This is a genomic window from Geobacillus sp. JS12 (assembly GCF_001592395.1).
GTDB classification, from domain to species: Bacteria; Bacillota; Bacilli; order Bacillales; family Anoxybacillaceae; genus Geobacillus; species Geobacillus zalihae.
The window spans coordinates 2,026,012-2,256,697 of sequence record NZ_CP014749.1; the positions used below are offsets into that span (position 1 = coordinate 2,026,012).

Here is a 230,686-nt window from a genome sequence, read left to right on the forward strand (position 1 = left end):
AACTCCGTGGAATCGAGATTGACGACGACCGTGACATCATCCACCCCTTCGATCGCCTCAAGAGCGGCTTTCAGTTCTTTTTCGTACCGCTCCTCATAGGCGGCGATCACTTTCTCTTTCGTCTCCTTGCTTGCCAGGAATGCCGGCTCGGCTGGAGCGGACGGCTGCCCGGCGGAAGGCTTCGCTTCGGCTTCCTCTCCACTGTTTGCCCAATGGCTTGCCGACATCAAGGCGACACCAGCCAACAGCAGGACGACGACGTACGAAAACGGCCATTTTTTCTGTGCTCCTTCCCCGTCTTTCGGCGCTGAAGAAAAGAGCCGTTTGATGAGCGGCAACATCCCCCCTCTATTCCCTCCCCCTAAATTGCACGTCAATTTTATCTTCATCGATTTCCCATCGGCCGGCGAGAAAAGCGCGCACCTCCTCTGCCAGCGAAGCATCGCCCTCCGGCAAAGCCGGCGGCTTCGTCGTATCGATGACAACCGGTTCGACCGAACCGGCTGACTTCTGTTTCGAAAGGACGACCTCAATCGTCTTGATGTCATCCGGCATGCGCCAGTCGTCGCCTGGCTTGGCGTAAACGTTGACATCCGCTTTCAGCCCATACTTTTCCATCAACTCCTCATTGACATCGTTTTCGAGCTGGACAGCCATTTGTTTTAAAATATATGCGCGTTGCGAGGCTTGTATTTCTTTTTTCTGCTGTTCGATTTGATTTTTTATTGCCTCTTCCCCCGCACGGCCATTGGAAAAATGGACGAGCGCCGACGCGATGAGCTGCTCGGGATCAACGGAAGCGAGCCGGAGCATCGGAGCGAGCATCACGAGAACGAGCATAAGCCCGACAGCCATTTTAACGTATTTTTGCATCGTCCCCGACGGCAGCAAAAAATCGATGACGACAGCAAACAACAAAAACAAAATGATGTTTGTCACCCACTCAATGACTAGCTGCATAGCGCTCCCCCTAGCGGACCATCATCGTAATGTTCCCGGCCATCACCATGACGGTGAGGCTTAAGAAAAACATGAGCGACACAATGAGCAGCGCCGCCAGCACGTAAGCGATGCTTTTGCCGATGATGTTGAGGCAGGACAATACCGGTCCGCCGCCAAGCGGCTGCAGAAGAGCAGCCGATAGTTTGTAGACGATGACGACGGCGAAAATTTTCACCGCTGGAAAGATGGCGATCATGAGCAAAATCGCCGCCCCGACCAACCCGACCGTATTTTTCAACAGCATGGAAGCGGCGACGACCGTATCGGCGGCATCGGTGAACAGCTTGCCGACGACCGGGATGAAATTGCCGGTGACAAATTTCGCCGCCCGGAGCGCCACGCCGTCAGCCACGGCCGCTGTCGCTCCTCGCACGGACATGACGCCAAGGAACACGGTCAAAATGAGGCCGAGCAAACCGAGGGCGGCTTTGTTGAGCAAATCGGCGAGCTGAGTCGCCTTGTAACGGTCGCTGAGCGTGCTGACGACCGAAAGCAGCGCAGCCAGAAGCAAAAGCGGCAAGGTGACGTATTCAACGACCGTGCCGGTGGTGTTCATCACAAACAAAATGATCGGGTGGAAAAACGCCGCCGACGCGACCCCGCCGGAAGTGGCGAGCAGGGCGAGCAGCAGCGGAACGAGGGCGATGATGAAATGGCTCATCGTCCGCACCGCCTCAAGCGCATAATCCGCCGCGAGGCGAAAGCTGTTTAAGGCGATCAACAAGAGCACCATATAGACGACCGCCTGGGCGATTTTGCTTACTTCCTGCTGAGCGAATGCATTTTGCAGCGATTGCAGCACCGTGCTGAAGACAGCAAGCAAAATGAGCGTGCCGAGCAGTTTGCCGTTCACCTGCAGTTCATAAAACAAATAGCGGGCGAGCGCCTTCAGCCATTCGGACGGCGACCATTGCTTGTCGCCGCTTAAAAAATCGGTGAGCGGCCCTTTCTCGCTTTCCGGCAAAAACCCCCATACTCGCTGACGATCGTTTCCCAATAACGGCGGATATCGCTCACATCGAGCTGAGCGAGCTGCTCGCTGACCGACGGTCCATCGCTTGCGGCTTGTACGACCAACGGACAAAAAAAGAGAGAAAGCAGCCCGACAATAAGGAACGCTGTTCGCTTCAATCCGTTCCCCCCTTTAGCGCGCCGACGGGATGAGGCCGATGACCGCTTCGATGATCGCGGTTAAAATCGGAACAGCCAGCGCCAAAATGACGATTTTGCCGCCGAGCTCAATTTTGGCAGCAATCGCCCCTTGGCCGGCGTCTTTGGAAATTTGCGCGGCGAACTCGGCAATGTAGGCAATGCCGATGATTTTCAGCATCGTCTCTAAATACACCATCTGAATATGGGCGCCTTCGGCCATTTTTCGCAACATCGCCAAAATGCTGCTGATTTGATCGACCAACAACAGAAAAATGGTGCAGCCGACAAACACGGTCAACAAAAAGGCCAGATTCGACTTTTGCTCTTGCAGCAACACGACCAAAAACGTCGCGATCAACCCGAGGCCGACGATTTGCAAAATGTCAATGGCCGATCCCTCCTACCCGCGGAACAAAAAGACATCCTTGATTTTTTGGAACAAGTCGCTGACGATGGAAGCGACCATAAACAAAATATAAATAAAGCCGAGCAGCGTCACCCATTGGGCGTATTCTTTCCTCCCCATCTGATCGAGCACCGTATGCAAAAACGCGATGACGATGCCGACGCCGGCGATTTTCAAAATGAGATCGACATCGATGCCCATGATTCTGCCTCCTGTCTACATGAGTAAAATGACGAGCAGCAGGCCGGCCAACACGCCTAAACTTTTCGCCATCTTGGCGTAGCGCGCTTGGTTGTCTAGCGCTTCCGCTTCCTCCCGCTCAAGATGGGCGAGCGCCAGCGCGATTTGCCTTTGCTGGGTGAGCCGGTCGTATTGGCCAAGCGTGGCGCCAAATTGTTTCATCACTTCAAATTCTCCTTGCTTTAGAGCGGTTTTTCCCCATACGGCTCGCAAGCTTTTTTCCCATGCCTCGGCGGCGCTCGTTTCTTCTGTGCATAACGCGGCGGCAAACCGCTCGAACAATTCGGACAACGGGGCGGCCGTTTGCCGGGCGAGATGCATAGCGGCGTCGGCAAGCGGCGTATGGCCATACATCACTTCCGCCTCAAGCGCCCTCAGCGCCGCTTTCAGCTGGCGGAGCTGGCGCGGCCGCTCGTGCAACACGCGGGCGGCGGCAAACCCAAGCCATGTTGAGGCGGCGAGAATCAACAGAGCGCCAAACCATTTCATCGATGGACCACCGCCCTTTCATACAGCACCGTTCCGCCAGCGTCGAGAATGCGTCGGATTGAGCCGGGATGGGGAATGTTCGTCAGCTCAATAAACCGTTCAAACACCTTTTGTTCCATCACCGGGCCGAGCGTCGGACGCTGCCAGACGTCTTGGATGTTGCGGCCGTGCACAGTCGTCCATACAGAGACGCCAGCATTGGCCGCTTCAAGCACTGCCTCGCTGTCCTCCTCGCGTCCGATTTCGTCGACAATCATGACATCAGGGCTCATCGCGCGGATCATCATCATCATCCCTTCCGCTTTCGGGCAGGCGTCCAACACGTCAAGGCGCGGGCCGAACGAAAACTGAGGAATCCCTTTCACACAGCCAGCGATTTCCGACCGTTCGTCAACGATCGCCACCTTTTGCGCCGGAATGCGCCCCGTCCCGCTGCTAATCAAGCGCGCCGCATCGCGCAGGAGCGTCGTTTTTCCCGTCTGCGGCGAGCCGATGATCATCGTATGACGCCAGCGGCCGTCGTACACATACGGAATCAGCGGCTCGGCGATGCCGATCTGTTCCTTGGCGATGCGAATGTTAAACGAGGAAACATCGCGGATCGCTTTCACCTTGCCCCCTTCCGTAATGACTTTGCCGGCCAGCCCAACGCGATGCCCCCCTCAATCGTCATAAATCCGCGCTTCAGCTCTTCTTCGACGGCATAGATCGAATAATGACTCAATTTGTTGAGCAAATGCACGCCGTCTTCTTTCGTCACTTCATACGGCAGCAATCGGGCCGTTCCGTCGACGATCACCTCAAGCGGCCGGGAGACGCGGATGCGGATTTCTTCAATTCCGCGGCGGCATGAAGGAAGATGGTGCTGCAACGCGGCGGCGACCGTTTTCGGCAAAATTCCCCACACCGCTTCCATGGCCCTCCCCCTTTTCTTGTGGACTAGTTCATATGTATGGGCGGAATGCGCCGTTTATGCCTTACTTGTAAATCGCGAACAAAATGAGCGCGATCCCGAGCGCCACAAGCCCAAGCCGTGAAAACGAGAGCTCGTCCGCAAGCGAAAGCAGTCCAATCGCCATGGTCACCATCATGACGGTTGGACCGACGACAGCAAGCGCAGCATTAACGGCAAGCGCTTTTTTCACGTCATTGAACACAAGCATCAACAGCGCCGCGCTCAGTTCAATGAACGCGGACACCATCCGCATGCCAGCCATGGCCATAACGGACGGGTCGATCGATCGCAGCCAATGTTTCATGTTCCCCTCCTGTTTTGCCAAATGGGATCGATTAGTACAAACGTATGCGAAAACAAGCCGTTTCAGAAGAAGTTTTTACTGAGGAAAACGATGGGGGAGAGCAAAACGGCGCCCATTTTGCGCATAAAAAACACCGCCCCGGAAGGTGTCCGAGACGGTGCCTGTCGGGCTTGCGCTTACGCCCGCGAAACGTACGTGCCATCGGCCGTATTAATGATGAGCGTGTCGCCTTCGTTGACGAAAAACGGCACTTGAACGACAAGGCCGGTTTCGAGCTTCGCCGGCTTCGAGCCGCCAGAAGCGGTGTCACCTTTAATGCCTGGCTCTGTTTCAACGACTTTCAGCTCGACGGTGTTCGGCAGCTCGACGCCGATCGTTTCGCCTTGGTACATCATAATAAATACTTCCATATTCTCTTTCAAGAACTTCAGTTCATGCTCGATTTGTTTCGCCGGCAGCTCGATTTGTTCATACGTTTCCATATCCATAAAAACGTGTTGGTCGCCGTTGGCGTACAAATATTGCATTTTGCGTGTGTCGATTTGCGCCCGGTTCACTTTTTCGCCGGCGCGGAACGTCCGCTCCTGAATGGCGCCGGTGCGCAAATTGCGCAGCTTCGAACGGACGAACGCCGCCCCCTTGCCCGGCTTGACGTGCTGGAATTCAAGGACGCGCCAAATCTCGCCGTCCACCTCAATCGTAAGTCCTGTGCGAAAATCGTTGACTGAAATCATTAGCCGAAATCCTCCTCACGCAATCCATTATAAAATGATCAGTTCTTTTGGCGAATGGGTGAGCGCTTCGTTCCCGTCAGCAGTGATGACCGTATCGTCCTCGATGCGCACCCCGCCAAGCCCCGGGATGTAAATGCCCGGCTCGACGGTGACAACCATGCCTGGCTCAAGCACGACATCCGAACGGAACGAAAGCGTCGGCCCTTCGTGAATTTCCAATCCAATCCCATGGCCGGTCGAATGGCCGAAATAGTCGCCATACCCTTTTTCGCGGATGTAATCGCGCGTGAGCGCATCGGCTTCCTTGCCGGTCATGCCTGCCTTGAGCCCGTTCATGCCTCGTTGCTGCGCTTCAAGAACGATGTCATAGATCGTCCGCAACTCCGCGCTAATGTCGCCGACGGCGACCGTTCTCGTCATATCGGAACAATACCCTTTATAGTAAGCCCCGAAATCAAGCGTGACGAGCTCGCCGCGCTCGATCGTTTTCTCTGACGCCACCCCGTGCGGCAGCGCCGAACGGTAGCCAGAGGCAACGATCGTATCAAAGGAGGACGAAGACGCCCCTTGTTTGCGCATAAAAAATTCCAGCTCATTCGCCACTTCGATTTCTTTAACGCCTGGACGGATGAACGACAAAATGTGCGAAAACGCCGCATCGGCGATTTCTGCTGCTTCCTTTAATATCTTAATCTCTGCCTCTGACTTAATCAAGCGCAATTTTTCTACGAGCCAAGACGTTGGCACGAGTTCAGCGCGGATGGCTTCTTCATACGACTTGTATGCGGCATAGGTGACATGTTCTTGCTCAAAGCCAAGCCTCTTGATGCCAAGCCGCTTCACCTGATTGGCAATTTCTTCGATGATCGGCCCGCTGTGCTGGACGACTTCAAACCCTTGGGCTTGCCTCGATGCTTGTTCGACGTAGCGGAAGTCCGTAACCAACACCGCCCCTTGACGGCTGACAAGTACAGCGCCGGCCGTGCCAGTAAACCCGGTCAAATAGCGGCGGTTGTAGCCGTTTGTGATTAACAGCCCGTCGATATGCTGCTCGTCAAGAAGCTCCCGAAGCTTTTCCAGCTTTTCCATGTTTCCGTCTCCTCTTCCCTTAGAGTGTGCTCGTCTCCTTGGCTGCCTGCGTCGAGAGCGGAGAAAATCTTCGCGGTCAGGATGACGCGAAAGACCTCGTAGGCGCGCCAGTTTCACGCAGCGCCCGCAGCAGCCATGGACTGATGGTGAAACACAAGTGTTGATGATCCATTATTTTACTATATAGGTGCAACCAAAACGTTTAACATATCTTTGACAGAAAAGCCACTTATCGATTTTTCGACTGTCGAGGGCAATCCTTTGCTTGCCTCCGTCACGCCGATCCAATGCTCAGTAAAAGCTACAAATGCGAAAACTTCAAATTGATAAAAAAACACAGAATCATATGGCTGAACACAAGCTTTTCTGTCTCTTCCCTCGAACAAGAACGCCGGCGGGCAAATGTCATTTGCCAGCAAAGCGTTCATTGTTTGAGGAGAGCATGCCGTCATATGCCCAGTCGGCAAGCGAACCGCTTGCCGACGACGGCAGAAAGACTGGGAACAGAGCCTTCTCATCTGGTTTTTATTGGTTCATCAACACGCCTGATGCTGAAACGTTCCAAAACCTTCTTTATTTTACCATAAAGATGGTCGTTTCCGCTAGACATCCGCGCGGCGCTTGATGCAGCACTCACTCGAGCGGGTGAGAGCGAAAAGAAGCTTCATCAGTTTCCTTCATTTGCCTCCTCTTTTCCGACATTTGACGCCGGTCGATTCATTTCTTGCGTTTCAAACGAAATCGAATAGCCGACAAATACGCCATATAAAATGTATAGGCAAAGCGTCGTAATAATCGTATTCGCTTCTAAGTCTGCAACTGGTTGGACGTTTGGAAACAGTGGATTAAACAAATAAAAGACCATCATCCAAAGCACCACGCCATATACAATTCCCGCCCACATACCGGCGATCTTGCGCAGGAACGCATAGTACAAAAGCGCCGCCGCAATGGAAATGATGCCGATCAGCACGATGGCCGCATAATTGCCGGCTTTCCCATATTTCCAGTCCCCGGCCACCCACGGGATGAGAATCATATTCGGACTGATTTCACTGAAATGGAAAAAATAGGCCAAATAGCCGATCAAACTCCAAAACACCCCGCCGACAAACCCGATGATGATCGTTTTTTGTATGAGCGTCATCGGCCGCTCCGTTTTCTCTTGCTCGAGCTCCCCTTTTTGTTCCGCCATCATCGTGCACCTCCTTGTCTGGTAGTATGACCGAAAGCCGACCGTCCCATGAATCAAACGAAAAAAATGGGTTCATCACCAAAAGTTGTACTTGCACCTGTCATGAAAGTATGTTAGCTGTTTCTAGCCGAACCCGCAATGCAAAACGCTGGATATTTCTGTATCCGTATCCCCGACGTTTCATCAGCTTGATCTTGTTATTTGTTCCCTCCATTTTCCCATTTGAATAAGGGGATAAAATGCACGATATGATTTCGTCTGTTCGTTTGACGAGTGATTTTGCGATGGCGCGAACAGCAGAACAAGGACAAAACAAATACCGATGAACCCAGGCGTTCAAACGACGTTTCGCTTGTCGCTCGCTTTGGCTTTTGGATACATAACGAAAATGTTGAAGGGATTGATAGACAGCCTGCAAGGAATCGCTCTCTTTCTGCCACTCCCGCACCGTTTGGCGCTCCTCCTCGGTGAGTTTCTCGGGGCACTGGGTCAATAAGCGGCAAACATACCGAACATGCCCATGTTTCTTGTTCCCTTTTCCGAAGGATTGGCGGCATCGATCCAACGCTTCCGTAAACAATTGAATCACATGAAAATAATCGACCACATGCTTCGCTTCCGGACACACCCCTTGAATGGCTTTTTTCATCGCTGGAGCCAAATCACTCACGACATACTGAACAGAACCAGACACAGGAGCCAACACACGTCCAATGGCTTCCTCGTTCTTTCCTGCTTCAACGGCATACACTTCTCCCGTTTCGGCATCCATGACTGCCACTCCGTAATCATGTCCTTTTCGAAACGCAAACTCATCGACACAAACTGCCTTTGGTTGGATGTCATTCGATAGGAAGGAAGGGGCATGGGTATAAAACCAGCGTTCAACGGTCGTGTACGGAAGCTTGAGCATACGAGCCACCGCCTGAATGGATGTTCCGATGCAAGATTGCGCCACCCATTGCTGAAACGCATCCGTCGCTGCACTTCGAGGGGAAATTCCGGGATAAGACGTGCTGAATGTCATGCCACATGTACAACAACGTCTACGCTCCACAGGGAGTTCCACCCAAAAGATGCCGATCCGTTGAGCATACCCATGCATCCATTGCTTCTTTTTTCCTGTCATTTTGATCGTGCGTTTCAAGCAAACAGGACATAACGGGCATTGTTCGGGAAGAGAAAGTTCGAAAATCCAACGTTCTTCTTCTTTTCGCACCTTTTGAATCAAAACATCTGGTAAATCGATGAGTTCTTTGATAAACTGAGCGTACATGCGAATTTTCCTCCAATGGTTTGGTTTGGACACCTTTACCATACAGGAAAATTCGCATTTTTTGTATCCTCCCTCTAGAAATGTTGATTTATCAAGGCTTTTCGGCCCCTCAGGGGTGTCCAAAAAATATTTTTCGACAAAATCCCTTACATTCTTTTTCAGTTTTGTGGATATCTTACAGACCTAGGGTGCGCTTCGCGGCCACGGCTGGACATATTTTCCTGCCGTGGGAGGAAGCGTATTCGATGCACCCTTTGGATCTCCGCGTCGCTGATGAGGACGAACCCTCCCATGTCTCCGGGCGTCTTTGCGCCAACATTCCCTCGTTCGGTCTCGTCATCAGGCGGAGGCCGGCCAAGCTCCTTTGGGGACTCAAGGTCGAATGGATACAATCACGCCAGCTTCTCCGGTGTCATCCTGTTGTCCAACGATTCTTCCGTTCGCAGGGGGAGGCCTTAGGCCGCCCGTTGCACCTGGGACAAGACGTCCTGTTTCATTCGCTCCGCGTCAAAGGCTTGTTTCTTCGTACAAATCGCAAACAGCACATTCAACAGCTTCCGGCACAAGGCGACGATGGACTGCTTTCCGGTCAGCGGATTGACGGGGCGGGTCGTATAATACTCATGCAGCTCGCGAAACGCCTCGTTGTGCCGAATCAGCGGAATCATCGCCCGAAACAGCACCGATCGCAGCCGTTTCCGTCCCCGTTTGGAGATGTGCTTTTGCCCTTTGCGCTGGCCGGAGGAGTTCTCCTTGAGCGTCAGGCCCGCCAACTTCACCAATTGACGCGGGTCCCGATAGTGGGCGAAGCTGCCGATCTCCGCCAGCAGATCGATGATCGTGGCGTCTCCCAACCCGTCGACCGTTTTCAGCCATTGATACTCCATCGTCGTTTGAACCAACGCCTTCAACTCGGCGTCCAACGCGGCGATCTCAGCCTCCAATTGGCGGTATCGGCGGACGAGCGCGGCGATCTCAAACCGGGCCATCGTCGTCCCTTCCGTCACCCCAATCGAGTCCTTCGCGGCGTTGATCAACGCCTGAATTTTGGCCTTCTGCGGGCATTTCAGCCCTTCGCTTTGCCGGTACACCTCAAGAAGCTCCTCCACCGTCCGGCCGGCCATATCGGCTGGAAGCGGCGTCCACTCCAGCACCGAAAGCGCCGTTTTCCCCAGGTCGCGAAACACCGTCCAAAACTCTGGAAAATATCGGTCGGTCCAGCGGACGATCGCGTTTTTCACCGCCGTCTGTTCCTTGCGGAGCTTCTCTTTGAGCGTGCTCCCGACGCGCAAATCGGCTTCGATCTCGTGCAGCAGCCGGGGGACGAGGAATCGTCCGTCTTTCGCCAGTCTGGCGATGACTAGGGCGTCTTTGGCGTCATGTTTCGTCGGCAGGTTGTCATCGAGTTCTTTCGACCGGCACACATGCGCCGGATTGACCATGACCAACGGGATCTCGTGCTCCTCAAGGAAGTAGGCGAGGTTCAACCAGTAGTGCCCGGTCGGCTCCACCGCGACGATCACCTCTGACTTCCCGAACGCTTGCATCGCCTCCTGAATCGCTTCATACAGCTGGCGAAAGCCCTCTTTCGACTGGAAGATCGGGAACGATTTGCGAAGCACACGCCCCCGGTCATCCACGAAGCAGGCGTAGTGGGTTCGTTTCGCGATATCGATGCCCACCACAAGCGTTTGTTCGGTGACTTGATCAATTTTATAGTTTTGTGTACAATTCATCTGAAGTCCTCCTTGGTATGGTGAGTGATGTGTTTGACACCCCTGCATCATACCAAGAGGGCTTTTTTTGATCAAGTCCCCGGAAAAGCTCCTAACGGGAATGCTCTATTTTCCCTATGCATACCTATCTTAAAATCTCAAGTACAACTTGTGGTGAAGAGCCAAAAAATGACCGCTCTTGTGTAAATCATGGATTTTTTGGAAATCATAATCGTAGCATCAACCTAGAGGTTTCCGGATATTTCTTGTAGAATAAAATAATAAACATAAAAAATAGGTTGGTGTTGGCCTGATGAAATCATCAATGGAGAAACCGTTATACGGCGGCCAAGCGGTCGTTGAAGGGGTGATGTTTGCTGGCAAGACGCACTCCGTCACCGCTATTCGCCGCCATGACGGGACGATTGACTATTTTACGCTGCCTCGCCGCAGCCATCCGACGCTGGCTGCCCTGAAAAAAATCCCGTTTGTCCGCGGCATTGTCGCCATTATTGAGGCGAGCGCAAACGGGGCCAAGCATTTGCAGTTTGCCAGCGAACAATATGAGGCGTCCTCGGACGAAAAACAGGCCGCCGAAGAAAGCCGCTCCAAATTCGGGCTGATTCTCGGCGCCGCCGTCATCGGCGTGCTATCGTTTTTATTCGCCAAAACCATTTTTACGCTCGTTCCGGCGCTCGCCGCCGACGCCTTTAAACCGCTTGTACCGGGGAAAATGGGGCAAATTTTGCTTGAAGGAGCCTTTAAGCTTGCTCTTTTGCTCGGCTACATTTACTTTATTTCGTTGACGCCGCTTGTTAGGCGCGTGTTCCAATACCACGGGGCGGAACATAAAGTCATCAACGCCTTTGAAGCGGGGTGGCCGCTCACTGTTGAGCACGTCCAGCGCGCCTCGCGCCTTCACTACCGATGCGGCAGCAGCTTCATTTTATTTACGGTCATGATCAGCTTATTCCTTTATTTGTTCGTGCCGACGGATCCGCTTTGGCTGCGAATCGCAAACAGGCTCGCTTTAATTCCTGTCGTGCTTGGCGTTTCGTTTGAAGTCTTGCAGTTTACAAATAAATTGAGGGATATTCCGCTGCTAAGCTGGCTTGGCTATCCCGGGCTATGGCTGCAGCGGTTGACGACAAAAGAACCGGACGATGACCAAGTGGAAGTGGCCATCGCCTCGTTTCAGCGGCTTCTTGATTTGGAAGCGGAAGCCGAAAGGAAACAAGCGGTGCAGTAATCGATCAAAGGGGGTGGACTCATTGCGGCGCCGGGCCATTCATCCGCTTGTCGGGCTTATGATTTTGCTTGGAACGCTTGGCATTGTCTATACCCTTTTTGCCCATCCGACGGTGCTGTTCCGCCAGCTGTTGTTTGTTGCGCTGTTTTTGGCCGCCATTTATCTCTTCTACCGGTTCGTATACCAACGCCGCACCGATAAAGATCGGTTATCGTATTTAAAGGCGGTGCGGCAGTCGAAAAAGCTCCATCCCCGCTCCGGGCGCAAACAAGCAAAGCCGGCGAAACTGAAGCGGCCGCTGAAAAAACGGACGGCCATTCCGCACTTGACCGTGATCGAGGGCAAAAAAGGCAAAAAAAAGAATCGAGCTTCGTTTTAGCTTGATTCTTTTTTGTTTGCCTCTGCCGTTCAGCTGAAAAATCGGCGGCAGAGGTGTGCCCTATTGCCGCTTTCCCGTCTAGTACGCCCATTGGCGCAAAAACTGCCGCGTCCGCTCGCGTCCGTAATCGATCAGGCGGCGGCGCGCTTCCAGTTCGATGGAAAATTCCGTAGAAATAACGTTGTCCACCGGCAAAAAGACGATGTTTTTTTCATGGCGACGCGAAATGTAGCGCGCATCATGCGCCTCTCTCATGGCCGCAAACAGCGCCTCATACAAATCGAGCGCATTGGTGATCGTTCGTTTCGGCCGCTCCCCTGGTTTTGGGCTCAGCTGAACGCCCAGCACCGGCCGTTTTTTCTTCTTTTCTTCATCGAACAAAAACAGCGGAAAGTTGCTGAGCACCCCCCCGTCGACAATGAAAGCCACACCGTTTCGCCCGCGAAGGCGGACCGGCTCAAAGAAATAAGGAATGCTGATGCTCATCCGCACTGCTTTGGCGATGGAAAACGACCCAGGGTCAATGCCGTATATGGCTAAATCGTCTGGCAGCACGACGATGCGCCCGTTCGTCACATCGGAAGCGACGATATACAAACTGCCGGCCGGCACATCTTGAAACGTCCGCACGCCGCGGGCGGCGAGCGCCGCCTCGAGCCACCGCTCAAACGCCTTTCCTTGATACAGCCCAAGATGCCAATACAAGCGCACCCATTTCCAAAACGAAAACGGAATCCATAGCGGCCGTTCATCCAAAAACTGCTCCAACTCCAACTCCTCAAGCAGTCGGGCGATGTCGCGGGCGCTGTAGCCTGCCGATAGCAACGCCGAAAGCAACGCTCCCGCACTCGTGCCGGCAAGCCGCTTCCAGCGCAGACCTTTTTCCTCAATCGCTTCATACGCTCCAAGCAACGCAAACCCTTTCACCCCGCCGCCGGAAAAGACAAGATCAATGTCCACCGCCGCCTCCCCCTTTTTGCCGTTTATACATATGTAAGAAAAAAGGAGGGCATTTAGTACGGCAAACAAAAAAGAGCAAGCATCGGCTTACTCTCCTTGTTCATTGCGCTTTTGGACATCGCGCAGCGCTTCAAGGCGGCGTTCGTCCTCTTGAAAATACTGCACCAAATCGCCGATCCGGTCGATGGCGTTCCAGCTCAAATGGTGTTCAATCCCTTCCACGTCGCGGTAAATGTTTTCTTCGCTGACACCGATCAAACGGAGAAACTGCTCAAGCAGCTCATGGCGGTAGACGAGCCGCTGGCCGATTTTTCTTCCTTTTGGCGTCAAGACGAGTCCGCGGTATTTCTCATACACTAAATACTCATCTTTATCGAGCTTTTGCACCATTTTCGTCACCGAGGAGGGATGGACGGACAACGCTTCAGCGATGTCAGAGACACGGGCATAGCCCTTTTCTTCAATCAAAATGTAAATTTGCTCAATATAATCTTCCATGCTTGGTGTCGGCAACGTTTGTCCCCTCCCATCACGTTTGTCTGCCGCAGACAAGTGCAGCGGCCGTCAGCATCTCTCATGAACATGGCCGCCCTGTCCATTTCGGCTAGACGCTGCCGGGCCAGTCGGCCGCCCAGGCAAACAAAAAATAGCAATCAATCCCATTATACCATGAAGGGAACATTACGTAAAATACTGCACTTGGGCCGATGGAAAAAAGCGAGCAATATACGAGCGCGTGGTTTCCTCCAGCTCCCGCGCTTCCTCGTCACGGTACACATATTTGCCGATGCCGTACCGCCCCCACTTATACTTGCGCTTCGATTCGTCCAAATCGAGCTTGGTTTTCGGGTAACGCTGCTCGATGACCCGCTTGGCCGGCTTGGTAAACCGATGCTGGATGAGCTCAAACGTCAAATCAGATAAGTCCACCCCTTCCAATTGCCGGGCGAGCTCCTGAAACAATTCAAAATACCCTTGTTCCCAGCCGTCATGCCGGTAAATCGGCGCGACGACAAAGCCGAGCTGATAGCCGGCACCGGCCACTTTGCGCGCTGCTTGAAGCCGCGCATCAAAGGACGACGTTCCTGGCTCGAAATGGCGGATGACATAACGGGAGTTGACGCTGAAGCGAAAATGCGTCTTACCGTTATGCTTCGCATCAAGCAAATGGTCGACATGCTCATACTTCGTCACAAATCGGAGCCGCCCGTAGTCGGTCGCGCCAATAAACTCAATCGCTTTTTTCAGCGAATGGGTCAAATGATCGATCCCGACAATGTCGGACGTGCATGCCGCCTCGAAGCGAGTAATCTCGGGTGCGCGCTCGTCAATATACTTTTGCGCTTGAGCGAAAATGTCGTCCAAGTTGACATACACGCGGATATATGGCTTGCTTCCCAATGTCGTTTGCAAATAGCAATAATGGCAATGGCCCATGCATCCGGTTGCCAACGGAATGGCGTATTCGGCTGACGGCTTCGATGAATCAAATTTCAGCGTCCGCCGCACGCCAACAACGAGCGTCGATTTCGCATTTCGATACCGGGCCAGCTCCGTCTCTCCCGGAATGCCGCGCACTTGGTTGTGCGATGTCGTCTCGCGAATCTCGATTCCCATTTGTGTAAATTTCTCGTACAATTCCTTTCCGAGCGGGTACGACAACGCCTCCGGTTCGAAATACACAAGTTTTGGCACAAACGGTTTCATCGTTTTCCTCCATTTCGTCCATCTTTACAGTTAGTATGGACGAGAACGGGGGAGTCGTTATCTTACTTTATTTGGAATTCTTTTTTCGTTTCCTTGTCGCCTCCACATCCACATCCATCCGCCTCCCAACGAAACCAGCGGGCATGGCCGTCGATTTCGGCAACGATTTGCCAGCATTCTCGGCCATTGATCATGCGATCCAGATGCAGTTTCGGATCCCACATATTGTTATACACATGGAACAAATCCCGTTGGCGGCCGATTTCACGAAGCTGCTCAAGCAATCCACGCTTTGCCTCATCTGACATTTGGTTCGCGACATGCGTGTGGAAGATGCAAACAACGGTATCGGACGGAACTTGTGCAACAAGATCAGAGAGAAGTTCAACCCTGTCTCCCTCGATCAGACGAATCGGCGTTTGTTCCAGACATCGGGCTGCCTTTTCAAACAATTGGCGCCGGTCTTTATGTTCGGGCCAAATGAGCGCCTTCATCCATCGTCGATCATCCTCTTTTTTCAAGTCAATCACATGCAAATCGATACCGATCCGTTCAGCGACCCATGTGAAATTCAACTTGATCCTCTCCCTTATTCTTCAACTTTTTCACAAACTTCTTCACACTCTTCATATCACTGGATCCCACCAACTAGAAACTCGATCCTTTCGCTTACTATATTCGTTCCAACATACAGATTGCCCTGCAAAACATTCGCACACCTTTGCGATTTGCCATGACAGCTCATGAACGCAATGATACAATAAAACTAAACTGAAAGGAGGGATGCAGAATGTCTCACGAGCTTGTCGAATTGCTTCGCTCAGTGCTGAAAGAGGAGTTGCAGCCCATTCATGAACGCCTCGACCGACTAGAAGCCGGACAGCAGCGCCTCGAAGAACGACAACAACGCCTTGAAGAACGACAACAGCGGCTCGAAGAACGACAACAGCGGCTCGAAGAACGACAACAACGCCTCGAGGAAAAGTTGGACCATTTCATCATCGAGACGCGCAGCCATTTCAAAAAAATCGAGGACGAGCTGGCTGAGCATCGGCGCATGTTCGAGATATTGTCACATGATTGGCGTAACGCGAACATTGCGATTGAATATTTAAATCATAAGATCGGCCAGCACGATCTGGAAATGTATCAACTCAAAAAGCGGCTCGAACTCCAAGAAACAAAATAAAAGCGCATGCCCGATGACCGGCGCATACGCTCGAACCGCTTATCCCCGCTTGCGAATGCGGAAATTGTCTTCCAACAGCACCCAGTTTTCCGGATACGGATACCCGAGCACCCAGTAGCTGATTCCGCGCAATCCGTATTCTTTCACCAAGTCAAATTTCGCCAACGCGCTGCGGGCGTCCTCAAACCACACTTCATGTTGTCGCCCTTGTTCATCTGTATAGCGGTAAAACGGCGAAGCCGCCGCCGCATCGTATTGGATGGACGCCCCGTAGCGAATGGCGCGCTCTAGCGCCTCTTTCGGACTGAACGTTTCCGCCTCTTGCCCTTGCACGTGCGGCAGCACCCAGTCGCGGGCATAAATTTGAAACCCCATCATGATTTTGCTACGCGGAATGGCGGTCACCGCATAATCGAGCACGCGCCGAATTTGATTCACCGGCGAAATGGCTTGCGGCGGCCCAAACCGGTAGCCCCACTCATAGGTCATAAGGACAACAAAATCAGCGATGCGTCCGTGGGCTGGGTAGTCGTGCGCTTCGTACAGCAGCCCTTTTTGTTCAGCGCTTATTTTGGGCGCCAGAGACGTCGATAAAACATACCCTTCGGCGTGAAGCCGGTTGGCCGCCCGCTGCAAAAACTCGTTATACCGCTTGCGGTCGGACGGATAGACATTTTCAAAATCGACATTCAACGCGCGGTACCCTTTTGCTCGCATCACTTGAATGACGTTGTCAAGCAATCGCGTTTGCAGCGCAACGTCGGCCAGAATCGTCTGCGCCAGCCTCGAGCCCGGGTCTTGGTACGTAAAGTTCGTGATCGTCATCATCGGCACGACACGGGCGGCATAAGCCGCCTGAATGAATGCTGTATCATTGATCGGATTGAGCCCGCCATCGGCGCGGATCGTGTAGGCGAATGGCGCGGCATAGGTCAAATGGCGGCCGACTTCGCGCACTTGCTCCGCTCCTTTCTCCCCTTGGTCCACCGTAAATGCGTTCACCTCGATGAGCGGCTTCGCCGGCGGGATGATGAGCCGCTGTCCGGGGACGATCCGGTTCGGATCGGTAATATCGTTTACTTCGATCAGCTGCTGAACCGTCACTCCGTAGAACAAAGCGATTTGCGCCAGCGTCTCCCCGCTTCGCACCGTATGGATGCGCGCTGGGATGAACAACGTTGTCCCTGGATAAAGGAGCGACGGATTCGTGATCCGGTTCGCCTGTATAATCGCTTCGACCGCCACTCCATACTGGCGCGCAATTTGCCATAACGTTTCCCCTGTGCGGACCGTATGGTAACGATATGGAACCGGGATGACGAGCGCTTGGCCAACGGCTAGCCGGTTCGGGTCGCTCAGTTCATTGGCGGCGACAATCCGCTCGAGTGGAACGCCGTAACGCTGAGCCAACTGCCAAAGCGTCTCCCCGCGCTTTACGACATGAACAATCATGACGCTCCCCCTTTCGTTCCCTCCTTTTACCACTATATTTTGGCTTTTGCCTTTTATGTAAAAAAAACGCCAGTTCCTCTACGGAAACCAGCGTTTCATCCATCCAAACCCATCCGTATCACCATTACAGGCCGCACTTCAGCTGCGCGCCGCAGTTGGTGCACGTGTTGCAGCCGCCGATCTCTTCGACCGTCCCTTCGCGGCAAATCGGACAAATATTGCCAACTTCCGAACCAATCGTCACATCGGTGGCGCGCACATCTTGAATCGTATCCACAAGCACAACGGCGCGTTTCGTCTCTTTTTCCTCGAGCTCCTCTGGAAGCAGTTCAAGTTGCTCTTCAATCCGATTCTCCTCAGCCTTTAACGTCAACACTTGCGCATCGCGGCTGCCGTCGACATAGACGGTTCCGCCTTTCGCACCGCAACGCCATAAACGCTCGTACACTTTTTGCACTTGCTCGACGGTGTAGCCCTTTGGCGCGTTGACCGTTTTCGACAAGCTCGAGTCGACCCAGCGTTGAATGATGCACTGCACATCGGCGTGCGCTTCCGGAGGCAAGTCCATCGCCGTCACAAACCAAGGCGGCAAGTGGTTCGGATCGGCTTCCGGATGTTTGTCCAAATATTCTTGGACGATGTCCGCTTTCACTTCGATAAATTTGCCCAAGCGCCCGCTCCGGTAGTACGAGAACGAGAAGTACGGCTCAAGCCCGGTTGAGACGCCGACCATTGTCCCTGTCGATCCCGTCGGCGCCACCGTCAGCAAGTGCGAGTTGCGGATGCCGTATTTCAAAATATCTTGACGAATATCTTCCGGCATCCGTTTCATGTAGCCAGTGTTGATGAACGCTTCACGCAGCTTGCGCGTCTCTTCCTCCGTTTCGCCGACCAAAAACGGGAAGCTGCCTTTTTCTTTCGCCAGCTCGATCGATGCCCGGTATGCGGTCGTGGCGATCGTGCGGAACAGCTCATCGACAAGCTGGTTTCCTTCCTCAGAGCCGTACGCTTTTTCGCAGTAAATGAGCAAGTCTGCAAGCCCCATGACGCCAAGGCCGATGCGGCGCTCGCCGAGCGCTTGTTTTTTGTTTTCCTCAAGGAAGTACGGCGTGGCGTCAATGACGTTGTCTTGCATCCGCACCCCGATTTCGACCGTGCGTTTCAGTTTTTCGTAGTCCACGACCTTCCGTTCTTTGTCGACCATGTTCGCCAAGTTAATGGCGGCCAGATTGCACACCGAATACGGTGCCAACGGTTGTTCCCCGCACGGGTTGGTCGCAACAACTTTTTGCCCGTACGCGCGGGCGTTCGTCATTTCGTTGGCGTTGTCGATGAAGAAAATGCCCGGCTCGGCCGAATACGTCGCGCAAATGTTGATCAGCTTCCACAGTTCGCGGGCGCGGATTTTCCGGTAGACGCGGACGCGATAGCCCATTTTCTCCCATTCGCGTACATCGCCGACTTCATGCCATTTTTCGTTGTAAATGCGCATTTCCTCTTCGGAATAGGTTTCCACGTCCGGGAAGCGGAGCGCGTATTCTTCGTCCTTTTCGACCGCTTCCATGAACTCTTTCGTCAAGCAGACGGAAATGTTCGCACCGGTCAAAAAGTCTGGGTTGTGTACCGTATATGTACCGCCGGTGCGCAGTTTTTCTTCGGCGTCTTTGATGATGTCTTCGGTGAAACCGCCGTAGTCAGGCGCGTTTTTGTAGCGGACGATCGCTTCGTACATCGCCCGCTCCCGCTCGGTGAGCGGCGTAAATTTCAGTTTGTCGCGCGCTGCTTTTTTGATGCCTTCGTCTTCCATATTTTCGAGCAGGTAGCGCAAAATGCGCGGGTTTTGCATTTTCGAGACGATGAATTCGATAATGTCCGGGTGCCAGTCGGCCAGCATAATCATTTGGGCGCCGCGGCGGGAGCCACCTTGCTCAACAAGGTGGGTCAGCTTCGCAATGTCGTCAAGCCATGAGACCGACCCGGACGATTTGCCGTTCACCCCGCGCGCAAGCGTATGGCGCGGCCGCAATGTCGAGCCGTTCGTCCCAACGCCGCCGCCGCGGCTCATGATTTCCATCACCTGCTTCCGATGTTCGGAAATTCCTTCGCGCGAGTCTTTCACAAACGGCATCACATAGCAGTTGAAATACGTCACTTCCTTGCCCGAACCCGCCCCGTACAACACGCGGCCGGCCGGAACAAAATTCAAGCTTGCGAGCTCTTGATAAAACTTTTCGAACCACTCTTTCCGCTTTTCTTCCGTCTTTTCCACCGCCGCCAGCCCGGTCGCATTGCGCTTGGCGATTTGCTCATAGAAAATCTCGAGCGGCTTATCAATAATGTCGAGCGACCGAACCACAATGCCGGTCTCCGCCTCTTCCCCTTCGAGCACGTGCCGGTATTCGTCTTCAATCAACACGCGCGCCTTTTTCGCCTCCCAATCGATGTCGACGATAAACCCGAGCCCTCGTGCCGGGAATTTCGGATCCTCCTTGATCGTCAACACGACGAAGTCGCCCGGTGTGAGCGTCAGCTTCTCCGTATCTTTGAATGAATACCGGTCAAGCATGACCAAACGGGATACGCCTTTATGGGTGATGTGCATATCCGGCGTAATCGGATGCACTTGCGGAAATAGGCGGATATCCTCGTTCAGCTTGTCAATATTGATCTTCATTTTTTCGGATGACGCCACCGTCATTCTCCTATCTCTCCTCTTTTATATAATCTCTCATGTTTTTGGCAAAGTTGTCCTGTCTTCTCTACCTTACCATATCAAACAGAAAAAAACAATATATAGTATGATTTTTTACGAAAATCATACTATATATTGTTAAAGAGAACAAATGATTTCATTTTGTCAAGCAAAAAAAAACAAAACAAGGCGAAAAGCGGAGAAAAACGGGGAGTGCCGCTGTTTTTGCCGGAAAACGAACGATTTACCGCGTCGCTGCTCAGCGCTTGAAGTTCCATTCGTCGCTTTCGTATTTCGTCCGCGCCAGCTCTTCGACGTACGCCCGCTCTTCGGCGGTGAGCGTGTACGGTTCCAATACGATGTTCAATCCTTTTTCAAATCCTTTGTAAAACGCCTCTTTCGCTTCCTCGATCGTCACCGTGCGGCTCGTCAACTCATTGATCGCGACCGCCTTCTTTTTAAAATCGCGCTGCAGACGCTCTTTCACCCGCTCGTTTGGATATTTAAACAAGCTGAACAGCAAGTCTTCGTCCAAATCGAGCAAAATCGAACCATGCTGCAAAATGACGCCTTTTTGCCGCGTTTGCGCGCTGCCGGCGATTTTCCGCCCCTCAACGACAAGTTCGTACCATGACGGCGCGTCAAAACAAACAGCCGAACGCGGGCTGCGCAAATCGGCTTTCTCTTCTTCTGTCCTCGGCACGGCAAAATACGCATCCAATCCAAGATAACGAAATCCCTCTAAAATGCCTTGGGAAATGACGCGGTATGCTTCCGTCACCGTCTTCGGCATCGCCGGGTGCAACTCGGAGACGATCACGCTGTATGTCAATTCTTTATCGTGCAGGACGCCGCGCCCGCCGGTCGGCCGACGGACAAAGCCGAGGCCGTGCCGTTTCACCGCCTCTAAATCAATTTCTTTCTCCACTTTTTGAAAATAACCAATCGACAACGTCGGCGGATTCCAGCCGTAAAAGCGGATCGTCGGCGGAATTTTGCCTTCGCTGTGCCAATCGAGAAGCGCCTCATCGAGCGCCATATTGAACGCCGGCGGGCAATAGCCGGAATCGATAAAGCGCCATACTTCTTTTGCCATCGTTCCACCTTCTCTATTGTTCCATACTCTAAACGCTGCGGCGGCTTGTCGACCACCGCCAAGGGGCGGGACGCTTTTGGCCGCCTTTATTAGTTTAGCAAACAACGCCGGTGAAGGAAAGAAAAATGGCATGGCGAAAATCTCTTTGCTTCCCGGCGGCGACTTTATATAATAGGAAATAGCAGACGAAGCGAAGGGAGGCATGATGGGGTGGAAGCATTGCTCATTATTCTCGGCGCGATCATCATTTATTCGGTGATCACATACATTTGGCAAAGACGAATTGTCAAATCGTTGACGGAAGAAGAATTCCGCGCCGGCTACCGGAAAGCGCAATTGATTGATGTCCGCGAACCGGATGAGTTTGCGGCTGGACATATTTTAGGGGCGCGCAACATCCCGCTCACGCAGCTTCGCGTGCGCATGAAAGAATTGCGCAAAGACCAGCCGATCTATTTGTACTGCCAAAACGGACTGCGCAGCGGGCGGGCCGCGCAAATGCTCTACCGAAAAGGATACCGCGACTTGTACCATTTAAAAGGCGGATTTAAAACATGGACCGGGAAAGTGAAGAAAAAAGCGTAGCCCGTTAACCAAAAAGGCGCTCTGCCGAAACAGGCAGGCGCCTCTTTTCGCATGCGCTAGACCGCCGCAAATTCCGGCGGCAGGACGACCGCCTCAAGCACCGAAGCAGCCGCGCCGATGGCGCAGCTTTTCTCTTTCAGCTTGGAGGAGATGATGGACGGCTCGCTTTCTTTTTTGACGAGAATTCGCTTTCTCACTTCTTGGCGCGCCGGACCGATCACATACTCGCCCGCTTGGGCAAGCGGGCCGCCGATGATGACCGCTTCTGGATTGTACGCATAAATCACCTGCAACAATCCAACGCCGAGATAGCGCCCTGTTTCCTCCAAAATGCGCGCCAGCTGTTCATCGCTTTCTGCTGCCAACGCCATCGCAGCGATGGAAAAGCGTTCATCGAGCCATTCGGAACGCCCTTCTTCAGCCAAACGGCGTTCAATGTATTTTTCCGACGCATACATTTCCCAGCAACCGATGTTGCCGCAGCTGCAGCGAATGCCGTTGACATCGATCGTATGATGGCCGATTTCACCAGCTAGGCCGCTGACACCCCGATAGAGCTGATGGTGAAGAACGACGCCGGCGCCAATGCCGATTCCGGCGCTGATGTAAACAAAGTGGACGAACTCGTTGCCGGCGCCGAACCACTTTTCTCCAAGCGCCGCCAGTTTCGCCTCATTCTCGACAATGACAGGACGCTCAGGCCACCGTTGCCGCAAAACAGCCGCCAAGGCGACATCGTCCCAGCGCAAGTTCGGAGCAAACACAACGGTCCCGCTTTCGGTATGGACGACGCCCGGCACGCCGATGCCGATTCCCATCACGCCGTACGGCGTCGCCGGCGCCCGGCGGATGGCCGCCTCGATGAGCTCCATCATTTCGCCGATGATCGCCTCCTGTCCTTCAGACGGGCGGAACGAACGCCGTTGCTCCCAAAGAATGTCCGCGTTTAAATTGGTCAACACGGCATACAAATAGTTCACCCCCAGCTCAACGCCGATAAGCGAGCCGGCGTCGGCGTTGAAGCGAAGCATGAGCGGCCGGCGCCCGCCGGTTGACTCGCCGATTCCGCTTTCATGGACGAAATGCTCGGCGATCAGTTCGTCAACAAGCGCGGAGACAGTGGCCTTGTTCAATCCGGTTGTCTTGGCGATATCGGCGCGCGAAATCGGATGCTGGTCGCGAATCAATTTTAAGACGAGCTGTTTATTCATTTTTTTTACAAGAGAAATGTTTCCTGTCCGCACGTCTCTGTCATCCTTTTCATTTGATTGATCGAATGTGTCTTGCGAAAGGGCAGGGGCGCCTCGCTATTATGGCGGTTGCTGCATCCGTCGATTCCTGCCGTGTTCGACTCTTGACCATCAGCTTTTTCGCCCAAGCCGTCAGGCGCCCGTGCACCGACTGTTAAGGCTAACTTCTCCATATGGACACATGCTTTTTCTTTCTTGATCTTAGTTTATATAATAAACTAATTCGACATTTCTGTCAATGACTCATCCGTCGTACAAAGAAACGGCCCGCTCCGTTAGGGAGCGAGCGCTCATCAATGCTCAAACATCAGTTGTCGCTATGTTTTGGTTTTTGATAGCGCAAAATCGGCTTGCGCGCCGCGGTCGTTTCATCAAGTCGCTTCACAACGGTCGTATGCGGCGCTTCTTGAACGATTTCCGGATTTTCCTCCGCCTCTTTGGCGATTTGGATCATGGCGTCAATAAACGCGTCGAGCGTCTCTTTCGACTCCGTCTCCGTCGGCTCGATCATCATGCATTCTTCAACGATGAGCGGGAAGTAAATCGTCGGCGGATGAAACCCGAAATCAAGCAGTCGCTTGGCGATGTCGAGCGTTCTGACACCGAGTTTCTTTTGCCGGCGGCCAGAGAGAACGAACTCGTGCTTGCAATGGCGGTCATACGGCAAATCGTAATACTCAGCAAGCCGACGCATCATATAGTTGGCGTTTAACACCGCATATTCGCTCACCGCTTTTAAGCCGTCCGGCCCCATCGAGCGGATGTACGTGTACGCCCGAACATTGATGCCGAAATTGCCGTAAAACGGCTTGACGCGGCCGATCGATTGCGGACGGTCATCATCAAGGTAATAACCGTTTTCCCCTTTTTCGATGACCGGCTTCGGCAAAAACGGAACGAGGTCGGCTTTCACCCCGACCGGGCCCGAGCCTGGGCCTCCGCCGCCATGCGGGCCGGTGAACGTTTTATGCAAGTTCAAATGAACAACGTCAAAGCCCATGTCCCCCGGGCGCGCCTTGCCAAGAATCGCGTTTAAATTCGCGCCGTCATAATACAGCTTGCCGCCGGCTTTGTGGACGATTTCGGCCATTTCGACAATATGCTCTTCAAACAGCCCGAGTGTGTTCGGATTCGTGAGCATAAGCGCCGCTGTATCCGGACCGACGACGCGCTTTAAGTCCTCTAAATCGACAAGTCCATCGGCGGTCGATTTGACCGTCACCGTCTCAAAACCCGCGACCGTTGCCGACGCCGGGTTCGTGCCGTGCGCTGAATCCGGGACGATCACTTTCGTCCGGTTGAAGTCGCCGTTTGCTTCATGGTAAGCACGGATCATCATCAGCCCGGTCCATTCGCCGTGGGCGCCGGCCGCCGGTTGCAAGGTGACCGCATCCATGCCTGTGATTTCTTTTAAATGCTCTTGCAAGTCGTACATCAACTCAAGCGCCCCTTGCACCGTTTTCTCTGGCTGAAGCGGATGAATGTGAGCAAACCCGGCGAGGCGGGCGACGTTTTCATTGATTTTCGGATTGTATTTCATCGTGCACGACCCGAGCGGGTAAAACCCGGAATCGACGCCGTGGTTTCGTTTCGAGAGCGCCGTATAATGACGCATTAAGTCAAGCTCCGACACTTCCGGGAGCTCCGGCTCTTCAGTGCGAAGATAATCGGCCGGCACGAGCTCGCTGACATCGACAGCCGGCACGTCAAGCGCTGGCAGGCTGTAGGCGATGCGCCCCGGCTTGCTTCGTTCGAAAATGAGCGGTTGATCGTTACGCATGGCCATCCCCCAATTCATTGACAAACCGATCGATTTCTTCTTTTGTCCGCAGTTCGGTGACAGCAACAAGCATATGACCGGCAAGCTCCGGATAGTCAGCCCCAAGGTCATAGCCGCCGATGATTCCTTTTTCGAGCAGGCGATCGTTCACATCAGAAACCGGTCGTCCAAGCCGGACGACAAACTCGTTGAAAAACGGACCGGCAAACGGCGACGACAGTCCGCGCTTTTCAAGTTCCACCTTCGCATAATGCGCTTTTTGCATATTCATCGCCGCCATTTCTTTCACGCCCCGCTTGCCAAGCGCCGACAGCGCAACGGAAGCGGCCAAGGCGTTTAACGCTTGATTGGAGCAAATGTTGGATGTCGCCTTATCGCGGCGGATGTGCTGTTCGCGCGCTTGAAGCGTCAAGACAAACCCGCGGCGCCCGTCCTCATCGGTCGTCTGCCCGACAAGACGGCCTGGAATTTTGCGCATGAGCGGCGCTTTGACAGCGAAATAGCCGCAATGCGGGCCGCCAAATTGCGTCGGGATGCCAAATGGCTGCATGTCGCCGACCACAATGTCGGCGCCAAACGCTCCGGGTGGAGTCAACACACCAAGCGCCAATGGGTTGCTGGCGACGACAAACAAACTTTTCTTTTCATGCGCAAGCGGCGCGATCGCTTTCAGCGGCTCGATTTGACCAAAAAAGTTCGGGTATTGGACGACAACGCACGCCACATCATCCCCCATTTCCGCTTCAAGCGCCTTAAGATCGGTGATGCCGCCGTCATACGGAATTTCTTTCACTTCGAGCTTCTGTCCTTTGGCGTACGTACGCACGACTTCCCGATATTGCGGATGAACGGCGGTCGAGATGAGCACTTTCTTCCGCTTCGTATGCGCGGCGCTAAGAAGCACCGCTTCGGCAAGCGCCGTGCCGCCGTCGTACATCGATGAGTTGGCGACATCCATGCCGGTCAACTCGCACACCATCGTTTGAAACTCAAAAATCGCCTGCAGCTCGCCTTGGGAAATTTCCGGTTGATACGGCGTATAGGCCGTATAAAATTCAGAGCGCGACAGGACATGGTCGACGACAGCCGGAATATAATGGTCGTACACCCCGGCTCCTAAAAAGGAAACGTATTGTTTTACGCTGGCGTTTTTTTCCGCTAAGGCCGCAAGCTCTTTCCACAGCTCCGGCTCGGATTTGGCCGGTTTCACCTTCAGCTCGCCGCGGAAGCGGACTTGTTCTGGAATATCGGCAAACAAGTCGTCAATCGAGGCAACGCCGATCGTCTTCAGCATCTCCTGTTTGTCTTCTTCCGTCATCGGCAAATAACGATGGAGCACTGCGTTTTTCCCCTTTCCTTGTCGCTTTGGAATCGTCACTTGGCCCGCCTGTAAAACGGAATCGGCACGATGTTCGCTTTCAGCCGCTTGCCGCGGATGTCCACCTCCACCTCCCGGCCGATGGCAGCCACATCCGCTTTCACCAAGGCCAAGCCGATGTTTTTCTTCAGCGTCGGCGACTGCGTGCCGGTCGTGACGAACCCGACCTCTTCGCCGTCGGCAAATACAAGGTATCCGTGGCGCGGAATGCCTCTGTCGATCATTTCAATGCCGACGAGCCGGCGCGGCGGCCCTTCCTCTTTTTGCCGTTTCAATACAGCTTGGCCGATAAACGGCGGCTCTTTTTCCGTTTTGACGGCAAAACCAAGCCCGGCTTCAACTGGTGAAATCGAGTCGGACAGCTCTTGACCGTAAAGCGGCAGGCATGCTTCAAAGCGGAGCGTATCGCGCGCCCCCAGTCCGCATGGGAGAACGCCGTCACGAGCTCCGGCCGCTAGGATCGCCTCCCATAGCGCGGCGGCGTCTTCCGCTTTACAATATAGCTCAAACCCGTCTTCCCCCGTATAGCCGGTGCGCGAAACGAGCGCCTTCACGCCCGAGACTTCGACGCCGTCAGCGAATGAAAACGGGCGCAGCGCCGCCAAATCAAAATCCGTCAATCGCTGCAAGACGCGCTCCGCTGCCGGCCCTTGCAAGGCAAGCTGAGCCGTTTCGGACGATACATCTTGAAGCTCGACGTCGCCCTCAACATGCCCGCTTAGCCAAGCGAAGTCTTTTTCCGTATTCGCCGCGTTGACGACCAGCAAGTAGTCATTCTCTCCTTTTTGATAGATGAGCAAATCATCGACTGTGCCGCCGTCCTCATAGCACATGAGCGTATATTGCGCCCGGCCGGGCCGCAGTTTGGCGACGTCATTGGTCATGAGCTTTTGCAAAAACGCGAGGCTCCCACGGCCGCGGACGACAATTTCCCCCATATGGGAGACGTCAAACAGCCCGGCGCGCGTTCTTACAGCCTCATGTTCTTCCTTTATGCTGGAAAACTGCACCGGCATTTCCCAGCCGCCAAATTCAATCGTTTTGGCGCCGTAACGGGCGTACACCGAGAATAGGGGCGTGCGCTTTAGCATCTGATTCCCTCCTTTGATCCACGTCACACAAAAAAGGACAGACTTCCCCCTATCAACAAGTAAGGGGGCTCTGTCCTGGCACCTGAAAGTTTCCCGCCGGCCCGTTTGGCGCGTCCGTTCGCGGTCCATGGGGCCGATCGGTTTCCTCTTGGGTGGCCTGCGTGAACGCAGGCGCTCTCCAGAGCTGCGTCAAGCAAGAGTCTTTTTGCCTGAGAGATTCGCGTTTCCGCTTGCTCCTTCGGCGCTACATTCCGTAGTCTCTCCCCTTGCCGTCATCCGCCCATCAATAAATTGTTTCCATATCGGGCATACTAACAAACACCATGATCAACGAGTCATGAGAATGTTCTAAATTTATACTACCATCAATCACAGTCAAAGGGCAATAGGAAATAATCGAACTTTCATGGCAATTAGTCATAATAATGTTCTTGTTTTACCCAACATACCACATGCAATCTATATAAACATTCGCAACAAGGGAAGGGGATCGCCATGAACATTGACCTTGAAATGGATGAAACATGGAAGGAGGAATTTTTGGCACGCGTCGAAAAAGACGGTCCGTGGGCGAGCTGGGAAATGTACGAACTGGCGCTTGAGGCCGCCCATCATTTAAGCGTCCCAGAATTTCATGGCTTGCAGGCGCCCAAACACCTGCCCCACTTGACGATCCTTCCGCACCAGCTTGAAGTGGCGCGCCGCGTCGTCGAGGAGATGAACGGCAAAGCCATTTTGGCGGATGAAGTCGGGCTTGGAAAAACGATCGAGGCCGGGCTCGTCTTAAAAGAATATATGATTCGCGGCCTTGTGAAAAAAGCGCTGATTCTCGTTCCCGCCTCCCTTGTTTCGCAATGGGTGAGAGAGTTGAACGAAAAATTTTTCATCCCGGCCGTCCAGCAGAAAAAGAGCTACGTCTGGGAGCAGTGCGATATCGTCGTTTCCTCGATCGACACGGCGAAAAAACCGCCGCACCGTGACATCATCTACGGGCAGTCGTACGACATGATCATCATCGACGAGGCGCACAAACTGAAAAATAACAAAACGAAAAACTACGAGTTTGTGCAAAATTTAAAAAAGAAGTTTTGTTTGCTCCTGACCGCGACGCCGATCCAAAACCGGATCGAAGAAATTTTCAACCTCGTCTCGCTGTTGAAACCCGGTCATTTAGGCAGCTCGGAACAGTTTGCCAAAACGTACGGAAAAACGCGGGCCGTACAGACGAACGACCATTTAAAAGCGCTCGTCAACAAAGTGATGATCCGCAACCGCCGCGCCGATACGCCGATCGAATGGGCGAAGCGCCACGTTGAACCGGTGCTGATCGAGTTTACGAATGAGGAACGGGAACTGTATGAAGCGGTCAAGGCGCTCCGCCGCGAATCGTTCGCCGGCTCGTTTTCGCTCATCACGCTTCTTCGCGAGGCGTGCAGCAGCCGCGAGGCGCTGTTTCTCACGATCAAAAACATGATCGATAAATGCGGCGGAGCGGTTCCAGAGCCGCTTGAACGCGTATTGGAAAAAATCAACGCCGTCAAGACGAATTCAAAGGCTGAAAAAGCGCTCGAGCTCATCCGTTCCATTCATGACAAAGTCATTATTTTCACGGAATACCGGGCGACGCAGCTGTACTTGCAATGGTTTTTAAAGCAGCACGGCATCTCGTCCGTTCCGTTTCGCGGCGGCTTCCGGCGCGGCAAAAAAGACTGGATGCAGGAACTGTTTAAACACCACGCCCAAGTGTTCATCGCCACCGAGGCGGGCGGCGAGGGCATCAACTTGCAGTTTTGCCGCTATGTCATCAACTACGACTTGCCGTGGAACCCGATGCGCCTTGAGCAGCGAATCGGCCGCGTCCACCGGCTCGGGCAGACGGATGACGTCTACATTTATAACTTCGCTGTCAAACAGACGGTCGAAGAACATATTTTAACGCTTCTGTACGAAAAAATCCGCCTGTTCGAACGAGTCGTCGGCGAGCTGGACGACATTTTGGCGAAAATGAACCTCGCCAACCTGGAGCGCTACTTCGAAGACGCCTTCGTTCATTCACGGAGCGAAGGGGAGATGAAAATCAAAATGGAAAACATCGTCGCGATGATCGAGCTGGCGGAGCAGCTCGGAAAGGAAGGAGGAGAGCGGCATGCAGCAACATGAAATCCGCCGCTTTGTCGAACGCTATTTTGCCGCCAACGGCTGCACGTTTGTGGAAGCAAGCGACGACTACCTTACCGTGCAGCTGACGGCAGAAATGGACAAAGAGCTGATGAATCGGCCGTTTTACTGGCATTATATTGAACGGACAGGCGGCGTCCCGCAGCCGATGCGACTGACGCTCATCACCCGCGCGAGCGAGCGGACGGACAAACTCAAAGGCGAGCGCCTCCATTTCGGCGCTCCCCGGCTGCACCAGCTGTTCCGCTCAGCGCAAAAACGCGGCAGCTTCATCCGCCTGTATGAGGAGCCAAGCGCGCCTTTGGACGGCAACGCCGCCCTCCATCCATGGCTCGGCATGAACGTCACGATTTCGTACGAATGCGACCGAAAAAAAGATGAAATCGTCTCCCTTGGTCTTCATCTCATTAGCGGAACGATCGTCGAGTCGTTTCATGAGCGGATGCGCGAGCGACGGCTGACGCCGAAAATCCCTGATTACTGTTTCACCATCTCCCCGCTCATTAAGCCGAGAAGCGGCATCGGCCGTCTCGAGCAATACATACGCAGCCGCATCGCCGCCGACGACCATGCGTGGGCGGATGAGGCGCGCCGACGCTGGGCCGACGATTTGGCGTTGCTTGATGAATTTTACAAAGACTGCGAAGAAAAGCCGGAGTGCTATTATATTGAGAAGGAAGCGTTGGAAAAGCAGTACAAGCCGCGCATCACCGTTTCCGTCATCAACGGCGGACTGTTTTATTTGCTGCCCCGCTCATCGTGAATCAACTCCGAGATGGGTCCATCCGACTCGGAACGCTCAAACCGACGAACCCCCTTCCGTCGGCACGAAAACCGCCCGCCGGCCTAGGCCAGCGGGCGGCTGCTACGGGCGGCGCCGAAACAGCAAGCGAAGCGAAAGCGGCACCATGCCAAACAATCGGTATGAAAGCGGAAGCTGCTCTTGTTTCCGCACCTGACGCCGCTGCCTCCGCTCCTCTTTCGGCAAGTCCATGTAGGCGACAAATTGTTGGGTGACAAACTTGACATAATCATTGACCGCCATCAAATCCCCCCTTTTTTCTTTTAGTTTTTCCGCTTCTTTCCTCTTTTAACCGTTTTGCTCGCTCCATTCGACAATATGAAGCGCCGGAAGCGTGACAGTAAACATGACAGCGCGCCTCAGCCCAGAGGCCGAACGGATGGACAAAGAAACCCGAACGTGCGCTGCATCTTCCCGCACCCACCGGTAGGCGGCCATTCCGCGCGGATAGGTCCATTCCCCAGCCTCTCCCGCGGTCGACGGATCTGCTGATGCGATGCGTTCTTTTACGTCAAACACGGCCATCTGCACAAGCTCGTCCGCCTCGGCTGCCTGCCGGGCCGCATAAGCCGCCTGTCGTTCCGCTTCATAGAGGAGCAAGACATGCATGACAGAAAAGACAAGCAACAAAGAAACAACAGCCACAATCGGAAACATGACGCCATCTTGTCGACCCATTTCCCCTTCCCCTCGTTTTTCCAGTCTAAAAGGGGAAGCGGCGGTCAAGGGGGTCTCACCGTACAAGCCGCCCGCTAAAACGCCCGCGCCACAAACGCCTCGCAAACGGTGCCGTCATCAGCCGTCACTTGCAAAAATATCCCGCGTGCGCCGGCGCGGTACGAAACAGTGCGCACATGACGGAGCGCCGTTTCATTGCCAGCGCCGTCCACCTGGCGGATCAGTTCGGCTCTTGACGCAACAACAGAAAAACTGACTGTCTTACCGTTCCATTTTTGCAAATAGAGGACACGGCCGCCAGTCGACCATTGCTTCGTTTCATTCAGCTCGATTTGCAGCTGTTGCACAAACAGCCGCCATTCCAATCGGGAAAACGCGTCCGTCGGCTCCGGAGCCAGCAAGCGGACGGACAACAGCGCCGGAACGGCCGCCGCCACCGCCATCGCAGCCGCCAGCGCCAACAGTGCTTCGATCATCGTAAACCCGTTTTCTTTTGCCGCTACCGCTTGCCATACCCGCACCGCTCCATCTCGCGGCCGGCGTAATCGTTCCAACGCACGCATACTTTCCACATTCGCCCCCTTCATCGCTCGCTTGCAGCCGAAATACCGTGCGCCCGTCGGCAATGGTGGTTTCTCCGACAAGCGGCTCCTCATACAGCGCGATGGCCAACAGCCGGCGCGCTTTCTCCTCGAGAATGAGGCTGTTGCGCTCTTGCGCCATTTGCGTCAACAGCGGGAGAAGAACGGCCGCTGTCGTCCATAGCAGCGCCAAAGCGAACAACGCTTCAACAAGCAAAAATCCGCCGCTACATTTTTTGCACATAAAATCGCCCTTTCCCCAGCAAAAAGGTGACTTTATACGTCATTGGGCCACCCCTATCCAAATGGTTCCAGCCCGTTCAATGTTGCCGTTGTCGGTAAAGATGAGCGGATTGCGCAGCGTGCCGAGCCGAAACCGCCACGGAGAAGGGAGCGAACGAGCGACAACCTGCCGGCCGCTCGCTGCATCAATCGCCTTGTACCCAGCGCCACCGTCGGTAAAAAAAACCGCTACATTCACCCGCCGGGCGATGGCATGCTGCTGCGCGCCATACAAATCCGCGCGCAGCACAGCCAGCATATACATCTCCTCTTGATGGCGCACAGCGCCGCCAAGCGTCGGAACAGCCAGCCCGGCAAGCACGAGCACCACCGAGAAAACGATCAGCATCTCAAGCAGCGTAAACCCGCCGTTACGAGCCACTTTCACTCACATCGCCGTTCGTGCTGATTTGGATCGCATGACCGTTCGGACATTTGTCCGACTTGATATAGCGGCCAGCGAGCAATTCCTGCACCGTCGGAATTTTGTTATGCTCCATCTCATACGCTTTCACCTGCGCTTGCACGGTGTTCAAAAACGCCTCGCATCCTTTCGAATTGATCATGCTGTTGTGCTTTGTTATATTCGGAATGGCAATCAGCAACAGAACAGAAATCACCATCATCACGATCAACATTTCGATCAATGTGAATCCCTTTTGATTCATTGTCACTCCTCCTCGCATACGAAATTTCAGAAAGAGCGCTTAGCGAATGACCGGTTCAGTTCGATCGGTTCCTTGACCATCGAATCTGTTCATTGATTGGGCCTTGGGAGGAGGGGCGCGCCCCTCTTCCAACTCACATTTCGCACCCTCCCGACGAAAATCGGGAGGATTTTTTGTTCCGATGTCGAATGAATCCTTGACACACAAGGAATGTAAAGGAGTTTTTCTCTCATGAATGTGAAAGTCAAAGGGGTCTATCGTAATGATTATTTGAATATAATAAGTGTTCTAGTCAAAAAGCTGGACATCCCCCGCTTGATTGACCATCTTGTACCCGTCGATCCACAGTGCCAAACACGAGTCAGCGATGCCGTTCAGGCCATCCTTTACAATCTATTTGACGGCCGGCAAGCCCTGGTTCACTTAGAACGATGGGCTCAGGAGATCGATTTAGAGAAACTCATCCGTCCCGGTCTCCAACCTTCCTGGTTGAACGACGATGCCTTGGCTCGTCATCTCGATCGCTTGTATGAGGCCGATATTCACAAGGTCATCAGCACTTGCTTGATTCATATTTATCGCAAAGAAGGCCTTTCCCTCCGAGTCTTTCATGCCGATACGACGGACAAGACGGTTTACGGAGCCTATGAATCGGCCTCGTTGGAGGCTCTGCAGATCACACATGGCTACAACCGCCATCATCGTTGGCAAAAACAGATCGGCTTTGGACTGGTCGGCAACGAGGACGGCATCCCGTTTTACGGCGATGTGCACGACGGCAATCGATCGGATAAGGCGTGGAATCCTGAGGTGCTGTCGCGGATCCACGAACAGTTCAAACAAGCCAAGATCGACGATGAGTGGATTTACGTGGCCGATTCCGCCGCGATGACAAAAGACACCTTGGCGCAGACCAAAGCCGCCCGTGCCTTTTTGATCACCAGAGGCCCTTCATCGCTCCGGATCGTGAAACAGGCGCTCGCGGAGGCCGATTCGCCTCACATCCCGTGGAGCAAACCCTTTACCCTAGCGGAGAGAAACGGCGCTACGTATCGGGTATGGGAAACGGCCTCGACCTATGAAGGCCACTCGGTTCGGCTGATCGTCGTCGAATCGAGCGCCCTCGACCAGCGCAAAGGAAAGACGCTCGAAAAAGAACGAACCAAAGAAGCGGAGCTTCTTTGTGAGGAACAAGTCCGTTGGGAGCGCCACCCCTTCTCCTGCCGCGAAGACGCCGAACAAGCCTTGACGTCCCTCAAGGCGTCCCTTCGCCCTCGGTTTCATCGAGTGGAGGCCGCGGTCGAAGAGATCGTGCGTCCGAAAAAACGGCGCGGACGGCCGAAAAAAGGGGCGGAGCCCGAGACGGAGACGCTGTACACCCTTCGCCTAAACGTCGAATTCGACCAACCGGCATGGGAACAGGCAAGACGGAAAGCGTCCCGGTTTGTCCTCGTCACGACCGTTCCGAAGGAATGGAAGGGCCAACCCATGGATGCCCAAGAGATCCTAAAGCTGTATAAAGGGCAAATCTCGGTGGAAATGAACTTCGCGTTTTTGAAAGATCCGTTTTTCACCGATGAGATTTACGTCAAAAAACCGGAACGGGTCGCCGTATTGGGCTATTTGTTTCTGTTGGCCCTAGCGATTTACCGCGTTTTTCAGCGCCGGGTGCGCCAGTTCATCACACCCGAACGTCCGTTAAAGGGTGCGGGAGGCCGCAAGTTGACACGGCCAACGGGACAGGCGATTTTTCAGCTGTTTCAATATGTGAACGTCATCCTGCTGGAGCTGCCAGACGGGCGCATCCAACGCGCACTCGATCGCCCCTCAACCCGGACCAGCGAAGGATTCTGCAGGGATTGGGCATGGATGAGAGCATCTACGTGTAACGTGATACGGAACGACCAGCGATGGTAAAAAAAGGATTGCCATCGCTCGTTGTGTTGGCCAAAAAGTTATTCTGAAAAACTAAATAAAAAATCCTTCGTTTTGACCTTGTTAGGGTGCGAAATGTGAGTTCCAAGGAGCCAACCCATCAAGATTAAGCATCTTGTTCCTACAGAGCCGTCCCATCCTTGCTACATTTCATTCAACATCGAAAACATCGGCAGCAAAATCGCCAAATACATCCCGACGACAAACGAGCCAACGACTGCCAATAAAAGCGGCTGCATGCATTTTAAGACCGACTCGATTCGTTGTTCCATCACCTGCAGCAAAAACTCGCTGTAATGTTCAAGTTCTTTGCCAAGTTCGCCGTTCGACTGGCCGTGGCGGATGACAAGCGCCAGCTCTTGTTCGTAATAGCGGGCGGCGCCGATTAATCCGTCAAGCGTCATCCCTTTCATCAACCCGTCGCGAAGGCGCCGGCCTTCCATTTGCAAAAACGGCCAGGACGACGGCTCGCTGAACACGCCGAGCGCATCATAAACCGACAATCCGGCCTGCAGCAGGCGCCCGAGCTGGCGGGCGGTCAGGCAGGTGACAAACAGTCTCAGAAAAGAAGCAAGCCCTGGAATTCGCAAAGCGAATTGAAGTTTTCGGGAGACCGGCCAGCGGCGGAAACAAGCGGTGTAAAACAGCCCGGAGAACACCGCCAAGACGGCGATGGCCGCCATCGCCATAGGGGCATGGGCGACCACCGCAAGCAGCCAAGCGGTGTGCCCGCGTTGTGGAGAAAACGCCGCCGCCGCCCGTTCAAACTGCGGCAGCAGCCACCATTCCATCAAGACGAGCATGATGATGAGCAAAGAAAGAAGGAACATCGGATAGCGGCTGAAGCGGCGAAGTTGCTCTTGGAAGCGCGCTTTTTGCGCCAGCGTTTCCCCTGTCTCTGCCATGCCGCGCGGCAAGTCGCCATGCCGTTCGGCAAAAAAGAGAAGGTTCACCGCCATGCGGTCGACCGACAGCGCTTCGACAGCCGCAAACAGCGGCAGCCCGGCGCGCAGCTGCTGCAGGCAGCGCTCTATTTCCAGCCGCCGGTGTGTTGGAGCTTGGATGGCCAAAAACTCAAGCGCTTGCCCAAGGGGGTAACCGCGTTCGAGCAGCCGGCCGAGCCGGGTGAAAAACAACGCCTGTTCAACAAGCGGCCACATTTTGCGCTTCATCTTTCTTCCCCTCCGACGAGCTCAAGCATGCGGACGGGCAGGTAGCCGAGCGCAATCCCCTTGCGGATCAAGCGAGCGAGCGTCATATAAGAGCGCTTGGGCTTCCCTCTCCCATTGGAGAGAAAATGAATCACGTCCTCCAGGGCTGAACCGCAAAGCAACTCATAAACAGCCGTGCGCCGGCGGCGCCCAAGACGGCCGCACGATGGATGGCAATCGTCGCCGCACAACGGGCAGCAAAGCTCGACAAGCCGCTGGGCAGAGACGGCAAGCAGCGTCTCAGCCAAATCGCCGAGCGGAATGCCGAATTCATGCAGCCGGTAGACGGCGCCGACTGCATCGGCGGCGTGCATCGTCGATACGACCAAATGGCCGCTCAATGCTGAACGGATGGCAATGGCCGCCGTGTCATGATCGCGGATCTCGCCGACCATCAACACATCCGGGTCATGACGCAGCGCCGCTTTTAACCCAGCTGCGTACGTGATGCCTGCTTTTTCATTGATTTGCACTTGCAACAGTCGTTCGTTCTGTTTTTCGATTGGATCTTCAAGCGTGATGATATTGCGCTGCCTTTCCGCTTGACAAAGATCAAGAAGGGTGTACAGGGTCGTCGTTTTTCCTGACCCCGTCGGACCGGTCAACAGCACGAGTCCTTGCGGATGCTGCATGAAGGAAAATAATCGTGCGGTGGAGTGGAAGAATAAGGATAGTTCGCGAAGCGGCAGCGAGAGGCGCTGCGGCAGAAGTCGAATGACGAGGCTTTCATCGTAGAGCGTCGGCAATGTCGATAAACGCAAATACACCGTTTCCCCAAACTCCGCTACTTCCATGGCGCCGCTTTGCGGACGGCGTCGTTCCCCGATGTCCATGCCGGCTAAAAATTTAAAGTGAACGATGAGGCGTTCCGCCGTTTCTTTCGGAAGAGCGCCAACGTCGACAAGCATGCCATCGAGCCGAAGACGAACGGCGGCATCACGGCGGCGCGGAACGAGGTGGAGATCCGAGGCGCGGCGCTGCACCGCTTCAGCGAGGAGGCGGTTTGCCGTTTGTTCGATCTCGTTCAGCACAGATTCCCTCCTTTCGACAGGTTGCTTTCTATTTCGACGAGCATGAGTCGTTATCCTGCTTTTGGCGCAGCTTTTTTGTGAAATTTTTTTGAATGTCAGTCCACTCACTGAAAGCAGTGACAAAAATCATTCCTCGCTTTGGACGATTTCATTATAATAACCATATCAATGATTCATTTGGGAGGGAAACCGATGGAACAAACATTGAAAATCACAAGCGTGTTGTCTGACCCGACAAGATTTCATATTTATGAATACATGGCAAAAGTGCATCGCGAAGTTTCCGTTCAAGAAATCGCAGAAAAATTCCATATCCATCCAAATGTCGCACGCCTGCACTTAACGAAGCTTGAGGACGTTCGAATGGTCGTATCGGATACGCAAAAAACGGGAAAAGGCGGACGGCCGAGCCGGCTGTATCGGCTGTCCGACGAAGTGATCGGGCTGTATTTTCCGTTCCGCGATTATCAACTCCTCGCCCGCATCGCCATTCAAACGATGGCCAAACTCGGTCCCGTTGGAAGCGAGGCGTTGCGTGAAACAGGAAGACGATTCGGCCGTGAGCTCGTCGCCAGCCGTTTGCCGCATAACAGCGCAGCGAGCGCGCTCACCATGGCAGACAAAATCGCTATAATGGAAGAAGCGGCCGAAGCGGCTGGATGTTTGCCGCAGTTGCACCATGATGAAGAAAAAGGAGTGCTTTACCTCGATATTTTCAACTGCCCGTTCAAGGAAATCGCAGCGCAAGCACCTGATACGGTTTGCGGTATGCATCACTCCTTTTTGGAAGGAATGGTCGAGACGCTGTTTGCCGGTGCTGAAGTAACGGAAACGGAAAATATGATGGAAGGCAGCCATCGCTGCGCCTACCGCATCGTCATCCGTCCGTGACAGCGTCCCTCCTTCCTTCTTTTTTGTCTAAAAAAATCAACGGCCGGCCTTAGCTTTATTTCTTGCCCCTTGTCCGAAAGCGTTATTTACATTCCCAATCGTTGTACATTATAATAAGTAAGGACCAATGGTTTCAAACAAAGGAGGGATATAGAATGGACCGTATGTTCCGCGTGCTCGCCTTTTGGACCGGCATTTTTGCTGTCATGTTTTACCTCGGCCACATGCATACGACGTCGCTCATCTTCTTTGGGCAAACGGTGTTTTTCCTGTTCCTCGGCTTTTTAAAGCTGACCGAAAGAATGTACATTTACATTTTCGGGGCGTATTTGACGATCTTCTTCGCGGCGTTTACGTATTGGACGACGTTTATGATGGTGCCCGGCATGGGCGAATAAAAAACAGGCAGAACCTCCTGCCTGTTTTTTTGCCGCTTTGACCAGAACTCCTTTTCTCCATTGCAGATCAGCGAAGGAAGCCGTTAATCGGCCGGCAAAAACTCGGGCGCTGGCCAAAAGTCGCGCGCGGCAAAACTCATCCCTTTCTGCAAGATCAGCACGTCAAAAAAGCGGCTGACGCCATCGTCAGCGATCAGCGCGCGGATCATTCGATTTTGGCGGCTTGCCAGCGAAAAGACATCGTCGCCTTCTGAAACGTCCCATTCATGCAAAAGGCCGGCTGCGAGCAAAAACCGATCTTGGCGAACGAACGCCACTTCCTCCCACCCGGCCTGACGGGCGTACAAGCGAAGCGCATCCCATTGTACATGGCTCGTCAAGTCCATCTCCCCCGGATGGCGAAGCGGGTCGGCAACAAGCTGATGACGGAAATATCCGCGCAAGCTTCCATGCCGCCGCGCCGGGGCGCGCAGCTGTTCGTCCGTATAGCCATAGTCGATCGTCACCATCACCGCCTGATGAAACAGCGTCCCAACCTCGAGCCAAAACGCCTTCATCGCGAGAGGCACCTCAAGCCTTTGCCCTTCAGCAAGATCCAATCCGCGCTCATGTAAATAGCGGACAATAGCGGGACGGCAAAGCGGCGCCTTTTCTTCAACGAGCCGGCCATCGCGGGCGGCGACAAAACATTCGTGCAAAACGCCGCCTTCCTTTACAATGACGTGAACGGGAAATGCATCAAAAAATTCGTTGCTAAACACAATGCCGGAAAACGGCCCACGCTCGGCCAGCCAGCGAGAGACATCGTCATATTGCTCCACCTTCTCGGCTGCGGGTTGAAGCGTTTCGCGCTGGCGCCGGCGGTGGAACGGGCTTTGGTCGATGATCGTATACGACAAGCGGTCGTATGTATGTGGACTTTTTTTCTTCCATTCTTCCAATACCGAAAGCGCCAATCTTCCGTCTCCGCCCCCCACTCGCAAACAGCCGGCGGCAGGCCGCTCTGTTCCACCATCCGAACCCAAAGCGAAGCAAGCGCTTTGCCAAACACCGGCGCGAATGAGCTGTTCGTAAAAAAATCGCCTCCCTTGCCGATTTTCTCCCGCTCTCGCATATAGTAGCCGAATCGTTCATCGTAAAGAGCCATCTGCATGTAATCGGCGTACGACACCCGCCCACCCGGCGCCGCGGCAATCTGTTCATACAATCGATCCATCACCATTTCTCTACCCCGTCTTCCTCATCATTCCGAAAGAAGCTCCCGCCTCAAGCAAAGTGAAGTGGGAGTCGTTCACTTTTTTACTGTTGACATAGTGAAAATAATCATATATTGTTATAGTAGCAGCTTAACTATATCCCCTCCCATTATTGTGGATAGAACATCCCCCAAAAACCCTTCTTGGCGCGGCTAAGAAGGGTTTTTTTGTGTTCCGGCGCCAGGAGGCCTTCCGTTGCGCTTTTCCTTGTCCAAAGGAGCCCCCTGCGTTTGCCCGAGGGGATTGCTTGTGTGAAGCCGGCGTAGACGGCTTTTTTTCTTACGAAAACCCATGCAAAAACGGATTTGCATCCATCTCTGCGGCGATCGTCGTCTCTGGCCCATGGCCTGAAAGAACGATCGTTTCCTCCGGCAGCGTAAGCAGTTCGTCATGAATGCTTTTCAACAGCTGCTGATGGTTGCCGCCTGGCAAATCCGTGCGTCCGATGCTGCCGGCAAACAGCGCATCGCCGGAAAACACAATATTGGCTTGTTTGCAATAATACGAGACGCTGCCCGGGGAATGACCCGGCGTTTCGCGGACATCCAACGCAAACGGACCAATGTTCAGCGCCGTCGGTCCTTTCAGGCATGTCGGTTCGCAGCGGACAGCGACCGGACCGCCGAAATAAAGCGAGCCATTCAATGCCGGATCTTGCAGCCATTGTTTTTCCTTTTCGTGCACATACACTGGAATGTCCCAGCGGGCAAGCACGTCCGGGATGCCGCCAATATGGTCAAAATGCGCATGCGTCAGCAAAATCGCCAACGGGGTCAGCCCTTTTTCCTCGATCCGTCGGACAAGCTCCGCGCCTTCCGCGCCGGGGTCAACGATCAGGCATTGTCGGTCTGCAGACGACAACAAGTAAGCGTTGGCCTGAATCGGACCGACAGGGATGCGCGTCCATTCCATACGATCTCCTCCTTTTCTTGGCATGTCCAATATTTAACTTTATTTTACTGTTTTTTTTCAAGCGATGGAAGAGAAAAGAGAAAGGGACCTCGACAAATGGGGGAAAAAAGATTACAATGAAAAAGAATGGACACGTTTGTACATACTGTTTCATGAGGGGGTAAAACGATGGGTACGGTCATTATTTTTGCACTTGTAACGCTGCTTGCCCTTTATGGAATGCTCCGTACATTGCGCGAGAAAAACGTGCTCGGATTTTTGTTTGGACTTGCCACTACCGCCGTATTCGGCTGGTTTACCATTATGACCATTTTACATCACGGCATTCCAACCGGCACGCACTGAAAACGCAAGAGGCCAATCATGCCTCTTGCGTTTTTTTATGCCATTTTGAGCGCTGCTAAAAACAGGCCGAGGCTGTCGCGGTATATTCGTGCAAACTGCGAGAGCGGCAACGGATTGACACCCTCGCCGAGCTCTACGGTGTAACCGCGCCGCTTCCACGTTTGAATGAACCAATCGCGGTAGCCGGCATGGCTGTCAATGTAGCGAACAGCCTGGTAGCCGCTTGCTTCGGCCATCGCCTGAACCGTTGCCTTCGCCTCCGGCGGCTCGAACCCTTCATATCCCCAATAAATTTCCTTGCCTTGTGTATGAAACGCGACGACCATCGCAAAATCGCCTGACTCGGCGAGCGCCGCCATCGCTTTCGCCTCCGGCTCCGTAAGCGGGGCGAATCCTGGAAAATCACGCGGTGCCGGCGCTTTCGGCGGTTTGCGGGCCTGTTCTATTTCCCAGTTAGCTGGGAATTGATTGTTTAAATCAACGCCGCGGATGTTCGCTTTCCATTGCGAAAAGTCGAGCGATCCACCGTTGATGCAGACGACTTCACTCCGATGCGGCTCTTCTTCCGGCGGGCCGTTCAGCACAAGATTGACGCCGTCGGGATTGACCATCGGCACAACGGAAAGAGTCACTTTACGGTAATAATCAAGCACCCGATGGCCATTAAGCTCGTCATCGTTAACCAACGCCCTCGCGTACTCGTCGATGAGCGCCATGATCACGGCCGTCGTGATCCACTCATTCGCGTGGAATGATCCGTTCATATGCACGCGCACCGGTCCTCGGCCGATTTGCAGTTCAACGAGCGGCAAGCCGAGAACGCTATGACCGATCGTCCGCTGACGCACAAACGGATAGCGACAGACGAGGGCGGTGATATCCTCCATCAAAGCGGCAAAATCATACGGACGGACGCTGCGGACGACCGGGGACGAAATCCGCTTCGGCAACGGCGCTGTTCCGTTGATGACCGCCATCGCCCCCGGCAGCCGCCGCAGCACCTCCGTCGGCAGCGATAGGCGGTCAGCGAGCGCTTCCCACGTATCGATTGGCGCGTATCCCGGGATGGCAACGATCTGCCCAGGGCGCAATCCCTCTTTGACATGCGGATTCGAATCGATGATCAGTTCAGTCGGCACCGAAAACCATCGCCCATATGTTTCAAACGTATCGCCGGGCCATGCTTGAAGGTGCATGCGCCGTCTCCCCTTCCCATTTCTTTACCTTAACATATGTCGGCAGACGGCAAAAAATGAACGCCTGGCAGGCGGCAGTGCGCGAATGTTCACAAACATCTCCTTCTTCAAAGTTCGTTCCCATCTCATAATCATCAACAATAAGAAAAGGCGCCCCGACCTTTTTGGGACACCTTCCGTTGTTTACGCGCCGACAAGCTCTTTCGCCAGCCAGGCGGCGCCGATGACGCCGGCATCGTTGCCAAGCGTCGCTAAAACAAGCTTCGCCCCAGCGGCGACGCGCGGGAACGCGAAGCGGCGGAAATGGGCGGCCACGCGCTCGACAAGCATGTCACCCGCCTTGGACACGCCGCCGCCGATCACGATTTTCTCCGGGTTCGTCACATTGGCGGCATTCGCCAACGCCCAACCAAGATAGTACGTTGCTTCATCGACCACTTCCAATGCCAGCGCATCGCCCGCTTTGGCGGCGTCAAACACCGCTTTGGCCGTCACATCCCCGTTGCGAAGCTCACTCGGACGCTCATCTGCGGTCAATTTCTCCTTGGCGATCCGCACGATGCCAGTGGCGGACGCAATCGTTTCCAAACATCCGGTTTTGCCGCAGTTGCAACGGGCGCCGCCATCAGGGATCATCGTCATATGTCCGATCTCTCCGCCGGCACCGTTTATGCCGCGCACAATGGCTCCGTTGGCAATCACACCGCCGCCAACGCCGGTGCCAAGCGTCACAAACAACAACTGGCGCGCTCCTCCCCCTGCTCCTTTCCACATCTCGCCAAGCGCGGCGAGATTGGCGTCATTATCGACCGAAACGGGCAGCCCCGTCGCCTCTTCCAGCCGTTGCTTCAATGGATAATTCGTCCACCCTATATTGACCGTCTCATACAACATGCCGGTTTCCTCTTCGACCGGTCCGGGGGCGCCGATGCCGGCGGCAAGCAGCCTCTCTTTCGCTCCGCCGAGCTGGGCGAGCGTCTTTTCAAGCGATCGGGCAATGTCAGCGACGATATGCTCACCGCGACTGGCGGTGTTCGTCGGAATTTCCCATTTGTGCACGATGTCACCCTCGGTGGTGACAAACGCCATTTTGATTGTCGTGCCCCCGAGGTCAATGCCTACCAACCATGGTTCCATTGCATCCTCATCCTTTTTTCATCCGTTTTTCCCGCTCCATTTGTGCTTCCTGCCGCAAAATAAACAAAGCGGCTTGCAGCTGTTTCGCATCGATCAGCTGGGACTGGTACAGCTCTTTCACTTCCTCTTCCATCAGCTCCAAATCAGCAAGCCGATCGCCCACGTAAATGATCGTGCCAAACTGCTTCAACAGCTGCTGAACGTCATATACGGTCTTCATGGCCACTCATTCTCCTTTTTTCCTCTTTTAATGTAGCGGCAAACGGACGCGGCCGTCAAGATCGAGTAGGAGGGGGCGGCTAACCCCCGTCCCCTCACACCACCTAGCATGCGGGTCCGCACTAGGCGGTTCGTCAACCTTGACGGAGTTCGAAATATCGTTGCGTCAAACTCTTGAGCCCCTGAGTGGTCCAGTAGGTCTTGCCCAGGGCCTGGTGGAGTTGCGGCGTTTTCGTTGTTCTCCAAGCTCCTTTTCGGGTATTGGCGATCTCCATCACCGCTGTTTCCTTCAACCCCAGCGCCCTTAACTCACGGATTCTGGTTCTGACCCGTTTCCATTGAAGCCATTGACAGAGTCGAAGCCTCCTCCGAATCCATCCTTCGATGGTCTGAAGGACAGACGGGGTTTCGACGAGCCGAAAATACCCGATCCACCCCATGACGTATTGATTGACGCGATGAATTCGTTCTGGCATCGATATGCTCCAGTTTGGGTTGGTCAGCTGTCGGATCCGCTGTTTCAGACGTTGAATCGACCTTGGGGCGAGCCGGATTCGCGCTTTTCGTTCCGGTGTGAAGCTAAACCCCAGAAAGGCCCGTTTCCACGGGCGGTCCACCGCACTTTTCTCCTCGTTTACTTTGAGTTTGAGCGTTTTCTCCAAGAACCATTGGATGCTTTGTTTCACCCGTTGTCCCGCCCTCAGACTTTTCACATAGATGTTGCAGTCATCTGCGTAACGGCAGAATTTCAATCCTCGCTTCTCCAATTCCTTGTCTAAATCGTCGAGAAGGATGTTCGCCAGCAGGGGGCTGAGGGGGCCGCCTTGCGGCGTCCCCTCCTCGGTCTGCACCTTCACCCCTTCGATCATAACGCCGGCTTGCAGGTAGGCACGGATCAGTTTCAGCACACGTTTATCCTTGACTTTTCGGGCTACCCGGCTCATCAGGATGTCATGATTGACACGGTCAAAGAACTTCTCTAGATCTATGTCAACCACGTACCGATACCCTTCCTGGATGTAGCCTTGCGCTTGCCGCACGGCATCGTGGGCGTTGCGGCCCGGACGGAATCCGAAGCTGGAAGGGGAGAAGTCTGGATCGAAAATGGGTGTGAGTTCTTGAAGAATGGCTTGTTGGATCAGCCGGTCCACCACGGTGGGAATGCCTAGCTGCCGTGTGCCGCCGCCCGGTTTCGGGATTTCGACCCTGCGGACAGGCGCCGGCCGGTAAGTTCCCGCCAAGAGTTGGGCGCGGATTGTGCTCCAGTGAGCGCGGATGTAATCACGGAGTTGATCGGTTGATACTCCGTCGATTCCCGGTGCTCCTTGGTTCGCTTCGACCCGTTTGAGCGCCGTGATGAGGTTGTCTCTCGCTAAGATGCGTTCCAACAAAGCCATCGTGATCTTCTCCTTCCGCGGGATGAGATTCAGGTCTTGCCGGGTTGCGCTCAGCCCTCGACCTGAGGCCCTCTGGGCTTCACCCTTGCTTCCTCAGATGAGTTCCGAAAGGAATTCTGCTTCGACACGCAACATCTCGAAAGAGTCTGATTCATCCCTGAGTTGACGTTCGGCCCTTCCTGTTTCAGGCGTCCCTTACTCCAGTACTATGGCCTCTGCTGACTCCTGTACGTTCAGCAGAGCCTTTCGACTCTGGTTGCCATCGTCAGAAGGCGTTCCGTACAGGCCTCCCCGGATAAGGATGGACACTTTCCACTCATGTACCTGCCCAATCTACCTCCACAGCCCTTGGCGGCTTAGGACTTCGTCTTGTTGTGCAGACTCGTCCGACTGTGACGGCCTCCCATTGGGTTCGTGTACCTCAGGTCGAGTGTTTGCTTCCAGCTTCCTTCAGATTCCACCTCGCGGTGGACACCCTTGCTTTCAGCTAACGGTAGGCGCTCGCCAGCCCCCGTTCGGGACTTTCACCCTATAGCGTCGCACCCATGCCGGGCGTACACAAAAAACGCAGGCGCTAAAAATCAGCACCTGCGTCAGCGGTCAGGATCGCGCGGGTGAAGAATCGCCGGCCGCCGGTTTTTGAGCGGCATCGGCGACCGGATGAGCACGTCGCGCATCGCTCGGTAGGAGAACGGGATGAACGGCCATAAGTACGGAACGCCAAATGACGTCATCCGCGCCAAGGCAAGAATCCAAACGGTGATGCCGATGACATAACCGTACAGGCCGAACAGGCCCGACAAAATGAGCAAGGCAATGCGGACGAGCCGGTTCGCCAAGCTCATTTCATAGCTGGGCGTCGCAAACGTACCGATGGCTGTAACAGAAAAATACAAAATCACTTCATTGGAAAAGAGTCCAACTTCCACTGCGATGCCGCCGATCATAAGCGCGGCGACGAGGCCGAGCGCGGTCGCCAGCGAAGACGGTGTATGAATGGCGGCCATTCGCAGCATATCCATCCCGATTTCAATCATCAAAATTTGTGCAAACAGCGGAATGTCTCCCAATTTGGCCTTTCCCAAAAACTGGAGTGGATCCGGCAGCAGTTCCGGCTCGATCATGAGCAAATACCAAAGCGGCAGCAAAAACACCGACGCCCAAACGGCCAGAAAGCGGACGAGCCGCAAATACGCCCCGACGATCGGCTTATTTCGGTACTCTTCAGCGTGCTGCAAATGATGCCAAAACGTTGCCGGGGTAATAATGACACTTGGCGATCCATCGACGATCACAAGCACATGGCCTTCATACAAATGGGCCGCTGCCGTATCGGGGCGTTCCGTATAGCGGACAACCGGGTACGGATTCCAATGCCGGCCGGAAATAAACTCTTCCACCGTTTTCTCAGCCATAACCAGCCCGTCTGTGTCAATAGCGGTAATCGATTCCCGAACGCGGCGAACGAGTTCTGGGTCGGCTATTTCCTCGATATAGCAAATGCAAATATCGGTCTTCGAGCGCCGCGCCACCTGCACGTACTCCATGCGCAAGGAAGGGTCGCGTACGCGGCGGCGGATGAGCGCAGTGTTAAAGACGATCGTCTCGACAAAACCGTCGCGCGCCCCGCGTACGACCCGTTCCGTATCCGGCTCTTGCGGCCCGCGCACCGGATACGTGCGAGCGTCAATCAAAATGATCCGCCTAACGCCGTCAACGACTAATGCCGTCGGCCCAGCAAGCACCATCGCGACCGCTTCTTCCAAGTCGTCTGTCTGTCCGATCTCGACGTACGGAAGATATTTTTTCAGGAGTTTCTCAAGCGGGTGAACGTCTAGTTCGTGTTCCTCAAGCCGGGACAAATATCTCATCAAATAATGCAAAATATCGTCTTTGACAAATCCGTCAATCATAAACAACGCCATCGCCCGGCCGCCATATTCGACGTCAAGGCGAATGACATCGAAGCTCTTGCCGACTCCAAGCCGTTCGGCTAAATAGGATGCATTGTCATGAAGGCGACGGGACGCCGGGCGTTTGGGCATCTGTTTCTCCATCGTCATCCCCCTGCATCGTTTGCACTGTATACTCCCCATCATAGACAAGCATGAGGAAATTCATACATAAATGTTCCTTGCAATGCATATATTGGTGAAAACCTTGTCCAATCCGGGAGGATGTCATGAAACGATGGATGATCCCCTTCATGGCGCTTGCTTTTTTCCTTGCCGCCGCGCTCGCCTCGCTGTGGGAGCACGATCAGACCGCTGAAACAATCAAGTTTTTCCCGCTTGATCGCGAAGCGGCGTTCATCGAAGCGAAAACATCGCTTGCGCTTGAGGGCGACAATGAACCCGGACGCTACGCGCTCCGCTGGTCAGCCGCCTCCATTTTAAACCGCCGCGCCTATTTGCGTCAGGACGTCTCGTTGTTGTTTGCCGATGGCCGCTTGGCCGATGTGCTGTCGAAATGGAAAACGAACACGGACGCGATCGACATGGAAAAGACGGTCCGGATGCGGGACAGCCGCTTTTTTCAAGCTGTCTCGTTCCATCACGGCGAGCTGCATACAAGAGAGAACATCACAAGCAGCCAAACGATGTCAAGCAGCTATTTGTACGTCATTGACTCACCGTACCATCCGCGCGCATCGTTCCGGCGGCCAAGAACAGATGACGAGCGCGAATGGCAACGCGTCTTGAACAAAGCCACGAATGAATTTCTTCGTCATAAAGCGGACGAGCTGATCACCCACTTTTCTTTGTCAAAGAAAGATTATTACACCCTTTATTTGCCGGAGCTCGTCGCCTACACGGAACAACCGTTGCCGGGGTTGTCAACGGCAAAAACGCAAACCGTCATCGGCCGTCTTTGGGAAGGATTGTACAAGTCGTACATCCTTGGCATAAAAAAAGAGGATGGATCCATCCTCTCGCCAATCGGCAGCACGATGCCGCTCATTCTCATTCGCAAAGATTACAGCAGGCTCTTCGTTCTCATTGAAGCGAAAAACGGGGAAAAAGTGATGCTCGTGCAACTTCTTTAACACATTTCGAAAAGAGACCTCCCACTTCAAACAAAGCGAAGTGGGGGCGTTTACCGAAATCCGATCCATAAGCCAGCGGCGACAAGCAGCGCCGACACCGCCAACGCTCCCGCCTGCCGCCCTAAAGCGGTGTGTTTTGGCAAATGAACGACGCCAGCCGCCAAAAAACCGCCAACCAGTCCGCCGATATGGCCGGCGTTGTCGATGCCGGGAACAAGCAGGCCAAACAACAGGTTGACGATGATTAAACTGATGACGTTCATTCCCATCGTTCGAAAAAATAAATGCCGGTAGACAGTGCCGAAGTAAAGAAGAGCCCCGAACAGCCCGAAAATGGCTCCCGACGCCCCGGCCGATAATGATGGTGTAAACAAAAAACTCGCCAGCGCTCCGAAAAATCCAGCCGTTACGTAAATGAACAAAAAGCGAAGCGAGCCGTACAGCCGCTCAACCGTGATCCCTAAATAATACAAGGCAAGCGTGTTGGTCAGCAGATGCAAAAAACCAATATGCAAAAACATCGGCGTCAACAGCCGCCACCATTCTCCCGCCTCAATGAGCGGATTGAATTTGGCGCCGTAGTGGATCAACACATCCGGATTCGTGCTCCCGCCGCTCCATTCGAGAACCAAAAACATCGCAACCTGCACGACGATGAACAGCCGGGTGAACATCGGCTTGCCATACTCAAAAATGCGCCGTTCCTCCTCACGGCGGCGCCGCCATTCGCGGACCACCTCGCGCTTTAAGCGCTCGGCGGCAGCAAACGGATCGGACGTTTCCACAGGCGGCTCAAAACGGAGCGCAACACCCGTCATCTCCGCAAGCCGCGGCAGCACGTCCCCCATATTGCCGCTGTGAAGGAGGAGCGTATGAAGCACGCCATCGGACGCTCCAGAGAGCGGCAACGGCTCGGCGACAAGAAATTCCCAATCGTCAACCGGCGGATACGCCATCACATAAACATTGATGACCCGGCCCGCTTTGCTGAAATTCCATCCCCTCATTTGCTGAACGAATTGCCATGTATATTCCATATCAAGGCGCAACGATCGGCTCCAATCAAAATCAGCGCGCACGAGGCGGATGAGTGTTGGGCGACGCCAATGGTTTGATTCCAGCCATACTTCATCGGCCTGCTCAGACATCCGTACGATGCGGTAGCCGCCGCGAGACAAACACTGAACAAGCTGCCAAAACAGTACATCCATCGTTCCCATCACGTTCTCCTCTCCCTTTCCCTGGCGAGGCCAAGTCCGACAAACAGCAACAAAGCCAACTCATCGACCGTCCGGCAAACCGGAGCGAATGGGCCGGCGGGCGCCGGCCGCCGCGGCCGGTTTTTTCATAACCGACTTCTTCAAAAATGATTCACCGCTATTGCATCATGGACGCAACATTTGCGAAACAAGGGCGTTGCGCACAGGAGGAATGTGGAGCGCAAATCGGACAAGTTGCTTTCGCAACGGCGGAACGCGCAATGCGAAGGCGGCCATTCGGTAGCGATAGCGGTAAGCAAGACATAAAGCGGCAACGACAAGCAGCGAGTACGACCATTTATTCATCGTTGTTCCTCCTATCATATGACATGCTCGTTATTCTTTTTCCCTTTTTCTCTCCAAATATGAAGCGGGGCGCGCCTAACGCGCCAGCACGAAGGCGGCCAGCACCGCAAAGATGACGGAAAGAACGTTCACCGCATCATTGTCAAGCCACCGCCAGCCTTTCATATGAATGGTCGCCTGCCCGCAATGCCGTTTCCGCTCAGTCGTCGCCCCGCATGCCGGACAGCAGTAAGCCGCCTGCCAAGCCGCGCCAAGCCACGTATCAAACCAGCTGCCGAGCCAACCGAAAAAGGCAAGAGTAAAAACGGGTCGGACGTCGAGAAAAAACACGCCAACAGCCGCAATAAACAGTGCGCCGGCAAACGAAGCAGCCGTGCCAAGGAGCGTCACAGCCCCTGAGGTGCCGGCTTCCACCGGCCGAAAACTCGGCCAAACCCGAGGCGGCCACGGGCTTAAAGAACCGATTTCAGACGCCCACGTATCAGCGTTCGCTGCAGCGACGGCGACAACAAACAGATCATCCCAAATCGGGTCGGGACGGACAGCGGCCAATAGCGCCAACACGGCCGGCACCCCTCCATTGGCCAGCACTTGGATGGCATCGCGCCGCCCGCCTTTCGCCAATTTTTCAGACAGTTTTGCCTTGCGTTGCTTTCCGATGTGGCTAAAGAAGCTGGAGCTGACAAAAAAGCAGCCTAACACCCATATTCCGCCCCATGAAAAGCCGCATCCAACCGCTGCGCCGATGACAACGGCTGCCGCCGCTCCTGATATGGACAACGAGCGCAACAGCCATCCTCCGCCGGCAGCGAGGGCAGAGACCGCGATATACCACCATTCATCGCTCACAGTGAAGAACTCCTTGATCCGTAATAATGAATTTCACCGGCACATCATGCTCCTCGGCCGGAATGTCGTCCATCACTTGAAAGGAGTAAGCCAGCGCTGCCGTCACCGCCGAAGCTCCCCGCAAATATCGGTCGTAATACCCGCCGCCATAGCCGATCCGGTAGCCGGTTTTGGCAAAACAGACCCCCGGGACAATGATGAGATCAAACTCATCGCGGTCGATCGGCGTTGTTTGTTTTTCAATCGGCTCAAACAATCCGGCGTACGCTTTTTCGAGCTGGGAAAACGACTCAAGCCGCCGAAAGGACATCGTTTTTGCCCTTGGATCGCATTTCGGGACGCCGATCGTTTTTCCTTCCCGCCACGCCTGTTCCATGATCGGCAAGGTGTTGACTTCCGTCTCTCTCGACACCGTCATGGCGATCGTCCGCGCCGTTTGCCATAATGGCCACCGATATAAATGAGCGGCGATTTGCCGATCGTACATCTCTTTTTCTGCCGCTTTAAGCTGCCGAAGCTGATTCAACATGCGCTGGCGCCATTCCTGTTTGCCGTCCATCATCTTCCCCTTCCTCCCATAAAGATAAAAAGCAGCAGGAATCATCTTCCCACTGCTTACTTCGTTTCGCGGTGCAACGTGACTTTGCGATCGCGCGGGCAATATTTTTTCAATTCCAAACGCTCTGGGTTGTTGCGTTTATTTTTCGATGTAATATAGTTGCGTTCGCCGCATTCTGTGCATGCCAATGTAATGTTCACGCGCATCTTTTTTCCCTCCAAACGAGCTTTATACTTTATATATAATCAGACCTTTCTATGATACCATTTTTCTTCGGCGATTTCCACCTCTAAATTTCATCTTTGTTCAATAAGAGCGCCACAAGCAGAGAATGGTATGGTATAGTGAAAAGGGGAGGGATGCATGTGGTGGAATACGCAATCATCGCTTTGGCAGCTCTAGCCATTATTCTCCTTGTTCTTTCCTTTTTTGCGAAAGATGAACTGAAACCGCTCGAAGAACAAATCGATCATTTGACCGTTTCCCTGGCGCAAGAAACGTACCAGATCAAAAAGCGGCTGCAAGTCATCGAGGAGGAGCTCCTCATTCCGGAGCGGCAACGGTCCGCTTCGCCGCGGCTTGGCGGATCATTGTCGCCGGCCGATCGGCGCATCTTGTTTTTGCATAAACAAGGATTCCCGCTCGAAGACATCGCCCGTGAGACGGGGCTGACCGTTGCGGAAGTCGAGCGGGCGGTAAGGAGGTTGCGCCGATGAACAAGCGATCCATGCGTTCGTTTGCCCTCGGGCTGCTTGCATCGACAGCACTGATCGGCGCCTCGTATTACGCTTCACCCCCGGCTGCACCGACGGAAGCGGAAATCAAGACGTTCCTCAAACAGCATGGGCTTGTCGCCGTGGCGAAAGAGGAATACGACAGGCTCCGCAGCGCTCAGCCGAACGCCGCTCCGAAAGCGGCGTCCAAGCAGATGTCCGAACCATCAGGGCAAACCGTTTACGTCTATCGACTCGTTATTCAAAAAGGAGATACGCCAGAGACATTTGCCCGCGAACTTGAAGAGGCTGGCATCGTTCAAAGCGCCCGCGCCTTCAACGACTACTTGGAACAACATGGGCTGACGCGCTCCATCCGCCCCGGCGTCTACAACGTGCGGAGCGATATGGACTACGCAGCCATCGGCCGTTTGATTGCCGAACCATAACGAAAGAAGGTGTCCCTCCCAAAGGACCGGGACACCTTTTCTTAAGGCTGTGTCTGCGCATCAAACAGCGTTTTTTGAAAAAAACACATCTTTTTTGAAACGAACTTTTTGTCCGTCATGCCTGACGCCCTCCGGCCGCTTTTATCATCCGAACCGCCCGGCGATATAATCCGCCGTCCGCTGATCAGCTGGACGAGAAAACAACGTTTTTGTCTCGCCGTACTCAATCACTTCTCCGTTTAAGAAAAACGCTGTCCGATCGGAAATGCGAGCCGCCTGCTGCATATTATGCGTGACAATGATGATGCTGTATTTTGTTTTCAGCTCGCCCATCAACTCCTCGACCTTCGCTGTCGAAATCGGATCGAGCGCTGATGTCGGTTCATCCATTAAAATGACATCCGGCTCGACGGCCAAACAGCGGGCGATGCACAGCCGCTGCTGTTGGCCGCCCGATAAACCGAGGGCATTTTCATGAAGCCGATCTTTGACTTCCTCCCAAAGCGCAGCTTGGCGCAAGCTTTTTTCGACGATCTCATCGAGCAGCCGCCGGTCGCGGATCCCGTGAATGCGCGGCCCATAGGCGACGTTGTCATAAATCGACTTTGGAAACGGGTTGGGCTTTTGAAACACCATGCCCACTTGCGTCCGCAGCTGTTCAACAGGGTATGACGTGTCAAAAATGCGGCGGCCGCGATACAAAATCTCCCCTTCGAGCCGGACGTTTGGAATGAGCTCGATCATTCGATTGAGCGTTTTGATATAGGTTGACTTGCCGCATCCTGACGGGCCGATAATCGCCGTAATCTCGCGTTCATAAAAAGACAGGTGAATATGTTTTAACGCATGATGCTCTCCATACCATACGTTCAGTCCATTCGTTTCGTAAACGACCTCTTTTTTCACCAACTGGGCCGAAGGAATGTCCTCTTTTCGGCGCTCCACCACCGCCATCGTCCTCATCGGCGTGACTCCTTTCATTTCCTTCCGCCCTCACTGGCAGCGGAAGATCGAGTTTTTCCTATCATGAGCATACAAAACGATCGTTAACGCTGTGTGGACGGTATGTAAAGTTTTTGTAAACAAACATCATTTTTTTGGCTCTTCACCACAACATGCACTTGACAAGCAATACGGTTTCCGGCACAAAGATATGCAAAACGTGCTGATTTTCCCTCCCAAGCGTAAATAGGGTATGTTCAGAAAAAATCAAGTACAACTTTTGGTGAAGATCCATTTTTTTGCAAGCGCAAAAAAGAGGCGCCTGGCTAGGCGCCTTTCCTGTCAGCGCGCATCGGCGGCCTCCGCGCCGCCTTGCGCATCGAAGCTGCTCCCGCCTTCAGCGGCTCGCTTCGCTTTCAATTCAAAATAGGCGTCCAAAATGCGGCGGCCGATCCGGTCATTAATCCCGTCGCTCTCCCCTTGCGTCGCCCACGGAACGACAACAGCGAACGACACTTCTGGATCGTTGTACGGCGCATAGCCAACGAGCGTCAAGTTGTACGTTGGATCATTCCGTCGGCTTTGGATCGGTCCATCGTAAAACGCCTCTGCCGTCCCCGTTTTGCCGGCCGGCTTGTACGAAGCACTCGCAAAGTACGAATACGCCGTTCCGCCCGGCTCTTGCATCACACGGCGGAATCCTTCTTGCACTCGCTTGATGTATTCCGTCTTCATATCAATCCGGTTTAGCACAACCGGTTCGAACCGTTTCATGATTCGGCCAAGTTTTTTTCCGTCAGCCGACGGCTCACGAATTTCTTTGACAAGCTGCGGCTTCATTCGATAGCCGCCGTTGGCGATCGTCGAGACGTATTGCGCCAGCTGCATCGGCGTATACATATCGTACTGGCCGATGGCTAAGTCAAGCAAAAATCCGCCGCGCGTGCTTTGTCCTTGGAAGCCGCTAAGTTCGTTCGGCAAATCGATCCCGGTTTTCACGCCAAGGCCGAATTGGCTGAAATAGTGGCGAATCGTCGTAAATGCCTCTGGATTGATGCGAAGCGGCGCGTGCGGACGATACACACCGCCCCCAATGGCGATCGCTGTTTTGAACATATAGACGTTCGATGACTGCTTGAGCGCCGTCAGCTCGTTGATCGTCCCCATCGTCTTCCATGATTTTTTCACCGGGGTTCCTTTAATATACAGCGGCTCATCCTTGATATACGTATTCGGATGAAGCACCCCGGTTTGAAAGCCGGTGAGAACGGTCGCCCCTTTCACCGCCGATCCCATCGCATAGGCGGACGTGATGTTGCCGATGGCAAAGTCGACAAATTTGCCATCTTGAAGAAGCTTGCCGGCCATCGCCAACACTTCGCCCGTCTTCGGGTTCATCATGACGACAAACGCCCGGTCCAAGAGCGGCGACCGGCCTTTGCGCTTCGTCGCCAAAATCTCCTGCTGAATGATCTCTTCGACTTTTTGCTGCAATTCAGCATCGATGGTCAACACGAGATCTTTGCCGCGCTCGCCTGGATACACTTGCTCAACCGAGATGACATTGCCCGATTTGTCGACAACGTTTTTCACTTTTGCCTTTTTGCCGTGCAGCACTTCTTCATACTGCATCTCCAAATAGCTTTTGCCGACGCGGTCGTTGCGGCTGTAGTCGCGGGCTAAAAAGTAATCGAGCCGTTCACGCGGGACGCCTTCATCTTCTTCCGTCACACTGCCGAGCACAGAGCGGAATGTATTGTCATAGACGTATTTCCGGTCCCAATCCACCGTCGTATTGACGCCGGGCAGCTCGCTCAAATGCTCGCTGACGACCGCATATTCGCGGTCGGTCACTCCTTTGCTTTTGACCGTTTGCGGCGTCAAGGCGTAGCCGCTCTCCATCTCATGTTTAATGGCGATCACTTCAAGCTCCGACTTCGAAATTTGCGCCAAATCTTGCTTGGTGATACGGTCAAGCGTCCATTCGTACACCTTTTTGTCGATCTCTTTTTGTGTCAGCCCTTGGTCAGCGAGCTTTTTCCGTTCTTGTTCGCTCACTTTCTTTTTGGCTTCTTCCGGATGGGTCAAAATCCAATAATCTTTCATATCGCGCTCCGTCACTTTTTTCTCTGCATCGGGAATGTCGATGTATTGGGCGAGTTTCCTTGCTACGTCCAATATTTCTTCCGGCTGAGTCGTTTTGGAGCGCGTGTACGTAATCGCCTTTTGCGGCGTATTGTCGACGATCACGCGGCCGAATCGATCGTAAATTTTGCCGCGCGGCACCGGTGTGCTGACAATCTCATCCTGCGTTCGCTCCACTTCACGCCGATAATCTTCACCGTAGACGATCTGCACGACGCCAAGGCGCAAAATCAGCGCTGAAAACAACAAAAAAACAAAGAAAAACAAAATGTTTAACCGAATCGGCACTTGCGCCCGCTTTTTCCGTTTCATCCCCCGGTCCTCCTTTCCCTCCTTCTATTGTAAAAGAAAAAGGCGGGCATGGCTAGGGAAAAACTTGGCCCCTCACACCGGCGAACGGCCTCGTTCGCCGGCCAGCTTCGGCCGAAGCAAAAGCCGCTCGCGCCGGCCGTGCTCCGGATGGCCATCGGTGAAACGAATGCGGCGGACAAACCAATAAATCACCAAATGCCCGGCTCCGCACACAAACATCAACACGCGGATGCCAGCTTCTTCGCCAAAGAGCGCCACAGCCGTCAAAAAGGCGAAAATCGACGCCACCCGTCCGGCGTTTAAAAACAATTCGCGGACAACGATGTATTCGACGCGCGCCTCGGCCGATTTCCAGCTCTTTCCGATGACGTCAAACGTCAAGGAGGAATACGGAACAAGCAGCAATGGATACGCAATGGCGATCGTGATGGCATAAAGAATGAGGCGCGGATAGGTCGGATGGAAAACGATCAAAAAAATCGCCCCATATAGCAGCGCTCCTCCCAACAAAATCGCTTTCATCCGATATTCACGCTTGATCAGCCGGGAGACGGCATAATAGGCGACAAACGACGTAAACGAGTTGACAAGCCCGAATTTGCCGAGCGCCCATTCACTTCCAGAAGTGACATACACAAGCACGGAAATGATAAACACAAACGTGCCTTCACGCAATCCTTGAAAAAAGTGGGCATTCGTAATGAGCCGCCAGTTCCGGTTTTCATTCCGCTCCTTTAAAATGCGGACGAACAAATATTTCCCCGAGGCCGCGCGGCGCTTCAAGAAAAAGCTGAGCAGCACAGCGACAAGAAACAAGCCGAGCGACAGCGAGAAAACGAACGTATACCCTTTCGCTCCATGGAGCGATGAGATGATATAACCGGCGACAATCGGCCCGATCATGCCGGCTGATGAGGTCAACACCCCGAAAAAACCGTTAAAAAAGTCGCGCGTCTCCGGTTCGGTAATTTCAAATGTCAACACGTTAAATGCCAGCCAATAAAAACCATAGCCGACGCCGAGCAGCGCACCGAGAAAAAGCAAATATTGATGGGCGCGAGAGCCGACCAGCAAAACCGTGACAAAAAAAACGGCTAAACACGACACGCCAAGCCGCAAAACGAGAATGCGGTCAATTTGTTTTGCCATCCGGCCGGCGAAAATAAACGTCAGCGGCTGCATCGTGACAATCGCCAAATTGTATAGCGCCAAGTCGCGGAAATCGCCGGTCTGTTTCCATAAATAAATGTTGACAAACGTGTTCGACAGGGAAACACCGAGCGCGTAAACCCCACCGATGCAAAGCAAAAGCAACAAATCGCGGTTCACTTGTTCTTGGCCGGTTAGTTTTTGGAAAAATGCCATTGCAAACTCCCCTTTTCATCTATCCGGTAGTGTGGCCGTTTCCGCAGCCTCTATGCACCCGGCGCAACGAAAACCGCTCCCTTTGCCTGCACCCTTCGTCGAAAAAAAGCGGGGCGTTTTGTTTCGCCCCGCTTTGTTGATTACTTCGCTTTCGCTTCGCTGTACCGTTTCGCCACTTCGTCCCAGTTGACAATGTTCCAGAATGCGGCAATGTATTCCGGACGGCGGTTTTGGTATTTCAAGTAGTACGCATGCTCCCAAACGTCCAAGCCGAGAATCGGCGTTTTGCCTTCCATAATCGGCGAATCTTGGTTCGGCGTGCTCGTAATTTCCAGCTCGCCGTTGTTCACGACAAGCCATGCCCAACCAGAACCGAAACGGCCAGCCGCTGCTTTCGAAAACTCGTCTTTAAACGCGGTGAAGCTGCCGAATTTTTTGTTGATCGCCTCAGCCAGCTCACCTGTCGGCTCACCGCCGCCATTTGGCGACAAAATCGTCCAGAAAAGCGAGTGGTTCGCATGGCCGCCGCCGTTGTTGCGCACCGCCGTGCGAATGCTTTCCGGAAGGGCTTCCAAATTGCTGAGCAATTCTTCGAGCGATTTGTTTTGCAAATCCGGATGCCCTTCAAGCGCCGCATTCAAATTTGTCACGTATGTGTTATGGTGCTTCGTGTGGTGAATGTTCATCGTTTCTTTGTCGATGTGCGGCTCCAGGGCATCGTACGGATACGGCAATGCTGGCAATTCAAATGGCATACCGATCTCCTCCTTTTTGGTTTATGTACACGAACGCCAACGCGTTCGCTTGAGATTAGCTTACCAAAGTTGGCACAATGTTTCAATCGATTTGCTTGTCCTCGTTTTTTGTTTCCATATTTTCAACACACATATCGTCGAACCCTGTTGCGGGGGGGGAACGAGCTTTTTATTTACATATTTTCAACACAACGTTGACCATTTCTTCATAATGGCAAGTTATAGTATAAAATAGCTTCCAGTTAAGGGGGAACTCAGCGAAAATGGAAACAAAGCGATCACGTTCTTTATGGAACGCCTTTCGACTTGAGACCATTGCCATGATGGCCATGGTGCTTACAACGACGTTGTCGGCCCTTGTCATCACCTCAATCGGCTATATTCAAGGGCGCCATTCAGCGATTCAGTCGATCCAACAACAGTTGCAGCTATCAAGCGAAACGATGGTTGAAAAAATTTCTATTTTAAAAGCGACAACGACCAATGAAGCGTTTTCTCAAAAACTGAATTATTCATTGACGTTAAATGAACGGAAATTCCACGCCTTACACCTTCATCCGGTGCAATTGATTGTAACGAAAACGGGAAGGGCGGTGGCAAAACGGCCATCCTCGCCTAACCAAATGCTGCCCGAACAGGTCGTGCGCGATATATTGAAAAAGAAGCAAGGTGTTTTGCATACAGACCAATGGCTGGCTGCATTTTCTAGTTCAAGTGATTTGCAAGGAGCGGTCTACATGATTGCCATTCCAGAAAAGGACTATTTGTGGCCGCTTTTGAAACAACAAGCAGCAAACTTAGCAGGGTCTGTTTCCGCCATTTTGATCGTATGCCTCGCCGGATGGTGGATCATCCGCCGCGCCACTCGCCCCATTGCTTGGCTCCAGCAAGCCATGGAACGGCTTGGATCTGGCGATTGGCGGTCGCGCATCGAATTGCATGCAGCGACAAAAGATATTCTCGCCCTCACCGATGGGTTCCATCAGATGTCCAGCAATTTGGCCGTTCTGATCGAACATATGCGCTTCAGCTCTGAACAAATCGCAGCGGCTACCAACATTTTAAACCAAACATCCTCTGAGACAACAGCAGCTTCTGAACAAATCGCTGCGGCGGTGGCAGACACGGCGTACGGGGCAGAGCAGCAAGCGCGCAAATCGGCTGATATCGCTTCTTTTTTTCAACAACTGGCGGATGAAATGGAACAAATGTCCTTTCGAATGGAGGAAGCCCGTCGTTCCACAGAACAAGCCCATTCCCAAGCGGAAAGCGGCAACCGGCTTGTTGAGCGGGCAAGCAACGACATGGCTTACCTGCAACAATCCATTGCGAAAACGATGTACACAATCGATGCATTGAAAGATCATTCGCGCCATATTGCCAGCATTCTGTCACTAATCGGAAACATCGCTGAACAAACGAACTTGCTCGCCCTAAACGCTGCCATTGAAGCAGCCAAAGCAGGGGAGCATGGCCTAGGGTTCTCCGTTGTGGCGAAAGAAATCCGGGCGCTGTCGGCGCAAACAGGACAAGCGTTGGCACAAATTCAATCCATTGTCCAAGATGTGCAAAGCCAAATCGAGGCCGCGGTTCAATCGATGAAAGAAAGCGCAAAACAACTCGATGAAACGAAAAAAACGTTCACGGAAAGCCAACAAGCCTTTGAAGAAATCACCACCATGGTGTCGCATTCATCCGCACATACGCTGCAAATTTCAGAACAATTCGCCGCCATCGAGCGGCAAATCAGCAAAATGCGTGAACATATCGCAGAGATCGCCACCGTCGCCCAACAGATTGCTTCGTCGATGGAGCAAATTTCAAGTTTTACCGACGACCAGCACAATGCCATGGCTGCCATTCGTTCCGAAGCCGATGCACTAAATGAACGGGTGTTGCAATGGCGCGCCTTGCTTGAAACCTTTCATTTGCCTTCTGACTAAAGCGGGAAGAGGCCCGCTTTTTCTTTGTCTCAAGTTGAATTCTTCCTCTTTCCCGGCTACAATGGAAAAGGAGACAAAGAAAGGTGTGTCTGCGATGAACGTATTCGTCCAACTGTGGAAAAGCTTATATTCTCCAAAAGACATCGCCCGCTTTCGATTTCAGGGAATTGGGAAAACGATCGGTTATTTGTTTTTGCTGACGTTGCTGTCCATTCTTCCGACGTTTTACTATTTCTCCTCGTCGCTTATGGAAGGCATCCGCACAACGAGCGCCTTATTGAATAACGAGTTGCCGCCGTTTTCGATTGAAAACGGCGAACTTCACTCGGAGGCGGCTGCGCCGATTCATATTGATCAAGGCGGATTTACGATCATTTTTGACAGCACCGGCAAAGTGACGAGTGAGAACGTCGAGCAGTTTCCGAACGCCATCGCGCTCTTGAAGCATGAGGCCGTGCTCGTCGCCGGCCATCAGGCGCAGCATTACAACTATGCCACGTTTCCGGATGTGACCATTACCGACGAAGACGTTCGCGCGTTCATCGCCGGTCTTCAGTCGCTTCTCCCTGTCCTCATCCCGCTTTTTGGGCTCGTTTTATACGTGCTCGCCTGCGCCGGGAAATTCATCAGCGTGTGCATCTTTGCCTTTTTCGGCTTGATTTTGGCCGGCGTGCTCGACAAAACGCTGCGCTACCGCCATACATGGGTGATGTCGGCTTACGCCATTACGCTGTCGACCGTCTTTTTCACCGTGATGGAAACGGTGCAAGCGGTCGTGCCCTACGGCGCGTTGATCCATTGGTTCGTTTCGCTTGTCGTTCTCTTTTTGGCAGTCAAGGAAGTGCCATCAGCCAAACGGGAAATATAAAAAGGCTGCCTGTTGATACAGGACAGCTTTTTTTGTGCTTACGCTGCTTTGCTTCTTTCTCCTCGTCCTCGACGCGCGCGCCGCCCCCGGAGAAATGCCGCGCAAGCAAGGAAGAAGCGAGCCGTGCGGCCAAATTGAATAAAAGAACGGCCACCATCAATACAGCCGCCGATTTGGCCGCGATCAGCTTTGCGTCTGGGACAATGCCTTCCGAATTCAATTTCCAAATATGCACCGTCAGCGTTTCGGCCGGCCGGAACACGTTCAGCGGGTTGGCTTGGCTTGACCAATCCGCATCCCAACGAAGCATCGGAGTCGTCAGCCCAGCGGTATAAATGAAAACAGCCGCTTCGCCGAAAATGCGCCCAGCCGATAAAATGACGCCGGTGACAATTTGCGGGATGGCGGCCGGAAGCACCGCTTTGACCAACGTCTGCCAGCGCGTCGCTCCAAGGGCAAGACTCCCCTCTTTAATGTTGGCTGGAACATCCAAAATCGCCGTTTCGCAAATGCGCGTCAATCCAGGCAAATTGATGATCGTGACGGCTAACGCTCCGCCGAGCAGCGTATAGCCCCAACCCGTCAAGGTGACAAACGCCAACAATCCAAACAATCCGACGACAATCGACGGCAATGATGCCATCGTTTCCAAGCAAAGGCGAATGAACCCGACGATCCGCCCTTGTTTGGCGTATTCAGCCAAATAAATTCCAGCTCCCAACGAAAGCGGAACCGACAAAAGCAATGTCACAACCAACATATAAAATGAATTGATGAGCTGCGGACCAATGCCGCCGCCCGCTTGCGTATTGCTCGGCCGTCCGAACAGAAACTCAGGTTGCCAAAACCCCGCTCCTTTCGACAACACAACGGCAAAAAAGAACATGAGCAACCCGATGACTGCAGCAGCCACCGCATAGAAAATGCCTGTCCAAACTTTATCGATCATTCGCGCTGTCATCTTATCGCTCCTTTCTCGGGCCGACCAACCGGATCACGGCAATGAAGAAAAACGAAATCAAGAGCAAAATGAGCGCCAATGTCCATAACGCGTTGTTCCATGGTGTTCCGTTGATCGTATTCGCCATATCCATCGTCAATACACTTGTTAACGTCGCCGTCGGGCTGTCAAGGCCTGAAGGCAGCTTAATCGTATTGCCGATCACCATCTGCACGGCAAGCGCCTCGCCAAACGCCCGCGCCAAGCCGAGAACGACGCCGGTGGCAATCCCGGCTTTCGCCGCCGGAACGATGACGCGGGAAATGGCCTGCCAACGCGTAGAGCCAAGCCCGTATGATGCTTCCATATACGTCATCGGGACATTGGCCAAGGCGTCGGCCGCAATGCTGGTGATAGTCGGCAAAATCATCATACTAAGGACGATGATCCCCGCCAACAGACTAAAGCCGGAGCCTCCGAACCATTCGCGCAAGAGCGGAACGAGAATCGTCACCCCAAGCCAGCCATACACCACCGACGGAATGCCGACAAGCAGCTCCAGCACCGGCTTGAGCAACGAAACGAACCATTTGGGAGCGATAAAGTTCATGAAAATCGCCAACGCCAACGCGATCGGCGCACTGATCAACAAAGCGCCAAGCGAGACGAGCATCGAGCCAACAATAAAAATGAGCGCCCCATACTTCGGCGGCGTGCCGTTTGGATCCCATTGCATCGAAAGCAACATGTCGGAAAGCGAAAGACCGCTGTCCGTAAAGGACTGAATTCCCTTTACCGCCAAAAAGATGATCATCGTCACCGTAATCAGAACGATCAGCCAGCCGCAGATGACCGCAAACGTGCGGCCGATGTACTCTTCAAGCCAGCGATTCCGCCGTTTCGTATGCATTTGTTGCATGGCTTCATCCCTCCATTGTCAAAGGCCGGCCTAACGAGCCGGCCTTCCGCCCTTCTCTACTCCAATTCCGTCATCGGGATATACCCCATCTTTTTAACGGTCGGCGCAAATTCTTCGCTCTTGACAAAGTCGATAAACGCTCGCACTTCTTCCTTCGCTTCCCCTTTGGTAATCATGTATTCATACGACCAAAACGGGTACTTTTCCGTGCGGATGTTTTCCACCGTCGGTTCCGCGCCGTCAATTTTGACCGTTTTCAAGTTTTTCTTTTCCCCAATTAAATACGACATGGCTACATAGCTGACAGCGCCCGGCGTCGAGCTGATCGCCTGTTCGACCGCTCCGTTCGAATCTTGCACCGTACCGATGGAATCATCGATTTTTACGCCTTTCATGATCGTTTTCTCAAATGTCGCCCTTGTTCCCGATGACGCCGGACGGTTGATCACGTGAATGGCTTCATCTGGTCCGCCGACTTCTTTCCAGTTTTTAATCTTTCCGCTGAAAATATCTTGAATTTGCTTCGTCGTTAAATTATCGACCTTCACATCGTCGTTAACCACAATCGCAAAGGCGATGCCGGCCACTTTATGGTCAACAAGCTCTGACGCTTTCGATTTGTCGTCCAGCTTCTCCGCCGCCGGCACATCCGAGTTGCCGATTTGCACGGCGCCGGCTGCCACTTGGTTGACGCCCGTACCGCTGCCGCCGCCTTGAACGGTGATCGATACGTCCGGATACTTTTCCATAAACGCGTTTGCCGCTTCCTCTGCCAGCGGCTGAAGCGCTGTAGATCCCGCTAGTGCAATGGTTCCGGAGTAGGTTTCTTCTTTCTTTGCTGTTCCTTCGTTGCCGCCCGCGTTGTTGTTTTCAGTCTGCCCGCAGCCGGCCAAAACGCCGGTCATCAACAAGGCGGCCAATCCCAATTTGACTCGTTTGCTCCACATGCAGAAATCCCCCGTTTTGTTTTCGTACTTTCAACGTACAAGACCATTGTAGCGAGACATTGTTAGGCCCTTATAAAGCAGTTGTTAAGTTTCTGTAAAGACAAAAAACAGGAATATGTTCAAAAAGCCGTCAAGCGAGCCTTGAAGGCAAAGAAGAACGGTGATGCCGTTTTTCAAATTGGAGACATTCTTTTGTTGAAGTGTTTTCCTCATGAACTCAACGACCTTGCTAAGGAAGACATATTTTCGCTGGACAAGCATACATATGAAATAGATATACGCATGCGGAGGAAGCGTCATGAAAAAATTCATGTTTCTCCTGCTTCTCTTTCTTTCCAGTTATATCGTTTACCGCGACCTTGCCATCGGAACGCTTCACCCTTCATCTGAAACAGCGGCAGCCGTTGTCCAGTCGAAACAGGCGGCCATCCCGTACCGGACGGTGACCGTTCGCCCTGGCGATACGTTGTTGTCCATCATCGAGAAAGAACTCAACGGTCCATTGCCCGTTCCGCTCGAGCAGCTGATCCGTGATTTTGAACGGTTAAATCCAGGCGAACATGCGCAAACATTAAAAATCGGGAAAACTTATAAAGTGCCGATCTATCGCTAACCGGCGAATCGCTTGTCAAACGGCGGGTGGCACTGTTACAATAATGCAGAAAGCGACTTGAATGTTAAAGGAGCGAATTCCCGTGGGTGAAATCATCCATCGTTCAAAGACTCGGCCGGTCCGCGTCGGTCCGCTGACAATCGGCGGCAGCAACGAAGTCATCATTCAAAGCATGACGACGACAAAAACGCACGATGTCGAAGCGACGGTGGCGCAAATCCACCGCCTCGAGGAAGCGGGGTGCCAAATCGTCCGCGTCGCCTGCCCGGACGAGCGGGCGGCTGAGGCCATACCGGAAATCAAAAAGCGAATCAACATCCCGCTTGTCGCCGACATCCACTTTGATTATAAATTGGCGCTGAAAGCGATCGAAGGCGGCGTCGATAAAATCCGCATCAATCCAGGCAACATCGGGCGCCGCGAAAAAGTCGAAGCGGTCGTGAAAGCGGCGAAAGAGCGCGGCGTACCGATTCGCATCGGCGTCAACGCCGGATCGCTGGAAAAACGCATTTTAGAAAAATATGGATATCCAACAGCCGACGGCATGGTTGAGAGCGCCTTATATCATATCCGCATTTTAGAAGAACTTGATTTTCATGATATTATCGTTTCGTTAAAGGCGTCCGACGTACGCCTCGCCATTGAAGCGTACGAAAAAGCGGCGCGCACGTTCGACTACCCGCTCCATGTCGGCATCACCGAAGCGGGAACGCTTTTTTCCGGCACGATCAAAAGCGCGGTTGGACTCGGCGCCATTTTAAGCAAAGGCATCGGCAATACGATCCGCGTTTCGTTAAGCGCCGACCCGGTTGAAGAGGTAAAAGTGGCGCGCGAAATTTTAAAAACGTTCGGACTCGCTTCCAATGCGGCGACGCTCATTTCCTGCCCGACGTGCGGGCGGATTGAGATCGATTTGATCAGCATCGCCAATGAAATCGAGGACTATATCGCCAAAATTCAAGCGCCGATCAAAGTCGCTGTGCTCGGATGCGCCGTCAATGGACCCGGGGAAGCACGGGAAGCCGACATCGGCATTGCCGGCGCCCGTGGCGAAGGCTTGTTGTTCCGCCACGGCAAAATCGTCCGAAAAGTACCCGAAGAGCAAATGGTGGAAGAGCTGAAAAAAGAAATCGACAAGCTGGCGGAAGAATACTTTGCAAAGCAAAAGGAAAACAAAGCCGCTCTGAAAGGCAACGCCGCCCAATGAGCGGAATGTTCCTGCACAACGAGAAAGGGCGTCCCACTTGGGGACACCCTCGCTTTTTACGTATAAAACGGCATAATAAACAGGCGGACGAGAATCGCGATGACGCCGATGCCGATGGCCCACGCACCGAGCGTCTCTGCACCGCGCCGGCGCGCGATAAACCCGACAATAATGCCGGCCGCCCCTAACAAAATCGGCCAAATAAACAAGGCGATGATGGACAGGGCCAAAGCGAGCCAGCCGAGCCCGGCGCCGTCCGCGCGTTCTTCGTCCCGTTCGTCGCCGCGGCGAATCGGTTCAGCGACTTCCGCCGCTGTTTCTTCCATAAAATTGCGTTCTGGTTCCTCTTTTCCGATCGATTGCACGTAACTTCCGTTATACGTGCGCTCGCGGTCGTCTGCCATATGCTTCCCTCGCTTTCCTAAAGTAAGAAGCATTATTAGTATGAGAAACCGGCGTTATTTTATCAGTGTGAATATTTTCTAACAGGAGGATGAAGCGGTGAAAAAACGGCTTGGCATCGACATTGACGGCACGGTGACATGTCCGAGCACGTTCATTCCGTATTTAAACGAAGCATTCAGCAAAGAGCTCGCATTAAACGACATTACGCAATACAATTTGGCGCCGTTATACGGCGTGGCGGAGGAAGAAATGGACCGCTGGCTTGAGGAAAACGAAGCGGATATTTATGAGAGGGCTCCGCTTGCCCGCTATGCGCTTGAGGTGATTGACAGCTGGAAAGACAAATACGAGCTGTATTACATCAGCGCCCGTGGCCGCCATTTGTACGATCTCACCGAGCGCTGGTTCCGGCGGCACGGCGTCCATTACCACCATATTGATCTGATTGGGTCGCACGACAAAATCGCCGCCGTCCGCCAATATAAGCTGTCGGCCTTCTTTGAAGACAAGTACGATAATGCCTGCGAAATCGCCGAAACATGCGGCATTCCCGTCATTTTGTTTGACACTCCGTACAACCAAGGCCCGCTCCCCGAAAACGTCATCCGCGTCAATAACTGGCTTGAAGCAAAGCGAGAAATCGAACAGCGCCTCCGGCCATAAACAAGGGGCTGATCCAAAACGCGAATGCGTTTTAGGATCAGCCCCTCTGTTGACATTGCGGACATGTGCCGTAAATTTCAAACTTATGGTCAGTGATCTCATACCCATCGAGCTGCGCCGCAAGCCCATCCATCGGACAAGCGTCAATCTTCTTCGTTTTTCCGCACTGGATGCAAATGAAATGATGGTGGTGGCGGCGGGCGCCGCAGGCAAAACGGAAATGTTTCTCCCCGGAAAGCTCGGTCATTTCCAAAATGCCAAGCAGCGTAAAGAGCGACAAATTGCGGTACACGGTATCAACGCTCAAGCCCGGATAGACGGGACGGAGCGCTTCAAGCACGTCTTTGGCCGTCAAGTATTTGTCGCTTTCGGCAAACAACTCAAGCATTTGTCTCCGTTTTTCCGTATATTTAAATCCTTTCTCTTTCATCAACTGCAACGCTTCGTCGATATTCATCGCTGCCGCCCCTTTTCCATCCGAGTGCGAAAAGCAAAATGACAACCGCTGCGATGACGATCGTTCCACCCGGCGCCCAGTCTAGCTCATACGCCGCCCAAAGCCCGGCGATGACAGCCAGCTCCCCGAACAAAATCGAAAGCCCGATTACCTGTTTAAAACTTTTGGCGATGCGGATGCTCGCCGCCACCGGCAGCGTCATGAGCGACGAGATGAGGAGCACGCCGACGATGCGCATCGATGCAGCAATGACGAGCGCAACAAGCACAATAAACAAAAAATGGATCAATGTGGTGCGAACGCCGGAGACACGGGCGTATTCCTCGTCAAAGGAAAGAAGAAACAGCTCTTTGTAAAACGTCAAAATCACCATCGCGGCAGCTGCGGCGACAGCAAACGCTGTCCAAACGTCAGCACGGCTGACGGCGCTGACGCTGCCGAATAAATACGAAAACAAATCGGTCGTAAACCCGTTGGCCATCGAAATGAAAATGACGCTCAAGCCAAGACCGGACGACAACACGATTGGAATCGCAAGCTCTTCATAATGCCGATACACAGCGCGCAGCTTTTCGATAAACAGCGCCCCGACGACGGAAAACCCCATTCCGATGTAAAGCGGGTTCCAGCTCGCGGCTGCCGGAATCGTTTTTTCAAGCAAGAGCCCGGCGGCAATGCCCGCAAGCGTCACATGACTCAATGCATCAGCGATGAGCGACAGCCGCCGAACGACAATAAAAACGCCGAGCAATGGCGCCGTAAAACCGGTCAAAACGCCGGCAACAAACGCATTGCGCAAAAATTCGTATTGCCAAATGGCTTCCCACACGTGTCATTCCTCCACCGTCACCGTTTCATTCCGCCCGTTCATGCTCGTGAGAGAGGACGTGGAGCGGATGGCCATAAAACTGCGAAATCGCCTCGTTGCCAAGATGTTCAAACTCTTCCGCCTTTCCATGGAAATAGAGGCGCTTGTTCAAACAGGCGATATCGGTCACCCGGTCCGTGATCGTCCCGATGTCATGCGTCACTAAGATAAGCGTCAAGCCTCGGCGGTTCAAGTCGCCGAGCAGTTCGTAAAATTCGTGCACATGGCGCGCATCCACGCCGACCGTCGGCTCGTCTAAAATGAGCAAATCCGGCTTGCTCGCCAGTGCGCGGGCGATAAATACCCGTTGTTGCTGGCCGCCGGACAGCTCCGCGATATTGCGCTTTGCCAGGCCGCTCAACCCAACGGCCGCGAGCGCCGCTTCGACCGCACGGCGGTCTTCGTTTGTCAGCGGCCGAAATAAGCCGCGTTTGGCCGCCAACCCACTCGCCGCCACTTCCTCAACCGTCGCCGGAAAGCTGCGGTTGAAGCTGTTCGCTTTTTGCGACACGAAACCGATCCGATGCCATTCGCGAAACGATTCAATCGGCTCGCCGAACAAAAAAATGCGGCCGCTGTTCGGTTTTAACAAGCCGAGCACACATTTGAGCAGCGTCGATTTTCCCGAACCGTTCGGGCCGACCAATCCTAAAAATGCCCCTTTCGGCACGGTTAAACTAACATGCTCAAGCACGTTCTCGTTTTCATAGCGGAACGACACATCCTCAATTTGCACAACAAGCCCATTTTCCATGGCGGTTCTCCCTTGCTAATTCAGAATCATTCCGATTTGCTTCACTATGCAAGTATACCCCACCACCCGCGTTTTGTAAACCTCAATGAATCGCTGATTTAAAGCGGGCGCCGCGCACTTCATGCGTCGGCATAATGGTGATGAACGCATCCGGGTCGATTTCATTGACGATCGATTTTAGTTTTGTCACTTCCAAGCGCGTGACGACTGCATAAATGATTTCCTTTTGCTCGTCCGTATATCCGCCTTTGCCGAGCAATTTCGTCGTCCCGCGGCCGAGCCGGTGCAAAATGGCGTCGGAAATTTCCTCATAATGATCGGTCACAATAAAGGCCGCCCGCGTCTCGTCAAGCCCTTCAATGACCGCATCGATCGTTTTGGAGGCGATGTAGTACGTCATCACCGAATACATGGCTGGCTCGAGGCCAAACACAAACGCCGCCCAGCCAAAAATAAAAACGTTGACAAACATGACAAACTCGCCGACCGAAAACGGGATCCTTTTCGTCATCAAAATCCCCAAAATTTCCGTCCCATCGAGCGATCCGCCATGACGGATGACCAATCCGACGCCAAGACCGAGCGACAACCCGCCAAAAACGGTGGCCAAAATCGGCTCGGTCGTCAGCGGGGAAAGATGGTGAAACAGCCGTTCGGTGACGCCGAGGATCACGACGCCTAAAATCGTTGACAGCATGAACGTTTTCCCGATTTGCTTGTAGCCGAAATACATGAACGGGGCGTTTAAAAGGATGACGAGCGTGGCGAAATTGAGCAGCCGCCATTCGTCCGGAGTCAAGTAGTCCAGAATCAGCGATATGCCAATGATGCCGCCGTCGATCATTTTGTTTGGAACGAGCAGCCGCTCGATGGCAAACGCCGCCAAAGAGGCGCCGATGGCGATCATCAACACCCGATACAACACATGGCCTAGCGGTTCTTTTTTATGCTGTTTTGGCGCCAAACTACCACCCTTTCCCTTTTTGTTTTTTTCCATTATACCATACACGCCTTTTCCATTCACGTCATATGATGGAACAGAAGCAAGGAGGCGGCTGCGATGAACATTTACCAACAGCTTGTCAAGCAAAAATTAAAAACGATCACTCCGGAAGAACTCGTTGCGTACAGCCGAGAGTACGGCTTGCCCATCACGACGAGCCAAGCGAAACAAATTCTTCATCTCGCCCGGAAGAACGACATTAACGTCTTTGACCCCGAGGAGCGGAAAAAATGGGTGCGAGAGTTAGCGAAAATCACCTCGCCGGACATCGCTCGAAAAGCGAACGAGCTGTTTTTGAAATTCGTGCAAAAAAAATAAAAGGGCGCATAGCCCTTTTCTCATTCCGCCCCAGCGTTGATTTTTTCAAGCAACTGGTCATCGAACAACTGCGCCCGCAGCATGGCGATTTCGTGCTTGTACGGCGGCTTTTTGTTGTGTTTGTCTTCGCCCACGTATGGGGTTTCTAAAATTTTCGGAATATCCTCAAGCTGCGGGTGATGGACGATATAGTTGAGCGCAGCAAACCCGATATGGCCGAAACCGATGTTTTCATGGCGGTCTTTCCGGCTGCCGCGCGGGTTTTTGCTGTCGTTGATGTGCAGTACTTTCAGCCGCCCGAGGCCGATGATCCGGTCAAACTCCTCAAGGACGCCGTCAAAATCGTTGACGATGTCATAGCCGGCGTCATGCGTATGGCATGTATCAAAGCAAACGGACAGCTTATCATTATAGGCGACGCCGTCGATAATGTACGCGAGCTCCTCAAACGTCCGCCCGCATTCCGACCCTTTGCCGGCCATCGTTTCTAGGGCAATTTCAACCGTCTGTTCGCGCGTCAACACTTCATTTAGGCCGCGAATAATTTGGCGAAGTCCGGCTTCCACCCCTGCGCCGACATGAGCGCCTGGGTGCAGCACAAGCTGCTTTGCTCCAATGGCTTCCGTCCGCTCGATTTCCGCGCGCAAAAAGTCGACGCCCAGCGAAAACGTATCGAGATTGGTCGTATTGCCGATATTGATGATATACGGGGCGTGGACGACAATCTCTTCGATGCCGTGCGCTTGCATATGCTTGCGCCCGGCTTCGATGTTGAGCTCTTCAATCGACTTGCGCTTTGTGTTTTGCGGCGCCCCGGTGTAAATCATAAACGTGTTGGCCCCGTAGGAGACAGCCTCTTCACTCGCGGCCAGCAGCATTTTCTTTCCGCTCATGGAAACATGTGAACCGATTTTTAACATGTTCTTCTCTCCCTTTTCTTTGCGTTAAAGGCGGACGGCGATTATGATTTTTTGAAGCGGCCAAGCCGCTTTTTCTTCTTCTCCAGCTCCGCGCGCAACTTTTTTTTGTAGCCCGGCTTCACCTGCTTCGTTTTTTTCAGTTTGGCGAAAAGCAGCGCCAGTTCGTCATCCTTTTCGCCCGCCCGCTTGCTCCGCCGGTTCCACGGCGGCAGCTCCTTCCATTCGCCGCGCACGAGATCACGGTGGACAAACGAAATTCCTATTTTTTCCAACCGGGCAATCGCATCTTGGTCAGACGGCTCGTAAATCGTCGCCGCAATGCCGCTATAGCCAGCGCGCGCCGTCCGTCCGGCGCGGTGAATATAAAACTGCAGATCATCAGGCAACTCGTAGTTGATGACATGACTGACGCCTTCAATATCGATGCCGCGCGCCGCCAAATCGGTCGCGACGACATATTGAAACTCCAAATCGCGGATGAGATTCATCATCTTTCTCCGCTCGCGCGGCGTCAAATCGCCGTGCAGCACGCCGACTTTCAACCCTTGCTCAGCGAGACGGTCGGCGACCTCGTCAGCCATTTTCCTTGTGTTGACAAATACGATGGCCAAATACGGGTTGTAGCTGAGGAGCACATCACGGAGAAGTTTTGTTTTCTCGCGTCCGCGCAGCGGGATGAGCACATGTTCGATGTTTTCGTTCGCCGTCTGCTTCGGGTCGACGTGGACAAAGGTCGGGTTTTCCATATATTTTTTCAAAAACGGCTTCAGCTTTTCCGGAATCGTCGCTGAAAAGACGAGCATTTGCAAGTCTTTCGGCATCCGGGCGGCGATTTGGTCGACATCCGTGATAAAGCCCATATCGAGCATCAAGTCGGCTTCATCGACGACAAGGATGTGGGCCGTATGCACATCAAGCGCCTGCTCGCGGATGAAATCGTTGATGCGCCCCGGCGTGCCGATGACAATATGCGGCTGCACGTTGAGCTTTTCGAGCGCTTTTTGCTTATCCGTCCCGCCGATCAAACAACGGGCGACGATCATCCGATCTTTCGGGCAAAACTTCGTGATTTTCAGCGTTTCGTGGTAAATTTGCGTCGCTAATTCGCGCGTCGGCGCCGTGATGACGGCTTGCACTTCGGCGCGTTCCGGCTTGATTTTTTCAATGATCGGCAATAAGTACGCATGTGTTTTTCCCGTTCCGGTTTGCGATTGGCCGACCATGCTTTCGCCGCGCAGCGCCCCCGGAATGATGCGCTCTTGAATTTCCGTCGGTTTATAAAAACGAAGCGTCTTGATCGCTTCGATGATAAACGGTTGAAACGGAAAACGAGTAAACTGCGTTTCTGTCATCAAGCACCACTCCCTTCTATATTAAATAAACGCAACTGGAAGGTTTCCCATCTCGTTGGCCCAAAAGCGTGCCGTCTATTTTTCCAACTGTCGGCGGCAAGCTTTGACGCGACGGAACAACCAACCGTTTCACAAATCCATGCATCGGTCTGGAAGCAGTATGGTTCGGTCACCCGACAGTCGATCCAATACCGGCTGGCTCCATAAAAGAGCGTAAACGTTAACGTTTCAAATGGCATATGGGCACCGCTTCGTCCGCTTCACCATTATAGCGAATCGCTGCCCCTGCCGCAACTAAAGACGATCCTGCAACAAACCTTTCCCGCCTTGCCCGCATATTGTAGATAAGGAGGACATTCGTTCATCCGCACGACCGAAAGGAGGAAGCTGCTATGAGATACAGTCGGCCCCCGATGATGCCTTCTCCGTTTGCCGGAAGGCCGCCAGCCCCGTTCGCCCGCATGCCGGCGCCGCCTTTTGGCCCCAGCGGCCCCGGCGGCTTCTTGGCCCGCTTGTTTTCGCGCGGGCAGCCGCCGGCTGCTGCATCGTCTCCGTGGGGGCTGCCGTTTTTGTCCAACGCCGCTAACACCGCCGCATCCAACACGGGCGGCGGCTTGGTTGGCATGTTAAACAACGTGCAAAAAATGCTTGGCATCGCACAAAACGTCATGCCGATGGTGCAACAGTATGGACCGCTCATCCGCAATCTTCCGGCGATGATCCGCATTTTCCGCGAGTTGAAACCGGCCGATGAAGGGGAAGGCGAAACAACGTCGGAAAGCGCACCGGCCAACGAAACGAAACAAAAGCCGGCCGCCAAGGCGCCAAAAAAACGCTCCGTTCCGCAGGCAAAGCGCGAAGAGCCGCAAGAAAAAGAAGCACCGGCCGCCCCGAAGCCGTCCAAGCCGAAACTGTATATCTAGTTTCTTTCCCCGCCCTAGCGCACCCGCTGTTTAGGGCGGTTATTCTTTGTCTTCTCCCCGGTGCTCCGATATAATGGAAGGTGAACAACCGCCGCACAACCGGCGGCAGGGAGGGAATATGATGGAAGTGATTAAAATTACCCCGCGCGGGTATTGCTACGGGGTGGTCGATGCAATGGTCATCGCCCGCAACGCGGCGTTGGACCCATCTTTGCCGCGTCCTATTTACATTCTCGGCATGATCGTCCATAATAAGCACGTCACGGACGCGTTTGCCGAAGAAGGCATCATCACGCTCGATGGAGAAAATCGTTTGGAAATTTTGGAAAAAATCGACCATGGCACCGTCATTTTCACCGCCCACGGCGTCTCACCGGAAGTGAAAAAACGAGCGCTCGAAAAGGGACTTGTCACGATTGATGCGACATGCCCCGATGTGACAAAAACGCATCGGCTCATCGAACAAAAGCTCGCCGATGGCTACGATATCATCTATATTGGCAAAAAAGGACATCCGGAACCGGAAGGAGCGGTCGGCATCAATCCGGAAAGAATCCATCTTGTGGAAACCATCGATGATGTCGAACGGCTGTCCATTCACAATGAGCGCATCATGGTGACAAACCAAACGACGATGAGCCAATGGGACGTCGCCGATATCATGGCGAAAGTGAAAGAAAAATACCCGCACGTGGAAATGCATAAAGAAATTTGCCTGGCCACCCAGCTCCGACAAGAAGCGGTCGCTGAGCAGGCGAAGGAAGCCGATGTGACGATCGTCGTCGGCGACCCGCGCAGCAACAACTCGAACCGCCTCGCCCAAGTATCGGAAGAGATCGCCGGCACGAAGGCGTATCGCGTCGCTGATGTGACGGAAATCGACATCAACTGGATTAAAGATGCGAAAAAAGTCGCTGTCACCGCCGGCGCTTCCACCCCGACGCCGATTACGAAAGAAGTGATCGACTTTTTGGAGCAGTTTGACCCGAACGACCCATCGACATGGAAGAGGGAACGGAAAGTGCCGTTGCAAAAAATCTTGCCGAAAGTGAAAACAAAGAAAGAAGAGTGACGGTTGTTTCATCCATAAAGAGAGGCTGTCTTGGACAAACGGTTGAACCGCTCATCCAGGACAGCCTTTTTCGTTGGCCGTTCATACGAACTGAAACGGATCAGTATGGACGCTGGAAGCAACCACTTCCGCCTCCCATTGACGTTTCGAGAGCTCAGTGATTAAGTATCGGGCTACGCCTTCTTTCATGATTTTTTCTGCATGATGTCCCGGATCAATGATGTGAAGGCCGAGCGCTTGGGCGTCATGGGCGGTGTGGTAATACACATCCCCTGTCACGTATACGTCCGCCCCGGCCGATGCGGCGGCAGCGACAAACTTATTCCCATCCCCGCCAAGCACCGCGACCGTTTGCACGAGATCATCCAGCCGGCCAACGACGCGCACCGCCGGAACGGAAAACGCCGTTTTCACCTGCTCGGCAAAAGCGCCAAGCGTCACCGGCTGCGGCAGCCGGCCAATGCGCCCGAGCCCGAAGCGGCGGCCTTCATTGTCAAGCGGATAGATATCATAGGCCACTTCCTCATACGGATGAACAGCCAGCATCGCCTGAATCGCTTCCCGTTCAAGAGAGGCCGGCACGATCGTTTCGATGCGCACTTCCTCAACTTCCTCGAGCCGCCCTTGCTCGCCGATGAACGGCCGCGCCCCTTCGTGCGGCAAAAACGTGCCGACGCCGCGGCTGTTGAACGTGCAATGGCTGTAGCGGCCGATATGCCCGGCGCCGGCATCGCCTAAGGCCTTCCGCACCACCTCAGCATGCGTCACCGGCACATAAACAACGAGCTTTTTCAACGGTTCGGTATACGTCGGCACAAGCACAGCCGTATCGTTTAAGCCGAGCGCCTCGGCAAGCCAATCGTTCAGACCGCCATCGGCCACATCCAAATTCGTATGGGCGGCGTACACCGCAATGTCATGCTTGATGCACGCGGCGATCATCCGCCCGTGCCCATCATCAGTCAGCAATTGCTTCAGCGGGCGGTACAGCGGCGGGTGGTGGGCGATGATTAAATCCACTTGCTGATCGATCGCTTCGACAACGACATCTTCGAGCACATCAAGAGCGATCATCACTTTTTTGACCGGCTTGTTTAGCGTCCCGATTTGCAGACCGATCCGATCCCCTTCCATCGCCAACTGTTTCGGAGCAAGCTGCTCAAGAAGCTGAATGATTTCATAACCGTACGGAACGCGGCTCATAACAACGCCTCCTCCACCAATTGAACTTTTCTCTCCAGTTCACGCTTTTTCCGCTTGGCCGCTTCACTTTGCCCTTTGGCCGTCAAATCAGCGATGATCCGTTTCCAATTTTCAATCTCGCGCTTCCACTTTTCGCGGAACACCTCGCTGTTTTCCCGGCGCAAAAACGGTCCAAGGAGCAGCTCCGCCTCGAGATGGCGATACGGCCGTCGGGGGGCGCCAGGCTCGGCGACGAGTACTTCATAAATTTGCCCATCTTCTTTCAAAATGCGCTCAGCCACGAGCTCCCACCCATGATCAAGAAGCCAACGGCGAACAAGTTCCGCACCGATGTTCGGTTGCAAAATGAGCCGTTTGACACCGGCAAGCTTTTCCTTTCCGTCGCCCAAAATGCGGGCGATCAGCGCCCCACCCATGCCGGCGATCGTGATGCAGTTCACCTCCCCCGGGGCAAGGATCGAAAGCCCATCCCCTTTGCGCACGGAAATGAGATGAGAAAGCCCGGACTTCTCGACTTGCTGCTGCGCTAGGCGGAACGGTCCGTCCGCCACCTCGCCGGCAATGGCTTTTGATGCGTAGCCGTGCAAGCAGGCATAGCAAGGCAAATACGCATGATCCGATCCGATGTCAGCAAGCACTGCCCCTTTTGGAATGAATGAGGCGACCGTTTCCAGCCGTTTCGACAGGCGAAATTCGTTCATAGCACCGCAATGGCTACCAACCTTCCGCCACCTGCAGCGCGAAGGCGGTTCGCCTTCCCCTCCTTTCCTCTCCAACACCGCGCGCCTCTATTGTACTAAACAAAACATCCCCTTGCCAAAAAGCAAAGGGATGTTCACCATCCATTATTTTAAACCGGCGAGCCATTTCGCCATGGCATCGGCTTTATCCGCCGGCACAAGCCCTGGCGGCATGTTGCCGCGCCCGTGTTGGATGACGTCTTTAATTTGGTCCATCGACAGCCGTTGCCCGACCCCTTTCAACGATGGACCGACGCCGCCTTCATAATTTTGGCCGTGACAGCCAGAACACGTTTGTTGGTAAAACTGTTCTGGGTTGAATTCGGCCGTTTGTTCCGTTTTTTCGCCGCCTTTTTTCTCTTTGGCCATTTCCTTCGCATCGCCTAGCCCTTTAAACGACAAGACGAACGTCAGCACAATCCCGAATGCCATGATGATGAAAAACGGGATGAGCGGATTGCGGTTCATCTCTTTTACCTCCCTTATGTATAATGAAGAACGCTGCAAACAATTTTATTTTACTGTAAATAATGGACAAGGAAAAGCCCTAAGTTGCCGAAATGGCAACAACACGCCTCAGCGCCACCAGATGGCGGCGGTTACAAGCAACGCCCCGCTGACAGCGGCGAGCGAAAAGTAGCGAAGGTGAAGCAGGCGGCCGACAACAAACCAGAGAACACAGTTTCCGAGCACGACAGCTGCTAGCGCACCCGTTTGCCTGGGAAAATACCGATCAACCTCAAGAATGGATGCCACAAGCAAAATCCAGGCGCTTCCGATGAGCGGAAAGTGAAGGAGCTCCCGCTTGTTCCGCCACCGCCAACAAAAGAACAAGCAGGCAGCCAAAAATAGGGCGAAAAGGAGCGTTTGCAAAACGAATGACAATTCAGTAAAATAAATGACAAGAGCAACGGCTGGAAGCAATAAACAGAGACCAGCGGCGAGCGAGCTGCGCCACCGTCGTCCGTGCGAACGGGCGTCTCCTTCCGTGTACAACGCGAGCAAATAGTCGCAATAATGTTCCGGCAGAAGGCGCGAACGTTTCCAATATTCGATTTCTTGGATGATCGTTTCCCGTCGTTGCCGATTCATAGATAGACCACCTTTCCCATAAAGAAAGAAAAAATAGTTTACTTCCGAAGAAGTAAACTATCGAACAAAACAGTCACTCTAAAAAGTCTTTCAGCCGTTTGCTGCGGCTTGGATGGCGCAGCTTGCGCAACGCTTTGGCTTCAATTTGACGGATGCGTTCGCGCGTCACGCCGAACACTTTGCCGACTTCTTCGAGCGTCCGCGTCCGTCCGTCGTCAAGCCCGAAGCGGAGACGCAGCACATTTTCCTCGCGATCCGTCAGCGTATCAAGCACATCTTCGAGCTGCTCTTTCAACAGCTCGTAAGCAGCGTGCTCGGATGGCGATGTCGCGTCTTGGTCTTCGATGAAATCGCCAAGATGCGAGTCATCTTCCTCGCCGATCGGCGTCTCGAGCGACACCGGTTCTTGGGCGATTTTCAAAATTTCCCGCACTTTTTCCGGTGTCAAATCCATTTCCTCGGCGATTTCTTCCGGCGTTGGTTCGCGCCCGAGGTCTTGGAGCAATTGCCGTTGGACGCGGATCAGTTTATTGATCGTTTCGACCATATGAACCGGGATGCGAATCGTCCGCGCCTGATCGGCGATCGCCCTTGTGATGGCTTGGCGGATCCACCACGTCGCGTACGTGCTGAACTTGTAGCCTTTCCGATAGTCAAACTTTTCGACCGCCTTGATCAGCCCCATGTTCCCTTCTTGAATCAAATCAAGAAAGAGCATGCCGCGGCCGACATACCGTTTGGCGATGCTGACGACGAGGCGGAGGTTCGCTTCCGTCAGCCGGCGTTTTGCTTCTTCATCGCCTTGCTCGATCCGTTTCGCCAGCTCGATTTCCTCTTCCGCCGACAACAGCGGCACGCGGCCGATCTCCTTCAAGTACATGCGCACCGGGTCATTGATTTTGACGCCTGGAGGAACGGACAAGTCATTTAAGTCGAATTCTTCCTCTTTGGCCAAGTCGTCGATGTCCGGATCGGCCTCAAGGTCAGATTCGCTGATCACTTCAATGCCCTGCTCAGCGAGGTATTCATAATACTCATCCATCTGGTCGGAGTCCAAATCAAAGCCAGACAACCGCTCAGCGATTTCCTCGTAGGTGAGGATCCCCCGCTTTTTGCCGAGCTCAGCGAGTTGCTCTTTCACTTGTTCAAGCGATTCTCCGGCAGCTTCAGCCTGCTTTGATTGGGCTGGTTTTTCAGCCATTTCATTACCTCCTTTAAAAACTCATACCACCATGTTATGAAGAAGATAACATTTTTTTCATCTCAATCATCTCTTTCGCGATGCGGGCGGCCGTCAAAAAGTCTTTTCTTCGCTCCGCTTCCGTCTTTTCTTGCTCTTTTTCCTTTAGCATTAACCATTTCGGGTGATTCAACACATGCCGGATGCAATCGGCAAGCTCCCGCTCGGAAACGTCGTCTGCGACCAAAAAAAGCGACAGCTCGCTCGCCAGCGTCCGCAACTCGCCGGGAAGCCGAGACATGAGCGCGCTGGGGTCGGCTTCATGCCCCTCTTCGTAAAAGGCGTAAATGTAAGCAGCCAACGCCCGATGCTCTTCGATATTAAATCGGCCGCCGACCTTCTCCTGAACGATGAACGCCACATCGCGGCTCCGCATCATATGGGCAAGCAGCAACCGCTCGGCATTTTGAAAGGCCGGAAGCAATTTTTTCGTCAATGCCGGCTGGGACGGTTTTCCGCCGTCGTTCACCTGCGGCTTTGGCTGTTCCGGCTTGGAGCGGGACAACTGTTCGTAAAGCGCGGAGAGCGACAGCGAAAACTCATCCGCAAGCTGGCGCATATAATAATCTTTTTCCACCGGGCTCGACAGCTTGCTGATTTCTCGGAGCGCTTCCTCGATATAACGGAGCCGGTCGCCTTCTTCCTGCAAATTTTTTCCCCGCCGCAAACGATCCATTTTAAACGCCATGAGCGGCCGGGCGGCGGCGATCTCTTCGGCAAAACGGTCGGCGCCAGAAGTGCGTATATATTCATCTGGATCCAGCCCGTCCGGGAGCAACGCTACCTTCACGCGGCACCCGAACGCGCTCAATTGTTCGGCGGCGCGCCAGGCGGCTTCCGTTCCGGCGCTGTCGCCGTCATAGCAAATCGTGACCGTTTCAGCATGGCGGCGCAAAATGCGTGCCTGCTCCTCGGTCAGCGACGTTCCCATCGTTGCCACCACATAGTCAACGCCGGCCTGCACGGCAGAGATGACATCGGCAAACCCTTCAACGAGCAGCGCCTCTTGACGCTTGCGGATTGACACGCGCGCCTCGTGAAAAAAATACAAAAGCGTGCCTTTGCGGAAAATCGGCGTTTCTGGGCTGTTCATGTACTTTGGTTGCCCGTCGCCAAGCAGACGGCCGGAAAAACCAACCGTCTCGCCGCGATGATCATGGATCGGAAACATAATCCGATTCCGGAAGCGGTCGACGTATCGCCCGTCTTCTTTTTTCACCAACAAGCCCGCCTTTTCCATCAACACCAACGGAAACGAACGGCTCTCCAGCAGCTTGACGGCGGCATCAGGAACATCCGGCGCATAGCCGATTTCAAATCGGTCGATCGTTTCTTTTGTCCACCCGCGCACCTGCAAATAATCGAGCGCGGCTTGTCCTTCTTTTGTATGGACAAGCAAATGATGGTAAAATCGTTTCAACAACGTGTGTGCTTCGACCATCGCCTTCGCCTCGTCGGCTCGGCTGCCATCACTCCCGCGGCCGTCCAGCTCATAGGCGGACAAGTCGATCCCTGCTTTGGCCGCAAGACGTTTCGCCGCTTCCACAAACGGAATGCCTTCGATATCCATTAAAAACGTAAAGGCATTCCCCCTGCCCCGCAGCCGAAGCAGTGGAAAATTTGCTTTTCTGGGGAAACGGAAAACGATGGCGTCTTTTCTCCGTGAAACGGGCATAAGCCAAAATAGTTGCGGCCTTGCTTTTTCAACTGGACGTATTCGCCAATGATGTCAACGATGTCAACGCCGCGGCGGATGGCTTCAATCGTTTCCTCGGGAATGCGATGTCCCATACGAACAACCCCGTATCGTATTTATTCTCGGCAGCAAGCCGATTTTCCTTTCCATTTCGACAAATTTTTTCAAAACGTTCGTTTCGCCCCCTTGCCCGTAAAGTCGGCTGGCTTGATCATCCGCTTCCCGCCCCTCAGCCCGCCGTCTGGACAAAGATTCATCAGAGCGGTGCATCTCGAAGATGCGCTTCGGTATATTATATTTCAGCAAGAAAAAGAAAATTTCACTTTTTTCTTGACGATCTTATGCAACAGATGACCGCGCTCTCAAAGCAAGGGTTGCTTTACACCCCTATTATTCTACACCATCGCAAAAAAATCCTGCTTTTTTGCCGAATGATTGACAACTTTGTCGAAAATCTTTTTTTCGTTCTTCTTGACAAGCGGCTATAAATAGTTTACTCGTCTCATGGCCGCTCTAAACCTATATAGGTCATTTTTCTCGCAATTTTTTATTATAATATAAGTCGCGGCAATATGCCATAAGAAAACGCACGACTCCAATCAAGAAATCGTGCGGATAAGGCGAAGCTAGCGCTTCAACTTTTTCATAATGATGCTCGCCGTCTCTTCGACCGCCTTGTTCGTCACATCGATGACGTCGCAGCCGATTTTTTTCACGACTTCATCAAAATAAGCGAGCTCCTCTTTGATTCGATCCATATTGGCGTAAATCGCCTGGTCGTTCAGGCCGAGCGATTTCAGCCGCTCGCGGCGGATCGAAAGCAGTTTATCCGGACTGATTTTCAAGCCGAAGCATTTCCCCGGACCGACTCGAAACAGCTGCTCCGGCGGCTCGACCTCTGGAACGATCGGCACATTCGCCACTTTCAGCCGCTTATGCGCCAAATATTGCGACAGCGGTGTTTTCGATGTGCGCGATACGCCGATGAGCACGATATCGGCGCGCAAAATGCCGCGCGGGTCGCGCCCGTCATCGTATTTGACGGCAAATTCGATCGCTTCAATCTTTTTGAAGTAATCTTCGTCAAGTACGCGCACTTGACCCGGCTCATATCTTGGCGTCAGCTGGAACAAATGGCTCATCTTTTCAATGAGCGGACCGATGATATCGTATGCGACGACCCCTTCGCGCGCCGCTTCGGCGAGCAAGAATTCCCGCATCTCCGGAACGACGAGCGTAAACGCGATAATGGCGCGGTTCATTTTCGCTAAAGCGACGACTTCAGCCAATGTCGTTTTATCTTCCACATACGGGACGCGTTTCACTTGAATCGGCGAGGCGTGAAACTGGCTGGCCGCCGCTTTGACGACAAGCTCGGCCGTTTCCCCGCCGGAATCGGATACGACATAAACAAGGCGCTGGTTCATTCTTCTCCTCCTTTGTTTGGATTAGTCCTCTTTGGCTAGCGACACGAATGCTTTCGTTATATTCGTTTTCGTAATACGGCCGATCACTTCATATCCTTTCTCCGTTTTGCGCACGACCGGCATAGCATCGATCTGTTTTTCAATCAGCTGTTCAGCCACGTCAATGAGCGGGTCGTCCTTGTAGCAAACGGCGATGTTCGGCATCCGCGTCATAATAATATTGACCGGGATCGCCGTCAGTTCCTGCTTGCCAAGGCTTGCGCGCAACAAATCTTTGCGCGACAAAACGCCCGCAAGCAACGATTCGTCATCGACGACAAACAGCGTGCCGACATCCTCTAGAAACATTGTGACGATCGCATCATAGACGCTCACATTCTCATTGACGACAACCGGAATCGATTGGTAATCCTCGACTTTCATCTTTTTCATTTTATCGGCGAACAGCTGCTTGCCGGTCTTTCCCGTATAGAAATAGCCGACGCGCGGCCGCGCTTCCAAGTAGCCAGCCATCGTCAAGATGGCCAAATCCGGCCGCAGCGTCGCCCTCGTCAAGTTCAGTTTCTCCGCGATGCTTTCTCCGGTGATCGGCCCGTAGTCTTTCACAATTTGCAAAATCTGCTCTTGGCGTTTATTTAGTTCGATCGTCGTTCACCACCTTGCCAAAAAAGGTCCCACACGCTATCACTCTCATTTATATTATACTACACGCCCCATTCACAATGAAAATGATGCTCCTTGCCCTCCGTCGGGGCTGAGCTTGTCTTTCAGTTCACCGATTTGCTGCAAAAAACGCTTCGTCTTCAGCGACAGGCCGGCATATTCATCATAATAGGCGGACAATACGGCGCCCAGCTCCATCTTTGTGCTTTCTTTCACCGATATGGACCCAAGCCGAGCAAGATCGATATGAAAAAAGAGGCGCAACAGCCGGACGGAAGCCGAAGAGAGCGGGAACCGATGGGGATCGGACGCCTCGCAGCGATGGCAAAGGAAGCCCGCCTCCTTGACGGAAAACGAGAAGCGCCCCTCCGTCGCCCCGCAGCGGGCGCAACGGTCCAGCACCGGCGGAATGCCAAGCACTGCAAGCATTTTCATTTCGTAAATGAACGTCAAAATCTCTAAATCGCGGCCTTCGCTCATATATTGTAGTGTCTGCAAAAGAAGCTCAAACAAGTACGGATTGCGCTTTTGCTCTTCCGTGCTTTTGTCGGTGAGCTCTACAATATACACCGCATAGGCGGCGGCAAACAAATCTTCGCGCAGCGCCCGCATCGAGTCGATGAGCTCTCCCTGGTGAAGAACGCCGACGCCGCGGCTGCGGCGGATGACATAATGGCCGTATGAGAGCGGCTGCGTAACAGCAGAAAGGCGGCTGCTTGGCTTTTTCGCTCCCCTTGCCATCGCAGCCACCTTTCCCCATTCTCGGGTAAACAATGTGACAATTTTATTTGTTTCGCCATAATCGACCGTCCGCATGACGATCGCTTCACACGTTTCGAACATCCCATCACCACCGCTTCTACCAACAACGATGCTACGAGATCGGCTGGTCGATTTCGTTCTGTTCAGCGTTTTGCTCTTCACCGCCAAACTGTTGCTCTCGTTCCAACTCTTTAAATAGGAGGTACGTGTCGATATTGCCTGTTTGGCTAAACAGCTTCCACGTAAACTCAAGCATGGAATGACACCTCTTTCCGCCTGCAGGCATTGCGTATTGGTGGTCTACCTATAGGTTGGCTCAGGCAAAAACGGTTTATGTCGCGTAAAATTTTCTAACCGTCAATACTCGTCTTCACGGAACCCGAAATCACGCAGCTGCGCCATACGGTTGCGCCAGTCTTTTTGCACTTTGACCCACAGTTCCAAAAACACTTTGGATCCAAGCAGCGCTTCGATGTCAGCGCGCGCCCGCTGTCCGATTTCCTTCAGCATCCGGCCTTGCTTGCCGATGATGATTCCTTTTTGCGAATCGCGCTCCACCACGATCACCGCGCTAATGTACACCGCTGGCGATCCTTCTCGCCGCTCGATGCGTTCGACGACGACAGCAATCGAGTGCGGAACTTCCTCGCGCGTTAAGTGAAGCGCTTTCTCGCGAATGAGCTCGGCGATGATAAACTGCTCCGGATGGTCAGTAATCTGGTCCGGCGGATAATATTGCGGCCCTTCCGGCAGCCGCTCTTTAATTTGCTCAAGCAGGCGGTCGACATTGTTCCCTTCAAGCGCCGAAATCGGCACGATTTCAGCAAACGGGTACAAATCTTTGTATCGGTCAATGAGCGGCAGCAATTCATCCGGATGGACGCGGTCGATCTTATTGATGACTAAAAACACCGGGGTGTCCACTTCTTTCAGCCGTTCGATGATGAACGCCTCACCGCGCCCAAATCCTTCCTCGGCATTGACCATAAACAAAATCAAATCGACTTCGCGAAGCGCATTGAGCGCCACTTTCATCATAAAGTCGCCGAGCTTATGCTTCGGTTTGTGCACCCCAGGCGTGTCGATAAAGATGATTTGCGCGTCATCGTCCGTGTACACGCCTTGAATCTTATTGCGCGTCGTTTGCGGTTTATCGCTCATAATCGCGATTTTTTGCCCGATGACGCGGTTTAAAAACGTCGACTTTCCTACGTTTGGTCTTCCGATAATGGCAACAAATCCTGATTTGTATCCTTCTTTACGCATGCAAATCCTCCGCTGAAAAAGCTTCTGGCAGCAATTCGCTGACTGTCATGACTTTCACATCGCCTTTGAGGTTGGCTAAAATGACTTTCATATCGCCGTGGCAAAGTTCGGCGATCACTTGGCGGCATGCGCCGCACGGCGGCACCGGGCGGGGAGTGTCGGCGATGACCGCAAGAGCCGTAAACTCCTTCTCCCTTCCGAATATGCCTTAAACAACGCGGTCCGCTCCGCACAATTGCACACGCTGTAGGCGGCGTTTTCAATGTTGCAGCCGCGGTACACACTGCCGCCTTTCGTCAACAGCGCGGCGCCGACTGGAAACTTCGAGTACGGCACGTAGGCGAGTTCGCGCGCTTTTTTCGCTTCGGCAATGAGCTGCTCCATCTCCACGAGTGACTCTTCCTTTCCTGCAAGCAAACGCTGCTTTCTTTTATTTTACAAAAAAACGCCATCCATTTCATCATTTGAAATCAAAATGTAACAGAAAAATTAGAATTTTCTCTCTCATTCGTTTAGCGAAGATGCGGCCAAAACAGCAAAATGCCGATCACAACCGCAAATCCGGCCGCCGAGAGCACCGCCGCGGCAGCGATGTCTTTCGCCGCTTTCGCCAACGGATGAAACTCACCCGTCGCCAAATCGACGGCGCGCTCAATAGCCGTGTTGACGAGCTCAAGCGCAATGACCGTGCCGACTGTCATGAGCAGCACGATCCACTCCCAGCGCGACAGCCCAACGACCCACCCGGCGGCAAAGGCGACAACAGCGGCCGCCAAGTGGAAGCGCAAATGAGCTTCCTCTTTCACCGCCGCCTTCATTCCCGCCCACGCCCAAGCAAACCGGTCTCGCTCTCGTTTGCCGCGCATTATCTTGTCAACCCGAACCTCGCCAAGATGTCTTCCTGCTTGGCGAACATGACGCGCTCTTCCTCTTCTGTCCCATGATCGTAACCAAGCAGGTGCAAGAAACCGTGCACAGCCAAAAACCCGAGCTCGCGCATGAACGAATGCCCATAGGCCGCCGCCTGCTCTTTCGCCTTCGGAATCGAAATGACGATATCGCCGAGCACCGGCGGCATATCAGCGCCGACGATGTGAACCTCTTCTTCCCCTTCCTCCTCAAGAGCAAACGAAAGCACATCGGTCGGCGCATCTTTGCCGCGATAGTCACGATTCATCGCGCGGATGCGTTCGTTGTCCACAAATGTGACGCTCACCTCCGCCCCGTCCGGCACGTTTTCAAGGGCCGCCGCCTCAGCGAGCAGCCGCTCGATCGTCTCGATTTGCTCAGCGGTCACCTCGTTCGTTTCATCTAGAAAATCAATGTGAATGGTCATGCATGCTTCACCTTTTCCTTTCGTACTTCTGGGTATTCGATGCGCGAATGGAAGACGCCGTTTAACGTCTCGCAAAGCGAACGGGCGACGAGTTCCAACTCCTTCAGCGTAATGTCGCACTCGTTCAGCTGGTTGTCCTGCAAGCGATCAGCGATGATCGACCGGACGATCTTCTCGATTTTTTCCTGCGACGGGTTGGATAGCGAGCGAACAGCCGCTTCGACGCTGTCGGCGATGTTGATGACCGCCGCTTCTTTCGTCTGCGGCTTCGGCCCGGGATAACGAAACTCCGCTTCCGAGACAAACTCGGTTTGCTCGCGCGCCTTATGATAAAAATACTTCAGCAGCGTCGTGCCGTGGTGCTGTTCGGCGATGTCGATGATCTCCTTCGGCAGCCGGTGCTTGCGCAGCAAAGCGACGCCGTCGGCGACATGGGCGATAATAATATTTTTGCTCAACTGCGGCGACAAATGGTCATGCGGATTGCCGCCTATTTGATTTTCGATGAAATAGCGCGGCCGCTTCGTCTTACCGATGTCATGGTAGTAGCAGGCGACGCGCGCCAGCAAGCCGTCGGCGCCGATCGCCTCGCACGCCGCTTCGGCCAAATTGGCGACCATAATGCTATGATGGTACGTCCCCGGCGCTTCAGTGAGCAACTTGCGCAAGAGCGGATGGTTCGGATTGGATAGTTCAATGAGCCGAAGCGGCGACAAAATGCCAAACGCCGCCTCCAACACCGGCAAGAGACCGATCGTCAAAATGGCAGAAAAAACCCCTGAGGCCGCCGCCATCAGCACCAACAAACCGATTTCCGTCGGCGAATAGCGGCCGTTTTTTAACAGCAACAGCGAAAAAAGCGAAACGATATTGACCGCGGCGACAAACACGCCGGCCCGCCAAATGTTCGCTTTCGCCAGCTCCTTTGGCAGACAAAACGTCCCGGCCAAGCCGCCGGCAAGAAAGTAAACAATCAACGACACCGACACCGCGCCGGCCGTTCCAATTTCCTCATTGAACAGCAAACTGCCGCACACTGCTCCGATGATGGTCGTCATCATCGCGAGCCGCTCTCCGAGCAAAATGCGGACGAGCATCGGCCCGAACGCCGCCGGCACAAGGTAACCGATGGAAACAGCGCCGCTAGATGGAAGAAGGCGAATGAGCGCCATTGTCGTCATCATCAACGCAAAAATGGCTGTATAAAGCGACAGCTTTTCATTCGTCGTTTCCGTCCGAAAATAGGAAATGAGCGGAGCAAGCAGCAACAAAACGAACACCAAAAGCCCAGCGGCGGTCCAAGACGGACGCCCGCTCTCAAGCAAGCCGACCAGCTCAAGCCGGCGGTAAACATCATTCGTGATAAACTGTCCTTCCTCGACGATCACTTGCCCTTGCAAAATTTTCACCGGCTTCACTTCATCCATCGCCTGCCGCCGTTTTTCTTCCGTCGCCGCCCGATCGTAGACGACGTTCGGAATGACCGCCTGTCGGCAAAGCTTCGCGACCGCCTCGCGAAGCGGCGGCGACAGCGCAGCGTATTCAAGCTCTTTGGCCGCTTCCGCCCGCGCCGTGTCAAGTTCCGCTTGGGAAATGCGCTCGCTCATGACGGCATGCACCGCGGTCAAGGCGGCTTCCTTCGCCGTCTTGAGCTCCTCCGGCGAGGCGGCAAGCAACCGTTGCCATTCAGCGGCAGACAGATAGGCAAGCCATTCCGGTGGCAGCCGTTCCTCAAGTTTGGCGATCATATCGCCGAGCGAGCGGTCCGGCTCCGCCTCGTGCTGCACGCTCTCAATTGCAGCAAACAGCGAGGAAAGAAGGTCGACCCGGTTTTCGGCATATTCTTTTTTTAACGTATAGACATCCGCTACTTTCGCCGCCGCCTCTTCTTTCAGCTTGGCGGTCGCCTCTTTGTCCTCGACCGTCACCGGCGAACGGATCGTTTCCTTCGCGACGTCAAACAGGCGCAGCTCATACTGGCGCGGCTTCACTTGCCCATACAAAACGGCAAACAACAGAACAGCCAAAAGCAAAAACAGCCAAAAGCGGACAAAGCGGACTGTTTTTGTCCGCTCAAGAAAAAAACGAAACCTTCCCACCGGTTTTCCCCTCGCTTTGCAAGAAAAGACCGATCCCGTCGCTCTCGTTCTATAAGCCCGCCTCATCATAGGCGTCAATAATTTTCGCGACGAGCGGATGGCGAACGACATCCGACTGTTCCAAAAACACAAAGGCGATGCCGCCAATGGAGGCCAAAATGCGCTTGGCGACCGAAAGCCCCGATTCGACGCCCTTCGGCAAGTCGACTTGGGAAATATCGCCGGTAATGACCATCTTCGAACCGAAGCCGAGCCGGGTCAAAAACATTTTCATTTGCGCTGGCGTCGTATTTTGCGCCTCGTCAAGGATGACGAACGCATCCTCCAGCGTCCGGCCGCGCATGTAGGCGAGTGGGGCGATTTCAATCGTGCCGCGCTCAATCAACCGCTGCGTATACTCCGCTCCCAACACATCGTTTAAGGCATCATACAGCGGGCGCAAATACGGGTCAACCTTCTCTTTTAAGTCGCCTGGCAAAAAGCCGAGGCTTTCTCCGGCCTCAACGGCCGGACGAGTCAAAATGATGCGCTTGACGCTGCCGTTTTTTAACGCCTTGACCGCCATGACGACCGCCAAATACGTTTTTCCGGTGCCGGCTGGGCCGATGCCGAACGTCAAGTCATACTGTTCAATTGCTGCAACATAATAGCGCTGGCCCAACGTTTTGACGCGGATCGGCTTCCCTTTGGCGTTTTTTGTAATCTCCTCGTCATACAGCTGAACAAGGCCGTCAAGCGCTCCTTTTTTTGCAAGCTGAATGGCGTAAAGAACGTCGCGCTCGCTGACCGCCGCCCCTTTGCGAATGACGATCAATAAATGGCGAAGCAATTCATCAACGAGCTGAACTTGCTGCGGCGTGCCGGAGACGTTGACCGTTTCCCCGCGCGTCACAATCGACACGCCGAGCTCTTCCTCGATCCGCTTCAAATGGATGTCATGGACGCCAAAGAGCGCCGCCGCTTCCTGCGGGTTTCGCACATGTTGGCTGATCGTAACGAACTGCTCTGACATTCTCAATCTCCTTGGACGATGGGTTGTGGTACAGCAATATTTTCAATGACTTCGTAATGCAATTCTACCCTTACTTTACCATTCTCTTTCGCCTGATGCAAAACTTTTTCGCTGCGAATGGCCGCCTCCTCCGGCAATTTCGCCCGCAGCTCGCGGCGGGCGATCTCTTTCGCTTCCGCGAACGCTTCTTCCCACGTGTAGCGCCGCTTCACTTCTTCCGCCTCGCGGATCGTGATGCGCTCGTAATAGAGCGGCAAGTCCCATTTCCAAAAACGAAACGGCCGTTTTTCTGTCTCAACGATGGTATGGGCAAACACCGGCTTCTTCCATCCCCAAACGGGAATCAAAAGGCGCCCGATTCCGACATAATGCCGTTCGGTGAACTTGCCGGTCAACACATGAAACGTCGTCTCAAGCGGCAGGACGACCGTAGACTTGTACCATGTTTCGCCAAACACTTTCCCTGACGCCGGCACAAACTTCGTCCTCCCTTCAGCGCCGATAATGCCAGAAACAAGCAGCTGGCCTTTTTGCACATAGTCGTTGACGGAAACGAGCGGTTGTCCCTCTTCAACGAACAAATCAGCGATGACCGCCTCTTTTTTTGCCACGAGATGACGCGGCGGAATCGGTTTTTTCGGCTCCGGAATCTCTTTTTCAACGACGCGGAAGTGAAGCGACGTCCCTTTCCACTCAACGCCGACCCACGTGATGTCCGGAACGCGTTCCGTCAGCTTTTTTTGCAGCGTCTCCGGGTCATCAAGCAGAAACTGAAATGCGCCGCGCTCGACTCCCATTCGCTTCAACTCGCGGGCGATTTGATGCTCCGTCTCTGGAGCCGCCCCTTTGATTTCGATCTTCCAAACGATGTTCGAAAGCAAAAACACCATCGCGATAAAAAGGAGCAAGCCGAGCCAAAACCCGCTGTTCCGCCAGGCCCGCCGCCAAAAAAACGGCAGCCCGGTTCTCCCGACAAACGAAAGTTTGCATTCGCTTTGCCGGGCGACATGGCGCAGCCGTTTCACGTCGCTGAGCTTAATGAAAAACGTCGCGGTATCCGCGCTATGCTTTTTCACGTTCCAGACGGCAATCCCTTGGCGGACGCAGGCGTTGATCAACCGTTCGATCCCTTTCCCTCTCGCTTTGACCCGCACGCTGCCGGCGAGCGTGTCGACCCATTCGTTTTTCATCTCCGTTCCTCCTCGCTATTCATCTATATAAACGACTTGGCTGATTTTTCCTTCCAACAAAATTTCTTCCGGCAAAATCGTTTTAATCACAAACTGTTCGCCGCGGACAACGAGCTGTCCGTTCCGCAGCAAAAGGCGGAGCTCTTTATCGCTGAACGCGAGCAGCCCGCGGTGGTTTTCAATGTAAATATGTATGTGCCCAACCATCGTAATGCGGGGCAGATCCATCATAATGTCGGCGGGAAGTTCAAGCTTTTCCGCCATCCACCGCTTCATCTGCTGGCGCCATTTTTTCACCATCAAAAAGAACCCCTTTCATCTCATATGTATGAGACAAAAGGGGGTTCTAGCACCGCTTTTCAAAAACAACGGGCCCGCCTGCCGGCAAGGCCCATTGCATTTATGACAGCTGTTGTTGGACAAGTTTGTTGACGAGCGAACCATCCGCTCTTCCTTTCACTTTCGGCATGATCGCGCCCATCACTTTTCCCATATCCGCTTTCGAAGAGGCGCCGACTTCCTTGATCGTCTGCTCGATCAAATCGCGCAGCTCGTCCTCTGTCAGCGGCGTTGGCATATACGATTGAACAATTTCAATTTCGGTTTTCACTTTTTCGACAAGATCTGAACGGCCAGCGTTTTCAAATTCTTGGAGGGAGTCTTTACGCTGTTTCAGTTCGCGAGAAAGAACCGTCAGCTCTTCGTCTTCCGAGAGCGGGCTTTTGCCGAGCTTGATCGCTTCGTTTTGCAGCGCCGCTTTCAGCATCCGGAGAACAGACAGTTTTTCTTTCTCCTTGTTTTTCATCGCCTGCTTCATATCGTCATTCAAACGATCGAGAAGACTCACCGATTATACACCCTCTTTAATGCATGCTCTTAGTGCTTGCGCTTTCTAGCCGCCTCAGATTTTTTCTTCCGTCTGACGCTTGGCTTTTCATAAAATTCGCGCTTTCTCACTTCTTGCAAAGTGCCCGTTTTCGAAACGGCACGCTTAAAGCGACGAAGAGCGTCGTCGATCGACTCATTTTTGCGAACGATCGTTTTGGACATCCTGCTTCCCTCCCTCCGAACAACAACCATTGCATATTGTACTTGTCAATTATAATACATGCTGACAGAAAAGGTCAATAAAAAAAGCAGCGGCGGCCTGCTGGCCACCTCTTCCCCGCCCTGAAAAAACGGTCATCACCCGCGGACAAGGCCCATACATATAGGGTGAAAGGGGAGATCGCCCATGGGATCGTTTTGGATGCTGTTTGCCATTTACACCGCTTTGTTTCTTCTTGGCATGTTTATGATGAAAGCTGGGCTTTACACGTTGTCCGGCCATCGGTTAAAACGGTGGCTCATGCGCTTTACCGCCACGCCGCTGCAAGGATTTGCCGCCGGTTTGGCGACGACCGCTCTCCTGCAAAGCAGCTCAGCGGTGATGGTGATGACGGTCGGCCTTGTCGCCGCCGGCTACTTGTCGTTCCGCCAATCGATCGGCATCATTTTAGGCAGCAACATCGGCTCGACGGTCACGACCGAGCTGATGACGCTTGATATCGGCGATGGCGCCATCCCACTTCTTATAAGCGGCGCGCTGCTTGTTTTTTTCGGCCGCCATCGCCTTGTTCTCGGCATCGGCATGACCGCTGTCGGCCTCGCCGCTGTGCTGTTTGCCATGGACGGCTTTGGCAGCCTCGCTAAACCGCTTGCCGCCTATCCGTTCGTTGATGCATGGCTGAAAGAAACGAACCGATCCGTCGCTGTCGGCCTTCTTGTCGGCATCGTCCTCACCGCTCTCGTTCATTCGAGCGCGGCAACGATCGGCATCGCCATGGGATTTTTAAACGAACAGCTGTTGACGCTGTCCGCGGCGATTGCTCTGTTGCTTGGCGCCAACATCGGTACGTGCATCACCGGGCTTTTGGCTTCGATCGGCTCCAGCAAAGAGGCCCAGCTGACCGCCTACACCCATCTATGGCTGAACGTCGTCGGCGCCGCTTTGTTCGCCTTTTGGACCGAGCCGTTCGCCAGTTTTGCCGCCAGGCTCAGCCCAGCGCCTGATGTGCAGCTCGCTCATGTGAGCGTCTTGTTCAACGTCATTTGCTCAGTGGCTGCTCTTCCATTTGTCGGCGCCATCGAAAAGGTCATTCTGTTTTTGCATGACCGAAACCGAGCTTAGTAGTCAGCGCGGCCCGTCCCGCCGGTGACGATCTCCACTCCAGAGCTCGTGCCGATGCGCGTCGCGCCGGCGTTGATCATCGCTTCTGCCGTTTTCCGGTCGCGAACGCCGCCTGATGCTTTGACACCTGCTCTGTCGCCGACCGTTTTCCGCATCAGCGCCACATCCTCCACCGTCGCACCTCCGCCGGAAAACCCGGTCGACGTTTTCACATAATCAGCGCCGGCTTTCACCGCAAGCTGGCAGGCGCGCACTTTTTCCTCATCGGTCAAAAGCGCCGTTTCAATGATCACTTTGACAAGCGCCCTGCCAGCCGCCGCCTCGACGACCGCGCGAATGTCGCGCTCGACAAGCTCGTCTTGCCCGCTTTTTAACGCGCCGATGTTGATCACCATATCGACTTCGCGGGCGCCGTTTTCGATGGCGTTCATTGTTTCAAACGCCTTTGTTTCCGGCGTCGTCGCCCCAAGTGGAAAGCCGATGACCGTGCAGACGCGGACATCGGTGCCGGAAAGTTCACGCGCCGCCGTTTTCACCCACGTTGGGTTGACGCACACGGCAGCAAAGCCGTATTGCTTTGCTGCCGTGCACAGTTGCACGATTTGTTGTTCTGTCGCTTCCGGTTTGAGCAGCGTATGATCGATCATTTTCGCGATATTCATCGTCATTCGGAGAAACCCCTTTCTGCCATTTCCGTCAAGATGGAAGGTCTGACGTCTACCATCATACCATGCTCCCTCGACAAAAACTAGCCATCCGTATTGTCTCCGGAAAAAGACAGAAAAAACCCAGCAACTAGGCTGGGTTATGAGCTCCATTTGACCGAACGGGCCATTTCATCCGGCACAACGCGGACGAACTCTCCTTCATTGTACGGATAGCCGGCTTTCGTAATCTTCACTTTGACAAGTTCACCGACCATTTCCTCGGTTGCCGGGAAGCGGACTTTCAAATAGTTGTCTGTATAGCCGACGTACAAATCCGGCCGCTCTTTGTCGCGCTCTTCCGGGATGACCTCGAGCACTTGCCCTTCAAAACGGGAGGCGTACTCTTTCGCCAATTGATCGGACAGAGCGATCAAGCGGCGGACGCGGTCATGCTTCGTTTCTTCATCGATTTGGTTCGGCATGCGCGCCGCCGGCGTGCCGGTCCGCTTCGAATAAGGAAAGACATGCAGCTCGGAAAACCGTTGTTCACGAATAAAGTTGTACGTCTCCATAAATTCGTCTTCCGTCTCGCCTGGGAAGCCGACGATGACGTCAGAAGTCACCGCCAGCTCTGGAAACACTTCGCGCAGCCGGGCGAGCCGCTCCGCGTAAAATTCCACCGTATATTTGCGGCGCATCCGCTTGAGCACCGTATTCGACCCAGACTGGAGCGGAATGTGCAAATGGCGGACGATTTTCTCCGACCGCTTCAGCACATCAATCACTTCATCGGTGATTTGGCTCGCCTCAATCGACGAAATGCGGAGCCGCCGGAGCCCCGGCACTTGCTCGTCTAAATCGCGCAACAAGGACGCAAAGTTATAGTCTTTCAGATCGGTGCCATAGCCGCCTGTATGAATGCCGGTCAGAACGATTTCTTTATAGCCGGCGGCAACCAACTGGCGCGCCTGGCGGATGATTTCCTGCGGATCGCGCGAGCGCATTAAGCCGCGCGCCCACGGGATGATGCAAAACGTGCAGAAGTTGTTGCACCCTTCTTGGATCTTAAGCGACGCCCGCGTCCGATCCGTGAATTCCGGCACATCCATCTCCTCAAAAACGCGCGTTTTCATAATGTTGTGAACAGCGTTGATCGGCTGGCGCTCGCGCTGGAACTGCTCGATGTACTCTAAAATTTTATGCCGGTCTTGCGTGCCGATGACAATATCAACGCCCGGAATGGCCATGACCTCAGCCGGCGATGTTTGCGCATAGCAACCGGTCACGCAGACGACGGCGTCCGGATTACGGCGCACCGCACGACGGATGACTTGACGGCTCTTTTTATCGCCGGTGTTCGTCACCGTGCACGTGTTGATCACATACACATCCGCACGGCTTTCAAACTCTTTTCGCTCGTAGCCGGCTTTTTTAAACAGCTGCCAAATCGCTTCGGTTTCGTAATGATTGACTTTGCAGCCTAGTGTATGAAAAGCCACTGTCGGCATCTTGTTCACCTCGCTCTACCCCCCGCTTAAGGATCAGCGGGACCGAACTTTTATAAGAAACAGCCAATGTTGCTCACTAAGCGCGCTCCGCTTCGCCGTTCGGCGCGCGCAGCTCCCATTCATAAGAGGCGGCGGAAAGCAAATAGAGCGGAGCTGTTTCGGTCCGCAAAATGCGCGGCCCAAGGCTGCACGGCGAAAAACCGTGCTGCCGAAGCTGTTCTGCTTCTTCCGGGCTGAACCCGCCTTCCGGCCCGAAGACAGCCAGCAACGCGCCGCCCGGACGGAGGCGGGAAAGAAGCGCCGGAAGCGCGGCATGCCGGGCGTTTCGCGCCTCTTTTTCGTAGGCAAACAGCCGAACATCGACCGTTTGGCCAAAGGCGAGGAGCTCAACAAACGAAAGCGGCGCCCGCACGTCCGGCACCACCGTTCGTTCAGCCTGCTCAGCCGCTTCTTTCGCGATTTTTTTCCATCGCTCGACTTTTTTCTCCGCCTTTTTCGCGTCCCATTTCACGACCGACCGGGCGGCCTCGAACGGAAGAAAGCCGGCGGCGCCGAGCTCTGTTCCTTTTTGGATGACGAGCTCCCACTTTTCACCTTTCGGCAGCCCTTGGGCGATGTAGATGCGCACCGGCAGCTCGCTTCGCTCCTCTTTCCATTGTACAATACGGGCTTGCACATGCTCATTGGCAATTTGTTCAATTTCACACACCGCCGTGCGCCCGTCTGGAAAGACGCAAATGATCCCGTCCCCGGCTTCATGCGCATGACGCGGGCGATATGATGGGCATCATCGCCGCTGATCGCGACGATCCCGCCTTGTTGCGCCTGGCCGGAAACGAAATAGCGCTGCACAGCCATCCCTTCTTTGCTTACGGTTTCATGGCGACAACCGCCACCCAGTCTTCCATCACGTTGATTTCCTCAATGGCAAAGCCGGCGGCAAGCAACCCGTCTTTGACGTCCTGCTTTTTCGCCTGAATGATGCCAGACGTGATGAAGCGGCCGCCTGGCTTTAACAACCGGTAGGCGTCACCAGTAAAGCGCAAAATGATTTCCGCTAAAATATTGGCGACGATCACATCAGCCGGTTCCTCGATATGGTCGAGCAAATTGTTTTGTGAGACCGTTACGATATGCTGCACCTTATTGAGCTTCACGTTCAGCCGCGCGCTGTCGACCGCCACCGGATCCAAATCGAGCGCCCGCACCGACCGAGCGCCAAGCATCGCCGCGGCGATGCTTAAAATGCCGGAGCCGGTGCCGACGTCAATGACATGATCGCCGGGGCGCACGTACTTTTCAAGCGCCTGCAGACACATGACCGTTGTCGGGTGCGTGCCGGTCCCAAACGCCATGCCCGGATCCATTTCGATGATCAGCTCATCACGAGACGCCGGCTCGTACGTTTCCCACGTCGGCACGATCGTAAACTTTTCGGACACTTTCACCGGGTGATAATGCTTTTTCCACGCCGTTGCCCATTCCTCTTCATTTACTTCGCTCAATGTAATTTTATTTTTGCCAAGGTCGATATCATACAGCCATAAATTGTTAATCGCCTGCTTAATTTGTTCGACCGTTTCGCCAAGAAAACTGTTGACCGGCAAATATGCCTTAATGATCACCCCTTCTTCCGGATAGTCGTCCGGGTTGAGCTCGACGATCTCGCCGTACCAGTCGTCCCGTTCTTTGACCAAATCGTATGGGTCTTCGATGACGACGCCGCCGGCGCCCGCTTCATGCAAAATGTTCGAAATCGCCTCGACCGCCTCATGCGTCGTATGAATGCTGATTTCTGACCATTTCATCGCGCTTACGCTTCTCCTTTAAACGCCTTTTTGACTTTCTCAAAAAAACGGCCGTGCGGCCCGTCGTGCATCGTGTCCCCGCCGAGCCGATCAAACTCGCGCAACAGCTGCTTTTGCTTTTCGGTCAGCTTCGTCGGCGTCACAACGCGGACAATGACGTGCTGATCGCCTTGGCCGTAGCCGCGCACGTTCGGCACCCCTTTTCCCTTCAAGCGGAAGCGCGTGCCCGTTTGCGTGCCGGCCGGGATTTTCAGCTTTACATGGCCATGGAGCGTCGGCACTTCGATCTCATCGCCGAGCGCCGCCTGGGCGAACGACAACGGCACTTCGCAATAAATATCGTCGCCGTCGCGTTTGAAAAACTCATGTGGTTCGACTCGGAAGATGATGTACAAATCGCCCGGCGGCCCGCCATTGACCCCTGGCTCCCCTTGGCCGGCGACGCGCAGCTGCTGGCCGTCGTCGACGCCGGCTGGAATTTTGACGTGAATTTTTTTCCGCCGTTTGACGCGTCCCGTGCCGCCGCACGTTGGGCATTTCTCCGGAATGTACCGGCCCGTGCCGCCGCAGACGGGACATGTCCGGCGGTTGACGATGCGGCCAAATGGCGTCGCTTGTTCGCTTGTCACTTGCCCGCTGCCGTGGCAATGCGGACAAGACGTCGGGCTTGTGCCCGGTTTCGCTCCGCTGCCCTGGCACGTGTCGCACGTCTCTTCCCGCGGAATTTCAATTTCCGTTTCTTTTCCGAACGCCGCTTCTTCAAACGTAAGCGTCATCATATACTCGACATCCGCGCCTTTGCGCGGACCGCTCGCCCGCCTGCGCGGACCGGCGCCGAAAAACGTTTCAAAAATATCTTCAAAACCGCCAAAGCCGCTAAAGCCGCCGAAATCAAACCCTCCGCCTTGGAATCCGCCGCCGCCAAACGTTTCGTTCGGGTCGGCATGGCCGAAGCGGTCGTAGCGGGCCCGCTTTTCATCATCGCTTAACACTTCGTACGCCTCTTTAATTTCCTTAAACTTCTCCGCGGCGTCCGGGGCTTTGTTCACATCTGGATGATACTGCTTCGAAAGCTTTCGATACGCTTTTTTGATCTCGTCTTTCGTCGCGTTTTTGCTGACGCCGAGAATCTCGTAATAATCGCGCTTCGCCATCGTTGATCATCCACTCCCGATTCACTCACATAAATTTAATTTTATCATTTCCCTCTGCGGCAAGGCAATATGTCAATGCTAGAAAAAAAGTCAAAGCCAAGGCAGGCCTGACTTTGACTTTCGGTTGCATTATTTATCGTCGTTCACTTCTTCAAACTCGGCGTCCACCACGTTGTCTTTATGATTGGCAGCGCCGCCTTGCGATCCTGCACTTTGCGCCTGTTTCGCTGCTTGTTCATACAGCTTGATCGACAGCTGCTGCACCGCTTCTTGCAGCGCGTCTTTTTTCTTGCGGATGTCGTCGATGTCATTTTTCTCGAGCGCCGCTTTCAACGCCTCTTTCGCATCCTGCGCCTTCTTGATCTCATCGGCGCTCACTTTTCCTTCGACTTCTTTTAACGTTTTGTCGGTCATGAAAATGAGCTGGTCGGCTTCGTTGCGCAACTCGGCGGCTTCTTTCCGCTTCCGGTCGGCTTCGGCGTTTTCTTCCGCTTCTTTAATCATGCGCTGAATTTCTTCTTCCGACAGGCCGGACGACGATTTGATCGTAATCGACTGCTCTTTGTTCGTTCCTAAATCTTTGGCGCGCACATGAACGATGCCGTTGGCGTCAATATCAAACGTCACTTCAATTTGCGGCACGCCGCGCGGCGCCGGCGGAATGCCGGTCAGCTGAAAGCGGCCGAGCGATTTGTTGTCCGCCGCCATCGGGCGCTCTCCTTGCAAGACGTGAATGTCGACCGTCGTTTGATTGTCAGCCGCCGTTGTGAACACTTGCGATTTGCTTGTCGGGATCGTCGTGTTCCGTTCGATCAGTTTCGTAAATACGCCGCCCATCGTTTCAATGCCAAGCGAAAGCGGGGTCACGTCAAGCAGGACGACATCTTTCACTTCGCCGGCGATCACCCCGCCCTGGATCGCCGCACCGATGGCAACGACTTCGTCCGGGTTGACGCCTTTGTGCGGCTCTTTGCCAAGCTCGCGCTTGATCGCTTCTTGGACAGCTGGAATGCGCGTCGAACCGCCGACCAAAATGACTTTATCAATATCGGCTGGCGTCAAGCCGGCGTCTTGAAGCGCCTGGCGAACCGGCCCCATCGTCCGCTCGACGAGGTGGGCGGACAACTCTTCAAATTTCGCTCTTGTCAACGTCATTTCCAAATGGAGCGGACCGTTTTCATTGGCGCTGATAAACGGAAGCGAGATTTGTGTCTGCGTGACGCCGGACAGCTCTTTTTTCGCTTTTTCCGCGGCATCTTTCAAGCGTTGGAGCGCCATTTTGTCTTTCGACAAATCGATGCCGTGCTCTTGCTTGAACTGATTGACCAAATAATCGATGATCACTTGGTCGAAGTCGTCGCCGCCCAAATGGTTGTCGCCGGCCGTCGCCTTCACTTCAAACACGCCGTCGCCAAGCTCCAAAATCGAGACGTCAAACGTCCCGCCGCCTAAGTCATAGACGAGAATCGTTTGGTCTTCTTCTTTATCAAGGCCGTAAGCAAGCGCCGCGGCCGTCGGCTCGTTGATGATGCGCTCGACTTCGAGGCCGGCGATGCGGCCGGCGTCTTTCGTCGCTTGGCGCTGGGCGTCGTTGAAATACGCCGGCACCGTGATGACCGCACGCGTCACCGGCTCGCCCAAATAGTCTTCGGCGTACGACTTCAAGTATTGCAAAATGATCGCCGAAATTTCTTGCGGCGTATATTGCTTCCCTTCGATTTCGACTTTGTAATCCGTCCCCATATGGCGCTTGATCGAGATGATCGTGTTCGGGTTCGTGATCGCTTGCCGTTTGGCGACTTCGCCGACTAGGCGTTCGCCGTTTTTAAACGCGACGACCGACGGGGTCGTGCGGTTTCCTTCCGGATTCGGAATGACTTTCACTTCGCCGCCTTCTAACACGGCGACGCAAGAGTTCGTCGTTCCTAAGTCGATGCCGATAATTTTGCTCATCACTGATCACCCTCCGTTTCCGTTTATTGGCTTACTTTGACCATGGCGGGCCGCAGCACGCGGTCTTTCAGCTTATAACCTTTTTGCAGCTCCTCAACAACCGTGTTCGGCTCATAGCCTTCCGCTTCCGCCTGCATGACGGCTTGGTGCAAATAAGGGTCAAACGGCTTTCCGACCGCCTCGATCGCCTCGACGCCTTCTTTCTTCAAGGCGTCAACAAGCGACCGGTACACCATTTCCATCCCTTGCAAAATCGATTTCGCCTGTTCGTTGTCCGTCTCTATTTTCAACGCGCGTTCAAAGTTGTCAAGCACCGGAAGCAAATCGCTCGCCAAGCTTTGGGCGCGGTATTTTTCAGCCGCTTCCATCTCCTGGCGCGTCCGGCGGCGGAAGTTTTCAAAATCGGCGTACAGGCGGAGATACCGGTGTTCCATCTCTGAAAGCTTCGCTTCCAATTCGGCGATCTGCGCCTTGGCCGCCGCCAACTCCTCGGCCGTTGGCGCTTTTTCCGCCGGCTCCGCCGCTTCCTCCCCACCGGCCTCTTCAAGCGGAACGCCGCCTGATTCCCCTCGGGCTGCGGGGCGGCTTTTTCCTCGATCGGTTGCTCCCGCTCCGGCTCATCGTATGTAGCTTGTTCCATCACTTGTTTTTCTCCTTGCTCCATCGCTTTCACCTCCCTGCCGGGGCTCTTCCCTTTTATGTATCAATGGCCACAAGGAAAGGATGGATGCGCGATCCATCCGTTATCCAATATGGCCATTCTTATTGACTTTGATACCATTTCGCGAGCGCGGCCGACAAATCGGAAGCGACACGGTTTAAGACCGTGATGACGCGCGAGTATTCCATGCGCGTTGGACCAAGAATCGCGATCGCCCCGAGCGGCTCATCGCCGACCGAATAGGTCGCTGTAATCAAGCTGCAGTTTTCCATGCCGCGCAGTTCGTTTTCATGCCCGATCGAAACCCGCACTCCTTTTTGGGTTTGCTTGCGGAGCAGGCGATAAATGTCTTTTTCCTGCTCAATGATGTCCAGAAGCGGGCGCACTTTTTGGATGTCGCTGAACTCCGGCTGGTTGAGCATATTCGCCTTGCCAGCGAAAAACACTTTTTCTTCTTCAGGGGCATCGAGCGTCTCCATGAGCGTATTGAGCACGATGTCGTAGTTGCGGATGTGCCGGCGCAATACGTCGGCCACTTCCGTCTCCATTTTTTCTTTCAAATCCATGAGCGGAACGCCGGCGAGCCGCTCGTTGAAAATGTTGACCATTTTTTCGAGGTCGCCTGCGTCCATTGATGACGGAATCGTCACGACCCGGTTTTCAACATGGCCGGTGTCCGTCACGACGATGGCGACAGCTGTCTGCTCGTTGAGCGGAACGATTTGCATCCGCTTCAGTTTGCTTTCTTTAAACGTCGGCCCGAGCGCAATGGATGTATAGTTCGTCAGCTCGGATAAAATTTGCGCTGACTTTTGCATCAGTTTTTCCAGCTCATAGATGCGCTCAGCAAACACAGAGCGGATTTTTTGAATGTCCGCCCTTGTCAGCCGCTGCGGCGGCAGCAAATGGTCGACGTAGTAGCGGTACCCTTTTTCCGACGGCACACGGCCGGAAGAAATGTGCGTTTTTTCAATATAGCCGAGCTCCTCCAAATCCGCCATCTCATTGCGGATCGTCGCCGAGCTGAACGCGATTTGATGCTTTTTCGATAACGTCCGCGAACCGACCGGCTGCCCAGAACGAATGAAATCGTCGATAATCACCTGCAAAATCAGCAGTTGGCGGTCCGTTAGCACGTGTCTCACCTCTGTTAGCACTCGAACAATTCGAGTGCTAAATCTACTACTAGGGTAGCAAATCGCCCGGCAAATGTCAATGTTTACATTTCGCAAAGGAACGCGGCAAACACTTCATTGCCGAGCAGCTTGCCCCGTTTTGTCAAGCGGATGTGAGTCTCCGTTTCCTCGAGGCGTCCGTTTTCGATTTCCCGGCGGATCGCCGCGCCAAATATGTCATGGAGGTCGCGGCCGAACTTTTGCCGAAAGCAGACTTTGGACACCCCTTCCGTCTTGCGCAGCCCTAAAAACATTTCCTCTTCCATCTGCTCGCGAACGGTCAAGCGGCGCACATCGCGGTGCGGCCATTGGCCGCGTTCGATCGCGCTGATGTAATGCCGGATGGGGCCGATATTCGCCCGCCGCACCCCATCGATATAGCTGTGCGCCCCAGCGCCGATGCCGTAGTACTCCTCATTGTTCCAGTACGTCAAGTTGTGCCGGCTTTCAAATCCCGGCAAAGCATAGTTGCTGATTTCGTATTGCCGATAGCCAGCGGCAGCCATCTGCTCCATCGCCGCTTCGTACATCTCGGCTTCCATCTCTTCGCCCGGTAGACGGAGCCGCCCTTTCCGCCATTCGTTATAAAAAATCGTCCTTGGCTCCAAAATGAGGGAATAAGCAGAGAGATGCGGCACATGAAGCGAAAACGCCGCTTCTAAATCGGCCGTAAACTGCTCAAGCGTCTGCCCCGGCAAACCGTACATGACATCAATGCTGATGTTCTGAAACCCGACTTCTCTGGCCAACGCTACAGCCCGTATGACGTCGCCTCGCCGGTGCGTGCGGCCGATCGTTTGCAGAAGCTGATCGTCAAATGTCTGCACCCCCAGGCTCAGCCGATTCACTCCGGCATCGCGCAAAATAGCGAGCTTTTCTTTCGTCAAGCCGTCCGGGTTGGCTTCGACGGTAAATTCGGCCGTTTGTGGGTCAAACTGAAAATGGCGGTGGATGCTCGCAAGCAAACAGCCGAGCTGCGTCGGCTCAAGCACCGTCGGCGTACCGCCGCCGATAAACAGCGTCTTGAGTTGGCTGCCAAATTCCGCCGCCGTCCACGCCATTTCTTTGTCCATCGCTCGCAAATAGTCGTCAATCGGCTGGCCGGCGGCGAATACTTTGTTAAAATCGCAATAATGGCAAATATGGGCGCAAAATGGAATATGAAAATACGCTGAAACGGCCATCGGTCCTCCTCCTTTCAGCCGGCGGCGCCGCAGGAAACAAACAAGGCTATCCCCAACGGAGACAGCCTTGCTCGTTATTTTTTCTGGTCGTCGATTTTCAAGACGGCCATAAACGCTTCTTGCGGCACTTCGACCGACCCGATTTGTTTCATCCGCTTCTTTCCTTCTTTTTGCTTCTCAAGCAGCTTCCGCTTCCGCGACACGTCGCCGCCGTAACATTTTGCGAGCACGTTTTTGCGCAACGCTTTGATTGTCGAACGGGCGATGACCTTGTTGCCGATCGCCGCCTGCACCGGCACTTCAAATTGCTGGCGTGGAATCAAATCTTTCAGCTTTTCAACGATCGCTTTGCCGCGCTCGTACGCAGAGTCGCGATGAACGATAAACGATAAGGCATCGATTTTTTCGCCGTTTAGCAAAATATCCATCTTGACGAGATTGGACGGCCGGTAGCCGATCAATTCGTAGTCGAATGACGCGTACCCTTTTGTGTTCGACTTTAAAGCATCGAAAAAGTCGTAGACGATCTCGGAGAGCGGAATATCGTAAATGAGCATGACGCGCTTTTCATCCAAATATTGCATATCGACAAACGTGCCGCGCTTTCCTTGACACAGCTCCATCACCGGCCCGACATAGTCGTTTGGCACCATGATCGTCGCTTTCACATACGGCTCTTCAATGCGGTCGATTTTTTGCGGGTCGGGCATGTTCGTCGGGTTGTCGACGTCAACTTCCGTTCCGTCGGTCAAATGCACCTTGTAAACGACGCTCGGCGCGGTCGTGATCAAATCGATATGAAATTCGCGCTCGAGCCGCTCTTGGATGATTTCCATATGAAGCAAGCCGAGAAATCCACAGCGAAAGCCGAACCCAAGCGCCTGCGACGTTTCCGGCTCAAAGTGGAGCGCCGCATCGTTCAATTGCAGCTTCTCGAGCGCCTCGCGCAAATCGTTGTAGCGCGCCGTATCGATCGGATACATCCCGCAAAACACCATCGGATTGAGCTTCCGATAGCCCGGGAGCGGTTCAGCTGCCGGCCGTTCGGCATCGGTGATCGTATCGCCGACGCGCGTATCTTTCACGTTTTTAATCGAGGCAGTCAAATAGCCGACATCACCGACCGTCAATTCATCGACGACTTTTTGCTTCGGCGTGAACACGCCGACTTCCGTCACTTCAAACTCTTTGCCGGTCGACATCATTTTAATGCGCTGTCCCGGCTTCACCGTTCCGTCGACGACGCGGACATAGGCGACAACGCCGCGGTACGGGTCATAAAGGGAATCAAAAATGAGCGCTTTCAGCGGCGCATCCGGATCTCCCGAGGGAGCCGGAATTTTTTCGACGATTTTTTCCAAAATTTCTTCGATGCCGATGCCGACTTTGGCCGAAGCAAGCACCGCGTCAGAGGCGTCCAAGCCGATGACATCCTCAATTTCTTGACGCACACGCTCCGGTTCGGCGCTTGGCAAATCGATTTTGTTAATGACCGGCAAAATTTCCAAATTATTATCGATCGCCAAATACACGTTGGCGAGCGTCTGCGCTTCAATACCTTGCGCCGCATCGACGACCAAAATCGCCCCTTCGCAGGCAGCCAAACTGCGCGACACTTCGTACGTAAAGTCGACATGGCCCGGCGTGTCGATCAAATGGAAAATGTACTCTTCGCCATTTTTCGCTCTATATGTCAACTGGACCGCATTCAATTTAATCGTGATGCCGCGCTCGCGCTCAAGCTCCATCGTATCGAGCGTCTGCTCGCGCAATTCGCGCTCCGACAACGCCCCCGTTTTTTCCAAAATGCGGTCCGCCAGCGTCGATTTTCCGTGGTCAATGTGGGCAATAATCGAAAAATTGCGGATCCGTTCCTGCCGTTTCAACCGTTCTTCCCGGTTCATCGTCTCTCACTCCTGCTTCTTCGCAAAACTACACTAGCTTTGATTATAGCAACAGCGCGAAGAAGATTCAATGATGAACGAAAAGCCAAGCCGCCGTTCGAGCTTTCCGGAAAGACGCGAAACAGAAAGAGCCGCGCCAAGAAAACAATCGACAATATGGAAAGCGCAGCACTTTGTGCTCCAGCCGGCGGACGGCGTAAAAAAGAAAAAGCCGCCATTGTGACGGCACGTTCCTGTTTCGTCCGCACATGAACGGGCTAGTCCAACACCCGGCCGACGAGCGAAAACAGCATTTCCATGAGCACGGTGACGGCATCGGCAAAAAGCTGGCCGAGCCTAGAGAACAAGTTGAACGTTTTCAGCTCGCGAATCGTTTCTTGCTTTTCTCCTAAATCTCCAGCAACGACCGGCCGGCCAAACACCACCGCTTCCACCTCACCATTTTCCCTTTTTTTCATATCGATGACGGATGGAAACGACGGATCGGCATAACCGCGCATCCGTTCCATGCCGCGATGCGCCTCTTGCATGCCAAACAACACGCCGAAAAAAAGAAGAAAGATCGCTAGAGTAAAGCGGATGAACCATCGTGCCATAGTGACGCTCCTTTACTTTTTCTCCGCCGGAGCCGGCGCTTCGACTTTTTCCGCCTGCCAATAATAGTCGCTGAATACGTCAGCGAGCGCCGACACGGAACGAAACAACTCCGTAAACGTATTGTCAACACCGCCGACTTCAATTAAAATCGCGTTTTCCGATAAATCTTGATTAAACTTGCCGTTCGTCCCGGCTCCTTTTTTCTCGATCACCCCGCGGCTCAACCCTGGATATTTCTTTTGCAGCAACTGATGCAACGCGGTAGCCAGCTGCAAGTTTTTCTCGTATGTCGCGTTTTCTCCGCCAATAATGAATGTGACACGCGCATAATCAACGCCGTGGATCGTAGCCGTCGTATAGTTCCGCCGCCGCGAATCGCGATGGATATCGATGAAGTAGTGCAAGTCACGATTTTGCTTCATCGCTGCGACCACTATTTGGCGAGACATATCATACGATTGGGAGTATTTCATTCCTTTCTTTAACAATTCGCTGACAATGTCGATTTTGCTCACTTCAGCCCCGATGCCGCGCTTTTCCAGTTCTTCCGCTAACTTTTCCCCCACTTTTGTGATGTTGACCGTCGGGTGAAACGCCAAATCCGGGTCAGTGACCCCTTTGAGCGCCGGCAAAAACGACTCATGCGTATGGGTATTGTAAATGTAGACTACTTTTTTCCCTCCGGTCGTCTGCGATGGCGGGGGAACCGGTTTTTCATCTTCGTTCTTGTTTGCTTGTTCGAGTTCATCGACCGAGGCTTGCCGTTCCGCAAGCATCGCCTCAAGCGGCGGCGCTGATTCGTATGGCATGTTCGTATAATCCGTTCCTTCACCAGCGATGAGAATTTTGCTGTCATAAAGGGCAAAGCCAGGCAGCTCGCTGCCAAGCAGGCTGCGCGGGTCATCGGGATTGATGCTCGTCGCCAGGCGGAACAATAGCGATGAGTAATTCGTCTGCCGCCGATCTTTCGGCAGCAGCTGCGCAAAATATCGATTTTCCAAGGCGAACAGACGAATGAACGTCTCTTCCGGAAAATGGGCCGCCATATCGTTCAGCGATGATGACGACGGACGGTATTCCGGCCGCAGCGATGTGAGCGCTCCGACAAGCATAAACATCATCATGCAGCCAAGGATGATGAGCATCAACAGTTTCTTTATGCTGGCTCCTGGAATCGCGATCATGACGTTTGGGGAGCGCCATCGTTTCATATTCCCACCCTTTCCCGGCTTGTCTCCTCAGTTTAACGTATGGCCAAGCGGGAAAAGATAGAACTGTTTTTTGTTTAATGGGTGTAGGAGCCGACATTGCCTTGGTCGACTTGCCGATGCAGCGCCGCATTCAAGCCGCCGGCTAATAAGTTGGCCATATCGCCGATAAACGAATCAATCTCTTTTGGAGTCACCATCAAATTATGCCCGAGCGGGGCGAGCACTTCATAGATGAGACGCCGCTTTTCTTCATCGCCAAGCGTGCCGACCATGCCAAGAAACGTCGACCGTTCTTGCGGCGACGGCATGTCTTGTTCCGTCAATTTTCGTTTGCGCCCAAACGTCCAGCCCGCCGGAGCGAGCGCGCTTGACGGCCGTTTCCCTTCGCGCATTTCGCGGCCGAAGTGCTTCAAAATGAAATCGATCGTGTCGCTCGTGATGGAGACCGCATCGACAACCGTCGGAACGCCGATCGAAATGACCGGAATGCCAAGCGTTTCATAGCTTAACTCTTTCCGCTTGTTGCCGACCCCGGAGCCAGGATGGATGCCGGTGTCAGAAATTTGAATCGTCGCGTTGACCCGTTCGATCGAGCGGGCAGCCAAGGCGTCAATCACAATGACAAAATCCGGCTTTGTTTTCCGGACGACGCCGTCGATAATGTCGCTCGTTTCAATCCCGGTCGTCCCCATCACCCCCGGAGCAAGGGCGCTCACCGGCCGGAAGCCTTCCTCGACGCTTTCCGGCTGCAGCTGGAACAAATGACGGGTGACAAGCACGTTTTCCACCGTGAGCGGCCCGAGCGCGTCCGGGGTGACGTTTTGGTTGCCGAGCCCGACGATCAAGCAGCTCGCTTGATCGGGGATGCGGAGCCGCTTGAAAAAGGCGCTGAGCTGCTCGGAAAAAATGCGCTGCACGTTTTGCTGCAGCTCGGTGTTTTGTTCGCGGATGCCTTGCGCTTCAATCGTCACGTAGTGGCCCGGCTTTTTGCCGATCGAGGCCGCTCCTTGTTCCGTGACATGCACATGCGACAGCTTGACGCCGTTGATCTCCTCGTTATGAATGATGACCCCCTCAATCGGCGCGGCGCTTTCTTGTTTTTGCTGCAAGCGCTCCTCGAGTGCGATCTCATGCGCTTCGATCGCTAAATCCGTGCGCACCGAGTACTGGCGTAAATCGAGCGGCTGTTCCATGTCGTTCCTCCCCATTTCTGCCGTTTTCTTTTATTGTCGCCGCAATCAGGCCCGGTCATTCATGTTTCGTAAAGGATTTTCGCTTGAACACTCTTGCATAATCAAAACACGTTTGATAGAATAACACTTGTTCTTCCTGTTGTTCACAACAGAAATAGGAACGGTAACGGAGGTGAACGAACGTGGCTAACATCAAATCAGCGATCAAACGCGCGAAAACGAGCGAAAAGCGCCGGGCTCACAACGCCTCGATGAAATCGGCCATGCGTACGGCGATCAAAAAATTTGAAGCGCTTGTTGAATTGAAAGACGTAGAAAAAGCGCGCGAGGCGTTCATTATCGCGTCGAAAAAATTAGACAAAGCTGCAAGCAAAGGCCTTATCCATAAAAACGCCGCCAGCCGGCAAAAATCGCGCTTAGCGAAAAAATTGAACAGCATCCAAGCTTCCTAATCAAAAACGACCTGGCGCCAGGTCGTTTTTTTGTTTTTCTTTTGTTCACGGCAAACGGCCGGTCGATCGCTTCACCGCCGGCCGTGGCGCCCCGCTTGCGCCGGGCGGGCGCCCCAGCGCATCAGAAGCAGCTCAACGGCCAACCGGCGATCGACCGCCCCGCTTTTCACTTCGTAATCGGCGTCAGCGAGCTCGTTGATCGCCTCAGCAAGCTCTCCTTCAGCGAAGCGGGCCGCTTGAGCAAGAGCGAGCTTGACGCGGAACGGGTGCACCTTGAGCGCCGCAGCAATTTGCGCCTGTCCGTAGCCTAAGGAGGCAAGCCATTTCACTTGCGAAAGCAAGCGGAAATGGGCGGCGAGCAGCGCCAAAATTTTGATCGGCTCTTCATTGTTTTCAAGCAGATCATAAAACGTCTGCAACGCTGCTGGAATGTCGCGCTTCGCCACTTGCTCGACAAGCACAAATACGTTTTCTTCCGGCGTGCGGGCGACAAGCCGCTCAACCGCCGCCGCCTCGATGGTTCCGCCCGATCCGGCAAACAGGGCCAATTTATCGATTTCATTCGCCAAGGCGGAAAGCTGCGTCCCGGCCCGCCGCAACAGGACATCAATCGCCTCGTCGCTTGCTTGCGCCCCTTGGCTCTCGATGCGGCGCCGCACCCAGGCACGCAGCTCCGCTTCGGCGAGCGGGGCGGCGATGACGACTTCGCTTTGCTCTTTGGCGAGCTTCGTAATTTTTTTTCGCTCATCAAGCTTCTCGTACGGCGCGAAAAAGACGACAATCGAAAACGGCGACGGCGCCTTCAAGTACGCCTCCAGCTTCGCCAAATCATGTTCGATCTCCTTCTCTTTTTCAGACGTAAAAAAATATGGATGCTTGATGAGAATGACACGCCGCTCGCCGAAAAACGGCGCCGTCTCGGCCTCCTCAAGCGCCGCCTCGATCGGCGTTTCCTCGCAGTCGTACACAGCCAAGTTCCACTCCCGCTCCTCGGGGCCAAGCGCTGCGTTCACCAATCGCTCATACGTTTCCGTTAATAAAAACGGCTCATTGCCGTATAATAAATAAAGGGGAGAAAAACGCCGTTTTTCAATGTTTCCCCATACGCGTTCCAGCATGTTCCCGTCTCCATTCCCTAGCAAACGTCTCTGCTAGAAAAGATACACCGTTTTTCGTCATTTTACAAGGGAACCGGCTGCCGAAAAAACCGGTTCCCCTTTATATAAACGCCAGCCTATAAGTCCTAGGACCTTATTGGCCAGCGGGTTATTTTTATGTTTTCCCGGCTGTTTGAAAGTATTTGTGTCAACTGTTGTCAAGGAAGGAAAAGAAGCAAGCGGCGGTAGATTTTTCACGCGTTTTCGTCTATACTAAAAATGATTGAACGAGGAGGGGGAAAACGATGAACGTATTTGAAAAGGAAGTGCAAAGCCAACGAAATGACGCCGTCGATTCCGCCGTCGGATTCATCGTGTCGTTCGGCTTTTTCGCTACCATGTTCATCATCGCAACGTTGATCGAATTTTTCGGTCGATAAGGATTGCTTACATAAGCAATCCTTATTTTTTGTTTTGGCTGAAACGTTCCGTTTTTTTGTGCACTACATCTTATGGTTTCATCACCTGAAAGGTTCCACTGTTTTCGTCATACACATAGCGAATGGCCCCGTTTTCATCCGTCCGCCAAATGATCGCCCGTTGTTGCCCAAGCCGCATAAGCACCTCGGGGACGGATGCCCGTAGCGATTGTAGCGGCCGACGGAAATGATGGCCGCTCGCGGCTTGACCGTCCGCAAAAACGGCTCTGTTGTCGACGTTTTGCTGCCGTGGTGGGCGACTTTCAATACATCGACACGCAGCGTCGGATAAGCGCGGATGAGCGCCTGTTCCGCCTCTTCCTCGATATCCGCAGCAAACAGCCATGTCAAGCGGCCGAGGCGGGCGAGTAATACAAGCGAGCCGTTATTATCCTCATTGTTTCCCGCCTCCGGGTGCAATACGGAAAACGCGGCATCCCCCACCTTCCACCGATCCCCCCGCACGCTGGCGGCCACCGGCACGGAAAACGGGCGCGCCATCGCCTTGACGGCCGGCAGCGCTCCTGGGCTTGTGACAATCTTCTTGACGCGCACGGCTGCCATCACCTCGGGAGCAGACCCGATATGGTCGGCATCATCGTGCGTCAAAATCAGCTGATCAAGCGTCCTCACCCCTTGGGCTTTTAAAAACGGCACGACAACGTCGCGGCCGACAGAAAACGGACGCGACCGCTTGCGCCACGGTTCGCGCGCCCATTCCGGCGTCCCGCCCGTGTCAATGAGATAGACTGCTTTGCGATGCGGAAGCTCAATATAAATGCAGTCTCCTTGTCCAACATCCAATATCGTTACTTCTCCCTTTGGATTCATATACGGAGAAGCCGTATGCAGCGCCGTCGCCGCCGCCACCGCTGTCAATCCGCGGATCAGGCGGCCGCGTTCCCAATCCAAAAACGCCGCCGCGATGGCTGTCAGATAACCAGCTAAGCACCACGGCCCCGGACGGCCGAGCACAAGCATAAACGAGTAATCGACCGAGAAAAAATGGACAACCGCATCCGTCAGCTCAATGAGACGGCTAAACAGCCAAATGAGCGGAGAAAAGGAAAAAACTGCGGATAGAAAAGCGAGTGGCAAGATGACAAATGAATACCAAGGGACAAAGAAGACATTGAGTCCTACGCTCCAAACAGAAACTTCATAAAAATGGTAAAGCAAAACCGGCAGCGCGGCAAGCTGAGCGACGAGCGCGGTCTGAAACAAGCTTTGGAGCATCGAACGAGCAGAGGCGAGCACCGATACATGGGCAAGAAGGGCAAACGTGACAAGAAACGATAGTTGAAAACCGACATCCCAAACCATATAGGGGTCAAAGACGAGCAGGGCAAGCGCTGTCCAACTCAACGCATCCAGCGGATGGATCCTTCCTTTTTTCCACTGGATGGCCAACACAATCATCCCGGTCGCACAAGCGCGCAGCACCGACGGCGAAGCGCCGGCGAGCACCGCATACATAGGCAAGAAAACGAGCAAAGCAAGCATGGCCGCTTCGCGCGTCACAAACCGAATGGCAGCGGCCAACGCAGCACTGACAAGCAGGGTGACATGGCCGCCGGAAATGGCCAACAAATGGATGATCCCGAGCTGCTGGTAACCGCTAATCACTTCCTCGTCCAACGAGCGGCGTTCGCCATAAATGAGCGCAGCGGCGATGCCGGCCGCTTCCGGCGGAAACCGGGCTTCAATGCGGCGGACGCCAGCCTCGCGAATGGCTTCAAGCCGTTCGATGATGGCGGGACGGACGCGCACGCAAGCAGAAAGATCGATCGCCTCAGGGAGAAAGAGCCAATGAATGCGGTGGCGGCGCAAATAAAGGCGGTAATCAAACGCATACGGATTGCCAGCTGGCATGGGGCGCTCGAGCGTTCCCTTTAGCCGGCACACGACCCCAGGCATGAGGTGCGCACGCAGCGCTTCTTTTTCCGCAGCCGTCCGAATGATGTAACGGAGCTGCACCCGCTCCTTGCCAGCTTGCACCGCCGCCTGCAATCGATCGCCGTCGATCGCCGGCGCGGCGGAAAAACGAACGGAAAGCGAATGACGGCCGCCGGAAAGGGAAGTTTTGTTATGATGATCAATGATGAGAAAATAGACAAAAAAGAAGAGAGCTGCAACGAGAGCAGGAAGGAAACAGTGCGGCCGGCGGATGAAAAGAAGAAGGAGATAAACGATAAGGAGAAGACATGTGGTTTTGGACGGTGAGGCCGCCGCGACGGCCAAAAGCGCCGCCGCGGCGGGATAGACGGCTTGTCCCTTCATGCTTCACCTCCGCCGCTGGCAAGAAAGGCAAACACATCCGTTTTCAGCGGCACTTGCACGAGCCGGACGCCAGCTTGAGCAAACAGCTCCAAGGCGTACGGGTGGTTTTTGTAGTCTTGGGCGTAATAGACAGCGCGGATGCCGCTTTGAATGATCGCCTTGCAACAATGCAAGCACGGAAAATGGGTGACATACATCTCGGCCCCCTCGGTCGGGACGCCGAACTTGGCGCATTGCAAAATGGCATTCATTTCCGCATGGATCGTCCGTACACAATGGCCGTCAATCACGTAGCACCCTTCATCGGTGCAATGGGCGCCGCCGGCGATCGAGCCGTTGTACCCGCCGGCGATGATGCGCTTATCGCGCACAATCGTCGCTCCGACGGCGAGCCTCGTGCACGTGCTGCGCAGCGCGAGCAAATGGCTTTGCGCCATAAAGTATTGATCCCATGTGATGCGTTCCATTTTCCATCCCTCCGCTCGTTTCCATGCTTTTAGTCTACCCGCCCCCTCCTGCCCCCGTCAACGCCGAAACGTCCGCAGCAGCCTTGATCCGCCCATAAACGAGAATCATTGCGCTCCCCCGCCTCGCTTACGGCACAAGCAAATACGGTTTCAATTTCTCCAGCGTTTTTTCACCAATTCCGGTTACATTCAACAAATCCTCCACCCGCCGAAACGGCCCGTGTTCTTCGCGATAGGCGATGATCGCTTTTGCCTTCGCCGGTCCGATCCCGGGAAGCTGCATCAACTCCTCTTCCGTCGCTGTATTGACCGCCACTTGCGGCCCGTCCCGAGCCCCATCGCTCGGAGACGTGAAGGTGGCATTTGACGTCGCTGCGGCCTCGCCTTTTGCCGGGACGTAAATCATCATTTCATCGCGCACTTTTGCCGCCAGATTGACTTTCGTTTCATCCGCCTCGTCCGTCAATCCACCGGCTAGGGCGATGACATCGCGAACGCGGGCGTCCGCCGCCACCTCGTACACTCCTGGTTTCGCGACCGCCCCTTTCACATCCACCACAGCGGTTTTTGACGCCTCGTCCTTTTTTTCTTCCGTCCGGGCGGCATCCGTTTCAGCCGCCGCCGGCAAGACGACTTGCCCCTTTTCATCCGTCGGATGACGAAACACCCATAACCCCGCCGCCGCAGCAAACAACAAGAACATCCCTACTTTCCCATAACGTTTGCCAAGCTCCTGCACATGCTCCCACATACGATCCCATCCTTTCCATCTCAAGTCATAAACCGAGCCTTTTTCTCATACATATCGAAAAAGAGAGTCCGGTAAACCAAAACCGGGAGGGGGACAACACATGAACATCGGCGTCATCGGCACGGGGAATATGGGCACCATCTTAATCGAAGCGTTCCTCGACTCCGGCGCCGTGAAAGCGGATCAGCTCGTCATCACGAACCGTACGCTTGCGAAAGCGTTCGCGATACAACGCGCGCATCCCGGCATTGCAGTGGTTGCCGATGCGGCTGAAGTCATCAAACAATCCAGCCTCGTCTTTTTATGCGTCAAACCGCTCGACATCCACCCATTATTGCAGCAACTGGCCCCGCACTGGACAAGGGAGCATTGCCTTGTGTCGATCACAAGCCCGATCATCGTAAAACAGCTTGAAGCAGCCGTCCCTTGCCAAGTCGTGCGCGCCATTCCGAGCATTGCAAACCGGGCGCTCTCCGGCAGCATCCTTGTCACCTTCGGATCACGCTGTTCGACCGCCTGCCGGCAAACGATCGATGATCTTCTCCGGCGCATCGCCTCGCCGGTGTACATCGACGAGGCCATCACCCGCGTCGCCTCCGACATCTCCAGCTGCGGTCCGGCGTTTTTCAGCTATTTGCTTCAGCGCTTCATCGACGCCGCAGCGGCCAAAACCGCCATCACGAAGGAACAGGCGACGATGCTGGCGACCGATATGATCATCGGCTTAGGGGAATTGTTGAAGCGAAACTTGTACACACTCCCGACGCTGCAGGAAAAAGTTTGCGTCAAAGGCGGCATTACCGGGGAAGGAATCGCTGTGTTGGAACAACGAATGAACGGCGTCTTTGAAGAAGTGCTGGCGAAAACACATGAGAAGTTTAAAGAAGATGTGGAGAAGGTGAAGCAGCAGTTTTCGTGAACATGAATTCGACAGCAAGGAGCAAATTCCTGCTTGACCCGACAAAATTTCCATCCCCACCCGGCTTAATAGCCGGGTGCATAATCCTTCTAACTCACACATCTTTTTCAATTTCCCAGCCGTCAATCGCGTCGATCACAGCGCTGGCTATCATGCGCATAAAAAAAGAGCCATCCGGCTCTTTCCTTCTTTTCACCCTATTTCGAACAGTGTTCAAGCATTTCTCCCATCCATCACTGTCAGCAGCGCCTTCGTTTTTGTCGATCTCGCCCCTCACCGCTTCCGCGCGACGAAAAACAACCGTTCCGCCGTCTCGGTCGGAGGCGCATCGGTGAAATCAGCGGTCACTTCGAGCACCTCAAAGCCGGCGGAATCGAGCCATTGCTCATAGACAGCGCGCTCGAACGTGCGCTGTTCGTGCCATTCGTCATAGCGCTCGTAAAGATCGCCGCGGCGGACGAAAAACGTCAGTTCATGCCCGACGCTGTGCGGCCAGTCAAGCGGATGGCACGTCCATATGTAGCTGAGGTCGTCATCCTGGTCCGCAAACACGGCGTCGCGGAACAGGACGTCCATTTTGTAGACCGAATGGACATCAAACAAAAGCAGCCCGCCGCCGCCAAGGGCGCGGGAGACGGCGGCGAACGTCCGCTTCACATCCTCTTCATCCGTTAAATAGTTGAGAGCATCGCAAAACAGGAAGGCGCCATCGAGATCAGAAAACCCGTCGAGCTCCGCCATGTTTTGTTCGAAAAACGGCACCTCCACTCCCGCCGCTTCGGCTTTCGCCTGGGCGACGGCGAGCATATGTTCAGAGAGATCAACGCCGGATACTTGCCATCCGGCCTTGGCAAGGCGGATGGCAAGCTCTCCCGTCCCGCAGCCGATGTCAATGACCCGTCTTCCTGGACGTTTGGTGTATTGGGCGAATGCCCGTTCCACAAACGATTGCCATGCATCATACGGCGCCTCGGCCATGAGCGCATCGTACCAATCCGCGAAACGAGCATAGGTCATGGCTGCAACACAGCCGCGACGTCTTCCGTCGGGGCGTCCCCCCAGAGCCGTTCGAGGTTGTAATACTCGCGCTCCTCTTTGGCAAAAACATGCACAACGATGTCGCCCAAATCGACAAGCACCCATTTCGCCTCCTGGAATCCTTCAACCCTCTTCACCGCTAAGCCGTGTTCTTCCGCTTGGTCTTGAATTTCGCGGGCGATGGCCTGCACTTGTTTGTCCGAATTGCCATGGCAAATGACAAAATAATCGGCGACAAGCGAAATGCCTTTCATGTTCAAGACGACAATGTTTTCCGCCTTTTTATCATCCGCCGCGCGGACGACAAGCTGCAACGCCTCTTGTTCCGTCACCGTTTTGCTTCCCCCTTCACTTCACGCATGAGTGAATTGTACGCATGAATCGTATCTGGATAAATGAGCTGGCGCTTCTCAAGCAAAAACGCGATCGTATTTTTCACCGCCTGCAACAGCGCCCGGTTGAGGTCTTCTTCCGCCAAGCGCCGTACGTCGTCAACGCCCGGGAAGCGGCGCCCTGGTTCCATATAGTCGGCCAAATAAATAATTTTTTCAAGCACCGTCATTCCAGCCCTTCCCGACGTATGGTAGCGAATGGCATCCAGCACCTCTGGATCGTTGATGCCGACTTCTGTCTGCACCAAATAGGCGCCAACGGGCGCATGCCATAGCTCACTGTTGTAAGCAAGCAAATCGTTGGGCATATTTTGCGCCAAAATGATTTGTTTCATTTCCTCGACCGGACGGAATTTGGCATAGTCGTGGAAAATCGCTGCCAGTTCCGCCTTTTTCGCGTCGGCGCCGTATTGCTTGGCGAGCTTAACGGCGGTCTCGACAACGCCAAGCGTATGCTCGTAGCGCTGCTCGGTCAGCTGTTGTTTCACGATCAGTAACGCCTGTTCTCGCTCCATATAGCCCCTTCTCCTCAATATAAAGTCTGACGCCTTCCGGTACAAGATAGCGAATCGTCTGTCCGTTCCGCACCCGCTCGCGGATGAGCGAGGAAGAAACAGCAAACTGCGGCGCCTCAACTTCGATGACCGGATACGGCGTTTCCATGGAAAACCCCGGCCGCTTGACGCCAACAAACGTCACCAACTCGATGAGCTCATCGATGCGGTGCCAATTCGGCAAATATTCGACCATATCGGCGCCGATGATGAAATAAAATTCGTCATCAGGATGCATCGCGACAAGCTGCCGGACCGTATCGTACGTATAGGAAGGCCCCTCCCGTTCAAGCTCGATCGTCTCAACATGAAAGCATGGATGACCGGCCACCGCCAACTCGAGCATGCGCAGCCGATCCTCGCTTTTCGTCACTTGTTCGTGCTGCTTATGGGAGGAATGCGGTTGGGCAGAAACCAAATTTCTGACAACTGAAGGGCGTCAAGCACTTCATTCGCCATAATCAAATGGCCGTAATGGGGCGGATCGAACGTTCCGCCGAGAATCCCGATTTTTCCCATCTTCCTTCCCCCCCGCCGTTTCATCTTGGCCGCGCCGCTTGTCAGTCAGGCAAAACGATTTGTTTGTGTTCTTTCGACTCTTTGTATAAGACGATCGTATTGCCGATCACTTGCACAAGTTCGGCCCCCGTCCCGGCTGCCAGCTGCTCAGCGACGGTGTAGCGGTCTTCTTCGCAGTTTTGCAAAACGCTCACTTTCAACAGCTCGCGCGCTTCGAGCGCCGCCGCAATTTGTTCGGTCATCGCTTCCGTCACGCCGCCTTTGCCGACTTGAAAAATCGGTTTCAAATGATGGGCTTGAGCGCGCAAAAACCGTTTTTGTTTTCCCGTTAGCATATGTTACCTCCTTAACGCTTCGATGACAAGCTGTTTCATCCGGTTGACATCCGGCCATTGGCCGGTCCATTTTTCAAACGCTAGCGCTCCCTGGTACACGAGCATGCCGACGCCGTTTTGCACACGGGCGCCGCGGGCTTTCGCTTCTTTCAGCCATTTTGTTTCCAGTGGATTGTAAATAATATCGGAAACGATCACCCCTGGCCGCAGCCGTTCAAGAGAAAGCGGCTGCACCTCGACACGCGGATGCATGCCGACAGAAGTGGTATTGATAATAATATCGTATTCGTCAAGCCGCGTTTCCGCCTCGGCGAGCGAAAAATACGCCGAGCGGCCATCCCCCCCTTCGCGGACGAGCCGCTCCGCTTTTTCCACCGTCCGGTTGGCCATATCGATGCGCTCGGCTGCCGTCGACAGCAACGAAAAGTAAATGCCGCGCGCCCCGCCGCCAGCGCCGATCACCAAAATCCGCTTGCCGTCGAGACTGACGTCCATTTCCTCCTCGAGCGCCTTGACGTAGCCAGGTCCGTCCGTATTATAGCCGACGAGCCGGCCGTTGTCGTTGACGATCGTATTGACCGCCCCGATGCGGCGCGCCTGCTCGTCCACTTCGTCCAAAAACGGAATGACCGCCAGTTTGTGCGGAATCGTCACGTTCACCCCGGCGATGCCGAGCGCCCGCACGCCAGCGATCGCCGCACCGACTTGCCCCGGTTCGACGGAAAACAAATGATAGCGCGCCGGAATGCCCAAACGGGCGAATGCATCATTATGCATGAGCGGCGACAGCGAGTGCTCGACGGGAAACCCAATCAACCCGTATACCTTTTCCACGTTTCTCCTCCTCCCGCTTTCCATTAAATCAACGATTGACGGATAAATACGTCGACCCCTTTTGGAGCATGGACGACAAGCTGAGCACCCAGGTCGTTGCACGTCACCCAGCCGAGTCCGGAAAAGACGATGTCTGTCTTCCGCTCTTTGACAGACAGCGAGCGCGGCACAAGCGGCGGAAATTCAGCGGCATAGCGTTTGTTTGGCGGCGACAGCAAATCGCCAAGCTGATTGGCATAAAGGGAGTCGGCTTTTTCCAACTTTGTCCGATGAACCGTCAACTCATTGGCCATGTAGCAGACGAACGAGCGGCGCCCGCCTTTGATGTAATCGAGGCGGGCCAAGCCTCCGAAAAAGAGCGTCTGCCCTTCGTTGAGCTGATAAACGCGCGGATGGATTTCCCGCTTCGGCGTAATGATCTTCAAATCGCGCGCATCAACAAAGTGCGCCATTTGGTGATGGTTGATGATCCCCGGCGTATCATACAGCGTCGCTCCACCCTCAAGCGGAATTTCGATCATATCGAGTGTCGTCCCCGGGAAATATGACGTGGTAATCACATTCCCTTTGCCGGTCGCCTCTTCAATGATCCGATTGATGAACGTCGACTTGCCGACATTCGTGCAGCCGACGACGTAGACATCGCCGCCCTCACGGTAGCGGTTGATCGCTTCCATCACCTTCGCCATGCCAATTCCTTTCGCTGCGCTGACAAGGCAGACGTCAACCGGACAGAGCCCGAGCTCTTCCGCCATGCGGCGCATCCAGCGCAGCAGCTTCGGGTATTTGACCGACCGCGGCAATAAATCCGCCTTGTTGCCGACAAGCAAAATCGGATTCTCGGCCGCAAACCGCGGCAAGCCAGGAATCCAGCTGCCGTTGAAATCGAAAATGTCGACGATGTTGACGACAAGCGCCTTCGATTCCCCGATGCGGTGCAGCATGTTTAAAAAATCGCTGTCATCAAGCGGCACGTCTTGCACTTCGTTGTAATGTTTCAAGCGGAAGCAGCGCTGGCAAATGATTTCTTCCTCGTCTTTTTCGAGCACGCTTTTCGGCGCATAGCCCGCCTTTTTCGGATCGTCAAACTGAATGGCCGCTCCGCAGCCGATGCAACGCAGTTGTGGCTCCACGATCATTCCTCCCAGTAAATCATCCCTTTTTTGCGCATCACCTTTAAAATTCTCCGCTCCATTTTTCGATTGAAACGCGTCCATAATCCGTCCGTCTGGGCGACCGGGACGACTAAAATCGTGTTCAGTCCGAGCCGGTTGCCCCCAAGCACATCCGTCAGCAACTGATCGCCGATGACGACGACTTCCTCTTTCTTAAGCTCCATCATCTTTAATGCCTGCAAAAACGCGCGTGTCAGCGGTTTGCGCGCTTCAAAGATGAACGGGATGCCAAGCGGCTCCGCAAACGACTGCACGCGTTGTTGATTATTATTCGATACGATGACGACCTTAATGCCCGCCTGCTTCATCGCATCAAACCATGCGGCCAGCTCCGGGGTGGCGCTCGGCCGATCCCATTCAACAAGCGTATTGTCCAAATCAGTGATGATCCCTTTGACCCCTTTTTGTTTCAGCTCATCCGGAGTAATGTCGATCACACGCTTGGCAAACTGGCTTGGCAAAAAGTAGTGAAGCATGCCGGACACCCGCCTTTCCATTTGCTTTTCCCATCATAGCGAATTTTAACGTTTGTTTCAAAACAAAGTTTACCGATGATAAATAGAAAAAACTTTCGACAAATTTCGCGACTGTCCATCTTGTGGATAACTGTTGCCCACATTATACACAAGCTAGTCATCACACTTCCTGCGTTTTATAAACATGTTTTCCACATGTTATCCACCACCTTCTGTGGATAACAGAACGGTTGTTCTCTCTCCCAAGTCATGGTACATTGTAAGTAACCTACCATTATATGTATGACATGTTTGGCATATTCCATCCAAAAAAGGAGGACACCCCCGATGAAACATTTGTCCGACGAGTTGTTGATCGAGTCGTACTTCAAGGCGAAAGAGCTCAATCTCAGCCCGGAATTCATTGAGTTGATTGAAAAAGAAATCCAGCGCCGTTCATTGACTCACAAAATTAAGCTGTCCTCATAAGAGAAGGCCTTCGGGCTTTTTTTTGTTTCCGACAGCCTTAGTGCTCGTGCGCCTCGCACCAATAGCCGAGCCGCTCGCCGACTTTGATCGGCATGGGCGCAGCAATGCGCGGGTCAGGGGCGAAACTTCCGCGTTCAAACAGCAAGACGACCGTTGAACCGAACGAAAAATACGCCATTTCCTCTCCTTTGACAAGCTGCTCACTCTCATGGGTCAATTCAATGCTGTTGACGAACATGGCGCCGATTTTCACGATCGCCAAGCGCTTGCCGCCGGCTGTGACCTCGGTGATGAGGCGGTAATTTTTCTCGAGCGGCCGACGCCCATATTTTAAGCCAAGACGATTGACCGGATACGACTTGCGGCCGAGCGCCCACTGTTTTTCGATCACTCCAGATATTGGGCTATGGATGCGGTGATAATGGCTCGGGCTTAAATACAGAATAAAAAAGAACCCGTTCACATACGGTTGTGCCGCTTCAACGCTGCCGAGCATTTCCGCAATGGAATACGGCTTTCCCTTGACGATCATTTCACAGTTTTCTCGAATCGTGCCCATGTCTTCAATGACAGCGTCCACCGGGCTGACGACCGTATGCTCATCAGCGTCGACCGGCCTCACCCCGGCCTTCAGCCGGCGGATGAACAGTTGCTGCAACGTCTTATAATTTTTTAGGCTTTTTTCCATTTCGTCTTGGTTAATATGATAAATTTTTGCATACGATGATATCAATAGACCGCTGAGGCGCGATTTGGCAAACGAAGCGAGCAGCTTTGAAGAAAGCGAGTGATTGGTCAGCTCGATGAACAAACGATAAAGCCATTTTCGCAAGCACGTTCCCTCCAGTAGCGCAACATCGCCATTCGTTACTACCTTCCATATTACCGCCAAAATGAGTATAATGGTAGTAGAATTTTCTTTTGGCGTTTTCTGTTGGAAAAGGAGTGGAGAAACTTGTTCTTATCGGATTATTTAGACTATACCTTAAAAAAGCTGAAAGCCAATGCAGCAAACATTTTGACGATGACCAACTTGTCGCTTGGCGGCTTTTCCGTCCTGGCTACGCTGAAAGGGCAGCTTCATATGAGCGTGCTGCTCGTTTTTTTAGCAGCGTTTGTCGATCGCTTTGACGGCGCTGTGGCGCGCAAGATGAACATTGAATCCGAACTTGGCAAGCAGCTCGATTCGATGAGCGACATCGTCTCCTTCGGCGTCGCTCCCGCCTTGCTGATGTATCAGGGGTTGTTCTATGAATTCGGCGCGCCGGGGCAGTGTTCACCATCTTGTATATCGCCTGCGGCGCCTTCCGCCTCGCACGCTTCAACATCACAGAAAACAACGGCTACTTCGCGGGGCTGCCGATCACCGCCGCCGGGGTGCTGATGACGCTCGGTTATTTAGCCATCCCGTACTTTCCGCCACAATCGTTTATGTTTTTAGCGCTCATTTTATCGTTTTTAATGGTCGGCACGTTTAAACTGAAAAAAATATGATGATCACCGGAGCTGCCCTTTCCGTCAGCCTAATGGAGCGGGCGGCTTTTTCCCTTTCATGTCACACCTTTTTCCCTTTTCAACCTCCTTTATTCAGTATATGATAAATATGGTTTCTTTATCAAAACGCCTCATGGCGTAGATCGTTCGTATGGAAAAAGCGGGGGATTCATTTGGACAAAACATCGATCATCGGCATCATCCTTGGCGTCATTGCCGTCGGGTTGGGCATGTACTTTAAGGGCGTTTCGCCTGCTGTATTGATCAATCCGGCCGCCATCCTCATCATTCTCGTCGGCACGGCGGCAGCGGTCATTATCGCGTTTCCAATGAAGGAAATAAAAAAAGTGCCAAAATTGTTCAAAATCATTTTTACTGAACCGCCCACACCGTCGATCGACGAGCTCATTCCACTGTTCGTTGACTGGGCCAACATCGCCCGCCGCGAAGGGCTTCTGGCGCTTGAGGCGAAATTGAACGACATTGACGACCCGTTTTTGCGCAACGGGCTCAGCATGGCCATCGATGGACAAACGCAAGAGTTTATCCGCGATGTCATGACCGAAGAAATTGTGGCCATGGAAGAACGCCACGAAGCGAACGCTGCCATTTTTACTCAAGCTGGCACGTACGCGCCGACGCTCGGGGTGCTTGGGGCGGTCGTTGGGTTGATTGCGGCGCTCGGCAACATGGACAACATCAGTGAATTAGGTCATGCCATTAGTGCAGCTTTTGTCGCCACAATGCTCGGCATTTTCACCGGCTATGTGCTTTGGCATCCGTTTGCCAACAAACTGCGGCGGAAATCGAAGGAAGAGGCGCGCGTGCGCTACATCATGGTTGAAGGAGTGCTCTCCATTTTGGAAGGACAAGCCCCGCGCATGATCGAACAAAAACTCGCCTCATACTTGCCGGAAAGCGAGCGGCAGCAGGCGCTGACACAAGGTGAAACGGCCAATGGCTAAGAAAAAAAAGAGCAGCCACGAAGAGCATATGAGCGAATCATGGCTGATTCCGTACGCAGATTTGTTGACATTGCTGCTCGCACTATTCATCGTTTTGTTTGCAAGCAGCCAAATCGACCAAAAGAAGTTTCAAGAAATTGCGCGCGCCTTCAGCACCGCCTTTGCCGGCGGAACGGGTGTTTTTGATTTTCAAAGCCCCATTGAACCAATCACGCCGCCTGCAGAAGACGAAAAAGGACGGCAGCAATATCAACAGCAACAGTCTCAGAATCCTCCTTCGTCTATAAACGAAGGAGAAAAAGAAGAGCTGAAACAAATCCAAGCGAAAATTGACAGCTATATTCATCAAAAACACTTGACAGGGAAATTGCAGACATCATTGACGGACGAAGGGCTCGCGATTACCATTTTGGATGATATTTTATTCGACTCCGGCAGCGCCGAAGTGCGCATGAAAGACCGGCGTCTTGCGGCGGAAATCTCCGCTTTGCTCGTCATGAACCCGCCGCGCAACATCATGATCAGCGGCCATACGGACAACGTGCCGATCCATAACGAGAAATTCGCTTCCAACTGGGAGCTGAGCGTCATGCGCGCCGTCAATTTCATGAAAGTGCTGCTTGAAAACAAGCAACTCGACCCGCGCTATTTCAGCGCTAAAGGGTATGGCGAATACAAGCCGATCGCCTCCAACGCCACCGCTGCCGGGCGGATGAAAAACCGGCGCGTCGAAATTTTAATTTTGCCGCGCACCGACGTCAATGATTCGTCCACATCCACTCAGTGACCGTCGCGCCTTCAGCGGGCGGTTTTCTTTAGCCGTCGCTTTGCCAAAACTCTCTTCCCCATGTCCAGACAGAAAAACCGGCGGTTCGCCGGTTTTTCCTCCTTCGTCCGCAAAGACCTTTATTCGAAAAAATCAAAGCTTGATCGTCCATTTAATGACTCCAGCTTTGGCAAGAGCCTCAACCAAAATGACAACGACCGGCCCGACGAACAACCCGATAAAGCCAAGCAGCTGAAACCCCAGATAGACACTGACGAGCGCGGCGAGCGGGGAAATGCCCAAATTGGTGGAAAACACTTTCGGCTCGATGATCCGGCGCACGACGGTGATGACGACAAACAGCACGATGAGCCCGATGCCAAGCGTATTGTTGCCGTTCGCCATGCTGATGAGCCCCCACGGAACAAGCACGGAACCCGTTCCTAAAATCGGCAAAATATCAACGACGACGATGACCAGCGCCATCAACGCCGCATAGTCGACCCCCAACACGAAAAGGCCAGACAGCGCGAGGAAAAACGTAATTAAACTAAGCAAAAACTGCGCTTTTAAAAAGCCGATCCCCGCTTTGCTCAGCTGGGCGACGACCATCCCAAGCCGCTGTTCGGTCCGTTCGGACAAATAGCGGCGCATGCCTTGCTTCAGCTGCGGCAAATCGAGGCAAATGAGAAACAGTGCGATCAAATACACTAAAAAATGAATCAAAAACGCCGGAATGGCGGCAATATAATGGACGAGCGACTGCGTCAAGTTGGTCGCAAACGACAAAAGCATTTGCTCGACGGTATTGACGCCGCGTTCAAGCGAATCGATGATTTCCTGCGGAATGGAGCTGGAATACGACTGCCACGTTTGAATGAGACGGTCGAGCACTTTCGTCGCTTCGTTTAACACGTAAGGCAGTTTTTGTGAGAGCGCCATCACTTGTTGCACAAAAATCACGACCAGAAAGTAAAGGGAAAGCCCCAGAATGATGATGAACAATGAAAAAATCGCCGTGACGGCGTGCACGCGCTTCAGCTTATAGTTTTCTTGCAATCGGCGGATGGACGGCTCGAGCAAAAGTGCGGTCGCAAGTGCGAAGAGAAGCGGCACACTGTATGGCACAAGCCATAACCCCACAGCGAATAGCAACGCAATGATCATCCAACGTTTCACGTTCGTCCCTCATTTTTCCTCAAAATTTAGCTAAAAGATGGTTCATGTATATAAATATAGCCGACCGCATGCGGACAGGGCAACTATTTCATGCGCTCATTTTCCAGCGCGGCGTCGTCGTTGCCAAACAATATAAATCGCCGCCACCGCCACCGCTGCTGCGATAGCCGGTCGGACATATGGCGCCGCCATCTCGTCAATTTGCCGCCATCGTTGACCAAGCTGTTCTCCCAACCAAATAAACAAAATGGACCACGGGATGATGGCCAACACCGTGTAAATCGTAAACGGCAGCCACTTCATCCGAGCAATGCCGGCGGGGATCGAAATCGCATGGCGGACGACGGGAATGAATCGGGCGCTGAAAATGACGCCAGGGCCAAATTTCGCAAACCAGCGTTCCGCCACATCCAAATGTTTTTTCTGGATCAATACATATTTCCCATACTGATCTAGAAACGGCCGTCCGCCATAGTAGCCCATCCAATACAAAAACAGTTGCGCCACCGTGCCGCCTACTGTCCCCGCTGCCACGGCCCCAGCAAATGAGACATCCCCCCGCGCTACCAAATATCCAGCATATGCCAACACGATCTCGCTGGGGATTACTTCCACCATCAAGGCGAGAGCGATGCCGACATAGCCTAAACTGGTCAAAAAGGAAAACATCGATTGAATGACTTCGTGCACCGTTTTTCCTCCTTGTCTTTTGCTTCCTTGTCCATTGTTTCATTATACTACACGCCTTTGGCAAACAAAATGAAAAAGCGGCTGATCATTCAGCCGCTTTCACGAGTATCGATGATCATCTATATAGATGCAATTTAAAGCTTGAACATTGTTCGTCTTTACCGGTCATTGCATACGACTGTCGAGTGACCGAACAACGCCGCTTCCAGCCCCATGAATGGGTCTGTGAAGCGAGTCGTTGTTCGGTCTTCCGTCACGCTAAGGCGTGACGAAGGCAAGCCCCACGCTTGCCGACTACGGCAGAAAAGCTAGGAATAGGACGATGTCAACTCGTTTTTAATGGTTAATCAACACATCTGAGCCACTTTTTTCTTAGGCGCTTTGCTGCTGCAACTCAGCGATGTATTGTTTTCCTTGTTCTTCGTTATATTGCCCTTCCCATTTCGACATCACAACCGCCGCCAGCGAGTTGCCGATGACGTTGACCACTGTGCGCGCCATGTCCAAAAGACGGTCGATGCCGGCGATAAACGCCAATCCTTCAACTGGAATGCCAACTGTGCCAAGCGTTGCCAATAAGACGACAAACGATACGCCTGGGACACCGGCAATCCCTTTGGACGTCACCATTAAAACGAGCACAAGCGAGATTTGCTGTGAAATCGGCATGTCGATGCCGTACAGTTGAGCGATAAAGACAGCCGCCAGCGCCTGATACAGCGTCGACCCATCCAAGTTGAACGAATAGCCGGTCGGAACGACAAAGGATGTTACAGCCTTCGAACAACCGAATTTCTCCATTTTTTCCATAACCTTAGGCAACACGGTTTCCGAGCTCGACGTGCTATAGGCAAGCACTAATTCATCCTTTAAGATTTTTATAATATGGAAAATATTTGTATTTACCAATTTGGCCACAGCGCCAAGCACCACCAACACGAAGAACGCCATGACCGCATAAACGAGCACAACAAGTTTGCTGAGCGGAAGGAGCGAAGCGACGCCGAATTTCGACACCGTCACGCCGATTAGGGCGAAAACGCCAAACGGCGCAAACTTCATCACTTGGTTCGTCACATAAAACATCGCTTCCGCCGTGCCTTGGAAAAAGCGAAGCACCGGTTTCCCTTTTTCACCGATCGCGGCTACGCCCAACCCGAACATCACCGAGAAGAAGATGATCGGCAGCATATTCCCGGTCGACAGCGCTTCAAACACGTTTTTCGGCACGATGTTGACAAATGTTTCAACCATCGAATGGTGCTGCACTTCGTTCGTCGTATCGACATACGACTTTATATCCGTTTTCTCAAGCGACTTCATATTGACGCCGACGCCTGGTTGGAAAATGTTCGCTGCCAAGAGGCCGACGATAATGGCAATCGTCGTAATGATCTCAAAATAAAGGATCGTTTTGCCGCCCAACTTTCCGAGCTTTTTCACATCACCGACGTTGGCGACGCCGACAATCAAGCTCGAGACGACGATCGGGATGACGATCATCTTAATTAAACGGAGAAAAACATCTCCGATCGGCTGCAAATACGTCGCTACTTTAGGGTTTCCGTAAAAAATGGCCCCAACCATAATCCCGAGAATAAGGCCGATGAAAATTTGCCATGCCAAGCCGATCTTGCGCATGATGCTTTTTCGCCTCCTTTAGACAAATTTAGACAAAAGACGACAAAATTATTTTACTTTTAAAAATAAAATCTGTCAATATTTTTGATTGAAATCGCTTCATTAAAGGATATAAATGAAAGAATTAAGTTTTTTAAAATAATTTCTATTCTTCCACTACTGAAAAAGCGGGTCGCTGCACCAGCAACCCGCTTTTGTTATGACCGCCGTTTTTCTTTTTCCTGCCGATAAAACTCGTGAAACATTTTCATTAATGCCCGTTTTTCAATGCGCGAGACATAGCTTCTCGAGATACCGAGCTCTTTGGCGATTTCACGCTGCGTTTTTTCCCGCTGCCGACCGAGGCCAAAGCGATTGATGATCACCTCTTTTTCCCGCTCATCAAGCACGCTGATATATTGCTTGACTTGTTCGAGCTCCATGTTCAAGTGGATTTCATCGGCGATGTCTTCGCCTTCGGCTTTTAAAATATCAAGCAGGCTGATTTCGTTTCCTTCTTTGTCCTGGCCGATTGGCTCATGCAACGAGACGTCTTTGCGCATTTTTTTTAATGAACGCAGGTGCATCAGGATTTCGTTCTCGATACATCGAGCCGCATACGTCGCCAGCTTCGTTCCTTTGCCCGGCGAATAGCTTTCAATCGCCTTGATCAAGCCGATTGTGCCAATGGAGATTAAATCCTCGACCTCTTCTCCCGTATTTTCAAACTTTTTCACAATGTGGGCAACAAGGCGCAAGTTGTGTTCGATGAGCCGGTTGCGGGCTTGCTCGTCGCCTTTTGCCATCAGCGCCAAATACTTTTCCTCTTCTTGAGCGCTTAACGGCTGGGGAAACGCATTGTTTTTAATATACGAGACAAGAAACGTCAGCTCTTTCAACAGAAACGTAAACGCCGTGAAAATGCCGGACATGCTCTCACCCCCGCCTGCTGTCATCGGCGGAAACCGCCTATCGTTATGTATATGCAGGGGCGATGTTGTCCGTGTCTTGACGACAAAAATAGACCGGCCCGAAATGAGCCGGCCATGACGCAACGATTGTCGCCAACGTTCTGCTGATGCGGTCCGCCTGCTTATCCCCCTCCCGATGCAGAAGAACCGCCGTTACGCTTTGGCCTCAACGCTGACTTCCGCGGCGACAACAAGCGCAATCGACGCGGTAATGATGATCGACATGACAATGGCGAACATCCCCGTTCCCTCCTTGACCTTCTCTTCTAGATGTTATTTTATCAAAGAAGACAAGGAACGCTTTCGCCTTATTTTGAACAATTCGTGAAATTCGACCGTCAACAACAGCACACGGAGCACCGATCGCATCCTTTTCGACTGAGTCAAGTGGAGTTTCCCCTTTGCTTTATCCACGTCACAAGCCATACGAGTACAATGGACATAAATCTTCTCCCCTTTCATCCTTCATTGCTGGAAATGTTTAAAACAATCGTTGATGGAAAAAGCATTTGCGGTCAACAAGCTCCTCCTCGGCTGCACGGGCGAACCGCTCCTCTTCGATGTTCCGCTGCCGCGGCTTTCTCCGCTCAATCGTGATCGTGATAAAAAACAAATGGATCGTCATGCCTCCCCACCTCCTTTCCATGCAAAAAAACCGCAGAAGGAAAGCGCTTCTGCGGCTCAGTGTGCAAAAAGGCCGCAGAAAGCGAGACTACTCCCCTTCTGCGGCCTGATCGCTGTTTTTCGTCATCGGTGCACGTTCATTCCCGGTCGGCGGAAGGTCGAATAGCCATTTTCTGGAATAAATACGCGAATGTTGACCACATCACCATTGTCATGATCTTCGACCTCCCCTCAGAAATGACGTTACGAAGGTAATTGTATCCAAAAACATTTCCATTGTCAACCATTTTTTATAAAAAACAAGCTCCCCTTTGACGGCAGCATGACGAAACCAAAATGAGGGGGTTGACCTAAAAGGCCGCCTGCCTTCAAGATCGTCACAACGATCGTGCAGCAGAAACAGCAAGCACATATATAGCAGCGAAAGAGGGTGTTCCAATCTTTTTGGAACACCCTCCTTTCTTAATCTATCGCCAATCATAAGCGCAATGACGCTTTTCGTCGAGCCCCACTGATCATTCAAACCGGTCTTCCTCTTCCTCCAAGCGGCGGGCGCAAACGGCGGAGCGACGTGAACAGTACAAAGCCGCCATGAAACAGCCTCCAACCATCAGCAAGGCGAACGGTTTTTTCGCCGCCTCGAGCGCCCCAGGAATCATCGTGCCAAAATAGAAAAACGCCCCGAGCGAGAACAAGACAAGGCTGTACATCTTGAAATCGCCCGCCTTGGCCCGCAGCTCGTTTCGTTGCTGTTCGTTCAAGCCCGATCCCTCCTCTCCCCTTTCACTGTATCATACATGGACGGAAGGGGGAGCGGCAATTTCAGCCAAGCGCTTGCGCCAAATCGTCAAGCAGATCGTTGACATCTTCAAGCCCGACCGACAAACGGATCAGGCCGTCGGTAATGCCGAGCTGTTCGCGCCGTTCCTTCGGGATGGAGGCGTGCGTCATTTTCCCTGGCAACGAAATTAAACTTTCGACCGCCCCTAAGCTTTCAGCAAGCGTAAAGTAGCGCACGCGCGACAGCACGTTCTCGGCGCGCTCCAAGCTGCCGACATCAAACGAAATCATGCCGCCAAATCCGCGCATTTGCTTTTTCGCCAACTCGTGGTTCGGATGATCCGGAAGCCCGGGGTAATAGACGCGCTTGACCGCCTTGTGTTCAGCCAAAAAAACAGCGATTTGGCGCGCATTTTCTTCATGTTCCTCCATCCGCACGGCGAGCGTTTTCATCCCGCGCATCAATAGCCATGAATCTTGCGGCCCGAGCACGCCGCCGGTTGAATTTTGCACGTAATGGAGCCGTTCGGCAAGCTCCGGCGTGCGGACAACCGCCAACCCAGCGACGACGTCGCTATGGCCGCCTAAATATTTCGTCGCGCTATGGATGACGATATCGGCGCCAAGCTCGAGCGGCGTCTGAAAGTACGGAGTGGAAAACGTGTTATCGACGATCAATAGCAGCCCATGCGCACGGGCAATGGCGGCGGCGGCTTGCAAGTCAGTGATTTTCAACAGCGGGTTCGTCGGCGTTTCGATATAGATGGCTTTCGTATTCGGCCGGATGTGCGCCTCGATGTTGGCGACATCGCTCGTATCGACGAACGTCGCCTCAAGCCCGAACCGATTCAGCACGTTCGTCATGACGCGATACGTGCCGCCGTAGACATCGTCAGTGAGCACCAGATGGTCGCCGCTTTGAAACAACATCATGACGGCCGTAATGGCCGCCATACCGGAAGCGAACGCAAAGCCGGCTTCGCCGCCCTCGAGATCGGCGATCAGCTTCTCAAGCGCCGCGCGCGTCGGGTTGCCGGTGCGCGAGTATTCAAACCCTTTATGCTTTCCAACTTCTTCTTGCTTATACGTACTCACTTGATAAATCGGGACCGACACCGCTCCCGTATGCGGATCCCCCGGAATGCCGCCATGAATGAGCATTGTTTTCCGCCTCATCGTTACCTCCCACCTTCATAAATGTGTTTGCTTAAATAGCGTTCGCTCCCGTCCGGAAAAATGACGACGATATTCGTCCCTGGCTTTGCCTTCTCTGCTTCCATCAAGGCGGCATGAAACGCGGCGCCAGACGAACTGCCGACCAAAAGCCCCTCCTGTCTTGCGAGTTCGCTGACGCGCCGGAACGCGTCATCGTCCGCGATCGTGTAGATGGCATCAAAATAATCCGGATCCATAAACGGCGGCAAAAACTCCATGCCGATCCCTTCCGTCCGATGCGGACCCGGCTTGCCGCCGCCTAAAATCGAGCCTTCCGGTTCCACGATGACCGTTTTAATGGCCGGGTTTTTTTCTTTTAAAAACGTCGCTGTCCCCATAAACGTGCCGCCGGAACCGGCGCCGGCGACAAAAATGTCGATCTGTCCGTCCAAATCGTCCCACAGCTCCGGACCGAGCGTCTTGTAATACGTCCTTGGGTTAGCCGGGTTTTGGAACTGCTGGGGGCAATAGGCCCCTGGAATCGTGCGGGCGAGCTCCTCCGCTTTGCGGATGGCCCCTTCCATTCCCTCTTCAGTCGGTGTATGAACGATTTGCGCCCCGAGCGCCTTCATCAGCTGTTGCTTTTCGATGCTGAATTTTTCCGGCACACAAAAAATGATGTTCACGTTTTTGCCGATCGCTGCCAGCGCCAGACCGATGCCGGTGTTGCCGGCCGTCGGCTCGATGATCGTGCCCCCCTCTTTCAGTTTTCCTGATGCAAACGCCTCGCGCAACAGCTCTTGTCCGAGCCGGTCTTTAATGCTTCCGCCAGGGTTGAAGTATTCAAGCTTGGCGAACAGCCGAACGCCTTCCGGGAGGGGGAAGCGCGTAATTTCGACAACCGGCGTATGGCCGATCAACTCATGGATGCTTTTTGCTACGCGCATACAAGTCACTCCGTTTCTTCACGCTCAGTTTAGCAGCAAAACGGCGGTGTTTTGTTGTCTATATATATAAGTTGAAACTTTGTTTTACATCCAGTAGAGCGCCCGCCGCATTCTATCAAACTGACTTGTATGAAGGAAAACAGAATCGAGCAATCGGAAAATCTTTTATAGATGCAATTTGAAGCATCACCATTTGCAACTTTTACCGAGTATTCGATCGACTGTCGGGTGACCGAACAACGCCGCTTAAAGACCCATATATGGGTCTGTGAAGCAGGCGGTTGTTCGGTCTTCCGTTACGCCTAGGCGTGACGGAAGAAGCCTGCGGCTTGCCTCCGACAGTCGAGAACATAGACAAGCTGCTTTTTCGCTGCATCTTAATCGCGCTTCTGTTTCATAACGGAAAGCATCGACAAGACAAGTTCAGCAGAATGTTTCGCCGCCGTCTCCAAAAACTGTTCAAACGACACGTCCGACTCCTCACCCGCAATATCAGACAACGCCCGGATGATGACAAACGGCGTCCCAAATTGCATGCACACTTGGGCGATCGCCGCCGCTTCCATTTCGACGGCGCACAATTCCGGAAACTGACCGCGCACAAATTCGACTCGCTTTGGATCGTTCATAAACGAATCGCCGGTGGCGATCAAGCCGGTCACTGCCTGCAGGCCATCAAGCCGCGCCGCCGCCTGCTTGGCCGCCTCAACAAGCGTCTCATCCGCCCGGTAGCGCGCCGGCAGGCCGGGCACTTGCCCGTAAGCGTAGCCGAACGCGGTCACATCGACGTCATGATGGACGACTTCCTTGGAAATGACAAGATCTCCGACACGAAGCGAAGGCAAAAATCCGCCAGCTGACCCCGTGTTAATCACGAAGTCAGGGCGAAAGCGGTCAAGCAGAAGCGTCGTTCCCATGGCGGCGTTCACTTTGCCGATCCCGGATTTCAACAACACCGCCTCCACGCCGTCAAGGCGCCCTTTGGAAAATTCGCACCCGGCAATGACCGTTTCCTCGCGCCCTTCCATGCGCGAACGCAAAATCGCCACTTCCTCTTCCATGGCTCCAATAATGGCTGCTTTCATCGTTCTCCCTCTTTCTATGTCGTTTGTTTCACCGCCTCCATCACCCAGACGAACGCGTTTTGCTGCGCAAAGGAGGCGGAAAAGCCATGCTTGGAAAACAGTGATGCCAATACGTCAAGCGTCGTATAATATTCGCGTTCCAAATCGTCGGCCAAATCGTGGAAGCCGCGCGCCCGGGCTTCCTCAATCGCCTGGCGGAACGCCTCTTTGTCGCGAAACGCCGTATCGGCAAACACTATTTTACCACCCGGATGGAGCAATTGACTATATTTGGCCAGCGCTTCGTCTTTTTCCGCATCCGTCAAATGATGAAACGCATACGTGCTGGCGATCGTGTCGATCGGCTCCGGCGGTGTCGGAAATTGCAAAAAATCTCCGTCCAGAATGACCGCTCGCCCGCTGAGCTTTTCCGCTGCTTTTTTCCTCATCGGCGCCGATGGCTCGATCCCGTACACCCGCTTGCCGCGCTCAAGCAGCTTTTTCGTCAAGTTTCCTGTGCCGACGCCAAACTCGAGCACAACTTGGCCGGCTTTGTCGGCGACCGTGCTTAAAATGCGGTCATAACCGGCAAACACGTCTCGATATTGCTCATCGTATCCTTCGACCGATCGGTCATACGATTCCGCCCATTGCTCAAACAAGTCAAGAAACTCTCTGCCCATATGGTCACACCCCAAAAAGTTTATAATTCCTATAAATATAGTATGTTTTTTTCGTATTGCCTGCTCTCACTGTAGCATATGTTTTTCCCTTGTTCAACGATCATGTTTCGTTCGTATTGTTCCCCCTTGTACATCGGTGGATGAGGGCGGGAAAATTTGCTACACTGACAATGGAAAGGAGGAAGAACGATGCCGAACATTTCTCTTGATTTGATCGAGGACAAAATCGAATTTTTTGAAGCGGACGACTTGCGGACGCTCGAGAAAAAAATCAACGAACAAATTGAACATAACAAGGCGCTCTTGCTTTCCGTCCATCATGTATCCCATCAAATGCACGTCATGGAAAACGGAAAGCGGTTCTACAGCGCAGTCGTTCATTTCAAAGCGAAAAAATAACAGGCGCCCTTCGTTTTTGGGCGCCTGTGTATGTTTCCGCCGCTGGTGAACCGCCATTGTTTCACTGATGCCGCCAACGTTTCGAATATCTCCGCTTCCCCTCATCATGCCGCTTATGGCTTTTGTTTCAACTTTTGCACCTTCGTCGGCTTCCAGCCTTCGTTCGTCACCCATTCAATGTACACTTTGTAATGGGCGGCTTGATCTTTCGTCGAAATCGTCGCGACTGCTTTGTTCGGTCCGTTGTTGCCGATGAACCAAACGATCATCTCCTCCGGAGCGATGCCGGTCGCATAGCTGACGGCATCGAGCATTTCCTTCCAGTCGACGGAATCTTTCTTAAACACCGTTTCATGCGGCTCCGATTGCGTCGTACCGATCGGCTGCCATGCCGGATTGACGATTTCTTTTTCAACGTTGGACCCCGGCGGGCCCGGCGTTTCTGTCGCACCGGCTTTACTCGTTTCATCGGTGGAAGCAGCGTCTTCTTCCTCGGCCGGCGTTTCAGCTTCCGTCGGCGCCGCCGCTTCGCCTGTTTCCACTTCCACCCGCTTCGCATTGGCCGCTTCTGTTTTGGCTTCGCGATCCATCTCCTTCTTGCTCGGTTCGCCGCCAAACAGCAAGTTCCCGCCGACAATCAAAATGAGCAGCACGACAACGGCAATGGCTCCGTTGAGCCAACGGTTGATCCTCCGCCGCTTGGCGCGGGCGGCAAAGCGCGTCTCGATTTGCGCCACCGTCTCCTCTCCCTTCTTTGGATGATGTTCGTGCTGGAAACATGGATTCCCCTTACATTTGGTTCGTCACTTCACTTCATTTTTGGCGCGGTCATAAGCATAAAGCGCCTCGACTGCAGCGGCGAACACATCATTCGTCGAAGCCCGCCCGCTCGGGCAGTCGAGCTCAACGACAGCAAGGGCGTATTTCGGACGGTCGGCTGGAAAATAGCCAGCAAACCATTTATTAATCAATTCAGCGCCGCCGTCCATTTTTCCTGTCTCAGCCGTCCCGGATTTGCCGGCGACCGGATACGGCAGCGAACAGAAGCGGCGGCCGGTGCCATCCTCTTTGGTGACAACGCCGCGCAAAAGCCGTTGCAGCTCTTCGGCCGTCTGCGGCGCGATCGGCGCCATGTCTGAAGCCGGTTGAGGCGGAAACGAAAAGAGGGTCGCACCGTTTTTATACAGCACTTTGTCAACGGCCCGCACCTGAAGCGCTTCGCCGCCGCGGGCGATGGTCGCCATCATGTTGGCGACGCCAAGCGGCGAGACGCGTACATTTTTTTGCCCGATCGCCGTTTGCGCCACCGCAAGCGGCACCCGCTTGTCGCGCGGATCATGCCAAATCGTCCCCTTCTGCTCCTCCGGGAACTGACGGAAATGCTCTTCATGGTACACCGCCCCTTCCCATCCGGCCGTCGGATACAGCCCGAGCTTTCTCGCATACGTTTCAAACGCATCCGGATCGTGCTCGATCAACTGCTTGCCGAGCGTGGCGAACGCATTGTTGCAACTGACGGCAAAGCTGTCCGCTAAATCAAGCATGCCGTAATCATGCTCCTCATCGCGGGTTTTGCCGTCAATTTTTCGGCTGCAGTCAAACGTTGTCTCAAGCGAGGCGAGCCCCTCATCAAGCGCCGCGGCCGCAATGACGGTTTTCAAAATCGAGCCAGGGATTTGCGGCAACACGATTTGGTTTTCCGCCCCGCGGTTTTTGTACGGATCACGCGGGTCCATGTTTGGGCGGCTGACCATGGCGAGCACACTGTTTGTGTCAATATCCAGCAAAACGAGACCGCCTTTTTTCAACCCGTATCGGTCAACGATCTGCTCCATCTCTTGCTGCAAGTCACGGTCAAGCGTCGTTTGCACGGTGACGGGATAAAACGGGTTGCCCGTGTCGCTGTATTTGACATCGAGCCCAAACAGCGGCCGCCCTTCGGCGTCAACGTGATAAAGCAGCTTCGTTTCGCCGTCGGCGAGCAAAAATTCATCAAACGCCTTCTCAAGTCCTTGAATGCCCACTTCGGTCTTTGGCGGCAGCGGCCGTTTTGGATAACGCTTCTTGATGAGCTCCTGATCTGGACGAGTGAAGCCAAGCAAATGCGGGGCGTACACCGTTTCCAGCGGATATTGCTTGTTGACGGCAAATACCCCCGGAATGCGCAAATCGTTAATTTGCTTCATTTGCTGGGCGCTCAAGGCGAGCGGCTCTCCATCCTTCTCTAAGACGAACGGACCGTCCGCCTGCTCAAGCTGGCGGCGAATCTCTTCTTCAGAGACGCCGGCGATGCGGGCGACTTGTTCCATCGGCCATTTCATTGCCGTTAAAAACGGGAATAAGACAAGCGACGGCACGTATCGCTTCGTGAGCGGCGCGCCATTTCGGTCGACGAACGAGCCGCGCCCGTCGTCAATGATCAGTTCTTGTGTCCGCTGGGCGACGCTTTCGGCAATTAAATTATGATTAGCAAACGACTCGGTGTCAATGAGCTGAATTTGCGCGAGCCGCCCGACAAGCAACAACAAGCCCAATTGAATGAGAGCAAGCATGACAAGCGTTCGCTTTTTCCACATAAAGAAAACACCTCATCATCAGTGTTGACGAGGTGTTTCCGTTTGAAACGTCAAGCGGCGGCAATTTTCTTCGCTTCGCACACCGCCGCTTGTTCAGGTCGGCCGCCTTTATTTCACAGCCACGATTTTCACAAGCATTTCCCCGCCCGGCGTTTGCACCGTCACCTCATCGCCGACGCGGCGGCCGAGAAGCGATTTCGCAATCGGCGAGTCGTTGGAAATTTTCCCTTCAAACGGATCGGCTTCAGCGCTGCCGACGATCGTATACGTCTCTTCCTCGCCGTCCGGCAGTTCAATGAACGTGACCGACTTGCCGAGCGAGACGACGTCCGGGTTTTCTTTGTCTTCTTCAATGATGACGGCGTTGCGGATCATGTTTTCAAGCATTTGGATGCGCGATTCGACAAACGCCTGCTCATCTTTGGCAGCATCGTACTCCGAGTTTTCCGACAAATCCCCGAACCCGCGCGCAATCTTAATGCGCTCCACCACTTCTTTCCGCTTGACCGTTTTTAAGTACTCAAGCTCTTGTTCCAGTTTCTCTTTTCCCTCTTTCGTCATCGGATACTGCTTTTCGTTCGCCATTCATCTCACTCCTCTATATATTCTGCATTATGTAAAACGTACGAACAGCAAAAACGGCTGTTCGTACGCTTACTTGTTATATAATATATTGTTTTGTCTCTGTTATGTTATTACAAAACCGCTTTTTGTTCAAGAACTGTGCGAATTTTTGCCACCATTAAATCGATGGCGACGACGTTCTGTCCGCCTTCCGGAATGATCACATCCGCGTAGCGCTTCGTCGGTTCGACAAACTGGTTGTGCATCGGCCGGACGACGGACAAATATTGCTCGATGACCGAATCGAACGTGCGGCCGCGCTCTTTCATATCGCGGATGAGACGGCGGATGATGCGGATGTCCGGGTCGGTGTCGACATATACTTTAATGTCCATTAAATTGCGGAGTCGCTCATCCTCCAAGACAAGAATGCCCTCCACGATGATGACATCCTTCGGCTCCACGCGAATGACGTCGCTTGAGCGAGTGTGCAGCGTATAATCGTACACCGGCTTGTCAATCGGCTCATAGCGAAGCAACTTATGAATATGCTCAATCAACAAATCGTTGTCAAACGCCAGCGGATGGTCATAGTTCGTCTTCAGCCGCTCTTCAAACGAAAGATGGCTTTGGTCTTTATAGTAAAAGTCTTGCTCCAAGACAAGGATCGAGCGGTCGCCGAAATGGTCGTAAATCGCGCGGGCGACGCTCGTCTTCCCCGAGCCGGAGCCGCCGGCGACGCCGATGACAACGGGCTTCTTCCCCATCTTAATTCTCCTTTCTCATCATGTTGTACGGGAAGAGAGGGCGCTTGACCTTAAACTTCACGATTTGCAGCGGATGGCGCGCCGCATCAAGCTCGTTGCCGTCTTCGTCCCAAATTTTCTCAATCACTTGGGTGAAGTTTTCAATTTCCGGACCGAAAAATTCGACTTCATCGCCCGGGCGGAAATGGTTGCGCTGCTGGACGGTGGCGATGCCCGTCTCCGGGTCATAGCCAAGCACCAAACCGGCGAATTCATGCGTCGTTTTCCGGCTGTGCGTCCCGTACATATGGTTTGTATAATCCGGGAAGCCGTCAAAGAACGACGGCGCCGTCTCGCGGTTGGCGCATTTCTCCAGCTCCCGCACCCACTCTTCGCGGATCGTGAAATGGTCTGGGTCAGCGCAGTAGGCATCAATGACTTTCCGGTAGACACTGACAACCGTCGCCACGTAATGGATCGATTTCATCCGCCCTTCAATTTTCAAGCTATCCACACCCAATTCGATCATCACCGGAATGGCGCGGATTAAGTTCAAATCTTTCGCGCTCATCGCAAACGGGGCGTCCCCTTTTTCAAACAACGGAATTTCCCGGCCGTCCGAGAGCTGATACAAATCGTAATCCCAGCGGCACGACTGGCAGCATCCGCCGCGGTTTGAGTCGCGCGCCGTCATATGGTTGCTCAATACACAGCGGCCGGAGTAGGCGGAACACATCGCCCCATGGATGAACGCCTCGATTTCAATATCGACTTTCTCTTTGATCTGCCGGATTTCTTCTGCGCCCACTTCACGAGCGAGCACAACCCGCTCGAGCCCTTCCTCTTTCCAAAATTGGACCGCTTTCCAGTTGGTAAGCGATTGCTGCGTGCTTAAATGCACTTCAAGCTTCGGCGCCACCCGGCGCGCCGTTTCGATGATGAGCGGGTCGGCGACGATGATGCCGCAAACACCGGCATCTTCAAGCGCCCGCAAATAGTCATCAAGGCCAGGGATGTTTTCGTTATGGGCGTAAATATTGGCCGTTACGTATACTTTGGCTCCGTATCGATTGGCAAATTCGACCCCTTCGCGAATTTCCTCGATCGTAAAGTTGTCGGCGTTGGCGCGCAAGCTGTACTCTTGGCCTCCGATAAAGACGGCGTCTGCGCCGTAATGGACGGCGATTTTCAGTTTTTCCAAGTTGCCGGCCGGGGCGAGCAACTCTGGCTTTTTCACAATGACGCGCTTGCCGTCAATGATTTCAGAGATGCGATCATTTTTTAAAAGCATGCTGCTTCCCTCCTTTTCTCAATAAATGGTCTCTTTGAAGAAAAATCCGGTGTCGATGCGGCGATGCGGCGGCTGAAGCGCTTCAACGGCCGCAAGCAGCTCCTCTTTTTCCCGTTCGTACCGCTCGCGGTCATCGGCGCATAAATCGATGGCGCGGCGGTACAGCTTCGTCACTTCGGTAATGTAGCGCGGCTCGTGCAAAATCCCGTCAATTTTAAAGCTGTCGATGCCGGCCTCGACCATGTCGCCGAGCTCATCGATCATGCAAACATCGTTCGGGCTCATAATATGCGTGCCGTTTTCGTCTTCAAAAATCGGATATTTGTTGTCGCGCTCTTTGTCGTAAAGAAACATCCCTTTTTCGTACTTCTTCCGTTCAACTTCCATCACTTTCCCTTGATATTCAAAATAGCTGCCGATCAGCGAGCGCTTCGATTGGTACATGCACATCGCGCCGTGCACTTGCACCTCGATTTCCACTTCGGCATGGGCTTTGATTTCCAAAATGGCGTCCATGTTCAACTCGCGGGCCAAGACGGCGCGCTTCGCCCCTTTCCGGCCCCAATAGTTGCACGCATACCAGTTCGTCGCTGTCGTCTCCGTGCTCCAGTGGAGCTTCATGTGCGGCGCCGTTTCTCGGACAGTCAAGAGCACCGCGGGATCGCCGAAGACGATGGCATCGGCGCCGACATCAGCCAAAAACGCGACGTAGTCGCCAAGCTCGTCCACTTTATCGTTATGGAAAATGGCGTTCATTGCCACATACACGTTCATGCCGCGCCGGTGGGCGGCTTTGACGGCGGCAGCGACATCATGGCGGGAAAATTCGCCGGCAAGCCGCAAACCGTAGCGCTGCTCGCCAATGATGACCGCGTCCGCTCCGGCTTCAGCCAGCTCGTCGATATGGGCAACGCTCGTCGGCGTCACGAGCAATTCGGGTTTTTTCACTGTTCTTCACCTCGTTTTTTCGATATGGCGAGCCCATCGCCGACCGGAATGATGACCGTATCATAACCGCTTCGACTCATGAGCCACTCATTGTAGCGGCGAATTTTTCGGGCGATGTTCCAAAGCCGTCGATTGTCCGCCGGCGCTTCGGCGGCGACGAGCCCCTTAAACAAGACGTTGTCGCTGATGATGAGGCCGCCTGCAGCCACAAACGGCTCATAGAGCGTAAAAAAGCGCTCATATTGCCCTTTGGCGGCATCAATAAACAGCACATCAAACGGCGCGGCGGCCGCCACATCGGCCTCGACCGCGAGCGCATCGCCCAACACCGCCTCGATTTGCCGCTTGGTGTTCGTCTTTTCGATGTAAAAACGGGCGCGCTCATACCGCTCCCGGTCTTTTTCGATCGTCACAATGCGCGCATCCGGCAGCGCCTTTGCCATCCGGATCGCCGAATAGCCGATCGCCGTGCCGATTTCCAAAATGCGGCGCGGCCTGATCAGCTTCAAGATGAATAACAGCACTTCGACGCTCACCGGATCGATGATCGGTATGCAGTGCCGATAGGCGTACTGCTCCATCTCCTCAATGTCCTCATCCGGCGCCGGACGCAGCTTTTGCAAGTACGAAACAATGTCATGGGAAAGCAAGAGGAATTCCTCCCTGCCGTCAGCAAACTGAAAAGCGCTCGCCAAAGTTGAACTATATAGATGCAACGAAGAAGTTTAATATATCCTTGACGGAAAAGCGGTTTGCCCATTTTCGACTGTCGGAGGCAAGCCACAGGCTTCTCCGTCACGCCTTGGCGTGACGGAAGACCGAACAACCGGCCTGCTTCACAGACCCATATATGGGTCTTTAAGCGGCGTTGTTCGGTCGCCCGACAGTCGATCAAATACTCGAAAAAAACTACAAATGGCAAAGCTTCCAATTGCATCTATATACAACCCGGCATTTGCGCTTTGTCGTCATGAAAAATAAGAGCCGCAAAGGACTCTTATCGTTGGTCTGTTCAACTATACTACCATAAAACAACGGAAAAGCGAAGCCGTTTCACCCCACCGGCCATTACCTTCCGTTTTGACCTATTGTTTTCCAATATGCTTCGCCTTTTCCCGGTTATGCTCGGCCAACGTTTTCGTAAAAATGACCTCGCCGCCCGGTGTCGCCAAAAAGTATAAATAGTCGGTCGCCGCCGGTTCAAGCGCCGCTTCGATCGACATTACGCCCGCGTTGGCGATCGGCCCCGGCGGCAGCCCTTTATGCATGTACGTGTTGTACGGCGAATTGACCTGCAAATCTTTATACAACACACGCTCTTTATGTTCGCCAAGGGCGTACAAAACGGTCGGGTCGGTTTGAAGCGGCATGCCGCGGTGCAGCCGATTGTAAAACACGCTGGCGATTTTTTCGCGGTCAGCTTTTTCCGTCGCCTCTTCCTCAATGAGCGACGACATCGTCAACAGCTGATGCGGCGACATGTTCTTTTCTTTCATCGCTGCCTTATATGTGTCAAGCACAGCTGCCGTTTTCGCCACCATCGCCTCAATAATCTCTGAGAGCGGCGGCTTTTCGTCAGCAAACACATACGTCGCCGGGAACAAGTAGCCTTCCAGCGGATAGCGGATGCCTTTGTGAAAAATATCATCAGTCAACAAATCCGGGTGCATTTTCATCAGCCGTTCGATATACGCGCGATCGTTAAGCAATTTCATAATCTGTTCTTGTTTGTACCCTGTTTTCGCGGCAATGAGGTCAGCGATTTGCACCAATTGCGACCCTTCCGGAACGGTCAGCTTCAATCCGATTTTTAGCGATTTCCCCGTTTTTAACAGCTCGATGATGCGCGCCATTGGCATCGCCCGCGTCAACTCATACTCCCCAGCCTGGAAGCCGGATTCATGTTTCCAGCGGACATATAAGCGAAACACGGCCGCGCTTTTAATGAGCCGCTTTTGTTCGAGCTGCTCGGCAATCGCCGCCGCCGATGAACCGATCGGAATCGAGACATGGACCGGGGTGCGGTCATTCGGGTCGACGGGCTTAAGCGCTGAACGGATGTATAAGAAACTGCTGGCGCCGGCAATGACAAACGCCGCCAGCAGAACAGCACAGACAATCAAGACGATTTTCCGCACAAGCCGCGCCTCTGGCGCCCTAAAATCGTTCTGTTTCATCTTTGTCCTCCTTTCACCCGGCCATATTATACTACAAAGTTCCGCATTTTTCGCCCTTGACGGTCAAAAAATGCAAAGCCAGGGGAGGAAACGCGCCGGTCAATCGAAGCCCTTCGCAACATTTGTCGGACAAACAAGAAGATGTCTGAACCATTGCATGGAACACAACTTATCGTTTCTCAGCGCATAATACGACAATAAGAAAAGGGGCCCCGATCCTTTTGGCCCCCTCTGCTGTCCGTTATTCGTCGTCTTCCTCTTCCTGTTCAGCACAAAACGTATTCCATACTTCTTCGATCATGTCCCACTCTTCTTCCGTCTCGATTGGGAGCAGTTCGCCTTCTTTGTTCTCATCCCCAGGGATGAAGGCGGAAACGTGCACTTCCGTCTCGCCGTTCTCATCTTCCGCCTCGACGCCGACCGGATAGTAAAACACATACGATTTGCCGAAATCATCTGATTCAAACGTAAACAAAATTTCGCACAGCTGCTCGTTGCCATGTTCGTCGACAACCGTAATATGACGGTCTCCGTGTTCCATGTTTTCTCCTCCAATTTATCGTTTACTGTCCAAATATGACTGCAAAATGACGGACGCCGCCATTTTGTCGATCACTTTCCGCCGCTTTTTCCGGCTGACGTCGGCAGCGATCAACATCCGTTCGGCGGCCATCGTCGACAGCCGTTCATCCCAAAGCACAACGGGCAAAGAAAACTCCTCGCGCAATTTGGCGGCGAACCGCTCGCTTGCCTCAGCGCGCGGCCCGAGCGTGCCGTTCATGTTTTTCGGCCACCCGACGACAATCGTATCGACGCCGTACTCATCGATGATGGCGCGCAGCCGCTTTAAGCCGTAGTCGCCGCGCTCCGTATCAATGGCGATCGTTTCCAATCCTTGCGCTGTAAGGCCGAGTTCGTCGCTAACGGCAACGCCGAGCGTTTTCGTTCCCAAATCTAATCCTAGCGTCCGCATCAGGTTAATCCTTTCGTTGCCCCTGTAAATAGAATTTCACCAATTCCTCGATTAATTCGTCGCGTTCGATTTTGCGGATGAGCGCACGCGCATCTTTATGGCGCGGAATGTAAGCTGGGTCGCCGGACAACAAGTAGCCGACAATTTGGTTGATCGGATTGTAGCCTTTTTCCTGCAAGGCGCCATACACCGTCAACAACACTTCGCGAACGTTCGTCTCGGCCGGCTCCTCTGAAAAATGAAACTGCATCGTTTGGTCAAACGAGCTCACCGTTTCCACCTCGCTCCTTATTCAGGCACCCCGTCCTTTTACATCCATTGTACACGATCCGCGCCAATTAGGAAACGGATTTCACCCATGTTTCGACATAACCGAGCGCTTCGCCGACCTTGCTTGGGTCCTTGCCGCCAGCTTGCGCCAAATCCGGGCGCCCGCCGCCGCCCCCACCGCAACGCGACGCTACTTCTTTCACCAGCTTGCCGGCATGGAATCCTTTTTTTACCAAATCGTCCGTTACTGCGGCAATCAGTTGCACTTTTCCGCCCTGGGCGGACGCCAACACGATGACCGCCGTGCCGAGCTTTTGTTTCAAATCATCAGCCATGGCCCGCAGTTGGTTCATGTCATTGGCCTGCACTTTTGCCGCCAACACCGGCACGCCGTTTACATCTTTCACTTGACGGGTGAGGTGCTCAGCTTCCATATGGGCGAGGCGGGCAGCAAGCGATTCATTTTCGCGCTCGAGCTCTTTCAGCTCGGCAAACAGTCCGTCAAGACGCGCATTCAATTCTTTCGGGCTTGTTTTCAGTTTTTGCGCCGCCTCTTGCAAAATAGCAAGCTGTTCGCTCATAAAGCGGTATGCCGCTTCCCCGGTCACCGCTTCAATCCGGCGCGTGCCGGCGCCGATGCCGGACTCGGAGACGATTTTAAACAACCCGATGGCTGATGTGTTGGGCACATGGCAGCCGCCGCACAGCTCGAGGCTGTAGTCGCCGACTTTGACGACGCGGACGATGTCGCCGTATTTTTCGCCAAACAGCGCCATCGCGCCCATCGCTTTCGCTTCCTCGAGCGGTTTATAAAAAATGTCAACTGGGAGGCTTTTCCAAATTTGTTCGTTGACGATGGCTTCGATGCGCTCGAGCTCCTCTGGCTTCACTTGCCCAAAATGGGTGAAGTCAAAACGAAGCCGGTCCGGGGCGACAAGCGACCCCGCTTGGTTGACATGGCGGCCGAGCACGTCTTTTAGCGCTTGATGGAGCAAATGGGTCGCCGTATGGTTTTTTACGATGCGCATCCGCTTTGCTTCATCGACGCGCGCCGTATAGCGGGATCCTTTTTTCACCGTTCCGCGTTCGACGATGATCGCATGAAGATGTTGGCCGTTCGGCGCTTTTTGCACATCTTTGACGACTGCTGTTCCTGTTTCGCTTTCAAACACGCCTTGGTCAGCGATTTGTCCGCCGCTTTCGGCGTAAAATGGCGTCACATCGACGATGATTTGCGCCTCTTCGCCGGCTTTCACTTCCTCGACAAGCCGCCCGTCTTTGACGATGGCGATGACCGTCGATGCGGCAACAAGCTCATCGTAGCCGACAAACCGGCTTTCATCTTTAATGTCACCGAGCACTCCGCCTTGGACTTGCATCGAATCGACATCTTGCCGGGCCGCGCGCGCCCGTTCGCGTTGCCGCTCCATCTCGCGCTCAAATCCGGCATGGTTGACCGTCATGCCCGCTTCAGCGGCGTACTCTTCCGTCAGCTCGATCGGAAAGCCGTACGTATCATACAGGCGGAACGCTTCCTCGCCCGGAATGACACGGCTTCCTTGCTCTTTCGCCTTTTCGATCACCTCCGCCAATATGGCGAGCCCTTCATGGAGCGTTTCATGGAACCGTTCTTCTTCCGTCCGGATGACGCGGGCGATGAAATCGGCTTTTTCTTTCACCTCCGGATAGTAGTCGTGCATAATCTCGCCGACGACCGGGACGAGTTCGTACATAAACGGACGTTCAATGCCGATATGTTTCGCATAGCGCACCGCGCGGCGGAGCAGGCGGCGCAGCACATAACCGCGGCCCTCATTTGACGGCAGCGCCCCGTCGCCGATCGCGAACGTCACGGCGCGAATATGGTCGGCGATCACCTTAAAAGCGACGTCTTTGTCCGGATCTTCGCCATACCGCTCGCCGGCAATTTGCTCGGTAGCGCGGATGATCGGCATAAACAAGTCGGTTTCAAAGTTCGTCGGCACATCCTGCAAAATCGAGCACATCCGCTCCAAGCCCATGCCGGTGTCGATGTTTTTCTTCGGCAGCGGCGTGTACGTGCCGTCCGGGTTATGGTTAAACTGCGAAAAGACGAGGTTCCACACTTCCAAATAGCGCTCGTTTTCCCCGCCTGGGTACAGCTCCGGATCGTTCGGGTCGTTGCCGAACGCTTCGCCGCGGTCGTAAAAGATTTCCGTGTTCGGACCGCTCGGGCCTTCGCCGATGTCCCAGAAGTTTCCTTCAAGGCGAATGATTCGCTCTTTTGGCAAGCCGATTTCGTTGCGCCAAATGTTGTACGCTTCCTCGTCTTCCGGATGGACAGTAACGGACAACCGTTCCGGATCAAAACCGATCCATTTGTCGCTCGTTAAAAACTCCCATGCCCAATGGATCGCTTCGCGCTTGAAGTAATCGCCGATCGAAAAGTTGCCGAGCATTTCAAAAAACGTATGGTGGCGCGCCGTTTTCCCGACGTTTTCGATGTCGTTGGTGCGGATCGATTTTTGCGCGTTGCAAATGCGCGGGTTTTCCGGAACGATGCGCCCGTCAAAGTATTTTTTCAACGTCGCGACGCCGCTGTTGATCCAAAGCAGCGACGGGTCGTCGACCGGAATGAGCGATGCGCTCGGCTCAACCGCATGGCCTTTTTCTTGGAAAAACTCTAAAAACATGCGCCGCACTTCGGCGGATGTCAGCTTTTTCATGATGATCCTCCCCTTTCGCCTTTTATATAAAAAAACTCCCATCCCCTGCAGGGACGAGAGTTATGCTCGCGGTACCACCCTGTTTATGGGCAAAAAACGCCCATCACCTCTTTGGCCGTAACGCAGCCTTGCGTCAGGTTTTGCCTGCGCTCCGGATTAGCCTTCTGTTGCCCTTCATCTGGAATTTCTTTCAGCCGCGGAAATTCCTCTCTGTGCGCGAACTCGCGCGTTAAGATGGACTGCAACATACTCGATCCGTCATCGCGTTATGTATTCGCTTTTTTCATTGAAAGATTATAGACAAGCAGAGAGCATTTGTCAATGCGAAGCATAATGCTCTTTCCAATGGGCGATGGCCACTTTCAGCACCGCCGCCGTCGGAACGGCAAGAATGAGGCCGAGCACGCCGGCGAGTTCACCGCCGGCAAAGAGGGCGAGCATAATGGCAAGCGGATGCATATGCACGCTTTTGCCGACGATCAGCGGCGACAAAACGTTCCCTTCTAAAAACTGCAGGGTAAAAATGATGACAAGCACGATCACGACCATTTTCAGCGAGACGGTGGCAGCCAAAATGAGCGCTGGAACGGCGCCGATCAGCGGGCCAAAATACGGGATGATGTTCGTCACGCCAATGACAAAGCCGAGCAACAGCGGATAATCCATGCCGGCAAGCCACAAGCCGAGCGCCGCCGCCAGACCGATCGCCGCACAGACGAACAGCTGGCCGCGAATGTAGCCGCCGAGCGATTCATCGACATCCTTCAAAAACGCCATCCCCGGCCCACGCCACCGCTTCGGTGTCATGTACCAAACCGCTTTTTTCAACACATCGATGTCTTTTAACATATAGAAGACGATAAACGGAATGATCAACAGCGTCGCCGCCGAACCGATGAACGATTTGGCGGCATGAATCGCCATCGCGACGGCGGCCGCCGCTGCTTGCTCGATCTCGGCAAACATCCCCTCGATGCGTGTGTGCACCTCAAGCGGCCAATTCGACGTCTCGTCGTGGATGTGGCGCACCCATTGGCGGTATGTATTCATCAAAGACGGCAGCTGTTCATCCAGTTCACGCAACTGGGCGATGAATAGCGGCACGCCGCGGTACAAGCCGTAGCCGACCAAACCGAAAAACAACAAATAAATCAACAAAATGGCAAGGGCGCGCGGCATTCCTTTGCGATGGATGGATTCCACAAGCGGGTAGAGCAAATACGTAATAAACGACGCCAGCAAAAACGGCGTCAACACCGTTGCGATAAAATCGATGACCGGCCACCAAACGTCTTTCATCCGAACGATCAAATAGATGATTGCCGTAATCAGCAGCCATTTTCCGATGCGAAAGAACGACAGCCATTGTTGCTCGCCCATCGCCACACCTCCTACCGTTTAGTGTAGGAGATGCGGCGAGAAATATGCCTTCACCGCTTTTAGCACTATTTGACAGCCACAAGGCGCCGCCCCCGCGCAAAGGCGAGGGCGGCAGCGCCGTCAGCGGATCGCTTGCATCAAGCGGCGGCGCATCCTCCGCATCGTGCGACCGTTCATCCAATCGTTTCGTTGGGCGAGCTGATAAGCGGCGACGCCTAATCCGACTGCTAACAGCGACGTCATCATCCGGTTCATGCGTGTCCCCCCTAAAATTGGATCGTGCGTTCGTGGTCGTCAAACAAGTCGTCAAGGGAACTCAACGTTCCGTCTTCTTCCACTTGATGGGCGTGGATCATCCCTTTCGAGACGGACAGCTCAATAAAGCAATCCCAGCAGTAGTACTGGTTGACGCCGATTTTCCCTAAATTTTTTCGTTTGCAATTCGGGCAAATGAGCATGGACAGCCACTCTCCTTACATCGTTGTTTCCACGGTGACCACGCCTTCTCTGGCGGTGAACGGAGCGAGCTCCATTCGTTTCTTTCCTTCGGTCAAATCGGAAAAAAATCCCTCGCTGATCTCGTATCCGTCAATTTTGCCCAATTGCCCGTCAAAATATACGTCATCCAACAGTCCGATCGTTGTTCCGTCCGCGGTGACAACCATGCTGCCGGCGAGGCCGCGTTCGCCGTAAAGAGAGTGGCCGCTGTCAGGAGAAGGAAACGGCTGGAAGCTATCTGCATCACAGATGATGACTCGGTCGTTTTCGAACGACTGCACGGCTGAAAGCGGCAAATAACGGCGGCGGCCGAACAAACCGCCCTGTTCCGCGACAAGCCCTTTGACCGCGCCGTGGCTGGTAAACCAAATGTCAGCGATCGTTCCGACCATTTTTCCCGTCGTTTGTTCATAAATGGGAAGGCTCTTGATGTCGGAAAACGTCCGCATCGTTCTCCCACCTTTCCAGCCACCTTTAGCTTGGCTCATCGCCCATAAAGTCATACGGCGTAACGTTTTCCATCCCCATGTTCGCCTCTTCAAACGGCAGTTCGACCTCGACAAACGGAGCCGCCGCCCCCGCCAGCTTCTCAGCGAGCGCCGTCTGGCGCGCTCCGTCGCTTTGTTTTGCGACGCCGAATCGAAACGCTTCCTCTTCTCCACATAAAACGAGAAACTGCTTGCTTCTTGTCACCGCAGTATACAACAAATTCCGTTTCAACATCCGGTAATAGTTTTTGACGACGGGCAAAATGACGATTGGAAACTCGCTTCCTTGCGCCTTATGAACCGAACAGCAGTACGCATGGGTGATTTGTCCTAAATCTTGCCGTGTGTACGTCACTTCAATGCCATCAAACGAGACGACGAGCAAATCTTGCTTTTCCGTATTTTCTTTGGCGTAAAAAATGGCAACGATTTCGCCGATGTCGCCGTTAAACACATTGTCTTCCGGTTGATTGACGAGCTGCAGCACCTTATCGCCGACGCGGTAGACGACCTCACCGACCGACAGCTCCCGCTTCCCCTCAGCCGGCGGGTTGAACAGCTCTTGAAGCGCTTTGTTCAATTGGTCAATGCCCGCTGGACCACGGTACATCGGGGCGAGCACTTGAATATCTTTGACGGAAAACCCTTTTTTGCGCGCGTTGTCGGCGATTTGCCGCACGACATCGACGACCTGGCCCGCACGGCAGCGGATGAAGGAACGGTCTGCCTTCGGAGCGGTCAAATCGTCCGGCACGACGCCGCGCTTCATCTTATGGGCAAGCTCGATGATCGATGATCCTTCCGCCTGGCGATACACCTCGGTCAACCGAGCGAACGGAATGACGCCTGAAGAGAGCAAGTCTTTCAGCACTTGCCCTGGCCCGACGGATGGCAATTGATCCTCATCGCCGACGAAAATGACTTGCATGCCGTTTGGCACGGCTTTTAACAGCTGGTTGGCGAGCCACGTGTCGACCATCGACATCTCATCGATGACAAGCAGCTTGCCGGAAATCGGTTCGTTCTCGTCGCGGCTGAACCCTTCCGCCCCATTCCAGCCGAGCAAGCGGTGGATCGTCGCCGCCGGCAGCCCGGTCGCCTCGCTCATCCGCTTCGCCGCTCGGCCGGTCGGTGCGGCCAGCAGCACCGGAAACGGCTCGCCTTGTTTGTAGTCAGCCGGGTCAAGAGACAGGCCGTTTAGGGCGGCAAACAGCTCGACGATGCCTTTGATGACCGTCGTTTTCCCCGTTCCCGGACCGCCGGTCAAAATAAACAGCGGCGAAGAAAGCGCTTGTTGGATCGCTTCCCTTTGCTGGGGGCATATTGCATGCCAAGCCGTTCCTCAAGCGCCCCAAGCGCCAGCAAAAACTCCGACTCGGCAAACGCCGACGGCGGCGTCTGCCCGAGCAGCCGCTTAATGTTGGAGACGATCCCTTTCTCGGCGAAGTAAAGGGAAGGGAGATAATAACGCCCTTGCTCGGCGATCAGCTTCCCTTCCTCGCTTAACATCAGAAGCGTTTGGCTGATCGCTCGTCCATCCACCGCACCGCTCAGCCTTCCGTCAAGCAGCTCCCCGATGCGCTCCATCAGCTCTTCCTCGCGCAAATAAACGTGCCCTTCCTGCAAGCACGCCTGTTCAAGAACAAACAACGAGGCGGCGCGCAGCCGGGCCGGATGGCTGCCGGAAATGCCGAGCTGGCACCCGATTTCATCAGCGCGGCCAAAGCCGATCCCTTCGATATCCTCAACGAGCTGGTACGGGTTCTCGTGGATGATGTCAATCGCTTCTTCGCCGTACGCTTGGTAAATTTTCATGGCCAGCTGCGGGCCAAAACCGAGCTGGGCGAGGGCGATCATCGTTTGCTCAAGCCCTTCGTGGGCGCGAAGCGCATCGTACAGCTGCTTCGCCTTTTTTTTCGTCAGCTTCGGCACACGCTCTAGCGCCTTGGGGTCGCGCAAAATCGCGGCGATCGCGTTTTCGCCGAGCGTCTCGACAATCGCCGCAGCCGTTTTTTTGCCGATTCCTTTAAACAAACCGCTCGATAAATAGTGAATGACTCCTTCTTTCGTGTTCGGAAGCTGTTTGCGGAACTGACTAGCCGCATATTGGCGGCCAAAACGCGGATGTTGGCGGAATTGTCCGTAAAAGATGTAGACGTCCCCTTCGTTTAAACGCGGAAAATAGCCGGTGACGACGACTTCCTCCTCAACGGGCGCTTCATTCGTTTCCTCAACACGCACGCGGACGACCGTGTACAATGTTTCCTCGTTATGAAAAATGACCGCCAAGCACAATCCTTTAATGAACGTGCGTCCGTCAAGGGCGAGGATTTGTTGCTCTTGCAACAGCCATCCCCCTGCCTTTTTACGGCGCAAGCCGCTTTTCCATCAGTTTCTTTCCGTATCCGGCAAGCACGTGATCGGGCTTGGCTTCCAAGGCAGCGGCAAACATATGGCGGGCGGCATCGAGCTCATCTTTGTACGCATAAATGACGCCTAAATTGTAGTACGCATCAGCGTGGCGCGGATCGAGTTCCAACGTTTTTTCGAAATAACGCTTCGCCTCATCGACATAATCGAGCGTGGCGAGGCAAAGGCCAAGCTGAAACAGCGCTTCGGCATCCGTCTCGTTCAGCTCAGCCGCGCGCTGCAAATACGGCAGCGCCAGCCGCGGCATCTCGAGCCGCCATAAGGACATGCCGAGCATAAAATGCGTATCGGCATCGTCAAGACCAAGCCCAAGCGCGCGCTCAAACATATCTTTCGCTTTCGCGAACTGCTCACGCTTATAATGCACTGTACCCATGCCGTAATACGCGGCCGCCGCCTTCTTGTCAATTTTCAGCGCCTGTCGGAAACAGTCAAGCGCCTTCTCTTCTTCACCGGCAGCAACGAGAACCGTGCCGATGTTAATGTACCCGGCCGGATCGTCCGGATGCTGTTCGACCGCAGCGGAAAAACAGCGGATGGCTTCCTCATACTTCCCCTCGCGCATATACGCCAAGCCTTGTTCGTTGAAATTGGCCATCGCCCATCCCCCCCTGATTCAACGTGATTTTCAAGCAACGGCCCCCAGCCTAATAGCCTGATTGAAGATCGTGCGCACCGGCACATCCGTCAACCAACATACCAAAGCTTTTCGCCGTTGCGGAACACTTCATCGATCGTGCCGCCGCCGAGGCATTCCTCGCCGTTGTAAAAAACAACCGCCTGCCCCGGCGTCACCGCCCGCGCCGGCGCATCAAACACGACTTCCGCCCCGCCGTCCGCAAGCGGGTGGACCGTCACGCCGACATCAGGCTGACGATAGCGAAATTTCGCCGTGCAACGGAACGGCGCTTCCGGCTTGCGGTCAGACACCCAGTTGACATCGACCGCCTTTAGCGAGGTGGAATACAAATATTCGTTTTCAAACCCTTGGGCGACATACAGCACATTTTCGCGCACATCTTTGCCGACGACAAACCACGGTTCGCCGCTGCCGCCGATGCCAAGGCCGTGGCGCTGGCCGATCGTGTAATACATGACGCCGTCATGCCGCCCTTTCACTTCGCCATCGAGCGTTTTCATCACTCCCGGCTGGGCCGGCAAATAATGGCTCAAAAATTCTTTGAAATCGCGTTCACCGATAAAACAAATGCCCGTGCTGTCTTTTTTTCCAGCGGTGGCGAGCCCAGCCTCTTTCGCAATCCGGCGCACGTCCGCTTTCTGCAAATGGCCGATCGGAAACATCACTTTCGACAGCTGAGCTTGGCCGAGCTGGTTTAAAAAGTACGTTTGATCTTTGTTCGGGTCGGCTCCGCGCAGCATTTTATATTCGCCATCGCGAAACTCGACGCGGGCGTAATGGCCGGTTGCGATGTAATCGGCGCCGATCGACATGGCGTGCTCTAAAAACGCCTTGAACTTAATTTCCTTATTGCACATCACGTCCGGGTTCGGCGTGCGCCCGGCTTTGTATTCATTCAAAAAGTACGTAAACACTTTGTCCCAATACTGTTTTTCAAAATTGACCGCATAATACGGGATGCCGATTTGGTTGCAGACTCGCACGACATCTTCGTAGTCCTCAGTCGCCGTGCAAACGCCGTTTTCATCGGTGTCATCCCAGTTTTTCATAAAAATGCCGATCACATCATATCCTTGTTCTTTCAATAGCAGCGCAGCGACCGACGAGTCGACCCCGCCGGACATGCCGACGACGACGCGCGTTTCGTGCGGCGCTTTGTTCATGCTGTTTCCCCCCTTTAGCGGTTTGTGAGCCGCTTTATGATCTTCACGGTTTCCTCGGCCGCCCGCTCGATTTGTTCCATCGTATTGCCGAGCCCGAAGCTGAAGCGCACAGACGAACGGATGCGCTCCGACTCTTTTCCGCACATCGCGACAAGCACGTGCGACGGGTCGATTGACCCGGCGGTGCATGCTGACCCGCTCGAGGCGGCAATGCCGGCTAAATCCAAGTTCACGAGCAGCGATTCGACATTCGTTCCCGGGAAGGCGACATTCAAAATATGCGGCAGGCCATCCGGGCGGCCGTTGACCGCATAGTCGATCCCTGAGGAGCGGAAAATCGCAAGCATCGCCTCGCGCCACGCCGCATATTGTCGACGTTTCTCTTCCCTTGTTCGCTCAGCGATTTCCGCCGCCTGCGCCAAGCCGATGATGCCGGGGACGTTTTCCGTGCCGGCGCGCCGCTTCCGCTCCTGTTCGCCGCCGAAAAGGAGCGGAGTGATGCGGACCGTTTCCCGGACATAAAGCGCGCCGCTTCCTTTCGGGCCGTTGATTTTATGAGCGGAAATCGACAGCAAATCGATCCCGTATTCATTCACATCGATCGGAAGAAGCCCGTACGCCTGGACGGCGTCCGTATGGAAATAAGCCGGATGATCGCGAAGCAGCGCCCCGATTTCGCGAATCGGCTGGATCGTGCCGACTTCGTTGTTGGCAAACATGACCGACACCAAAACGGTCTCATCGCGCAGCGCGGCCTTGACATCCTCGACCGATACCGTCCCTTGTTCGTCAACGGGCAAATACGTGACCTCAAACCCTTGCGTCTCTAAATATTCACAAGCGCGCAGCACCGCATGATGCTCGATGGCGGTTGTAATGATATGATTGCCGCGGCCGCGGTTCGCTATGGCCGTTCCGATGACCGCAAAGTTATCTGCTTCCGTGCCGCCGCTTGTAAACACAATCTCCGTCTCTTTCGCCCCAATCGAGCGGGCGATGACAGCCCTCGCTTCATCGACCGCGCGGCGGCTCTGCCGTCCAAAATGATGGATGCTTGACGGGTTGCCGAACTGTTCCGTCATCCACTGGACCATACCGGCAGCCACGTCTGGATGGACCGGGGAAGTTGCCGCATGGTCCAAATAAATCCGTTCCAACGGCCATTCTCCTTTCCTTGCTGTATGCTTAAATATAAAACATATATGCCCCTTCATCCCCGTCGCTATACTTCGCCAAATCTTCGAGCGTTGTGCTGTCGAGCACTTCCTCGACCGCATCGCGGATGCGAATCCATAGCTCGCGCTTCGCCGGCTCTTCCTCCTCGAGCTCCTCGACCGGGGCCAGCGGCCCCTCCAACACGCGCAAAATGTCGCCGGCGGTGATTTTCGCCGGATGTTCAGCAAGCACATAGCCGCCATACGCTCCGCGAATGCTTTTGACGAGCCCGGCGTTGCGCAGCGGCGTGACGAGCTGCTCTAAATAATGTTCGGATAAATTGTTCGCCTTGGCGATCGAACGAAGCGAGATCGGACGATCGCCATATTTTTTGGCCAATTCAATCATAATCGTCAAGCCATATCGGCCTTTCGTCGAAATCTTCATTCATATCCCTCCTAACGGCTTAACCCTTGCGTCCGAGTGCCGGCGGCCGGTCCAAGCAGGCGGCTTGCGACCTTTTGGCATTGCGGCAGCGCCAAGCCGGCAATCGAACCGATCGTCACACAAAAAAGGAACGTGCCAAACGACACCGGGCCGCCGAGCAACCAGCCGGCCAACAGCACGAACGCTTCAATCCCGATGCGAATGTACGCCACGTTCCATCCGGTCAGCTCGGTCAAAGCGAGCATGAAACGCCTGTGTTATTATATCATAAAAATCCCTTTCCCTTCACGGCTGAACCTTGACCTCTTGTTTCAACTGCTCAAGCCGCCGGTACACTTTGGCGTAATGTTTTTCCTCGCCATGCTCTTTCGGTTCATAATAGCGGACGCCTTCCAGAGCGGAGGGCAAATACGTTTGCGCCACCCAGCTGTTCGGATAATCGTGCGGATACAAGTAGCCTTGTCCACGCCCGAGTGCAGCCGCCCCTTTGTAATGAGCGTCTTTTAAATGATCCGGAATATCGCCAAGCTTGCCGGAACGGACATCGGCAATGGCAGCGTCCAGCGCCTTGTAAGCACTGTTGGATTTCGGGCTTAAACAGAGTTCAATCGTCACAACCGCGAGCGGAATGCGCGCTTCCGGCAGCCCGAGGCGTTCCGCCGCTTCGACCGCTGCCTGTACTTTCACTCCCATTATCGGATTGGCAAGTCCGATATCCTCATAAGCCATCACAAGCAATCTCCGGCAAACGGCCGCCAAGTCTCCGCCTTCAAGCAGACGGGCCAAATAATGAAGCGCGGCATCGGCATCGCTGCCGCGCACGCTTTTTTGAAACGCGGACAACAACGAATAATAATGATCGCCATATTTGTCATGGGTAAAACCGCGGTTTGCGGTGCATGAAGCCACGATATCCTCAACAATATACAAGCGGCCGTGGCGCTCATCGGCAGCCGCAACCGCCGCCTCCAGAAGCGAAAGCGCGACGCGCGCATCCCCACCGGCTGCCTCGGCGATGCGCCATAACAACGACTCGTCAATGACAACCGGCGGCTCGCCGACCCCTCGTTCCGGATCAGCGAGCGCCCGTTTCAGAATGATCATGAGGTCATCCGGCTTGAGCGGTTTCAGTTGTTGGATTTGCCCGCAGCGGCTGCGAATGGCGGGATTGACCTCGTGAAACGGGTTTTCCGTTGTGGCGCCAATCAAGGTCACGAGCCCGGATTCGAGATGCGGCAACAAAACGTCTTGCTGCGCTTTATTCAGCCGATGGATTTCGTCGATAAATAAGAGGACATTGCCCGACCAACGCGCCGCTTCGACTGCCTCTTCGATTTCCTTTTTGCCGGCGGTCGTCGCATTGATGGCGACCCATTCGCGCCCGGCGGTGCGGGCAATGGCGTAAGCGAGCGACGTCTTCCCTGTCCCCGGCTCTCCGTAAAGCAAAAGCGAGGGAACATGACCTTTTTTGACCATTTTATAAAGCGGCGTACTAGGGCCAATGATGTGCTGTTGCCCAACGATCTCATCGATCGTCCGCGGCCGCATCCGCCAAGCAAGCGGCTCCGTCGTTTTGGGCATGCCGACCCCCTCCTTGAGATTGATGACGCTATGTTCACAGACATCCTTCGATGCCGCCTATTCATTTTCGGCGAATGGGGCGTCTCCCCGTGGGAAGAGCGGTGGTTTTAATCAAAATAGCGTTCAATGGCCTCCTTCAACTCATTGTACAGCGGAAGCGAGTATTTCGCCAAATAGAGCAGAAGCGCCTCCACCATAAACCGCCTAGCTGTCTCCCCTTTCTCGAGTTCTTCCTTCAATAAGCGCAGCGAGCGAAGAATATCGTCTTCAACCGGACGCATCGCCGCCATGCGCTCTAAACAGCTGATAGCCCGTTCTTTCCATTGACTCCGCTCTTGGGTCGCCGCAGCCATGTAATCCGCCATCATCGTTTCATCGAGCAACCCCATCTTGCCGTCAAGCAGGCTGGCAACGATGGCATCAAGCCGATCGAGCAAGAAGGGGCAAGCTTCTCAGGAAGCAACGGCTTTCGGTCTACCGCCAAGTAAATCAGATATTCTTTCAGCATTCCGTTGAGCATCGTCGCGCAATCAAACGAAACGGGACGCACTTGTTCGCCGTATATGTCTTCAATCGCCCGGCGATACCAGTGGAGCGTATGGGCGCGGATGCGAAACACCAGATGCTGCACCTCATGGCTCACCTTCGCGGCTTGTTCACCCAACTGCATTTGCACCAGCTCTTTATGTTCGTCAAACAGCTGGATTTGTACAGTCAACTGACGGCAAAACCGCTCGCGCGCAGTTAAGGCGGGATCAGCCTCGATTTGTTTAAGCTGGTGAAACAAGACTTCATAATGGTAGCGGAAAATCGATACAGCCAACTCTTCTTTTGATTTGAAATAATTGTAAATCGAACCTTTGGCTACTCCGCTCCGTTCGGCGATTTCCTGCATGGAGGCAGCGTGATAGCCTTTTTCGGCGAATAATTTCATCGCCGTTTCAATGATGTCCTCTTTCCGTCCCAATGTTTTCGCCTTCCTTGCTCCTTCTTCATGTCCATTATAGTCGATCTTGCCATGAAAAAAAATGCCGGACGGCCCGTTATCCGGCCATCCAGCCCTGTCATTTTGCCATCGGTTCGCGTTTTGCCGTCCGGAAGAAAAACGCCTCATACATCGCAGGAATGAACACAAGCGTCAATAACGTCGACGACGTCAGGCCGCCGATGACCGTGATGGCCAGCCCTTTCGAAATCAACGTGCCGGCCTCATTCGTCAGCGCAAGCGGAATGAGGGCTGTCACAGTCGCAAAGGCTGTCATTAAAATCGGCCGCAGCCGTGTTTTGCCGGCTTCAATGATGGCGCTTCGCACCGTCATCCGTTTTTGTTCGCGGTTTTGCCCGATTCGATCCACCAGCACGATCGCATTGGTCGTCACGATGCCAATGAGCATCAACAAGCCGATCATGACGCTGATGGAAAGCGGCTCATCGGCCACATACAAAGCAAACAGCGAACCGATGGGAACAAACAAAAGGGAAGATAAAATGATCAGCGGCACCCGCACTTTACCAAATGTAATCAGCATCGTCAAATACACAAGCCCGATGGCCGCCGCCATGGCCACACCGAGTTCGCGGAACGTCTGCACCGTCTCATCGCTTCCGCCGCCCGTTTTCACTGTGACATCGGATGGGATCTTCAAATCATTTACATGTTTCGAAATATCATTCGTGACTTCCTGAATGTTGTCGCCGACAATCTGGGCGGATACGCGGGCAAACACTTTTCCGTCCAGCTTTTGAATGGACGTATACACGTCCGCCTCTTTCACTTCGGCGACAGCTGAAAGTGGAATCACTCCGTTTCTCGTCACGATCGGAAGCTCTTTCAACTCATCGATCGATCCCAACGTTTCATCATACGAAAGTTCGACTTGCTCATCCTTGCCACCGAGTTTCAGCGTCCCCACATCGACCGGTTTGGTTGCATCGGCCACCGTCCCGAGCAATTGCATGCCCGAAACGCCATAAGCGGCCGCCTTTTCCGGATCAATGGCGACAATCACTTGTTTTTGCTTTTCCGTCAAGTTATTCGTCACATCTTTGACATCATCGCGTTGTTTTAAATACGTCTCGACCTGTTTGGCTGCTGTTTGGAGCGCCTCCAAGTCATTGGAGTATAAGTCAATATTCACGTTATTATTCGTTGGCGGCCCTCCGCTCGACATCTCTTGCACGCCCAATTTGGCCCCGGGCGCGAGCTGATTGGCGATGCGGCGCATTTCTTTTTCGAGAACGGCCACGGTTTTCGCGGTGTCAGCGCTGTCCTTTAATCGAATATAATAGCTGGCTTGATTGGGCCGTTTCAATCCTGTGCGGAAATCGCGGCTTCCCACTGCGGCGGTGACGCTCTCGACATCGCTTCGTTTTAAAAACATCTTTTCCATCTCCAACGACACATCATTCGTTTTGACCACCGATGTGGAAGCCGGCAGTTCAATGCTCGCCACCAACGTTTTCTGCTCTTCGTTCGGCAAAAACGTAAATCCAAGTTTCGGCACGAGCGCCAATGAACCAACCAATAGCACAACCGACAACACAAAGACAATCGCTTTATGGTTGAGCGCCCATTCAATGATTCGGCCATACAGACGCTGAAGCGCTCCTTCTTTTTCCTCTGGCGGCACACGGCGGAACGAAAATTTCGCTAAAATCGGCACAACCGTCACGGCCACCAACAAAGAGGCCAACAGGGCAAACGTAATCGTCAAGGCAAAAGGCAGGAAAAATTCCCCTGTAATGCCCCCAACAAGCCCGAGAGGCAAAAAGACGACAACCGTTGTGATGGTCGAGGACACAATCGCTTTGACAATTTCTTTCGTTGATTGCTCGACTAAATCATCGCTCATGCCTGTTTTCTCCCGGCGGACGCGGCGGAAAATATTTTCGATCACGACAATGCTGTCATCCACGACTCGGCCGACGGCGACGGCCATGCCGCCAAGCGTCATGACATTGAGGGTAATATCCATACGATTGAGAAAAATGGCCGATACAAGCAGCGAGAGCGGAATCGAGACGATGGCAATCACAGTCGCCCGAACGTTGCGCAAAAAGAGCAAGACGGCCAACGAAGCGAACAGCGCCCCGAGCAGCCCTTCACGGACAAGCGATTCAACGGATTGTTTGATGCCAGCTGACGAATCAAACCCGATGGAATAATCAAACTGATGTTTGTAGGAATTCAGCACTTTGATCACTTGGTCTGCCACTTCAATCGTATTGGCATCTTGTTTTTTCGTCACGGCCATCGACAGCGATGGCTTCAAATTATAGCGGGTGAATTCGCTTTGTTCGTTGACTTCCTCAATCGTCGCAATATCCCCAAGCTTCACGGGAGAGACGCGCTGCCATCCATTCACCGCCATCGGAACAGCTGTCGGCACGAGTTTCAGATTTTTCAACTCATGGATGGTGTTCAATTTTTCCTCGACGCGAACCGGAATTTGCCATGTATCGGTTTGCAACGTTCCAGCCGGGAACGCCAACACCTTTTCATTGATTTGGTTTTTAATCTCTGACAAGGTCAATCCCGCCTGAGCGGCCTTTTTCCGATCGACTGTGATCCGGATGAGGCGCTCGCTGTCTCCACCGATCGAAACGGAATTCACCCCGTCGATTTTATTCAATTCTGGAATCACTTCGGTTTCCAGCAACGTTTGCAGATCGGTTTCGTTTTTGGCAAACAAGGAAATGTTGAAAACCGGGATGGAACCGAATGAAAACCGATTGACTTCCGTTTGGACATGATCGGGCAATCCTGCTTGATCAATGAGCGATTCGACCTGCCGCTCCATTTTCTCCATATCTGTCCGAAACGGGAATTCAAGATTGATAACAGCCATTCCTTCATAGGACGAACTCTGCATTTGCTTAAGCCCGTCAAGGGACTTCAGTTTTTCCTCGAGCTTGGCCGTGACCTCCTCATTCACGTCTTGCGGAGAAGCCCCAGGATAGACCGCTTCAATCGACAACTGGGGAAATTCAATGTTCGGCAGCAAATCGACCTTCAAGGAGGAGAAGGAATACAGTCCTAGAAACAGGAGCAAAAACGAACATACAAACACAGCTGCCGCATTTTTCAAACTGAACCTAGTCAAAAACGTCATCATGCCACCTCTCATCCCACGATTTTGACCAATCAGTCTAATTATTTTGAACTGACCGGTCATACAAAACTATTTCTATGATACATGAAAATGGGAAAAATGAAAAGGGTGAAGTTTAAAGTGGAAATCAAACGGAAAAACTATGACCATATCAACATTACCATTTGATGGGGTGGACAACATGAAAACAAGACAGGATGCTTGGTCACATGAAGAAGATGTACTGTTGGCTGAAACGGTGCTGCAATATATACGCGAAGGAAAAACGCAACTTGCCGCTTTTGAAGTCGTTGGGAGACAACTGCACCGCACAGCGGCAGCATGCGGATTCCGTTGGAACGCCGAGGTGCGCAAACGGTACCTTGAGGCGATCGAACAGGCAAAAAAGCAGCGGAAAGAACGGAAACGGGCGCTCGAAATGATGAAAAAGTGGCAAAAAGACAATACGGTTGCTGCTTGGAGTCCTTCTGGAGAACGGGACGGCGCCGAAGGGTCATCGCCTTTTCTCCCAGCAGCCCCATTGACACTGGAGCAGTGCATTTCATTTTTGCAAACATTGCGGCGCGGCATCGAGGAGATGGAAGCGATCCGCCAAGACAACGAGCGCCTGAAACGCGAGCGGGCGGAATGGCAGGCGCGGAACGAACAGCTTGCTCAAAAACTCGAACGCCTTGAAACGAGGCAGACCACCGTGCAAGAAGATTATGAGGCGCTCGTGAAAATCATGGCCCGCGCCCGCCAGCTCGCTTCCGAAGAAGGCGACCGTTTCTCTCTTGCCCAGCTGTTTGCCGCCGAGGCGAACGGATCGAACGAATCGCTCGCCCATTCATAAAAAAAGAAGGTGCCCCAACAAAGCATCGGGACACGTTTTCACCGCTGGAACGACGGACAGCGCCCGCTACCAAACCGGTGAATGCACCGGATGTTTACAGGAACCTTCGCCTTCCCATTTTGTTCGAAGTCAACTACCCCCACTTCGCTAACGCTTGAAGTGGGGGCTTGCAACTCCCCAGAAGTGCAAACGGACCTCGTCCTCCTTCCTTGATTTGGGGTTGCATCAGGGGGCAGGTTGACAGCTGCCCAACGACGCAGGTCATGCCTGCATCGTTACCGATTCTCTCGGTGTGTCTGTTGGCAGTACTTGGCTTCCACACACAACAGACAGACCTACGCTCGATATTTGACGGTTGCAACGTTTCCTGCAACCAACTCCATACATCGAGCAGCCGTTATTGGAGTGCCTTTATTGAACGGTTTTCTCCACGTCTTTATTCTATCATACCACAAAAGAAAGGGGGAACGCGCATTCCTCTCCCACTTACTCCCTTTAGTCGTTGAAGTGAGAGTCTCCTGCGCGAAATAGGATGAAGGTGGAAGAGTTCAATCGTCGCCAACGCGCCTGATGGGAATTCCCTCTAATAGACGATTTATCACGTAGGAAGCCATAATGAGCCCGGCAACTGATGGAACGAAAGCATTCGAAGACGGCGGCATTTTCGCCTTGCGGATCGGCGAAGCGTCATTGCCGACAACCTGGCGGACATCTTCGCGGATTTTCACCGGCTTCTCGTCGGAAAAGACGACCGGAATGCCGCGGCGGATCCCTTCTTTGCGCAGCTTGGCGCGGATGACTTTCGCGATCGGATCGGTGTGTGTTTTCGAAATATCGGCAATGCGGAACCGGGTCGGATCCATTTTGTTCGCCGCACCCATGCTGGAGATGATCGGAATGCCGCGCTTGAGGCATTGTTTCATCAAATGCACTTTGTACACAATCGTGTCGGACGCATCGATGACAAAATCCAGATCATAGGCGAAAAACTGCACATACGTCTCTTCCGTATAAAACATTTGCAAAGCGATCACCTCGCACGCCGGGTTGATGTCGGCGATGCGCTCTTTCATGAGCTCCACTTTCGGACGCCCGATGGTCGAGAGCAACGCATGGATTTGCCGGTTGATGTTGGTGATATCGACGTTATCGCGATCAACAAGCACCAAGCGGCCAATGCCGGAACGGGCGAGCGCCTCGACGGCGAACGACCCCACGCCGCCGACGCCAAGGACGGCGACGGTGGCGTTTTTTAAGCGTTCCAACCCTTCAGGGCCAATCGCGAGTTCATTGCGGGAAAATTGATGCAGCATCGTTCTCCTCTCCGTTTGCTCCAAAATTGGTGTTTATGCCGCTTTTTATCCTACCATCAAGACAGCAAAAGAGGCAACGGCATTTTGCTGGCAAAACAAAACCCCTACGCGGCCATCCGCATAGGGGAAATGTTGTTGATTCCTTACTGTTGCCAGTCCCAATCGTGCCGTCGATGCCTTCGTTTTGAACCCGCTCTCCCATAGGTGGGTGCCCTGTTCCAAGGTTTGCGCTTCCCCTGTGACGAAGAGGCGTGCACGCCGCTTGGAAACCCCGAGCTCCCGGATCATAAACTGTTCGGTCAAAACGATCAGTGATCCGACGAACACATTAGGACGGTTGTTAGTTTGATTGTAACACATTTTTCAGCCTTTGTGAACACCTATTGCCAACGTTTCTTTTTCAGATGCCGCTGTCACTCGTTTCCCGGAAGCACAACCGCCAAGTGCAGCTCCTCGAGCTGCTTGTCGCTGACCGGCCCCGGCGCTTCGGTAAGCAAGCAGCTCGCGCTCGCCGTTTTCGGAAACGCGATCGTATCGCGCAAGTTCGTGCGCCCAGCGAGCAACATCACCAGCCGGTCAAGGCCAAGCGCAATGCCGCCGTGCGGCGGAGTGCCGTATTCAAACGCCTCAAGCAAGAATCCGAACTGACGGCGCGCTTCTTCTTCACTGAACCCTAAGGCGCGGAACATTTTTTCTTGCACGTCCCGCTCGAAAATGCGGAGCGAGCCGCCGCCAAGCTCATAGCCATTTAAGACGAGGTCGTACGCCTGCGCGCGGACGGCGCCCGGGTTTGTCTCAAGCAGCGGAATGTCGTCGCGCACCGGCATCGTAAACGGATGGTGAGCGGCGTAATAGCGCCCTTCTTCTTCGTCATACTCCAAAAGCGGCCAATCCGTCACCCACAAAAACGCGAGCTTCGCTTCGTCGATCAAGCCGAGCTCCTTGCCAAGCTTCAGCCGCAACGCGCCTAGCGCCGCGGCGACGATCGCTTTTTCGTCGGCGACAAACAAAAGCAAATCTCCGTCTTCGACAGCAAGCGCTCGACGCAGCGCCGCCTGTTCCTCATCGGTGAAAAACTTGGCGATCGGTCCTTTCAGCTCTTCGCCTTCCGCTTTCAGCCAGGCGAGCCCTTTCGCCCCGTAGCGGCCGGCAAATTCTCCTAAGGCGTCAATATCTTTACGCGAATAGCGAGGGGCAGCGCCTTTCGCGTTGATCGCCTTCACTTGGCCTCCTTCTTTGACGGCGCGGGCGAACACTTGAAACGCTGAATCACGAACGATTTCCGATACGTCGACGAGCTCGAGGCCAAAGCGTATATCCGGCTTGTCCGAGCCGTAGCGGCTCATCGCCTCGTCATACGTGATGCGCGGAAACGGGCGCGGGATGTCGATCCCTTTTGCCGCTTTCACGACGGCAGCCATCATCCGTTCGGTTAAATCGATAATATCCTCTTGTTCGATAAACGACATTTCGATGTCGATTTGCGTAAATTCCGGCTGGCGGTCGGCGCGCAAATCCTCGTCACGGAAGCAACGGGCGATTTGGTAGTACCGTTCCACGCCGCCGACCATGAGCAGCTGCTTAAAAATTTGCGGCGACTGCGGCAAGGCGTAAAATTCGCCCGGATGGACGCGGCTCGGCACCAAATAGTCACGCGCCCCTTCCGGCGTGCTTTTCGTCAACATCGGCGTTTCAATTTCCAAAAAGCGTTCGCTATCCAAAAAGTCGCGCACCGTCTTTGTGATTTTGTGGCGAAGCGCCAGTGTTTGAAACATGACTGGGCGGCGCAAATCCAAATACCGATATTTTAAGCGCACGTCTTCCGCCGCATCCGTGTCATCGGAAATCGAAAACGGCGGCGTTTTTGCCTCGTTGATGATCTCGATTCGTTCCGCCTGAATTTCAATGCGGCCGGTTGCGATGTTCGGATTGACCGTCTCCGGAGCGCGGGCGACGACCGTTCCTTCGACGCTTAAAACGTATTCGCTCCGCACGCGCTCCGCTGCCGCCAGCGCTTCAGCCGACACGTCCGGGCTGGCGACAACTTGGACGATGCCCGTTCGGTCGCGCAAGTCAATGAAAATGAGGCCGCCTAAGTCGCGGCGCTTTTGCACCCAGCCTTTGAGCACGACGCGCTCGCCGACGGCCGTTTCCGGCACTTCTCCGCAATAATACGTCCGTTCCATTCGCTCACTCCTCCTTCCCGATCCGTTCATGCAAAAAGTGCGCCAACTCGCCGAGCGGTACATTCGTTTGCTCGCCGCTCGCCATATGCTTTACCGCCGCTTCCTGTCTCTCGAGTTCTTCATCGCCGATAATGGCGACAAACGATGCCCCAAGCCGGTCGGCGGCCTTCAGCTGCGCCTTCAATTTTCGGCCCAAATAATCTTGATCGACCCTCAATCCAAAGCGGCGCAATGCATAAACGAGGCGGACCGCCTCATCTTTCGCCCGCTCACCGACAGCGACGACATAGCAGTCAAGCCCGCTCTCCACCGGCAATTCCACACCTTCGGCGTCAAGGGCGGCCAACAGCCGCTCGATGCTCAAGGCAAAGCCGATGCCCGGCGTCTCCGGACCGCCGATTTCTTGGACAAGCCCGTTGTAACGCCCGCCGCCGCACAGCGTCGCCGCCGCGCCAAATCCTTCCGCTTCGCTCATAATTTCGAACGTCGTATGATTGTAGTAATCAAGTCCGCGCACAAGACGCGAATCAATGACAAACGGAATGCCAAGGTTAGTTAAATATTGTTTGACTTTTTCAAAATAAGCACGCGAGTCTTCGTTCAAATAATCCAAAATCGACGGCGCCGTCGCCATCAGCTCATGATGGCGGTCTTTTTTGCAGTCGAGAATGCGGAGCGGATTCGTATGAAGCCTCGTCTGGCAGTCCGGGCACAGCTCGTGGATGCGGCTTGAAAAATGGCGAACAAGCGCCTCTCGGTGCGCCCGGCGGCTGTCAAGGTCGCCCAAGCTGTTGATGACAAGCCGGATCCGTTTTAAGCCAAGCGCTTCGTAAATATGCATCGCTAGCGCCATCACCTCGGCGTCAATCGCCGGATCGCTGCTGCCGAGCGCCTCGACGCCGAACTGGACGAACTGGCGGAACCGTCCCGCTTCCGGCCGCTCGTAGCGAAACATCGGCCCGCTGTAATACAATTTCAGCGGCTGGTTCGGACTGCCGTACAGCTTATGCTCGACAAACGCTCTGACAACCGGCGCCGTTCCTTCCGGGCGGAGCGTCAGCGCGCGCCCCCCTTTGTCTTCGAACGTGTACATTTCTTTTTGCACAATGTCCGTTGTATCCCCCACGCCGCGCAAAAAAAGCTCCGTATGCTCGAAAATCGGCGTCCGGATTTCCTGATACCCATACCGGCTGCAGAGGCTGCGGGCAATGTGCTCGACATATTGCCATTTTTCCGTGTCCCCTGGCAGCACATCTTGTGTCCCTCTTGGAATTTGAAAAGCCATGCTCATCCTCCTTTGCCCAAAATAAAACGCCCTTGTCCCTGTCATCGATAGGGACGAGAGCGTCATTCCCGCGGTGCCACCCTAATTGAAGCCGATCCGGCTTCCGCTTGTCGCCATTAACGCATGGCACACGTTCCCCTTTACTGGCGCAAAGCGCGTTCAAAGGGAAACCTACGGAGTGTCTTTCGTTAAGCCATCATGGAGAAACGCTCGCAGCCTTGGGCGTTTCCTCTCTGGCCATGTGGGCCTTAACTACTTTTCTCCATCATCGGTTGTTCCGTATGAGAAAGATGTAATTTTATATTACGGACAATCTCGGCCGTTTGTCAAGTTGTCCTAGCGGTGTGATCCATGGTTTTTCGCAAAGAGAAAAACTTTGATGTCTCATCACATTTTTCACCTTGTGTGAACTACCCACCACCTACGCTTCGCTTAGAGATGGGGGCTTCAAGCGACTTGTGTGTGTTCGCCGAACGGTAAGCCACACACAAGAACCCTTTACGCTTCCCTTCGTTCCGAAGGTGTCCGTTCTAGCCATATTCTATCCTATTCGTTGGCTGACGCCAACCGACATTCATCTCCCACTTTCACTTCGCTTCAAAGTGGGAGACTTCTTTCGGAAAGATGTTAAAAAAAGAGAGCCGACTCGTTGAACCGCCCCTCCATGGGATCGAAGAGGCGGTCCACCTTCGGCCCTCTTAATGGCGAATCAAATAATCAAACGCGCTTAACGCCGCGGTTGCACCCGAGCCCATCGAGATAATAATTTGCTTATAGGCGCTGTCCGTGCAGTCGCCTGCGGCAAAGACGCCTTCAATGTTCGTTGCGCCGCGTTTATCAACAATGATTTCACCGAAGCGATTCCGTTCCACCGTTCCTTCCAACCATTCGGTGTTCGGAACAAGGCCGATTTGCACGAACACGCCCTGCAATTCGATATGATGTTCTTCTCCTGTTTCCCGGTCAATGTACGTCAAGCCGTTGACTTTGTCCGTGCCGGTGATTTCCGTCGTTTGCGCGTTTTTAATCACCGTTACGTTCGGCAAGCTGTACAAACGATCTTGCAAAACAGCATCCGCCTTGAGTTCAGGGGCGAACTCCAGCAGCGTCACATGGCTGGCGATGCCAGCGAGGTCAATCGCCGCTTCGACTCCAGAGTTCCCGCCGCCGATGACCGCCACGTGCTTCCCTTCGAACAGCGGGCCGTCGCAGTGCGGGCAATAGGCGACCCCTTTGTTTTTGAACTCTTCCTCGCCCGGCACGCCAAGGTTGCGCCAACGGGCGCCCGTTGCGATGACAACGGTTTTGCTTTTCAACACAGCGCCGTTTTCCAGCTCGACTTCAATCAAGTCTTTTTTCTCGAGCCGTTTTGCCCGCTGCGAGCTCATGATGTCGACGTTGTATTGCTTTACATGTTCTTCAATGCTGGCCGCAAGCTTCGGTCCTTCCGTATATTTGACGCTGATAAAGTTTTCAATGCCGAGCGTATCTAAAATTTGTCCGCCGAAGCGCTCCGCGACAATGCCAGTGCGAATGCCTTTGCGCGCTGCGTAAATGGCTGCTGTCGCACCTGCAGGGCCGCCGCCGATCACCAGCACATCAAACGGCTCTTTGTCGGCGAAGGAAGAAGCGTCCGGAGCACTCCCTAATTTGGCGAGGATATCTTCAAGCGACATGCGGCCGCTCGCGAACAGTTTGCTGTTTAAAAACACCGTCGGTACGGCCATAATCCCTTTTTGCTCCGCTTCTTCTTTAAACGCCGCCCCGTCGATCATCGTATGCGAAATGTTCGGGTTTAACACGCTCATGATGTTGAGCGCTTGCACGACGTCCGGGCAGTTGTGGCAAGTCAAGCTGACGTACGTTTCAAAATGATGTTTGCCCCTGATTTGTTGAATGCGGTCCACGACGTCTTGGCTGACTTTCGGCGGCCGCCCGCTCACTTGAAGCAGCGCCAAAACGAGGGACGTAAATTCATGGCCGAGCGGCACGCCGGCGAAGGTGATGCCGGTGTTTTCGCCGACCCGATTGACGCTGAAGCTTGGCGTTCGTTCCAGCTTCGCTTTTTCCACTTTGATTTTCGGCGACATCGCCGTTAATTCATCGATTAAAGCAAGCATATCGCGGGAAACGTTGTCGTCTCCCGCGCTTACCGTCAAGACAATATCATTTTCAAGCAATTGCAAATACTGAGCTAGTTGCGCCTTGATGTCAGCATCCAACAGCATCGCCTAAGCCTCCTTAAATTTTGCCGACGAGATCCAAGCTTGGCTTCAGTGTTTCCGCTCCTTCTTTCCATTTCGCCGGGCAGACTTCACCAGGATGGTTGCGCACGTATTGAGCCGCTTTAATTTTATCAATCAGCGTGCTGGCGTTGCGGCCGATGCCGTCCGCATTGATTTCCACCGCTTGAATGACGCCGTCTGGGTCAATGATGAACGTGCCGCGCTGCGCCAATCCTTGTTCTTCATCGAGCACATCAAACATGCGCGACAGTTGATGCGAAGGGTCGCCGATCATCACGTATTCGATTTTGCCGATGGCTGGGGATGTATCGTGCCATGCTTTATGCGTAAAGTGGGTGTCGGTCGAAACCGAGTACACTTCCACGCCAAGTTCTTTGAACGTCGCGTAGTGGTCTTGCAAATCTTCGAGCTCTGTCGGGCAGACGAACGTAAAGTCCGCTGGATAGAAGCAAACGATGCTCCATTTCCCCATGAAGTCTTGCTCTGTCACTTCGATGAATTCGCCGTTGTGATACGCTTGGGCGCGGAACGGCTGCACTTTCTTTCCTACCAGAGACATTGCTTCATCTACCTCCTGGATCTGTTATTTTATAATTATTTTAATACAAAACTTATTATCGTATAGCATGTTTGCATTTGTCAACATATACGCTCAAAATTCTTTCTGGAAGGCTGGTGATTGAACAGAAAATGCAGTGCAATCATGCCGCTTTTCAAGTTGAGCAACCTTATCGTTCCTCTTCTCGCCACTCAAGAATCATCGGTTTAAGGGAAATGGTTGTTTTTCACCGGCCTTCTAGGCTCGCCGACAAACATCGTCAAGCCGCGCTCAGCGCCGCATACTCGACCTCCTCACACGCTTGTATTTTCAGTTCCTTAAAGCGAAATATGGTCCGTGCCATTACGGGCGAAACTGCTGTTTTTTCAGCCTTTGCACACCATGAGGGAGCACACCAAACTCAGATGCTAGTTCAAAGGCGCTGTACTCCGATTGAAGACGCATCCATTCATGAAAGTCCACGGACAACACATCGTCCGCCCGATGCGCCTGCTCACTCTTGTCCGCTTGCCGCATCCTCCTTCCTCCTTTCCTTGATCATCCACACTGTTTTCATCTTTCCCATTTTTCGCCGAAAATAAAAAAGAAACCGGGAAACTTCATCGGTTTCCCGGTTTCTCGCTGCTGTCGATGATCAAGGTGACCGGCCCGTCGTTTGTGAGCGATACGTCCATCATCGCACCGAATACGCCGGTTTCTACATGAACGCCTCTTTCGCGCAAAGCGGCGTTGAACGCCTCATACAGCGGCAAGGCATGGTCGGGCTTTGCCGCCGCCATAAAGTTCGGGCGCCGGCCTTTTCGGCAGTCGCCGTAAAGGGTGAACTGCGACACCGACAGCACCGCCCCGCCGACGTCAAGCAAGGAGCGGTTCATTTTTCCGTCTTCATCTTCAAAAATACGCAAATGAGCGATTTTCTCAGCCAAATAGGCAGCATCGTCCTCCGTGTCCTCGTGTGTGACGCCAAGAAGGACGACAAACCCGGCATCGATCGCTCCGACCGTCTCGCCGTCGACGGTGACTTTGGCCTCTTTCGCCCGCTGGATGACCGCTCTCACTCGCCTTCCTCCTTTCGCCGCCCTTAGTTGTTCATCAAGCGCTGGACGGAATAAATGTCGGGAATTTGCTTGATTCGATCGACCACTTTTTGCAAGTGGCTCAAATTATGAATGGCGATCGTCATATGGATCGTCGCGATTTTATGGCGGTGATCGGAGCGTCCCGAAACGGCGGAAATGTCTGTTCGCGTTTCATTGACCGCCTGCAGCACCTCATTCAGCAAACCGCGGCGGTCAAATCCGGTGATCTCAATGTCCACGTTATATTCGCGCTCGCCGTTTGCTCCGCTCTCCCATTCTACGGCAATCAACCGATCGGCCGCTTCTTCGGTCTTGACGTTCGGGCAATCGGCGCGGTGGACGGAAATGCCGCGGCCGCGGGTAATGAAGCCGATAATTTCATCGCCCGGCACCGGGTTGCAGCAGCGCGACAAACGGATGAGCAAGTTGTCCATTCCTTGGACGCGAATGCCGCAGTCGCGCTTTTTGCCAGCTGGCAGCTTGGCTTCGAAGACCGCTTCGGCCAGTTTGCGCTGCTGTTCCTCGAGATCGCGCTGCTTCCGCCATTTTTCCGTCAACCGATGGGCGATTTGCGCCGCTGTGATGCCATGATAGCCGACTGCCGCATACATATCGTCTTCGTTCGAGAAGTTGAACTTTTCGGCGACGCGCTTTACGTTGTCCGCCGTCATCACTTCTTTCGGCTCAAAGCCGAGGCTGCGCACCTCTTTTTCCACCATCTCTTTGCCTTTTTCGATGTTTTCTTCGCGCCGTTGCTTTTTGAAAAACTGGCGGATTTTGTTGCGCGCCTGCGACGTTTTCGCCAGTTTCAGCCAGTCTTGGCTGGGACCGTACGAATGATTGGAAGTTAAAATTTCGACGATGTCGCCCGTTTGCAGCTTGTAATCAAGCGGCACCATTTTGCCGTTCACTTTCGCCCCGATCGTCTTGTTGCCGATTTCCGAATGGATGCGGTAAGCGAAATCGATTGGCACCGATCCGGCCGGCAGCTCGATGACATCGCCCTTTGGCGTGAAGACGAACACCATGTCGGAAAACAAATCCATCTTGAGCGATTCCATGAACTCTTCGGCATTGCTCGCGTCGTTTTGCCATTCCAAAATTTCCCGAAACCAAGACAGCTTTTCTTCAAACGAGTTCGGCTTGATCGTCTTTCCTTCTTTGTACGCCCAGTGGGCAGCAATCCCGAATTCGGCGATTTGGTGCATTTCAAATGTGCGGATTTGCACCTCAAGCGGCTCGCCTTTTGGGCCGATCACCGTCGTATGGAGCGATTGGTACATGTTCGGCTTCGGCATGGCGATGTAGTCTTTAAAGCGCCCGGGCATCGGTTTCCAACATGTATGAATAATCCCCAATACAGCGTAGCAGTCTTTGATGCTGTTGACGATGATGCGGACAGCGAGCAAATCGTAAATTTCGTTAAACTGTTTATTTTGCATCACCATTTTTCGATAAATGCTGTAAATATGTTTCGGACGCCCGGAAATTTCGCAAGGAATATGCACTTCGTTGAGCCGTTCGCGCACTTCTTGAATGACTTCCTCCAAATATTGCTCGCGCTCAGCCCGCTTTTTCTTCATTAAATTGACGATGCGGTAATATTGCTGCGGGTTTAAATAGCGAAGCGCCGTATCCTCAAGCTCCCATTTGATTTTCGAAATGCCGAGCCGATGCGCGAGCGGAGCGAAAATTTCGAGCGTCTCATTGGCAATGCGCCGCTGTTTTTCGGCCGGCAAATGTTTCAATGTCCGCATATTGTGCAGCCGGTCGGCGAGCTTGATCAAAATGACCCGGATATCTTGCGCCATGGCCAAAAACATTTTCCGGTGGTTTTCCGCCTGCTGTTCTTCCTGCGATTTATATTTAATTTTCCCAAGCTTCGTCACCCCGTCGACAAGCATCGCCACTTCCGCGCCGAACTCGCGCTCAAGGTCTTCTTTTGTCGCCTCGGTGTCTTCGATGACATCATGCAAAAACCCGGCGGCGATCGTTGTCGCGTCCATCTTTAAGTCCACCAAAATGCCCGCGACTTGAATCGGGTGGATGATGTATGGTTCGCCCGATTTCCGGAATTGGTCGCGGTGGGCGTGCTTGGCAAACTCGTACGCCTTTTTCAAAAAGGCGACGTCCTGTTCCGACAAATAGCAGCTCGCTCGTTCAAACACTTGCTCCGCTGTCAGCACTTGTTCATTGGCCATAGGGTTGAATCACCTTTTTAATCGATTAAAATTGAAGCTGCAAAGCGCAGAGGTCCGTTGCGTTCATACGGTTAATAAGAAAGAGCACTCATGTGTGAGTGCCCCTTTTTTCTTTATTGTATCCGAAGATGCGAACAATGTCGACTGTTTAAAACTGCATCAGCGTCAAAATGTCGTAGCCTTCCAATTTTTTGCGGCCGCCAAGCTCGGTGAGCTCAATCAAAAACGCCAATCCGGCCACCACTCCGCCGAGCTGTTCCACCAAATCGATCGTCGCCCGCATCGTCCCGCCCGTCGCGAGCAAATCGTCGGTGATCAACACACGCTGCCCTGGCTTAATGGCATCTTTATGCATCGTCAAGACATCTGTTCCATATTCCAGGCCATACTCCACACGGACGACTTCGCGCGGCAGCTTCCCTTCCTTGCGCACCGGCGCAAACCCGACGCCAAGCGCATAGGCGACTGGGCATCCGATGATAAAGCCGCGCGCTTCCGGACCAACGACGATATCAATTTGTTTTTCGCGCGCATATTGAACAATTTGGTCGGTCGCGTATTTGTACGCCGGACCGTTGTCCATCAGCGTGGTAATATCTTTAAACATGATGCCCGGCTTCGGGAAATCGGGCACAATCGTAATGTATTGTTTTAAGTCCATGATACGTTTGCCTCCTCGTGCGTTTGCGAACGTGTCATTTCCGCCAAACAGCGTTTCAATTGCTCGTAAGTGGAATAGACTAACTGATGCTCCGCCTCGAGCTCGTCCCGCCGCCGGCGGTACGTCGGCGATTCGTGCAAATCGCGCTTCGCCGGCTGATGAACGAGCGAAATGACGCCGTTTTGTTCGCTGATAAAGTCAAGCTCTAAAAACACCTTCGCCATAAAATGAACCGTCTCTTCCGTCCAACCGCGGGCGCGGGCCAGCTCACCGCCGCGCTTGGCGAGCGGAAACGAACGGTGTTGATGCAAAAAGGCGTAAAACCATTTAAAATGTTCGCGCGTCGGAAACGTGCGGAAAAATTGCGCCTCGGGCTGGGCGAACACCGCGTAAATGCGCGCCGGCCGCCCGCTGCCAAGAAGCGCCGACAGCAAGGCCAGCCGCGGCGGCACGTCAAGCAGCACGACATAGCGGTCGTCAATCGATAAGGCGCCCGCCTCTTCTTCGGTCGGCACGCAATGAAGCTCCCCGCGAAATGGAGCCACGTCCGGGCGCTGTCCAGTTTTGCAGCGAAAGGAGACGACTAGCCGCTTCTCTTTTGGCAGCCGCTCAAGAAGTGGACGGACGTCGCGGCAGCCGCGGACGTCAAACAGCTGGCAGTCGCTGACCGCCAGATCACACAACGACAGCTGCGGCTTGGCGAACCCGTTCCATTCGTTCACCGACAGCTCCCCGACCGCCGAAATGCGCGCATCCGGAGCGATTTCTTCGCATAACGGCCCGAGGCCGAAGCCGATGGCATCGATCGCGGCCCCGTCTTGGGAAAAGACGGCTTTCATATGGGCTCCGTTCGCCCCGACGCGCCGCATCGTTTCAACGGACGCCCCTTCAATGAGAACAAGCGGCCGCGGATTGCCGACGCCAAACGGAGCGAACCGCTCAAGACCGCGGGCGGCGTCGAGCGTCAACTCAGCAATCGAACAGGAAGCATCGATGAACGTCGGCGGCGTAAAATCGTCCTCAGACAACGTTTCGGCGGCGATGGCGTTCAGCCGTTGCCGCAATTCTTCGACATCATCAAGCGCCAATGTCATCCCCGCCGCCATCGGGTGGCCGCCAAAGTGCGGCAACAGGTCGCGGCATTGCGACAGGCTGGCGAATAAGTCAAACCCATGAATGCTGCGGGCTGACCCTTTGGCGATCCCTTTTTCCTGGTCGATGGAAAGCACGACCGCCGGGCGGTAAAACTGCTCGACAAGCTTAGAAGCGACAATGCCCACCACTCCGGCATTCCATCCTTCGCCTGCCACAACCAAGACGCGATGTTCCTCAGGAGGAAATTGGCGGCGCACCATGTCCGCCGCTTCTTCAGCGATTTGTGCCACAAGCTGCTGACGTTCGCGGTTTAACTCATCCATCTCCGCCGCCAGCTGCACCGCTTCGTTCTCATCGTCCGTCATTAAGAGCGCCACTGCCGGATCGGCGCCGCCGAGGCGCCCCGCCGCGTTCAAGCGCGGAGCGATGACAAATCCGACCGTCTGTTCGTTGATGGCCGCCGCATTAATGCGGCATTGCCGAAAAAGAGCGCGCAGCCCGATGCGCTCCGTCGCTCGCAACGCTTCAAGCCCGTGTGCAACAAAGAGGCGGTTTTCCCCAACAAGCGGAACCAAATCAGCGATCGTGCCGATCGCGACCAAATCAAGCAAATGGCGCGGCACCCGCCCAAGCAAGGCATGGGCTACCTTAAACGCAACGCCGACGCCGGCTAAATCGCGAAACGGATATGTACTTCCCGGCTGCTTCGGATGAATGATCGCATGCGCCTCCGGCAACACCGGACCTGGCTCGTGGTGATCCGTTACGATGACATCCATCCCCCACTCGTTGGCGGCCGCAATTTCCTTGACCGCCGCAATCCCATTGTCGACGGTCACAATGACGGAAACGCCGCGCTCTTTTGCGGAGCGAAACGCCGCCATGTTCGGCCCGTATCCTTCCGTAAATCGGTTCGGAATGTAGAACTCGACCGACGCCCCCGCCTCCTTGAGAGCACTCACCATCACCGACGTGCTGCAAACGCCATCGGCATCGTAATCGCCGTATACCAACACGCGTTCACCCGCGTCGATCGCCCGCTTTAGACGCTGAATCGCTCGCTCCATCCCGTCAAGCAAAAACGGATCATGAAACGGTTGGCGAAGCGGATTGAGAAACGCCGCCGCCTCCGAGGCCGTCCGCACCCCGCGGCGGACGAGAAGCCTCGCCAATAAGGGCGTGACGCCGGCTTCCTCAGCCAGCCGCCTCACCGTCTGCTCATCGAGGCGCTCCACCTCCCAACGCGTTTTCGCTTTCAACATGTCTCCCACCTCAACTCTCCTTATTATACAAAAAGGAGAAAAGGGCAGGCAACGACATTACGGTTTTTTTTCCGGGTTGTACGGGTTGATGTGAACCATGACATTGCGGACGCGCGGCAGCGTCAGCAGTTTTTCTTTCACTTTCTTTCCGATCCGGTGCCCCTCTTCGACCGTCAATCGCGGATCGACGGCGATTTTCAAATCGACGATGACGTAATGGCCGTGCTCGCGCGCATGCAGCTCATTGATTTGCCGCACATCGGGAATGGACAAGACCGCCTCGCGCAAATAGCCGGCCTCCTCCTCGTGAAGCACATGGTCGATCGCCGTATGGACCGACTGTCGGCCAAGGTCCCATGCCATTTTCAGAACAAGCAGCGAGACGAACAATCCGGCGAACGGGTCGGCATATACAAGCCAGTCAATCTCCCATTTTCCACCGACAATGGCGGCGCCGACGCCGATGAGCGCAGCAAACGACGAAAACACATCCGATCGGTGCTCATAGGCGTTGATGATCAGCGCATCGCTGTTTAGCTTTTTCCCGAGCCGGTATTTATAGCGAAACATCGCTTCTTTGACAGCAATCGACAACAACAAGACGTAAATGGCGGCCGCCCCGGGCGGCGACAGTGGGGCGAAAAATGACAGAAACGCCGAGCGCCCGATCTCGATCCCAACGAGAAATAGAAGAACCGCCACAATAATGGCGGCGATGGATTCCGCTTTCCCATGCCCGTACGGATGATCCTCATCCGGCGGGCGCGCAGCGGCCCGCAGTCCGACCCAAACGGCGAACGAGCCGGCAACATCGGACGCTGAATGGGCGGCATCAGCGATCAACGCTTGGCTTTGGCTCCACACGCCGACCGCCGCCTTGACGACGGCGAGCGCCATGTTGCCGGCGATGCCGACGACCGCTGCTGTTTTCGCCTGCCTGAACCGCTGTTCGTGTTCCATGGCCATCTCCCCCACCTTTGCATTCAGCAGCCTCACGCGCTGCCTATGTTGCATCTGACGGTTAGTGTATCCATTTTCCGCCCCGAGCATTGCACCGAACAAAAAAGGCGCCGGAAAAGCACATTCACTTTTCCGGCGCGCTGTTACACCTGCGGTTCGGCCTCGGCCGCCGCTTTTTTGGCTCCTTTCCCTTTTTTGAGCTCCTGTCCTTTCCAAACGACCCAAAGCTGCGAAGCAATGCAAAGCGACGAATAGACGCCGCACACAAGTCCAACGAGCAAGGCGAGGTTGAAATTGCGGATCGCTTCGCTGCCAAAGATGAGCAACGCGATGACCGTAAACAAGACGGTCAATACGGTATTGACCGAGCGCGTAAATGTTTGCTGCAGCGCCCGGTTGACGATATGCTTCAAGTCGTCAACCGTTTTCACTTTCCGCTTTTTCATCAAATCCCGGATGCGGTCAAACGTGACGATCGTATCGTTGATCGAGTACCCGATGATTGTCAGCACCGCGGCGATGAATGTCAAATCGACTTCAAGACGCGTCAAGCTGAACACCGTGACAATGAAAAAGGCGTCATGCAACAGGGCGACGATCGCCGCCAACGCCATCCGCCACTCAAAGCGGATCGTCACGTAAAGAATGATGCCGATCGAGGAAATCAGCACAGCAATGAGCGCATTGCGGGCCAGCTGCTTGCCGACGACCGGCGAGACGGTGCTGATGTTTGGTTCGTTGCCATACGCTTGCTTCAATTCATTTTTCAGCTTGGCAATTTCTTGCTTATCGAGCACGCCAATCAAGCGGACGACGCCTGTTTTCCCATCCGTGCCGGACAGGACGACATCCTCCGGCTTGTAGCCGAGCCGCTCGAAATAGCCGCTCAGCTCTTTCGCATCGATCGGCTGGCTGCTCGTCACCTCAACGCGCGTTCCGCTCGTGAAGTCAATGCCAAGATTCAGCCCCAGGGCAAACAACGAGATGACGCCGGCGATCGTCAATGCGCCAGAGAAAATGAAAAACTTTTGGCTATGTTTGACAAAATCCCAGCGGTCAAACTTCGTAGGCACTTCCGTTTCCTCGGTCGTTTCGGCAATGTTTAAGATTTCCGACTTTTTGACGCCAAACCACTCCGGCTTTTTATCGAGCCAGCGGCTTGACACAAGCAGTCCGAGCAACAGCCGCGTGCCGTAAACGGCGGTGAGAAAGCTGACGACGATGCTGATGATGAGCGTCGTCGCAAACCCTTTCACCGAGCTTGTCCCGTAAATAAAAAGAACAGCGCCGGCGATGATCGTCGTAAGGTTGGCGTCAAAAATCGTCGCAAACGACCCGCGGTTGCCAGCACGGAACGCCGACAGCATCGACTTGCCGAGCTTCAGCTCCTCTTTGATCCGTTCGTACGTAATAATGTTGGCATCGACCGCCATCCCAACCCCTAAAATAAGCGCGGCAATGCCCGGCAGCGTCATCACGACGTTCATCCAATCAAACAAAAGCAAAATCAAATAAATGTATACCGACAGCGTAATGACGGCGATGATCCCGGGAAGCCGGTAAAACCAAATCATGAACAAGAAGATCGCCGCCACACCGATGATGCCGGCCAACACCGTTTTTTGCAGGGCGTTTTTCCCAAACTGAGCGCCGACGGACGTGGAGTAAATTTCATGCAGCTCGACCGGCAGCGCGCCGGCATTGAGCAAATCGGCCAGCTGTTGCGCTTCTTTGACCGTAAAATTGCCGACGATCGACACATCCGTCTGATTGAACACTTGGTTGACTGAAGCGGCGGAAATAAATTTCGGATCCGCTTTGCCCGCTTCTTTCCGGTAGGAGTCCACCCCTTCTTGAAAATCGAGCCAAATGACTAAAATGTTGTTTGGCGGCCCCATTTTATATACTTTTTCCGTCACCTGGCGGAACTTGTCGGCGTCTTTCAATTTCAGAGCGACGCTCGGCCGGCCGTTTTCATCAAACGACAGCTTCGCTCCGCCTTGGACGAGATCGCTTCCGTCCATCAGCACGTTGTCATTGACATCGCGGAACGTCAATTTCGCCTGCGTGGACAAAATTTGGCGCGCCTCATTTTGGTCTTTCACCCCGGCAAGCTGAACGCGGATGCGGTTTCCTCCCTCGATGTCAACGCGCGGCTCGCTGACGCCAAGGACGTTGATCCGTTTATTCAGCGCGCTGACGGTGCTTTGCAGCGTCTCTTGATCAATCTTATCGCCTTTTTTGGCCGGCTTCACTTCATACAGCACTTCAAAACCGCCTTGCAAGTCAAGGCCCAGTTTGATGTTATGTACAATTCCTTGAATCGTCGGCCCCATCACTCCGGCGAACAAAAGCAGGAGCAGAAAAAAGGCGACGATGCGGTTTCGTTTTACCATTCTCCTTAAGATTCCTCCTTCAACTTGCCCAAGCGCCGTCCGGTGTCGCGCCAAGCAAAACATTGGCCTCGCCTTCCATTATGAAACAGCAGCCGGCAAGTGTCAATTTTCCACTATAACAACTCCTTTAAAACCCGCTCCAACTCATCATCGCCGGCCGCCTGCTGCTTATACGAACGCATCGTCAAAAACATCATATACTCGCTCGGCGAAAGAGAGAAAATGTCGCTGACCAACTCATGCAGTTTTTTTTCCGCCGGCCGATGCTTCCACTTGCGGGAACATAAACATTCCCACAGCCCGTCCATCGTCACTTGCGTATAGCCGAGAAGACGAAACTCATCGCACTTCGACTCGAGCGCCGGCATGAGCTGTTCGCGCAGCTTCCGGTTTTCCTCCATCCCCCATACCCCTTGTATCCATTGCCGCCTGCCAATCTTGTCATGCTTGGCCATGGGCCTTGCATATATTGTATAAAAGATGGAGGCATTTGAGAAGGCAGGGGGAGAAAATGTCTAAATTTTTACAAGGTACGGTCATTTTAATCGCCGCTGGCTTTATTACGAAAATTCTCGGCTTCATCAACCGAATTGTCGTCGCCCGCATGATCGGCGATGAAGGAGTCGGGCTGTACATGATGGCCGTGCCGACGCTCGTTTTAGCGATTACCGCGACGCAGATCGGGCTGCCGGTCGCCATTTCCAAACTCGTCGCCGAAGCAGAGGCGGCCGGCGACCGGCAGCGGGTGAAACAAATTCTCGTCGTGTCGCTGGCCACCACCGGCGCGCTAAGCATCGTGCTTCTGCCGGCGTTGATCGCTGCTGCGCCATGGCTCTCCCGGACGATGTTCACCGACCCGCGCACGTACTATCCGCTTCTTGCCATCGCTCCAATTGTGCCGATCGTCGCCATCTCTTCGGTGCTGCGCGGCTACTTTCAAGGACGCCAGCAAATGAAACCGTACGCCTACTCGCTCTTGATGGAACAAATCGTCCGCATCAGCTTGATTGCCTTATGCACACAGCCGCTTTTGCCGTACGGCGTCGAGTATGCCGCCGCCGGCGCCATGGCGTCTTCCGTTCTCGGCGAGCTGGCAGCATTATTGTATTTGCTGTTTTTATTTAAGGTTAAAAAATCGATTCGCCTGCGGACAAAGTTTTTTCACTACGTCCAAGCCGGCAAAGAGACGTTCGTCCGCCTCATGCGCATTGCCTTGCCGACGACCGGCGGCCGTTTGATCGGCTCGCTTTCTTGGTTTTTTGAGCCAATCGTCGTCGCCAACAGCTTGTCATTGGCCGGCATCGCCGCCTCCACTGCCACGAGGCAATACGGACAGCTTGTCGGCTACGCGCTGCCGTTGTTGACGTTGCCGTCGTTTATTACGTACGCGCTTTCGACCGCCCTGGTGCCGGCCATCAGCGAAGCAATGGCGCAACGCAAGCTGCTTTTGGTCGAATACCGGATCGCCCAGGCGATGCGCTTGTCGCTTATCACCGGCGGCCTTTCCACCGTCGTTCTTTACTTGTTCGCCGAGCCGCTCATGCACTGGATGTACGGCACAAGTGAAGCCGCGATCTTTATTCAAGTGATGGCGCCGTTTTTCTTATTGTATTATTTCCAAGGCCCGCTGCAGGCGGTCTTGCAAGGACTGGACTTGGCGAACGCCGCCATGACGAACAGCTTGATCGGAGCGGTGTTGAAGCTCGTGTGCATCTTCGTCCTTGCTTCCCGTCCGAGTTTGGGCATTATGGGCGCGGCGCTGGCGACTGCAGTCAGCACCGTTCTTGTGACGTTGCTTCACTTTGCCACGGTCGTCAAGGCGGTGTCTTTTTCCATCGATGCACGCGAGTACATCAAAGCGCTTGGCGCCATCATCGCTGCGGGCGCAATCGGCTATGCGCTCTCCCGCCATCCGCTTTTGGCCGTGCCCGCACCGCTTTGGACGCTGCTTGCCATGGCCGCGACAGCCGCCCTATATGCCGCCTGCCTCGTTCTGTTCCGGCTCATCCAGCGCGAAGAGCTCGTCTACCTTCCGGGGCTGCACTGGCTGGCCGGCAAAAACAAGCGAAAATAAACGTCTAAACCTGTCCGGCGGTGAATATATTGTGGTAAAAAGCGTTTGGGCCAAGGAGGGATCGCGGTGTCACGGCTTGGCAGCGCACTGGTGTATGGAATCGCCACCATTTTTGTGTTGGCGGCGCTCGTCAGCTTCATTTTTTCGTTGTTGCTCAAATGGACGGACATTCACGAATCGTCGCTCACCTGGATCGTGTTTGCCGCCTCGGTTGTCTCGCTGTTTATCGGCGGCGTTGTCGCCGGCGGAAAAAGCCAAGAAAAAGGATGGCTCGCCGGCGGGCTGACCGGCCTGTCGTTTACGGTGATTATCTTTTTGTTTCAGTTTCTCGGCATCGAAAAACCGTTTACCATCGAGCAATGGCTATACCATCTCGGCTTTTTGATTGCCGCCTCCCTCGGCGGCATCGTCGGCGTCAACTTGTCGCCGACACGCCGCGAGCGGGCGTAAGCGGGTGCATCGATGCGAAAGCGGCTGTTTCTCTATGAAACAGCCGCTTTTTTGACGGCAGCCCGGCTTAGGCGCCGCCCTTTAAGCTCCCGCTACGCCTTGCTTTCCGCCACCACTTCTCTCACCGCGGAGCGGTCGAACGTCAGTCGCGTGCCGTCGCCGGCGCGAACGATGATTTTGTCCTCATCGACCGAGTCGATGATGCCATGCAAGCCGCCAATCGTGATGATTTTATCGCCTTTTTTCAAATTCGCCTGCATTTGCTGGATGGCGCGTTGCCGTTTTTGCTGCGGGCGAATGAGCAAAAAGTAGAAAATCACAAAAAACAGCACAATCAGCAGCAAATTGGCGATCGTTGCGTTCATGCAATCCCCCTCCTTTCCGGTCGTCAAAAGTTTTTTGCATTCGGCTTATTGAAGCCGTAGCGTTCGAAAAATTCCTCACGGAAATCGGCGAGTCGATCTTCACGGATCGCCTGCCTCACCTGCTCCATCAATTTTATCAAAAAATAGACGTTATGGTAAGAAGTGAGGCGGATGCCAAATGTTTCATCACATTTGATGAGATGGCGGATGTACGCGCGCGTATAGTTCCGGCACGTGTAGCAGTCGCAGTTCGGATCGAGCGGCGAAAAGTCCCGGGCATACTGAGCATTTTTGATGACGACTCGCCCTTCGCTCGTCATCACGGTGCCGTTGCGGCCAATGCGCGTCGGCAACACGCAATCGAACATGTCGATGCCGCGGATCGCTCCGTCGATGAGCGAATCCGGCGAACCGACGCCCATTAAATAGCGGGGCTTGTCCGCCGGCAGAAGCGGCGTTGTAAACTCGAGCACCCGATTCATGACCTCTTTCGGCTCGCCGACCGACAACCCGCCGACCGCATAGCCCGGGAAATCGAGCGACACTAAATCGCGGGCGCTCTGCCGGCGCAACTCCTCATACTCGCCGCCTTGGACGATGCCAAACAGCCCTTGCTCATTCGGGCGGCGGTGCGCCTTCAAGCAGCGCTCCGCCCAACGGCTCGTCCGCTCGATGGACTGTTTCATGTATTCATACGTCGCCGGATACGGCGGGCACTCATCAAACGCCATGATGATGTCGGCGCCAAGCGCATTTTGAATTTCGACTGCTTTTTCCGGCGATAAAAACAGCTTATCGCCGTTTAAATGGTTGCGGAAATAGACGCCTTCTTCCTCGATGCGGCGGAATTCGCTGAGGCTGAACACTTGGAAGCCGCCGGAATCCGTCAAAATGCCGCGATCCCAATTCATAAACGCATGCAACCCGCCCGCTTCCGCGACAATGTCATGCCCCGGGCGCAGCCAAAGATGATAGGTGTTGCTTAAAATGACGCCGGCCCCCATTTCCTTCAGCTCTTCCGGCGACAGCGTCTTGACCGTGGCGAGCGTCCCAACCGGCATAAACATCGGCGTTTCAAACGAGCCGTGCGGCGTATGGAGGATGCCAAGGCGCGCGCCCGTCTGCCGGCACGTTTTGATCAGTTCAAAGCGAATCGGTGTCGTCAACGTGCTCGTCTCCTTTCTCAAATGATGAGCATCGCATCACCGAAGCTGAAAAAGCGGTATCGCTCTTTGACCGCTACTTGATACGCGTGCAAAATATTTTCGCGCCCGGCGAGCGCACTCACGAGCATGATGAGCGTCGATTTCGGCAGGTGGAAGTTCGTCACCAGCCCATCAATCCCTTTGAACTCATAGCCCGGATAGATGAAAATGTCGGTCCAGCCGCTTTCTGCAACAAATCGGCCGTTATGTTTGCCGGCGATCGTCTCGAGCGTCCGTGTCGACGTCGTGCCGACGGCGATGATGCGGCCGCCCTGCTCCCGGACGCGGTTTAACGTCTCGGCCGTTTCCTCGCTCATTTGATAAAATTCGGCGTGCATATCGTGCTTCTCGACTTCGTCCACTTGCACCGGCCGAAACGTGCCAAGCCCGACATGAAGGGTGATGAAGACGATATGCACCCCTTTTTCGCGAATGGCGTCAAGCAGCTCTTCGGTGAAATGCAAACCGGCGGTTGGCGCCGCTGCCGAACCAATTTCACGGGCGTACACCGTCTGATACCGTTCCGGGTCGTCAAGCTTTTCTTTAATGTACGGGGCAGCGGCATCTCCCCAAGTTCGGCCAATACTTCATAAAACAGGCCGTCATACGAAAACTCAAGCACTCGCCCGCCGTGTTCCAGCGTATCGAGGCAGACGGCTTCAAGCTTCCCCCCGCCAAAGGTGAGTTTCGTTCCTGGCTTGACTCGTTTTCCCGGCTTGACGAGCGTCTCCCAACGGTCGCCGTCCAATTGCTTTAACAGCAGCACTTCGACTGTTCCGCCCGTTTCCTCTTTTTCGCCGTAAAGCCGCGCCGGCATGACGCGCGTATCGTTTAAAACGAGGCAGTCGCCCGGATTCAAGTACGAAATAATGTTGCGAAACGTTTCATGGCGAATGGCGCCCGTTCGTTTATCGAGCACCATGAGCCTTGATGCCGCCCGGTCTGGAAGCGGCGTTTGCGCAATCAACTCTTCCGGCAAATGAAAATCAAACAAATCGACTTTCATGCAATTCTCCTTCCTTCAGCGAAATCGTCCGAGCACGTAAAAAATCAATGATAACACAACGCTCAGCAAGATGGATGTCACAACGGGAAAATAAAACGTCATATTCCCTTTGCGGATGACGATATCCCCCGGCAAGCGGCCGAGTTTGACAAACTGCATGACAAACCCGACCATGATGAGCACAACGCCGATCGTCATGATCAACTTTGGCAAGCTGTTCACCGCTTCGGAACCTCCATTTCGAAATGGGTGTACGCAGCCGGCGTGACGACGCGCCCGCGCGGCGTACGCTGCAAGAGACCGATCTGCATCAAGTACGGCTCATACACTTCTTCAATCGTTTGTGCTTCTTCGCCGATGACGGCCGCCAGCGTTTCGAGCCCGACCGGGCCGCCGGCGAATTTTTCAATCATCGCTGAAAGCAGCTTATGGTCGATTTGGTCGAGCCCGAGCCGGTCGACTTGCAGCCGCTCGAGCGCCTCGACAGCAAGCGGCAGCGTAATTCTCCCCTCTCCGCGCACTTGCGCAAAATCGCGGACGCGCCGCAGCAAACGGTTGGCGATGCGCGGCGTGCCGCGCGCCCGACGGGCAAGCTCAAGCGCCGCTTCGCGCTCGATGCCGATTTGCAAGATGGCCGCCGCCCGCTCAATGATTTGGGCGAGTTGGTCGACGTGATAGTATTCGAGCCGGCTGATGACACCAAACCGGTCGCGCAGCGGCGCCGACAGCGCCCCGGCTCTCGTCGTCGCCCCGACGAGCGTAAATGGCGGCAAGTCGAGGCGAAGCGTGCGCGCATCCGGCCCTTTGCCGATCGCGATATCTAAGCAATAATCTTCCATCGCCGGATAGAGCACCTCTTCCACCGCCCGCGGCAGCCGGTGGATCTCATCAATAAAGAGCACATCCCCCGGCTCAAGCGAAGTGAGAAGCGCCGCCAAATCTCCCGGCCGCTCGAGCGCCGGTCCAGATGTCGCTCGCAGCTTGACGCCCATTTCATTGGCGATGATCACGGCGAGCGTCGTTTTCCCAAGCCCCGGCGGTCCGTACAGCAACACATGGTCGAGCGTCTCTTCGCGGAGCTTGGCCGCTTCAATGAACACTTTTAAGTTTTCTTTGATCTTATCTTGCCCGATATATTCATGCAAATATTGCGGGCGCAAACTCGGTTCAAGCGCAGTCTCTTCCCCTAAGACCTCCCCGGATACAAGCCGTTCCTTCACCGTCATCCCTCCCTTTGGCCGCTGTTTATCCCAAAAGCAGCGCCAGCGCCCGCTTCACATACTGTTCCGTCGACATCGCTTCTTCGCGGAGCGCCGGAATGATTTTCTCGATCTCCCGTTCAGCGTAGCCGAGCGCCTTGAGCGCCGCCACCGCCTCGGCGAGCGCACCGGAAAGCGGGGCGGCCGAACGTGCAGCCGCCGGCGCCGCAAGCGCCCCGAGCTTCCCTTTTAAATCCAAAATCATTTGCCGGGCCGTCTTTTTGCCCACGCCTGGAAACTTGCATAAAAACGCCTCGTTTTCTTCCTCGATGGCCCGCGCCAGTTCATCCGGACGCCCGGCCGCCAAAATGGCGAGGCCGCCTTTCGGCCCGATGCCCGACACTTGCAGCAGCTTGGCGAACAAGTTGCGCTCCTCGCGTGTTGGGAACCCGTACAAGGCGTGCACACCTTCGCGCACATATTCGTATGTATAGACGGTCACCGCCGCCTCGCGGCTTTCCTGAAACGCAAACGGGTTCGGCGTAAAGATCTCGTAGCCGATGCCGTTATGGTCGATGACGATATATTCCGGGCAGACGTAATCGACATACCCACGGATAAACTCGATCAATGGATGCTCCTCTCCTTTTTTCGTCCTTTCATTGTATCATATGATTTCATTATAGCAAAAAGAAATCCCGCGATGCGCTTTGCACCACGGGCTTTCGCTTGGTTTATTGGACGACCGCAAAATGGCGGTACATTTCGATCACTTGTTCATACCGCTCTTTCGAGAGGACGCGAATTCCTTTCTTCAGCTTTTCTTGCTGACGGCTTTCGAGCTTTTGCACGTCGATTTGGAAAAACGACTGGATGATTTCGCTCGACCGGCCCGGTTTGCCGTTGAAGATAGACAACGTTCCATCGTCCGTAATTCCGAAGTAGCCGTTTGTTTTTAACAACGGCGAAATGTCGTTGATGGTTTTATGAAACACGATCGTCTGATCATCGAGCGTCACGAGTTGCCAACCGCGATATTTTTTCCATATTTCTGTCATCGAATCGACGGTTTCGGTGACTTTCTCTTCGCTCATCTCTCCGTCCAAGTATTGCCGCTCGAGCACAATCGTCATCTTGACCGGTGCGGCGGAGGCCGAATGAACCGGCAACACGATGGCGGCGATCCACAGTATGAGGGAAAGAATTCGCATCGTTTGTTCCTCTCTTCTCGGATGATGGTTCCTTTACGCCACTAGTTTCACCAGCGGACGCCATTTTATTCCTTGATCCATCAGCTTTTTTGCCAAGCAAGCTGCCGCCGATCCAAAAAATGGGGCGAGGATTCAAGCCAACGGCGCTCGATCATCATATTCCATTATGTTCCACGACCTTCGAACGTATGTACAAAAAAAATCCGCCGGCTTCGCCGACGGACGCCGCTACTCCTCAAGCACCGATTCGTCCAAATTATAGTACACTTCTTGGACGTCGTCATCATCTTCAAGCGTATCGATCAACTTCAGCATTTTTTTCAAATCGTCGCCCTCAAGCGTCGTATACGTTTGCGGAATCATCGTAATTTCCGCGCTGGCAAACGTAAATCCTTGCTGTTCCAGCTCATCTTTCACCGTTTCAAACGATTCGGGCGCTGTATAAATTTCGAACGATTCGTCCGTTGTTTCCATCTCCTCGGCGCCCGCTTCAATGGCCAACAGCAGCAATTCATCCTCATCAACGTTGTGCTGTTCGCGGTCAATCACGAGCAGCCCTTTGCGCTCGAACAAATAGGAGACGCAGCCCGTTTCCCCTAAATTGCCGCCGTTTTTCGAAAACGCCGCACGCACGTTGGCGGCGGTGCGGTTTTTATTATCCGTCAGGCAAACGACCATGACGGCAACGCCGCCTGGTCCATATCCTTCGTAGCGAATTTCCTCATAGTTGGTATGTTCTTGGGTTCCAGTTGCTTTTTTAATCGCCCGTTCAATGTTTTCGCTCGGCATGTTGGCCGCTTTCGCCTTCTCAATGACAAGGCGCAGGCTCGGATTGGACGCTGGATCGCCTCCGCCGCTTTTGGCGGCCACATAAATTTCCTTCGCCAGTTTCATGAACAGTTTGCCGCGTTTGGCATCTTGAGCATTTTTCCGCCGTTGGATATTTTTCCACTTCGAATGTCCAGCCATCGACAGTTCTCCTCTCATCGCAACGGAATGTTCCGACTATTACTATAGCAAAAAACGCGGAAATTGTCAGCCAAGCTCCAGCGAAGGAGTCAGTCAAGACTTTGTGGAGAACATTTTTTCGATTCACTACGAGCGTTGTCAATCACTAGTTAGCGAACCATTTTCAGGAATTCATATCGTAAGCGCTTTCGGACTCTCATCCCTCATCTTGAGGCGATGATACGATATTCCATTTTTTTACACCCAACCACCATCCCGGAGCGCCGACAACGCTTGATGGATCGGCGTCCCGGATGACTGTTGCAGACACGGTATATTCTGACGCACCACATCCATCCACAACCGTCCGGCCTTCCGTTTGGCCTGTTCGATCCGCTTGGACTTTGTTGAGGCCGAGACGGCCGACTGGAGCTCTTCTGCCTCCAACGGCCCCTTTCTCCACCGGATCCCGTCGATTCGGGCTGCCATCGCCCTCAGAAACGCCCGAAGCCCTTGGTCTTTCCAGCTGCGGCGGGATTTCACCCGATGCGCAAATCGGCTCATCACACTCTCCGCATGGCCCATCGGACGCATGCCGGTCGTCTCCACCCCTTGCTCCGACAGCCACCCCCGATAGTCCCGGATGCATCCCGGCATCGACTCGATCCGGCGGATCATGGCAGCCAGCTGCTTCTCTTTCGCTTCGTCCTCCAACGTGCCGACCGCGCTGTTCAGCTCCACGAGAAGCCCTTCTTCATCTTGTTTCGCCAGCTTCTTCCGCACCTCCCGCCAACGCGGATGGCCGGACAGACACTGACGCAGCTCCCGCGCCACATGAAATCGATCCAGCTGAAAGCACGCCCGCTTCCCAAAATACTCCCGGCAGGCCGTGATCCACGACGCCGCGTCGCCGTTGATGACCAATAGGTCTTGGCACGGATCATAGGCATATTCCTTCATCAGCCACTCCTCAAACCGTTCCCACACGTCCCCCGTCCCTTCATGGAGGTAGTGGCGCCGGTTCACCAGCTCAAGCTGCGACCCGTTTCGTCTCCATCCCTCGTGAACCGCCAGGATTTTCTCTTCTTTCGCCCGTTTCCCTTTCCCCTGGCGGGAAATAAACAGTCCATCCGCCTCCACAAACAGCACCCGGCCGTGCCGTTTGGAAACAGGGTGATGCAGCGAGACAGGGGCCTCCAGCACCAGTTGGCGAATCGCCTCGTGGCTGAGGACCGCATACCCCACGATCGACTCCAGCGTGCGAGCCGCTTTGCGGTAGGAAGAGCACTCGACGGCCAACTCGACCGCCGTTTCCTCGAGGCAAGGGCTGATCGACTGCGCTCCATCAAAGCCCAGTTCGGCATCCAGCAAGAACGTATACGCCCCCGTTTGTCGATCATAGTAGTAGTTCCGGCGGAACGTCACTTCCCCAAACAGCGTTTGGATCGTAGTCAGCCGTTTGTCTTTCAGCTGATACCGGCGCTTGTCCCGCGCTTCCGCCAGTTGTTGATCGATCTCCTCCAAAAGGGCCGCCAACAAGACAGCGAACACCTTTTGAAGAGTTCTCAACAATTGTTCCTCCAACTCTTTTAATAAAGGCCATTCTGTGGTAAGATGTTTCATGGACTCTCTCCCTCCTGTTTTCGGTTGATGTTGACAATCACCATCATAGCAGGGAGAGAGTCCTTTTTGCATGACATTTGCTTGTTCTACCGCGCTTCGCTTGGTGGCCCCGACGAGCGTCGCGAACAAAAGTTCGCAACCCTCGTCGGGGATCATGTCGAAATGTCACCCACAAATATTTTACTCACACCCAGCGAAGGAGCAGCCATGAAAAAAGGCGCCCCGCTTTTTTGGGACGCCTTTTTCGTTTGTCACCGAGTGTTTTCCGGCCGTTCTTGAATCGTGCCATCGATAAAAATGGTGCGCAAATCACGGCGGATTTCTTCCATATTGATTGGAGTCCCGCGTCGAAGCGCGTTGTCAATCGTGCGGATGCGGTGGTACATGCTCGGATTCGAGGTGACGCGCACCCGCTTGCCGTCCGCGTACGGAGCGACCGCTTGCTCGATTTGCTTCTCAAGCCGCTTGGGATGGCGGTCGTCTGTGGCAATCGCGATGAGCGCCTGATCGCCATACACAACCGCGCGGGCATCGTCGACTCCGTTCACCGCTGCGGCGCGGCGGGAGAGCTTCTCAGCCAAACCGCCGGCATAGCTTCGGTAGTACGACGGGTGCGGATCGACGTTTAGCGAGTGCAAATGCCCATGGTAGTTGTAATCGCTGTCACCGAAATCGACGTCGGGCGGAAGGGCCGGAACGTCCGTGTCAAACCGGGTCGCTGCTGGTCCTCCGAGGCGGCCGCCGTCCGTCAAATAATCGGTGACCGGACCGCGGCGCGCCCATATATAACGGTTGTCATAATTGAGCGCATTCGTCCCGTATCGGCCATAGCGGAAATCGTCGCCTCGCTCCGTCGAGTAAAAACCGATCGGTCTCGCCGCATCATGATAACGCTGCGCCCCTTCCTCATTGGCCCGGTAGTTGGTGCATGAGGCGAGCAATCCGGCGACCGACAACGCGCCGATCCATCTGACCGCGTATCTCAATGGAAAACCCCCCTTGGTTTCCTTCGCCCAAGGCTGGCATGAAGCCAGCCTTACGTTTAGCTTGCGGCAAACGCGGGGGTTTATCGCTGTCAGTTCAACCCAACGAGGTGACAGCTAAAACTTCGGCGGCGCAATCGCCAACTGCCGTTTATGATGCGAACGTTCATGAAGCCGTTCAATAATGTTTCGATCGCGTTCTGGAATATCTTCCCCTTTTAAATATTTATCGATCATTTCATACGTCGTGCCCATTTCGCTTTCATCCGTCTGCCCTTCCCACAGTCCGGCGCTTGGAGCTTTCTTGATAATTTCTTCCGGGACGCCGAGCAGACGGCCCATTTCGCGCACTTCGCCTTTTGTAAAGTGAATGAGCGGCACTAAATCGACTCCACCGTCACCGTATTTCGTAAAGTAGCCCGTATGCCATTCGGCGGCGTTGTCCGTACCGACGACGAGATAGCCGTAATTGTTGGCGACCGCATACAACGTCGTCATGCGCAAACGCGCCCTTGTATTCGCATCGCCGAGGCGCGCGCGCTCTTCGCTCCATTCCCCGATGGCTTTCAGCTCGGCCTCGACCGCGCCAAACAACGTCCGGTGCGCCTCGGTCAAATCGATGACCAAATGCCGGATGCCGCAGCTTTTCACCACTTTCAGCGCATCTTCCATATCTTTCGGATTGCTTTTGCAAGGCATGATCAGCCCCAGCGAATCGTCCGGAAAGGCACGCTTAATCAAATGGGCGACAACCGCCGAGTCGATGCCGCCGCTGATGCCGACGACCGCCCCGTTTAAACCGGCTGATGAGACTTGGTCACGCAACCATTGCACGAGTTTGTCAATTTTTTCTTGCATCCGTCCTCGACTCCTTTTCCAAAGATTCCATTCTTCATTGTAGCATAGCATAAAGGCGGCGGACAAACCGTTCTCTCCGCTTGCGGTCAAACACAAGGGGGCGGCGGCGCGCGGCGGCTGACCGCCATTCGCGAAACACATCAGCCGGAAATAAGAGCGCATGCAAAAACCAGCGTTTTTCCAACCAACGGCGAAGCGGAGCGAAACGGGCGAGTGTTGAATATGACCAACCGATATACGGCAAGAGGCGATTGGCGTATTGGCAATAGTCAAGCCCGGGCGAGGCAAGAGCGGCCGCGTCATAGTCGATGAGGTACATCTGGCCGGTTGTGGTGCGCAAAAAATTATGGGAAGCGACATCACCATGAATGATGGCAGCAGAATCCGCCGTCAACTCTGGAGCATGCTCGCGACACGTTGATAGACAGTAATCCGCCCAGCTCAGCGTAAAGAAAATGTCTTCTTTGTCCATGATCGTTTCAACAACAGGCAAATGTCGGCAAAACTCCTCATAGCGGCGCCGCCATTTGTCATACAGCTGCGCACGCGGCAGCCCCATTGCCTCCTGCTTGCTGCTGGCGATGTTTGCCGTTATGGTATGGTAACGTTCGAGCAAATGAAGTCCGTCAGCGGCGTCAGCCCAAGCGGCAAACGAGATTGGACGCGCTCCGGCCACATATTCCGTCAGCAGCCAATAGCATCCGCCGGCTTCCACCACTCCTCCGCGCCCGACCGGCATAGGGGCCGGCGCGGCGGAAAAACCGGCCTTCCTTAATGCGGCAAGAAGCCAGGCGTGCCGCGCGGCCGCAACGGGAAAGCGATACGCTTTGGCGACAAACATTCCTTGCCGGGCGGCAATGGCGAAGACATGCGGTTTCAATGCCACAACTTGTTGAATCACAAGCCGATATTGGCGGTCAAGAAGAAAAAAGAGACGGCCGGCGGCGTCTCTTTTCACTTGGTTATGGTTCCTCGCCATGCCCGCTCTCCTCATCCGGCGGTTCGCTAAACAAACGGGGGCCGGCAACCGGCGGGGCGGATGATGGCGGGTAGGATGGCGGCGAGTATCCCGCTGGACTTGTCGGATACACGACGCCTGGCCACGGAAGCGGCGGCGCTGACTGCGGCGCATATCCGTATGGAGCCGGCAGGGCGTACCCTCCATAGTACGGGGCGGTGCATAGGCCGGCGCATACCCAAAAGGCGGATAGCCGACAGGCGAAGTGTACGCCGCAGGCGGCGCATAAACTGGCGTTGCAGCGCCGGGCGGTGGGAAAACGCCCCCCGCCGGCGGGGCAAACGGGGCGGCGGCCCCAGGCCCAGAAAACGGCGGTTCTAATGATTCGCTGCTGCTTTCGTGAATGCCGGAAAACGGCGCTGAACCGTTTTCCGGACTTTCGCCGCTTTTTTCAATGGCCGGCGGCGCAGCCGATGGCGGATAAGACGGCGGCATGACCGGAAGCGGCGGCGCGTAAAATCCCGACCAAACTGGCGGCACTGGCGTACATCCTTGGTCAGTTCCAAATGTTGGGGCCGTCGGCGGGGCGACAGGAACATATGGAATGTTCGGCAGCGGCGGCGCGTCTTCGCTCTCAGCCGCCGATTCCCCTTTCCACTCAGCTGGGCTTTCATGATCCTCCTCTTTCATCATGTTGGGCAAAATATTGCTCGGCTTCGGCGGAATCGGCGGCACATTGGCCAGCGATTGAGCGAACGAAAGTTGAGGAGGCGGGACCACCGGCGGAATCGTATGCACAAGCGGCGGCACAGAGGCGCCTTTCGCGTTTGCCCCTTCTTTTGCCTCCGCTTTCGGCGTTTTTGATGCTTCTTGTGCCGTTGCTTTTGGCGCTTTTTTCTCGACAGCTTTTGGCGTTTCGTTCATCGCCGCTTTCGGCGCCTCACCCGCCGGTGCCTTTGGCGCTTCATTGATGGGCGCATTCGGCGTTTCGTTCACCGGTACGTTCGGCGCTTCATTCACCACTGCTTTTGGTGCCGCTTTTGGCGCTTTTTTCTCGACGGCCTTTGGCGCTTCGTTGACCACCGCTTTCGGCGCCTCACCCGCCGGTGCCTTTGGCGCTTCATTGATGGGCGCATTCGGCGTTTCGTTCACCGGTACGTTCGGCGCTTCGTTCACCACTGCTTTTGGTGCCGCTTTTGGCGCTTTTTTCTCGACGGCCTTTGGCGCTTCGTTGACCACCGCTTTCGGCGCCTCACCCGCCGGTTCGTTTACCGCTGCCTCGCCTTCCGGAACAGGGGCGACAGCAGTGTCAAGCTCGGCATCAATGTGGAATGAGACGAACGGTTTCGCCTCCGCGTACGGGTGCTCTTTTACGTGCATTTTTTTGGGTGACACAGGCGCTTTCGTCTCTTTTTTGACCGGCACCCCTGCTGTCGGCACTTTGATTTTCATTCCAGGCATAATCATATTCGGGTCGCTCAAATGCCCATTTATTTTTTTCAATTGTTCAAAATCCACTCCATATTTTTGGGCGATTTTCCAAAGGGTGTCGCCCTTTTGGACAATATGGATTTTCACTCCATTCCCCTCCTAAACCGAGACTGTTTACGCTCGATCGAACCGATGCTTGTTTCCCGTTATCGTCTTTCAACACAATGTATGACGATGATCGTTGATTTATGATAAAAAAATCCCTGACCGAACGAGGATCCCTCCTCGTCAAGCCAGGGAAAAAGCTAGGCAAGCGAAAGCATGCGGTCGAGCGCCTCTTTTGCCTCTGCGGCGATGTCTTTCGGAACGGTGATGCGATTGACGATCGCTCCTTGCTCAAGCGATTCGAGCGCCCAGACGAAATGCGGCAGATCAATTCGATTCATCGTTAAACACGGACACATATATGGGTTGAGGGACACGATCTCTTTGTCTGGATGTTCATGCTTCAGCCGGTTCACCAAATTCATTTCCGTTCCAATCGCCCACTGGGTGCCGGGTGGAGCATTGCGGATCGTTTCAATAATGTATTTTGTCGAACCGGCGTAGTCTGCTTGCTGGACGACCTCCCAGCTGCATTCCGGATGGACGATGACATGGATTCCCGGCTTCATCCGTCGAATATGCTCGATTTGTCGCACGGTGAAGTTTTCATGCACGGAGCAATGTCCTTTCCAAAGAATGACTTTCACCTTGTCGAGATCGTCCGCCCCTTGGAGCGTCTCCTCATGCGGATCCCACACCGCCATCTCGTCAAGACGGATGCCGAGCGCATAGGCCGTATTTCTCCCTAAATGCTGATCCGGCAAAAAGAAAATCCGTTCCTTCCGTGAAAACGCCCAAGCCATCATCTTTTTCGCGTTCGACGAGGTGACGGTCGCTCCGCCATGGCGGCCGACAAACGCTTTAATCGCCGCGGTCGAATTGACGTACACAAGCGGCACGATCGTCTCGCCAAACCGCTCCATAAGCGCCGCCCATGCCCGCTCGACTTGGAAAAGATCGGCCATATCAGCCATTGAACAGCCGGCGCGCAAGTCCGGCAAAATGACCGTTTGGGCGTCGCTCGTTAAAATATCGGCGGTTTCCGCCATAAAATGGACGCCGCAAAACACAATATATTCGGCTTCGCTGTTCTTTGCCGCGAGCTGGGCAAGCTGAAGCGAATCGCCGGTCGCATCGGCGAACTGAATGACCTCATCCTTTTGGTAGTGATGACCCGGGATGAAAAGGCGCCGGCCGAACCGTTCTTTCACCGCGCGGGCGCGTGCTTCGAGCTCGCTTCGTTCCATCGTTTTATACCATTCCGGCATCTCATCCAGCCGTTTCAACTGTTCAAGGACGTTCACGGTTCTCCCCTCCATTATCGCAAATTGAAACTCATATCGAGCGCCGGGGCGGAATGGGTTAAACATCCGAGCGAAATGTAGTCGACTCCGGTCGCGCCGTACGCCACCACATTGGCGAGCGTAATTCCCCCCGACGCTTCCGTGATGATTGGCTTTGGCACAAGCCGGACGAACGCCTGCACCTCATCCGGCGTCCGGTTGTCAAACATAATGACATCCGCCCCGGCTTCGACCGCCTCGAGCACTTCGTCTTCCGTTTCGGTCTCTACTTCGATTTTCACCATATGCCCAAGCCGCTCCCGCACCGTTTTGACGGCGCGGGCGATCGATCCGCAAAAGGCGATATGGTTGTCTTTAATCATGACACCGTCGTACAGACCAAAGCGGTGATTATAGCCGCCGCCGCATGTGACGGCATATTTTTCAAGCATGCGCAGCCCCGGCGTCGTTTTCCGCGTGTCGCAAATGCGTGTGGAGCTATTGCCAAGCAAGTCAACGGCCTGTCGCGTCACGGTGGCAATGCCGCTTAACCGCTGCAGCAAGTTTAAAATGACGCGCTCACCGGACAACAGCGGCCCGACCGGGCCGGATGCGACGGCGATCGTTTCGCCGGCTTTGACCCGTTCGCCGTCCTGTTTCATGATGGTTACTTCGACGCGCGGATCCAGCAGCTGATAGCCCGCCGCAATAATGCCGACGCCGGCCACCACCCCGTCCGCTTTGGCCATAAACATGCCTGATGCCCGTTCATGAGCCGGAAAAATCGTCTCGCTCGTCACATCGCCGTCGCCAATATCTTCAAGAAAAAACTGTCGCAGCAGTTGTTCGAGCTTCAACCGGTTCATCTTTCATCCCTCCGTTTTCTTTGCCGCTTTACCTCCCAGCCCCAAGGCGGGCCCACTCTTCTTTCGTCCGCACGAGGCGCCGCCCCCGCCACTTTGGGCATTCACGCGGAAAATCGCTCCGGTAATGGCCGCCGCGGCTTTCCGTGCGCCCAAGCGCTGATGAAGCGACAAGCCAGCCCACTAGCAACATGTATCCTGTTTCAATCTCCTCTGCCGACAATCGTTCAAGGTCGCCATCCAGCCAATCCGGCAACGAAAACTGTTCCAACCAGTCGACCGCTTCGCGAAGCCGATCGCCGTTGCGGACGATGCCGACAAACGTTGACAGCTGTTCGCGAATGAGCGCCCGCTCTGGCAGCCGTGGTACAATCAAACGACGCGGGCTGGATGAATCCGCTCGGTGCACCGTTTCCGGCCACGCCGCTTGACGGCGGATGGCGCAGGCCGCACGGAATCCAAAGACGATCGCTTCAAGCAACGAGTTGCTTGCGAGCCGGTTGGCGCCGTGCACACCGGTGCACGCCGCTTCCCCGACGGCGTACAAGCCCGGAACCGTCGTCTGTCCCCACTCGTTGACGACAACGCCGCCCATTAAAAAATGGGCGCCCGGCGCGACAGGAAGGCGGCCGGCTTCAAGGTCGACGCCATAAGCCTCACATAGCGCAGCGATCGTCGGAAAGCGGCGGCGGAAGTGGGACACGCGGGAAATATTCAAATAGACGCGGCCGCCGCGATCGAGTTCCGCCGCGATCGCTCGGGCGACGATGTCGCGCGGAGCGAGATCGCGAAGCGGATGGACGCCGTCCATCAGCGGTCTTCCATCTTCCGCCTCAAGCACCGCCCCTTCGCCGCGCACCGCTTCCGAGACGAGCCCGACCGCTTTTCCGCCGGCAACGAGCATCGTCGGATGAAATTGGATAAACTCCATATCCGCCACCGCCGCACCGGCGCGGTACGCCATGGCAATGCCGTCGCCAGTCGCCGTCGGCGCATTGGAAGTGAACGTATACAATCCGGCGCATCCACCGGTCGCCAACACGACGGCCGACGCCGGCCAAATGGACACCGAACCGTCTTCCCGCTTCGTTTTCACCCCGACGCAACGCCCCTCTTCCACAAGCAAATCAATCACCTGCTCGCCTTCTTCCATCCATACGCGTCCCTCGAGCCGCTCAAGCAAAAACGAAACGAGTGCTTTGCCCGTTTGATCGCCGCCGGCGTGCAAAATCCGGCGGTGGCTATGCCCGCCTTCAAGGCCGAAACAAAACCGGCCGCGTTCGTCCCGATCAAACGCCATGCCGGCGTTGATCCATTCTTGCAGCCGCCTCGGCCCTTCGCGGACAAGCCGTTCGACCATTCGTTCATCGTTATGAAAGCAGCCGGCGACCATCGTATCGCGGAAATGAGCGCGCCAATCGTCGCTCTCTGCCAGCGCCGCGGCCACCCCTCCTTGCGCCCGCCATGAATTGCTGTCGGTGCAACGTTTTTTCGTGAATATCATCACATGGTCGAGCTCAGATAAATGATACGCGACCGTTAACGCCGCCAGCCCGCTTCCGACGATAATCACGCCACCTTCCTTCACTCTCGGACGCCCCTTTCTTTTCACCTGTCTTGACACCTATATTTACACATATTTAAACTAATGGCAAGAGGTTTGGCGAAAAAAATGATGCAAAGGCGGGGGAATATGATTTATTTGGATTACGCGGCAACGACGCCAATGTGCCAAGAGGCGATCGCCGCTTACGCTGAAGCGGCGTCCGTTTACTTTGGCAACGAAAGCAGCTTGCATGACATCGGAACGAAAGCGAAACAACTGCTTGCCTTATGCCGGCGCGAACTCGCCGCCATGATTAACGGAGAAGCGGAAGGGATCTATTTCACAAGCGGCGGAACGGAAGCGAACGTGCTCGCGATCCGTTCGCTAGCTGCCGCCTACCGGCATAAGGGAAACCACCTGATCACGACCGAAATCGAGCATGCCTCGCTCCATCACCTGTTCAAACAGCTGGAAACAGAAGGATATACGGTCACGTATTTGCCCGTCGACCGATTCGGGCGCATTCGACTTGCCGATTTGGAGCGGGCGATCACGCCGAAGACAATCCTTGCTTCCATCCAGCACGCCAACTCGGAAATCGGCACGATTCAGCCGCTTGCCGACATCGGCCGCCTCCTGCGGGCGCACGGCGTCCTTTTTCATAGCGACTGCGTGCAAACTTTTGCTAAAATACAGCTAGATGTTCAAGAGATAGGACTAGACAGCCTATCCGTTTCCGCCCATAAAGTGTACGGTCCCAAAGGGGTCGGCGCTGTGTACATCAACCCGCGCCGGCATTGGAAGCCGGTATTCCCGGGAGCGACGCACGAATCAGGCTTTCGGCCGGGAACGATCAACGTACCGGGTATTGCCGCCTTCATTACGGCCGCGCAGCAGCTCCATCGACGAATGGCGGACGAACAGTCGCGTTTGGAACGACTGCGGAATCGGTTGATTCACGCCATCGCCGCCAAACAGCTGCCGGTGGCGGTGGAAGGCCATCCCGATTTCCGTCTTGCCCATATTATCGGTTTGTCCGTCGCTGGGTACGAAGGGCAGCTTGTGATGCTTGAATGCAACCGCGCCGGCATCGCCATTTCCACCGGCAGCGCCTGCCAAGTCGGGCTGCAAGCGCCGTCGCGGACGATGCTCGCCGTCGGGAAAACGCCTGAAGAAGCGAAGCAATTCATCCGCGTCTCATTGGGCGCGGCCACGACCGAAGCGGAGATCGACCAGTTCGTTTCCACATTGGAGCGACTTACATCGGCATGAAAGGAGGAATGGCAGGTGAAAGAGGAAAAGAAAATTTTAGGGGAAAGGCGGCGCCAGCTCATTTTGCAATGGTTGAAAGAAAGCGAAGCGCCGCTCACGGGGGCTGAGCTGGCAGCGAAAACGAACGTCAGCCGCCAAGTGATCGTCCAAGACATTTCACTGTTAAAGGCGCGCAACGAACCAATCATCGCCACAAGCCAAGGCTATTTGTATTTAAAGCCGGCTGAACCGGCCAAAACGTACACGAGGACGGTCGCCTGCTTCCATACGCCAGAACAGACGAAAGAAGAGTTGTATTTGCTCGTGGATTGCGGCGTGACAGTCAAGGACGTCAAAATCGAGCATCCGGTTTACGGCGATTTAACCGCCTCGATCATGGTGAGCAACCGCCTGGAAGTCGACCAATTCATCGCCAAAATCGAGGCGACAAAATCGTCGTATTTGTTGCAGCTGACGGACGGAACCCATTTGCATACGCTGGAAGCCGATTCACCAGTGAAGCTTGACGCCGCCTGCCGCGCCTTGAAACAAGCCGGCTTTCTCATCGAAGCGTAAACTGGACCTGGCCGAACATCGGTTCATTCCCTGCGGAATACTGCGCGGCGGGCCGTCTAAAAAGGAACAGGAGGACGGCAGCAGACCGCCCGCGTGTTTTTGTCTGTGTCAAGCAAAGTAATATGGATAGCTGCCCAACAGCTGCACAGTGCAGCCGAGCGCCTCAATTTCCGCGATCGCCCCCGGGATGAGGACGTCATCCATCGGCGCGTCGATGTCAATAATAAAGAAATAATTTCCAAGGCCCGTTTTCGCTGGGCGCGATTCGATTTTCGTCAAGTTGAGCCGCCGCCAGGCAAACGCTGATAACACTTGATGGAGTGCGCCCGGACGGTCTTGCGGCAGCATGACGACCACGGTCGTCTTGTCGCCAGCATAAAGAGGCGAAGCAGGCGAAAGCGGTTCTTTGCGCCGGCTGACGACAATAAAGCGCGTATGGTTGTAATCGTAATCGTGGACGTTTTCCTGCACGATCACCAGCCCGTATTTTTCCGCCGCCAGCCGGTTGGCGATCGCCGCCGCCGGCAAGTGCGGATGCTCGCTCACAAATTTCGCGGCGGCGCTCGTTGACGTCATCGGCACTTGCTTCGCCCCTTTCAGCACCGTATGCAAAAACTTCCGGCATTGGGCAATGGCATGCGAGTGGGAATACACTTCTTTCACTTCGCGCCAATGCGGGGTGAAATATGGGTGCACCATCAAATGTTGCTCGATCGGCACAACGATTTCGCCGATGATCGGCAACGGCTGTTCGTGAATTAAATAGTCGAGTGTCAAATTGACCGATCCTTCCAAGGCGTTCTCGAGCGGCACCACGGCCGCTTCAATCTCTCCGGCCGCCGCGGCGTCAATGCAATCGGGAATCGTGTCATACGGCTCCCGCGGCTGCGACGGAAAAAGAAGAGCAGCCGCCGCTTCGGTGAACGTCGCCTTCGGTCCTAAATAACCGATTTTCATCTCGTTTGCCTCTCCCTTGCTTTAATACACTCCCGAACCGACAATTTCCACTTTTTCGACAAATTCGAGCTGTTTGAGCTTAGCGAGGAGCTCATCAATCTCCTCGTTCATATCGTTTGTGCTGACCGACAGCGTCACGTTCGCCCTCCCTTGAAGCGGAATCGTTTGATGGATGGTCAGCACGTTGCAGCCGGCCGCCGCCACAACGCCAAGCAGCTGTGACAACGTTCCGGAGCGGTCTTCTAAATGGAAAAAGAGCGTGACGATGTTTTCTTTCGTCACCGCTTGGAACGGAAAAATGGCATCGCGGTATTTGTAAAACACACCGCGGCTGATGTTGGCGAGCTGCGCCGCCTCGGCGACCGAGGCGGCTTTTTTCCGCTCAAGCAGCTGTTTCGCGAGCACGACTTTCTTCATCGCTTCCGGCAGGACGTCTTCGCGCACCAAATAAAATTTTTTCTCCACCGCATCTTCCCCCGCTCTATTCATCCCAGTCGTCGACAAACTCGAACTCGTAATCAAGCAACCGGATCGTGTCTCCGTCTTTCGCGCCGCGCTCGCGCAGCGCATCATCCACCCCCATCGCCTTCAGCTGGCGGGCGAAGCGGCGCACCGATTCTTCGCGCGAGAAATCCGTCATCTTAAACAACTTTTCAATTTTGTCGCCCGCCAAAATGAATGCTCCGTCGCTGGCGCGGGTGATCGTAAACGGCGGCTCCTCTTTTTCATATTTGTACACGACGCGCTGCACGGCCGGATCTTCCCGTTCATGAAGCGGGAATTCCGGCGTCGTTTCCAACAGGTCGGCGATGGCAAACAACAGCTCGCGCACTCCTTGTCTTGTCGCTGCAGAAATTGGAAAGACCGGCACCGCATCGCCGACTTTCTCTTTGAAGCGGCGCAAATTTTCTTCGGCGTTCGGCATGTCCATTTTATTGGCGGCAACAATTTGCGGCCGCTCGGTCAAGCGCAAATTGTACTGTTTCAGCTCTTCGTTGATGACGAGATAATCGTTGTACGGATCGCGCCCTTCGACCGCCGCCATGTCGATGACATGGACGATGACACGCGTCCGTTCAATATGGCGCAAAAACTGATGCCCGAGCCCGACCCCTTGATGGGCCCCTTCAATCAATCCCGGCAAGTCGGCCATCACAAAACTGCGCCCGTCTTCCGTTTCGACAACGCCCAAGTTCGGAACGAGCGTCGTAAAATGGTACTCGGCGATTTTCGGACGGGCTGCGGAGACGACCGACAGCAGCGTCGATTTGCCGACGCTTGGAAACCCGACCAGCCCGACGTCAGCGAGAAGCTTCAGCTCTAAAATGATGTTGCGCTCTTCGCCCGGTTCGCCGTTTTCCGCAATTTCCGGCGCTGGGTTGGACGCCGTCGCAAATCGGGTGTTGCCGCGCCCGCCGCGCCCGCCTTTGGCAACGACAAATCGCTGCCCCGCCTCGGTCAAATCGGCGAGCACTTCGTTCGTATCCGCATCGATGACAACGGTGCCTGGGGGCACTTTGACAATCAAGTCTTCCGCATTTTTGCCATGCTGGTTTTTCGACATGCCGTTTTCGCCGCGCGGCGCTTTAAAATGGCGCTGGTAGCGGAAATCCATCAACGTCCGCAGCCCTTCATCAACGACAAAGACGACATCGCCGCCTTTGCCGCCGTCTCCGCCGGCCGGCCCGCCTTTTGGGACGTATTTTTCCCGGCGGAACGCGACCATGCCGTTGCCGCCGTCCCCGCCTTTCACATAAATTTTCACCTGATCAACAAACATGGCTGTTCCTCCGATTCGCTTCCATCATGGTATCATGGCGAAATGAGTATGACTAATACTTATTATTGTATACAGAGTCGATTCCATGATGTCAATATGTACGCAAGCACCGGCCGTCTGCGGGCTGGCGGGACGGCTCAAGCCCAGCCGCCGCTTTTCGGTCCGATTGGATCGATTCGTTCGCACCTCTTAGGGCAAAATAAGCTTTGCCTTCCATTTTCCTTCGTCCAACCAATGGTCAAGATTCCGCCGCCAAAAGCTCAAGCTCCACCGTCAATTCGCCCTCGCCAACGGCAAACGACGCGAGCCGAAGCGGCGGTGATGGTTCGCAGCGCTTAAGCCAAGTGCGAATGGCTTCGCCGTCTCGAAACGTGCCGCAATAATCCAAAAACAGCGCCGCCCGTCGGTCGGACAGCTCAATGGACAAACATAAATGGTTTTCTGTCCGCTCATCGGATTGCGCTTCAAGCAGGTGAAAAAATTGGCGGCACCATTCAGTCAGCTGCTCATCGCACCGCGACCAATCGGCTTCGCCGTCCGTGATTTCATACTCAAGAAAAAGCGGGCGCGGCTCCCAGTTATAGGTCATGACAAGCTCAGCGAACTGCTCGGCTTTCAAGTTCGTCAACCGTGTTTCCTGATGCATCTCGGCGATCATGTCTTCAATGATTTCCTGCACCCGTTCGATTTTATTGAGCGCCAAATGCCCTTTGATGAGCTGGATTTTGTTCAGCCAGTCATGGCGGGCATGGCGCATCACCTCAACGACAGTCCATCGCTTCTCCATCCAACGCTCCCCTATCCACTAAGCGTAGGCTCCCTGCCTCGCTTGGACTTCCGCCTCCATGGGGGAGGCATGTACTTTTACTATAACATTTTTTGACATTGAACGGGAACGATTTTTCTACGCCAAAAAGAAAAAACTCTAACCGAACGGTTAGAGTTTTTTCACATCGATTACGCTTCTTGGCTGACCGGGTAGACGCTGACGCGTTTGCGGTCGCGGCCGAGCCGCTCGAAGCGGACGATGCCGTCGATTTTCGCATACAGCGTATCGTCGCCGCCGCGGCCGACGTTCAAGCCCGGATGGACTTTCGTTCCGCGTTGACGGTACAAAATCGAACCGCTGGTGACGAATTGACCGTCAGCCCGTTTTGCGCCAAGACGTTTCGCGATCGAGTCGCGGCCGTTTTTCGTCGAACCGACCCCTTTTTTCGAAGCAAAAAATTGCAGGTCAAGTCTCAGCATGGCAGTCACCTCCCGCTAGATGGATGTCACGCGGATAAATGTTCCGTAATCGCGTTCGATCGTCTTTAGCGAAACGACCATCGCTTCCAACAACAACTGCACTTTCTCTGCCGCCGCTTCTTCCAGCTTTGGAAGCTCGCAGCGGAGATAGCCGCCGTCTTTGCCGAGCGAAACATGCGGGCTTACGCCAATAAGTGTCTCGATGGCGTTGATCGTGCCGAACGAGACCGCCGAAGCGCCGGCGCATACAATGTCCTGCCCGCGTTTCGCAAAATGGGCGTGCCCTTCCATCGTAAACGCGCGGATGCGGCCGTCCGCTTCCCGTTCAATCGTGACGCGGATCATCGTTACGCGTTGATTTTTTCGATGACGACTTTCGTGTACGGCTGACGGTGGCCTTGTTTGCGGCGATAGTTCTTTTTCGCTTTATATTTGAAGACGATAATTTTCTTTTGTCGGCCGTGTTTTTGCACTCTCGCCGTCACGGTTGCGCCTTCGACCGTCGGGTTGCCGATTTTCACCGTTTCCCCGCCGACGAACAGCACTTTGTCAAACGTGACCGTATCGCCTTCATTCGCATCCAATTTTTCGATGTAAATTTCTTGGCCTTCTTCGACTTTCAATTGTTTGCCGCCAGTTTCGATAATTGCGTACATGCATCGCACCTCCTTCATGGACTCAGACTCGCCAGCGCCAAGGCGGCCCAAGACGGAGCGCTTCATCGCCCGCGCTGAGCGGTTGTAGTGCGGGTGCGTCTTTTTGCGACAGCCGCCCTCTTTTGCCCTTGTTGGCAGGACAAAAAGTCTACAACGTCATCTATCGTAACATAGAAACGGCCGGCCGTCAACCGTCATCTTCGTCCCCCGGCGGGCGATGATGAAACGGTGCAAACGACTATATAGATGCCATTTGAAGCTTTCACATTTGCAGCTTTTACCGAGCATTGGATCGACTGTCGAGCGACCGAACAACGCCGCTTTCAGACCCATGTATGGGTCTGTGAAGCGAGCGGTCGTTCGGCCTCCCAAACCACAGGCTTGCCTCCGACAGTCAAAAACATAGATAAGCAACTTTTCCATCAAGGATATGTGAAACTTTTTCGTTGCATCTATCTATAGCCGCGATCAATAGATGAGAGCGCCAAGCGGCGCATCGGCTTGCTTTTCGGCAAAAAACGCATGCAGCAGCTCGTTTTCATCGAGCGTCGCCCGTTCGCGCCCGTCGCGAACGACGATGATCGCATGCTTTTGTCCGCGGTAAAATCGCTGCAGCACGGCCGAGATGCGTTCGTCCGCCGGCGCCGTAATCGTCCGCAGCTTTGTATAGCCGCCTTTGTTTCCATAATACCGCTCAAGCAAAAAGCGCATAACGACATACGGATGCTGCTTTTGCTCCTGCCAAAGAGCATGCGCCAAAAAGGCGGCGATCGCCCATAAATCAAGCTGGCGCGGCGCCAACACAAACAAAAGAACGACGCCGACAGCAAGCACGGCGGCCGATATGGCGACCGTGTTCCGGTGCGCTTCGCTGAACGGGCGGCGGTAGGACAGCAGCAAAAACAATAGCTTGCCTCCATCCAGCGGCCAGATCGGCAGCAAGTTCAAAGCGAAAATGGCCGCATTGTAGCGAAAAAAGAGCTCCCAGCTCCCGCCATCCATCATGCCGGCCTTCCACAAAAAAAACGCCGCCGCTGTGAGCCACAGATGCTGGGCCGGCCCGGCGAGCGTCACGATCCACTCCTCGCCAAACGGCCGGTTGCCGTGCTCTTCGACTTCCGCCACTCCGCCGAACGGCAGCAGCAAAATCCGCTTCACCCGCCAAGAGAAAAACGCGGCTGCCGCCGCATGGCCGAGCTCATGAACGAGGACGATGAAAAACAGCAGGCAAAGCTGCTTGAAATGGGCGGTAAGCACCGCGATGCCGCCGATCAGCCATAACAGCGGGTGGACGTGCAGCTTCCCGAGCAGCGCCATATACTTATTCAAAGGAAATCACCTGAATCGGATCGATAAATTCATCTCCTTGTTTAATCGCAAAATAAAACAGCCCTTTCTGTTTATTTGCCTCGCTCGCCTCGGCCGTGCCAACTTCCTGCCCCATTTCGACAAAATCATACAATTTCACCGAAATGGCCCCCAAACGTCCATACCACGTCTCCGTGCCGTCCGCATGTTGGATGATGACCGTTTTGCCGAGACGGTCTTTCACACCGGCAAAGGTGACAATCCCTTCTTTCATCGCCTCCACTTTGGCTCCATTCTCGGTTTCGATCGTCACACCCTCCCCGTTTTTTTCAAAACTTTCGAGAATCCGTCCAGAAGCCGGCACTGCATAGGATGAAGCCGTTTTCACCTTTTCTTCCTTTTTCGGAGCAAAAAAAGCGAGCGGCTCACCGAACGTTTTTTCATACCAGGCTGAGACGGCCGCAAACTGAAACTCGGTTTCCATCGTCCGGGCAATAAACTGCCGCGCCGGCTCGAGGGAAGCGGACGGATGCCGGAACAAAATGGCCGTCACGAGCACGAGACAGGCAGCGATGAGTGTTTTGAATAAAAACCATTCTTTGCGGAACAACGGATGGGGAGCGGATTCAAACGAATAGCGGTCATACGTGACGACCGGCAGCCCGTACCGCTCCTCATCAGCGGCGCTCCATCTAGATTCTTTTGGATCCTGCCCCTTATATTGACGTTCCCTTCTTCGTTTTTCAATGCGTTTTTTCATCTCACGGACGCGTCGATCCATACGTCCCCCCTCCACCTTTCCAACAACGTTTGTACTAATTTATGAGACAACCTCATGGAATATGAACGAGCGTTTTTCGCCGCGCCTCGCCGAACACGTCCGCAAACAAATCCCTCAAACGGTTTCACACCAACGTTTCGGCTGAGCGCCGCAACCGATCGATACCATCTGCTTCCGTTGTTACAGATCAGGAATTCCAAACGGCACAACAATATGAATAAAAAAAGAAGGCCCATTCAACGGCCTTCTTGCGCCAACTTCATGATTTCAAACTAAATATTTTCCGAATCTTTGAAAACAACCCCTTCTCCTCTTCCTCAAGCGGCGGCAGCGGCACCGACTCGCCGAGGATGCGGCGGGCGATGTTGCGGAAGGCGATCGACGCTTTGCTGTTTGGGTCCAGCACAATCGGCTCGCCGCGGTTCGACGCTTTGATCACGTTTTCATCGTCGGCGATAATGCCGAGCAACTCGATCGATAAATGCGAGATGATTTCGTCGACATCCAACATATCGCCGTTTTTCACCATATGGCTGCGAATGCGGTTGATGATGAGGCGCGGCGGTTTGACGTGCTCCTCCGCTTCAAGCAAGCCGATGATGCGGTCGGCGTCGCGGACCGCCGACACTTCCGGCGTCGTGACGACGATCGCTTCGTCTGCGCCGGCGACAGCGTTGCGATAGCCTTGTTCGATTCCAGCCGGACAGTCGATGAGCACATAATCGTATTCCTGTTTCAGCTCCTCAATGAGCTGTTTCATTTGCGCGGGGTTGACCGCCGACTTATCGCTCGTTTGCGCGGCCGGCAACAAATACAAATAGTTATCGAACCGCTTGTCTTTCACAAGCGCTTTTTGCACTGTGCAACGCCCTTCCACGACATCGACCAAATCATAAATAATTCGGTTCTCAAGCCCAAGCACGACATCGAGGTTGCGCAGCCCGATGTCGGTGTCGACAAGGCACACCCGCTTCCCTAGAATGGCGAGGGCCGTCCCAAGGTTCGCGGTCGTCGTCGTTTTGCCGACGCCGCCTTTTCCGGAAGTGATGACGATCGCTTCTCCCACGGTCACATTCTCCTTTCTAAGCGCGTCAAATTCGGCCGCAAATGCATCAGCAGCTGAAGGCGGTCGACAACAATTTGGTTATGCTCATCAATATAGGCGCATTCCATTTCATTTCCTTCATCCGTTTTCGAATCGGGCGCTCGGCTCATGATGTCGCCGATGCGCAGCTGCATCGGTTTCATGACCGATGCAGCGATGATCGCCTGTTTATTGCCGGCATACCCGGCATGGGCGATGCCGCGCAAGGCGCCGAGAATGAAAATGTTGCCTCCGGCAATGACCGTTCCGCCAGGGTTCACGTCGCCGATCAGCAGCAAATCCCCTTCGACATGAAGCACTTGCCCCGAACGGACAATGCGCGAAACGGGCACAATTTCCGTTTTTCTCATCCATTCTATCGCTTCTGCTTTCGACATGACATTGCTTTCGATCGAATCGACGACCAAATTTTTTGAACGGCGGATGAGCGCACGCACCTCTTCCTCTTGGGCAGGCGTCAAATAGCGGTTTCCCATTTTCAGATGAACAGAGACAAGGGGGCTGTCTGGCGCGACGCCAGCTTGTTTGACAAGCCGCTCCTCGATTTCTTTCAATAAATCGTCATACGAGCAGCGGTCATCGAGATGCAGCGTCAGCCCATCTTTCGTCCCTTTAATCGTCACGTACTGCTGCTTTTGTTTCGCCACAACGTTCACCCCAACGAATAATTCTACAAAACGGGCCGTTTTTCCTCTTTTATTCTTCCTGCTCAAACCGGCGAATTTTGGCCAATCGCCGTTCGAGCGGGTACGAAAAGACGAGCAAAAACGCGACGTTCAGAAGCAGCGTCGGCCATAGACGGCGGTCCCAAAAAACAGAAAACGACCAATCGGTCCGCCCGATCAACAGCTGGATGCCGTAGACATAACTGTCAAGCAGCACAATGGAAAGCAGCGACAAGAGCGATGCAACGAACCAGTTTTGGTGGAACCATTTCATCGCTTTGCCCGCCAAGTAGGCGATAAGCGTATAGGCAAACGCATAAACACCGAGCAGCTCTGTGTAGACGCAGTCGTACAGAAAACCGAAGATGAACCCGTACCCCATCGCCCGCGTCCCGCCGAAATGCATCGCTGTGAACACGAGAAAAACAAGAAAAAACCGGGGAACAAAAAAATAGTGGACATACAAGTCGCCTTTTGGCCATACATCAACAAAAAGGCTCTCACTCACAAAACATAACACCGCAAGGAAAGGGAGACGCCACTTGTTCACTTTGCCTCCTCCTTTTCCTGCAGTGCTGCATCGATGGTTCGTTTCACAATCATGACGTCGTCAATATCATACAAGTTGGCAAACGGCTTGACATAGACGACTTTCGTCAATCCGTATTGGTCCGGCTTGATCTCGGTCACCTCACCGATCGGCAGTCCTTTCGGAAACACGCCGCCAAGGCCGGAAGTCAACACTTTTTGCCTTTTTTCCACTTTGGCGTCAATCGGAATTTCTCCGAGCAGCAACTCGCGCCGCTTCTCATCGTAGCCTTCGATCAACCCAAACACGTTTTCCTTTCCTTGGATATAAGCGGAAATGCGGTTGTTTTGGTCAAGCGCGCTTAACAGCTGCACAGTGGACGTAAATTGGGAAGCGTGCTGCACCTTGCCGACAAGCCCCGCTGGGGTGATGACGGCCATATCTTTTTTCACGCCGTGTTGCTCGCCTTTGTTGATGATGATCGTTTCCCGCCAACGATCCGGGTTCCGCCCGATCACCGTCGCCTGAATCGAAACAAAATCACGCAAGCTCTCTTTTTTATCGAGCAACGCGCGCAGCCGTTCGTTTTCTTGCCGCAGCGCCTCGACCTCGGTCTCAAGCGCCGCATATTCCTCAAGTCTTGCCTTCAGCAGTTCGTTTTCCTTATATGTACGGCGAAGATCGCTCACATTTTCAAAGAAGCCCGCGACTTGCTGGGCGGGCTTCCCAAACAGAAGCTGAACAAAACCGACCGTATCTTTTACAAACTGCTCCGGCCACGTCAATTCTTCGCGGCTGCGCAGGGAAAAGCCGATCAACATGACAAGGATGACGATGCTGACGAGCAAAAAAATGAGACGCTTATTCCCAAAAAGCTGTGGCATGCGTCACACCTTCTTACCGTCAGCGATGGTCTCTCGCCTTGTTTTTAAACAAGTCGATGTGGTCGAGCGCTTTCCCGGTGCCAATGGCCACGCAATCAAGCGGATTTTCCGCGACGATGACCGGCATGTCCGTCTCTTTGCTGATGACCTTGTCCAAATTGCGCAACAAAGCGCCGCCGCCTGTCAGCACGATGCCGCGGTCCATAATGTCAGCCGCCAGCTCCGGCGGTGTTTTTTCGAGCGTGTTTTTCACCGACTCGACGATCGCATAGACCGTATCGTGCAGCGCCTCAGCCACTTCTTCGGCGCTGATTTCGATCGTTTTTGGCAGCCCAGTGAGCAAGTCGCGGCCGCGAATTTCCATGTTTCCGATTCCTTCCGGATTTCCGGCTGAGCCGATCTCGACTTTAATCGCCTCCGCCGTCCGTTCTCCGATCATCAAATTGTACGTTTTTCGGATGTATTGAATGATCGCCTCATCCATTTCATCGCCGGCGATGCGAATCGACTGGCTCGTCACGATGCCGCCGAGCGAAATCACGGCCACTTCAGTCGTACCGCCGCCGATGTCGACGACCATGCTCCCGGTCGGCTCCCACACCGGCAAATTGGCCCCGATCGCGGCCGCAAATGGTTCTTCAATCGTATAGGCATCGCGTGCTCCAGCCTGGCGCGTCGCATCGATGACCGCGCGCTCCTCCACGGCCGTGATGCCGTACGGCACGCATACCATCACATACGGCTTGCTGGCAAACAACCCTTTCGTTTTGACGGCCTTGCGAATGAAATATTTCATCATCGTCGCCGTCGTTTCATAATCGGCGATGACGCCGTCTTTCATCGGACGAAGCGCCACGATGTTGCCCGGCGTGCGCCCGATCATGTTTTTCGCTTCATTGCCGACGGCGACGATTTGCTTCGTGTCGCGCTGAATGGCGACAACCGACGGCTCGCGCAAAACGATTCCTTTTCCCTTCACATAAACGAGCGTATTCGCTGTTCCTAAATCAATCCCGAGATCTTTCGTCCCAATTCCAAACATATGATCGATCTTCCTTTCCGAAACGAAATGCATATGATTTTCTATTGACAACATGGATCAGATGCCAAGTCATTTATAAATTGTACAACACCGCCCGAACGGATTCGGAAAAACCCATAGTTGATATTATAACTGATTCGACAAAAAATGAGAACCGTCAGACATAGCCTTTTTCTTTCAAACTGACGAATTTTTGATCGCCGATGATGAGGTGGTCCAAAAGTTCGATGCCGATGATGCGCCCGCATTCCGCGAGCCGTTTCGTCACATCGATGTCTTCGCGGCTTGGAGTCGGATCACCAGAAGGATGGTTATGCACACAAATGACTGAGGCGGCGGAACGTTTGATCGCCTCTTTAAACACTTCGCGCGGATGGACAATCGAGGCGTTTAAACTGCCGATGAACACCGTTTTGCGGTAGATGACTTGATTTTTCGTATTTAAATAAATGGCGACAAAATGTTCTTGCGATAAAAAGCGCATATCTTCCATGACGTATTTCGCTCCGTCTTCCGGGCAACGAATCACATAGCGGTCGGCGCAGCCGGACTGGTGGATGCGTCGGCCGAGCTCGAGCGCCGCCAAAATTTGCACGGCTTTCGTCGGCCCGATCCCTTTGATGTTCGTCATTTCTTCGACCGTTGCGTCTTTGAGCGGCCTCAGCCCCTCAAAATGGCGAAGGAGACGCTGGGCAAGCTGCACGACCGACTCCTCCTTCGTACCCGTGCGCAACAAAATGGCGATCAGTTCATGGTCGGATAAACTTTCTGGCCCTGATGACAGCAGCCGTTCACGCGGCCGGCTGTCTTTCGGCACATCGCGGATCATCCACGCCATCATACTCCCCCTTTTTTGTTTTGCTTCATCGAAAGATGGAGAGGCTTGAACCGCCCCTCGGTACGACAGCAGAATCCGTTTGCGGGGGCGTCCTTTTGCCAAAAAGCTCCAGACAGCGGCCGCCTGTGCTTTCATCTATGCCGGCGGCCACCCGAGCCGGCGCAATTCCCTCACCGTCCGCGACAGCGGCAGGCCGACGACCGTCAAATAGTCGCCTTCGATCCGTTTGACAAACAGGGCGGCGCGGCCTTGGATGCCATACGCCCCCGCCTTGTCCATCGGCTCCCCGGTCGCAATATAGGCGGCAATTTCCTCGTCATCGAGCTCCCAAAACGTGACGGCTGTTTTTTCCGCAAACGATGTGATTGATCCATGAGGGAGTGCGATGGCGACGCCGGTCCATACGTCATGCGTTCGCCCGGACAAGAGCCGCAACATGGCGAAAGCTTCTTCTTCCGTGCGCGGCTTCCCTAACAAGCGGCCATCGCACACCACGATTGTATCAGCGCCAAGAACGTACTCATCAGGGACAGACGGCGCCACCGCCTCAACTTTCCGGCGGGCAAGCAGTTGGACCGCTTCATCAGGGGGCGTTCCGGGGGCGATCGTCTCATCGGCTTGACTTTCTTGAACGTCAAACGGCCAACCGGCCAGCTCGAGGATCTGCCTGCGGCGCGGGGAGCAGGAAGCAAGCACGAACCTTGGAGGCATCGTTCATTCTCCTTTCACTCGTTTCGGCTCGGAAGATTCATTTGTATCGTAGCAAATTTTGCGGTGAAAGGCAATTTTCTGTATAGATGCCATTTGAAGCATGAACATTTGCAGATTTTACTAGGCATTTGATCGACTGTCGGGCGACCGAACAACGCGGCTTTTAGACCCATGTATGGGTCTGTGAAGCGGGTGGTTGTTCGGTCTTCCAAGCCACAGGCTTGCCTTCGACAGTCGAAAAATGGACAAACGGCTTTTCCGTCAAGGATATGTGAAACGTTTTCGTTGCCATCTATATAAAGTTGAAATTTTGTTTTACATCCAGCCGATCACTCGCCACGTTATATCATAGTCGACTTGTATGGAGATAAATATAGAAACGAAAAATCGGAAATTCTTTATACATGCAATAGGCAAAAAAAAAAAAAAAACGGGGCTTCTAGCTCCCTAACGGCACCAATTCGATATAAACGGCGAGCGCCTCGAGCAGCTGTTGCTGGGCTTTGGCCAACAGCGCTTCATCTCGTTGCTCTTTGTATGCGGCAAGGGCGACATACGCCTGCTTCAGCGCCTCGATATAGCCTCCCGCTGTTTTGCCGTCGTCCATTTTGCTTTTTTCCAATGCATGATACGCGGTTTGCAGCGTCCGCCAATCATCTTCGCCGACATTCCGGCCGCTAAGCAAGGCAGCGGAGACTGACGCCATCTGTTTGTACAGAGCCTCTCCCTTTCGGACAATTTCTAAACGGCGCGCGTTTGCATCCGCAGAAAACAGCAGCTCTTTGACGTACGTGCTCGACACTGCTTCGCGATATTTGTCGTTGACCGCCCGCAACGTTTCCTTATCCGCGCCGACGGCGATATAGAGCGCTGCCGGTTTTTGCCCCGCGACGACGACCGGCACGCCTGCTGTTTTGATCGATTCGGACGCCTGCTTGGCCGCCGCCGCATTCGAATAGACGCCAGCTTGAATGACCGCAATGGAAAACGGCGCTCGTACGACGCTTTCTCTTCCTTCTTCGCCCGCCGCTGTTTCAGGCTTTGTCAATTCCGTCATCGCTTCAGATGCCGGCGACGAAGCCAATTTTTCCTTCGGAATGATGCGCAGCACCGTCATGCCAAACGCCATGCCGACCAACGCAGCGACCAACGCGGCGGCGAGCAGCGACTTGGCTTGAGCCGGCAGCCGCCATGTCCGACGTCTGGCGCTTTTCTTTTGTTGCATCTTTTGTTGCATCGCCTCGGAAACGGAAATGACTCGTTCATCCGCCTCAAGGGCGGCCGCCTCTTCCCAACCCGTCGTTTCAACATCTTCTCGAACTTGCCCATCCTCCACAACCCACAGGCCTGTTGATGGCTTGCCTGCAGATGGCCCGCCTTCTTGAAACGCGCTCACTTGGCGGCTGTCATCCGCCTCGTTTTTGGCTCGCTGTCCTTTCCCTAGACGGCTGTCCACCGGATATCCACCCGACTCCTCGGACGGCCGTCCTTCCGACGAACGCTCCACGGTAAATGGGCGGGGCTTGCCGTTGATATTCACCATAATGCGCATGCGCTGCTTGTCCATTTGGCCACCGTCCTTCTTCATGCTTCGATTTCTTTCGCCTATCTTACCACAAACGAAAAAAAAAAGAACAAGACATTTGTCGTCTTGTCCCCGCTTCTGTTCTTCATTTTCCGACATCAACGGTTGCGAATCGCCTCGGTCCCCAGCGCTTCGACAGGAATCGGCTGCTCGCGCCCCTCATAGGTGCAAAGCTGCTTTGTCTCGCCTTTTAAGCAAACGGCATAATCGATCCCGCCGTCTTCCCGCTTCGTGGCAAGCACGTACGATGGATTCGTTTCCGGCGGCAATACATTTCCGGTAAACGGATCTTCGATTGGATCCAGCAAACCGTTGCCCACCAATTCTCCATACGACAATATGGCAGAAGAACGGGCTGGCAAAAATTCCACTTTCTCGGCGCCGACATACAGCCGCGCCGCTTCATATAGTCCATACGCATCGGAAACAAACGCCCGCTCGCGCGCCCGATCAATCACCGTCCACATGGCAAGACCGACGATCATCGCCACAATACCGATGATGACGAGCACAGCCAAAAGCTCAATGAGGGTCATCCCCCGCTTCATGCGAATGATCATTCCGTCGCCCCCTTTGCCCTCTAGGACGCCGGCGTCGTTGCGGCAAAGGGGTTGTCTTTGCCGCTTGGAGGTGGGACATCCAAAATGGAAGGAATGGCTTTCCACTTTTCAAGCTTTGGCGCGTAAAACGCCCTCACCGTCACCGAATATGTCAATGGCTGAACATCGTCGTTCGTTGATGTCAGCTCAGGGGGGCCTGTGACCGTCAGCCCTTCGATCGCCACAATTCGTTCCGCCTGCTCCAGCACTTCTAAAAACCGTTCAAGCTGATAGTAGGAAGGCGACTGCACAGTCAATTGGGCGGTGACGGACTGGATGCTGCTCGGCGGTGAAGCCGCTTGCGTTCCTTCTCCTCCGTTATTCGTGCCATTGCCGTTCTGCTGAGAAGAAGCGGCCCCTTCATCGGAAAATTGAACGCTCACCAACCGGCTGTCGGCGACGTATTCCGCCTTCTGAAACAAAAGCAGCAACTGATCCGTAAGCGGATGGACAGGAACTTTCTTCTGCAAAGCCGCAACCGTTTCCGCTGTTTTTTCGGGAGAAAGAGAGAGCTTTTGCTTCAAAGCGGCAAGCACCTTTTTCTCGCTCTGCACCGTCTGCTCCATCTGCTCAAGTTGGCTGTAGCGAGGCATGACAAGCCATGCATAGGCGGCTGCGAACAAAAGCATGATGACAAGCGCCATTGCCGCCGCAAGGAGCGGCCATTTGCCAAAGCGGCTCATGATTTTTTTCCCTCCCCATCAGCCTGTTGCAGCTCCAGCTCATATTGCGCCATATATCTTGGCACGACTTGATGATCTTCCGGCTCCCCGCTTGTCTCGCTGTTCGCCGCCACATTGACCAGTTTGACGTTTTTCACCATTCTCACTTTTTCTAATCGATCCAAATAATAGGCCGCCTCTTCCGGCGCATCAAACTGGACGACCATCGTCATCTTTGTCCGATCCGAGTATGTCACATTCATCACGAATCCACGTTCAGGAAGCTGCTTGGTCAATGCCTGCAACAATGGAACGGATTTAAGCGGATAGCGTTCCGCCCATGTCACCGCTTTTGTCAGCTCTTCCCGCTCTTTCTGCTCATCCGCCTGTTTTGTTTTCGCAGCAAGCACGCTTTGCTCGGCACGCACCTGTTTCAACTCGGATTCCAACACAGCTTGACGGTGATCCGCACGCTCGATCAGCCAATACAGCACCAAACCGGCAAGGAGAAGCAACGCCGCTCCAAACAATAAAACGAGACGGATCGACTGCCTCGTTTCTTTTTTTGGCAACAAATTAATTTCAGCGATCATCGTCAGCCCTTCCTTCTTTCAACGCCAATCCCCAAGCAAGATGAAACCGTTCCGGCAACGGATCCAGGGACGCTCTGAGCCGTTCTACAGGCACTTCAAGCCGCTCTGTCAAAGCCGTAAACACATGGCTCAACTCTGGATGATCGCCGGCGAGAAACACGCGTGTGATGGACTGCTTGCCTTGTTGGATGGAAAACGAATAAAAGCTCATGATCCGTTCCATTTCCTTATACACATCGACGAACGGATCGACGATCACCGCCGTCCCCCGGCTTTCAAGCGGCAAATGGCGCATAAACAGCGGCAAATGGCGGTGAAACACACTCAAATTCACCGCTGATTCGTCAAACTGGACAAGCAAAATGTGGTCGTCCGTCTCAGCTTGTCCCGCCGCGTAAAACGGACGATACGCGCAAAGCGGCGATACATCCGCAGCCACCGGGCGCAAATCGACTTCCTCGAAAAGCTCGGCGTATTCCGACACCACCGCTTCCGGCGCCGCAAACAGCAAAATCGACACCGCCTCGTTCGTTCTCTCCATCACCACATAATCAAACACTGGTTCAGCAAACGGAAGAGGGATCGACTCGCCAAGCTCTAAAAACAAATAGCCGCGAATCTCTTCATCGGACAAATGGGCGGGAAGGGGCAACCCGCGGATCATGACGAATGGATCAGGGACAACAAAGCGCACCCGCCGTCCGTCGATTTTCCATTCCTCCACGCATTCATCCAAAATCATCACCAGCGTTTCCCCATCGACGATGCGGCCATCGCGCACCACTCCGGCCGGCAAAGGCCGTTCGCCCCATCGCTTCACGTCAGGTGAATGCCCACGGCTGGCTTCCACATAGCGAATGACATGATCTTTGATCACGAGATTGCCATATTTGGACTTTCCCCACCATAACGCCATTCTCGTTTGCCCCCTTTCTTCCCACACGCTTACAAAAAAAGACCCCTATACATATCGACAAGCTGATCACCAAAAAACAGCGCTGTCAAAGATCCGAGTGCGATCGCCGGGGCAAACGGCATCGGCTTGCCGCGCTGCACGCGTCCTATCAACATACCGACAAGCCCGATCACCGTTCCATACAATGTCGCCAAGAAAAACGCCAGCAACACCATTTTCCAGCCGAGCACAAATCCAAGCACGGCAAACAACTTCACATCACCGCCGCCCATCCCGCCTTTCGACAGGACAGCAATCAAAAGAAGCAAACCGAATCCCACCGCCGCGCCCATCAACATATCGATCCACGGCAAGAACGGGATCACAAGCCTCTCAATCAAAAACAGACCGGAGAACGCAAGAAGCACCCGGTCAGGGATCAGCATATAGCGAAGATCAGACACAACCAAAATGGCCAATAGACTAATAAGCGTCCAGGCTACAATCAGCTTTCCTCCCCAGCCGATCCAAATGGCGGCCGCGGTAAACAGAGCGGCAGTCGCAAGTTCCATTACAGGGTAAAGGGGGAGATGAGCCCCCCGCACCCTTTGCACCGCCCGCGCTGCACGACATAAGACACAACTGGGATCAACTCCCTCGCCGACAGCGTCCGCCCACACGCCGGGCAATGCGACCGCGGCCTGATGATCGACTCCCCGACGGGCACCCGCAACCCGACGACGTTGAAAAAGGAGGCAAAAACAAGAGAGCAAAGAAACACTAGCCAATAGGCCATCGATGCCATCTAATCCTGCATCCTATTCTAGTTTCACGTCGTCTCTCTTAAGTTCACTGACATCTTTATCATCAATATATTTGAATGTACCGTTCCCATCCACAAGCGTCACTTTATACGTGACCCCGTCAGTGTCCTTAACAATTTTCACAATGCTTTTTTCAGCGTCGTATTTATCGGTGGAAACTTTTCCAGGCGACTTCGGGATATTCTCTAAATAGCCCCCGTCATACAGCTCTTTCAATGTATATTGCGTCTTTGTGTTCTTGTCGGCCGCAATGGCTAGCCGCGCTGCGCTCGCAACCTGCTTCGCGTTGGCAATATGGGCGTCTTTTTTCGAGTTGTCCATAATAGCGCCGATTGCCGGAATGGCGATCGCCGCGATAATCCCTAAAATGACAATGACCGCGAGCAGTTCGATGAGCGTCAAGCCGCGCTCGTTTTTGAGAAGACGTTTGAACATGACTTTCCTCTCCTTTTCTTCGGAATTTTTTAGCATCATTTCCCTATTATTCTACAACACAATCAAAAAAATAGGAAGATATTCTTATGAAATTATTGTTGAATGTGATTAAAGATATCGTACATCGGCACGATGATGGAGGTGACGATCGTCCCCACGACGCCGGCAAGCAGCACAATCATCAGCGGCTCGATGAGCGACTTGAGGCGATCGGTGCCGGCGTCGACTTCCGCCTCGTAAAAATCGGCGACTTTGCCAAGCATGTCGTCAAGCGAACCGGTTTGCTCGCCGATCGCAATCATTTGTGAAACGAGCGGCGGAAACGCCCAATGGCGTCGAAGCGGCTCGGCGAGCGGTTGCCCGCGCTCAAGGGCGGTCCGCGCTTCATCCAGGACGAACGCGATCACTTCATTTTCCACGACGCGCTCGGAAATCGCGAGCGCCTCTAAAATCGGCACGGAACTTGACACGAGTGAGCTCAACGTCCTTGTGGCGCGCGCCAATGCCGCTTTTTGAACAAGACTGCCAAAAATGGGCAACCGCATCGCAACATAGTCCAAGTAATACTTCGTACGTTTCTGCCGCCGGAGCGCGCTAAACAACACGAATGTCCCCATGATCAACAGGACGACCAACCACCAGTAATGTTGCATCAATGCGCTCGCTTTTAGGACAAATTTCGTAATCCCAGGCAATTCGGCGTGAAAATCAGCGAACATGTCAACAAACGTCGGCACAACGGAGACGAGAAGAAAGATGACAACCGCCACGGCGATGACGGCGACCGCTACGGGATAGGCGAGAGCAGAGACGATTTTTTGCCTTGTGCGGTGCACCTTTTCAAAATGATCAGCGAGGCGGTCAAGCGTCTCGTCCAGCGTCCCGCTCACTTCCCCCGCTCGCACCATGTTGACAAACAGCGGCGGAAACACGCGCGGATGCTTCGCCGCCGCAGCAGAAAGCGGGTTCCCTTCGCGAAGGAGCGCCTCCATATTAGCGAGCGAACGAGCGAGCGCTTTGCTTTCCGTTTGCTCGGCTAAGATGCGGATTGAATCGACGATCGTCACTCCGGCGCGCACAAGAGTCGCAAACTGGCGCAAAAAGACGACGAAATGTTGCAGCTTGACAGCTCGTCCAATGGAAATTTCTTTGTTCCAGACAGACGGAGGCACCTCTGTGATGACAACAGGACGAATGCCTTTGTCCCGCAATTTCATCACCGCTTCGCGCCGGGAATTGGCCGCGATGACGCCGGTTTGCTTCCGGCCCCTTTGATTGCGTCCCTCATACTTAAATTGCGCCATCAGCCCCACGCTCCCTTGCCACATACGCTTCCGCCGCCGCTGGATCAATGCGCCCGGCGGCGGCGAGCTCTTTGACGCTCATCTCCATCGTCTGCATGCCCATGCTTTTGCTCGTCTGCATGATATTGACGATTTGATGCTCTTTTTCATTGCGGATCAAATTCGCCACCGCGGCGTTGTTAAGCAAAATTTCGATCGCCGCCGTCCGCCCTTTCTTTTGAGCGTTCGGAAACAAGCGCTGGGCCATGACCGCGACAAGAACGGAAGCGAGCTGAAGCCGAATTTGCGCCTGCTGGGCAGACGGAAAAACGTCAATCATCCGCTCAATCGCCGCCGGCGCGCTCGCGGTATGAAGAGTGCCGAGCACTAAATGGCCCGTCTCGGCTGCCGTGATAGCCGTTTGGATCGTTTCCAAATCGCGCATTTCCCCGACTAAAATGACGTCTGGATCTTGGCGAAGCGCCGCCCGCAACCCAGCGGCGAAGCTGTTTGTGTCAAATCCGACTTCGCGCTGGTCGATGATCGATTTTCCGTGCTGATGCAAATATTCAATCGGGTCTTCAAGCGTGATGATGTGCCTGGACATCGTTTTGTTCATATAGTCGATCATCGCTGCCAATGTCGTCGATTTGCCGCTGCCGGTCGGCCCGGTGACAAGCACAAGTCCGTATGGCTTTTCCGCAATGCGCTTTAAGACGCTTGGCAAGCCAAGCTCTTCTAATGTCGGAATGCGCGGTGGGATGAGGCGCACGGCAAGCGACACGCACGACCGCTGCTTAAACACATTGATTCGAAAGCGGGAAACACCCGCAATACCGTATGAAAAATCAAGCTCCCCCGTTTGTTGAAACTGCTCCCAGAGCGGTGCAGGAATGACGGCTTTCGCCATTTGCTCCGTATCCGCTGGTCTGAGCCGTTCTTGCCCATACCCCTTCAGTTCTCCATTGATCCGAAAGATAGGCGGCGCCCCGACTGTCAAATGTACATCAGACGCACGGTATTCAAAAGCTGCCCGCAACAACCCATCCAGCTTTTCCTTCATTCGTCTCACCCATCAATGCAAAATGGCTACTTTCAGCACTTCTTCCAGCGTCGTCAACCCTTGCTTCACTTTCAACAGCCCATCATCAAGCAAAAAAATCATTTTATTTTGAACGGCAAACTCCCGCAATCTTGAAAAGGGCTCATTGTTTAAAATGACGCGGCGCATTTCGTCCGTCATCACGAGGAGCTCATGAATCGCGAGACGTCCTCGGTAGCCAGTCATGTTGCATGTCGGGCAGCCGCGACCGCGGACGAGTTGGGAAACCTCAAGGCCTCGACGTGCGAAAATGTCTCGTTCGCGCTTCGTCGGCTCATACACCTCCTGGCAGTCGCGGCAGATGCGGCGCACAAGCCGCTGGGCGACGACACCCGCGAGCGACGTCGCCACTAAAAACGGTTCAATTCCCATATCAATCAGCCGGGTGATCGTGCTTAACGCATCGTTCGTATGCAGCGTGCTCAATACTAAATGTCCGGTGAGTGAAGCGCGAATAGCTACTTCCGCCGTTTCGCGGTCGCGGATCTCCCCGACCATGATGATGTTCGGATCTTGGCGCAAAATGGAGCGCAACCCTTGAGCGAACGTAAGCCCGACATTCGGGTTGACCTGGATTTGGTTGACGCCTTCAATTTGGTATTCAACCGGATCCTCAATTGTAATGATATTGACCTGTTCGCTGTTTAAATGATTGAGCGCGGCGTAGAGGGTCGACGATTTCCCCGATCCGGTCGGCCCAGTGATCAAAATGATGCCGTTTGGGCGCTCGATCAGGCGAATAAACCGCTCTAAATTGACCGGGTTGAAGCCAAGCTTATGAATATCGTTTAACGCCGAACCCAAATCGAGGACGCGCATCACGATTTTTTCCCCATACACTGTAGGCAATGTCGACACGCGCAAATCAACAGGATGAAAATCGATGTTCATTTTGATCCGACCGTCTTGCGGCACACGATGCTCGGTGATGTCCATGTTGGCCAAAATTTTGATCCTCGCCGTCAACATGCTTTGCATATGTTTCGGCAGCGCCCTCTCTGTCCGCAGCAAACCGTCAATTCGATAACGAATGAGCACTTTCGTCTCTTGAGGATCGATATGAATATCGCTTGCCCGCTGTTCAACAGCAAGCTGCAAAATTTGATTCACTAAACGAACAATGGGAGAATCGTCTTCATTCGTCCGTCCGTCATCGCCCATTTCCGCCGGCGGTGCCGGAAGCAAATCATCAAATGATTCATCCATATCGTAATACTTGTTGATCGCCCGCAAAATATCATCCTTGGAAGCGATCGCTGTTTCAATCTGAAACCCCGTTGACAAGCGCAAATCATCGATCGCAAAAAAATCCATGGGGTCGGCCATCGCTACGAGCAATCGATCATCCTCGATCTTTAAGGGCATGATCAAATGGCGGCGGGCGAATTCTTTGGGCACAAGGCTTATTGCTTTCGGATCAATCGGGTAGCGATACAGACTGACATGGGGAATGCCAAGCTGAAACTCGAGCGCTTCAATGAGTTGCTGCTCCGTGATATAGCCGCGCTGCACCAGCGCATCGCCAAGCTTCTGCCCCGGTGTTTTCTCACGCAACGCTTCCGCCAGCTGCTCTTCTGTAATCAACCCCGCTTCCACCAGCAAATCGCCGAGGCGTTTCCGCTCACGTTTTTTGTTCATCGGCTCCCCCCGCTTTCCCCATTTTCCTCCGCTTCCGCTTGAGAAGCCGTAGTTGTTGAGACGTTGCTGTTTTGTCCCTTGCTCTCCTGAACCTCTGGTTGTCCGCCGCTTGCCCCCGTCTGACCGTCATTGGCTGTGTCAGACGACGGCAATGGCGTTCCGCTTTCTTGCGACGGATTGGGCTGCGAAGATTCGGGAACATCGAGGCCTTTGACCACAATGGTGTAAGTCGGCGGATAAAAGTCCTCGCTCACGGTTTCTTTGCGAATCAAGCGGGAGCCATCGCGCACGTCGCGTTCCACTTTCACAAGCAGCCCTGTTCGCCCTGTTTGCTTTGTCACCGTTTCATCCGGCGCCAAGTGGGCGTCGTATTGAATGATTTTGCGAGGTTCAACCGGCTCCGCTTCGCTTACACGAACGATATATTGATAGGCAAAAGGCCATCCGTACAAGGACGCTTTCACTTGACGGCCATCGTAGCGAAGAATCAACGTATAGTCGGTCGAATTGGGATTCAGCCACTGCAAATCGCGCTTATCATCCACCTTGGCCTCGAATCCCGCCGGAATGCCATCAGGCAGTTCGCTCCCTGCATACCTTTCCATCAGCAAAAAATTCGTCGACAGCACGGCACGGTACACAGCTGATGCCAATGCGGAAATTGCTCGATCCGACAAGCCGCCCCCCGCCTGCTGAATGACGGTCCGCAGCGAAACAAGCTGATTGGTAGGCAAAGCAAGACGGCGCTCGGAAGCGAGAAAACGAGCAAGACTTTCATCGCGAACGGCAACAGCCGCTTCGCTCACAACCGTCTGCCCTCTGCCGGAGGATGGCAAATAGCGGGCTAAATCAAACGGTTGATCCGGAATCGAAAGCGAAGACGCAACTGCTTCCAAGTCCGCTTCCAACGCTTTGAGATCGATCGCATCAACAGCCGCCCGCGGAAGAAGGCGTTCCACGGTTTCCATGCAAGCGTTCATGTCAGCTAAGACAAGAAGCGGAGACGGGCGGCCATTGACGATGTTTTTGAGACTTTCGGACAACCGAAACGTAAAGACGTCAATAGGCAGTTCAGCTTTTTTTTCTTGATAGCGGACGAAAAGGGAAGCTGTCGCGCGCCAGTCGTTCACCCGATCAGCGACAGCTTGTCCCGCTTCCACACGTGTCATTCCGGAAAGAGAGACGGGTCCAATAGACGTCCCGGGACGATAACGCCCTTGATCAGGGCCGAATGATTCATAAGCCAAAACGCCCAAGCGGACAAAGGAGAGAAAATAGACCGTGCAGACAGCCATCACAACAAATAATTTGCCTGCGGAAGCCGCTTTCACCTCAAGCGCCCCCTTTTTTCACTCAGCCTCAATGTTCATGGATACATCCACAATCACACTAGGCCCTGCTTCCTGTGCTCTTCTTACATCTTCTTCGCGAAGCGTGGTTCCCGCTGGAAAGAGAAGCTCTCCATTCATATCATAGATGTCCTTGGTCACCCGTTTTCCTGCAAGAAGGGCCACTTGTTTTTCACGAAGTGCTTCAAGCGCCTCAATGTTTTCCTCCGCTCCTGGTTTGTCGTGGATGTGATCGGAATGGACCTCACGCTCTGTTTCTCGTTCCTGTTGTTGAGTCAGCAGCGAGGCATCGGAAAGAAGCGCGTCTTGTGCGCCGTCACTCACAATCAATATATCCTTCCCATATGTCAGCACTTGATCAGCCGGCAGCACCGCTTCTCCGCTTTCAAGACGAAGGGCGAGGCCCACAATATCGCCTGTCTCCTCATTCAAGAAAAATTCATCGACCTCTCCAAGCAACTGTCCTTTCCGAGTGATCGCTTTTGTATTTTTGATGCGGATTTGCTTATTGACAAGCTGGTTGGCAATCGGGATTTCCGCCAAATCGATGACATCGTGGCTGCTGGCCACCGTCACAGCAAATTCCCCAACACCAACAATTTTTTTGAACGGAATTGCTTTTAAACTAAGCTGCACGTCTTCTTGCTCGATCGTGAAAAAATCGATGGAGCCTTTATCAGGATTGATAACAAAACTTTTCACCGCGCCGATCTGCATTCCATCGGCAATGCTGATGATTGGCAATCCCATAATTTGTGCGCTCGCTTTCATCCTCTTCACCTCAATCATTTGCTAATGTTAGCAGCTACATTCCGCCAAAATGCCAGTTCGGCAGCGATGGCGGGATATTGGGAAAAACGCGGTTCAAGCTCATCGATCCACGCGATGAGCTGCTGCACCTTTCGCTCGCGTGCGTAATGTTCCAACAACAGACGGGAAAATACATAGTAGTCGCGGTCGGAAAGCGGAGCCTGCAAACATTGCCGCAAGCATCGTTCGTACGACTCCGGAGTGAAACGGCCGCGATTCAGCTCAAGCTCCTGCACTACGATCGTCCAATCACGATGAACGGTTTTCTCCTGCATAGGAACAAACGGCTCCGCGCCGTCATCCCCCAACGATTCCCCCGCTTCTGCATCGGCAGGTTGCTCGTCCGAACTGAAGGCAGTTCCTTCTTCCCCGAACCATGCCGTCGGCTCATCGGTCGGCGTCGAGTGTTGCTCGCTCTCCGTGCTTATCTCCTCCATCTGCTGTTCATCTTGATTATGCCAAAGTTCCACCATCTCGGCCAACACACTTTCCCCCAAATCGGCTGTTTCAGGCCATGGTTCGTCTCGTTCTTTGGAAAAAAGACCCGTTGCTTCTGATTGATCGTGAAGGCGCTCATCCTCATTCATCCATCGTTGCCATTCGTCTTCCGCGCCATCAACGGCCATGGACGATTTTGGAGAATGCCCCAATTGTAAAGCACGTTGAAGCACTTCGTTTTCCTTTTCGCCGCCCGCTTCATCGCGCAACACCACAGCTTCAAGATCAGGCGTCACCGCGCCCGGCCATTGATCAAGCCAGTCAGAAGTGCGGCGAAGCGGTTCCGAATCCAACGCAGCTTTTTCCACCTGTTCCCACTGCAGAACATCCTCCCCCGCCTCGATCAAAAAATCGGCGTGGCCACGATCCACGTCCTTCTGTTGCTCCGCTGCCTCTCGTTCTGTTCCAAGCGTTTCAAGCGCTTCGGAAAAAGAAAACGGCGAAGCATCCTCGCCCGACAACGGCGGGTCTTGAGAAGAGACGGCGGCAGCAACGGGCAATTCTTTCGCCGTCAGCTCCTCTTTCACATCGTTCATGAAACTCATGGACTGTGAATCAGCCCGGCGATAAAGTGCGGCGCCGAATCGTCGATCGAGCAAATACGATGCGGCCGCCAACAGCAGGATCACAGCAAGACCCGTTTGCCAAAGCGAAAGAAGTGGCCGGGAAAATTCCGCTAACAGTGCGGCCGCAAATGCGATGGAAACAGCCGCCGCCCCTCCGATTCGACTGAAGCCAAGCGGCAATAGCCAAACGAGAAGCAATGCCACAACAAAAGCCCCGGCATAGATGAGCGCTTCTTTCATCATGCCCCCCCATTTCTATGACAAAAGACCTCTTTTATGCTAAAAATCTGCAACATTCAACTCTTACATATTGTATAATAAAGTTACATATTTTGAAAGAAGGTTGTGACAAATGGCGGAAAAGAATTTTTTTTCTTCCCATTCTAGAAGGGGGTTTACACTCCTCGAAACCCTCCTATCCATCGCTTTGCTGTCGGCAGTGGCGATTGGTTTGTTTTCCTTTTTTACGAATGCTATGAACTACACATCCGACAACGAGCGGCGGACAGTGGCCATTCATCTCGCAAGGGGGCAGCGTCATATTTTGAAAAAAATGTACGATTTGCCTCATTGGCCGATTACATGACGAACAGCGATTCTTCTTTTCTAAAGATGGACGAAGCCAGCTGCGGCCAGACCGAACTTCAGCATCTTCTGTTTCCGGGGGGACTGAAAACGGAACAATCTCAGCGCAAGAAGCATGCACCGCTCAGCTCTCCCCAAAAGTGAACGACATTCCATACGAAACAACAATCTACGTCATCCGCTCTGACCAGCAAGCGTGGGATTCATTTCTTCGTTCAAGTGAATTCCGATCTTTTCCTGAACAGCTCAAAGGCGCCATTCAAAAAGAACGGGCCCGTGTCGTTTCTTCTGATGCTGGACGCTATATGATGAAAATATACGCCGTCGTCCGCTATGGAGGGAGAGATCGTGAGATGACATGGGTCGAAGGAGTGATCACCGATGAAACGATCCGTTGACAATCAAGACGGCATGTCGCTTGTGGAACTGTTGGCCGCTATCACGATTTCGATGGTGATCATTGGCATCATCTACACTGTGTTTATCGCCGGCATTCGCGTCTATGAACGAATCGGCATTGAAAACGAGCTGCGCAGCGAAGCGGATTATGCTGCAGCTCGTCTTATGAACGCACTGTACGCATTCTCTCCGGATGGCCTTGAAGCCGGGCAGAACCAAGAAAACAAACCTCTGCACCAATTGGCGTTCGTGAAGAATGAACAGTTTGAGACGAATAGTCAAGTCGGCCTTGTTTCCCGCCGACAGGCGACAAAACCGAGCGTTCGGACCATTTCCATCGAAAACGGAAAATTGATAGTGGATGGAGAGCCAATCACCTCTACCCGCCTTTTGCTTGATGGCTCTTCATCATCCTTTTCCTTCCGTTGCGCACGCAGGGAAGGAACCATTTGCCGAAGCGGAGTGCTTACAATGACCTTAACGATTCAAGATGCAGAAAATCATGGAGTCATCTCGATAAAACCGTTCACATTGAAGACGGAATTCGGGTTTTAGAATAGGAGGGAACCGCATGCGCAAAAATGAGCAGGGATACAGCTTAGTAACCACCTTGCTAGTCATCACCATCTTTTTCTTGCTCGGTTTGACCATTGTCACGGCCGCCGTTCAACACGCCCAATTCACGACCGTGCGCGTCGATGATGTGCAGTCGCTGCACGAAGCGAAAACAGAGCTCAACGAAGCATTAGCGGATCTCAAAGCGCAATTATCCGCCCCCAATTTTTTTGTTGATCATCGCATTTTTACCCCTAATCAGTGGGATCAGTTTCTCGGAACAGACAGCCCATCGGCTAGGGAAAACACGATCGCGGGTCGTTTGACCGCCCGCTATGGGGTAACCATGACAGACGAAAGCGAGCAGTACAATATTCCAAAAGACCAGGTCTTCTTGCGCGCCCTCCGTTTATCGAAGCAATTCACCGACGGCCATCAGGTGCGGACTGTCGAACGGCTCATCTTTGTCACTAACACGCCAAGTTTTCTCAAATATGCGCTCGGGTCAAACAAAGATGTTGTATTAAACGGTGGAGTCTATGTTGAGAAAGGAAACGTTTACGCCGGGCAAGACGCTTATGCGAGCAACGCGACCAACTATGTCAAACAGAATGGTCAATTGACCGTCGCTTCACCCAACGCCGGCATGCCGCGCCTTTCTTCTTCATCCGTCTGGTATACAAGCGATGGTCAACTGATGGCATGCGGTCAAACAACCAGTTGTTGGACAGCGAGTCAAACCCGTTTTTCTATGTCAGGCAGTTGGACGCCCCTTTGGCCGACAGATGTTGTCGAACCGGCGCCTTCTACCAAGCAGGAGAACGAAGACTTCATCGATGTGGATTTCGATTTGACAGTTGCCGACAAGCTATTGCAGGCGTCAGATATTTCCCGAACGAGTGATTCGTATCTGGAAGACATACAACGCGTTCAAGAAGCAACCGACAAAGCCAATGCGTTACGCTATTTGGCTGTAGAGTTGTCCAACCGATGGACTCCGATTGTCATCGATTCAACCGTGCCGATTGAAAAAGCCATCAAGCAAAGTTCTAAAGAAAAACCGCTTTACTTAGACGGAAGCGGCGTGCTCACTGGAGATGTCGACATTCGCACGGACGCCGCCAACAAGGTCAACCAATGGCTCATCGTCAACGGGGATCTAACGCTCAATGGCCCGACGAATTCGAACCATTTTATCAACGTATACGGAAATTTCATCGTTTTCGGCAATATGACGATCACTGGAAATGTCAAACTCGATGCCAGCATTTACGTCATGGGAAAAACGAAAATTTATCAAAGCCGAGTTGAGCGAGCTGAAAGCGGCAAAGGAGTCGTGTTGTTGTCAAAAGGAACGCTCGATCTTTCCCGCATCAACGAGTTTGACAACCCGTCCCCGACGCCAAACTTGAAAGGCTACTTTTATACGGACAGCAGCGCCACCATTTACGCTGTTGGTTCTTATTTATATATTGAAGGCGGACTGTTCGCGCGTGGGAACGGAGCGACCGCTCCTGACGCCGATGTCGAAGGGCTGGTCGTCAACGCATTCCGCGGCCAGGTGAACGGGATAATGGGGAGCCGGGGCAATTCACGCCGATCAACGATCCGCTCTCCTCACGCCTAATCGTCCGTTATCGCCCCGAAGTGCTGATTGAACAAGGAACTGGACTCCCGTTTGTCAACCGTCTTTCGCTTGTCGTTGATCGTCTAGAAGTGAAATGAAAAAGAGGGCGTCCCAATAGGAGGGGGACGCCCTCTTTTATCTCTATATATGTGTGCTGACCGCTTCTTTAACACTATATGTTGTACTTATCGTGAACTACCCACCACCTACGCTTCGCTTAGAGATGGGGGCTTCAAGCGACTTGTGTGTGTTCGCCGAACGGTAAGCCACACACAAGAACCCTTTACGCTTCCCTTCGTTCCGAAGGTGTCCGTTCTAACCATATTCTATCCTATTCGTTGGCTGACGCCAACCGAAATTCATCTCCCACTTTCACTTCGTTTCAAAGTGGGAGACTTCTTTCGGAAAGATGTTAAAGACAGACGGCCTTTGGGTCAGCCCCTTTTCCTTTACCATCGACCGCCGTTGTTCCCGCCGTTATTGTTCGTGGGCGACGGGCGGACGATGACCATCACCTCTGCTTGAATATCACGTCCATCTGGGCCTTCGCGTTCGCTGTTGCCGTAACCGTTGCATACCCGACATCCACAGCCTGCAAATACCATCCTCCATTTTGCTGAACAATGTTGACAAATCTCGAATCGGATGACGTCACTGAGCGGAGCGTTTGATCCGTCGCATTTTCCGGGCTAAAGCGGAGCTGCCCCGCCACTTCGAGCGGAGGATCGTCCAGATTCATATAGATCACCGGTTTGTGGAAAGCCATGCCTGTGAGCGCTACGTACGGATCAATCACACGGATGGACGCTGTTGCAGAGGCATTCCCGCCGTCTGTAGAACGCACTGTAATGGCAACCGTCCCTGGTTTCAGCGCCGTGACGACCCCGTTTTGCACAACAGCCACAGCATTATCGCTGGACGACCATACCAACGTTTTGTTCGTCGCATCGCTTGGCACGATTGTCACCGGAATGGTCTGCACATCCCCGACGTTCATCGTCGACTGATACGAGCCGAGTTTCAGTTCGGTGATCAACTTTGTATACGTAAACACAACGCTGGCCAAACCTGTTCCTCTCGTTAATCCTCCTGACGACTGCACGTTCACTGTGTATGACCCATCGTTTGAAATGGCGATTTCATACGGAGACTTGAGCGCTGTCCAAGCAGATGCCGAACCATTTCGAATCATTTGATACTGATAGGACACGCCTTCCCCGGCCACCGGCCCCACCAATTTGACGGTAGGCGCCTCGTACGTCGTCGTACCATTCGCTACAGCGCCTTTTGGCGTTGTCACCACGAGATGCGGTTTAATATACACCGACACCGTTTGGCCATTGCTGTAGGTGACAAGCAGCACGCCGTCATCATTTGGGTCATACTGCATCGCTTTGACAGGCAACGACAATAATCCATTTGCATTAGGATCCGCCCGCCCGACGATGTCGTCTGATAAAGCAGAAAATTCGTGTTTGGTAATAGTCCCCATTCCATTCCCTTCATAGTAAACGTTCGGAAAATCATCCAAGCGAACTGTCATGCCGATCCGTTCCGCCGGCGGTGAGAGCGTCGAAGTCCTCACCCCATAACGGCTGTCGGTAAACGTCACAATGGCAGGGGGCAATTGGACATTGTTCATCGCATAATCCGCCTGCATCACCCACTGTGCGGAGAGCATGAGCTTATTCAGCTGGCTGTAGTCGAACATTTGATTGGTGAAAGACCATTTGGCATAACGCTTGCCATTCTCCACATAGGTTGTGACTTTGCCATCGGGAACAACGGAGATGCCATCGGGCAGTTCTTGGACAATGCTCACATTGCTGATCGTCCCGGTCGCATTGCCGACATACCCGACAAGCGACAACGAATACGTGGCCCGGAAGCGGTTGTCGTCGCCATCGGTTGCCCCCCGTTTGATTAAGCTTGTGACATCATTGGTCAGCCCTTGCAGCTTCACCGTTCCAGTAAACGACGGCGGCGCTTCGTCTTTGACCGTGACGGTCACCGTTTTCGTCACAGCCGGCTGTGGCTGGCCATACACATCGCGATACGTCAGTTCAGCAGTGAACGTATATGTCCCTTTTGCTTTAAATGACACGGGAATCGGAATCGTCACCGGCGCCGGAGTGCCTTGACCAACTTGGTATGGGATGGAAAACGAAATATACGCGTTTTGCTTGTTTTCATCCAGCCATACTTGGCCGTTTTCCGCAACGGCGACATTACCGCCAAACGACGAAAGCGGGATGCGGATCGTTCCGGTGATCGCTGGCGTGGTGGCAAGCTGGGAAAACTGTTGGAACAAAGCGGTCAAATTTTGCGTCGTTCCTTGCCGCGCCTCGCCGCCGGCAGTCGCTGAAAGCGACCGTAAATAGTCCATATCGACTTCATCATTGTCGCCGAAGCCGATTGAGTAAAGGGTGATATTGTTCATCCCGAGCGTTTTCGCCACCGCTGTGGCATCGGCTCGGATTTTTCCTTCGATGCTGCTGTAAGTGAACGAATAGCCGTTATCCCAAGATACCCGCCATCCATTAGCATAATCTTGCCCATCGCTGTAAAATTGGCGAGAATATCCTTTGTTGTCGGTAAAACGGATACCAGCAGTCCGCCCATCACTGTACAATTCATATGTGACCGAAAGAGAATCGGTTACTCTATTCCCTGTGTACTGATATCCGCCCAAAAATTTCGGTTTGACCTCCCGATACGTAATCGTATCAACTGTATTCAACACCGTCGGCATGCCGTCAGTCAAAAAAATGATGTACTTTTTCCTTGTTGGATCGGTAAAATATGATCTTGCAAGTGACAAAGCGGCTGAATAGTTCGTCCCCCGCTGGCGGTCAAACTGTTTCCCGTGCTGAGAATGGCGTCAAGCTGGCTCGCTACATCGGAATATTTTCCAAATGGAACGACGCTCGCCTGCCGGACCCCATCGGAAAACGGAATAAGGGCAAATCGGTCATTTTGATTGTAATTGGACTTAAAATAGTTGACTGCCGCCTGCAGAGCAGATTTGGCGCTTTGCAGCTTCATTGCCGTCATCGACCCCGACACATCCATGATAAACACAAGGTCGATCGGAGGACGAATGATCGTAGACACCGATCCTTGCGGGTTGAGCGTCACATCGAGCCTCCCTTGTGCATCAGCATTCGGGGGTTTCACATACTCGGGCTGCGACGAAGAAAATTGGAACTGGAGCGATGGCAGAGAGGCTGCTTGCACCGTTCCCCCCTTTCCTCCTGGGCCAAACATGAGCAAAAATGCCCATATCGCTACGATCAACCATTGGAAAAGCTTCCTTTTCCCCATTTCCCTCTCCCCATTCGAGACAAAATTCCTATTTACATTATATCATTCTACTATTGCAGTTGATAGCAAAATTTTCTTATCTCATTCCTTTTTTTACTTCAGAAATAAAGTACAAGGATCCTGTAATCAAAAGCAGATCCCGCTCAGTCAACCGCGAGGCCTGCTCACGAATCCATTTTTCCCACTGAAGAACAGTTGCCTTTTGTTGATGAGTGGAAAGGTCCGCCAACTGTTCCGCCGCTGCCGCGCGCGGAAAATCAAACGTGGTAAACGTGATCGTATGCGCGAGCTCATCAAGCAGCTGAATCATCCGCTCAAGCGGCTTGTCTGTCAGCGCGGCGAACAAGACATGGACGCGTTTGTCAGGATAATGGGCGCGCACCGTCTCCACGAGCGAGCGAATCCCGGCTTCGTTATGGGCGCCGTCAAGGATGATGAGCGGACTATCGCTCACCTGCTCAAACCGGCCGGGCCAAGCGGCTGTGGCCAGCCCATCGGCGATATGCTCCGGCTCGATTAAAAACGAATAGCCAAGGCGCAACAATTCTGCCGCCATCACCGCCACCGCCGCGTTTTCGACTTGATGGGCGCCGGGCATTTGAATGCGCAAATCGCGGTATTCGGCAAACGGCGTGACAAGCGAAAACCGCTCCCCTTCCACCGTCGTCTGCCGGTCGGAAACGGTGAAATCGACGCCGAGACGATATGTTTTTGCTTTCCGCTCCGCCGCCGTCTTGGCGATCACCTCCCACGCCTCGGGCTCGTTGACCGCTGTCACAAGCGGTACGCCCGATTTGATGATTCCCGCTTTCTCCGCCGCGATTTGCCCAAGCGTATCGCCTAAAATGTTCATATGATCGTAGCTGACGTTTGTAATGACAGAAACGAGCGGATAAATGATGTTGGTTGAGTCCAAGCGGCCGCCGAGCCCGACTTCAATGAGCACGATGTCTTGAATGTTCTGTTTTCCAAAATAATACAGCATCATCGCCGTGATCACTTCAAACTCGGTCGGTCCGCCAAACTCTGTTTGTTCCAACTCATCGGCAAGCGGCTGAATGACTTGCACGAGCTCGACGATCTCTTGATCGGAAATCGGTTCGCCGTTGATGCTGATTCGTTCGTTAAACTGCTCGACATACGGCGAGGTGAACGTGCCGACCGAATAGCCCGCCGCCTGCAAAATCGAGCGCAAATAGGCGACCGTTGACCCTTTGCCGTTCGTTCCCCCGATATGGACGGCGCGGACGCGGCGTTCCGGGTGGCCGAGTTGTTCCATCATCCATTCCATCCGTTTCAATCCCGGTTTTATGCCGAGCCGCAGCCGCCCGTGAATCCAAGCGACTGCTTCTTCATACGTTCGAACCATGTTCATCGTCCTCCTTTTTCCATTGGTGTCTTGCCGCCCCCTGCAGGCTTCATGCGGCAGATGCGCCACACATCGAGAAGCGTGGCGAAAGCGAGTATATGTTGACAACAAACCCCTTCTCAGAATATGACAAACCTTCCATCATGATCCATCGAAAAAGACGAATCCACAGGAAAGCGGATTCGTCTTCATCATAATCAACCGCCAGATCGTTTGTCTACCGTTTGAGCTCGGCGAGGCGCGCCTTGACGGCTTCGCGTTTTTCGATGTAATCTTGCCGCTTGCGCCGCTCTTCTTCGACGACATGAGCCGGCGCTTTCGCCAAAAAGCCTTCATTCGCCAGTTTCTTTTCGACGCGCTCGACTTCTTTGTTCCATTTGTCAAGCTCTTTTTCAAGCCGCTTCATTTCTTCCTCAATATTGATCAATCCTTCAAGCGGCATGATGAGCTCGGCGCCGGTGACGACCGCCGTCATCGCTTTGTCCGGCGCGGGAACGTTTGTATCAATCAAGAGCTCGCTCGGGTTGCAGAACCGCTCAAGATAGGCGCGGTTTTTCATGAGCACCGCCCGCACTTGTTCATCTTTCACCTTAATATAGAGCGCAATCGGCTTGCTCGGCGGCGTGTTCACTTCGGCGCGGACGTTGCGGACGGCGCGGATGATGTCGACGAGCATCCGCATTTCTTCCGCGGCTTCTTCGTTCGACAGCTCAGGGCGCACTTGCGGCCACGGAGCGACGGTGATCGATTCGCCTTCATGCGGCAAGTTTTGCCAAATTTCCTCGGTAATGAACGGCATGAACGGGTGAAGCAGGCGCATCGTGTTGTCGAGCACATACGCCAACACGGAGCGCGTCGTCTTTTTCGCCGCTTCGTCGTCACCGTAAAGCGGCAATTTCGCCATTTCAATGTACCAGTCGCACAAGTCGTCCCAAATAAAGTTGTACAGCGTACGCCCCGCTTCGCCGAATTCGTATTTCTCAGCGAGCTTCGTCACCGTCTCGATCGTTTCGTTGAGACGCGTTAAAATCCAATGGTCGGCGACCGTTTTTCCGCCGCTCAAATCAAGCTCCTCGTACGTCATGCCGCCCATGTTCATCAGGGCAAAGCGCGAGGCGTTCCAAATTTTGTTAGCAAAATTCCACGTCGCTTCGACTTTTTCTGTGCTGAAGCGCAAGTCTTGCCCCGGCGAGCTGCCGGTCGCCAAGAAGTAACGGAGCGCATCGGCGCCGTACTGGTCGATCACATCCATCGGATCGACGCCGTTGCCGAGCGACTTGCTCATTTTCCGCCCTTGGGCGTCGCGGACGAGGCCGTGGATGAGCACGTCTTTGAACGGACGCTTTCCGGTGAATTCAAGCCCTTGGAAAATCATGCGCGACACCCAGAAGAAAATGATGTCATAGCCGGTGACAAGCACATCGGTCGGGTAGTAGCGCTTGTAATCCGGCGAGTCGGTATCCGGCCAGCCCATGGTCGAGAACGGCCAAAGCGCTGAACTGAACCATGTGT

At 53.9% G+C, this 230,686-nt stretch carries 222 protein-coding genes, 1 other RNA gene, 18 pseudogenes, 1 riboswitch and 3 other annotated features (2 of these 245 running past the window's edge); of the genes and pseudogenes, 39 read left to right on the forward strand and 202 right to left on the reverse strand.

The window, feature by feature from the left end; genetic code table 11:
- The 10 genes and pseudogenes from spoIIIAG to A0V43_RS09930 all read right to left on the reverse strand — a co-directional run.
- Positions 1 to 341: the 5' portion of a stage III sporulation protein AG gene (gene spoIIIAG, locus A0V43_RS09885; RefSeq protein ID WP_063193020.1), read on the reverse strand. 292 nt of this gene lie to the left of the window's left edge; only the first 341 of its 633 coding nucleotides appear in the window; it begins with the start codon at positions 339 to 341; the stop codon falls past the left edge of the window.
- A gap of 7 nt (positions 342 to 348) precedes the next feature.
- A complete protein-coding gene (gene spoIIIAF, locus A0V43_RS09890) occupies positions 349 to 960 on the reverse strand; it encodes a stage III sporulation protein AF (protein WP_063193021.1) in 612 nt (203 codons plus the stop codon).
- 10 nt (positions 961 to 970) lie between these two features.
- A pseudogene (spoIIIAE, locus tag A0V43_RS09895) lies at positions 971 to 2,133 on the reverse strand (stage III sporulation protein AE).
- A gap of 13 nt (positions 2,134 to 2,146) precedes the next feature.
- On the reverse strand, positions 2,147 to 2,533 hold the full coding sequence (gene spoIIIAD / locus A0V43_RS09900) for a stage III sporulation protein AD (protein ID WP_012820577.1): 387 nt from the start codon (positions 2,531 to 2,533) through the stop codon (positions 2,147 to 2,149).
- A gap of 21 nt (positions 2,534 to 2,554) precedes the next feature.
- Positions 2,555 to 2,761 carry a stage III sporulation protein AC gene (gene spoIIIAC / locus A0V43_RS09905; protein ID WP_011231888.1) on the reverse strand — a complete coding sequence of 69 codons (207 nt, stop codon included), beginning with the start codon at positions 2,759 to 2,761 and terminating at the stop codon, positions 2,555 to 2,557.
- Between the two features lie 15 nt (positions 2,762 to 2,776).
- Positions 2,777 to 3,289 carry a stage III sporulation protein SpoIIIAB gene (gene spoIIIAB, locus A0V43_RS09910; RefSeq protein ID WP_011231889.1) on the reverse strand — a complete coding sequence of 171 codons (513 nt, stop codon included), beginning with the start codon at positions 3,287 to 3,289 and terminating at the stop codon, positions 2,777 to 2,779.
- Positions 3,286 to 4,205, reverse strand: a pseudogene (gene spoIIIAA, locus A0V43_RS09915) (stage III sporulation protein AA). The gene spoIIIAB and the pseudogene spoIIIAA overlap by 4 nt, the downstream one beginning before the upstream one ends.
- Before the next feature lie 61 nt (positions 4,206 to 4,266).
- Positions 4,267 to 4,548: a YqhV family protein gene (locus A0V43_RS09920; protein WP_011231891.1), complete on the reverse strand. Its 282-nt coding sequence runs from the start codon at positions 4,546 to 4,548 to the stop codon at positions 4,267 to 4,269.
- 176 nt (positions 4,549 to 4,724) lie between these two features.
- Positions 4,725 to 5,282 (reverse strand): elongation factor P, encoded by a 558-nt coding sequence (gene efp, locus A0V43_RS09925; protein WP_011231892.1) that lies wholly within the window; start codon positions 5,280 to 5,282, stop codon positions 4,725 to 4,727.
- Between the two features lie 27 nt (positions 5,283 to 5,309).
- Complete coding sequence (locus tag A0V43_RS09930; RefSeq protein WP_015375381.1) at positions 5,310 to 6,371, reverse strand: M24 family metallopeptidase; 1,062 nt, start codon at positions 6,369 to 6,371, stop codon at positions 5,310 to 5,312.
- Positions 6,372 to 6,678: 307 nt separating this feature from the next.
- Between A0V43_RS09930 and A0V43_RS19800 the strand changes: the two genes are divergently transcribed.
- Complete coding sequence (locus A0V43_RS19800) at positions 6,679 to 6,996, forward strand: hypothetical protein (RefSeq protein WP_164834617.1); 318 nt, start codon at positions 6,679 to 6,681, stop codon at positions 6,994 to 6,996.
- 42 nt (positions 6,997 to 7,038) lie between these two features.
- On the opposite strand, the gene A0V43_RS09940 is transcribed toward A0V43_RS19800, so the two are convergent.
- From A0V43_RS09940 to A0V43_RS09950, 3 genes are all read right to left on the reverse strand, one after another.
- Positions 7,039 to 7,569 (reverse strand): YqhR family membrane protein, encoded by a 531-nt coding sequence (locus tag A0V43_RS09940; RefSeq protein ID WP_015375382.1) that lies wholly within the window; start codon positions 7,567 to 7,569, stop codon positions 7,039 to 7,041.
- 97 nt (positions 7,570 to 7,666) lie between these two features.
- Positions 7,667 to 8,842: an ISL3 family transposase gene (locus A0V43_RS09945; protein WP_033015914.1), complete on the reverse strand. Its 1,176-nt coding sequence runs from the start codon at positions 8,840 to 8,842 to the stop codon at positions 7,667 to 7,669.
- Positions 8,843 to 9,297: 455 nt separating this feature from the next.
- Positions 9,298 to 10,578, reverse strand: coding sequence for an IS110 family RNA-guided transposase (locus tag A0V43_RS09950; protein ID WP_063192197.1), 1,281 nt, complete (start codon positions 10,576 to 10,578; stop codon positions 9,298 to 9,300).
- Positions 10,579 to 10,870: 292 nt separating this feature from the next.
- On the opposite strand from A0V43_RS09950, the gene A0V43_RS09955 reads away from it, so the two are divergent.
- Both A0V43_RS09955 and A0V43_RS09960 read left to right on the forward strand, forming a co-directional pair.
- On the forward strand, positions 10,871 to 11,806 hold the full coding sequence (locus A0V43_RS09955) for a DUF1385 domain-containing protein (RefSeq protein WP_013144761.1): 936 nt from the start codon (positions 10,871 to 10,873) through the stop codon (positions 11,804 to 11,806).
- Positions 11,807 to 11,828: 22 nt separating this feature from the next.
- Positions 11,829 to 12,185 carry an SA1362 family protein gene (locus tag A0V43_RS09960; RefSeq protein WP_013144760.1) on the forward strand — a complete coding sequence of 119 codons (357 nt, stop codon included), beginning with the start codon at positions 11,829 to 11,831 and terminating at the stop codon, positions 12,183 to 12,185.
- Between the two features lie 78 nt (positions 12,186 to 12,263).
- On the opposite strand, the gene A0V43_RS09965 is transcribed toward A0V43_RS09960, so the two are convergent.
- The 4 genes from A0V43_RS09965 to A0V43_RS09980 all read right to left on the reverse strand — a co-directional run bounded on the left by A0V43_RS09965 (position 12,264) and on the right by A0V43_RS09980 (position 15,427).
- Positions 12,264 to 13,145 (reverse strand): patatin-like phospholipase family protein, encoded by an 882-nt coding sequence (locus A0V43_RS09965; protein WP_063193022.1) that lies wholly within the window; start codon positions 13,143 to 13,145, stop codon positions 12,264 to 12,266.
- 87 nt (positions 13,146 to 13,232) lie between these two features.
- Positions 13,233 to 13,658, reverse strand: coding sequence for a transcriptional regulator MntR (mntR, locus tag A0V43_RS09970; RefSeq protein WP_011231898.1), 426 nt, complete (start codon positions 13,656 to 13,658; stop codon positions 13,233 to 13,235).
- Positions 13,659 to 13,826: 168 nt separating this feature from the next.
- Complete coding sequence (gene splB, locus A0V43_RS09975) at positions 13,827 to 14,852, reverse strand: spore photoproduct lyase (protein WP_063193023.1); 1,026 nt, start codon at positions 14,850 to 14,852, stop codon at positions 13,827 to 13,829.
- Positions 14,853 to 14,914: 62 nt separating this feature from the next.
- Positions 14,915 to 15,427: a DUF2332 domain-containing protein gene (locus A0V43_RS09980; protein ID WP_236930793.1), complete on the reverse strand. Its 513-nt coding sequence runs from the start codon at positions 15,425 to 15,427 to the stop codon at positions 14,915 to 14,917.
- A 215-nt stretch (positions 15,428 to 15,642) separates the two neighbouring features.
- Between A0V43_RS09980 and A0V43_RS09985 the strand changes: the two genes are divergently transcribed.
- A complete protein-coding gene (locus A0V43_RS09985) occupies positions 15,643 to 16,041 on the forward strand; it encodes a hypothetical protein (protein ID WP_061580496.1) in 399 nt (132 codons plus the stop codon).
- A gap of 39 nt (positions 16,042 to 16,080) precedes the next feature.
- On the opposite strand, the gene A0V43_RS09990 is transcribed toward A0V43_RS09985, so the two are convergent.
- From A0V43_RS09990 to A0V43_RS10000, 3 genes are all read right to left on the reverse strand, one after another.
- Positions 16,081 to 17,493 carry a glycoside hydrolase family 18 protein gene (locus A0V43_RS09990; protein ID WP_063193024.1) on the reverse strand — a complete coding sequence of 471 codons (1,413 nt, stop codon included), beginning with the start codon at positions 17,491 to 17,493 and terminating at the stop codon, positions 16,081 to 16,083.
- Positions 17,494 to 17,617: 124 nt separating this feature from the next.
- Positions 17,618 to 20,191, reverse strand: a complete 2,574-nt coding sequence (locus A0V43_RS09995; RefSeq protein WP_063193025.1) for a vitamin B12-dependent ribonucleotide reductase — start codon at positions 20,189 to 20,191, stop codon at positions 17,618 to 17,620.
- 253 nt (positions 20,192 to 20,444) lie between these two features.
- Positions 20,445 to 21,281, reverse strand: coding sequence for a lipoate--protein ligase family protein (locus A0V43_RS10000; RefSeq protein WP_063193026.1), 837 nt, complete (start codon positions 21,279 to 21,281; stop codon positions 20,445 to 20,447).
- 210 nt (positions 21,282 to 21,491) lie between these two features.
- Between A0V43_RS10000 and A0V43_RS10005 the strand changes: the two genes are divergently transcribed.
- Positions 21,492 to 21,866, forward strand: coding sequence for a rhodanese-like domain-containing protein (locus A0V43_RS10005; protein WP_012820561.1), 375 nt, complete (start codon positions 21,492 to 21,494; stop codon positions 21,864 to 21,866).
- Positions 21,867 to 21,922: 56 nt separating this feature from the next.
- On the opposite strand, the gene A0V43_RS10010 is transcribed toward A0V43_RS10005, so the two are convergent.
- The 4 genes from A0V43_RS10010 to gcvT all read right to left on the reverse strand — a co-directional run bounded on the left by A0V43_RS10010 (position 21,923) and on the right by gcvT (position 27,365).
- Positions 21,923 to 23,110 carry an ROK family transcriptional regulator gene (locus tag A0V43_RS10010; RefSeq protein WP_128578016.1) on the reverse strand — a complete coding sequence of 396 codons (1,188 nt, stop codon included), beginning with the start codon at positions 23,108 to 23,110 and terminating at the stop codon, positions 21,923 to 21,925.
- A gap of 313 nt (positions 23,111 to 23,423) precedes the next feature.
- Positions 23,424 to 24,896: an aminomethyl-transferring glycine dehydrogenase subunit GcvPB gene (gene gcvPB / locus A0V43_RS10015; protein ID WP_012820559.1), complete on the reverse strand. Its 1,473-nt coding sequence runs from the start codon at positions 24,894 to 24,896 to the stop codon at positions 23,424 to 23,426.
- Complete coding sequence (gcvPA, locus tag A0V43_RS10020) at positions 24,889 to 26,235, reverse strand: aminomethyl-transferring glycine dehydrogenase subunit GcvPA (RefSeq protein WP_063193027.1); 1,347 nt, start codon at positions 26,233 to 26,235, stop codon at positions 24,889 to 24,891. The genes gcvPB and gcvPA overlap by 8 nt, the downstream gene beginning before the upstream one ends.
- Before the next feature lie 35 nt (positions 26,236 to 26,270).
- Positions 26,271 to 27,365 (reverse strand): glycine cleavage system aminomethyltransferase GcvT, encoded by a 1,095-nt coding sequence (gene gcvT, locus A0V43_RS10025; protein WP_013144750.1) that lies wholly within the window; start codon positions 27,363 to 27,365, stop codon positions 26,271 to 26,273.
- Positions 27,366 to 27,552: 187 nt separating this feature from the next.
- Positions 27,553 to 27,641: riboswitch (glycine riboswitch) on the reverse strand.
- Between the two features lie 219 nt (positions 27,642 to 27,860).
- On the opposite strand from gcvT, the gene A0V43_RS10030 reads away from it, so the two are divergent.
- Positions 27,861 to 29,525 carry a DEAD/DEAH box helicase gene (locus A0V43_RS10030; protein ID WP_063193028.1) on the forward strand — a complete coding sequence of 555 codons (1,665 nt, stop codon included), beginning with the start codon at positions 27,861 to 27,863 and terminating at the stop codon, positions 29,523 to 29,525.
- Positions 29,512 to 30,306 carry a YqhG family protein gene (locus A0V43_RS10035; protein ID WP_042380976.1) on the forward strand — a complete coding sequence of 265 codons (795 nt, stop codon included), beginning with the start codon at positions 29,512 to 29,514 and terminating at the stop codon, positions 30,304 to 30,306. The genes A0V43_RS10030 and A0V43_RS10035 overlap by 14 nt, the downstream gene beginning before the upstream one ends.
- A gap of 102 nt (positions 30,307 to 30,408) precedes the next feature.
- Here the strand turns inward: A0V43_RS10035 and A0V43_RS10040 are convergent, their stop codons facing one another.
- The 6 genes and pseudogenes from A0V43_RS10040 to comGC form a co-directional block, all read right to left on the reverse strand.
- The gene (locus A0V43_RS10040) at positions 30,409 to 30,588 is read right to left on the reverse strand and encodes a YqzE family protein (RefSeq protein WP_011231910.1); all 180 of its coding nucleotides are present in this window, start codon (positions 30,586 to 30,588) and stop codon (positions 30,409 to 30,411) included.
- Between the two features lie 45 nt (positions 30,589 to 30,633).
- The gene (gene comGG, locus A0V43_RS10045; RefSeq protein ID WP_012820555.1) at positions 30,634 to 31,023 is read right to left on the reverse strand and encodes a competence type IV pilus minor pilin ComGG; all 390 of its coding nucleotides are present in this window, start codon (positions 31,021 to 31,023) and stop codon (positions 30,634 to 30,636) included.
- Between the two features lie 74 nt (positions 31,024 to 31,097).
- Positions 31,098 to 31,586, reverse strand: coding sequence for a competence type IV pilus minor pilin ComGF (gene comGF, locus A0V43_RS10050; RefSeq protein ID WP_335339946.1), 489 nt, complete (start codon positions 31,584 to 31,586; stop codon positions 31,098 to 31,100).
- Positions 31,523 to 31,848 (reverse strand): annotated as a pseudogene (locus tag A0V43_RS20930) (competence protein ComG). Before A0V43_RS20930 ends, comGF begins: the two are co-directional and overlap by 64 nt.
- A 39-nt stretch (positions 31,849 to 31,887) precedes the next feature.
- On the reverse strand, positions 31,888 to 32,274 hold the full coding sequence (locus A0V43_RS10060) for a pilus assembly FimT family protein (protein WP_236930795.1): 387 nt from the start codon (positions 32,272 to 32,274) through the stop codon (positions 31,888 to 31,890).
- The gene (gene comGC / locus A0V43_RS10065; protein ID WP_015375395.1) at positions 32,258 to 32,554 is read right to left on the reverse strand and encodes a competence type IV pilus major pilin ComGC; all 297 of its coding nucleotides are present in this window, start codon (positions 32,552 to 32,554) and stop codon (positions 32,258 to 32,260) included. Before comGC ends, A0V43_RS10060 begins: the two co-directional genes overlap by 17 nt.
- A 231-nt stretch (positions 32,555 to 32,785) precedes the next feature.
- Between comGC and A0V43_RS10070 the strand changes: the two are divergent.
- A pseudogene (locus tag A0V43_RS10070) lies at positions 32,786 to 34,443 on the forward strand (IS1634 family transposase).
- A 189-nt stretch (positions 34,444 to 34,632) separates the two neighbouring features.
- On the opposite strand, the gene comGB reads toward A0V43_RS10070, so the two are convergent.
- Complete coding sequence (comGB, locus tag A0V43_RS10075; protein ID WP_063193030.1) at positions 34,633 to 35,661, reverse strand: competence type IV pilus assembly protein ComGB; 1,029 nt, start codon at positions 35,659 to 35,661, stop codon at positions 34,633 to 34,635.
- Positions 35,658 to 36,731: a competence type IV pilus ATPase ComGA gene (comGA, locus tag A0V43_RS10080; protein WP_015375397.1), complete on the reverse strand. Its 1,074-nt coding sequence runs from the start codon at positions 36,729 to 36,731 to the stop codon at positions 35,658 to 35,660. Before comGA ends, comGB begins: the two co-directional genes overlap by 4 nt.
- A gap of 192 nt (positions 36,732 to 36,923) precedes the next feature.
- Here comGA and A0V43_RS10085 point away from each other — a divergent pair, with 192 nt between their 5' ends.
- On the forward strand, positions 36,924 to 37,622 hold the full coding sequence (locus tag A0V43_RS10085; protein WP_015375398.1) for a helix-turn-helix transcriptional regulator: 699 nt from the start codon (positions 36,924 to 36,926) through the stop codon (positions 37,620 to 37,622).
- Positions 37,623 to 37,777: 155 nt separating this feature from the next.
- Positions 37,778 to 38,020, forward strand: coding sequence for a DUF2626 family protein (locus tag A0V43_RS10090; RefSeq protein ID WP_008879854.1), 243 nt, complete (start codon positions 37,778 to 37,780; stop codon positions 38,018 to 38,020).
- An 83-nt stretch (positions 38,021 to 38,103) separates the two neighbouring features.
- On the opposite strand, the pseudogene A0V43_RS10095 reads toward A0V43_RS10090, so the two are convergent.
- Positions 38,104 to 39,236, reverse strand: a pseudogene (locus tag A0V43_RS10095) (class I SAM-dependent methyltransferase).
- Between the two features lie 319 nt (positions 39,237 to 39,555).
- The gene (locus A0V43_RS10100; RefSeq protein ID WP_063193031.1) at positions 39,556 to 40,188 is read right to left on the reverse strand and encodes an MBL fold metallo-hydrolase; all 633 of its coding nucleotides are present in this window, start codon (positions 40,186 to 40,188) and stop codon (positions 39,556 to 39,558) included.
- A 168-nt stretch (positions 40,189 to 40,356) separates the two neighbouring features.
- Here A0V43_RS10100 and A0V43_RS19065 point away from each other — a divergent pair, with 168 nt between their 5' ends.
- Complete coding sequence (locus A0V43_RS19065; RefSeq protein WP_011231921.1) at positions 40,357 to 40,533, forward strand: DUF2759 domain-containing protein; 177 nt, start codon at positions 40,357 to 40,359, stop codon at positions 40,531 to 40,533.
- Positions 40,534 to 40,568: 35 nt separating this feature from the next.
- On the opposite strand, the gene A0V43_RS10105 is transcribed toward A0V43_RS19065, so the two are convergent.
- The 5 genes from A0V43_RS10105 to A0V43_RS10125 form a co-directional block, all read right to left on the reverse strand.
- Positions 40,569 to 41,729 (reverse strand): M14 family metallopeptidase, encoded by a 1,161-nt coding sequence (locus A0V43_RS10105; protein ID WP_063193032.1) that lies wholly within the window; start codon positions 41,727 to 41,729, stop codon positions 40,569 to 40,571.
- Positions 41,730 to 41,912: 183 nt separating this feature from the next.
- Entirely contained in the window at positions 41,913 to 42,866 is a 954-nt protein-coding gene (locus A0V43_RS10110) for an ROK family glucokinase (RefSeq protein ID WP_063193033.1), read from the reverse strand.
- 7 nt (positions 42,867 to 42,873) lie between these two features.
- Complete coding sequence (locus A0V43_RS10115; RefSeq protein ID WP_025948943.1) at positions 42,874 to 43,086, reverse strand: YqgQ family protein; 213 nt, start codon at positions 43,084 to 43,086, stop codon at positions 42,874 to 42,876.
- 133 nt (positions 43,087 to 43,219) lie between these two features.
- Positions 43,220 to 44,482: a group II intron reverse transcriptase/maturase gene (gene ltrA, locus A0V43_RS10120; protein ID WP_063193005.1), complete on the reverse strand. Its 1,263-nt coding sequence runs from the start codon at positions 44,480 to 44,482 to the stop codon at positions 43,220 to 43,222.
- Positions 44,483 to 45,075: 593 nt separating this feature from the next.
- Positions 45,076 to 46,539 carry a spore germination protein gene (locus A0V43_RS10125; RefSeq protein ID WP_013144737.1) on the reverse strand — a complete coding sequence of 488 codons (1,464 nt, stop codon included), beginning with the start codon at positions 46,537 to 46,539 and terminating at the stop codon, positions 45,076 to 45,078.
- 125 nt (positions 46,540 to 46,664) lie between these two features.
- On the opposite strand from A0V43_RS10125, the gene A0V43_RS10130 reads away from it, so the two are divergent.
- A complete protein-coding gene (locus A0V43_RS10130) occupies positions 46,665 to 47,528 on the forward strand; it encodes a hypothetical protein (protein WP_063193034.1) in 864 nt (287 codons plus the stop codon).
- Between the two features lie 50 nt (positions 47,529 to 47,578).
- On the opposite strand, the gene A0V43_RS10135 is transcribed toward A0V43_RS10130, so the two are convergent.
- From A0V43_RS10135 to rpmG, 5 genes are all read right to left on the reverse strand, one after another.
- Positions 47,579 to 48,748, reverse strand: a complete 1,170-nt coding sequence (locus A0V43_RS10135) for a rhomboid family intramembrane serine protease (RefSeq protein ID WP_063193035.1) — start codon at positions 48,746 to 48,748, stop codon at positions 47,579 to 47,581.
- A gap of 165 nt (positions 48,749 to 48,913) precedes the next feature.
- Positions 48,914 to 49,093, reverse strand: a complete 180-nt coding sequence (locus A0V43_RS10140) for a hypothetical protein (protein WP_015375404.1) — start codon at positions 49,091 to 49,093, stop codon at positions 48,914 to 48,916.
- A gap of 75 nt (positions 49,094 to 49,168) precedes the next feature.
- A complete protein-coding gene (locus tag A0V43_RS10145; RefSeq protein WP_063193036.1) occupies positions 49,169 to 49,942 on the reverse strand; it encodes a DUF92 domain-containing protein in 774 nt (257 codons plus the stop codon).
- Positions 49,932 to 50,504, reverse strand: coding sequence for a 5-formyltetrahydrofolate cyclo-ligase (locus A0V43_RS10150; RefSeq protein ID WP_015375406.1), 573 nt, complete (start codon positions 50,502 to 50,504; stop codon positions 49,932 to 49,934). The genes A0V43_RS10145 and A0V43_RS10150 overlap by 11 nt, the downstream gene beginning before the upstream one ends.
- Positions 50,505 to 50,557: 53 nt before the next feature.
- Positions 50,558 to 50,707, reverse strand: a complete 150-nt coding sequence (gene rpmG, locus A0V43_RS10155) for a 50S ribosomal protein L33 (RefSeq protein ID WP_011231931.1) — start codon at positions 50,705 to 50,707, stop codon at positions 50,558 to 50,560.
- 159 nt (positions 50,708 to 50,866) lie between these two features.
- On the opposite strand from rpmG, the gene A0V43_RS10160 reads away from it, so the two are divergent.
- Both A0V43_RS10160 and A0V43_RS10165 read left to right on the forward strand, forming a co-directional pair.
- Positions 50,867 to 51,217 carry a sigma factor-like helix-turn-helix DNA-binding protein gene (locus tag A0V43_RS10160; RefSeq protein ID WP_012820534.1) on the forward strand — a complete coding sequence of 117 codons (351 nt, stop codon included), beginning with the start codon at positions 50,867 to 50,869 and terminating at the stop codon, positions 51,215 to 51,217.
- A complete protein-coding gene (locus A0V43_RS10165; RefSeq protein ID WP_015375407.1) occupies positions 51,214 to 51,663 on the forward strand; it encodes an endolytic transglycosylase MltG in 450 nt (149 codons plus the stop codon). Before A0V43_RS10160 ends, A0V43_RS10165 begins: the two co-directional genes overlap by 4 nt.
- A gap of 144 nt (positions 51,664 to 51,807) precedes the next feature.
- Here A0V43_RS10165 and pstB read toward each other — a convergent pair whose 3' ends face one another.
- From pstB to sodA, 4 genes are all read right to left on the reverse strand, one after another.
- The gene (gene pstB, locus A0V43_RS10170; RefSeq protein ID WP_122983934.1) at positions 51,808 to 52,617 is read right to left on the reverse strand and encodes a phosphate ABC transporter ATP-binding protein PstB; all 810 of its coding nucleotides are present in this window, start codon (positions 52,615 to 52,617) and stop codon (positions 51,808 to 51,810) included.
- 330 nt (positions 52,618 to 52,947) lie between these two features.
- Positions 52,948 to 55,062, reverse strand: coding sequence for a peptidoglycan D,D-transpeptidase FtsI family protein (locus tag A0V43_RS10175; RefSeq protein WP_013144729.1), 2,115 nt, complete (start codon positions 55,060 to 55,062; stop codon positions 52,948 to 52,950).
- A 72-nt stretch (positions 55,063 to 55,134) separates the two neighbouring features.
- Entirely contained in the window at positions 55,135 to 56,427 is a 1,293-nt protein-coding gene (locus A0V43_RS10180) for an MFS transporter (protein WP_063193037.1), read from the reverse strand.
- Positions 56,428 to 56,567: 140 nt separating this feature from the next.
- Entirely contained in the window at positions 56,568 to 57,182 is a 615-nt protein-coding gene (sodA, locus tag A0V43_RS10185; RefSeq protein ID WP_011231937.1) for a superoxide dismutase SodA, read from the reverse strand.
- 263 nt (positions 57,183 to 57,445) lie between these two features.
- On the opposite strand from sodA, the gene A0V43_RS10190 reads away from it, so the two are divergent.
- A complete protein-coding gene (locus A0V43_RS10190; protein ID WP_063193038.1) occupies positions 57,446 to 59,125 on the forward strand; it encodes a methyl-accepting chemotaxis protein in 1,680 nt (559 codons plus the stop codon).
- A gap of 94 nt (positions 59,126 to 59,219) precedes the next feature.
- The gene (locus tag A0V43_RS10195) at positions 59,220 to 59,993 is read left to right on the forward strand and encodes a DUF1189 domain-containing protein (protein WP_063193039.1); all 774 of its coding nucleotides are present in this window, start codon (positions 59,220 to 59,222) and stop codon (positions 59,991 to 59,993) included.
- Here the strand turns inward: A0V43_RS10195 and pstA are convergent.
- The 3 genes from pstA to A0V43_RS10210 all read right to left on the reverse strand — a co-directional run bounded on the left by pstA (position 59,959) and on the right by A0V43_RS10210 (position 62,799).
- A complete protein-coding gene (pstA, locus tag A0V43_RS10200) occupies positions 59,959 to 60,954 on the reverse strand; it encodes a phosphate ABC transporter permease PstA (RefSeq protein ID WP_063193040.1) in 996 nt (331 codons plus the stop codon). The genes A0V43_RS10195 and pstA overlap by 35 nt on opposite strands.
- 1 nt (position 60,955) lies before the next feature.
- The gene (gene pstC / locus A0V43_RS10205) at positions 60,956 to 61,843 is read right to left on the reverse strand and encodes a phosphate ABC transporter permease subunit PstC (protein ID WP_020278347.1); all 888 of its coding nucleotides are present in this window, start codon (positions 61,841 to 61,843) and stop codon (positions 60,956 to 60,958) included.
- Between the two features lie 65 nt (positions 61,844 to 61,908).
- The gene (locus A0V43_RS10210; protein WP_015375413.1) at positions 61,909 to 62,799 is read right to left on the reverse strand and encodes a phosphate ABC transporter substrate-binding protein PstS family protein; all 891 of its coding nucleotides are present in this window, start codon (positions 62,797 to 62,799) and stop codon (positions 61,909 to 61,911) included.
- Positions 62,800 to 63,097: 298 nt separating this feature from the next.
- Between A0V43_RS10210 and A0V43_RS10220 the strand changes: the two genes are divergently transcribed.
- The gene (locus A0V43_RS10220) at positions 63,098 to 63,412 is read left to right on the forward strand and encodes a LysM peptidoglycan-binding domain-containing protein (protein WP_063193041.1); all 315 of its coding nucleotides are present in this window, start codon (positions 63,098 to 63,100) and stop codon (positions 63,410 to 63,412) included.
- 82 nt (positions 63,413 to 63,494) lie between these two features.
- A complete protein-coding gene (gene ispG, locus A0V43_RS10225; RefSeq protein ID WP_015375415.1) occupies positions 63,495 to 64,619 on the forward strand; it encodes a flavodoxin-dependent (E)-4-hydroxy-3-methylbut-2-enyl-diphosphate synthase in 1,125 nt (374 codons plus the stop codon).
- 56 nt (positions 64,620 to 64,675) lie between these two features.
- On the opposite strand, the gene A0V43_RS10230 is transcribed toward ispG, so the two are convergent.
- On the reverse strand, positions 64,676 to 65,023 hold the full coding sequence (locus A0V43_RS10230) for a hypothetical protein (protein WP_011231947.1): 348 nt from the start codon (positions 65,021 to 65,023) through the stop codon (positions 64,676 to 64,678).
- 97 nt (positions 65,024 to 65,120) lie between these two features.
- Between A0V43_RS10230 and A0V43_RS10235 the strand changes: the two genes are divergently transcribed.
- Positions 65,121 to 65,687, forward strand: coding sequence for a hypothetical protein (locus tag A0V43_RS10235; protein WP_063193042.1), 567 nt, complete (start codon positions 65,121 to 65,123; stop codon positions 65,685 to 65,687).
- Positions 65,688 to 65,724: 37 nt separating this feature from the next.
- Here the strand turns inward: A0V43_RS10235 and A0V43_RS10240 are convergent, their stop codons facing one another.
- The 4 genes from A0V43_RS10240 to A0V43_RS10255 form a co-directional block, all read right to left on the reverse strand.
- Positions 65,725 to 66,144 (reverse strand): Fur family transcriptional regulator, encoded by a 420-nt coding sequence (locus A0V43_RS10240; RefSeq protein ID WP_013144724.1) that lies wholly within the window; start codon positions 66,142 to 66,144, stop codon positions 65,725 to 65,727.
- Positions 66,098 to 66,973, reverse strand: a complete 876-nt coding sequence (locus tag A0V43_RS10245) for a metal ABC transporter permease (protein WP_063193043.1) — start codon at positions 66,971 to 66,973, stop codon at positions 66,098 to 66,100. The genes A0V43_RS10240 and A0V43_RS10245 overlap by 47 nt, the downstream gene beginning before the upstream one ends.
- Before the next feature lie 25 nt (positions 66,974 to 66,998).
- The gene (locus tag A0V43_RS10250; protein WP_013144723.1) at positions 66,999 to 67,766 is read right to left on the reverse strand and encodes a metal ABC transporter ATP-binding protein; all 768 of its coding nucleotides are present in this window, start codon (positions 67,764 to 67,766) and stop codon (positions 66,999 to 67,001) included.
- A gap of 82 nt (positions 67,767 to 67,848) precedes the next feature.
- Complete coding sequence (locus A0V43_RS10255; RefSeq protein WP_013144722.1) at positions 67,849 to 68,730, reverse strand: YitT family protein; 882 nt, start codon at positions 68,728 to 68,730, stop codon at positions 67,849 to 67,851.
- A gap of 96 nt (positions 68,731 to 68,826) precedes the next feature.
- On the opposite strand from A0V43_RS10255, the gene A0V43_RS10260 reads away from it, so the two are divergent.
- Positions 68,827 to 69,087 (forward strand): DUF2624 domain-containing protein, encoded by a 261-nt coding sequence (locus tag A0V43_RS10260; RefSeq protein WP_015375420.1) that lies wholly within the window; start codon positions 68,827 to 68,829, stop codon positions 69,085 to 69,087.
- A 20-nt stretch (positions 69,088 to 69,107) separates the two neighbouring features.
- Here A0V43_RS10260 and A0V43_RS10265 read toward each other — a convergent pair whose 3' ends face one another.
- Positions 69,108 to 70,007: a deoxyribonuclease IV gene (locus A0V43_RS10265; protein WP_015375421.1), complete on the reverse strand. Its 900-nt coding sequence runs from the start codon at positions 70,005 to 70,007 to the stop codon at positions 69,108 to 69,110.
- Positions 70,008 to 70,048: 41 nt separating this feature from the next.
- A complete protein-coding gene (locus A0V43_RS10270) occupies positions 70,049 to 71,359 on the reverse strand; it encodes a DEAD/DEAH box helicase (protein WP_063193044.1) in 1,311 nt (436 codons plus the stop codon).
- Between the two features lie 392 nt (positions 71,360 to 71,751).
- Between A0V43_RS10270 and vrrA the strand changes: the two genes are divergently transcribed.
- Together vrrA and A0V43_RS10280 are read left to right on the forward strand one after the other, a co-directional pair.
- Positions 71,752 to 72,282, forward strand: coding sequence for a VrrA/YqfQ family protein (vrrA, locus tag A0V43_RS10275; protein ID WP_015375423.1), 531 nt, complete (start codon positions 71,752 to 71,754; stop codon positions 72,280 to 72,282).
- 121 nt (positions 72,283 to 72,403) lie between these two features.
- Complete coding sequence (locus tag A0V43_RS10280; RefSeq protein ID WP_012820514.1) at positions 72,404 to 73,354, forward strand: 4-hydroxy-3-methylbut-2-enyl diphosphate reductase; 951 nt, start codon at positions 72,404 to 72,406, stop codon at positions 73,352 to 73,354.
- An 81-nt stretch (positions 73,355 to 73,435) separates the two neighbouring features.
- Here the strand turns inward: A0V43_RS10280 and A0V43_RS10285 are convergent, their stop codons facing one another.
- From A0V43_RS10285 to rpsU, 20 genes and pseudogenes are all read right to left on the reverse strand, one after another.
- Positions 73,436 to 74,557, reverse strand: coding sequence for a Nif3-like dinuclear metal center hexameric protein (locus A0V43_RS10285; protein WP_015375425.1), 1,122 nt, complete (start codon positions 74,555 to 74,557; stop codon positions 73,436 to 73,438).
- Complete coding sequence (locus A0V43_RS10290) at positions 74,554 to 75,258, reverse strand: tRNA (adenine(22)-N(1))-methyltransferase (protein WP_063193045.1); 705 nt, start codon at positions 75,256 to 75,258, stop codon at positions 74,554 to 74,556. Before A0V43_RS10290 ends, A0V43_RS10285 begins: the two co-directional genes overlap by 4 nt.
- A gap of 144 nt (positions 75,259 to 75,402) precedes the next feature.
- Complete coding sequence (gene cccA / locus A0V43_RS10295) at positions 75,403 to 75,765, reverse strand: cytochrome c550 (protein WP_011231960.1); 363 nt, start codon at positions 75,763 to 75,765, stop codon at positions 75,403 to 75,405.
- A gap of 108 nt (positions 75,766 to 75,873) precedes the next feature.
- The gene (locus tag A0V43_RS10300; protein WP_015375428.1) at positions 75,874 to 76,389 is read right to left on the reverse strand and encodes a hypothetical protein; all 516 of its coding nucleotides are present in this window, start codon (positions 76,387 to 76,389) and stop codon (positions 75,874 to 75,876) included.
- 73 nt (positions 76,390 to 76,462) lie between these two features.
- Entirely contained in the window at positions 76,463 to 77,590 is a 1,128-nt protein-coding gene (gene rpoD / locus A0V43_RS10305; protein WP_011231962.1) for an RNA polymerase sigma factor RpoD, read from the reverse strand.
- 34 nt (positions 77,591 to 77,624) lie between these two features.
- Positions 77,625 to 79,420: pseudogene (dnaG, locus tag A0V43_RS10310) on the reverse strand (DNA primase).
- A 531-nt stretch (positions 79,421 to 79,951) separates the two neighbouring features.
- On the reverse strand, positions 79,952 to 80,752 hold the full coding sequence (locus A0V43_RS10315; protein WP_011231964.1) for a pyruvate, water dikinase regulatory protein: 801 nt from the start codon (positions 80,750 to 80,752) through the stop codon (positions 79,952 to 79,954).
- A 21-nt stretch (positions 80,753 to 80,773) separates the two neighbouring features.
- The gene (locus A0V43_RS10320) at positions 80,774 to 81,367 is read right to left on the reverse strand and encodes a transcriptional regulator CcpN (RefSeq protein WP_011231965.1); all 594 of its coding nucleotides are present in this window, start codon (positions 81,365 to 81,367) and stop codon (positions 80,774 to 80,776) included.
- A gap of 102 nt (positions 81,368 to 81,469) precedes the next feature.
- Positions 81,470 to 82,258, reverse strand: a complete 789-nt coding sequence (recO, locus tag A0V43_RS10325; RefSeq protein ID WP_011231966.1) for a DNA repair protein RecO — start codon at positions 82,256 to 82,258, stop codon at positions 81,470 to 81,472.
- A 31-nt stretch (positions 82,259 to 82,289) separates the two neighbouring features.
- Positions 82,290 to 82,433, reverse strand: a complete 144-nt coding sequence (locus A0V43_RS19070) for a YqzL family protein (RefSeq protein WP_015375430.1) — start codon at positions 82,431 to 82,433, stop codon at positions 82,290 to 82,292.
- Positions 82,434 to 82,534: 101 nt separating this feature from the next.
- A complete protein-coding gene (gene era / locus A0V43_RS10330; RefSeq protein WP_063193046.1) occupies positions 82,535 to 83,443 on the reverse strand; it encodes a GTPase Era in 909 nt (302 codons plus the stop codon).
- Positions 83,436 to 83,827 (reverse strand): annotated as a pseudogene (locus A0V43_RS10335) (cytidine deaminase). Before A0V43_RS10335 ends, era begins: the two are co-directional and overlap by 8 nt.
- 128 nt (positions 83,828 to 83,955) lie before the next feature.
- A complete protein-coding gene (locus A0V43_RS10340) occupies positions 83,956 to 84,309 on the reverse strand; it encodes a diacylglycerol kinase family protein (protein ID WP_015375433.1) in 354 nt (117 codons plus the stop codon).
- Positions 84,309 to 84,779, reverse strand: coding sequence for an rRNA maturation RNase YbeY (ybeY, locus tag A0V43_RS10345; RefSeq protein WP_011231971.1), 471 nt, complete (start codon positions 84,777 to 84,779; stop codon positions 84,309 to 84,311). Before ybeY ends, A0V43_RS10340 begins: the two co-directional genes overlap by 1 nt.
- Positions 84,776 to 86,878 carry an HD family phosphohydrolase gene (locus A0V43_RS10350; RefSeq protein ID WP_063193047.1) on the reverse strand — a complete coding sequence of 701 codons (2,103 nt, stop codon included), beginning with the start codon at positions 86,876 to 86,878 and terminating at the stop codon, positions 84,776 to 84,778. The genes ybeY and A0V43_RS10350 overlap by 4 nt, the downstream gene beginning before the upstream one ends.
- A gap of 49 nt (positions 86,879 to 86,927) precedes the next feature.
- Positions 86,928 to 87,890 (reverse strand): PhoH family protein, encoded by a 963-nt coding sequence (locus A0V43_RS10355; protein WP_011231973.1) that lies wholly within the window; start codon positions 87,888 to 87,890, stop codon positions 86,928 to 86,930.
- A gap of 2 nt (positions 87,891 to 87,892) precedes the next feature.
- Positions 87,893 to 89,080: a sporulation protein YqfD gene (yqfD, locus tag A0V43_RS10360; RefSeq protein WP_015375434.1), complete on the reverse strand. Its 1,188-nt coding sequence runs from the start codon at positions 89,078 to 89,080 to the stop codon at positions 87,893 to 87,895.
- A gap of 15 nt (positions 89,081 to 89,095) precedes the next feature.
- Positions 89,096 to 89,380, reverse strand: coding sequence for a sporulation protein YqfC (gene yqfC / locus A0V43_RS10365; protein WP_013144709.1), 285 nt, complete (start codon positions 89,378 to 89,380; stop codon positions 89,096 to 89,098).
- Between the two features lie 100 nt (positions 89,381 to 89,480).
- A complete protein-coding gene (locus A0V43_RS10370; protein ID WP_013144708.1) occupies positions 89,481 to 89,927 on the reverse strand; it encodes a GatB/YqeY domain-containing protein in 447 nt (148 codons plus the stop codon).
- Positions 89,928 to 89,956: 29 nt separating this feature from the next.
- A complete protein-coding gene (gene rpsU, locus A0V43_RS10375; protein ID WP_008879912.1) occupies positions 89,957 to 90,130 on the reverse strand; it encodes a 30S ribosomal protein S21 in 174 nt (57 codons plus the stop codon).
- A gap of 184 nt (positions 90,131 to 90,314) precedes the next feature.
- Here rpsU and A0V43_RS10380 point away from each other — a divergent pair, with 184 nt between their 5' ends.
- Positions 90,315 to 91,250 carry a Na/Pi symporter gene (locus A0V43_RS10380; protein WP_063193048.1) on the forward strand — a complete coding sequence of 312 codons (936 nt, stop codon included), beginning with the start codon at positions 90,315 to 90,317 and terminating at the stop codon, positions 91,248 to 91,250.
- On the opposite strand, the gene deoC is transcribed toward A0V43_RS10380, so the two are convergent.
- From deoC to gpr, 13 genes and pseudogenes are all read right to left on the reverse strand, one after another.
- Complete coding sequence (gene deoC, locus A0V43_RS10385; RefSeq protein ID WP_015375436.1) at positions 91,247 to 91,918, reverse strand: deoxyribose-phosphate aldolase; 672 nt, start codon at positions 91,916 to 91,918, stop codon at positions 91,247 to 91,249. The genes A0V43_RS10380 and deoC overlap by 4 nt on opposite strands.
- A 137-nt stretch (positions 91,919 to 92,055) precedes the next feature.
- A complete protein-coding gene (gene mtaB / locus A0V43_RS10390) occupies positions 92,056 to 93,405 on the reverse strand; it encodes a tRNA (N(6)-L-threonylcarbamoyladenosine(37)-C(2))-methylthiotransferase MtaB (RefSeq protein ID WP_015375437.1) in 1,350 nt (449 codons plus the stop codon).
- Between the two features lie 76 nt (positions 93,406 to 93,481).
- Positions 93,482 to 94,257 (reverse strand): annotated as a pseudogene (locus tag A0V43_RS10395) (16S rRNA (uracil(1498)-N(3))-methyltransferase).
- Positions 94,258 to 94,274: 17 nt separating this feature from the next.
- On the reverse strand, positions 94,275 to 95,213 hold the full coding sequence (prmA, locus tag A0V43_RS10400) for a 50S ribosomal protein L11 methyltransferase (RefSeq protein ID WP_063193049.1): 939 nt from the start codon (positions 95,211 to 95,213) through the stop codon (positions 94,275 to 94,277).
- Between the two features lie 5 nt (positions 95,214 to 95,218).
- Positions 95,219 to 96,367, reverse strand: a complete 1,149-nt coding sequence (gene dnaJ, locus A0V43_RS10405; RefSeq protein WP_013524167.1) for a molecular chaperone DnaJ — start codon at positions 96,365 to 96,367, stop codon at positions 95,219 to 95,221.
- A 129-nt stretch (positions 96,368 to 96,496) separates the two neighbouring features.
- Positions 96,497 to 98,320: a molecular chaperone DnaK gene (gene dnaK, locus A0V43_RS10410; RefSeq protein ID WP_011231983.1), complete on the reverse strand. Its 1,824-nt coding sequence runs from the start codon at positions 98,318 to 98,320 to the stop codon at positions 96,497 to 96,499.
- Positions 98,321 to 98,343: 23 nt separating this feature from the next.
- Positions 98,344 to 98,984: pseudogene (gene grpE, locus A0V43_RS10415) on the reverse strand (nucleotide exchange factor GrpE).
- A 98-nt stretch (positions 98,985 to 99,082) separates the two neighbouring features.
- Positions 99,083 to 100,117: a heat-inducible transcriptional repressor HrcA gene (hrcA, locus tag A0V43_RS10420; protein ID WP_063193050.1), complete on the reverse strand. Its 1,035-nt coding sequence runs from the start codon at positions 100,115 to 100,117 to the stop codon at positions 99,083 to 99,085.
- Positions 100,118 to 100,200: 83 nt separating this feature from the next.
- Entirely contained in the window at positions 100,201 to 101,340 is a 1,140-nt protein-coding gene (gene hemW / locus A0V43_RS10425) for a radical SAM family heme chaperone HemW (RefSeq protein WP_015375442.1), read from the reverse strand.
- Positions 101,341 to 101,414: 74 nt separating this feature from the next.
- Positions 101,415 to 103,244, reverse strand: coding sequence for a translation elongation factor 4 (lepA, locus tag A0V43_RS10430; protein ID WP_015375443.1), 1,830 nt, complete (start codon positions 103,242 to 103,244; stop codon positions 101,415 to 101,417).
- 257 nt (positions 103,245 to 103,501) lie between these two features.
- A complete protein-coding gene (locus tag A0V43_RS10435) occupies positions 103,502 to 103,840 on the reverse strand; it encodes a YqxA family protein (RefSeq protein WP_063193051.1) in 339 nt (112 codons plus the stop codon).
- A 12-nt stretch (positions 103,841 to 103,852) separates the two neighbouring features.
- Complete coding sequence (spoIIP, locus tag A0V43_RS10440; RefSeq protein WP_063193052.1) at positions 103,853 to 105,052, reverse strand: stage II sporulation protein P; 1,200 nt, start codon at positions 105,050 to 105,052, stop codon at positions 103,853 to 103,855.
- Between the two features lie 74 nt (positions 105,053 to 105,126).
- Positions 105,127 to 106,245, reverse strand: a complete 1,119-nt coding sequence (gene gpr / locus A0V43_RS10445; RefSeq protein WP_063193053.1) for a GPR endopeptidase — start codon at positions 106,243 to 106,245, stop codon at positions 105,127 to 105,129.
- Positions 106,246 to 106,427: 182 nt separating this feature from the next.
- Between gpr and rpsT the strand changes: the two genes are divergently transcribed.
- Positions 106,428 to 106,697 carry a 30S ribosomal protein S20 gene (gene rpsT, locus A0V43_RS10450; protein WP_011231991.1) on the forward strand — a complete coding sequence of 90 codons (270 nt, stop codon included), beginning with the start codon at positions 106,428 to 106,430 and terminating at the stop codon, positions 106,695 to 106,697.
- A 71-nt stretch (positions 106,698 to 106,768) separates the two neighbouring features.
- Here rpsT and holA read toward each other — a convergent pair whose 3' ends face one another.
- On the reverse strand, positions 106,769 to 107,815 hold the full coding sequence (holA, locus tag A0V43_RS10455) for a DNA polymerase III subunit delta (protein ID WP_063193054.1): 1,047 nt from the start codon (positions 107,813 to 107,815) through the stop codon (positions 106,769 to 106,771).
- Positions 107,816 to 108,099: 284 nt separating this feature from the next.
- On the opposite strand from holA, the gene A0V43_RS19080 reads away from it, so the two are divergent.
- The gene (locus A0V43_RS19080) at positions 108,100 to 108,234 is read left to right on the forward strand and encodes a YqzM family protein (RefSeq protein WP_011231993.1); all 135 of its coding nucleotides are present in this window, start codon (positions 108,100 to 108,102) and stop codon (positions 108,232 to 108,234) included.
- Between the two features lie 70 nt (positions 108,235 to 108,304).
- On the opposite strand, the pseudogene A0V43_RS10460 reads toward A0V43_RS19080, so the two are convergent.
- The 3 genes and pseudogenes from A0V43_RS10460 to A0V43_RS10470 form a co-directional block, all read right to left on the reverse strand.
- Positions 108,305 to 110,553 (reverse strand): annotated as a pseudogene (locus tag A0V43_RS10460) (DNA internalization-related competence protein ComEC/Rec2).
- On the reverse strand, positions 110,550 to 111,020 hold the full coding sequence (locus A0V43_RS10465) for a ComE operon protein 2 (RefSeq protein WP_020755680.1): 471 nt from the start codon (positions 111,018 to 111,020) through the stop codon (positions 110,550 to 110,552). Before A0V43_RS10465 ends, A0V43_RS10460 begins: the two are co-directional and overlap by 4 nt.
- Positions 111,021 to 111,147: 127 nt before the next feature.
- Positions 111,148 to 111,771, reverse strand: coding sequence for a helix-hairpin-helix domain-containing protein (locus tag A0V43_RS10470; protein ID WP_013144691.1), 624 nt, complete (start codon positions 111,769 to 111,771; stop codon positions 111,148 to 111,150).
- Positions 111,772 to 111,871: 100 nt separating this feature from the next.
- On the opposite strand from A0V43_RS10470, the gene comER reads away from it, so the two are divergent.
- Positions 111,872 to 112,690: a late competence protein ComER gene (gene comER / locus A0V43_RS10475; protein WP_013144690.1), complete on the forward strand. Its 819-nt coding sequence runs from the start codon at positions 111,872 to 111,874 to the stop codon at positions 112,688 to 112,690.
- Between the two features lie 273 nt (positions 112,691 to 112,963).
- Here comER and A0V43_RS10480 read toward each other — a convergent pair whose 3' ends face one another.
- The 8 genes and pseudogenes from A0V43_RS10480 to A0V43_RS10515 all read right to left on the reverse strand — a co-directional run bounded on the left by A0V43_RS10480 (position 112,964) and on the right by A0V43_RS10515 (position 118,013).
- Complete coding sequence (locus A0V43_RS10480) at positions 112,964 to 113,707, reverse strand: class I SAM-dependent DNA methyltransferase (protein ID WP_063193055.1); 744 nt, start codon at positions 113,705 to 113,707, stop codon at positions 112,964 to 112,966.
- The gene (gene rsfS, locus A0V43_RS10485; protein WP_013144688.1) at positions 113,704 to 114,060 is read right to left on the reverse strand and encodes a ribosome silencing factor; all 357 of its coding nucleotides are present in this window, start codon (positions 114,058 to 114,060) and stop codon (positions 113,704 to 113,706) included. The genes A0V43_RS10480 and rsfS overlap by 4 nt, the downstream gene beginning before the upstream one ends.
- Positions 114,057 to 114,635 (reverse strand): bis(5'-nucleosyl)-tetraphosphatase (symmetrical) YqeK, encoded by a 579-nt coding sequence (gene yqeK / locus A0V43_RS10490; RefSeq protein WP_013144687.1) that lies wholly within the window; start codon positions 114,633 to 114,635, stop codon positions 114,057 to 114,059. The genes rsfS and yqeK overlap by 4 nt, the downstream gene beginning before the upstream one ends.
- Positions 114,544 to 115,193, reverse strand: a pseudogene (locus tag A0V43_RS10495) (nicotinate-nucleotide adenylyltransferase). The gene yqeK and the pseudogene A0V43_RS10495 overlap by 92 nt, the downstream one beginning before the upstream one ends.
- 41 nt (positions 115,194 to 115,234) lie before the next feature.
- Complete coding sequence (gene yhbY / locus A0V43_RS10500; protein ID WP_013144685.1) at positions 115,235 to 115,528, reverse strand: ribosome assembly RNA-binding protein YhbY; 294 nt, start codon at positions 115,526 to 115,528, stop codon at positions 115,235 to 115,237.
- A 3-nt stretch (positions 115,529 to 115,531) separates the two neighbouring features.
- Positions 115,532 to 116,362 (reverse strand): shikimate dehydrogenase, encoded by an 831-nt coding sequence (gene aroE, locus A0V43_RS10505; RefSeq protein ID WP_013144684.1) that lies wholly within the window; start codon positions 116,360 to 116,362, stop codon positions 115,532 to 115,534.
- A gap of 23 nt (positions 116,363 to 116,385) precedes the next feature.
- The gene (yqeH, locus tag A0V43_RS10510) at positions 116,386 to 117,495 is read right to left on the reverse strand and encodes a ribosome biogenesis GTPase YqeH (protein ID WP_013144683.1); all 1,110 of its coding nucleotides are present in this window, start codon (positions 117,493 to 117,495) and stop codon (positions 116,386 to 116,388) included.
- Positions 117,496 to 117,497: 2 nt separating this feature from the next.
- A complete protein-coding gene (locus A0V43_RS10515; RefSeq protein WP_013144682.1) occupies positions 117,498 to 118,013 on the reverse strand; it encodes a YqeG family HAD IIIA-type phosphatase in 516 nt (171 codons plus the stop codon).
- 327 nt (positions 118,014 to 118,340) lie between these two features.
- On the opposite strand from A0V43_RS10515, the gene A0V43_RS10520 reads away from it, so the two are divergent.
- Entirely contained in the window at positions 118,341 to 118,481 is a 141-nt protein-coding gene (locus A0V43_RS10520) for a sporulation histidine kinase inhibitor Sda (RefSeq protein WP_008879941.1), read from the forward strand.
- A 37-nt stretch (positions 118,482 to 118,518) separates the two neighbouring features.
- On the opposite strand, the gene A0V43_RS10525 is transcribed toward A0V43_RS10520, so the two are convergent.
- On the reverse strand, positions 118,519 to 119,313 hold the full coding sequence (locus A0V43_RS10525) for a phosphatidylserine decarboxylase (protein WP_013144681.1): 795 nt from the start codon (positions 119,311 to 119,313) through the stop codon (positions 118,519 to 118,521).
- A gap of 123 nt (positions 119,314 to 119,436) precedes the next feature.
- Here A0V43_RS10525 and pssA point away from each other — a divergent pair.
- The 3 genes and pseudogenes from pssA to motB all read left to right on the forward strand — a co-directional run bounded on the left by pssA (position 119,437) and on the right by motB (position 121,727).
- Positions 119,437 to 119,975, forward strand: a pseudogene (gene pssA / locus A0V43_RS10530) (CDP-diacylglycerol--serine O-phosphatidyltransferase).
- A 173-nt stretch (positions 119,976 to 120,148) separates the two neighbouring features.
- On the forward strand, positions 120,149 to 120,940 hold the full coding sequence (gene motA, locus A0V43_RS10535; RefSeq protein WP_013144679.1) for a flagellar motor stator protein MotA: 792 nt from the start codon (positions 120,149 to 120,151) through the stop codon (positions 120,938 to 120,940).
- Positions 120,933 to 121,727: a flagellar motor protein MotB gene (motB, locus tag A0V43_RS10540; RefSeq protein ID WP_020755663.1), complete on the forward strand. Its 795-nt coding sequence runs from the start codon at positions 120,933 to 120,935 to the stop codon at positions 121,725 to 121,727. Before motA ends, motB begins: the two co-directional genes overlap by 8 nt.
- Positions 121,728 to 121,859: 132 nt before the next feature.
- Here the strand turns inward: motB and ytvI are convergent, their stop codons facing one another.
- The 10 genes from ytvI to A0V43_RS10585 all read right to left on the reverse strand — a co-directional run bounded on the left by ytvI (position 121,860) and on the right by A0V43_RS10585 (position 131,419).
- Positions 121,860 to 122,885: a sporulation integral membrane protein YtvI gene (gene ytvI / locus A0V43_RS10545; protein ID WP_013144677.1), complete on the reverse strand. Its 1,026-nt coding sequence runs from the start codon at positions 122,883 to 122,885 to the stop codon at positions 121,860 to 121,862.
- A gap of 96 nt (positions 122,886 to 122,981) precedes the next feature.
- Positions 122,982 to 123,575 (reverse strand): undecaprenyl phosphate transporter UptA, encoded by a 594-nt coding sequence (locus A0V43_RS10550; protein ID WP_013144676.1) that lies wholly within the window; start codon positions 123,573 to 123,575, stop codon positions 122,982 to 122,984.
- 372 nt (positions 123,576 to 123,947) lie between these two features.
- Positions 123,948 to 125,216, reverse strand: coding sequence for a cation:dicarboxylate symporter family transporter (locus A0V43_RS10555; protein ID WP_063193056.1), 1,269 nt, complete (start codon positions 125,214 to 125,216; stop codon positions 123,948 to 123,950).
- Between the two features lie 197 nt (positions 125,217 to 125,413).
- The gene (gene sigK / locus A0V43_RS10560; protein WP_063193057.1) at positions 125,414 to 126,127 is read right to left on the reverse strand and encodes an RNA polymerase sporulation sigma factor SigK; all 714 of its coding nucleotides are present in this window, start codon (positions 126,125 to 126,127) and stop codon (positions 125,414 to 125,416) included.
- A gap of 520 nt (positions 126,128 to 126,647) precedes the next feature.
- Positions 126,648 to 126,791: a YrzI family small protein gene (locus A0V43_RS19090; RefSeq protein ID WP_013144673.1), complete on the reverse strand. Its 144-nt coding sequence runs from the start codon at positions 126,789 to 126,791 to the stop codon at positions 126,648 to 126,650.
- Positions 126,792 to 127,305: 514 nt separating this feature from the next.
- Complete coding sequence (locus tag A0V43_RS10565; RefSeq protein WP_013144672.1) at positions 127,306 to 127,551, reverse strand: YrhC family protein; 246 nt, start codon at positions 127,549 to 127,551, stop codon at positions 127,306 to 127,308.
- 61 nt (positions 127,552 to 127,612) lie between these two features.
- Positions 127,613 to 128,746: a bifunctional cystathionine gamma-lyase/homocysteine desulfhydrase gene (locus A0V43_RS10570; RefSeq protein ID WP_021322001.1), complete on the reverse strand. Its 1,134-nt coding sequence runs from the start codon at positions 128,744 to 128,746 to the stop codon at positions 127,613 to 127,615.
- A 2-nt stretch (positions 128,747 to 128,748) separates the two neighbouring features.
- Positions 128,749 to 129,672: a PLP-dependent cysteine synthase family protein gene (locus tag A0V43_RS10575; protein WP_011232019.1), complete on the reverse strand. Its 924-nt coding sequence runs from the start codon at positions 129,670 to 129,672 to the stop codon at positions 128,749 to 128,751.
- Between the two features lie 377 nt (positions 129,673 to 130,049).
- Positions 130,050 to 130,757 carry a 5'-methylthioadenosine/S-adenosylhomocysteine nucleosidase gene (gene mtnN, locus A0V43_RS10580; RefSeq protein ID WP_063193058.1) on the reverse strand — a complete coding sequence of 236 codons (708 nt, stop codon included), beginning with the start codon at positions 130,755 to 130,757 and terminating at the stop codon, positions 130,050 to 130,052.
- Between the two features lie 14 nt (positions 130,758 to 130,771).
- Positions 130,772 to 131,419 carry a class I SAM-dependent methyltransferase gene (locus A0V43_RS10585; protein ID WP_033006987.1) on the reverse strand — a complete coding sequence of 216 codons (648 nt, stop codon included), beginning with the start codon at positions 131,417 to 131,419 and terminating at the stop codon, positions 130,772 to 130,774.
- Positions 131,420 to 131,608: 189 nt separating this feature from the next.
- On the opposite strand from A0V43_RS10585, the gene A0V43_RS10590 reads away from it, so the two are divergent.
- The gene (locus tag A0V43_RS10590) at positions 131,609 to 131,818 is read left to right on the forward strand and encodes a YrzA family protein (RefSeq protein WP_025949305.1); all 210 of its coding nucleotides are present in this window, start codon (positions 131,609 to 131,611) and stop codon (positions 131,816 to 131,818) included.
- 113 nt (positions 131,819 to 131,931) lie between these two features.
- Here the strand turns inward: A0V43_RS10590 and A0V43_RS10595 are convergent, their stop codons facing one another.
- From A0V43_RS10595 to A0V43_RS10710, 25 genes and pseudogenes are all read right to left on the reverse strand, one after another.
- On the reverse strand, positions 131,932 to 132,555 hold the full coding sequence (locus A0V43_RS10595) for a YrrS family protein (RefSeq protein WP_063193059.1): 624 nt from the start codon (positions 132,553 to 132,555) through the stop codon (positions 131,932 to 131,934).
- A 66-nt stretch (positions 132,556 to 132,621) separates the two neighbouring features.
- A complete protein-coding gene (locus A0V43_RS10600) occupies positions 132,622 to 134,394 on the reverse strand; it encodes a peptidoglycan D,D-transpeptidase FtsI family protein (RefSeq protein ID WP_063193060.1) in 1,773 nt (590 codons plus the stop codon).
- Positions 134,395 to 134,502: 108 nt separating this feature from the next.
- Positions 134,503 to 134,979: a transcription elongation factor GreA gene (gene greA, locus A0V43_RS10605; RefSeq protein WP_011232025.1), complete on the reverse strand. Its 477-nt coding sequence runs from the start codon at positions 134,977 to 134,979 to the stop codon at positions 134,503 to 134,505.
- Positions 134,980 to 135,089: 110 nt separating this feature from the next.
- Entirely contained in the window at positions 135,090 to 135,725 is a 636-nt protein-coding gene (gene udk / locus A0V43_RS10610) for a uridine kinase (protein ID WP_020754577.1), read from the reverse strand.
- Position 135,726: 1 nt separating this feature from the next.
- Entirely contained in the window at positions 135,727 to 136,995 is a 1,269-nt protein-coding gene (locus A0V43_RS10615) for a peptidase U32 family protein (protein WP_011232027.1), read from the reverse strand.
- A gap of 18 nt (positions 136,996 to 137,013) precedes the next feature.
- A complete protein-coding gene (locus A0V43_RS10620; RefSeq protein ID WP_011232028.1) occupies positions 137,014 to 137,943 on the reverse strand; it encodes a peptidase U32 family protein in 930 nt (309 codons plus the stop codon).
- Entirely contained in the window at positions 137,940 to 138,593 is a 654-nt protein-coding gene (locus tag A0V43_RS10625; RefSeq protein WP_063193061.1) for an O-methyltransferase, read from the reverse strand. The genes A0V43_RS10620 and A0V43_RS10625 overlap by 4 nt, the downstream gene beginning before the upstream one ends.
- A 435-nt stretch (positions 138,594 to 139,028) precedes the next feature.
- Positions 139,029 to 140,120, reverse strand: coding sequence for an endolytic transglycosylase MltG (gene mltG, locus A0V43_RS10630; protein WP_063193062.1), 1,092 nt, complete (start codon positions 140,118 to 140,120; stop codon positions 139,029 to 139,031).
- Positions 140,121 to 140,361: 241 nt separating this feature from the next.
- Positions 140,362 to 140,661: a DUF1292 domain-containing protein gene (locus A0V43_RS10635; protein WP_011232031.1), complete on the reverse strand. Its 300-nt coding sequence runs from the start codon at positions 140,659 to 140,661 to the stop codon at positions 140,362 to 140,364.
- Between the two features lie 15 nt (positions 140,662 to 140,676).
- On the reverse strand, positions 140,677 to 141,093 hold the full coding sequence (gene ruvX / locus A0V43_RS10640) for a Holliday junction resolvase RuvX (protein WP_063193063.1): 417 nt from the start codon (positions 141,091 to 141,093) through the stop codon (positions 140,677 to 140,679).
- 4 nt (positions 141,094 to 141,097) lie between these two features.
- The gene (locus A0V43_RS10645; protein ID WP_011232033.1) at positions 141,098 to 141,364 is read right to left on the reverse strand and encodes an IreB family regulatory phosphoprotein; all 267 of its coding nucleotides are present in this window, start codon (positions 141,362 to 141,364) and stop codon (positions 141,098 to 141,100) included.
- Positions 141,365 to 141,431: 67 nt separating this feature from the next.
- Positions 141,432 to 144,068 carry an alanine--tRNA ligase gene (gene alaS, locus A0V43_RS10650; protein WP_063193064.1) on the reverse strand — a complete coding sequence of 879 codons (2,637 nt, stop codon included), beginning with the start codon at positions 144,066 to 144,068 and terminating at the stop codon, positions 141,432 to 141,434.
- Between the two features lie 46 nt (positions 144,069 to 144,114).
- Positions 144,115 to 144,339 (reverse strand) — a binding site (T-box leader).
- 47 nt (positions 144,340 to 144,386) lie between these two features.
- The gene (locus A0V43_RS10655; protein ID WP_063193065.1) at positions 144,387 to 145,448 is read right to left on the reverse strand and encodes an AI-2E family transporter; all 1,062 of its coding nucleotides are present in this window, start codon (positions 145,446 to 145,448) and stop codon (positions 144,387 to 144,389) included.
- Positions 145,449 to 145,568: 120 nt separating this feature from the next.
- The gene (locus tag A0V43_RS19095; protein ID WP_013144658.1) at positions 145,569 to 145,703 is read right to left on the reverse strand and encodes a YrzQ family protein; all 135 of its coding nucleotides are present in this window, start codon (positions 145,701 to 145,703) and stop codon (positions 145,569 to 145,571) included.
- An 11-nt stretch (positions 145,704 to 145,714) separates the two neighbouring features.
- Positions 145,715 to 145,906, reverse strand: a complete 192-nt coding sequence (locus A0V43_RS10660) for a hypothetical protein (RefSeq protein WP_008881018.1) — start codon at positions 145,904 to 145,906, stop codon at positions 145,715 to 145,717.
- 15 nt (positions 145,907 to 145,921) lie between these two features.
- Positions 145,922 to 146,395 carry a PRC-barrel domain-containing protein gene (locus A0V43_RS10665; protein ID WP_063193066.1) on the reverse strand — a complete coding sequence of 158 codons (474 nt, stop codon included), beginning with the start codon at positions 146,393 to 146,395 and terminating at the stop codon, positions 145,922 to 145,924.
- Between the two features lie 25 nt (positions 146,396 to 146,420).
- Positions 146,421 to 148,780: pseudogene (recD2, locus tag A0V43_RS10670) on the reverse strand (SF1B family DNA helicase RecD2).
- 19 nt (positions 148,781 to 148,799) lie between these two features.
- A complete protein-coding gene (locus A0V43_RS10675) occupies positions 148,800 to 149,462 on the reverse strand; it encodes a tetratricopeptide repeat protein (protein WP_033005219.1) in 663 nt (220 codons plus the stop codon).
- 89 nt (positions 149,463 to 149,551) lie between these two features.
- Positions 149,552 to 150,667, reverse strand: coding sequence for a tRNA 2-thiouridine(34) synthase MnmA (gene mnmA, locus A0V43_RS10680; protein ID WP_011232040.1), 1,116 nt, complete (start codon positions 150,665 to 150,667; stop codon positions 149,552 to 149,554).
- A 14-nt stretch (positions 150,668 to 150,681) separates the two neighbouring features.
- A complete protein-coding gene (locus A0V43_RS10685) occupies positions 150,682 to 151,824 on the reverse strand; it encodes a cysteine desulfurase family protein (protein WP_013524205.1) in 1,143 nt (380 codons plus the stop codon).
- Positions 151,825 to 151,852: 28 nt separating this feature from the next.
- Positions 151,853 to 152,269, reverse strand: a complete 417-nt coding sequence (cymR, locus tag A0V43_RS10690; RefSeq protein WP_015375472.1) for a cysteine metabolism transcriptional regulator CymR — start codon at positions 152,267 to 152,269, stop codon at positions 151,853 to 151,855.
- Positions 152,270 to 152,280: 11 nt separating this feature from the next.
- Positions 152,281 to 152,514 (reverse strand): hypothetical protein, encoded by a 234-nt coding sequence (locus A0V43_RS10695; protein ID WP_015375473.1) that lies wholly within the window; start codon positions 152,512 to 152,514, stop codon positions 152,281 to 152,283.
- A gap of 40 nt (positions 152,515 to 152,554) precedes the next feature.
- Positions 152,555 to 153,850: a replication-associated recombination protein A gene (locus A0V43_RS10700; RefSeq protein WP_063193067.1), complete on the reverse strand. Its 1,296-nt coding sequence runs from the start codon at positions 153,848 to 153,850 to the stop codon at positions 152,555 to 152,557.
- 107 nt (positions 153,851 to 153,957) lie between these two features.
- Positions 153,958 to 154,817 (reverse strand): annotated as a pseudogene (locus tag A0V43_RS10705) (TetR/AcrR family transcriptional regulator).
- 97 nt (positions 154,818 to 154,914) lie between these two features.
- Complete coding sequence (locus tag A0V43_RS10710) at positions 154,915 to 157,962, reverse strand: efflux RND transporter permease subunit (RefSeq protein ID WP_013144651.1); 3,048 nt, start codon at positions 157,960 to 157,962, stop codon at positions 154,915 to 154,917.
- Positions 157,963 to 158,143: 181 nt separating this feature from the next.
- Between A0V43_RS10710 and A0V43_RS10715 the strand changes: the two genes are divergently transcribed.
- Positions 158,144 to 158,794, forward strand: a complete 651-nt coding sequence (locus A0V43_RS10715; protein WP_013144650.1) for an RsfA family transcriptional regulator — start codon at positions 158,144 to 158,146, stop codon at positions 158,792 to 158,794.
- A 548-nt stretch (positions 158,795 to 159,342) separates the two neighbouring features.
- Here the strand turns inward: A0V43_RS10715 and A0V43_RS10720 are convergent.
- From A0V43_RS10720 to A0V43_RS10780, 14 genes are all read right to left on the reverse strand, one after another.
- Positions 159,343 to 160,107 carry a tRNA threonylcarbamoyladenosine dehydratase gene (locus A0V43_RS10720; protein WP_013144649.1) on the reverse strand — a complete coding sequence of 255 codons (765 nt, stop codon included), beginning with the start codon at positions 160,105 to 160,107 and terminating at the stop codon, positions 159,343 to 159,345.
- A gap of 151 nt (positions 160,108 to 160,258) precedes the next feature.
- A non-coding RNA gene (gene ssrS / locus A0V43_RS10725) (6S RNA) lies at positions 160,259 to 160,445 on the reverse strand.
- Between the two features lie 75 nt (positions 160,446 to 160,520).
- Positions 160,521 to 162,293: an aspartate--tRNA ligase gene (aspS, locus tag A0V43_RS10730; RefSeq protein ID WP_063193068.1), complete on the reverse strand. Its 1,773-nt coding sequence runs from the start codon at positions 162,291 to 162,293 to the stop codon at positions 160,521 to 160,523.
- Positions 162,294 to 162,297: 4 nt separating this feature from the next.
- The gene (hisS, locus tag A0V43_RS10735; protein ID WP_063193069.1) at positions 162,298 to 163,578 is read right to left on the reverse strand and encodes a histidine--tRNA ligase; all 1,281 of its coding nucleotides are present in this window, start codon (positions 163,576 to 163,578) and stop codon (positions 162,298 to 162,300) included.
- A gap of 46 nt (positions 163,579 to 163,624) precedes the next feature.
- Positions 163,625 to 163,856: a binding site (T-box leader), on the reverse strand.
- Between the two features lie 420 nt (positions 163,857 to 164,276).
- Entirely contained in the window at positions 164,277 to 165,806 is a 1,530-nt protein-coding gene (ahpF, locus tag A0V43_RS10740) for an alkyl hydroperoxide reductase subunit F (protein ID WP_063193070.1), read from the reverse strand.
- A 13-nt stretch (positions 165,807 to 165,819) separates the two neighbouring features.
- Positions 165,820 to 166,383 (reverse strand): alkyl hydroperoxide reductase subunit C, encoded by a 564-nt coding sequence (gene ahpC / locus A0V43_RS10745; protein WP_013144645.1) that lies wholly within the window; start codon positions 166,381 to 166,383, stop codon positions 165,820 to 165,822.
- Positions 166,384 to 166,725: 342 nt separating this feature from the next.
- Complete coding sequence (locus A0V43_RS19805; protein WP_013144644.1) at positions 166,726 to 166,899, reverse strand: hypothetical protein; 174 nt, start codon at positions 166,897 to 166,899, stop codon at positions 166,726 to 166,728.
- Between the two features lie 83 nt (positions 166,900 to 166,982).
- Complete coding sequence (gene dtd / locus A0V43_RS10750) at positions 166,983 to 167,441, reverse strand: D-aminoacyl-tRNA deacylase (protein WP_063193071.1); 459 nt, start codon at positions 167,439 to 167,441, stop codon at positions 166,983 to 166,985.
- 23 nt (positions 167,442 to 167,464) lie between these two features.
- Positions 167,465 to 169,663: a RelA/SpoT family protein gene (locus A0V43_RS10755; RefSeq protein WP_013144642.1), complete on the reverse strand. Its 2,199-nt coding sequence runs from the start codon at positions 169,661 to 169,663 to the stop codon at positions 167,465 to 167,467.
- Positions 169,664 to 169,811: 148 nt separating this feature from the next.
- Positions 169,812 to 170,324, reverse strand: a complete 513-nt coding sequence (locus A0V43_RS10760) for an adenine phosphoribosyltransferase (protein WP_013144641.1) — start codon at positions 170,322 to 170,324, stop codon at positions 169,812 to 169,814.
- A complete protein-coding gene (recJ, locus tag A0V43_RS10765) occupies positions 170,315 to 172,681 on the reverse strand; it encodes a single-stranded-DNA-specific exonuclease RecJ (protein ID WP_063193854.1) in 2,367 nt (788 codons plus the stop codon). The genes A0V43_RS10760 and recJ overlap by 10 nt, the downstream gene beginning before the upstream one ends.
- Before the next feature lie 57 nt (positions 172,682 to 172,738).
- The gene (locus tag A0V43_RS10770; protein ID WP_128578017.1) at positions 172,739 to 173,647 is read right to left on the reverse strand and encodes a cation diffusion facilitator family transporter; all 909 of its coding nucleotides are present in this window, start codon (positions 173,645 to 173,647) and stop codon (positions 172,739 to 172,741) included.
- Positions 173,648 to 173,784: 137 nt separating this feature from the next.
- A complete protein-coding gene (gene secDF / locus A0V43_RS10775) occupies positions 173,785 to 176,037 on the reverse strand; it encodes a protein translocase subunit SecDF (protein WP_063193072.1) in 2,253 nt (750 codons plus the stop codon).
- 113 nt (positions 176,038 to 176,150) lie between these two features.
- Positions 176,151 to 176,438: a post-transcriptional regulator gene (locus tag A0V43_RS10780; protein WP_013144637.1), complete on the reverse strand. Its 288-nt coding sequence runs from the start codon at positions 176,436 to 176,438 to the stop codon at positions 176,151 to 176,153.
- Between the two features lie 110 nt (positions 176,439 to 176,548).
- Here A0V43_RS10780 and spoVB point away from each other — a divergent pair, with 110 nt between their 5' ends.
- Both spoVB and A0V43_RS10790 read left to right on the forward strand, forming a co-directional pair.
- Positions 176,549 to 178,111, forward strand: coding sequence for a stage V sporulation protein B (gene spoVB / locus A0V43_RS10785; protein ID WP_063193073.1), 1,563 nt, complete (start codon positions 176,549 to 176,551; stop codon positions 178,109 to 178,111).
- 66 nt (positions 178,112 to 178,177) lie between these two features.
- Positions 178,178 to 178,561 (forward strand): TIGR04086 family membrane protein, encoded by a 384-nt coding sequence (locus tag A0V43_RS10790; RefSeq protein ID WP_013144635.1) that lies wholly within the window; start codon positions 178,178 to 178,180, stop codon positions 178,559 to 178,561.
- Positions 178,562 to 178,653: 92 nt separating this feature from the next.
- Here A0V43_RS10790 and yajC read toward each other — a convergent pair whose 3' ends face one another.
- From yajC to nadB, 16 genes and pseudogenes are all read right to left on the reverse strand, one after another.
- Entirely contained in the window at positions 178,654 to 178,926 is a 273-nt protein-coding gene (gene yajC / locus A0V43_RS10795) for a preprotein translocase subunit YajC (protein ID WP_063193074.1), read from the reverse strand.
- A gap of 23 nt (positions 178,927 to 178,949) precedes the next feature.
- Positions 178,950 to 180,092, reverse strand: coding sequence for a tRNA guanosine(34) transglycosylase Tgt (tgt, locus tag A0V43_RS10800; protein ID WP_013144633.1), 1,143 nt, complete (start codon positions 180,090 to 180,092; stop codon positions 178,950 to 178,952).
- Between the two features lie 17 nt (positions 180,093 to 180,109).
- Positions 180,110 to 181,137 (reverse strand): annotated as a pseudogene (gene queA, locus A0V43_RS10805) (tRNA preQ1(34) S-adenosylmethionine ribosyltransferase-isomerase QueA).
- Positions 181,138 to 181,152: 15 nt separating this feature from the next.
- The gene (locus A0V43_RS10810) at positions 181,153 to 181,359 is read right to left on the reverse strand and encodes a DUF2905 domain-containing protein (RefSeq protein ID WP_011232066.1); all 207 of its coding nucleotides are present in this window, start codon (positions 181,357 to 181,359) and stop codon (positions 181,153 to 181,155) included.
- Positions 181,356 to 182,357: a Holliday junction branch migration DNA helicase RuvB gene (gene ruvB / locus A0V43_RS10815; RefSeq protein ID WP_063193856.1), complete on the reverse strand. Its 1,002-nt coding sequence runs from the start codon at positions 182,355 to 182,357 to the stop codon at positions 181,356 to 181,358. Before ruvB ends, A0V43_RS10810 begins: the two co-directional genes overlap by 4 nt.
- A gap of 25 nt (positions 182,358 to 182,382) precedes the next feature.
- On the reverse strand, positions 182,383 to 182,967 hold the full coding sequence (gene ruvA, locus A0V43_RS10820; RefSeq protein ID WP_011232068.1) for a Holliday junction branch migration protein RuvA: 585 nt from the start codon (positions 182,965 to 182,967) through the stop codon (positions 182,383 to 182,385).
- A gap of 103 nt (positions 182,968 to 183,070) precedes the next feature.
- The gene (locus tag A0V43_RS10825; protein WP_013144630.1) at positions 183,071 to 183,547 is read right to left on the reverse strand and encodes an intercompartmental signaling factor BofC; all 477 of its coding nucleotides are present in this window, start codon (positions 183,545 to 183,547) and stop codon (positions 183,071 to 183,073) included.
- A 228-nt stretch (positions 183,548 to 183,775) separates the two neighbouring features.
- Positions 183,776 to 184,516, reverse strand: coding sequence for a YebC/PmpR family DNA-binding transcriptional regulator (locus A0V43_RS10830; RefSeq protein ID WP_013144629.1), 741 nt, complete (start codon positions 184,514 to 184,516; stop codon positions 183,776 to 183,778).
- 237 nt (positions 184,517 to 184,753) lie between these two features.
- Positions 184,754 to 186,118, reverse strand: a complete 1,365-nt coding sequence (locus A0V43_RS10835) for an ISLre2 family transposase (protein ID WP_063193075.1) — start codon at positions 186,116 to 186,118, stop codon at positions 184,754 to 184,756.
- A gap of 251 nt (positions 186,119 to 186,369) precedes the next feature.
- Positions 186,370 to 187,104, reverse strand: a complete 735-nt coding sequence (locus tag A0V43_RS10840; RefSeq protein ID WP_013144628.1) for a YhcN/YlaJ family sporulation lipoprotein — start codon at positions 187,102 to 187,104, stop codon at positions 186,370 to 186,372.
- A gap of 114 nt (positions 187,105 to 187,218) precedes the next feature.
- Complete coding sequence (gene nadE, locus A0V43_RS10845; protein WP_013144627.1) at positions 187,219 to 187,959, reverse strand: NAD(+) synthase; 741 nt, start codon at positions 187,957 to 187,959, stop codon at positions 187,219 to 187,221.
- 34 nt (positions 187,960 to 187,993) lie between these two features.
- Positions 187,994 to 188,938, reverse strand: a complete 945-nt coding sequence (locus tag A0V43_RS10850; RefSeq protein ID WP_013144626.1) for a phosphotransferase — start codon at positions 188,936 to 188,938, stop codon at positions 187,994 to 187,996.
- Positions 188,922 to 190,495 (reverse strand): annotated as a pseudogene (gene safA, locus A0V43_RS20845) (SafA/ExsA family spore coat assembly protein). The gene A0V43_RS10850 and the pseudogene safA overlap by 17 nt, the downstream one beginning before the upstream one ends.
- 158 nt (positions 190,496 to 190,653) lie before the next feature.
- The gene (nadA, locus tag A0V43_RS10860) at positions 190,654 to 191,757 is read right to left on the reverse strand and encodes a quinolinate synthase NadA (protein ID WP_063193076.1); all 1,104 of its coding nucleotides are present in this window, start codon (positions 191,755 to 191,757) and stop codon (positions 190,654 to 190,656) included.
- 14 nt (positions 191,758 to 191,771) lie between these two features.
- Positions 191,772 to 192,602 carry a carboxylating nicotinate-nucleotide diphosphorylase gene (nadC, locus tag A0V43_RS10865; RefSeq protein ID WP_013144623.1) on the reverse strand — a complete coding sequence of 277 codons (831 nt, stop codon included), beginning with the start codon at positions 192,600 to 192,602 and terminating at the stop codon, positions 191,772 to 191,774.
- A 28-nt stretch (positions 192,603 to 192,630) separates the two neighbouring features.
- On the reverse strand, positions 192,631 to 194,187 hold the full coding sequence (gene nadB, locus A0V43_RS10870) for an L-aspartate oxidase (RefSeq protein WP_063193077.1): 1,557 nt from the start codon (positions 194,185 to 194,187) through the stop codon (positions 192,631 to 192,633).
- 105 nt (positions 194,188 to 194,292) lie between these two features.
- Here nadB and A0V43_RS10875 point away from each other — a divergent pair, with 105 nt between their 5' ends.
- Positions 194,293 to 195,417, forward strand: coding sequence for an IscS subfamily cysteine desulfurase (locus A0V43_RS10875; RefSeq protein WP_063193078.1), 1,125 nt, complete (start codon positions 194,293 to 194,295; stop codon positions 195,415 to 195,417).
- Positions 195,418 to 195,432: 15 nt separating this feature from the next.
- Positions 195,433 to 195,972 carry a transcription repressor NadR gene (locus tag A0V43_RS10880; protein WP_013144620.1) on the forward strand — a complete coding sequence of 180 codons (540 nt, stop codon included), beginning with the start codon at positions 195,433 to 195,435 and terminating at the stop codon, positions 195,970 to 195,972.
- Positions 195,973 to 196,080: 108 nt separating this feature from the next.
- Here the strand turns inward: A0V43_RS10880 and pheA are convergent, their stop codons facing one another.
- The 30 genes and pseudogenes from pheA to A0V43_RS11025 all read right to left on the reverse strand — a co-directional run bounded on the left by pheA (position 196,081) and on the right by A0V43_RS11025 (position 221,558).
- Positions 196,081 to 196,929, reverse strand: a complete 849-nt coding sequence (pheA, locus tag A0V43_RS10885) for a prephenate dehydratase (protein WP_011232080.1) — start codon at positions 196,927 to 196,929, stop codon at positions 196,081 to 196,083.
- Between the two features lie 21 nt (positions 196,930 to 196,950).
- A complete protein-coding gene (locus A0V43_RS10890) occupies positions 196,951 to 197,394 on the reverse strand; it encodes an ACT domain-containing protein (RefSeq protein WP_011232081.1) in 444 nt (147 codons plus the stop codon).
- A 16-nt stretch (positions 197,395 to 197,410) separates the two neighbouring features.
- Positions 197,411 to 198,709, reverse strand: coding sequence for a GTPase ObgE (gene obgE / locus A0V43_RS10895; RefSeq protein ID WP_011232082.1), 1,299 nt, complete (start codon positions 198,707 to 198,709; stop codon positions 197,411 to 197,413).
- A 91-nt stretch (positions 198,710 to 198,800) separates the two neighbouring features.
- The gene (locus A0V43_RS20800) at positions 198,801 to 198,926 is read right to left on the reverse strand and encodes a hypothetical protein (RefSeq protein WP_257722289.1); all 126 of its coding nucleotides are present in this window, start codon (positions 198,924 to 198,926) and stop codon (positions 198,801 to 198,803) included.
- A gap of 21 nt (positions 198,927 to 198,947) precedes the next feature.
- Positions 198,948 to 199,496, reverse strand: coding sequence for a sporulation initiation phosphotransferase B (locus A0V43_RS10900; RefSeq protein WP_015375495.1), 549 nt, complete (start codon positions 199,494 to 199,496; stop codon positions 198,948 to 198,950).
- A gap of 170 nt (positions 199,497 to 199,666) precedes the next feature.
- Entirely contained in the window at positions 199,667 to 199,957 is a 291-nt protein-coding gene (gene rpmA / locus A0V43_RS10905) for a 50S ribosomal protein L27 (RefSeq protein WP_011232084.1), read from the reverse strand.
- A 15-nt stretch (positions 199,958 to 199,972) separates the two neighbouring features.
- A complete protein-coding gene (locus tag A0V43_RS10910; protein WP_020756216.1) occupies positions 199,973 to 200,302 on the reverse strand; it encodes a ribosomal-processing cysteine protease Prp in 330 nt (109 codons plus the stop codon).
- Between the two features lie 2 nt (positions 200,303 to 200,304).
- A complete protein-coding gene (gene rplU / locus A0V43_RS10915; protein WP_011232086.1) occupies positions 200,305 to 200,613 on the reverse strand; it encodes a 50S ribosomal protein L21 in 309 nt (102 codons plus the stop codon).
- A 14-nt stretch (positions 200,614 to 200,627) separates the two neighbouring features.
- Positions 200,628 to 200,707: a sequence feature (ribosomal protein L21 leader region), on the reverse strand.
- Between the two features lie 374 nt (positions 200,708 to 201,081).
- On the reverse strand, positions 201,082 to 201,942 hold the full coding sequence (locus A0V43_RS10920; RefSeq protein ID WP_063193079.1) for a site-2 protease family protein: 861 nt from the start codon (positions 201,940 to 201,942) through the stop codon (positions 201,082 to 201,084).
- Complete coding sequence (locus tag A0V43_RS10925) at positions 201,935 to 202,702, reverse strand: M23 family metallopeptidase (RefSeq protein ID WP_063193080.1); 768 nt, start codon at positions 202,700 to 202,702, stop codon at positions 201,935 to 201,937. The genes A0V43_RS10920 and A0V43_RS10925 overlap by 8 nt, the downstream gene beginning before the upstream one ends.
- Positions 202,703 to 202,961: 259 nt before the next feature.
- On the reverse strand, positions 202,962 to 203,768 hold the full coding sequence (gene minD, locus A0V43_RS10930) for a septum site-determining protein MinD (RefSeq protein ID WP_063193081.1): 807 nt from the start codon (positions 203,766 to 203,768) through the stop codon (positions 202,962 to 202,964).
- 2 nt (positions 203,769 to 203,770) lie between these two features.
- The gene (gene minC, locus A0V43_RS10935; RefSeq protein ID WP_033024110.1) at positions 203,771 to 204,463 is read right to left on the reverse strand and encodes a septum site-determining protein MinC; all 693 of its coding nucleotides are present in this window, start codon (positions 204,461 to 204,463) and stop codon (positions 203,771 to 203,773) included.
- A 40-nt stretch (positions 204,464 to 204,503) separates the two neighbouring features.
- On the reverse strand, positions 204,504 to 205,022 hold the full coding sequence (gene mreD / locus A0V43_RS10940) for a rod shape-determining protein MreD (RefSeq protein WP_015375499.1): 519 nt from the start codon (positions 205,020 to 205,022) through the stop codon (positions 204,504 to 204,506).
- Positions 205,019 to 205,885 carry a rod shape-determining protein MreC gene (mreC, locus tag A0V43_RS10945; RefSeq protein WP_015375500.1) on the reverse strand — a complete coding sequence of 289 codons (867 nt, stop codon included), beginning with the start codon at positions 205,883 to 205,885 and terminating at the stop codon, positions 205,019 to 205,021. Before mreC ends, mreD begins: the two co-directional genes overlap by 4 nt.
- 19 nt (positions 205,886 to 205,904) lie before the next feature.
- Positions 205,905 to 206,927, reverse strand: coding sequence for a rod shape-determining protein (locus tag A0V43_RS10950; protein ID WP_011232093.1), 1,023 nt, complete (start codon positions 206,925 to 206,927; stop codon positions 205,905 to 205,907).
- A 157-nt stretch (positions 206,928 to 207,084) separates the two neighbouring features.
- Positions 207,085 to 207,765, reverse strand: coding sequence for a RadC family protein (gene radC / locus A0V43_RS10955; protein WP_015375501.1), 681 nt, complete (start codon positions 207,763 to 207,765; stop codon positions 207,085 to 207,087).
- Positions 207,766 to 207,900: 135 nt separating this feature from the next.
- A complete protein-coding gene (locus tag A0V43_RS10960; RefSeq protein WP_063193082.1) occupies positions 207,901 to 208,476 on the reverse strand; it encodes a Maf family protein in 576 nt (191 codons plus the stop codon).
- 439 nt (positions 208,477 to 208,915) lie between these two features.
- A complete protein-coding gene (locus A0V43_RS10965; RefSeq protein WP_063193857.1) occupies positions 208,916 to 210,043 on the reverse strand; it encodes a hypothetical protein in 1,128 nt (375 codons plus the stop codon).
- 116 nt (positions 210,044 to 210,159) lie between these two features.
- Positions 210,160 to 210,621 (reverse strand): type II secretion system protein, encoded by a 462-nt coding sequence (locus A0V43_RS10970; protein WP_025949367.1) that lies wholly within the window; start codon positions 210,619 to 210,621, stop codon positions 210,160 to 210,162.
- 20 nt (positions 210,622 to 210,641) lie between these two features.
- Positions 210,642 to 211,343 (reverse strand): hypothetical protein, encoded by a 702-nt coding sequence (locus A0V43_RS10975; protein WP_063193083.1) that lies wholly within the window; start codon positions 211,341 to 211,343, stop codon positions 210,642 to 210,644.
- Positions 211,340 to 211,915, reverse strand: a complete 576-nt coding sequence (locus A0V43_RS10980) for a hypothetical protein (RefSeq protein ID WP_063193084.1) — start codon at positions 211,913 to 211,915, stop codon at positions 211,340 to 211,342. Before A0V43_RS10980 ends, A0V43_RS10975 begins: the two co-directional genes overlap by 4 nt.
- Positions 211,905 to 212,831, reverse strand: a complete 927-nt coding sequence (gene pilM / locus A0V43_RS10985) for a type IV pilus biogenesis protein PilM (protein ID WP_049624191.1) — start codon at positions 212,829 to 212,831, stop codon at positions 211,905 to 211,907. Before pilM ends, A0V43_RS10980 begins: the two co-directional genes overlap by 11 nt.
- 29 nt (positions 212,832 to 212,860) lie before the next feature.
- Positions 212,861 to 213,606: pseudogene (locus A0V43_RS10990) on the reverse strand (prepilin peptidase).
- Positions 213,607 to 213,628: 22 nt separating this feature from the next.
- Positions 213,629 to 214,069, reverse strand: coding sequence for a prepilin-type N-terminal cleavage/methylation domain-containing protein (locus tag A0V43_RS10995; RefSeq protein WP_063193085.1), 441 nt, complete (start codon positions 214,067 to 214,069; stop codon positions 213,629 to 213,631).
- Positions 214,070 to 214,161: 92 nt separating this feature from the next.
- Positions 214,162 to 215,373 carry a type II secretion system F family protein gene (locus A0V43_RS11000; protein WP_049624188.1) on the reverse strand — a complete coding sequence of 404 codons (1,212 nt, stop codon included), beginning with the start codon at positions 215,371 to 215,373 and terminating at the stop codon, positions 214,162 to 214,164.
- The gene (locus tag A0V43_RS11005; RefSeq protein WP_049624187.1) at positions 215,360 to 216,415 is read right to left on the reverse strand and encodes a type IV pilus twitching motility protein PilT; all 1,056 of its coding nucleotides are present in this window, start codon (positions 216,413 to 216,415) and stop codon (positions 215,360 to 215,362) included. The genes A0V43_RS11000 and A0V43_RS11005 overlap by 14 nt, the downstream gene beginning before the upstream one ends.
- 12 nt (positions 216,416 to 216,427) lie before the next feature.
- Positions 216,428 to 218,092: a GspE/PulE family protein gene (locus A0V43_RS11010; protein WP_020756620.1), complete on the reverse strand. Its 1,665-nt coding sequence runs from the start codon at positions 218,090 to 218,092 to the stop codon at positions 216,428 to 216,430.
- Entirely contained in the window at positions 218,089 to 219,423 is a 1,335-nt protein-coding gene (locus A0V43_RS11015; RefSeq protein WP_063193086.1) for a G5 domain-containing protein, read from the reverse strand. The genes A0V43_RS11010 and A0V43_RS11015 overlap by 4 nt, the downstream gene beginning before the upstream one ends.
- An 18-nt stretch (positions 219,424 to 219,441) precedes the next feature.
- Positions 219,442 to 220,212, reverse strand: coding sequence for a PRC-barrel domain-containing protein (locus tag A0V43_RS11020; protein WP_033006646.1), 771 nt, complete (start codon positions 220,210 to 220,212; stop codon positions 219,442 to 219,444).
- A 14-nt stretch (positions 220,213 to 220,226) separates the two neighbouring features.
- The gene (locus A0V43_RS11025; RefSeq protein WP_128578021.1) at positions 220,227 to 221,558 is read right to left on the reverse strand and encodes a hypothetical protein; all 1,332 of its coding nucleotides are present in this window, start codon (positions 221,556 to 221,558) and stop codon (positions 220,227 to 220,229) included.
- Positions 221,559 to 221,667: 109 nt separating this feature from the next.
- Between A0V43_RS11025 and A0V43_RS20470 the strand changes: the two genes are divergently transcribed.
- The 3 genes from A0V43_RS20470 to A0V43_RS11040 all read left to right on the forward strand — a co-directional run bounded on the left by A0V43_RS20470 (position 221,668) and on the right by A0V43_RS11040 (position 224,481).
- A complete protein-coding gene (locus tag A0V43_RS20470) occupies positions 221,668 to 221,901 on the forward strand; it encodes a type IV pilus modification PilV family protein (protein WP_236930800.1) in 234 nt (77 codons plus the stop codon).
- Positions 221,902 to 222,281: 380 nt separating this feature from the next.
- Positions 222,282 to 222,854, forward strand: a complete 573-nt coding sequence (locus tag A0V43_RS11035) for a PilW family protein (RefSeq protein WP_063193088.1) — start codon at positions 222,282 to 222,284, stop codon at positions 222,852 to 222,854.
- A 16-nt stretch (positions 222,855 to 222,870) separates the two neighbouring features.
- Entirely contained in the window at positions 222,871 to 224,481 is a 1,611-nt protein-coding gene (locus A0V43_RS11040) for a hypothetical protein (protein ID WP_236930801.1), read from the forward strand.
- 449 nt (positions 224,482 to 224,930) lie between these two features.
- Here the strand turns inward: A0V43_RS11040 and A0V43_RS11045 are convergent.
- From A0V43_RS11045 to A0V43_RS11055, 3 genes and pseudogenes are all read right to left on the reverse strand, one after another.
- A pseudogene (locus A0V43_RS11045) lies at positions 224,931 to 227,805 on the reverse strand (VWA domain-containing protein).
- Positions 227,806 to 227,881: 76 nt separating this feature from the next.
- Entirely contained in the window at positions 227,882 to 229,174 is a 1,293-nt protein-coding gene (locus A0V43_RS11050; protein ID WP_063193089.1) for a bifunctional folylpolyglutamate synthase/dihydrofolate synthase, read from the reverse strand.
- A 217-nt stretch (positions 229,175 to 229,391) separates the two neighbouring features.
- Positions 229,392 to 230,686 carry the end of a valine--tRNA ligase gene (locus tag A0V43_RS11055; protein WP_063193090.1) on the reverse strand. Its footprint extends 1,348 nt past the window's final position, so only the last 1,295 of its 2,643 coding nucleotides appear in the window; its start codon lies beyond the right edge, outside the window; its stop codon occupies positions 229,392 to 229,394.

Coding starts and splice junctions, on each gene's coding strand:
- A0V43_RS11000 (WP_049624188.1), bottom strand. CDS start 215,373: ATGGCGCAATTTAAGTATGAGGGACGCAATCAAAGGGGCCGGAAGCAA.
- A0V43_RS10590 (WP_025949305.1), top strand. CDS start 131,609: ATGCCGAACATTTCTCTTGATTTGATCGAGGACAAAATCGAATTTTTT.
- motB (WP_020755663.1), top strand. CDS start 120,933: ATGGCTAAGAAAAAAAAGAGCAGCCACGAAGAGCATATGAGCGAATCA.
- A0V43_RS10875 (WP_063193078.1), top strand. CDS start 194,293: ATGATTTATTTGGATTACGCGGCAACGACGCCAATGTGCCAAGAGGCG.
- cymR (WP_015375472.1), bottom strand. CDS start 152,269: ATGAAGATTTCGACGAAAGGCCGATATGGCTTGACGATTATGATTGAA.
- rpmG (WP_011231931.1), bottom strand. CDS start 50,707: ATGCGCGTGAACATTACATTGGCATGCACAGAATGCGGCGAACGCAAC.
- A0V43_RS11005 (WP_049624187.1), bottom strand. CDS start 216,415: ATGAAGGAAAAGCTGGATGGGTTGTTGCGGGCAGCTTTTGAATACCGT.
- A0V43_RS09985 (WP_061580496.1), top strand. CDS start 15,643: ATGTCTCACGAGCTTGTCGAATTGCTTCGCTCAGTGCTGAAAGAGGAG.
- A0V43_RS10720 (WP_013144649.1), bottom strand. CDS start 160,107: ATGCTGCATCAATTTTCCCGCAATGAACTCGCGATTGGCCCTGAAGGG.
- A0V43_RS10695 (WP_015375473.1), bottom strand. CDS start 152,514: ATGCTCGCTTTGACCGAGCTGACCGGATGGAACGTGGCGTACATTCGC.
- udk (WP_020754577.1), bottom strand. CDS start 135,725: ATGGGGAAGAAGCCCGTTGTCATCGGCGTCGCCGGCGGCTCCGGCTCG.
- gpr (WP_063193053.1), bottom strand. CDS start 106,245: ATGGAACAGCCGCTCGATTTACGCCAGTACTCGGTGCGCACGGATTTA.
- A0V43_RS09930 (WP_015375381.1), bottom strand. CDS start 6,371: ATGGAAAAGCTGGAAAAGCTTCGGGAGCTTCTTGACGAGCAGCATATC.
- A0V43_RS10675 (WP_033005219.1), bottom strand. CDS start 149,462: ATGGCCAATTTCAACGAACAAGGCTTGGCGTATATGCGCGAGGGGAAG.
- A0V43_RS10760 (WP_013144641.1), bottom strand. CDS start 170,324: ATGGACTTAAAACAATACATTACGATTGTGCCCGATTTCCCGAAGCCG.
- A0V43_RS10665 (WP_063193066.1), bottom strand. CDS start 146,395: ATGCGGACGTTTTCCGACATCAAGAGCCTTCCCATTTATGAACAAACG.
- nadC (WP_013144623.1), bottom strand. CDS start 192,602: ATGAACCGGTTGAAGCTCGAACAACTGCTGCGACAGTTTTTTCTTGAA.
- pstA (WP_063193040.1), bottom strand. CDS start 60,954: ATGACAGCGCGAATGATCGATAAAGTTTGGACAGGCATTTTCTATGCG.
- gcvPB (WP_012820559.1), bottom strand. CDS start 24,896: ATGCGTAACGATCAACCGCTCATTTTCGAACGAAGCAAGCCGGGGCGC.
- mreC (WP_015375500.1), bottom strand. CDS start 205,885: ATGCCACAGCTTTTTGGGAATAAGCGTCTCATTTTTTTGCTCGTCAGC.
- yqfD (WP_015375434.1), bottom strand. CDS start 89,080: ATGAAAAACGAATGGGTCGACACGCTCGCCGGCAGCGTGCGGGTCAAA.
- A0V43_RS10995 (WP_063193085.1), bottom strand. CDS start 214,069: ATGTTCAAACGTCTTCTCAAAAACGAGCGCGGCTTGACGCTCATCGAA.
- A0V43_RS11040 (WP_236930801.1), top strand. CDS start 222,871: ATGCGCAAAAATGAGCAGGGATACAGCTTAGTAACCACCTTGCTAGTC.
- A0V43_RS10470 (WP_013144691.1), bottom strand. CDS start 111,771: ATGTGGGAGCATGTGCAGGAGCTTGGCAAACGTTATGGGAAAGTAGGG.
- lepA (WP_015375443.1), bottom strand. CDS start 103,244: ATGAACCGGGAAGAACGGTTGAAACGGCAGGAACGGATCCGCAATTTT.
- A0V43_RS09950 (WP_063192197.1), bottom strand. CDS start 10,578: ATGAATTGTACACAAAACTATAAAATTGATCAAGTCACCGAACAAACG.
- rpmA (WP_011232084.1), bottom strand. CDS start 199,957: ATGCTGAGACTTGACCTGCAATTTTTTGCTTCGAAAAAAGGGGTCGGT.
- A0V43_RS10970 (WP_025949367.1), bottom strand. CDS start 210,621: ATGATCATTCGCATGAAGCGGGGGATGACCCTCATTGAGCTTTTGGCT.
- spoVB (WP_063193073.1), top strand. CDS start 176,549: ATGTCTAAATTTTTACAAGGTACGGTCATTTTAATCGCCGCTGGCTTT.
- A0V43_RS09990 (WP_063193024.1), bottom strand. CDS start 17,493: ATGATTGTTCATGTCGTAAAGCGCGGGGAGACGCTTTGGCAGTTGGCT.
- sigK (WP_063193057.1), bottom strand. CDS start 126,127: ATGTCCGGCATTTTCACGGCGTTTACGTTTCTGTTGAAAGAGCTGACG.
- A0V43_RS10140 (WP_015375404.1), bottom strand. CDS start 49,093: ATGAATAAATGGTCGTACTCGCTGCTTGTCGTTGCCGCTTTATGTCTT.
- A0V43_RS10965 (WP_063193857.1), bottom strand. CDS start 210,043: ATGGACAAGCAGCGCATGCGCATTATGGTGAATATCAACGGCAAGCCC.
- A0V43_RS10280 (WP_012820514.1), top strand. CDS start 72,404: ATGGAAGTGATTAAAATTACCCCGCGCGGGTATTGCTACGGGGTGGTC.
- A0V43_RS10465 (WP_020755680.1), bottom strand. CDS start 111,020: ATGGAACGCATCACATGGGATCAATACTTTATGGCGCAAAGCCATTTG.
- A0V43_RS19090 (WP_013144673.1), bottom strand. CDS start 126,791: ATGACGATCCATTTGTTTTTTATCACGATCACGATTGAGCGGAGAAAG.
- A0V43_RS10115 (WP_025948943.1), bottom strand. CDS start 43,086: ATGAAGACCGTATATGACGTTCAGCAGCTGTTGAAGCAGTTTGGCACG.
- hisS (WP_063193069.1), bottom strand. CDS start 163,578: ATGGCTTTTCAAATTCCAAGAGGGACACAAGATGTGCTGCCAGGGGAC.
- yqfC (WP_013144709.1), bottom strand. CDS start 89,380: ATGGTGAAAAAATGGCGCCAGCAGATGAAGCGGTGGATGGCGGAAAAG.
- A0V43_RS10660 (WP_008881018.1), bottom strand. CDS start 145,906: ATGCTCATTTGCCCGAATTGCAAACGAAAAAATTTAGGGAAAATCGGC.
- A0V43_RS10435 (WP_063193051.1), bottom strand. CDS start 103,840: ATGGCACGATGGTTCATCCGCTTTACTCTAGCGATCTTTCTTCTTTTT.
- A0V43_RS10040 (WP_011231910.1), bottom strand. CDS start 30,588: ATGGCGGTCAATGATTATGTCAAGTTTGTCACCCAACAATTTGTCGCC.
- A0V43_RS10270 (WP_063193044.1), bottom strand. CDS start 71,359: ATGACAGAAACGCAGTTTACTCGTTTTCCGTTTCAACCGTTTATCATC.
- mtnN (WP_063193058.1), bottom strand. CDS start 130,757: ATGAAAGCAGCCATTATTGGAGCCATGGAAGAGGAAGTGGCGATTTTG.
- A0V43_RS10585 (WP_033006987.1), bottom strand. CDS start 131,419: ATGGGCAGAGAGTTTCTTGACTTGTTTGAGCAATGGGCGGAATCGTAT.
- spoIIIAC (WP_011231888.1), bottom strand. CDS start 2,761: ATGGGCATCGATGTCGATCTCATTTTGAAAATCGCCGGCGTCGGCATC.
- yqeK (WP_013144687.1), bottom strand. CDS start 114,635: ATGGAGCGAGAACAGGCGTTACTGATCGTGAAACAACAGCTGACCGAG.
- era (WP_063193046.1), bottom strand. CDS start 83,443: ATGCGTAAAGAAGGATACAAATCAGGATTTGTTGCCATTATCGGAAGA.
- A0V43_RS10110 (WP_063193033.1), bottom strand. CDS start 42,866: ATGGAACCATGGTTGGTAGGCATTGACCTCGGGGGCACGACAATCAAA.
- A0V43_RS10555 (WP_063193056.1), bottom strand. CDS start 125,216: ATGCGCAAGATCGGCTTGGCATGGCAAATTTTCATCGGCCTTATTCTC.
- A0V43_RS10615 (WP_011232027.1), bottom strand. CDS start 136,995: ATGCTTTTAAAAAATGATCGCATCTCTGAAATCATTGACGGCAAGCGC.
- aspS (WP_063193068.1), bottom strand. CDS start 162,293: ATGGAACGGACGTATTATTGCGGAGAAGTGCCGGAAACGGCCGTCGGC.
- ruvX (WP_063193063.1), bottom strand. CDS start 141,093: ATGCGGACGCTAGGATTAGATTTGGGAACGAAAACGCTCGGCGTTGCC.
- A0V43_RS10925 (WP_063193080.1), bottom strand. CDS start 202,702: ATGGATCGACGCGTCCGTGAGATGAAAAAACGCATTGAAAAACGAAGA.
- A0V43_RS10770 (WP_128578017.1), bottom strand. CDS start 173,647: ATGGCCATGGAACACGAACAGCGGTTCAGGCAGGCGAAAACAGCAGCG.
- sodA (WP_011231937.1), bottom strand. CDS start 57,182: ATGCCATTTGAATTGCCAGCATTGCCGTATCCGTACGATGCCCTGGAG.
- A0V43_RS10835 (WP_063193075.1), bottom strand. CDS start 186,118: ATGAAACATCTTACCACAGAATGGCCTTTATTAAAAGAGTTGGAGGAA.
- A0V43_RS10300 (WP_015375428.1), bottom strand. CDS start 76,389: ATGAATCGGCAACGACGGGAAACGATCATCCAAGAAATCGAATATTGG.
- A0V43_RS10340 (WP_015375433.1), bottom strand. CDS start 84,309: ATGCGCGGCAAACGAGAGCGAGACCGGTTTGCTTGGGCGTGGGCGGGA.
- spoIIP (WP_063193052.1), bottom strand. CDS start 105,052: ATGAAACGATGGCGCTCCCCAAACGTCATGATCGCGATTCCAGGAGCC.
- A0V43_RS10830 (WP_013144629.1), bottom strand. CDS start 184,516: ATGGCTGGACATTCGAAGTGGAAAAATATCCAACGGCGGAAAAATGCT.
- A0V43_RS10230 (WP_011231947.1), bottom strand. CDS start 65,023: ATGGCAGACGACCGCGAGCGCACGTATAACGGAAGTTACGTGCAATCG.
- A0V43_RS11020 (WP_033006646.1), bottom strand. CDS start 220,212: ATGAAAGCGAGCGCACAAATTATGGGATTGCCAATCATCAGCATTGCC.
- A0V43_RS09945 (WP_033015914.1), bottom strand. CDS start 8,842: ATGTACGCTCAGTTTATCAAAGAACTCATCGATTTACCAGATGTTTTG.
- A0V43_RS10850 (WP_013144626.1), bottom strand. CDS start 188,938: ATGGCGAGGAACCATAACCAAGTGAAAAGAGACGCCGCCGGCCGTCTC.
- nadE (WP_013144627.1), bottom strand. CDS start 187,959: ATGCAAGAAAAAATTGACAAACTCGTGCAATGGTTGCGTGACCAAGTC.
- dnaK (WP_011231983.1), bottom strand. CDS start 98,320: ATGAGCAAAATTATCGGCATCGACTTAGGAACGACGAACTCTTGCGTC.
- A0V43_RS10520 (WP_008879941.1), top strand. CDS start 118,341: ATGAAACATTTGTCCGACGAGTTGTTGATCGAGTCGTACTTCAAGGCG.
- mtaB (WP_015375437.1), bottom strand. CDS start 93,405: ATGCCGACAGTGGCTTTTCATACACTAGGCTGCAAAGTCAATCATTAC.
- radC (WP_015375501.1), bottom strand. CDS start 207,765: ATGGCGTGGATGATCCGCGATGTGCCGAAAGACAGCCGGCCGCGTGAA.
- A0V43_RS10265 (WP_015375421.1), bottom strand. CDS start 70,007: ATGTTAAAAATCGGTTCACATGTTTCCATGAGCGGAAAGAAAATGCTG.
- A0V43_RS10195 (WP_063193039.1), top strand. CDS start 59,220: ATGAACGTATTCGTCCAACTGTGGAAAAGCTTATATTCTCCAAAAGAC.
- comGB (WP_063193030.1), bottom strand. CDS start 35,661: ATGAAGCGCAAAATGTGGCCGCTTGTTGAACAGGCGTTGTTTTTCACC.
- A0V43_RS10655 (WP_063193065.1), bottom strand. CDS start 145,448: ATGGGCGAGCAACAATGGCTGTCGTTCTTTCGCATCGGAAAATGGCTG.
- A0V43_RS10715 (WP_013144650.1), top strand. CDS start 158,144: ATGAAAACAAGACAGGATGCTTGGTCACATGAAGAAGATGTACTGTTG.
- A0V43_RS10100 (WP_063193031.1), bottom strand. CDS start 40,188: ATGGAATGGACGCGCATCCCTGTCGGTCCGATTCAGGCCAACGCTTAC.
- ahpF (WP_063193070.1), bottom strand. CDS start 165,806: ATGCTGTTGGATGCTGACATCAAGGCGCAACTAGCTCAGTATTTGCAA.
- recO (WP_011231966.1), bottom strand. CDS start 82,258: ATGTTCGAAACGTGTGAAGCGATCGTCATGCGGACGGTCGATTATGGC.
- A0V43_RS19080 (WP_011231993.1), top strand. CDS start 108,100: ATGAACGTATTTGAAAAGGAAGTGCAAAGCCAACGAAATGACGCCGTC.
- A0V43_RS10710 (WP_013144651.1), bottom strand. CDS start 157,962: ATGACGTTTTTGACTAGGTTCAGTTTGAAAAATGCGGCAGCTGTGTTT.
- A0V43_RS10035 (WP_042380976.1), top strand. CDS start 29,512: ATGCAGCAACATGAAATCCGCCGCTTTGTCGAACGCTATTTTGCCGCC.
- A0V43_RS10975 (WP_063193083.1), bottom strand. CDS start 211,343: ATGAGCCGCTTTGGCAAATGGCCGCTCCTTGCGGCGGCAATGGCGCTT.
- A0V43_RS10960 (WP_063193082.1), bottom strand. CDS start 208,476: ATGCCTCCAAGGTTCGTGCTTGCTTCCTGCTCCCCGCGCCGCAGGCAG.
- comGC (WP_015375395.1), bottom strand. CDS start 32,554: ATGAATCAAAAGGGATTCACATTGATCGAAATGTTGATCGTGATGATG.
- ltrA (WP_063193005.1), bottom strand. CDS start 44,482: ATGGCTTTGTTGGAACGCATCTTAGCGAGAGACAACCTCATCACGGCG.
- dnaJ (WP_013524167.1), bottom strand. CDS start 96,367: ATGGCGAAGCGCGATTATTACGAGATTCTCGGCGTCAGCAAAAACGCG.
- vrrA (WP_015375423.1), top strand. CDS start 71,752: ATGAGATACAGTCGGCCCCCGATGATGCCTTCTCCGTTTGCCGGAAGG.
- comER (WP_013144690.1), top strand. CDS start 111,872: ATGAACATCGGCGTCATCGGCACGGGGAATATGGGCACCATCTTAATC.
- A0V43_RS19070 (WP_015375430.1), bottom strand. CDS start 82,433: ATGCTTGAGTTTACGTGGAAGCTGTTTAGCCAAACAGGCAATATCGAC.
- A0V43_RS11010 (WP_020756620.1), bottom strand. CDS start 218,092: ATGAACAAAAAACGTGAGCGGAAACGCCTCGGCGATTTGCTGGTGGAA.
- pilM (WP_049624191.1), bottom strand. CDS start 212,831: ATGGCGTTATGGTGGGGAAAGTCCAAATATGGCAATCTCGTGATCAAA.
- yajC (WP_063193074.1), bottom strand. CDS start 178,926: ATGAACGCAACGATCGCCAATTTGCTGCTGATTGTGCTGTTTTTTGTG.
- A0V43_RS10315 (WP_011231964.1), bottom strand. CDS start 80,752: ATGAACCAGCGCCTTGTTTATGTCGTATCCGATTCCGGCGGGGAAACG.
- A0V43_RS10515 (WP_013144682.1), bottom strand. CDS start 118,013: ATGCTTCACTACTTTTTGCCAAGCCAGTTTGCCAAGCGTGTGATCGAC.
- obgE (WP_011232082.1), bottom strand. CDS start 198,709: ATGTTTGTTGATCAGGTGAAAATTTATGTGAAAGGCGGGGACGGCGGC.
- A0V43_RS20470 (WP_236930800.1), top strand. CDS start 221,668: ATGGCGGAAAAGAATTTTTTTTCTTCCCATTCTAGAAGGGGGTTTACA.
- A0V43_RS09940 (WP_015375382.1), bottom strand. CDS start 7,569: ATGATGGCGGAACAAAAAGGGGAGCTCGAGCAAGAGAAAACGGAGCGG.
- A0V43_RS10600 (WP_063193060.1), bottom strand. CDS start 134,394: ATGTGGAAAAAGCGAACGCTTGTCATGCTTGCTCTCATTCAATTGGGC.
- A0V43_RS10220 (WP_063193041.1), top strand. CDS start 63,098: ATGAAAAAATTCATGTTTCTCCTGCTTCTCTTTCTTTCCAGTTATATC.
- A0V43_RS09955 (WP_013144761.1), top strand. CDS start 10,871: ATGAAATCATCAATGGAGAAACCGTTATACGGCGGCCAAGCGGTCGTT.
- A0V43_RS19805 (WP_013144644.1), bottom strand. CDS start 166,899: ATGCGGCAAGCGGACAAGAGTGAGCAGGCGCATCGGGCGGACGATGTG.
- A0V43_RS10480 (WP_063193055.1), bottom strand. CDS start 113,707: ATGACCTATGCTCGTTTCGCGGATTGGTACGATGCGCTCATGGCCGAG.
- A0V43_RS10780 (WP_013144637.1), bottom strand. CDS start 176,438: ATGGAGGAAAACCGGAAGCTGCGCGAACAGCTCATGCCGGCGCTCGAG.
- A0V43_RS10285 (WP_015375425.1), bottom strand. CDS start 74,557: ATGAGCCGCGTTCCGTACGGTTATGAAATCATTCAGCTTCTTGAGCAG.
- A0V43_RS10125 (WP_013144737.1), bottom strand. CDS start 46,539: ATGGAGAAACAGATGCCCAAACGCCCGGCGTCCCGTCGCCTTCATGAC.
- A0V43_RS11025 (WP_128578021.1), bottom strand. CDS start 221,558: ATGATGAAAGAAGCGCTCATCTATGCCGGGGCTTTTGTTGTGGCATTG.
- spoIIIAB (WP_011231889.1), bottom strand. CDS start 3,289: ATGAAATGGTTTGGCGCTCTGTTGATTCTCGCCGCCTCAACATGGCTT.
- mltG (WP_063193062.1), bottom strand. CDS start 140,120: ATGAAACAGAACGATTTTAGGGCGCCAGAGGCGCGGCTTGTGCGGAAA.
- A0V43_RS10090 (WP_008879854.1), top strand. CDS start 37,778: ATGGACCGTATGTTCCGCGTGCTCGCCTTTTGGACCGGCATTTTTGCT.
- A0V43_RS09995 (WP_063193025.1), bottom strand. CDS start 20,191: ATGACGGTGGCGTCATCCGAAAAAATGAAGATCAATATTGACAAGCTG.
- pstC (WP_020278347.1), bottom strand. CDS start 61,843: ATGCATACGAAACGGCGGAATCGCTGGCTTGAAGAGTACATCGGCCGC.
- gcvT (WP_013144750.1), bottom strand. CDS start 27,365: ATGCTAAAGCGCACGCCCCTATTCTCGGTGTACGCCCGTTACGGCGCC.
- deoC (WP_015375436.1), bottom strand. CDS start 91,918: ATGACGATGAATATCGCGAAAATGATCGATCATACGCTGCTCAAACCG.
- alaS (WP_063193064.1), bottom strand. CDS start 144,068: ATGAAAAAGCTGACATCCGCCGAAGTGCGGCGCATGTTTTTAGAGTTT.
- A0V43_RS10135 (WP_063193035.1), bottom strand. CDS start 48,748: ATGGGAACGATGGATGTACTGTTTTGGCAGCTTGTTCAGTGTTTGTCT.
- A0V43_RS19065 (WP_011231921.1), top strand. CDS start 40,357: ATGGGTACGGTCATTATTTTTGCACTTGTAACGCTGCTTGCCCTTTAT.
- A0V43_RS10355 (WP_011231973.1), bottom strand. CDS start 87,890: ATGTCAGAGCAGTTCGTTACGATCAGCCAACATGTGCGAAACCCGCAG.
- A0V43_RS10085 (WP_015375398.1), top strand. CDS start 36,924: ATGGAACAAACATTGAAAATCACAAGCGTGTTGTCTGACCCGACAAGA.
- A0V43_RS11035 (WP_063193088.1), top strand. CDS start 222,282: ATGAAACGATCCGTTGACAATCAAGACGGCATGTCGCTTGTGGAACTG.
- recJ (WP_063193854.1), bottom strand. CDS start 172,681: ATGTTGAAAGCGAAAACGCGTTGGGAGGTGGAGCGCCTCGATGAGCAG.
- A0V43_RS10260 (WP_015375420.1), top strand. CDS start 68,827: ATGAACATTTACCAACAGCTTGTCAAGCAAAAATTAAAAACGATCACT.
- A0V43_RS11050 (WP_063193089.1), bottom strand. CDS start 229,174: ATGGTTCGAACGTATGAAGAAGCAGTCGCTTGGATTCACGGGCGGCTG.
- prmA (WP_063193049.1), bottom strand. CDS start 95,213: ATGAAATGGTCAGAAATCAGCATTCATACGACGCATGAGGCGGTCGAG.
- A0V43_RS10240 (WP_013144724.1), bottom strand. CDS start 66,144: ATGAATATCGACGAAGCGTTGCAGTTGATGAAAGAGAAAGGATTTAAA.
- rpoD (WP_011231962.1), bottom strand. CDS start 77,590: ATGGCTGAAAAACCAGCCCAATCAAAGCAGGCTGAAGCTGCCGGAGAA.
- A0V43_RS10190 (WP_063193038.1), top strand. CDS start 57,446: ATGGAAACAAAGCGATCACGTTCTTTATGGAACGCCTTTCGACTTGAG.
- mnmA (WP_011232040.1), bottom strand. CDS start 150,667: ATGAACAAAGCGCCGCACGAAACGCGCGTCGTCGTCGGCATGTCCGGC.
- A0V43_RS10635 (WP_011232031.1), bottom strand. CDS start 140,661: ATGGAACACGGAGACCGTCATATTACGGTTGTCGACGAACATGGCAAC.
- pstB (WP_122983934.1), bottom strand. CDS start 52,617: ATGGCGGTGGTGGAGCGCCGAAAAGAGGACATTCCTTCGGCCCAGTTG.
- A0V43_RS10030 (WP_063193028.1), top strand. CDS start 27,861: ATGAACATTGACCTTGAAATGGATGAAACATGGAAGGAGGAATTTTTG.
- A0V43_RS09920 (WP_011231891.1), bottom strand. CDS start 4,548: ATGAAACATTGGCTGCGATCGATCGACCCGTCCGTTATGGCCATGGCT.
- A0V43_RS10210 (WP_015375413.1), bottom strand. CDS start 62,799: ATGTGGAGCAAACGAGTCAAATTGGGATTGGCCGCCTTGTTGATGACC.
- A0V43_RS10130 (WP_063193034.1), top strand. CDS start 46,665: ATGAAACGATGGATGATCCCCTTCATGGCGCTTGCTTTTTTCCTTGCC.
- A0V43_RS10950 (WP_011232093.1), bottom strand. CDS start 206,927: ATGTTTGGAATTGGGACGAAAGATCTCGGGATTGATTTAGGAACAGCG.
- spoIIIAF (WP_063193021.1), bottom strand. CDS start 960: ATGCAGCTAGTCATTGAGTGGGTGACAAACATCATTTTGTTTTTGTTG.
- A0V43_RS10825 (WP_013144630.1), bottom strand. CDS start 183,547: ATGCGAATTCTTTCCCTCATACTGTGGATCGCCGCCATCGTGTTGCCG.
- A0V43_RS10175 (WP_013144729.1), bottom strand. CDS start 55,062: ATGAAACGGAAAAAGCGGGCGCAAGTGCCGATTCGGTTAAACATTTTG.
- A0V43_RS10570 (WP_021322001.1), bottom strand. CDS start 128,746: ATGAGGCGGAAAACAATGCTCATTCATGGCGGCATTCCGGGGGATCCG.
- pheA (WP_011232080.1), bottom strand. CDS start 196,929: ATGAAAATCGGTTATTTAGGACCGAAGGCGACGTTCACCGAAGCGGCG.
- ybeY (WP_011231971.1), bottom strand. CDS start 84,779: ATGACCATTCACATTGATTTTCTAGATGAAACGAACGAGGTGACCGCT.
- A0V43_RS10180 (WP_063193037.1), bottom strand. CDS start 56,427: ATGGCATTTTTCCAAAAACTAACCGGCCAAGAACAAGTGAACCGCGAT.
- A0V43_RS10980 (WP_063193084.1), bottom strand. CDS start 211,915: ATGATCGCTGAAATTAATTTGTTGCCAAAAAAAGAAACGAGGCAGTCG.
- cccA (WP_011231960.1), bottom strand. CDS start 75,765: ATGAACCGCAATCCGCTCATCCCGTTTTTCATCATCATGGCATTCGGG.
- rplU (WP_011232086.1), bottom strand. CDS start 200,613: ATGTACGCAATTATCGAAACTGGCGGCAAACAATTGAAAGTCGAAGAA.
- A0V43_RS10910 (WP_020756216.1), bottom strand. CDS start 200,302: ATGATCCGCGTCACGATTGAACGGGAAGCGGACGGCCGCATCCGCGCG.
- A0V43_RS10165 (WP_015375407.1), top strand. CDS start 51,214: ATGAACAAGCGATCCATGCGTTCGTTTGCCCTCGGGCTGCTTGCATCG.
- A0V43_RS10250 (WP_013144723.1), bottom strand. CDS start 67,766: ATGGAAAATGGGCTTGTTGTGCAAATTGAGGATGTGTCGTTCCGCTAT.
- A0V43_RS10700 (WP_063193067.1), bottom strand. CDS start 153,850: ATGCCCAAAACGACGGAGCCGCTTGCTTGGCGGATGCGGCCGCGGACG.
- A0V43_RS10755 (WP_013144642.1), bottom strand. CDS start 169,663: ATGGCCAATGAACAAGTGCTGACAGCGGAGCAAGTGTTTGAACGAGCG.
- comGF (WP_335339946.1), bottom strand. CDS start 31,586: ATGCGTGCGTTGGAACGATTACGCCGGCCGCGAGATGGAGCGGTGCGG.
- yhbY (WP_013144685.1), bottom strand. CDS start 115,528: ATGCTAACGGGAAAACAAAAACGGTTTTTGCGCGCTCAAGCCCATCAT.
- A0V43_RS19095 (WP_013144658.1), bottom strand. CDS start 145,703: ATGAACCGGATGATGACGTCGCTGTTAGCAGTCGGATTAGGCGTCGCC.
- hemW (WP_015375442.1), bottom strand. CDS start 101,340: ATGGCCGTTTCAGCGTATTTTCATATTCCATTTTGCGCCCATATTTGC.
- A0V43_RS10900 (WP_015375495.1), bottom strand. CDS start 199,496: ATGGAGAAGCGATGGACTGTCGTTGAGGTGATGCGCCATGCCCGCCAT.
- greA (WP_011232025.1), bottom strand. CDS start 134,979: ATGGCGAACGAAAAGCAGTATCCGATGACGAAAGAGGGAAAAGAGAAA.
- efp (WP_011231892.1), bottom strand. CDS start 5,282: ATGATTTCAGTCAACGATTTTCGCACAGGACTTACGATTGAGGTGGAC.
- comGG (WP_012820555.1), bottom strand. CDS start 31,023: ATGGGTCGACAAGATGGCGTCATGTTTCCGATTGTGGCTGTTGTTTCT.
- secDF (WP_063193072.1), bottom strand. CDS start 176,037: ATGGTAAAACGAAACCGCATCGTCGCCTTTTTTCTGCTCCTGCTTTTG.
- A0V43_RS19800 (WP_164834617.1), top strand. CDS start 6,679: ATGCGAAAACTTCAAATTGATAAAAAAACACAGAATCATATGGCTGAA.
- A0V43_RS10290 (WP_063193045.1), bottom strand. CDS start 75,258: ATGAACGAATTTCGCCTGTCGAAACGGCTGGAAACGGTCGCCTCATTC.
- A0V43_RS10000 (WP_063193026.1), bottom strand. CDS start 21,281: ATGGCAAAAGAAGTATGGCGCTTTATCGATTCCGGCTATTGCCCGCCG.
- holA (WP_063193054.1), bottom strand. CDS start 107,815: ATGCTGGAACGCGTATGGGGAAACATTGAAAAACGGCGTTTTTCTCCC.
- A0V43_RS10150 (WP_015375406.1), bottom strand. CDS start 50,504: ATGATGGACGGCAAACAGGAATGGCGCCAGCGCATGTTGAATCAGCTT.
- splB (WP_063193023.1), bottom strand. CDS start 14,852: ATGAAACCGTTTGTGCCAAAACTTGTGTATTTCGAACCGGAGGCGTTG.
- A0V43_RS10380 (WP_063193048.1), top strand. CDS start 90,315: ATGGGATCGTTTTGGATGCTGTTTGCCATTTACACCGCTTTGTTTCTT.
- ahpC (WP_013144645.1), bottom strand. CDS start 166,383: ATGTCTCTGGTAGGAAAGAAAGTGCAGCCGTTCCGCGCCCAAGCGTAT.
- A0V43_RS10575 (WP_011232019.1), bottom strand. CDS start 129,672: ATGCGCGTAGCAAAAAGCATCCATGAGTTGATCGGCCATACGCCGGTT.
- A0V43_RS20800 (WP_257722289.1), bottom strand. CDS start 198,926: ATGGAAGGCAAAGCTTATTTTGCCCTAAGAGGTGCGAACGAATCGATC.
- rpsU (WP_008879912.1), bottom strand. CDS start 90,130: ATGTCCAAAACGATCGTTCGCAAAAATGAGTCGATCGACGACGCTCTT.
- A0V43_RS10105 (WP_063193032.1), bottom strand. CDS start 41,729: ATGCACCTTCAAGCATGGCCCGGCGATACGTTTGAAACATATGGGCGA.